This is a genomic window from Bacillus sp. UNC438CL73TsuS30, assembly GCF_000482325.1.
Taxonomy (GTDB): Bacteria; Bacillota; Bacilli; order Bacillales; family Cytobacillaceae; genus Neobacillus.
Genome location: NZ_KI535295.1, coordinates 869445 through 1100130, shown reverse-complemented (window position 1 = coordinate 1100130; position 230686 = coordinate 869445). Strand labels below are relative to the sequence as shown.

The following is a 230686-nucleotide window of genomic DNA, read 5'->3' as shown; positions in this document are numbered from 1 at the left end:
CAAAAATTGTCTTTCAATATAAACTACATAAATCAATTAGCATCTATAGGTGAACTTTTCATTAATCGTAAAAAAATTTTAACCAGGACGTATCCTTGCGTTTCCGGTATAAAAATTTAATAAAATAAAAGAGGTGTTTTATGTCAAATACTGCAAAGAAGTTTCAGACATCAGAACAAATGGGACAAGCTGTTCAACATGAACATTTGGAAAGAAAACTGAAAACCAGACATTTAACGATGATTGCCATGGGTGGAACAATTGGGACCGGTTTGTTTTTAGCAAGCGGCGCGACCATTCATGATGCTGGCCCGGGGGGAGCAATTGCTGCCTATCTAATTGCAGGAATCATGGTATATTTCCTTATGGCCAGCCTTGCCGAAATGGCTGCATTTATTCCTATTTCCGGTTCTTTTAGTACGTATACTGCTAGATTTGTTGACCCAGCTTTAGGTTTCGCGGTTGGTTGGAATTATTGGTATAATAACGCAATTATTCTTGCACTGGAATTATCCGCATCCGCTTTAATTATGAAATACTGGCTTCCTAATGTACCAGGTATTGTTTGGAGTGCGAGCTTCCTAGTTATCATTTTCGGCTTAAATGTTTTATCAGTTAAAGGTTACGGTGAATCAGAATTCTGGTTCTCAATTATCAAAGTTGCAACGATTATTCTTTTCATTGTTGTTGGTTTATTAATGATTTTTGGAATTATGAAAGGTTCTACCGGTGGATTTGAAAACCTTACGAAAGGTGATGCACCATTCCACGGCGGGCTCTTATCCATTTTCAGTGTATTTATGGTCGTAGGTTTTGCCTTTCAAGGAACAGAAATGGTCGGGGTTGCAGCCGGAGAAAGTGAAAACCCTGAGAAAGATATGCCAAGAGCTATTAAACAAATTTTCTGGCGCATTCTTTTATTCTACGTTTTAGCAATTTTCGTTATCGGCTGTTTAATTAGCTATAAGGATCCAAACTTATTAGGCGGCGACTTAGAAAATATTGCTGTCAGTCCTTTTACTCTTGTATTTAAACATGCGGGGTTAGCGTTTGCTGCTGCTGCAATGAACGCTGTCATCCTTACATCCGTTTTATCAGCAGGTAACTCATCCTTATACGTAGGTTCCCGTGTCCTTTGGACATTGGCTGAAGAAGGTAAAGCGCCAGCATTCTTGAAAAAAGTAAATAAGGGCGGTGTACCAGTTAACGCCCTTTACGCTACTACACTTGTAGGAATGCTTTGCTTCTTAACCTCCCTTTTCGGAGATGGTACAGTGTATAATTGGCTATTAAATGCAGCAGGTTTAGCCGGTTACCTGTCTTGGTTAGGTATTTCAATTACCCACATGCGCTTCAGAAAAGCGTATAAAGCACAAGGAAAAGATATGAAGGATCTTCCATATGTAGCAAAATGGTTCCCATTAGGACCAATTTTAGCAACAATCCTTTGCTTAGTTGCTACGCTTGGGACCAATTATGGTGCGTTTATTGGTGATAAAATCGACTGGTATGGTATACTTGTTTCCTATATTGGATTGCCATTATTTATTGCCGGCTATTTAGGCTATAAATTAGTAAAAAGAACGAAAATGGTTCCACTAAAAGAGGCAGATTTCAGTAGAGAATAATTTTTTCCCCTAACGCCTTGTTATTGCAAGGCGTTAGCCTTTTTTACATACTAAGCATAATGAAGGAAAGGAGAATGAAAAAGCTATGAAAATAAAAGAAATCACTTTAAGGCATTTAAAAATGGATTTACTTTATCCTTTTGTCACCAGCTTCGGAGAAGAAAAAGATCGGGATTTTATTCTTGTCGAAGTGAAAAACGAGGATGGTCTAACCGGGTGGGCCGAAAATGTCGCCATGCCTACCCCCTACTATAATGAGGAAACAGTAAAAACGAATTGGCATATGCTTGAGGATTTTTTAATGCCGCTTTTATTAAATCGTGAGTTCAGTCATCCCAATGAGATCTCAGAAAAACTCTTTGCTCATATTCGCGGAAATTACATGGCAAAGGCTAGTTTGGAAATGGCTGCATGGGATTTATATGCCAGGGAACAAAACACTTCTCTTGCAAGTGCTCTTGGCGGAACGAAGAAAACTATTGATGTCGGTGTCAGTATTGGCATTAAAGACTCCATTGAAGATACGCTAAAGGTGATTGATCAGCGCCGCTTGGAAGGCTATAAACGCTTCAAATTAAAAATTAAGCCAGGCTGGGACGTTGAATTAATTGACAAGGTTCGCAAGGTATATCCAGATATCCCGCTAATGGCGGATGCAAATTCGGCCTACACTTTAAACGATATGGACCTGTTAACCGCACTGGATGACTATAACTTAATGATGATTGAACAGCCCTTAGCCTATAATGATATTATTGATCATGCGGAGCTTCAAGCAAAATTAAAAACACCGATTTGCCTGGACGAGAGCATCCATTCATTAGCAGATACACACAAGGCATTAAAGCTTGGAAGCTGTAAAATTATCAATATCAAAGTGGGCCGGGTTGGAGGATTGACCGAAGCAAAGAAAATCCATGATTATTGTATGGCACATAATGTACCAGTATGGTGTGGCGGGATGCTTGAGTCAGGAATTGGCAGGGCTCATAATATCGCTTTGACTTCCCTGCCAAACTTTACACTGCCTGGAGACACAGCAGGTTCTGCACTTTACTGGGCAGAAGATATTATTGAACCAGAGGTTATCGCCGAAAGTGGTACCATCACGGTTCCGGACGGTCCTGGAATGGGCTATAAGCCAAGTATGGAAAAAATCGATAGCTTTACTTTATATAGTAAGACATATCGTTGATTGAAAAATGCCAGGATTTTGATTGATCCTGGCTTTTTCTATTATAAAAACAACACCATATATTCCTCATCATAATACGTTTGATCAATTTTTTCCGATCGTTTCTCAAGGCCAAAAGTCTCAAACCCGTATAAATGATAAAGCTTTTTTGCAGATTCATTGGTGGATACAACAGTTAGAGTAATTTGCTCAACACCGCCCATTTGTTTTGCTTTTTCAATGGCTGCCTCCATTAATCGTTTCCCTACTCCCATTTTCCGTATTTCAGGGGAAACGTACATGGCGAAAATAGTGACTTTATGCCTTGTTTTTCGCTTTGTTTCCCTTACGAGTGTTACAACCCCACACAGCTTGTCATTCTCAAATGCTCCATAAGTAAAAACATTTTCGGATTTCAATCGATCTGCATAGGTTTCAAGGGTGTATTCCTTTTCTTCCTCATAGCTTGAAGCAAAGGCTTCAGGATCTTTTTGTAACGCTTCTAAGCGCAGATTCTGATATTGCCCTGCATCCATAGAATTTAATTGTCTGATTTCCATCATTACCCTCCTTCGTGAATTGACTTTATATTTATTGTCAATTTCTAATAAATTCGCTATCTGTTTCCTTTCTCCTTCGTCAAGAATGGAAAAACCATCGTCCCACTCTGTAATTTAATGCATAGAATAACACAAAAAATACTGGAGGGGAGGAGGTATAATCATGGGTTTATATTTTGATCATAACAAGTTCCCTGAGCTTTATAAAAACACTGAGTCCATCCAGGAACCCAATCAACAATTTTCCCGAAATGATGCATTAGCTGATCTTTTAGAAGAACAGAAAAAAGAATTGGAAAGAATGTTCAACCATATAATGAAAACGATGGATGAAAAAAATGTCAATTTACGTACTGATATTGAACATGATGAGCAGATGATGATGGATATGCTTAATCAAGTATTGACTCGACTTGATCGCCAGGAAGCATTAACAGAGAAAATACTGCGCCAAATAAACCATATTCGTTCAATACTGTTTGAAAGAACCAATTACTTGGCGACAAAAATTGAGGATGGTTATAAGGTCACCTCAACTTATGTGTACAAATTAATGACTGGCTCTGAACAGCCGCTTACATTCTTATTAAGAAATGATAAAAAGGAAGAGAGTAAATGAAGATTCAATAAAAAACCCATCATGCTTACACATGATGGGTTTTCTTCTTAAAATTCGCCTTTGTTAAAAATATCTGTTAAAACAGGGACGATTTGCTTTTTACGGGAAACAACGCCCTTTAATACAGCTGTATTATCAGAAAGCGTTACATTATAGGCTTTTTCAACCGCACTTGCTTTGCTTCCGATCGCTAGTCCAACTGAATCGTTTGTTAGTATATCTGTAACAACAAACAAGAACAGATCTAAGTTCTTTTCAGCAACAATTTTTGAAATCGCTGCTTCTAATTCCTCTTTACGTGAAAGGACTTCGTCTGTATCAACTGCATTGACTTGTGCAATTTCTACTTTGCTAGAACCCATTTCGAATTCTTTTGCGTCAAGTGAAATAAGTTGTTCAATGGTTTTGTCGCTTAAATCGGCACCGGCTTTTAACATTTCTAAACCATATGTATCGGCATCTACGCCAGCGATTTCAGCCAATTCACGTGCTGCAGCAACGTCTTGTTCTGTGCAAGTTGGTGATTTGAATAATAAAGAGTCAGAAATAATAGCAGAAAGCATAAGACCTGCAACTTCTTTGCTGATTTGTTTGCCGTTTTCTTTGTACATTTTGTTTAAAATGGTTGCGGTACATCCGACTGGTTCGCAGCGATAGTATAATGGGTCGCTTGTTTCAAAGTTAGCGATGCGGTGATGGTCAATTACTTCTAGTACACGAACATCGGTAATATCGTTAGCACTTTGCTGGCGTTCGTTGTGGTCAACAAGGATGACTGAATTTACTTCACTTGCAACCGTTTCTACTAAGCGAGGTGCTTCAGCGTTGAAATAGTTTAAAGCATATTGAGTTTCGCCATTAATTTCACCTAAGCGGACTGGTTCAACATCCTGTCCTAGTTGTTTCTTTAGGTCTGCATATGCTATTGCTGAGCAAATTGTGTCTGTGTCGGGATTTTTGTGCCCGAAAATCAAAACTTTTTCCATCTGAATTACTCCTTAACTGAATAAAATATACGGACAAGCCCCTTGGGGGATGACCCTAACGAAAATTATATAATATTCTGAAGGAAGATACAAAATAAATCTGACTGTTTTACTAAGATTTATGGAGTTTCTGCACTAGAGGTCTCCATCCTTGTTCAAAAACAAAAAAGCACATAGCATCAAAATACGCCATGTGCATTTCACAAGATCAATCTACTTCACACCTATCGGGACCACTATCTGTCCAATCGCTGCTATTAATTCTTTCGACATTGGGAAGCTCGCAGCGGCTGGATCCTTCATCACCGCAGGAATGGTTTGCTTTAGAGCCTCTTCAGAAATCTGGTAATCTTTAAAATCAGCTGGAAGACCAACCTTATGCTGCATTACCCTAATTTTTTCGACAACCTTTGCCAAGGCCGCTTCTGCAGTATCCCCCCTCACATCCACTCGCAATGCCTCTGCGAGCTCAGCCACTTTCGGTAAATACAACTGCGGAATATACTCCATCACTACCGGTAAAAACACTGCATTAGCCAACCCATGTGGAATTCTGAACAGTGCCCCGTAAGCATGTGCCAAATTATGGACCGGAATTGCATTCAAAGCAAAACTAAATGCGGTAATTCCCATTAAACTTGCATGAAGTAAATTCATTCTTGCCTCAATATTCCCGCCATCTGCAACAGCAACAGGAAGATTTTTTTCAATTAAGCGAATCGCATGAAGTGCCTGTGCATCCGTTAAGGCCGTTGCAGTTGGTGAGACAAGCGCCTCAATGGCATGTGTTAATGCATCAAACCCGGTAAAGGCAGTAATAGCCGGTGGCAGCCCGACCGTTAAATCGGGATCCAAAATTGCCATGTCTGCATTAATAAATGGATGGATAATATTGGTCTTCATTTGAATTTCTTCATTAAAAATAACCGCAATCGGTGAAACCTCGGAACCTGTACCTGCCGTCGTCGGTATTGCAATATGTGGAATGGGAATGAAGCCGGCCTTCGGAAACGATTCATACAAAACCCCTCCGGGAATCGCTTCCTTAATATCCGCTAACCCTTTATGCATCGCATATTTTACCCCTTTTACCGTATCCATTACGCTTCCACCGCCGACAGCTAATAACGCATCTGCGCCAACCTCTCTTGTATACTGCACAGCTTTATTGATACAGCGACTTTCTGCGTCTTGGGCAATATCAAGGAAGGTGCCAACAAGCTCCGGACCTCTTCCATGTCCGGTTAATTTAAAAATATCAGCAACTTTTTCAACCACGCCCGCTTTTTCTAAACCTCTATCGCTAAAAAGTACAACCCTTTTCGCACCTAGTCCGTTCAACAAGCCTGGTACAAGAGCCCGGGAATTAGACCCGCTGTAAATCCCTGTCCGGAGCATAAACTGTGATAAAGTCTTTTTCATTTAAAAAAACCCCCTCTTTATTATATTTTTTAAAATCTATAAAACTCCAAGCTCACTCTCTGTAAATCTATAAATCTCTTCTATTTTCTTACCTTTTGCTCTAGCGTTCAGATGATTTAACGAATAAAATTTTCTATCGCTTCTTTTCGCAGTTGTGTTTTAAGAATTTTACCAACACCATTACGCGGCAATGACTTAAGAAAGATAATTTTTCGAGGAGTTTTATTTTTCGCTAAGTGTAGTTGGCAATGGCGGATTAATTCATATTCAGAAACTCTTGAACCCTGTTTTTTTACTACACAGGCGACCATTTCCTCCCCCATCCGCTCGTCCGGCACACCTACAACTGCAGCTTCATAAACCTCAACATGAGCATTAAGAATTTCTTCCACATCTCTCGGATAGATATTAAAGCCGCCACGGATAATTAAATCCTTTTTCCGGTCCACTATATATACGTATCCTTCATCATCGACCCGGGCCATATCACCGGTATAAAACCATTTATCTTTTAATACCTGCATCGTCTCCTCGGGATTCTGAAAATAACCTGGCGTAACATTATCGCCGCGGACAATCAATTCGCCTACCTCACCCATTGGGAGCTCTACTCCAAGGTCATCGACAATTTTAACTTCCACTCCTGGAATCGGTACCCCGACCGAACCTGGTTTAATGGGCATGCCCTTTCGATGAGCCGTTACCACAGGTGCAGCTTCCGATAACCCGTAACCTTCATAAACAGGAGCAGCGAATTTTTCCGCAAAGGCATTTAGCAATGTGACAGGCAACGGAGCAGAACCCGAGCCAACCGATTCAAGACTAGATGTATCGTAGCTTCTTGCTTCGGGAAAAGACACCATGGCATGAATCATAGCCGGAACGGCTGAAAAGGTTTTTACTTTATATTGTTCAATCGCTTTAAAAACTTTTTTGACATCGAATTGAGAAAAAACAGCAATCGAACTGCCCGTTAAAAAACAGACATTGGAAATGGTCAGACCATACACATGAGCAAGCGGAAGTACACCTATTGTTGTCCCGCGTTTAGTACCACTGTGTGTAGCTGAATTCAAGGCATTGGAGAATAAGTTTTTATGGGTTAGCAAAACGCCTTTTGGATTGCCTGTTGTTCCGGATGTATAGAGGATAACGGCTGTATCTTCTTCATTTGAGTTTTGTCCGAAATGGTCTTGATTGAAATTGTCCATTACATCGTAGAAGTTTACTAGATTCGTATTTGAAGGCAGGTCTGTTGCTATAATGATGGGTTTTACAGGGAGCTCTTTTAGTGCATTTTCTACCTTTTCTAAAACAGGTGATGAGGTAATCACCGCCTTAGCACCGGAATTGTGGGCAATATATTGAATTTCTTTTGAGTGAAGGGTAAACATGATGGGAACAATAATCGCTCCTGTACGCGAGATTCCTTGGTAGGCAAAAACAACTTCTGGGCAATTAGGCATAACTACGATCACCCGGTCCCCTTTTGCGATGCCTTTTTTCAATAATCCCGCAGCAAAGCTATCCGCAAAATTCTTTGTTTCTACATTGGTGTATTGCTTTTCATTAAAATACAAAAAAGGATATTCCCCGAACTGAGATATATTTGTTTCGAGCAGCTCCTTAAGCTCCACAACATCCATCCTTTCTTTAAAAAAGTTGAAAAGAACAACAAATAAACCCTTTATTAAACTGCTGCGACACCCAATTTCAAAGATTTTAGTATTTGAGACAATAATTGTAATGAAGGGTTAGCATTAATCAACTCTCCTCAACGTAAAGAATAATGTTATGTAGACGCTATCATTTCTGCGTAATAAATAAGGTCGCCAATTTTAGGAAACTTAGTGTTCAATTGGCGATACCCTTTCCAAATTTAATTATTTAATATAGTCGATACACGACTTCCCCTTTTAACACTCCTTTATGATCCTGGTTCACTGCTTCTACTTTAAAACGAAGAGTTAGGTCCTGTTTCTCTAGTAATCTTGCTTTAAGAGTGACGACATCGTTTAAAAAGACCATTCCTTTAAAACGGATGGAATAATCTTGAATAAATCCCTCTTCAAAATAGGACGTAAACAGCTTTGCGAGGTTCCCCATTGTCCACATCCCATGTGCAATAATCCCCGGTAGCCCGGCTTTAATTGCTTCTTCATCAATCGTGTGGATGGGGTTATAATCACCAGATGCTCCTGCATATTTAATTAAGTCGAGCCTAGATACAGGCTCAAGTTGAACCTCTTTCAACGATTCTCCAACCTGTAACTGTGACAATGCACTCATGGCGTTAACACCTTCCTTACTGCTTCAGAAATCACTATGGTCGAAGTTGAGCTAAAAATGGTATTACCAGCTGAATCTTCCCCAAAACTTTCAAGGACAAGAAAACCCATCTTCCCAAAGCCGCCATTTTTCTCCACATAGCTTTTTATGATGGAAAAGCAGAAAACTTCTTCCCCTACCAACAATGGTCGAACATAATGATAGGTTTCTTCCCCATGAATCAAGCCCTTAACAGGAAGATGAAAGCCATCAATTTCCCCATAATCGAAAACCCTTGGAAACGTGGGGGGTGCAATATTGCTTTTATATCTTGATTGTTTTCCAATCTCTTCATTAAAATAAATCGGCTGCAAGTCGCCAATTGCTTCAGCAAATTTCTTGACGGCTCCTCTTTCAACGACATTTTTTATTTTTGTTGATTGCTTGCCAATTTGATCTTTAAACAATTCCATCCCACCTCACATGATTAGCATTTCGGTCCGCCTGCAACATAAATAACTTGCCCGTTGATAAACGAAGACTTTTCATCAGCAAAGAAAGCAACTGCATTTGCGATATCAGCTGGCTTCCCGCTTCTGCCAACAGGAATTTGAGAAACGCTTGCTTCAACCAAAGTCTCGAATGGAATGCCGATTCTTTCTGCAGTTGCCATGGTCATTTCCGTTTCAATAAAACCTGGTGCTACCGAATTTGCGGTAATTCCATACTTGCCAAGTTCAATTGCTAATGTCTTGGTGAATCCCTGTAAGCCTGCTTTCGCTGCTGCATAATTGGCTTGGCCGCGGTTTCCAAGCGCAGAAGTAGAGGAAATGTTTATAATCCGGCCATATTTCTTTTGCACCATGTATTTTTGCACGGCACGAGTTGCATTAAAAGAGCCCTTTAAGTGAACATCCATAACCATCTGCCAATCAGAATCCGTCATTTTAAACAACATGTTATCACGGATCACACCCGCGTTGTTTACAAGGATATCGACTGAACCAAATGTTTCAAATACCTCTTTAACAGCTGTTTCCACTTGCTCAGCCTCGACCACATTTGCAACCTTCGAATAGACCTCATAGCCTTTTTCTCTTAATGCGCTTGTTGTTTCATGTAATGCTTCTTCATTTAAATCAATAAAGGCAACCTTTGCTCCTTCTTCTGCAAAAAGCTCAACAATACCTTTTCCAATACCACGGCTTCCGCCTGTGACAAATGCTACTTTACCGTCAAATCTTCCAGTCATTATTTATTCCTCCCAATAAAACCTATCTACTTCTCTAGTAATCATACTATGAATAGGAGAACGCTTACAATTCTTACCTCAAATAGATTGGCCTATTTTCACATGCCCCTTGATCAGGTTTCGAGCAATGATTATTCGCTGAATTTCATCTGTACCATCATAGATTCTCCAAAGCCTGGCTTCTCTGTACCAGCGTTCAATTGGCAATTCCTTTGTATAGCCCATGCCACCATGAATTTGTAAAACTCGATCTACAACGCGGTTACCCATATTGGAACCATATAATTTTGCCATTGAAGCTAAGTGACGGTTATCTTCCCCTGCATCAAGGGTGAACGCGGCATTTAACACTAACCATCTGGCTGCTTCAATTTCAACCGCAGAATCGGCAATTTGCCACTGAATCGCCTGTCTTTCGGCAATTGGCTTGCCAAAAGTGATCCGCTCTTTTGAATAATCGATGGCCATCTGCAACAGGCGCTCTGCAGCTCCAACTGCTCTTGCCCCGACAATCCATCTGGCAAACCCAATCCATTCAAGCCCTATATTGTATCCTTTATGAAGCTCACCAAGGATATTTTTTTCCGGCACACGGACATTTTCAAAAACTAACCCGGCTGGTCCCCATTCTCCCATTGTATGTATATATTCAGATTTCCAACCCATTTCCCTATCGACAATAAAACAGGTAACCCCTTCTCGGCCCTGTGTTTTTTGATGGAGCTCTTGATTGGTAATCGCAATCGCCATGACAAAATCCGCTTCGTTTCCGCCTGTGATAAAGGTCTTTTCGCCATTTAGCACCCATTCCTTGCCGTCTTTCACGGCAGTCATTTTAATATTTCTTGTATCAGATCCAGCACCTGGCTCGGTCATCGCAAAACAAGATTTCTTGTCACCATTAATCGTGGGAATTAAATAGTTCTTCTTTTGTTCTTCATTTCCATAATAAAGGATATTATCAGCTGAACCGCCAAATTGGAATGGCACAAAGGTTTTAGAAACCTCCATTAACACTATTGCCATCATCATTTGGCCAAGATTGGCACCGCCATATTCCTCTGGAGTATTGATGCCCCAAAAGCCTGCTTCCTTCGCCTTTAATTGCAGTTCCTTTAGCTTACCAGGCGGAAGACTTGGCCTTCCCTCTCTTTCGTTTCTCAGCACATCATTTTCAAGTGGAATTAACTCTTTTTCTACGAATCTTCTAATTGTTTTTTGCACCATTTTTTGTTCATCGGTAAGACGCAAATGCATACCATTCACTCCATTCTAATTCTTAGAATCTCCCATAATATCCACAAAATAATATGCAAATCACTCAGAAAACATACCTACCGGTTAGTATGTTAACTTTATTTTTATTTTATTCTGAACCCTCAGATAACACAAGTTTAAATCCTTAAATTTTGTGAAAAATCTTTTTGAAGGTTTACATAATAAATTTTTGTCTATTTATGCATATATGGATAAATTATGCATGGTTTAATAAAATTCATAATTAATTTATTTATTAATCTCCAACAAAACATGTATAAATAAACTTTTTTTACACTTAAGGACTTTTTATTAAAATTGGTACAAAAATTGCAACTATTTAAAACAGTTAATTATTATTCCGACAAAGATTGGGGGTATGATTGAAATATTGCTTTCATAGATACTTTAAATTTTAAAGCATCTTATTGTTTAGGATGAAATGAAATCGTTTACATTTTTTTAAAAAGTAAAGTGTTTTATAAGGAGAGTTGATAGTATTGGAGAATGTAAGCCTTAAACGATCACTTGGACTCTGGGCAATTGTTGGCCTCGGGTTAGGGTATATGACACCTACGATTGTATTTGATACTTTTGGAATTGTGTCGGAAGAGACCAATGGAGTTGTACCTCTTGCCTATCTAACAGCACTGGTAGTTATGCTCTTTACAGCGATTAGTTACGGAAAGATGGTAAAGGTTTTTCCGAGTGCAGGTTCAGCCTATACGTATACAAAAGAGACCATGAGTCCCCACCTTGGATTTTTAGTCGGCTGGGCAGCATTGCTGGATTATATCCTTCTTCCAATGGTTAATGCACTTATCATACGTATTTATATGGTTTCCGTATTTCCGAACGTTCCTGCGTGGATTTGGGTTGTTGTGTATGTTGCTATCGTTACGGCTATTAATGTATGGAGTATGGGGAAAACTTCAAGCTTGAATTCCATACTAGTTGTGTTTGAAGTTGTATTAATTGGGGCCTTTATTGTCCTCGCGTTTATTAAGCTTTCACAAGGTATGGGTCAAGGAACTATTTTCACAGCAGAACCACTTTTCCATTCCAATATCCACCTTGGACATATTTTAACAGGTGCAACCGTTGTTTGTTTTTCCTTTATTGGTTTTGATGCCGTCACCATGTATGCGGAAGAAGCCAAAGATCAAAAAACACTGCCGCGGGCGATTATGCTGACCGTTTTTATTGGCGGAGCGATCTTTTTCGTCTGTGGATATTTTGCACAAGCGTTATTCCCAGACGTATCGAACTTCAAAGTAACAGATGATACCCTTCCTGAAATTGGCTTATATGTCGGGGGGACATTATTTAAACTTATTTTCCTTGCAGGTGCTTTTGCCGCAACCGTTGCATCGGGACTTGCTTCACATGCAAGTGTGTCCCGTCTTCTATATGTTATGGGACGAAATGGTGTCTTACCTAAGAAGACTTTTGGCTACGTACACCCGAAATTCAGGACTCCTGCCTTTAATGTCATCCTTGTTGGTGTTGTTTCATTGCTTGCGATTGCTCCGAGTCTGGAGTTGATTTCTTCATTTATAAATTTTGGGGCGTTAATTGCCTTTACCTTTGTCAACTTATCTGTTATCGCCCATTTTGTATTCCGCCAAAAGAGATATAAAACAGGAAAAGATATTTTCGCCTACATTGTCATGCCGCTTTTAGGAGCTGGATTAACGGGAATTTTATGGTATAACCTGCAGGCTGATGCCCTAATCGGAGGAATTGTCTGGGTAGTCATAGGGTTTATTTATCTTTTATTCCAAACAAAATTCTTTAAAGTTAAAATTACTGATTTTGATTTCGATGAAGCAGAACGTACCACAACTCTATAAATAGTTAGAGAGGGACAGGTTTGTTGTCCCTCTTTTTTTTATGTCAGGATTATGCAAGAATGCGTAAATTATGCAAAAAATCATAAAGAATAACAGGTATACCTAATCTGGCTAGATGGAGAAAAGTCGAATTTTGGAGAAAGTTCCTGGCCTTTTCACTCCAAATTTGCATGATTTTATGGTTGGCACGAAAATTGCAAATATTTTAAACAGTTACATTTTATATTAATATAGAAGGAGGATTAATAGATTGGTTAATTAACGAAGGCTTTTAAACTTTAAAAGCTTTTGAAGGATAATTTTAAAATGAAACGGCTTTCATTTTGAAATAATTTCACATAGGCTAGATGTGCATAAAGGGGAGTTGTTTAAATTGGAGAATGTTACACTAAAGCGTTCACTTGGATTATGGGCAATCGTTGGGCTTGGCTTAGGTTATATGACCCCTACGATTGCATTTGATACCTTTGGCATTGTTTCTAAAGGAACAAATGGGGTTGTTCCGCTTGCCTACCTTACAGCTTTATTGGTGATGCTGTTCACCGCTATTAGTTATGGGAAAATGGTACAGGTATTTCCTAGTGCGGGTTCGGCCTATACCTATACAAAGGAGACAATGAATCCATACTTAGGATTTCTTGTCGGCTGGGCTGCACTGCTAGACTATATCCTCCTTCCAATGGTGAATGCTCTAATTATTCGAATTTACATGGTATCCATCTTCCCAAGTGTCCCAGCATGGGTATGGGTGCTCATTTGGGTGGCGATTTGTACAGGATTAAATGTTTGGAGTATAGGAAAGACCTCAAATTTGAATTCCATTTTGGTTGCTTTTTCACTAATTTTAATTGTGGTTTTTATCGTTCTGGCTTTTGTAAAGTTTTCTCAAGGAATGGGGCAAGGAACCATTTTAACAACAGAACCGCTTTTCCATGCGAATATCCATCTTGGTGCCGTTTTGACGGGGGCTACGGTCGTTTGTTTCTCCTTTATTGGATTTGACGCCGTTACCATGTATGCGGAGGAAGCAGTTGACAAAAAAATCATGCCAAAAGCGATTATGCTAACGGTTTTCATCGGTGGAGCCATCTTTTTCGTTACCGGATATTTCGCTCAAGCCTTATTCCCGGATGTTTCGAATTTCAAAAATACTGATGATACCTTACCTGAAATTGCATTATATGTTGGCGGCACTCTTTTTAAACTATTCCTTCTTGCAGGTGCCTTTGCGGCAACGGCAGCCTCCGGACTTGCTTCCCACGCGAGTGTTTCAAGACTTTTATATGTGATGGGGCGTAATGGGGCCCTGCCGAGAAAACTATTTGGTTATGTGCATCCTAAATTCCGGACGCCTGCGTTTAACGTCGTTTTCGTTGGGGTAGTTTCCATGCTCGCCATCTCTCCAAGCTTGGAGTTAGTTTCTTCGGTCATTAATTTTGGAGCGTTGATTGCGTTTACATTTGTTAACTTTTCGGTCATAGCCCATTTTGTCTTTAAGCAAAAGAGATATAAAACGGCAAAGGATCTTTTCACTTATTTAATCATGCCGATAATCGGTGCAGGCTTAACGGGGATTTTATGGGCAAACCTTCATGCAGATGCACTTATTGGAGGAGTCATTTGGACACTGATTGGGGTCCTTTATTTACTCTATCAAACCAAAATTCGTAAAAACGATATTGCCGTTTTAGACTTTGAAGAAGCAGGATGATGTGGCCAGGGAGATATAACTTGTCACACCCGAATTGGTCCTTGAATACGTATAAAAATAAAAAGCCGCATGGATAAACCAATTTATCCATGCGGCTTTTTATTATTTACTATAAATCTTTTACCTTTTTGTAAACATTTTTAACTGTTTCGATACCAATGGTTTTCTAAAATTGATTATGATTACCTTGTGGAAAAAAATAATCGAAAGTAGGGATTTTCATGGTAAATGCTTCATTGAAGAAAGGTTCATTTTTGACAGCTTTAGTAACGGCGTTGCTCCTCATGTTCTCTTCCTTCTTTAATCCGATTGCTGAGGCAGCCCAGACGAAAGGACAAAAAGTTGTATCTTATGCCCAAAAATATGAAGGAAGTCCTTTCAAATATGGCGGCACCACTCCAAAAGGATTTGATGCTTCAGGTTACACTCAGTTTGTTTATAAAAATGCTATAAATACTAAGATTCCAAGAACAAGTGCCGATCAATATAAAGTTGGTAAGAGCGTTAAATTGAGCCAATTACAGCCTGGTGACCTCGTATTCTATAAAACAAACGGAAAAACGGTTTCCTTTGTCGCTATTTATATCGGTAATCAAAAATTCCTTGGTGCTACCTCTAATGGGGTAAAGGTTGAGTCGATGAAGCTATCTTATTGGAAAGATAAATATGTTGGCGCTAAGAGAATCATCAAATAACCCGCTTTTGATTTAGAGGATGAAAAAGTTGCAAAAAAAGTGGAAGGATTTTTTCTACTACGTCGTATTAGTATTTCTATGCATTCTCGGTGTAAATTCCCTCTTTTATTTCATCGTTCGTTTATTCATTCGTGATTTTTAAAAAGGCTTGGGTTTCCCCAGCCTTTTTAAACTTCATTTAAAATGTCCCAGGATCAGAGAAAATTCTCCATCCGCTTTCTGTTTTTTGGAATCCGATATGGACCACTTCATAGGAGTAACTATCTCCTAGTGGAACCTTTATATCAAACTCTTTTTCTTCCCCATTATCTTTTTTCTGCACTACTTTTGCTAAATCATAATTTAACATCGATCCCCCGTCGGCATTTAGCTGGACAAGCTTCCTATCGTGCTCTAAAATTTTTGCCTTTTTCAAAAAGGTATCGATTGCATCCAATGTATATGAAGTAGATAAATAATTAAACAACTTTGCTTTCGTGTCTAAATCAGACCCTAGATAACGGTACTCTGAACCACTTAGATAGATGGGTTCGATTATTCCATCTTTCATTTTTCCGCCGCTCATCACATACTGATATTTCACCGATGCATCCTTTGCGATCTGAATGACATTTTCATTTTCAAGGCTGTAATATTCCTGGTATTCGGGTCCGATTTTTACACTTGAAATGATTTGTTCCCTGTTGGAAATGGCTGTTTGAACGAGCTTATTCCCAGCATCGCTCATTTCTTTTCCTCTTCTTATAAAATAAAGATGGTTTTTCGTTTCTCCAATTTTCACTAATTCAGAATCCTTGATCCCTCCTGACATATCCTTTGTAAAAATCTCGAAGGTAAATAAACATTTTTGCAGCCTTTGATCAGGAGAAAATAGGACTGAAACGATATCGCTGTTATTATCGCCATGTCCGCCTTTCGTTGTAATGTACGGGGCAAGATTATTTGGAACACGAAAGGAAAGATTCGGATCATGATATTCAAACAAAACCGAAGAGTCTTTATTTTTTTCCAGCCTTTCAACAATTTGATCCTTTAATTTCAAAAAAGAGCTGAAAGATGGAACAACAGTATGAAGCATCATTCCTTTTTCCAGTGCCGTTAAAGCGAGCTCCGGGTGATTTGCCTTTAAATGGGCATCGGCTAAATAATACCAATAATAAGCGGCATCCGGAACCTCTGCTGTTCGATGTTCATAATAATCTATTACCTTATGAAAATAGCTGGGTTCATGTTCTTTATCCACTTCAAAGCCATTCCCATCCCATTTTAATAGCTGCACCTTATAAACATCCGCAAGATCACGCTGCCAAATGACAAGTCTTGTCAATGAATCATTTTTAAACTGAAGGGCTTCCAATTCGTGATAGTTTAACTTCTGTATCTTCTTAAGTTTTTTCTTATTCCAGGAATAGATTTCTAATATATTACCCGAAGAAACTCCATCCTGCCAACCAATTAATAGGTCCTTTTGTTGATCCTCCGTTACATCGGCAGAATTGGCCCAGTTTACCGCATAGCCGGTTCCCTTTTTAATAAAAACTTTTGCCCAATCCTTATTTTCTTTTTTTAATACAAAAAAACCAACCTGATCTTTGCTGCTGGTTGAACTATAAAAAACAACAATTTCGTTTTTCCCATCCCCATCTAAATCAACGGGCTGCACCGGGTCAGCCCCAACTGGACCATTCGGCACTGAAAAAGTAGTTCCCTTTGGCAGATACTTTGCTGCGGTTGCCACTACATTAGCATCATGCTCCGTTTCAAATGCTTTCACGTACCTCGGAACCTGTATAAGACTTTCAGGTTCGGGAAAAAGATTGCAACCACTAAGCATCATCATACCGATTGCCGGAACAACCCATTTTCTCATTTGGCTTCCGAACATAACCTTCTCCTCTTAATCTATTTAATTGGCAGACGAATCTCTGCTGTAGTTCCGTTCCCATTCTTACTTGTCAAAGAAAATTTCCCGTGATGCGCTTGGATAATCTCATCGACAATTGCCAATCCGATGCCGCTTCCAGCACCTTTGGACTTCCCTTTATAAAATTTATTTTTCACCAACTGTAATTCTTCTTCAGTAATTCCACTACCTGAATCGATGACTTGTATTACCGCTTCCTTTCCTATGCTCGTTAGGACGACCACAATTTTCCCGCCATAAGGGGTGAACTTAAAAGCATTATCCATAAGATTCATCAATACCTGCTTTAAACGATTATGATCTACAAGAACAGGCACAAGACTTTCATCTAAATGTCCTGAAAGCTGAATCCCTTGTCTCTCAGCCCTTGGAGCTAATTGTTGAATCACCTGTTGGATGAAAGTTGGCAATGCGACTTTTTCAATCACCAATGGCAGCTTACCTGAAGATAAACTCGAGAAATCAAGTAGGTCACCAAGTAAATGGTTGAGCCGGTCACTTTCAGTTGAAATAATTTCAAGACCGTTGCGGAAGAAATCGTCTTCTGTCATGGAATTAAGCGTAACTGCCCAGCCCTTGATGGAGGTCAAAGGCGTTCGAAGTTCATGTGAAACAGAAGCGATAAATTCATTTTTTAATTGCTCATGCTTCTCAATCTGCATCGCCATATAGTTTAATGTGTCTGCAAGCTTGCCAATTTCATCTTCATTCTCCTTTTTGACTCTGGTAGATAACTTCCCGGAAGCCATTTGTTCCGCAGCCTTCGTAATTACACTAATCGGCTTCGTAATAGTGTTTGCAAGGAAAAAGCTGATGATGGCTGCCGTAAGGATAACAATCCCTCCAAAAGATAAAAGGATCAGCATATTTTTGGTAAAAACGTGATTTAACCGATCCATTGAGGTAGTAAAGCGAATCGCCCCAATAACCGTACTTCCCCGCTTTAACGGCTGTGTTACAAATAAAATTCGTTCTCCGACTGCTTTCGTATCTAGATAACCGGTAACACCGGTAAAGGCCATTTTTACATCCTCATAATCGGAAATGTTTTTTTGCTTATTTTCATGGGTATCAGCAATTACATTTCCATCGGGGTCAATTAGTTGAACTTCAGCCGATACCAGGAATCGATATTGATTCAATAATCTTCCCGGGTCGTTAAGCAACTGGTTATCAATTAATTCCTGCTCATAATAGGATGAAAACAATATGCCTTGGTCGCGTAATGTTTGCTTGATTCCATCAAGATAATACACTCTTAAGGCGAAAAGAATGATCGCTTCAAATAGGGCAACACTGAATATGATCAGGATTAAATAACTCCAAACCACTCTCCGTTTAATTCCCTTTTTCATCCATTTATCTCACTATTTTGAAAGGAATAACCAAAACCCCAGATGGTTTTTAAAAACAAAGGCTGAGACGGGTCATCTTCAATTTTCTCTCTTAATCTGCGAATATGTACATCTACTGTTTTTGGGTCGCCAAAATAATTCTGCCCCCAAATTTCATCTAATAGCTGATTTCTTGAGAGCGGCTCGTTAAACCGCTCAAAAAATAATTTAATTAATTGAAATTCCCTTGCGGTTAATTTGACCAATTGGCCATTTTTGTACAAGCGCTGTGTTTTCATTTCAAAATGAAAAGGTCCAGCTTTGATGACTGGTTCAGGCTGTTTAGGTACTGTTTGATTTGTTCTTCTTAAAACTGAACGAATTCTTGCCACTAGTTCCAGTGGATTAAATGGCTTAACAATATAATCATCTGCGCCGAGCTCCAAGCCCATAATCTTTTCCATGTCTTGCCCGCGGGCAGAAACAATAACTATTGGAAGCCTGGGGCGAGTTTCCCTGATTTTGCTGCAGATTTCAAATCCGTCCATATCAGGCAGCATAATATCTAAAAGGACTAAAGAAGGAGTTCGATTATTTACAAGTGCTAACGCCTCTTTTCCTTCCCCGGCTTCCATTACCTCAAAATTTGAGCGCTGTAAATTAAATACAATTAGTTTCCGAATCGGGATTTCATCTTCCACCACTAAAATTGTTCCCTCTGACATCGTATAAACCTCACAATTTAAATTTTCTCTCTCCTATAATTTTACATATGAGGTAAAACTAAGCAACGTTTATTTCATTTTATTATAAAAAAATAACCTACGCGGCAGCGAAGGTTCTTATCTTGTAAGGTTCAATTGTAGAATTTTATTCTGTTATCCGGCTTTTTCTCTATTACTTATCTCCTCCATTAAAATTTTTAATTGTTTAATCGCTCTATGCTGGGTTGTTTTCACTTTACTTTCCTTCCAACCTAATACTTTAGCGGTTTCATAAATTGAAAGCTCCTGAAGGAAGCGTAGAATGATTACACTCTTTTGGTCTAAGGTGCACTGTTCAAGACATTTGAACATATTTTGTGTATCCAATTTTTGGAACGCAGACTCTTCCGGAGAAATCGATTCATCCTTGACTTGCTGTTCCCAAGAATCAAATTGATCGATGATCCGCTGTTTCCAGCCTTTATTTTTTCGAAAAGAATCAATGGCCACATTTCTAGCAATTGCAAAAAGCCATGTTTTTTCACTGCAATCACCCTTAAATTGCTGGTAGGCCTTTAATACACGTATATAGACTTCTTGAACAAGATCTTCTGCTTGTTCGCGATTATGAACCATATAATACAAAAAATTAAAAACATCCTGATGATATTTTTTATATAAATGATTAAAGACTTCTTCCAATTCATGCTCACACTCCTAACACCATTCAACCTGAGGCAAAGGAAAAATCTTCCGTCCAAAAAGTCTTAAATTCATATCCCCTATAAATCATACTTTTTTTTCCAGAAAAAAGGGTTACAATCCGGTAAAATCTTTTATTCGACTATGTTACCAATTTGTAACCTTTACGATAGCCTTATTTTCTCGAGAATACCGGAAAAATTATGGAATTCATCTAGATTTCCAGATTTGCATTATTCCCAATTCATTCAGAATCTAGTACTATAGAAGGAAGGTATGTTTTTATGAACAAGCGAGGAAATTCACTTACTGAAGGAACTGGAGAATTACATGCAGAAACAAAAACTTGTAATTTTATACTTTGTCTTAAGTTTTATTTGGATATATGGAACAAATTATTTAGTTGAACATTATCTCCCCACCCATTTAATTTGGATTTTTGAACGGTTAAAAGAAATTTTTTATGTGATTGTTACTGGTGGAGCAATTTATTTCTTTATCGGTAAAAAAGAAGAATTGAATGCGTCCAAAGAGGATGAAAAACGGCTATCCACCTTGATCAATTCGATGGTTGATTTTGTCAACTTTAAGGATGGGGAAGGAAGATGGATTGAAGCAAATGATTTTGGACTAAAATTATTCCAGCTTGAAAATATTGATTATCGAGGGAAAAAGGACTCCGAATTAGCAGCATACTCAGATTACTATGCAGATGCACTGAGGTATTGCGAGGTATCGGATGAAGAAACGTGGAAAAATGGAATCGTGACAAGGTGCGAAGAAGTGGTTCCAATCCCCGATGGCTCTAGCAAAACATTTGACACAATCAAAGTCCCTCTGTTTAATCCGGATGGATCAAGACAGGGCCTCGTGATTATTGGCCGAGATATTACTGAAAAAAAAGATATGGCCAAAAAGCTGGCAGAAAGCCAGCAGCAATACAAATCATTGTTTGAATACAGCCCGGATATTGTTTATATGATGGACCTAAATGGAATCCTTTCTAATTTGAATCCACAATTTGAAATTATTACGGGTTATAAAAGGGAAGAAATGATTGGTAAAAATGTAAAAAGCATATTACCTAAACGCTTTCGCCATCATCTTAAGGAATTTATCTCGACCGTCGTAGATGATAGTACGCCAATCATTTATGAATTAAACATCCTCCATGCGGACGGGCATTCGATTACCTTACAAACTACCTCCCTTCCCATTGTTATTAATGGTGAAATAACAGGGGTTATTGGGTATGGAAGAGATGTAACGGGATTAAGGCAAACAGAGGAACGGTTAAGAAGGACAGAAAAACTTTCTGTCGTCGGGGAACTATCTGCAAGTGTTGCCCATGAAATTCGCAATCCGCTTACGTCTTTGAAAGGATTTGTTCAGCTTTTACAGGTTGAGGACCAAAGGCATCAATTTTATTACCAAATCATGCTAGATGAACTTGATCGAATCAACCATATTGTGGGTGAGCTGCTGCTTTTAGCAAAACCGCAGGTCCTTAAATATACAACTGCGGATATCCAAAAAATCATGTTTGATGTCATTTCATTATTAAATACAGAAGCAAGTCTATATAACGTGCAAATAGAATCAACTTTTCCTGCTAAGGAAACCCTCATGGAATGCGAACCAAACCAGCTTAAGCAATTGTTTATTAATGTCATTAAAAATGCGATTGAAGCTTCCCAAAACGGCGGTACGATTCTGGTAAGTATTGAAAGAATCGAACAAGAGCAGATTACGATTAAAGTGAAAGATAACGGCTGTGGTATTACGAAAGAAAGATTAGCGAAAATTGGTGAGCCGTTTTACTCCTCCAAAGAAAAAGGAACTGGTTTAGGATTGACGGTCAGCTTCAAGATTGTGCAATCACATAAAGGAACCATTACATTTGAAAGTCAAAAAAATGAAGGAACATTAGTCACCATCGTTCTGCCGCATAATCCCATAAAGGCTAAAACAACAAGGCATGCAAAAATTGTAAAACCATAATTCCGATTAAAAAATAGTCATTTGATTACGAATGGCTGTTTTTTCAATTTGTCGTCGTATTAGATTTTTCCTTCCTATTTCGAAAAAAGGCAATCACTAGCATAGTACCTGGAATGATAATTTGAAAGGGATAATGTAAATAGACCGTGACAACTACTAACCCCTCTTTAATATGTTCTGCATATGTGGAGGCCATAGTAATCGATGCGAACAAAACAACCAATCCAATTGGAAAGGTAAGCTTCTTCTGTTTAATTTGAAATATATCAGCTGCACCTGCGACGGCAGCGTAAAAAAAGAGTGATACTTTAAAAAAACCGCCAATGATGAGGTAGAGCATAAAAAGAACATCCAGCCGTTCAATAAAACTTGCCAATTGGATTCTTGAAACAGTAGTTAACAAAGGAAAGTTTGACCGAAGATACAGTTCCGGACCTATAGTCGAAATCGTAATAATTACGGTAATAATAATATTGATTCCACTTAAAATCATTCCGCCGACACAAACAAATTTTATTTTTTTGGGTTCATTAACAAATGGTAAAATCATCGTGAAAACAATCATCTCTCCAAACGGAAAGGTAAGTGTTTCACCAAGAAACGATTTAAACACTAGTTTCCAACCATTTTCAAGAATGGGCTTTAGGTATTCAAAGTGAATTAAACCAGAAAAGATAATGAGCAGAAATCCTGCTATAGCCATTAAATAAATAATACCAAAATATAGCTGCCCCACTCTTGCGATGACTTCTAACCCTTTATGTATTCCATAAATGATGGTCAACACCATCAAAGTATTAATGACAAACAGTGGTGTAGTGGTATAAACCGTGTTTGTCAACAATTCGCCAAAATCTCGTAAGACCCTCGCTGAAAAATAGATAAAATACATAACATAAAATAAGGCAATGATTCGCCCCGGCCATTTCCCGACAATTTTTTGTACATAGCTAGTCAAGGGCAAATCTTGATAATAAAGAAAGAGACGATAGTAAATGAAGAAGACCATTAAACCGCCCGCTAATCCCATTAAAATGGCAATCCATGCGTCTTGTTTTGCCTTTCCACCAAGACCAAAGAGAATTGAACTCCCCATTTCAAAAAGAAAGACCAGGACGAAAAGCTGGGATGCGTTTATTTTTATCTTTTCCATCTACAACCTCGCCCCTTTTGCTTAGGGTTATTTAGTAAAATCGACCCAGAATGGATTCACCCGAATTCCTTCCCGTCTAACGTAAGAAACCACCTGAACATTTACATCAAGCTCCGCAAACTGATTATTCCAGTCAGCTTTAATCTTTTTCCAATAAAGCGGGTACGTTCGATGAATCGTTTCTCCGAATCCAAACACATCACTTTTTTTCCTTTGGACAGCCTTAATCGCTGCTAGAACTTCCTTTTGAATTTCATTTTGAACGAGTTGATCAATTTTTTTAATTACTTCCGGATTTGAGAGGTCAATGGCCGTATTTGCTTCACTAATCCAGCCTTCGTTCTCAATAAAAACATTTATAAGAGGTTTTCCATTGTTTATGCTTGAAGTGACCTTTGTTTTCGAACGAACGGGTGCAACTGATAATGCATCCTTTTTTCCATTCCAACTCACATTAATATCTGTGCTTTGAACCTTGTTTAAAACCCATACCACACCACGGGCATTTTTTTGATCAACCCATCCCGTCAATTTTCCACTTTTGAAAAGGGCTAATCCAGCCGCAGCTGGAATGCCGTCAGCTTTTGTTTTTTGTAAAATATCCGATTTCCCGACATTTTCTGTATCGCCAACTAGTCTAATTCCATTTGCCAATGGCTGTTTTCCCTTTGAAACCAGTGCTGCAAGAAAATCATCGATCGGGACATGCATATTTTCTCCCAACAGTTTTTCTGTTGTATTAATTTCTTTTGTGATCTTATTCACCGGTAGTTTATCAAGAAGGGAAAGCGTTGAAATCATATCTTCTGCCTTTACGTTTCTAGCAACTACCAGCTCTGTTGTTGTCCGAAACTCAGGATCACGGTCGAGGGCATCCAAAATATCCATTAAATCCGTTTTCGCTACCTCTTCACTAACAACAACCAGATTGGTGTGAGCGTAATACAGCCGGCGTGATATTTGCTTTGTTAAATTTCTGGCCGCTTCTGTTATTGTATTACCGGAGCTTTGATATACGACAATCGGTAATCCTTGCCCACCGCCACTCTGTCCTGATGACACATTTCCAGGATTTACAATTTGTACCGATAATTCAAATTTCTGATTTTCTCCCCTATCTATACCTAATGCCATGACAAATGCTAGATCTGTTAGCTCTTTTTGATTCCAGCATGCGCTTACAATGGGAAGAAAAAGAATGATAAGTAAAAAAATCTTCAGAAATTTTTTCATTACTGATCACCTTTTGTACCAGATTGATTGTTTTCATTTTGCGGACCTGGCTTTTGATTTTCTCCCGTTCTAACGATATTTCCTTTACTGATAAACATTGGCCTATTTTTCAATGCCCAAATTGGAAATCGCACAAATACATCCTGCAGGTTTTTAATGTTAAATGGAGCTAAAGGCATCATATAGGGGATCCCAAATGACCTTAGTGAACATAAATGGATGGTCATAAACATAAGACCTAACATCAATCCATAAAAACCTAAAATGGTCGCCAAAATCATCAGAACGAAGCGGATTAATCTTGCGGCAATAGCCATTGCGAAGCTCGGTGTCGAAAAATTTGCGATGGCTGTAATCGAAACCACGATTACCATGACCGGGGATACAAAACCTGCCTGAACGGCCGCCTGACCAATAACTAACGCACCAACGATGGAAACAGCCTGACCCACTGCACGTGGGAGTCTTAATCCTGCCTCCCTTAATATTTCAAAGGTTACCTCCATAATGAGGGCCTCAACAAAGGCAGGAAATGGGACATTTTCCCGCTGAGCTGCAATGGCAATTGCCATTGTGGTAGGAATCATTTCCTGATGGAAGGTGGTTGCTGCAATATAAAGTGCCGGCCCCATAATCGCAATAAAAAAGGCTATAATCCTTAAGAAACGGATCGCTGAAGAAAGATCAAAGCGTGAATAATAATCATCCGGCGCCTGAAAAAATTGAATAAAAACGGCCGGAACTGTCACGACAAACGGAGTTCCATCGACTAAAAGGGCAATTCTTCCTTCAAGTAAATGGGAAGTTACTACATCTGGTCTTTCAACATGAAAAGTAGTTGGAAAGGAAGTCCATGCCTGATCCTCAATTAATTGCTCAATATAGCCTGAACCAATAATCGAATCAATATCGATCCGATTTAAACGTTCTTTGACTTCAGTAACAATTTTTTCATTTGCAATTCCTTTTATATACATAATACCGATATCGGTTTGGCTGACTTTACCTATTTTAATCGTTTCCAACCATAGATTCGGGCTTTTAATCCTTCTTCGGATTAGTGCAGTGTTCGTCCTTAATGTTTCTGTAAAAGAATCCTTCGGTCCACGGATGGATAGCTCAGTTGTCGGTTCAGAAATCGCCCTTTTTTCCCAGCCTTTTGTCTCAACACTAATCGCCTGATTGTATCCATCTAAAAAAATAATCGTGTTGCCCGCTAATAGAAATTCATAGACCTTATCCCAGTTTTCGATAGCCAGAACACTGCCTAAACCTGTTGCATAGTCTAACATCCATTCAAAAGAATTGATTTCAACCTTTTCCAATTCTTCCGTTAATGCTTGTAGGAAAAAATCGTTTATCAATTTATTATCAGCTAACCCATCCACATAAACGACAAATCCCTTTACTTTGGAAAACCTGATTTCTCGGAAAACGATATCAGTACTGTCGCCAAATTCCCCCTTAATTCTGGTGATATTTTCCTGATAGTCGTGATTTATCGGTAAATTTTCCGGCTTACCCGGGTCTTGTTTTTGCCTGTAATTATCGTTTTGCCGTTTTTTTTGTTTCTTTTTTAGTATATTGGTTAATATGGACACAATTTCCGCCTCACTTAGAACCACCATTATTCGCTAATATGGGTAGATTGTCCAAAAATCACCAAATTATCCATTTCTGTCTCTGTATAAACGTTAAATCGGAACAAACAATATCAGTATTAAGGTCAGTAGGTGATGTAGATGAAACTGCTTTTTGTCAGTATGCTGCTTGCTGTTTTCTCATTTTCTCTGATCATCGGGCTAGACCTAATGATGGGAAGAAACCCCAATGATGTTCTAAAGAATGCTTTAAATCCCTTTCGTGTCATGATGCCGGCAGAATATCTTATTTTAATTTTTTTCATTCTTTTTTTTCTAATTGACGTCTTCCGTGATTATCTTAGTAAGAAAAATGGAGATAATTCCTCTTCTTAAATAAAAAAGGAGGGCTCAATTAGAGCTCTCCGATTTCGTTCTTATTTTTTTCCATAATCCACGGACGGATTTTATTCTACACTTCCATTTTTCTTTCCTTTTTAGATTTGGTCCGAATAAATATCGTTTCCATCCCCAATTTACTGATTCCTCAAGAACAATTAAAAATACTATTATTCCAATACTAATCCAAAGCCACATCCCATAGTCCCCTTTATTACTGAATAATTTATCGTATTCGAATTTACCGCTCTATAGCACTATGAGATTAGTTTTTTAGAAAATGATAAATTAATAGACTGGGTTCATGAGATATAATGAATAAGACACTTACAAGAATTAAAGAGATATAGAATAGTTAAAAAGAATGCTGAGCATCCTTTTTAGGTTTTTTCAATACTTGCCACTCTTGATTTTATATAAACCTTATTACCAGCTGTAAAAAAGAAAAGACTTCCCATCGTAATAACTGCAATCATCCAAAACATGACTTGGCCATGAACATGACTTAATAGAAACCCGCCCAAAACCGGACCAAGAAAATTTCCTATTTTTCTAAATTGCCCTGCACCAAAATACGCTCCTCGTAGATGTTCAGGGGCAAGGTGATCAATGAGAATGCTGCTCGAAGGAAAAATCAAAATTTCTCCCAGGGTTAAAAGAATGATCGAAAAAACAGCCGTTACCCAATCGGATACAAAACTAAAACCAAATAGCCCTGCAGCCATAAAAATGGAACCTGCTAGCATGGCCTGCATCGGCTTAAATTTTTCCGCGATATGACTAATCGGCATCTGAAGGACAACAACCATAACCGCATTAATCGTAAGAAGAACAGAAAAAATCACCACGCCGTTTTGCAACTTTGCTTCCAAATGTTGCGGAAGATTTGAATCAAGCTGTACATACCCAATGTTTACTAAAATACTGCCCAAAATTAAAAACATGAGGGCCCGATCTTTTCGTATAATCCTAAATGCATTGATAATAGATACCGTTTTTTTGCTTTCCTTCTGTTGAGGAATGACCAATCTTTGCAAAAAGAAAAACAATACAATCGCATACATTAAATAAGTTGTACCTGTTATGGCAAAAGACATTTTAGCGGACGTTGCCGCTAAATAAGCCCCAATTAGCGGCCCAACGGAGGCCCCGATATTGATAGCGGTATAACGAAGGGAATAAGCTTTCATCCGATTTTTCTTATCGGTGATATCCGCCATCAATGCTTGTGAGGTTGGTTCAAAGAATGAATTGCAAAGTCCATTCAAGGCGTTTAATAGGATAAACCAGCCTTGACTGCTGGCAATTGTAAAACCGTAGTAAACGATTGCTAATGTGAATAAAGATAATAGCATGACCTTTTTTCGCCCGTATCTGTCGGAAAGATGACCGCCAATAAAACCGCCAACGGTTGCCATAAGCGGACTCATTCCAACTGTCAAACCGATAACAACAGGAGGAAGGTCCATATTACGAGATAAATAGATGGATAGAAACGGCAGTGTCATAAAAGCTGAGCCTCTTGCCAGCACAGTACCAATTAAAAGGACCCAAACAATCGTATGAAATTGTCCAAGGTAAGTTTTAATTTTATTCATAAAATTCCTCACTTTATGTATTTTCCTTTATTAGTAAATCAATTTGGGTTCAAAAAGTAAAGAAAAAAAAGACCATACTGGTCTTTTATCATTATTCAACCCATTTATATAAGGTAATATCATGATAAATGGGTTCAAATAGCTCATTTGAATGAAAGCTTTTTAGTTTTTTTACTTTTTGACCAGGGCTGATTCCTTGGGACTTAAATCCTTCGATGACTTTATCGGTCAACAATATCGTCTTCCCGTGATAATACTTTGACTCGAGTCTATACAATTGATATGTTTCTATTCTTTTGTTTAAGTAAGGAGCTTTTAGGTACTGCAGAACTCTTGTTTCTTCCCATGTATAAAGAATGACTGGCTCATCAAACTGCCGAATATATTCATTCATTTGGTAAACTGCAGGTTTTTCTGTTGCTTGTATTTTTAAAAGCTTTACATCACGATTGACTTGACAGAACAAAATTACCACAGTCACTCCCAGAACAATTGCAGATGGCTTTTTCGAAAAAAGCTTAATCATTACAAAAAGAAGGAGCATAAGAACAAGCGGCAGTACATGTCTTGCTTTTTCAATATTCTGCGCCAGTAACGCCCAGACGAAATAACTAGCGAATAACCAATAAAATAGCATGTTTGATGGCTGACTTTTTTTTACCTTTCGAAATAGAAAAGAGAATAAAAGAATATAAAGACATGCAGTTAAGTGCGATTCAGCAAAAGTACCCGTCCAGAAAATATTCTTCCAAATAAACAAGTACATACGTTGAAAAAAGGCTAATTGATCTGTTTCAATACCCCCTCCCCATTCGGTGAAATGCCCGCTTGTAAATGCTAATGAAAGTTTGATGAATCCGCTTATACTCCCTTCGGAAATAACAAGACCCATCACCCATATGAGCTGAAATAAGACTGCCCATATGGTGTAGGCAAATATGGTTCGCATTGGAGTATTATTAGTTTTTACCTTCAGATAAAATAAATAGATCATGCCAATTGCAAAGGGCAGATAGGAGAGACGAATTCCAAGTAAAACACTTAAAAGGCCGAGTGGGACCAGCATATCCCGGTTATTTTTTGAAATAATTGCAAACTCAAGTCCCCATACATACCACCATAGGGCCGCTAGTGCTGCCCCCTCTGACATCGGCTGGTTGACCATAATAACAGTGTAGCTAGATGTATAAATGATTGCAGTTGATAAAATTGCGTAGGAACGTTTGAGTCTTTTATGTATGATTCGAAACAGCGGGATTAGTGAACTTGCATAAAAAAGAATGGTAAAGGCAGTTAGCGCCTGTGAGGGGTCACTCACAAAAACATGCATCAATTTTCCGCCTAAAATAAAAAAAGGATAGCCCGGAAAATGCGGCTGCATCTCCATCAGATCGAAACGCTTGACGGCCAAGGCAAAATCAACCTGGTCCCAGGAAGAAACGAACGGATTAAGGTTAACCCACTGCATGATAAATACAATAAGTATAGAAGCAATCCCCAGCCATTCTATAAATGTCAATTTTAAAATTAAGTTTTTCATATTTCACCGCCTATCCATGAAAAAGTACAAGGCTAACAGCCTTGTACTTTTATAATCAATCTTATTTAGCTTGCGGTTTTAGAATTTTAGCTGTTTCAGATTCTTCATTCTTTTTCGCCGATTTAACTGATTTCGAAGAAGTCAGCAGATAGATTGCTGCAAAATATCCGATGTAAGCAATTACTTCCTCAATCGAAGGCATAGAGGAATAGCCAAATAACGCCTTCAAAAAAACACCTACATCCCCAGATAAGAGCGGTGCATGACCGGTATCACGAAGGTAGTGACTCGCATCAATTGGGTGCTCCGGCAATAGCCACGTCAAATCATACACATGGGGCATTACACTGCCAATGATATTTAAATCCTGCATCATTGAAATCGCTTGAACGAGCAAACCAGCTGAAATTAGTATAATGAAACCGCCAGTAAATTTAAAGAAGGTACTAAGAGGTACTCTCATCGTTCCCTTGAAGAAGAAATACGATACAATCGCGGCAATCACAACACCAGTGATGGCACCCCAGCCCTGCATGGCGGCACCAATATTCCCCCCCGTAATCGCAGCAAAGAAGAATACAGTTTCAACGCCTTCACGAAGAACTACGAGAAAGGAATGAATCACCATTCCAACCACATTCCCTGTCGAGATAAATTGATTCATTTTACCTTCCATGTTACCTTTTAAGTTTCGGCTATGGCTCGCCATCCAAAAGACCATTTGCGTTAAGAGCACAGTTGAAACAAGCATAATCCCTATTTTCAAATACATTTCGCTTCCCATTGCAGCAAATCCGGTAAATACGATCTGGAAAAGAAGCGCTACCCCGACACTGGCCAACACAGCAAGACTCGCACCAAGCCATACAAATTTTACATATTTCTTTTGGTTTACCCTGCTCAAATACGTAGTAATAATCCCTACGATTAACAGAGCCTCTAATACTTCACGGAATGTAATTAACAGTGACTGTATCTCCATTGCCGATTCTCCTCCAACTTGCGATATTCTCTTCTATCTTTGCTTTCTTCTTCTCATTACAGTAATGATGACAACAATTAAAACTGCAACAATTAAGATAATTGGAATCCAATTTCGAATATTGGAAATATCCGTCCAATCTTTTTTAGCTGCTGCTGATTCTTGTTCTGTTGCGCTTTCAGCAAAATGTCCGACTTCTAAACTTTTTATTTTAAATTCTGTTTTTAAGGTATTTAAAATATCTTTTTTATTTTTTTTAAAGGAATCAAGACTTGCTTCCTTTTTTCCTACTCCAAATAAGCCCGGATTTCCTAATGCTTCTAGTGCCTGATCAAAGTCTTTTCGTATTTTCTTGTCATTTTCTGGATGCTCTGCCTCTACTATTGGGGAGAGGGCATCATATGTAGCATGAGCTTTGGCAAGAAGCCTTTTCGTTGTGTCATATTCAGAAAAATTCTTTTCAATACTCTCAAGCCGTCTTGCGATATTTAACACGAGCAACTTTTTCATATTCCTTATCGCTGCTTTTTTATCCTGATCATCGAGGTTCGCCAATATCAACTTAGATGGCTCAGGACCCATATGCATATCGACTTCTTCTTTAACTGTTTCGTAAAGTTTTTTAGCAGAAGTAAAATTGGGAGGGTTCTCATCTAGTTTGACTAACATTTGTTTATAAACTTCTGCAACCTTTTCTTCATTGGGGTCACCATATGAATAGGCGTATACTCCCCTCTGCGGTAGGCATGTAATCAACAGTACAAAACAAAATATAAAAACCGAAAATCTTTTCATCCAAACGTTCCCTCCTACATTCTTAATGATAATGATTATCATCGTCGTTGTCAATGTAACCTTCATAATTTTCACATATTTATCATAATTACCTTTGTGATTTACTTACTGTACTTTTTCGCTTACTTGTACCATCTCAACTTGTTGGTTTTGATTTACTTTTTTAACCGGCCTTCTCATTTCTTTTAAAATGGCTGGTAAAACCGAAGTCATATACTTTTTAAATTTGATAAACGACTCCCCTGTATTTCGGACCTGATAACGAATCGGGATCTCCTTCATCCGGAATCCCTTTCGAATTAGGTTAAGCGTTACAACCTGGGCATAGTTATAATCATGAATAATTTCCGCTTCCTTCATGGCATTTCTTGAAAAAGCCCGCATACCGGATTGGCCATCGTAAATCCATTTTCTTAATAGTAGTGCCTGAAGCATGGTGAAACAATAGTTTCCTAACCTGCGATTCCATTTCATCCCGTTAATGGTTCCAAGAAAACGAGATCCCATTACATAATCAGCTGACCCATTAAAAATTGGTTCGACCAGTTCCGGGATTTGATCGGCTGGATATTCGTTATCAGCATCAATCATCACCCCAATGTCTGCCCCATGAAAAACACATAGCTCCAACCCTTTTCGGACAGCAGCTCCCAATCCCTGATTGATCGTAAAGCTGTGAATATAGTCTGCCCCCGCAATTCTTGCCACCTCTACTGTATTATCATTTGAACCATCATTAATGACTAAAACCTCAATGTTGATATTCTGATGAAACTTCCTTGGTATTTTTTGAATCACTTCTGCAATCGAAGCTTCCTCATTATAAGCTGGAAGGAATACGATAATTTTCTTCTGTTTCATTCAACTCTACATCCTTCCTGATTGCATCAATTAATACAGGACCACGGGCATGGTCTGGGTAAGGAGCTCCCAATAAATAAGAAATCGTTGAAGCGAGTGATACTAAACTATGTTTTTCCTCCACTCGTCTCCCCTTCTTAATCGAGTGCCCATACATGAAAAATGGGACATACCTTTCCCCTTCGTCCAAATGTCCGTGACCACCGATTCCATCCGCTTGGCCGTGGTCAGCACAAACGATGAATGTATAGTTTTCAAGCTTTCCTTTTTCTTGAAGCCATTCAAAGTATTCCTTTACCAGTGCATCTGCTTCCTGGATTTTTTCGATATAGTCATCATAAAGGACTCCTCGGCTATGTCCCGTTTGATCGGTTCCAATTAATTGAATAATTTGTAAATCTGGGTCTTGTTCATCCATAATATTTTTTGCCCGTTCAATAATATTGCGGTCGGCAACATCATTGTTCATCACAGCGGTAACGGTTTCGACATCCTTGCCAAAGGAATCGACAAGATGGGCAATCCCCAGCAATGATCCCTTTTTCCCGATTTTTCGTAAGGAATCAAAAATACTTTCAACTTTCAAACCAAGCTTCCATACCATATTCGATTTGATACCATGTTCAAATGGGTAGGTGCCCGTGAACATGGAAGAGAAACAAACAACGGTTCTTGCAGGGTATACCGTTTCCATTCTGGTATACTCCGTACCATTTTTTCGCAAATAATCAAGGAAAGGTGTATGTGCTTCTTCAAAACGTTCCTTCCGCATTCCATCGATGACCAGCACGATGACTTTCTCATTTACAGCATTACCCGGCACGTCAACATTATCGGTATAGGTGGGAATTACTTTCGGTTTCCAATCAAATAGGTTTTTATGTAGAATCCAGGCAAATAGAAGAATTCCCGCATAAAAAACTGCCAACATAGATAATTCCTTACCAGTCCATCCTGTGCCTGCAGTACCAAAATTCCATAACGATAATAATAGAAGGAACTTTGGCAGCTGTTCTTGAGCATTTCCACTTGTAGAGTCACTATTTTTTAAAACCAGCTTCCAAAACCGGGTGAAATTCAGCCAGGAGGTGCCGATTCGTAAATGATAGTAAAAAGTGCCCCAAAAAAAAACGGTAAAGAAGAAATAGAGACCAATTGCAAACAACAGCAATCCAAGGTTTACTTGATTCCAAATCATTAAATAAGCAATGTATGGAATCCAGAGATAATTTCGAAGGAACAATGGAAAGTCGAACAAGTAATAAATAATTAATAGCGGCACAATGCCAAGAAAACCAGCAAAAAGATCAACCGGATTAGGTGCTTCACCAATTCTAAAGATTATGTATAGAATCATTGTTCCCACAGTAAAAATGGGTGTAAACGGCTTTCCTTCATTTAAGAGGTTCCAGCATCTTGCCGCAACCTTTTCAAATTTTGATGCTTTTTTCATCCTTAATCTCTCCTCAAACGTAGTAACGCTTTAATTTGTTTCATTTTTACAGCTGGGGATTTCAAAAGCAGCAAGAACCCTGCAAAATAAGAAAAGATAAATTTATAGCTATGACTAATTAATGCAACCATATAGCCTTCACTTACTGGATAATGAAAACTGGTTAATGCTGCTGTCATCACTGATTCGTATGTAGAAATTCCCCCAGGGGTAATTTGAAAAACCTGCCCCCCAACTGTTATGGAGTTTACCCAGATGGCTTTAAATGGGCCAAGATGCTGGCCGATTGATGCCGTCACCCCAAAAACAACTGCACCTTCAAGGGCCCAGCTCAAAACTGTAAGTGTGAAGATAGGCAGAAAATTTTTAGCCTGAAAACCATTTTTTAATATATGTAGATGCTTTTTGAAAAACTTTGGGAGGTATCTCCTCAAGAACCATATTGCAAGGATTATGAAAACAAAAGCAGCTATTAGAACAACAATGGATGATTTAAACAGAATACCGCGTGAAAAAGCCAAGAGGCCTATGAATGAAAATAGCAGTAAAATCAACATATCCAATACTCTTAACACCACTACCGAATGAGCAGATATCGAAGTTGAAATATGCTTTTCCCTCCAGGAAAGGACGCCAATCCTAACAGCATCCCCTGCCTTAATCGGAGTAATATGGTTAATGAATAAACTAAAGAGAAGCCCCTGAAGACAGCTAAAATATCTAACTTTTTTCCCTAAGTAAATTCTCCATGTTTCGGCTCGCAGACAAAATGATAAAAAATAACATATAGTTACAATCAGAAGAATTAGTGGGTTATCGACAAAAAACTTCCTCGTTTCCTTCCAAAATTGCTCCGCATGAAAATAACGGACAGAGAGAAAAACAAAGACGATAATTAGTAAAAATCCACCTGTTCGCACCCAAGCTTTATTCCTTCCTGATTTCTTTGCCAATTTGCTTGATTTACCCTCATACACTTCCATCCGCTCCATATGTATACTATTCCCTAAAAACAGGAAAAACCTTGCAATTGTAACAAGGTTTTTCCACTAAATTATTTCGCTTTTTCTACGATTGTATTCAGAGTGGAGATCAGGTCCTTCAATTGCGCCTCGCCAGCAGCTTTATCTTTTGCTTTTGCGGTTTCAACATATTTATGTGCTTTCTCGTTCAGGTTCTTGTAGGCATCCTCACCAAGCAAGGTTTTGATATCTTCACCGATGATGTCGATAAATAATGCACCCTCTAAACCAGTTACAACCGCTTTATCATCTTTACCAAGTAACTCCTTGCTTTCACCGTACTCACTGATTGCAATTTTCGCAAATCCGCGAACAAATGCTTTATTTACTGCAGTTGGGTCAAGCTCCAAAACATTCGATTCTAAATTAAATTGTTTTTCGATAAATGCTGTTTCATCAGCAGCATGTTTGTTAAGGTATGAGTAAACAGATTGGAAGAATGCCCAGCCTTCAGCTTGTTCTACTTTTGCTGCTTTTTCATCCTTTTTCGCTTCATTTGCCGCTTTTGTAGCATAGCCGTTTGGTAGTGCACCAGTTGCTAAGTAGAAGGTCTTCATTAAGGTTTTGTCCACTACTTGCTTACCAAGATTAAAGCCTAATTCATCGTTGTTTTTAACAGCTGTTTCGATTTCGTTAAAGCCTCCATCAATTGCACTTACAAGATTGGTACCATAAGCAGCATCACGTTTTTCAACTGTAGTTTTTAGAATTGCATAATATTCTTTTGCCTCTTCAATTTCGTGATTTACTTCTTCAGTTTTGCCCCATTTATCTCCTACTTCAGTAAAATCATGCTTAATTGATGTATAAAATACCTTTTGCATAAGCTTATCAAAAACTTGTTTTACCACAACCGGGTCCAAGGATCCGTCTTTGCCAGCTGTTAATGCAGCCGTGATTTTTTCATCAACAGTATCTTCAAATTCTGCATCCCTATTTTGAACTAATTCTTTCAAATTGTTGTTATATAATTGTGTGACTTTATCAAAGTCAACCTTTTTGCCTTCCTTGGCTTTCTCAAGCTCTGTCACTGCTTCTGTAAAAACATCTGCATATTCTACTTTTTCTTTCTCAGCAGATTCGTTTTTCTCTACTTCTGATTTTTGATTGCTTTGATTGCTTTCAACTTTGGATTTATTTGTATTCTCTTCTGCTTTGCCACATGCTCCTAGTACCAGTGATAATGCGGCCATTGCTGCAAACACTTTAAATTTCATTGCCATTTTGCTTTCTCCCCCGTATGTAGATTATTTATATATTTGATAATGATTATCATTTACATTTATAATTATAATAGAGAATGATTATCAGTGTCAACGGAGTTTTTTCAATTGTTACAAATTAGACACAAAAAGCAAAAAAGTCCACACTGTCAGTTGAATGGCAGCCTGGACGTTTTCTTTCATTATATTATTCTTTTAACTTGGGTCTTTATAATTTAAGGCGCGGTCACTATCCCCATATCCTTTTGTGGTTGGATCTTGAACGAGACCAAGCATTGAAAGAATGACAAATATAGCATTAATAAAGGTTAATACTGAACTCTGAATCGCTTGTGTCAATTCAAAATGGATTAAACCCAACATATTTAATCCAGACAAAATCATTTGAAGAACGATCATCACCTGCGAAACAAAGGCAAGCACCCAATGTTTGTTTTTTAAGCGAACTTTCCAGTTAATCATGCTTCTACTCCCTTCATATGTTGTAATCTCTCTTTTCTATAAGATATGCTTGTGACATAAATGGTTGTCCAAAAAAACTGCTTCTAAAAAAAATGGGTATATTTCTAGAAAAATTACCGTATTATTGGTCTTTTTCGACAATAAATCTTATAATGAAAAAAGCAAAATTCCCTTGAAAGTTAGGAGATAAAATGGAAAAATTGCAGCCCTATTGGGAAAAAATTGGAAATTTTTGGAAAAAGCGTCATCTTACACAAATTTTTTTATTAATTTTATTGTTCGTTGTTTTAATTACGATTCTTTATTTTGGTTGGATTGCAATTAGAGCAAATGTGGAATCGTTAAAACAGGGGTTAAACCAGCCAACTGTTATTTATGATAAAAATGGCAAAGTGGCAACGAATGTATTAACGAATCGGACAAAGGGCGTGAACATTGAAGAAGTTCCAAAATATGTTCCAAATGCTGTTGTGGCAATTGAGGACGAGCGCTTTTATCAGCATGGCGGCTTCGATGTCAGAGGGATTGCCCGAGCGTTTTTTGGAAATTTATTATCTGGAAGAGTAACGGCAGGAGGAAGTACCTTAACCCAGCAGCTTGCTAAAAATGCTTTGCTCTCGCCAGAACGGACCTACAAGCGGAAGGCTGAGGAATTATTTTTGGCCGTTAAAATCGAAAAGGTTTATACCAAAAATGAAATTTTGCAAATGTATTTGAATCAGGTCTACTTTGGCAGCGGTGCATGGGGGATTGGAAATGCGGCAAAGAAGTATTTTAATAAGGATATCAAGGATGTATCCATTAGTGAGGCGGCTCTCTTGGCCGGATTGCTTCATGCTCCGGACTACCTTGACCCTTATAAAAATTATGATGAGGCCGTTAAACGCCGCAATGTGGTACTAGCCAAAATGAAGGAACTTAACTTCATTACCGCTTCACAGTATAAACAAGCGATTAATGAAAAGATTGTCCTTGATAATGGCGGTGGAAGCTTTGTTGACCGGAAATACCCTTACTATGTTGATGCCGTATTAAATGAAGCAATTTATCGTTATGGCTTGACACAGGATGAAATTTTAACACGCGGTTATCGAATTTATACCGAAATGGATCAGAATTTGCAGGCAGGTATGGAAAATGTATATAGTAAGGATTATTTATTCCCAAGAAGCATGGGTGGAAAGCTATCACAAAGCGGGTCGGTATTAATGGATCCTGCCTCAGGAGGAGTACGGGCTCTTGTGGGCGGCCGCGGTGAGCATGTATTTCGCGGCTTTAACCGGGCAACGCAATTAAATGCTCAGCCTGGTTCATCTATAAAACCGCTCGCAGTTTATACGCCTGCACTTGAAGAGGGATATGATTATTCCTCTGAGCTAGTAGACAAGCCAATTTCCTTTGGCAAGTATAAGCCGGAGAATTTTTCAAGAACATATAGCGGGAAGGTTCCTATGTACAAAGCTCTTGAGGAGTCCTTGAATATTCCAGCGGTTTGGCTATTGGATAAAATCGGACTTGATAAAGGTCTTAATTCCTTGAACCGTTTCGGTATCCCCGTCCAGAAAGCCGACAAAAACTTAGCGATCGCGCTTGGCGGTATGAGTAAAGGGGTTTCCCCTCTGCAAATGGCCGATGCATTTTCAACGTTTCCAAATGGCGGGAAGCGGTATGACAGCCATCTGATAACGAAAATTGTCGGACCAACTGGGAATGTGATTGTGGAGCATAAATCTAAAGCAACCAAGGTAACTTCAAAGAAGGTGACGAATGAGATGACCTCTATGCTGTTAAATGTTGTGGAATCAGGAACAGGTCAGCGCGCCCATATACCTGGAGTTCAAATTGCCGCTAAAACTGGTTCCACCCAGCTGCCTTTCAGTGGTGTTTCCGGAACAAAGGCTCAGTGGATGGTCGGGTATACCCCAAATCTCGTTGGCGCCATCTGGATTGGATTTGACCAAACGGACAGGCAGCATTATTTGACGGGCGCAAGTTCAGTCCAAGTTGTACCGATTTTCAAGGAGATCATGCGGTCTTCCCTTCCATATGTTCCACGGAAGAATTTTGATGTGGTTTCGGTGAATGATCAGCTTGCTGGAAAGACTCAATCCAGGAAGGAAATGCAACAAAAGGCAGAAGAAATTAAAAAGGAATTAAATGCGAATGCCGAAAAGATCGGCAAAACAATTAAGGAAAATGCCCCTGTTTGGAAGGAGAATCTGGATAAAGTTCTGTATAAAGTCGGCCAAACGGTGGATTCGGTAATTCAGAAAATTCGTGGAGCTACTCAATAAATTAGTAAAGCGCCCCTAGCCTTAGCTGGGGCGCTTTTTACTGGTTATTTTCGGATTTTCCACAGTTTTGTCCTTCATTTGGTGATGGAGTAATTGATTAGTAATTTTGCTCCCCAATAACTGCAAACCATAATTGTCTTGCTGATTCAGTAACATCAGCAGCCTTACTAATGGACGTAATTACTGATACCCCATCTGCCCCAGCTTTCAAAACCATCGAGGCATTCGACGCATTAATCCCGCCAATCCCAACTAACGGAATCATAATACCATTTCCACGTAGCTTATCAATTAAAGAAGTCCCCTGTACTGCTTTCGCATCCTCCTTGGTACTGGTTGGAAAAATCGGACCAATTCCAAGATAGTCGGCTCCGCACCTTACAGCTACCTCGGCTTCCTCAAGGGTGTGAGTGGAAACCCCCAGAATCTTATTACCAATCCTTTCACGAATGGTTTCAACCGGTTCATCATCCTGCCCAATATGAATACCATCCGCATCTAATTCTAGCGCCAACCCAACATCATCATTGACAATGAAAGGAATTTTGTTCATCCGGCAAATTTGCTGGAGCCTTCTTGCAAGATCATATTTTGCTGCTCCATCAAGAGCACCTTTTCCTTTTTCTCGAAATTGAAACAAGGTAATTCCTCCAGCAATCGCTTCTTCCAACACCGTTTCAGGATCTTTATTGCAATTATTACTCCCCATAATAAAGTAAACTTTTAAAGCTGCCTGGATCGATTCCTTATTCATTCGTTCCATTTAAAATGCCCCGCTTTCGGTTGTACGCCCAATGGTTCGTCGGCCCATGGCCGGAACCAATGAACAAATCTGCTTCGATGGCCGCTTGAATAAATTCTTTGGCATTTGCAACAGCCTCATAAACATTGGAACCTTTCGCTACTTCTGCCGTAATCGCCGCTGAAAAAGTGCAGCCTGTACCGTGGGTGTTTCTTGTTAAAATTCGCTTACTATTAAAATAGTAAAATTCCGTTCCATCATAGAGAAGGTCAACAGCATCTTCGAGTTTCTCATCATGGCCGCCTTTTATTACTACATGCTTAGCCCCAAAATCGATGATTCGTTTTGCTGCTTTTTTTCGATCATCAATAGTAGTAATCGTCATTCCTGTTAACACCTCGGCTTCAGGAATATTCGGGGTTACTACCCATGCCAATGGTAAAAGATATTTTTTCAAAGCTTCAATGGCTTCCATTTGCAGCAGGGATGCGCCCCCTTTTGCAATCATCACCGGATCAACAATACCCTTTTCCCACTGATTTTGACTAATTTTTTCCGAAACCGCACGAATGATCTCTGAACTGAAAAGCATCCCTGTTTTCACAGCATTTGTCCCCATATCAGCTCCTATGGAGTCAATTTGTGCCGCCACTGCTTCTTTAGTCATCGGATAAACCGCTTGCACACCCAATGTATTTTGTGCCGTAACTGCAGTTAGAGCAGACATTCCGAAGACACCTAGCTCTTGAAACGTTTTTAAATCCGCCTGGATTCCGGCACCACCGCCAGAATCAGAGCCTGCAATCGTTAATGCTTTTCTGACATCCATTGTACTCTCTCTCCCTACTGTTCAGTAAAATAACCATAATTCTCAATTTCTGCCCCGGAAACTTGATAAAGTTGATTTAAAAATTCAATTTGAAAACTTCCCGGTCCCATAGAAGCTGTTTTTTCAGCGGCAATTTCAGCAGCAGACCCATAGAAGACTAATGCTGAAACGGAGGCTGATAGCAAATCCTTTTCAACAGCTGAAAAAGCACCAATTACAGAGGTTAATAAGCAACCGGTGCCGGTCACTTTTGTTAGAATCGGATGACCGTTATGAACGATAAAGGTTTTCTTACCGTCAGAAATGACATCATCCTTACCGGTTATCACAACAACAGTATTCAATTTTTGTGCTGTTTGAATCGCCAATTCCATTGCATTACCGTTTGACTCTCCTGCATCTACGCCTTTAATCTCCCAATCAAGCCCTGCAACATTGGCGATTTCTGCTGCATTCCCGCGGATTACTGAAATTCGTATCTCATTCATAAGTTTTTTAGCTGTTTCCGTTCTAAAAGGGGTTGCCCCTGCACCAACTGGATCAAAAATAACAGGTACCCCATTTACGTTCGCTGATTTACCAGCAATGATCATCGATTCAATCTCTATTGTGTTTAACGTACCAATATTTAGTACAAGAGCGCCTGCTATTTTTGCCATATCCGCTACTTCCTCGGGAGCATAGGCCATAACGGGCGATGCCCCAAGTGCCAGCAGTCCATTTGCGGTAAAATTTGTCACCACTACATTTGTGATGTTATGTACCAACGGGTTTTTTTCTCTTACTTTTTGTAGTGTCGCGCTTATAAACTTTTTATTCATATCAAATTTCCTCCTTCTATTAATTCATCACTATTCCGCCATCTACATTTATACACTGCCCAGTAATAAATGATGCCCAGTCAGATGCTAAAAATAGAATAGCTCCTGCAATATCGTCGGGCATAGCAAGGCGGTGCATCGGTGTTAAACCGATTATCATTTCTCGTACATCCTCTTTTGTCTCCGAACTGGAGTCGGTTGGATACGTAAGTCCCGGGGAAACCGCATTAACCGTAATTCCAAAGGCACCCAGTTCTTTTGCAAGGTTCCTTGTATACCCTAGCAGGGCCATTTTTGCTGTTGAATAATCATGATACGGGACTACCGGGAAATCGATTAAATTACTAGTAATATTGATGATGCGTCCCGACATTTGTTTTTTCATAAAAGGCATTGCAGCTTTGCAAATATGAAAAGCACCTTGGAGACTGCCTGCGATTTGCTGGTCATAATCCGCCCACTCCAGTTCCCAAGCTGTCTTACGTGTTTTTGGATTAAACGTATAATGGTTGAGGGCATTATTGACCACTACATCAATTCCACCAAAGGAATCAATGATTTGGTTCATCATTTCGCACACTTCGACTTCATCCCGGACATCTGCTTGAATTGCGAAAGCCTGTCCCCCCATTGCTTCAATTTCCAAGACTACTTGCTCAGCAAGCAGATTATTTTTCAAGTAATTCACAATTACAAACGCACCTTCAGATGCTGCCTTCTTAGCAACGGCGGCACCAATTCCGCGGCTCGCCCCCGTAACCAGGACAATTTTATCTTTTAAAATCATTTTTCAACCTTCCTTCTACTCGACATCCGGGTCAAACCGTTCCAAATCTTGTTCAAGGTTCCGTTCAATATCAGTAAACCTTACTAAATCCAGTAAGTTAAAACCGCCATCGTGATGCCAGCCTGGCTTCGCCCGATTCATTTCGCCAATCGGAGCGATACGATTAACCCCCATTTTCCCCAGCAATTCAGCGATTTGAAAAAGTCGAACCGGTGATACCGCAAGGCCACAAGATTGTAAATAGTCTTGATATGGCATTATTTTCTCAAAATCAACCTCTAAGCTTTTTGAGCTGAAAACATGAATTGTTCGATTCAGCGGCGACCCTTCCATTCCTGGTTCAGGATGATAAATGACCGTCCATGCAGAATCGTTTTGACTTGCAAAGACACTGACGCCATCCCCTGACAATGACTCCAAATGATAGTGATTTCTTACCTTTTGAATGGACATTGCTTCTTCAGCGGCAAGCTTGGCCCGCGGACGTTTTTTATGATAACGTTCTAATTCCGCTGCAAGCATTTGTGCAAATTGCTTCGGACTGACGGCCCCTCCCTCTTCCACTAATACCGATTGAGGAGATAAACAGCTTTGCTGGTCGTATACGGAAACATCCTCCGCCAATTTGTGAATGGTGTCAAAATAATAGTCGGCAGTAAGTGCCTCCTTGCCAATCAAAGCGAGACTAATTTTGTGGCCATAGGTTAATAATTTCTTTCCAAATGGCACGAGTTCACGTATTTTTTCTACGGTTGTATTGGATCCATAAACAATCACCGCTTCCGCTGCTGCTATTGCCTGCTCCTCAAGCTCCTTTGTCCCGCCTTTCCAGGGAAGTATCGCGATAGATTCAGCTAATAGCGGGTCCACTTCCTTTAATGTTTCTGCAAACAAAACGGGAAATAACGGCTCCGCCGTAGAGGTTTTTCCGATATTCGCGGATTTCAGCAGCAGTCCCATGATTAAACTCCAGATTTGAACACCTGGGACGTTTCCGGAGAAAACATGAAAAATCGATCTTGGTCCAAATGCTTTGCTCATACCCCCAGTTTTTCTCGGACGAAACTCATCAAGCATGGCTGGCTGGTCAAACTCTTCATCAAGAAAGCGCAGGAGTTCTTTTTTGCGAAACATTCTAATGTACCGTTTTAATTCTAGCCTGACCATCTCCGAATCATATCCAGTAATTCTAGGAATCAGAATTTCCGCAATTTGTCGTAACCGATAATCAGGATTTAGCCATTGCTGAACGGCCAGGTCAATTTTTGCAACGATATCGCTTATCGAGAGACCAGCTAAATATCGATTCCTATTTTCCTGAACAGTCCGAGAAATCTCGGCGATGTTACCTGCTGATAGAATCGGATATTTTAGTATAAAAACGCCCTTTTCTGTTTCGTACAATTCCTCACGAAATTCAGTTAGCCGGATTGACTTTGGTACTTTATAGGCCGAAATTTCTACTACACGATCATCCACCATTGCAATCCCCTCATTTTCCATTTGCCTGCAACAATTGGTCAATTGCAATTGAGCAGCCTCTTGCTTCTGAGCCCTTTACTCTTCCAAGTAAAACAAGTCCTTCCTCCGTTTTATAACCCAAATCCTCCGTCAAAATTGCCTGGCAAGAATTCCAATTGGCTAAATCATAATGAGCAATTACCCCTGTCTCACCATTACCTACAGGCTCTAATGTATTTGGATCCAGCACGATGGTTTTCACCCATGCTGGTCCAGCTTTATCGAAAACAGTTGTTCCCGTTAAATGGTTTGATAGAATGGTTTGATCATAGATTTGTGAACTTAATTCCGTCATTCCATACATATTGATACACATCGTACGATCAACATGGAAATACTCCTTGAACATAGAATATAAACGGTCCATCTCTACTTCCCGTGACTGCCCTTTAAAACCGCCTGTATCAAAAATCCGGCTGCCCTTTGCCAGTTTGAACCTGGTGTTCTTTTCTTTTAAATCATCTAAAACATGCACATAAGCGAACGTTGCTCCTATCAGGAGAACCGGCTCCCCCCGTTCTTCCGATTCCTTTAATGCCACTGCCAGTCCTTCCATATCAAGACCGTTTTCATCGAAAAAGAAACGACTTTTTTCGGTACCTAAAAAGGTTACTGCATTTGTTAAATAACGGGAAAGCGAGGAATTCTGATTCAAATCTGCCCCCGGCGACAAAACGAACATCGTGATTTTTTCGACATCCGGCAATACAAATTGTTTAAACGGCCCCTTCATGGAAGTATCCCAAACTGCCAGTGTTGGATGATAGTTTTTCCCCAAGGCAATCTGGTTTGTCGTGCCGCTTGTCATAAACACGGCCTCTACGTCCTCTACAGGTTCAGAGGATAAAACCATTTCTTTAAATCCTTGAATCGGAATGGCCGGAATATCCTTCCAATCTTTGACCGTTAACGGCGTTTTCCTTTTTGATTGGCAAAACTTTTTGTATGGTAGATTGAAATTGAATTGAAAGTTAAAAAGCTTTAAAGCCAGTTTATTAAAGTCAGTCTCAGCATCAGGAGGAAGCCCTTCTGGAAACTGATGAATAAAATCTATGATTTCACAGGTGATCTGTTGTGACTCTACTCTCATTTTTTCTTGCCTCGTTTCTAAACAATTTTGGTAGATGAACGAATAAAACTTGAAGAATAATTGAGAAAAATGCACCTATAAAAATGCTATTGGAGAGGAACGTTCCCACTGTTCCTTTTACATCTTTAAAATACGTCGGAAGACTAATCGCTAATAGGATGGATAATCCGATAATCATGTAATTTGTTTCGTTTTTATCCACTTTAGCCAAAATCGAAATACCGGTAAAAACTAAGCTGGCTGCAGCAGGTAAAAAGATCCCGCCGACAACGGCATCCGGTGTCAATGCTAGAATGGCACCGGCTTTTGGGACAAAGCCCAGTACTAAGAAAATTACCCCAGCAACAATCACCGGTTTTCGTGAACCTACACCTGTTAATCTTAGAAGTCCAACGTTTTGAGCATATGCGGTAGTAGGGAATCCTCCGATTAATGAGGAAATAAGTGAACCGGCCGACTCACCTGCAAATCCATTCCGGATTCTTTTTCGGTCTAAATCAATATCAAGCATTTCCGCGGATGCCTGATAAACACCCATTGCTTCGATAATCGCTACAATATAAGCCACAAAAAATGTCAAAAACCAGCTCCAATGGAAGGTAAACTCTCCGTAAGGAAGAAAATGGGGCATGCCAAACCAGCCTTTTTCACTAATGATCGAAAAATTTGTTTTTCCAAAACAAATGGCAATCAAATCCCCAACAATCAGGGCAATAAGGAAAGAGAATGACTTCCATATGCCGCGGCCGAAAAGAGATAATAAAATAACCACCAAGGCTGTTGGGATGGACATGACTAGCGTGCTCATGCTAGCAAAACTATCCATTCCCGGTGTTCCGCCTAAAAATTCATATAACGTAAAGCTTGATAAGGAAATTCCGACGATAAAAATAACGGTTCCGGAAATAACTGGTGTAAATAGAGCCTTTAGTTTTCCGATTACACCGGTAATGGATAATAGAAAAACAATAATTGCACTTAAAAAGATACTGCCACTCGCAGCCGCAAGCGCATTTGCTTTACCCGCTGAAATCATGATTGAGTCAAAGGCAGCGGACGGTCCTTGAACAATCGGCAATCTGACAAGCTTTGTTGCTTGTATCAAGGTTACAAGTCCTGCAGAGATAAAAATGGCGTTAACAATATTGGCTGATAGGGACAACGGCAATCCAATCATCGCTGCGACAAAAATTGGATCCAGCCAGACATTTGAAACAAATACATGCTGCAATCCATATAAAAAACTTTTAACTGGTGGTAATTTTTCCTCCACCCCTATAACAATACTTTCGTTCTCATTCATGCTGTACTCCCCTTTATAAAAAATAAAAAAGCCAGATCCATAAATAGGACCTGACTTAATAGGCAATAGAAAAAATTAATTTTTCCACTACTTTCCTACGCTGGTATGATCCAGATCAGGTCCAAAGGGTTAAAAAACAAATTGTTTTTCTCTCAGCCTCGAATCCGGGCACCCCTAGTAGTCTATGAATTTAATAATTTTATCCTATACCTAATTAAAGTAAATAGCAACATAATATTTTAAAATTCTATATGTACCGAGTGGAAATAATTACCTGATGCACTCTTGATTTTTTCTTCAAGACCCCCAGGATAAACGGCAATAAAGCAAGTGGAAGGACCGGATGATTTAAAAACATCTATATCCATTATTAGATTTCCTTTTTCTAAAACTTTATTTGAAAACAGTTGATTCAACTCATAAAAGATCCCTTTTGATCCAACTGGTAAAACAACCACATCTTTCAATCTGCAAATTTCTTGGAAAAGTGCCAATGGAACCACGTTTTCTGAATGCTCCACCACTTCATTTCCAACAAGAGGCATCCCAATAACCGCAACTTTTAAAGAATCTGAAAGCGATACTTCCATTACTGTATCTGTTGCCTTTTTTCCAATTACGATAATCCCGACAGCAGATTGCTTTAAGGAAAAATTACTTTCCGTACTTCCCGTAACAGAAACCTCGCTTAAACCGAGTTCTTTTACTCCCTTTTGTACACCTTTGACAAGTTCCTCCCACGGTTCATTGCCGCAAAAATTGTGAACCACCACAGAAATCAATTCACCGCCCCCGGCAATACACTCCATGGCAGCAACCCGAAAAGAATAATAGGCAACGGTTTCATACGATACTTTTACCAAGTCTTCCGCCTTCATCCCAATTCCGCCGCTGTTATCGCTAGAAATGATAAGAGATACCTTTTCATTTAAGGGGATGGTTACAATATCTCTCATCAGCTAAGTTCCTTTCTCCGTGCAGCAGTTTCGAATAGACTTGAAAGTCTCGGAATCAACAGTAACCCTATCACCACATTGAGCATTGAACCAACGAATAATGATGGGATAAGTGTCACGTAGAAACCCATACTCATTAAAAAAATAAAGGGAAGCGGTGCCGCAAATGCATTTCCTAGAACAAAAAGAAGACTGGCTATGATTCTCTTATTTTTATATAAAACCCCGAAAATCCAAACGAGCAATCCCATTTCACCAGCAATTAAAATATGCATGGGTCCTAGTGGAAAACCACCAAATAGGGCTGATAATAAATGGCCAAATGCAGCGACAATCGCTCCTAGCCTGGCCCCGATTAATACAGCTGCAAGCAGTGCTGGAAACACATCCAAGGCGACACTTCCGACGATTGCCGGAATTTTGATGGAAGCACCGACAACTGACAATGCTGTAAAAAGAGCCAGCCAGCTTACCATTTTTCCATCCAGTCTATTTTTCATCCGACCGCTTCCCGCCTCTGAACACTTTTGCGCTCCTTACATACTCCACATCTTTGACATTCAGGCGACAATTAATGACCCTTGCTAAGGCAAAGAAATAGTCTGATAGACGGTTTAAGTATTGAAGTCCAAGTTCAGGAGCTTTTGAGTCAGCTTTAATCAGTTTTACCACCAAGCGTTCAGCTCTCCTTGTTACAGTCCTCGCAAGATGAATCGAGGCGGCCGGTTTTGTACCTCCAGGTAAAATAAACCTTTCTAATTCAGGAGCCTCTTCAATATACTCATCGATCTTCTTTTCCAAATAATCAATTGATTCTTTCTGAAGCTTCATTTCTCGTTTGTCCAAAACATTGGCTAAGTCTCCACCGCAATCGAATAATTCGTGCTGAATGGTTTCAAGATCAGCTAGTACATCTGCGAAAATCTCCGGGTCAAGCTCTTGAATCGCCTGACCAACAAAGCAATTAACTTCATCAACCGTTCCATATGCTTCTACTCTAACGTCATCTTTATCGACTCTGCCGCCAATGATACTTGTTTTTCCCTTATCACCAGTTCTTGTATAAATTCTCATCCTTCCATTCCCCCACCCTTAATTGTTTGATTTAATCCATACCAAATGACGTCGACTCTGTCCGCTGTTGCTGCGATGTCCTGATAGGCCCATCCCGTCAGGTCGCGCCAAAGTCTGTTTTCCTTCTCCAACGGAACAATTCCTTTTGTAATATCTGTACCAATTACCACTAGTTTTCGATTTTTCTCTGCCCGCTCCCAGGAAATCCATTGGGTTAAGCAGTTTTTCCATATTTCACGACATTTTTCAGGTTCATATTCTTTCATTAAATCGTTTATCCACATTTCAATTCCTTCAAGAATAAGCAGTGTTCCAGGTTCCTCAAGTTCAAAAGGGAATGGATCTTTCTGGTAAGCAGATGTCCATTGGGCTTTGAATTGAACCTTATAGGTATTTCTCACCCACTCTCTTTTCCCATTAAAGGCACCACCTGTAATAAAGTGCACCGTTCACCCCTCCTTAACGCTTCACGGTTAAAGATTAATTCGAATCCTTCATGATGGGGGCATTGCCACTCCCAAAATTCTTTTATTTCTGGCGCATACTTGGTCAGGAAATGACGGACTACACCGCCATGCGTGATCACCGCACAGCTTTGCAGATTTTTCAGCAGAATTTTAGTCACAATCTGACTCCAACCATTCTGACTTCTATCCTGAAATCGCTGAAACCATTCCCCATCCGGCGGACGAAAGTTTAATGGTTCAGACAGCCACTGCCGGTATAGCTGATCTTCCTTCAATTCATCATACGTTTTTCCATCCCATTCACCGAAATCCATTTCCCGAAGCTCTTTTAATAGATATGGACTTTCATCCGGAAAAAAGATCTTTGCAGTTTCTATACATCTATTTAAATCGCTAGAAAAATAACAATCATAGATCCGATTAATAGGTATTTTCATTTCATCAAGGATTAAAGGCGAGTCCTTCCATCCCAAATAGGCTCTTCGTCTGTTCGCTTCTGTCAGTCCATGGCGAAATAATGCGATAACCACAATGTCATCCATAAGAGTACCTCCGTCCCTTCTACAGATGCTCCCAATACATCCCCCGTGATTCCACCAAACCAATTCAGTGCATTACGACGGCAAAGCAGATAACATCCGACAGCAGCCAAAAACAAAATTACGACCCCAATCATTTTTTCATTTAAAACTACTACTAAAGCAGCAAAAAGAATAATAAAAACAGGATAGATTGATACTAATTTAGGTGACACTGCCTGCTGAAACATCGCAGCCAATCCTTCCTTCTTAGCGGGTGGAACCTTTACAAGCAAAACCCCCATCACACTTTTACTGAAAAAGGGAATCGCCGCAATCAAAATATAGGTCAGCAATTGCGTAGTCTCGGTTATTTCAAAAATAAAAAATAACCGGCAGCTTAGTAAAACAATGACCGAAAGAACGCCAAATGCTCCCGTCCTCGGATCCTTCATAATTTCCAACCTTTTTTCCTTACTGCCATAGGAAAAATAAGCATCACTTGCATCGATCCAGCCATCGAGATGGATTCCTCCAGTTAGCAGAATCGTCACCAGCCATAGAAAAAAAGCAACAGCCAGATGGGAAAATGGCGTAAATTCTATTAGTAAATAGAGAAGAACCGCATAGATAATACCTTGAAACAGCCCTAAGAGCGGGAAGGCTTGAACCGCTTTTCCAAGATACTTTGAATCCATTGGCAGCTCTCTTGGAATCGGCACCGCTGTAAAAAACTGAAGTCCAATGAAGAACCCTGTTAAAAATTTCATTTCTTTGGACTCCATTTTTCAATAAGTTCTTTTAAAAGCTCCCACTTTAGATGACGTTTCATATCAGAAGCAAGGGAGTCAAATCGTTGATCTTTAAACTCTTGGATTGTTCTAATCTCTTGCGGTGGCAGTCCTTTCATTTTCCGAATAAGATTTAGCCAACGATTTCTCCATTCGTCATTATGAAAAAGATGGTGGAGATACGTTCCAATGATTTGGCCGTTGTTTTGAAAATAGCCTTCTTCTTTTCCCTCTGCCAATCTTAAAAATGAACATCCCTTATGTCTAATAAAAGTGCGGCCTAAATGGATTTCATACCCTTTCAATTCAAGGGTTTTAGGAAAGCCAGTATTTTCGTGGTAAACTGCCTGCGTTCTTGTCGTTTCTTTCTCATCATAAAAAATTGTTTTTCCCGGAATTATGCTCAAACCTTGAATCATACTGTTTTTAACTCCGGTATCTGAACCTGCCTCATCAATCATTTCTTCGCCAAGAATTTGATAACCACCACATATCCCGACTGTAATTCCGCCATTTTCAAAATGGTTTTTGATTTTTACATCTAGCCCTTGTTCTCTAATAAACTTCAAATCTTGTATCGTACTTTTTGTCCCCGGAATGATGACGGCATCCGGTGTACCAAATTCATCGCCACGTTTCACCCATCGAATCGAAACATCTTCTTCATATAAAAAAGGCTCGAAATCACTATAATTTGATATAAAAGGAAGGTGAATGACCGCGATATCAATATTCCCCTGTTTTTGATTTGAAAATTGGCGGGCAATGGACAAGGAATCTTCCCCATCAATCATATGATGATCGATATAGGGCAATACCCCTAAAACAGGAATCCCGGTTTTTACTTCAAGCCATCTAATCCCATCCTCAAATAGGGTTATGTCCCCGCGGAATTTATTGATGATGAGCCCGGAAACACGTTTTCTTTCTTCCGGTTCCAATAATTCAAGCGTTCCGATAATACTGGCAAACACTCCGCCACGGTCAATATCAGCAACAAGCACAACCGGCACATCTGCAAGATCTGCGACCTTCATATTAACTAGCTCTCGATCTTTCAAATTAATTTCAACCGGACTGCCAGCTCCTTCAATAACCACGACTTCAAATTGTTTTGAAAGCTGTTTTATGGAATCCTGAATCACTTCTAACCCTTTTTCATAAAACTTTTCGCGGTATTCTCGTCCGGAAAAGGTTTCGATGGCTTTGCCTAAGTAAACCACTTCCGCATCCTGCTGGGATCGCGGTTTTAACAGGATTGGATTCATCCAAACGGTTGCCTCGGTTCTAGCAGCTTCCGCCTGAATTCCCTGCGCTCTGCCAATTTCTTTTCCATCCTCGGTTACATATGAGTTATTGGACATATTTTGCGATTTAAACGGTGCTACCTTCACACCTTCATTGGAAAGTATTCGGCATAAGGCAGTAACAACCAAACTTTTGCCCACATCTGACGCGGTTCCCTGGATCATAACCCCTTTCATGGTTTCAGTCCTTTCATTATGATGGGGATGCCTGATTCAATCAAGTAAGCCTTGTCCGCGGCTTTTACCAGCTGACGGTGTATGAATCCAAGCAATCTACCATATGTCATAACAAGCTCATTTTCATTTAATGGCTCGTAAACCACTTCGTTACTAACGACGATCATCGCTTTCGTATGATTTTTTATACTCATAATCCCCTCAAGAATTCTGACTAAAATCGATTCTTGAAAAGTTGAATCCCATAATTCTTCTGCAGTAAATAACTCATTATTTAATAGAGTTGTCACGCAATCTAGTAGGACAATATCCTGCTTCGTAAATTTCTCCGCCCTCCTGCCAATTTCTATGGGCTGCTCTATCGTAATCCACTGATAATTGCCTGTTTCACGGTCACGTTGATGTTTGCCAATTCGTTCCCTCATTTCCGGATCTGATGGAATACCAGTAGCGAAGTATACGAGATTTCCTCCTGCTTTTTCTGCCATTTCCAATGCCTTTTTCTCAGCAAAACGACTTTTGCCGCTCCTAACTCCGCCAGTTATGAAGATGAGCGATGGTGCTGTCTCCACTTCGCTAACACCTCCATCAGCTGATCATTTTCTCCTCTCCTCTTAATGGCAAAACGAAGCCAACTTCCCTCAAGTCCTGGAAAATTAAAGGTATGCCGGGGAATCAGGCCATTATGAAGTAGAAATTCAAAGAGTTCAAATTGATCTGTTAAATATGGATCTTGTAATAAATAAAAATTAACGTCAGAAGGTGTAACTACAAAGTTTTTGCCTTGAAAAAAATGAAATAATCTCTTTCTTTCTCGAAAAATATAATCCTGCGATTCTTCTAAGAATGATTCCTCCTGTAAGCAAAGTTCTCCAGCCAATAAGGCAATCGTATTCGTGCTCCAATGGGGCTGTAACTCGCTTAGGTGTTGAATTACAGAAGGCTCAGCCACTAAATATCCTAATCGAATACCTGGAATCGCAAACATTTTCGTCATGGAGCGGATGATGATTAAATTTGAATATTGTTTTATGTAAGGTAGAAACGAATGGTAATCTACGAGAAAATCATAAAATGCTTCATCCAAGATGACGGAACAATTCTGCTGTTCGCATTCCTCAATGATTGAGAGAACGGTTGAAGCAGGATATTGGATCCCGGTTGGATTGTTTGGGTTACAGATAAACAAAGCATCTGCCCCAATTAGACTTAACTGTAAATCTGCTAAATCTAATTCAAATCCCGGTCCGTGCAATTGATGATAAACAATTTCACAATGGTTAACCCGACAGTTTTTTTCATATTCCGCAAACGCAGGCTGGATAATGACTACCTTTTTACCTGAGAACATTCGAGTAGCCAAAGCAATTAACTCTGCACCGCCATTCCCAATTAATATCGACTCCACCGGAATTTGTTCATTATTTGCAATCCTTTCCTTCAGGCCACTGGCAAAGGGATCTGGATAAACTTGAATTTCTTGATAAAAGTCCAGCCATTTTTCTTTAAGCGAAGGAGGCGGTCCCAAAGGATTAATGTTTGCACTAAAATCCGCATATTCCTTTGGTAGTTTCAGCCCTAATGCCTCAAATAAATAACGAGGGTTAGACCCATGCGATGGCCAATTCAATAATCATCCCTCCCGTCCATAATAGAAATAAAAATAAAAAAACGGTTTTTCTTAGAATCGTATTCGCCTTTGGGATATGCTCTGCTTTTACAGATGAAAGCGGATCCCCCATTTTAGCTCGGTCCGATATGATTCCTTTGTAATAATTAATCCCGCCAAGCTGAATCCCTAAAATTGCCGCAACCGCCGCTTCTCCCCAGCCGCTGTTTGGACTTGGATGTTTTTTCGCGTCGCGGAACAAGATTGTCCATGCATGACGATGCTTCATTTTTTCAGGACGATTTCCCAAAAGCATGATGAAACCAGTCAGACGGCTTGGAATCCAGTTCATTACGTCATCCCATTTTGCAGACGCCCAGCCAAACTCTTTATAGCGTTCATTAAGATGCCCCACCATCGAATCACATGTATTCGTTGCCCGGTAGACCATTGTCAAAGGTGCCCCGCCAATAAGTGCCCAAAATAACGGGGCCGTTACCCCGTCACTTGTATTTTCCGCAACGGTTTCGATTGCACCGCGGGCAATTTCCCCTTCCTCCAAGGAATCGGTATCCCTTCCAACAATAAAAGACAGTTTTTTTCTAGCTTCGTCTAGGGTTCCAGCCTTTAACGGTCGATAAACCTCGAGGGCGGCTTCCTTCAAGCTTCTTTGCGCAATTGTTGTCGATATGAGGATTGCCTCAAGGATGATCCCAACAATCGGGTGAATCTGATACCCGAAGAAAACTATCATGAATACCGAAACAAATACTATGAGCAAAACAGATAGGAGCATCAAAACCCCTTTTGTTTTTTTCGATTCACCATGATTCCAGCGCTTTTCAAAGAATGATATTAACGATCCTATCCAGCGTACAGGATGTGGCCAATTTGGGGGGTCCCCTACAAGTAAATCAATAATGACAGCAATAGAAATGGAGATTAAATGATAGAATATCACGTTTTTTTCCTCTTATGTGATTTTTGAATCGCTTTGGTCGTGCACTGATAAACTGCTTTACAAATCAATTTCCCTAAGGGAGTAATGGTTCCGGCATATTCCAGGGACCTTCCTGTTTGGGTTGCAGCAATTAGGATACTGTCTGTCGAGGTTCCCGTCGCAATCGTTCCTGTTATGGTATCGATTACGTTTAAATCATGGATAGCCTTAACTTTTGCCTCTGTTGCCGTCATAATACTTTGAATGAACGCTTCCTCTGTCAGCTCTCCATTTACAAAAATCCAGGTATTAATTGTACCTGGAACGGCTTCAAAGGAATGCAAGTCACTTTTTGATGCATCTACGGCATTTCCAACCCCCGCCGTTACCACAACAAATAGGGAAAAATCATTTTCTTCAACCTTTTGATACACCAAATCCTCTAAAAATACAGCCGTCATCATTCCCACTGTTTCAGAAGGCTCAAAACCATTTGCTTTTAAAAAGGAAGCCATTTCGAAGCGATGGTCGCTACAATTATAAGTTTTATCAACATGCCGATTCACAAAAGTTTGATGCCAACCCGTACCCGAACCAATCACACCAGAAGACATCGTCCGTAGTGGCGCTGGTGTCCTAAGCATGATAAATTCCTTCGAAACAGCTAACATGGATTCATCAACAATGAATGGTAATCCCTCTATAATTCCTTCCGGCAATAAGCACATTTGCGGTGCGGCAACCTTCGGATGTGGATGGTTTTGAATTTCTGTATGGTACACATCCCGAATCTTTTCTTCTCTTAACACTTCATTGGGAACATGATGAATATTAATGGTACCTTTTTCGAGCAAGAGCAAGCGGTCGCAATATAACCCGGCAAGGTTTAAATCATGAAAAATGGAAATGACCGTTAATCCTTTTTCTCTCGTCCACTGTTTTAATAAGTCGAGTAATTCTTTTTGATAGGATAAATCTAAGTGGTTCGTTGGTTCATCCAAAAGAAGAATTTTGGGTTCTTGGGCCAATGCCTGCGCTAAAAATACTCTTTGTTTTTCACCGCCAGATAACTCCTGAATATTTTTAGTTTGCATACTGGAAACCCCTGTTTGGTCCATGACCCGTTGAACGATATCCTCATCCTCCTTTGACCATGTTTGAAACCATCCCTTTTGATGGGCATATCTTCCAAGGGAGATGGTTTCCTTTACAGAATAGGAAAACGATTCTGAGGATTGCTGCGAAAGAACCGCAATCATTTGCGCAAGTTGTTTCGTGTTATATTTGGACAGTCTTCTTCCTCCAATCAAAATTTCACCAAGTTGAATTGGGAGGATGCCACTTATCATTTTAAGAAGTGTCGTCTTGCCACTTCCATTCGGTCCCAAAATCCCGAATAATTCCCCTTTTTCTACTTCAAATGAAACATCTTTAATGACATGTTCACCTGAGTAACCACCTGAAACATATTGAACGGCAAGCATTCATTAACCACTTCTTTCTTTCCTTTTTCTCTGCATGAGAATGAGTGCAAACACGGGTGCACCAATTAAAGCCGTAATCACACCAATTGGTAATTCAGTAGGAGAAATAATGGTTCGTGAAACCAGATCGGCTAAAATTAAAAATCCGCTTCCGCTTAAAATCGTTAACAGAAGAAGGTGCCTATGGTCAGGACCCCATAAAAGTCTTGATAGATGGGGGATGACCAAACCGACAAATCCGATGGTTCCTGAAACAGCAACTGCTGCTCCTGTTAAAATCGAACCAGCTATGAGGATTAATAATTTTCTTCTTTGCACATTTACACCTAAATGCTGTGCTCTCTCTTCCCCAAAGACAAAAGCATTCAATTCTTTTGCACTAAAGAGTAGGATGGCTGCACCTATTATAAAAAACGGTAAAATAAGCTTTATGTATTCCCAGCCCCGCATCGAAACGCTCCCCAACAGCCAGCCAATGATTTCCCGAAGCTCATCACCCGTTAATGCAATCATCAATGAGATTAATGCCCCTAAGAAGGAACTAAATATAATCCCCGTTAGAATAATCGTTTCCACCCTCATTGAGCGATCAATTTTCCTTGCGAACATTAACACCAAAAAAATTGTTAAAAAGGAAAAGAGAATACTTAGTACAGGTAATGTGAATGTGCCTAAAACAGGAATTGAAAATCGGAAAAATAATGTCAAGACTGCACCCACAGATGCGCCTGAAGATACCCCTAATGTATAGGGGTCGGCTAACGGGTTTCGAAGCAGCCCTTGAAAGGCGGCACCGCTAATTGCAAGTGCCGCTCCGACAAGCCCTGATAAAATTACTCTTGGAAGACGAATGTTCATCACAATACTTTGATACATGGGGTCCACTTGTTCAGAAAAATGGATTCCGAAAATAGTTGAACTAATGATTTTAATAATTGTAAGAACGGGAACGGATACTGTTCCCACCGAAATTCCTAATAAAATAGAAAAAATAAGGAATAGTCCTGCAGCTAAATAAGCGAAATATTTATTATTTAAACACTTCCGGATATATGGCTTTTGCAAGATTTTCTACTCCTTCAACAATCCTAGGACCAGGACGATTCATGATATCAGAATTCACATCAACCACTTGTTTATTTTTTATAGCATTGACGTTTTCCCAGCCTTTTTGGTTTAACACTTTTGTAATTGGATTTTTCACATAATATCCATATGTAGTGACGATCACATCAGGATTTCGTTTGACCATGGCTTCTTCATCAATCTTGACCCAGCCCTTTTGGTCTTTTGCGATATTATCTGCGTTAATCATCGCTAGCATTTCATCCATAAAGGTGTTTTTTCCAGCCGTATAAATTTCCGGTGCAGGTGATACTTCAATTAGCACTTTTTTCTTGTCTTTTATTTCTTTGGCTTTTGCTTGAATCGCTGCAAGCTTATCCTTCATGCCTTTAATCATTACAGGAACTTTACCGGTTTCTCCTGTGGCTTTCCCAATCATGTCAATAGTGTCATACACCTGCTCAAAATGATCGGCATTTTTTACAACTAAAACCTTAATCCCTGCATCCCTTAACTGCTGAAGCGCTGTTTTCTCAATATTCGCTGCGGATTCATGCGCCAACACTAAATTCGGCTTTAAAGAGATAATTTTTTCTACATTAATCTCTTGTCCACCCACTTTCGCTTTTTTCGTTACATCTTCTGGGTAATTATCAAAATCAGAAACTCCAACAACTTCTTTTCCAAGGCCTAAAGCATAAACAATCTCTGTATTACTTGGAATGAGAGAGACAATTCTTTCGGGCTTCTTTTCAATGACCACCTTATCCCCTAATGCATCTTTAATCGTGACAGGGAAAGCAGCTTGTTCTGTTTGCTTTTCACCAGCTGCACTCTTATTTTCTTTGCCTTGATCCTGTTTTTCAGAACAACCTGCTAATACTCCTATGATTAACATCATTGCTAACAAAAGTGAATACCATTTTTTCATGTTTCTTCCTCCTGCTTTTAAGTCTGTGATGATTCTCTTATCAATAAAAATATAGTTTTGCACCAAACAAAAAACATCTCCATATCAAATGGAGATGTAGGTTTGATTAGATTCAATTACTCTAGTAAAGTAAAAGGAGTCTATCCTTCCACACCTCCCTATCCTCGTAGGTTTTTGGCGCACTTCGAAATTAGGCAGGTTTCCTGGCTCATGATCATCGCTTCCTATGCCTTCCCATCAAAAAGACAGTGACATTTTATAGGTTGCTCTCATTTACAGTGGCGGGACCGCGTTGGTTTTGCACCAACTTCCCTTTTAAGCTTAAAATCTATAATAGATTTTAGCACCTAATTCTTTTTTATATTTTTTATGATAAATTCATTATATAGTATAGAAAAATAGTTTGTATATAATTTTGGAAAAATCTCCATTGTTTTCATCTTAGATTCCCATTATCCTAAGTTAAGAGGTGAAATAGTTTGAAAAAAAGAATTGTAGTATCTTATAGTGGTGGAAAAGATTCGACACTTGCTCTGTATCGCTTAATTCGTTCAGGCGAATGGGAGATTGACTCGTTATTAACAACGATTTCTGAGGAAGATTATCGGACAAATGCACATGGCGTCCGGGAGAGATTATTGGAGCAGCAAGCTTTTTCTCTAGGACTGCCGCTTAGAAAAGTGTATCTTCCCGAGAACCGGACGAATAAAATCTATGAACAAAGGATGGGGGAAGCCTTCCAACAAATCGTAAAGGACGGAATCACTGATATCATGTTTGGGGATATTCACCTTCAGGATATTAAAGATTACCGTGAAAAAATGGTGAAGGCCCACTCCCTCAATGCAATCTTTCCGGTTTGGGGGGAAGATTCTAAACTGTTAATTGCTGAATTTTTAGATTCCGGGTTTAAAACGGTGGTATCATGTGTTAATGGGAATCGCTTGGATTCATCTTTTACAGGCAGAGTAATCGACGAGGGTTTTTTACAGGATCTTCCACAGGGAGTGGATCATTGCGGCGAAAATGGAGAATTTCATACCTTTGTTTTTGACGGACCATTATTCTCGAAACCGGTTGCCTTTAAACTTTCCGATGAGATTACGGAAAAAACTGACCCTCATACGAATCAAAATTGTTTTTACTTTATCGATTTAATTCCTTATTAAATACAGAGGCAAGCGGAATCCGCTTGCCCAATGATTTTATTCAAGAAGACCATATTTCCGCTTAAATCTGCTTAAAATTTTTACCCAACCAGTACCAAAAACAAGAAGAAAGAAAACATTCGACACAGCATGCATGAAATCAAATAGTGCACTTCCGGCGAAATAAGTAAGAAATGCCTTCCATGTCATCGTAGTCCCCGATTGAGAAAAGGAAAGAAATCCCCATAGGTTCATAATCCAGCCAAATAAAAAACCCCAGACCACTCCGAACAAAACTCTTCCCCCATTCCAATTCATGAGCTTCGTTTTTCGGAAAAGTCCGGCCGTCAATCCGACAAGGCCCCAGGCGGCCATCTGCCAGGGTGTCCATGGTCCCTGACCGAGAATCATGTTAGAGGCGAGGGCCGCAACCGCCCCGATGATAAAGCCGCTTTCGGCTCCGAAAACAAAACCTGACATCATAATCACAAATGTCGTTGGTTGTACACTTGGTATCGAAGCAAATGGAATTCTCCCTACTGCCGCAATGGAGGCTAAGACAGCAAGCAGCACCAATTCCCTCGGTTCCACTTTTCGTCTTTCAAATCGAAATAATAATAAACCAAAGGAAAGAAGTAAAATGGCGAAGCTCATTGCCAGATAATGACCCTCCCACTTTATAGCTAAAAATAATAGACCAAAAAAGAAACAGAGGAATGCACCTAATACTAAGATCTTTGTAATACGCATTTCAGTGCCTCCTGGATGGTGAGCATATGATGGTCAGGGAGGTAACGAAACAGCCTTTGTACCATTGTTGTATAGAAGAAATTCCCTTTAAAGAATTGTTCAGGTGTACCCTCGGCAGTAATTTTTCCTTGGAACATCATTCCGCATTTTGTAGCGTGTTGGGCTGCAAACTCCACATCATGTGTGGACATTAGAATTGTGATTCCTTGCAGATTCAAATCGGTAAGAATTTTAGCCAAATTTTCTTTAGAAATCGGGTCTAACCCCTTTGTGGGTTCGTCTAAGAAAAGTACCTCAGGCTTCCTTAACAGTAAACAGGCAAGCGCTGCTTTTTGAAGCTCACCACCGCTTAGGTCATAAGGATGGCTGTCAAGCAAATCAGTGATTTCCAATACTTCTAAAAGTGACTGAACTTCTTGATCATGTTTGAATCCCCACTGTTCTAATATGTAATTCATTTCTTTCCGAACTGTATCCTGAAGGAAAAATAACTTCGGATTTTGTGGTAAATACCCAATTTTTTTTGAAATCTCCTTCTGTTTCCAGGCTTTCAAGGGTTTAGTTTCGAAAAAAACCTTGCCGCTATCCGGTTTGATTAAACCCGCAATTAGCTTTAAAAAAGTAGATTTTCCGGAACCATTCCCACCCATTAATGCATAAAATTCCCCTTTAGCAAGGGTAAAATCAAGTTCATTTAGAATCAATTCTTTTTTCTTTTCATAATGAAATAAAATATTTTTCGCGTTAATCAATAACTTGTTTCGACTTTCCTTATTTTTTACAGGCACAAAAGTGTTCTTAAAGAAGGTCCCCGTTTGAATCCAACTTCTACCTTCTTTTACCGTTAAAGGGACCATCCCGTTGCCCTTCATATAAAAAAAGAGAGAAGGAATACTCGGCACGTAAGCCCTGTTAGTTGAGTTCCAAACTTGAGTTAGAACCTCCCTTGGGTCCCCCTTCGCGATCACCTCGCCACTTTCCATCATGACCAATTGGTCCGCTAACGGCAGCACTTCCTCCAGACGGTGTTCAGCCATAATAATGGTCATGCCAAATTCCTCGTTCAGCCGTTTAATCATATCAAGGAATTCCCTTGTACTGACCGGGTCCAGCTGTGCCGTCGGTTCATCTAATAGCAAAATATCCGGCTGCATCAGGAGAACGGACGCAAGATTAACTTGCTGCTTTTTCCCGCCGGAGAGCTCCTGCGTTTTTTTCTCCAATAATGCTTCAGCACCGAAAAAATGAACCATCTCCGCGACACGGCTTCTCATTTCATTTGTCGGAAGTCCAATATTTTCGAGACCGAAAACCATTTCATGAAGGACATCATCTGCCACAACCTGATTTTCAGGATCTTGAAAGACAAAGCCAATTTCCTTTGTAACCGGTGATGGCTCTTGAACCAGCTTACCGTTAATGAAAATATCACCTGCAAGTGTTCCATGGGGTTGAATTTCTTTCTTTAGTAATTTTAACAAGGTGCTTTTTCCAGACCCTGAAGCGCCAAATAAAACGACAAATTGTCCTTTATCAATCGAAAGGGAAAGATTTCTGATGGCAGGGTTTATGCAATCCGGGTAAGTAAAGGTTAATTTGTTTAATTCGATAAACGCCATTGGAACTTTCCACCTGCTTCAATCCAAATTGGAAAACTTAAAAACAATAAATAGAAAATGAGGGTTTTGAAATCTAGTGGAGATAAGCTCCAAGACTCCATAATAGGATAAACGGTTAAATATCCATAACCCCTGATTCGCCCATAAATAATCACTGTATAAAGAATGATTAAAAATAAAAGGACGAAAAAATCATCTTTTCGAAATATAAAATATTCGTAAGAAGAACGGGTACGTGTACCATAGCCGCGCGCTTCCATTGAATCTGCTGTCTGAATTGCTTCTTCTAATGAATAGGTCAGCAAGGTTTGAATATAGAGCATGCCGGTCTTTACCCTATTTTCCCACGTTCCTGAAGTCATCAAAACCCCTTTACTTCGTTGAATGGTGGAGATTTCTTCTAATCTTCTTCTCATTAACGGAATAAAACGAAGTGTGAGCATGAGCAAAATCGCAAACTGCGGTAAAATCTTCGAGAATAAATACAAAAGCTTATTGGGCGTCATAACAATATTATAAGAAATAAAAATTGCTATCACACAAATGATGGACAAGGCATTCATTCCGCCGTAGCTAATTGCTTCTAATGTAATACGATGATGATGGATTTCAAATAAAAGATACCGGCCTCTTTCATTAAATAATGGATTTAGAACTAGCATTAACAAAAACGTTGAAAAAAGAAAAATCCACCATCGTTTCAATCCTCGGTACCGGTCATGCCTGTAGTTTATAAGCAAAACCACGAATAATGCTGCCACTAAAAAGATTGGATGGAGCATGAGAATGAAAAGGGATAGAGCACCAGTATAATATAAGAATGAAACAAGCGGATGGTATCGCTCAAAACGATGACTCATTATTTTTTCTCCGCGTAATCTTCTGTATAAATCCAGTCAATTCGGTCGCCTGCTTTTACCGTAATAACACCCGCGCTTTTTGGAATCGTTACGCCATTTTTCTTACAAGTCCAGCCGCTTTTAGGACCATAATCAAACTCATAATAATTGTCAATTCCTTCAATATATGCTGTTGCACCGCTGCCCTTATAATCTACAGCAACGCCCTTATTCTGTGCACCGGACAACAAAACCTTTAATACCGTGTCCCCTTCCTTAATGCTTATCTTAGAAGCAGCCATAATGGTTCCGCGATCTTTAGGGCCAACGATAGACATCGTTACAGTCGAAATAGGCTTTTGTACTTCCGGCTTGGAGGAAGACGGTTTTGTTGTCTTTTCTGCTGTTTTGGTCGTAGATGTATTTGTTTTTTTAGTTGGGCTAGAAGTTGTTGTTTTCTTCACTACTGCAGTACTAGTATTTGGTTTGGAATTTGGTTCGGATGTTTTCGATTGTTCCTTATCATTCGTACTTGGAATCTTATTGACCTCAACTGTTTTTTTACTAGGAACTTGATTATTATCCTTCTTGCTTGTGTCTGCCTGTTTTTTAACAGTTACAACCGTTATTTTTTTCTCATCCGTTTTATTTGGTTTTGCTTTTTCTGTTACTTTATCCGGCTGCTTGGTTGTTTCTATAGGCGCCGTTTCCACCTTTTTGGATTCTTGTGGAGCAGATGTATTCATGCCACATCCGATTAGACTAAAAGTAAACAGCATAATGACGATAAGTATCGTGGATTTTAGCAATTTCTGCATGAGATCCCCCTCTTAAAATGCTCCCTCCCGTAAAACACAGGAGGGAGGTTAAAATTAATTATGCATTTATTTTCTTTTTCCTCATGTAAAGTGCGATGCCGATTAATATCAATAACACTCCTGCTACCAAAATATTTACTGAATTTGTTGCAGTATCCGGTAGACGATGCCCCTGATTGTTACTGTTCGCAGCACTTTTTGTTTGATTTACTACTGGTGCAGCTTTTTCGGTTTCTTTGTTAACCGTTTTAGTTTTTTGCGGCATTAATTCTAAATGATAGATTGAACCCTTTCCCTGGGTATACAGCTTATAAGCAACAACGGCTTGAAAACCTTGAACAGTTGAATAGGTATCTGTTGCATCCCCTTTTTTCCAGCCGAATCCGCCATCTTTATTCTGAAATGACAATAAATATTGCATCAGACTGTTTTGATCTGTAGAAAAAAGTGAGCCGGTTGGGTCAATTCCCAATGAAGATAAGGCTATTACCACTTGGGATGCGGATGTACTATTATCAATTTTAGCGTCTTTAAATTCTTTTGATAAATAATTCACAGCCGAATTAATTTTTTCTTTTACATTTTTGTCTGATTTGTAGGGAGCAAGAGCACTTAATACCATTCCAGTTGAATCTACATCACTTGTTGGGCTTTCATCCCATGCCCAACCGCCATCTTTGTTTTGTTTTTCAAGTAAAAGGTTGACAAGCTTTTCCCTTGTCCACTTTGCTGATGTTGGAATTTTAAATTGATCGCTATCTAATGAAAGGAGTGCAAACGCAGCACCATTTAATCCTTGCTTTGTAACATTACCATTATAGACTGCCTGGACAAGATTATAGCCCTCTATATTCGTTGGGTCTCCACCGGCCGCTAAGATCCCGAGAACATATCTTTCTGTATCGGTAATCCTTCGAAAGTTACCTTTTTCTTCCTTTACCGCTTTTTTTACTTTATCTAAATAAGTCGCAGGTATTGTTTTTCCTACTTGTTTAAGGGCAATTGCTTCCCATTCGTTTATTTCATGTTTTTGAATATATTCACTTACTGAACCAACAGCTTTTTGGATAGTTGCGTTCGAAACTGTACCAACTACTGGATCCTTTTCACCTGTAGCAGGTTTGTCTGTCGGAGTGGTATCTCCCTGATCCCCACCGTCTGCCTGCGTCTCCCATGACTCTAGCTGAAAGCTGATTTGATCTCCTGCTTTAAGTTGATAGGTTTCTGCACCAACTGAAGCCATTTGACCATTTACATAAAATGCCCAATAATAAGGGTCTTCTGCCTTCAAGCCATAGATAGAAACAATCATTTTACCCCAATCGGTATCCTTTAAACCAACCTTATCAGGACCTAAAGCTACCTGTAAAAGTTGCATTGCAGTTGGTGTTCCAATAAAAGCGATTGGAAAAGGTGATTCTTTAATCGTTTTTTTCTTGTCATCGACCACTTTAAAGGTTGCTGTATTGGATGCAGGGCTAAAATCGGAATATTTAAAACTCAGGTTGTCCCCGTTTTGGACAGTATAGCTTCCTGCCCCCACCTGGGCTTGAATCCCATTAATATATAAAGCCCAATAATGGTTATCGTCTGCCTTTAACCCATTGATTCCTGTAATCATATCACCCAAATTATCATAATGAGTATATTCAACATTCTTTTCACCAACGGCCTTTTCTAAAACTTGCGCAGCCGTTTCTTTTTCATCGTATGTAACGGTTTTTTCTGCTAATAGCGGATTAGCCTCATCCTTGCCAATCACGGTAATGGTTCCCTGGTTCCCGGCTGCTGCAGCCATTACGGATGTTTGAAAGTTTGCTGTGAATAAAGCAATTACAAGAAGCATCGCCATCCAAAAATTTTTACGTTTGCCAAACATATTTGTCTCTCCCTTTCTAGTTAGCTAAAATCCCCATAAAAAATCCCCCTATTTGAGGAGGAGAGTATATAGATAATGTTAAGTTCAAACGCAAGGAAACGTTTTAACGCTTAACACTCTCCTATCCGCGTAGGTTTCGGTGTTCTATAAACAGGCAGGTTTCCTGGCTCATGGTCATCGCTTCCTACGCCTTCCCATCCTTTGGACAGTGACATTTTATAGGTTGCTCCCATATACAGTGGCGGGACCGCGTTGGTTTTACACCAAACTTCCCTTTTAAGCTAAACTTTTTAATAATTTTAGCACCTGTTTTTTTACTATTTTTTTATGATAAATCTATTATTATATATTTTTAATCTTTTGTATATATCTATTCTAGATGGTATCTTTTTTTAAAAAAGTTTTGAACAAAAAAGGCGAACCGAGCGGTTTGCCTTCTTGTTATTATTATTTTTCAATTGTTCTGCAAAGGTTGGCCATTTCGATTGCTGCTGATGCTGCATCCCAGCCCTTGTTCCCTGCTTTTGTTCCGGCACGTTCAATCGCCTGTTCAATTGAATCAGTTGTCAATACACCGAAAATAACTGGAATCCCTGTTTTTAAATTGAGAGCAGAAACACCCTTTGCCACTTCGTTACACACATAATCAAAATGTGGAGTAGAACCACGAATAACAGTTCCTAGTGTGATAACAGCATCGTATTTTTTGCTTTCCGCCATTTTTTGCGCTATTAACGTGATTTCAAAGGCACCTGGCACCCAGGCAACATCCACGTCTGTTTCACTGACACCATGTCTTTTTAAGGCATCCTGTGCTCCGCCCAATAATTTACTTGTAATGAATTCATTAAAACGGCCTACTACGATTCCTACCTTTAATCCTGTTCCAACTAAATTACCTTCAAAAATATGTCCCATGCTGCTTCCTCCATTTGTTTCCTATTTTTTTCTTTAATAATGTAAAAGATGCCCCAATTTGTCGTGCTTAGTTCGTAGATAGTTCGCATTCTCTTTTCTCATTTCCATTTGTAGCGGAACACGCTCGACAACCTCAAGGTCATATCCTTTTAAACCTTTAATTTTTCTAGGGTTATTGGTTAATAATCGCATTTGCTTAACCCCAAGGTCCCTCAATATTTGTGCGCCAATCCCATATTCTCTGAGATCCGCTCCAAAACCAAGCTTTTCATTTGCTTCAACGGTATCGTATCCCTCTTCTTGAAGCTTATACGCTTTTAGTTTATTTAATAAACCAATGCCGCGGCCTTCCTGACGCATATATAAAAGGATTCCGTTACCTTCCTTGTCAATTTGACTCAACGCCGCATGAAGTTGAGGACCACAATCACACCGGTAGGAACCAAAAACATCCCCTGTTAAACACTCGGAATGAACTCTGACAAGAGTCGGTTTTTCAGGATCGATTTCCCCTTTTACTAATGCCACATGCTCTTTATTATCAACTAGATTAGAATAACCAACCGCTTTAAAGTTCCCAAATTCAGTTGGCAGATTAATTTCCACTTCACGTTTAACAAGTTGGTCTTTTTTATTGCGATATTCAATCAAGTCTTTAATCGTAATTAATTTTACATTTAACGTATCAGCAATTTTTCGTAATTGAGGGACGCGTGCCATTGTGCCGTCTTCGTTCATAATCTCACAAATCACACCTGCCGGCTTTGCCCCGCATAAGGTTGCTAAATCAACTGCCGCCTCCGTATGTCCAGTTCTTCTTAAAACTCCGCCTTTCTTTGCGACTAACGGAAAAACATGCCCAGGTCTTTTAAAATCTGAAGGTTTTGATTCTGGGTCAAGCAAACTTAAAACCGTTGCGGAACGCTCGAACGCAGAAATCCCTGTCGTTGAAAATTTATGGTCGATACTTACCGTAAAAGCTGTACCATGTGAATCCGTATTAACCGATACCATGGGGACCAAATCAAGCTTTTGCGCCAATTCCTCTTGAATTGGCACGCATATTAATCCTCGTCCATGGGTAGCCATTAAATTTATTACATCTGGTGTTGCTTTCTCCGCTAGGGCGATAAAGTCACCTTCATTTTCTCGATCCTCGTCATCACAGACAATGACAACTTTTCCTTGTTTTAAATCTTCTAAAGCCTCTTCAATTGTATTAAACATCTTGCATCACTCCTTTCTATTATTTAAGCAAATCCGTTATCAGCTAAAAATTGAGCAGTTATGCTGGATGCTCCTTTTTTCCCTTGATCACTTTTTATACCAGTTATAAAATGACCCACATATTTTCCAATCATATCGCATTCTAAATTGACAATATCGCCTGAACCTTTTAGCCCTAAGATCGATTCAGATAATGTATGGGGAATGAGTGAAATCGTAAAAGTATGCTCTGTCTTGCCAAATACGGTAAGACTTGTACCATCAATTGCAACTGAGCCTTTTAAAATAATGTAGTTTAACATCTCTTGGTTGGCTTCAATTTCATAATAGATGGCATTTTCAAATGCTTTTTTACTTTTAATCATCCCGGTCCCATCAATATGTCCGGATACGAAATGACCCCCAAATCTTCCCCCGGCTGCCATCGCCCTTTCTAGGTTCACCTTAGAGCCGCGCTTAACTGAATTTAAACTGGATGCTATCACTGTTTCCGGCATAACATCTACAGAAAACTGTTTTCCGGTAAAGGAAGTGACTGTTAAACATACACCGTTGACAGCGATACTGTCACCAAGATGAACATCATCAAGAATTTTCTTCGCCTCAACGGTAAGGACGAAAGACTCTCCCGTTCGCTGAATATTTGAAACTAAACCAATTTCCTCAATAATTCCAGTAAACATAGTGTTCTCCTCACTTAGGTTCCGCAATTATTCGGATATCATTGCCGATGCGGCCCACTTCTTTTATTTTTAAAGAAACAACCTCTTTCATTGTTTCAAAACCTTCACCGCCAAAAGAAGCTGGAGCCAATTTACCACCGATCAATTTAGGTGCAATATAGGTGATCACTTGTTGAAATGCACGTTCCTTTAAAAAGCTTCCATGCACCTCCGCGCCGCCTTCAACAAATAATGATGAAATGCCCATTTCTCCTATTACTTTTAACATTTCACGGATGATTATTTGCTTTTCCGGCAATTTAATCAGCTTAATTCCTAAATCATGGTATTCTTTTTCCCTTTTCTCATCAATGCCGGAGCAGGTAACAATCCATGTCGGTGCCTGACCATCCGTTACAACGTTTGCAGTGAGAGGAGTTCGAAGATTCGTATCAAGGATAATTCGAATGGGATTTTTGCCGCCTGAAGGCAACCTTGTTGTCAAGCTGGGATTATCCTTAATGACCGTATTGACTCCTACAAGAATGGCATCATGCTGATGGCGGAATACATGAACGTCCTTCCTTGCTTCCTCACCGGTAATCCATTTGCTTTCGCCTGTTGCAGTGGCTGTTTTCCCGTCCAAACTGTTGGCGGTTTTTAATGTTACGTAAGGCAAACCGGTACTAATGTTGTAAAAAAACATCTTATTCAGCTCACGTGCCTCTTCCTGAAGCAGTCCGACCTCCACCTCAATCCCGGCATTTCTTATTCTTGCAATACCTTTGCCTGCCACCTGGGGATTAGGGTCCGTAGTGGCAACAAATACTTTCTTAATTCCTGTACGAATGACTAAATCCGAGCACGGTGGTGTTTTACCAAAATGGCTGCAGGGTTCTAGGGTGACATAGATGGTTGCATCCTTTGCTTTTTCGCCAGCCATTTCAATGGCATGAACCTCTGCATGGAGCTCTCCCGCTTTTAAATGGGCACCCATGCCAACGATTTGATTGTCCTTTACCACTACTGCTCCAACTACAGGATTGGGAGCAGTCTGTCCCAAAGTGCTTTTTGCCAAATTCAATGCTAAGCTCATGTAGTCTGTATCATTCATAATGGCGTTTCTCCTTCTATCAGAACATAAAAAGACCCTGAAAAGAATTTCTTCAGGGTCCTAATAAAGGCAATAGGAAATCGAGGCTTAAAAAGAGGGGTTTTTTAACCAATTTTTAATCCTGCTTATTTTTTCCTTCTCCCATCCAGACTTTAACTGTCGGCCCTGGAGTTTCACCAGATCCACCGTTTAACAAATGTTAACCGGGTCACGGACTAAGAAGCAAATGCTTCATCACCGCCGGTTAGGAATTTCACCTGACCCCGAAGGAATTATTTAATTTTAAATTATTTTAAGTATATCGAATTCAATCCAGAAAGGGAAATGATTTGTTCGTAATTTATAAAGAATTTTCGAATTTCCTTTTTTTACAATAATTTTGTTAATATTTTCTTACCGGCAGATAAATATCAAAAATCAAATTCCCTTCAGCATACTCAGGCTTATACTCCTCTTTATAAATTTCTATGCTTAATGCCTGATGATCCTGTTCATAGCCATAGTCTTTCATCCACGAAAAAATCTTCTGGTATGTATTTTCAACCTCTTCCGCTTTCCCTTTATGGGTAGTAAATACGTAATTTTTACGTGGAATCGTGAATCCAACCATGCCTTCAGGAACTTCAGTAATTTCTTCCACTGGTGCGGTAACAAAATAGGTAAACTCAGTTTCTCTGCTATGGAACGGAGCAATCAAAACAGGTTCACTTGTTTTATTTTGTACTTCACGGAGTCTCTCTTCCATCACAGTAAATAGACTTGGAATCTTCTTAGTTTGTGAATATGTTCCATTCCATGCGATCCCAACAACCCTTAATTCCTCTTTTTCTACCACTTTTACTTGCAAAATAACTCCCCCTTTTACAAACATCCTATTTTTATAATTCTTAATTTAGTACCGAAATTCCTGCCTAAAATCAAACAAAAAAAGCAACCAAATTAAAAATGGATGCTTTTGTAAAATTATTTTAAAATATTTAGGTATCTTTAATCTAGGTTAATCGGCAATGCTGTACTAAATTTTATCTCACGCAGAGATAAACTTGTTTGAATCCGATTAACACCAGGGAGTAAGTTCAACTTGCGAATGAATTTCTCCAGTTCCTCGCGATTTCGATTGGCAACCTTTAAAAGATAATCATATTCCCCAGTCAAGCAGTGGCATTCCAGAATTTCCGGCATCAAATTCAGCGCCTTCTCTAAATATTCGAGTTGTTCCTTTTGGTGTATATTCGTACTTACAAAGATAAAACAAAGTAAATCAAATCCAAGCTTCCTAGAATTCAAAACTACTACCTGACGGTCAATATAGCCTTCATTCTCCAAGCGCTTAACTCGAGCATGAGTCGCAGGGGGCGAAAGATTCACCCTTCTTGCCAATTCTGCATTACTAAGTTGTGCTCCCTTTTGCAGTAAATTTAAGATCTTTCGGTCAAGTAAATCTAACGATTTATTCCCTTCCGTTGTATCAAACATCTTATCCCTCATTTCTTGTACCGAATATTTGATTGTTTCCCACCATTTTATCACACATCAAATTAATAATAATCCGTTTTATACTCAATTTACCTTTAATTATTCGTATTATATTCAAATGAACAAAATTAATCATAATAAAATCGATATCCCTGTTACTATTATTAATATAAAATCATTGAAAAGGGGGCAAATCCTAATGCCAATCTTTTATGTTTTTTTATTGCTTCTTACCAGTCTTTTATGGGGAGGAAATTTTGTTTTCGGAAAATTTCTTGTCGGTCATGCCTCACCGATGACCATCACAACATTAAGGTGGATGATTGCCATCCTTGTCCTATTGCCGATTGTTTTAAAGCAGGAAAAAAAGCTAATTCCGCCAAAATCCTCCATTATCCCATTACTATTTATGGGATTAACAGGAGTTGTTTTTTTCAACCTATTTCAATTTTTGGCACTTGAAAAAACCTCTGCAACAAATGTTGGATTGATTTCATCCTTAAACCCGATTTCTATTGCAATCTTTTCTTCTTATTTGTTAAAAGAGAAATTAAAAATATTGCAGATATTTTCAATGGGAGTCTCTTTATTAGGGGTATTAATGGTATTAGCGAGGGGAGAATTCTCACATTTATTATCCCTTCATTTTAATATTGGGGATCTGTGGATGATTGCAGCTGTCATCATTTGGGGGCTTTATTCCATTTGTAGTAAATGGGTGATGAAAAAAATGTCACCCATGCTGGCAACTTTCTATTCTGGGGTATTTGGTTTGGTAATTTTGATTCCATTCAATATATCCAGCTTCCAAATTTCCAATCTCAATTCAAGCTTCCTTTGGGCCATTTTATATACTGGGGTAATTTCAACCGTTGTTTGTATGGTATTGTGGAATATTGGGGTTCAAAAAATAGGCGCAACCAGTTCGGGAATCTTTTTAAACTTTAACCCTATTTTTACATCCATCCTTGCCTATTTCTTTTTAGATGAAAGAATGTCTTGGTCAGAGCTTGGCGGCAGTGTCATTGTTATTGCCGGATGTTTCCTATTTTCTTGGTTACGGTCAGGTATGAACGGAAAATCAACAAAAGTACAGGTGAAATTTGGATCGTAGAAAGAAGGTTGTCACATGAACAACCTTCTTTCTAGTTATACTCGATTACTTGACTCGCTGTGGAATGGCTAATTTTACCCTTTGGCAATGCGCTCGCCATATTCAGGGTCTGCTTAGCAATTTGGCCACTATTAAATTATTAAAATTACAAGTTGTTATTCCAACTTTTTCAAAATTAATTTCCAATTTTTTGAATGCGCGAATTAGACGGATGTACAAACCAAATTAAGCTTTCAACATTTACTGTAAATAAGACTGACAAGAAGGTGTAGATAATGCCTGCAATATCAGGAAAAGAATATATTGATAGAATCAATCATAATCATGCAGAGATTTGGATTGAGGGTAAACAAGTAAGTGGCAATATTTCTGAACACCCTGCATTTGCTGGTGTCATGAAAAGCCAGGCAAAATTATTTGACCGGCAGCTTACTATGAACAACATGACCTATACATCTCCTACCAGCGGTAATCAGGTTGGTGTATCCTTCCTTGAACCAAAAACAAAGGAAGATTTGGCCATTAGAAGAGAAATGGTGCAAAATTGGGCGAGAACGAGTGCTGGGATGTTGGGACGATCACCGGATTATATGAATACAGCAGTGATGGCTTTTGCTGCTGCCGCATCTATTTTTTCGGATTCTTCAAAACGATTTGATCAAAACCTGCGGAAATTATATGAAGATGCACGGGAAAGAGATTTGACCTTTACTCATACGTTTATAAATCCACAAGTCAATCGATCTCAAGTCTATACAGAGGATTCAGTAAATGTCATCTCGGCCAAAACCGTAAGGCAAAATGAAGATGGTATTATTATTAAAGGTGCACGACTTTTAGCAACACAAGGCGGAATTACTGACGAAATTCTCGTGTTTCCGACGCATATGGCTTCAATTAACAAGGATTTTGCCTATGCATTTTCAATTCCAAGCAACACTTCTGGACTTAGGTTCCTTTGCCGTGAGTCCTTCCGTTACAAGGATAGTCATTTTGACCATCCTCTCGGCTCTCGGTTTGATGAGATCGATACGATCGTTGTTTTTGATGACGTTTTCGTACCTTGGGAACGTGTCTTTTGCTACCAGAATCCGGAGTCTTCCTATAGAATTTTTTCCGAAAGCAGTTTTTATCCATTAGTAGGTCATCAAGTAACTGCACGGAGGGTGGTAAAAACCGAATTTATTTTGGGTGTTGCACAGATGCTTGTGGATACGATTAATGTCGGGGAATACCAGCATATCCAGGAGAAAATTAGTGAGATCATTGTTGGACTAGAGACGATAAAAGCCTTGCTGTTTGCCTCCGAAATGAATGCGAAAGTAGATCAATGGGGAACGATGGCTCCTGATTTCACCCCATTAGGTACAGCAATTATTAGTTATTCGCGTCTTTATCCTAGGCTTTGTGAGATTTTACAGCAAATCGGGGCGAGCGGACTCGTTTCGATTCCAGGTGAAGCTGATTTTTCATCAGAAATAAAGGGGGATCTTGACCAATATCTACAGGCTGCAAATGCCAATGCATTTGATCGTGTTATACTTTTTCGCCTGGCTTGGGATATAAGTATGAGCGCTTTTGGAACAAGACAATCCCTTTACGAACGGTATTTTTTCGGGGATCCTGTTAAAATGGCCAGTAATGTATATCAAACCTATCACAGGGAACATTCAATCGGATTCGTGAAGGAATTTTTAAAAAATCACTAAAACAAAAAACAAACTCCACTAAATGGAGTTTGTTTTATCATTTTTATGCTTTATGCACATTTACAGCTTGCGGACCGCGTTGTCCATTTTCAATATCAAAGGTAACCTCTTGGCCCTCGTCTAATGTTTTGTACCCTTCGCCTTGAATGGCAGAAAAGTGAACAAATACATCATCTCCACCATCACGCTCAATAAATCCAAAGCCTTTTTCGCTGTTAAACCATTTTACTTTACCATGTTCCATTTCTTTTGTAGCCTCCTAGCATTTAGCCAATACATGTTTTGCAAAAATATACTTGCTAGAATAGCTTTTCCCAAAAAAATTATTTTTAAACCATAATCATCAATTTTTGAAAAAATTTATTTTCCTAGTGTCCATTTTCGAATTGCTTTTGCCACTCCATCTTGATTGTTGGCTGCGGTAACCCATTCAGCAGTTTCTTTCACGATTTCCTGTGCATTCCCCATTGCCACGCCAAGACCCGCTTCTTTAATCATCGCTATATCATTTAAACTGTCCCCGCAAGCCATGACATTCTCCATATCAATTCCAAGACGTTCACAAACAATTTTTAATCCCTTTGCCTTATTTATTCCAAGCGGATTGACTTCAATATTCTTAAGAGTTGAGTTGCTCAGCTCAAATTCACCTTTAGATTGAAGTTCTTTTTTAATGATTTCTCGAATTTCATCATCATCAATATCAAATCCAAATTTTAACCACTCAAAGCTATGTAGGTCCTCCGGCATATCATTAAACCAGTTTTGTCCGGTGCTGATTGCCCAAAACTTCGTATTATGCTGCTTTGACAATTCCCACATCCATTGGATTAGGTCAGCCTTCATTAGATTCCTTTCGACTAATTCACGCTTATCGTCCCAGATCTCACTTCCATTTACAGTTATAAGAAAGGATGTGAGTTCAAGTGAATCTGCATGCTCCCTGCATGTTCGCAAGGAACGTCCTGTACTTAGGACAACATAGATTCCCTTTTCTTGCGCTTCTTTTATAGCATCACGGTTTCCCACTGAAACTTCTCCCTTGTCATTTAAAAGGGTTCCATCCATATCAAGGGCAATAAGTTTGATATTATGCTTATTTTTGAAATTATCCATTTATATACTCCCTTCTCTCTTTACCGTTTAGAGTAACATCTTCTTCATGCCATTATCAAAGATTGAGCTTTTTACTTTACATAATTTTATTACTTATAACGAGATTAAGCTTATAAGATGGCAATCATCAAGGTAATGATAACTAAAAATAATAAACACCCCATAATCAAATCGCGGGGTGTTTTTATCATTGTTGTTTATCTAACTATTATTAATGGTGATGGTGATGCTCGCCTTTTGATGGATTGGTAATTAACCATTCTTCTTTTGGCACCTGGAAAAATTGAATCCAGATACCGTCCAAATATTCATCGCCTTTTTCAAGAATAAAATCAATATCTTTATCTGTTTTTACTACCTCATCCTTTTCAGTTGGTGTATCCAGCATTAAATCATAGTGAGCATGATCCCCATGCATATGGGTAACAAATACACGAAACAACTTCCCTTGTGCCTCTTCTTGTTCCAACATTTTTTTCAACGCTTTTGCTGCATTTCGATTAATTTTGACTTTCACTTTTATTCTCCTATTCCAAAATAATTTAATTTTATTATCCCATTTATAAATAAAAATAGACACCTTATATCCACATTTTCCCTCAAATTCCGCCAATTTCTACCCAAATGTCAAAAACTTTAACAAATTTGTCACAAATATTTTCAAAAACCTATACAAACATCACAGACAACTTGCTAAGATGACTTTAAGAAGAATCACTCTAAATTAACAAAAATTAACAACCCCGGTAAAGGGACCATGAAATGGTAAGTCAAATCACAATATTAAAAGATTAGTAGGGTTGGATCTTGTACAATATTGTGAATGAATTCACACATTTATTTGTGAAAATATGAACAACTTTATTGAAAGGAGCGTAAAAAATGTTTAAAAAGGGTTATTTGATTCCCCTATTAGCTTTTTTACCGGTATTATTTTTAAGCGGCTGTGAGCCAAATATGGTTGTCTTTCAACCTAAGGGGCCTGCAGCAAGAGAAATTTTAGGCCTGATTAACTGGTCACTAATTTTTATGGCACTTGTTGTAATTGTTGTTATTGGCTTGTTTGTATTTATTGTGTGGAAATATCGCGCAACAGATAGAAATAAAGATTACGAGCCACCAGAAGAACATGGTAGTACAAAACTGGAAATCACCTGGACTGTCATCCCGATTCTGATTGTTATTGCGCTAACCATTCCAACGGTTAAATCAATTTATAATCTTGAAAAAGTTCCGAAAGGCTATGAAAATAAAAAGCCAATCACAATCAATGTTACTTCCGCGGATTGGAAATGGATCTTTAGTTATCCGGATCAGGGAATTGAAACAGTGAATTATTTGAATGTTCCAGTTGGTACCCCAATTAAATTTAAGCTTACCTCTGCGGGTACGATGAACTCTTTTTGGATTCCTGCTTTAGGCGGTCAAAAATATACAATGGCAAAAATGGAAACTCAACTTTACCTTGTAGCTGATCAACCTGGTGAATATATCGGTAAAAACACAAACTTTAATGGAAAAGGCTATGCAGGAATGGAATTTACTGTGGAAGCCCAATCACCTCAGAAGTTTGACAAATGGGTGAAGGATGTAAAGAACAAGGCACCAAAATTATCGGAAAAGAAATATGTTGAACTATTAAAACCATCAAACTTAGGCCGTCAAACCTTTTCAAATACGCACCTAGCCTATGTTGATCACGGTGATATGCATTCGAAAACCTACACATTCCCTGAATTGTACAGAAATCACGACTACCCAGGGAAAATTTTTAAAGAACCTGATAACCATGAAATGCACATGGAAGGTCAGGCAGAAGGAAAGTCAATGGATATGAATGATATGGATATGAAGGACATGGACATGAGTGGAAATTCCAATGGAGGTGACCATAGTGGACATTAAGTGGGATAAGTTTTTTATTACCGGAGACCCTCTAATCTTAGGCTCGCAAGTTGCAATTGCTTTAACCATGATTGGTATTGTTGTAGGTGTAACCTATTTTAAAAAATGGAAATGGCTGTGGCAGGAATGGTTCACAACAGTTGATCATAAACGGATTGGGATTATGTATATTCTTGTCGGTGTACTCATGTTTTTCCGCGGTGGAATTGACGGGTTATTAATGAAAGCTCAAACCGCTACCCCAGATGGAAAAATTCTTGATGCACAGCACTATAATGAAATTTTCACAACACACGGCGTCATAATGATCCTGTTCATGGCTATGCCGTTTTTAATCGGATTAATGAACGTGGTTGTTCCATTGCAAATTGGTGCAAGAGACGTTGCCTTTCCGCAATTAAATGCATTAAGTTTTTGGTTAACTTTTGCCGGAGCGATGCTGTTTAATATTTCGTTTGTTATCGGTGGTTCTCCGGATGCAGGTTGGACTGCTTACTTCCCTCTTGCAGGAAAAGAATTTACTCCTGGTATTGGGAATAACTTTTATGCCGTTGCCATCCAGATTGCCGGGATTGGTACATTAATGACGGGGATCAACTTTATCGTCACAGTTTTAAAAATGAGAGCACCCGGTATGACGTTAATGAAAATGCCAATGTTTACTTGGACATCTTTCATCGCATCAGTAATTATTTGGGCTTCCTTCCCTATTTTCACTGTTGCTCTTGCATTAATGACATTTGACCGGATTTTCGGAACGCACTTCTTTACCGTTTCAGGTGACGGTAACCCAATGATGTGGGCGAACCTGTTCTGGTTATGGGGTCACCCGGAAGTATATATTGTTGTTCTTCCCGCGTTTGGAATGTTTTCAGAGGTTATTTCAACCTTCTCACGTAAAATGCTGTATGGTTATAAATCAATGGTTTTCTCGATTGTTGGTATCGCCCTTTTAAGTATGCTTGTTTGGGTCCATCATTTCTTTACAATGGGTGCAGGGCCTGCAGTTAACTCGATTTTCTCGATTACAACGATGATGATTGCTATCCCTACCGGAGTTAAAATGTTTAACTGGCTGTTTACAATGCGTAAAGGACGCATTCAATTTACAACAGCAATGCTTTGGGCATTAGCGTTCGTCCCTTGCTTTTTGATTGGAGGTGTAACCGGGGTTATGCTTGCAATGGGTGCAGCAGATTATCAATACCATAATACACTGTTCCTAGTAGCGCATTTCCACTATGTATTAATTCCAGGTGTCGTATTTGCCGTATTCGCCGGACTTTACTACTGGTGGCCAAAAATGTTTGGTCATATGCTGAATGAAAAGCTTGGAAAACTTCATTTCTGGTTCTTTGTTATTGGTTTCAATATGACCTTTATGCCAATGTTCTTCCTTGGATTAGACGGTGCCGTCAGACGTGCTTATACGTACTCTGCTGAAACAGGTTTTGGACCATTAATGCTCGTTTCTGCGATTGGTGCAGGAATTCTTGCGATCGGATTTGGTTTCTTATGTTATAACATTTATTGGAGCGCAAGATACGCGGACCGCAATATTTCAAGCGATCCATGGGATGCACGTACACTCGAATGGGCTACAGCTTCCCCTGTTCAATTCTATAATTTCGCAAAACTACCTGAAGTTAAATCAATTGATGCCTTCTGGTACATGAAAAAACACAATGAAGGTCTAGAGTTAAAAGAAGATGACTTGGAAGAAATTCATATGCCCAACAATTCAGGGCTTCCAATTGTAATGGCAGTTGTCATGGGAATCGCAGGATTCTTCCTCATCTTTGAATGGAAAATTGCTGCACTTGTTGCATTGTTAGGCATCTTCGCCTGCTTGATTTTCCGTTCCTTCGATTACAAGGATGGCTTCCATGTTCCGGTAGATGAAATTAAAAAGACGGAAAAAGCATGGAGAGACCTCCAAAAAGGAGTGAAGAAAAATCATGTCAGCTAATGTAAACACTGCTCTACCGCTTGAATATCAAACAGAACAAAGCCGAATGAATATCTTTGGTTTCTGGATTTTCTTAGGCGCGGAAATCATTCTCTTTGCAACGCTCTTTGCTACCTATGCAGTACTTGACCACCGTTATGCCGGTGGTCCTACCCCACACGAACTTTTCGAAATTAAAGGGGTTATGATCGAAACCATCCTGCTCCTAACCAGTAGTTTTACATGCGGCTTAGCCATTTATGAAATGCACCGTGGTAATAAAAAAGGGCTATTAACCTGGATGATTATTACTTTATTACTGGGTGCCGGCTTTGTTGGGATGGAAATTGAAGAATTTATCGCCTACGTCCATGAAGGTGCTACAATGCAAACTAGTGCATTCCTTTCAGGTTTCTTTGTCCTCTTAGGTACACACGGATTGCACGTAAGCATGGGTATTGGCTGGGCTATCATGGTAATGATTCAAATTGCGAAAAAAGGCTTGACTCCAGTAACAGCCCGTAAGGCTTTTATTATCGGTCTTTACTGGCACTTCCTTGATGTTGTTTGGATTTTCATCTTCACATTTGTGTATTTAAAAGGGATGGTGGCTTAAGATGGAGAAACATTCACATGGTACACCACTAACACAAGTATTAGGATTTGTTTTTTCATTAGTTTTAACTTTTGTTGCTCTCTTTGTTGCTTTAAAAACAGGTTTATCATTCAATGCCATCATGTGGATTATCGGGACTCTCGCTATCATCCAAGCCGGTCTGCAGCTGTTTATGTTCATGCACTTAAGAGATGGTGAAGATAGTGCAGCACAGACAATTAACGTGATTTATGGTGTTTTTATTGCCGTGGTAACTGTGGCCGGATCGATATGGGTTATGTCATTTGGTGGAATGTAAAATTGTTTAAAAACCTAGTCTACAGACTAGGTTTTTTTAAAATTTCTTAACTTTAATTGGGCTTACCATTAAAACAGCCAAAAGAATGGTGATCCATGCATTGCTATATGTAAACAATCCCATTCCGGCTAATGGCAGACCTGCGGCAGGAATCGGGAGCCCCATAAAATACCCGATGGTTGGGTTCACACTAAATCTTGCCAGCCTTAATGCACCCATGGTTGGAAAAAGAATAAAGGCTAAAGAAGTTAAAATGGATGGTGCTGCGATTGAATGAAATATAAGCGCCGGAGCAACACCAAAGCTAACAATATCCGCCAGTGAATCCAATACTACACCAAGTTCACTGTTCACTTTTAATTTTCTGGCAACTCGCCCATCGAAGAGATCAAAAATAGCCGATAAAAAAATAAAAATCGAGGCGCCTCCTATAAATCCACTCATATTAAAGGTGATAGAAAAAACACCGCATAATAAATTTCCGATGGTAAACAAATTAGGCACGGCCTTGACAAGATGATTAACCAACTTCCCTCCCCCTTCATTATGCAATACTCCTCTTTGTAGGCTTATCATTCGTTTTCTCCATTATTCTCTAATAGAACAGAAAAATTATTTCCAATCTTTTAATAATCAACCATTCCTCGAGTTAGGATTGTACATATATTGATAATATGAAGAAAAAGGGAGGCAATTTTATTTTGAATCGTATTTATCCGGTTCGTTACTTAGGAAATTTCAAGGAGGGTTTTTCAAAGCCTCAACTATTTGAAATGAATGACGGAAACACTTATCTTGTAAAATTTAAAGACAATCCCCAAGGAACAAGGGTCCTTGGGAATGATTGGGTGGTGGGGAAACTTGCACAGTTATTAGGACTGCCCGTAGCACCTTTTGAGGTGGCTTATTTCTCCAAATCTGATTTTAAAAAGTTCCCGGTTCTTTACAGCTATGGTTTTACACCTGGACATCAATTTGCCAGTCTTTTGCTTAAAGATTGTACGGGCCTTTGGGAGCCTCGAATTAATGAAGAAATTGTCAACCTCGATGCAATGCCGGGTATTATTGTGTTCGACTATTGGGTAAATAACAATGATCGGGATACGGGAAATGTTCTGTTAGAAAGGCTTTCTGACAACAAATGCTATCTTCATTTAATTGATCACGGTTTATGTTTTCCAGGATATGCAAGTTCAAAAGATATGTTGAAACAAGTCCCAATGAATTTACTAAACCAGTCAGTTCATACCTGGGGGGTTACTCAAATAGACGACCCCAAATCACTTATGCAATTTACAGAAAAAGTACTTGCACTTCCTTCTAAGCAAATCTTATCGGTCATCAATACCATACCTGAAGATTGGGATGTATCTTCTTCGGAAAAGAAAGCCCTATACCAATATCTCCTCTCTGCAAAAAAGGCACTGCCTATATTAATATTAAAATTTATCAAGAAATATTTCCGTGATTAATGAATCAAATTGATTGAAATATACAAAAGAAGTACAGTTCAATTGAAATGTACTTCTCTTTTTTGAATTTTATTTTTTTGGACTGCTCCGCTTAATCCTAACTAATTGATAACTTATAAAAGCTACATAAAGCGGAATGGCTACGTATATGAAGTAAGGAAAACGATGCTGCTCTTTCTTAAAGACAATATAAATAGCATAACCAAGGAATAAGGTGATAATAATTCCATATTTCGGCAAAGGAATATCCTTTAGGCTTGGGATTTTAATGGTGCTGACCATTAAATAACATATGACAAAAAAGGCAATTGGCAGAATAATCGCTGGCATTTTGCCGTGAAATAAGGTTAAAAGCGTTAGTAGTCCCCCACCTGCTGTAATAGGAACGCCAGTAAAATAGTGCAGTGATGATTTGACCGCATTAATATTGAATCGCGCCAATCGGTAAGCACCAAATAACGGGAATAACCCTGAAATCGCCATCCCAAATATACCAAAATCAGAAAAATAGGAATAATAGGCCATCATTGCTGGCGCAACACCAAAGGTTACAATATCGGCTAGTGAGTCTAATTCCTTTCCAAGGTCACTTTCTACATTCAGCATCCGGGCAATCCGCCCATCCATACTATCGAGCATCATTCCAATCAGAATCAAAATTGCCGCATTTTTATAATCCCCAAGCGCCGAATACATGACAGATAAAAATCCAAAAAATAAATTTAATAGCGTAAAAAGGTTAGGAATACTGTTTCTTATAATATGTATCACTCCAATTTTTTCAAAAACCTCTCACTCATTAGATCCCTGCTTCCTATTATACCGTTTTTCTTTATAAAATTGAAAAACCCAAATAGCAGCAGTCAGCCAAAAACCACTTGCAAAATATCCCCCAATAATATCACTTGGATAATGTACCCCTAGATAAATCCGGCTTATACCGATGGCAAGAATCATAAAACAACTAACAATAATTAAAATGGTTCTCCCGATCCTGGTTGAAATATGGCGCCAAAGTAAGAAGGCAAGCACACCGTAAAAAGCAAAAGCACTCATGGCATGTCCGCTAGGAAAACTATAACCGCTGATCTCAATCAGACGGTGCAAATTAGGACGTGCCCGCTGAAAAAAATGCTTTAAAACACCATTTAAAATTCCTGCACCAGCTATGACACTTACAAATAAAATCAATTCCAAGCGATGATGCAGCACCTTATAGAGAAAAAACAAAAGGGCAAGAGAAAGAAGGATAACAACCCGTGTGGATCCAATAAAGGTAAACAATTTCATTACCTTAGTAAGACCAGGCGTTTCAAGTCCTTGAACCGCCGAAATAACAGTGCTGTCAAAATGCCCTATTTTTTCATCACTAATAAGTATGGAAAGCATCCCAAAACCAATTACACTCACCAAGCTAATAATAAAGGCAAAAAATAAATATTTTTTTATATTCATGAGCTTACTCCTTTTTGATAGAAAAAAGAGGTCCGGTCAGAACCTCCTGGTTTTTCTAAGTTTATCTCATGATTTTGTTTCAACTAAAACATCCCTTTTTGAAAAAACAAACAATTTTTGCCCTAAATAATTAAGCACGGTATAAAGTCCAGTACCGACAAGGACCGCCAAATCGGTTCTTATTTTTTCAGTAAAGAAATGATTTGAATGTAGGATGGCTGAAACTAAATTTTTTCCTAAATCATAAGAAATAAAATAACAGCACAAAATGACCACAATAAAACGGATGGCAGTTTTTGAAACAGCATTCCGACTTTTAAATGTAAAGCTTCTATTTAAAAAGAAGCTTACAATCGCCCCAATGGAATTACCGATGAAGGTTGAGATCCAGTATGATAAGTGGAACGCATGTAAAAGAAGATACATGACCGATAACCCAACAATCGTATTCAAAATTCCTACGATGACAAAACGAATAAAAGAATATTTCATACCTGCTCCTAATGACCAATTGCCTCTTTTATTTGCTGATTGGTTTGACTAACGGAAAAGCTGTCTCTTTCAATCGCATATCTTGGACGTTTTTTCACTTCAAAATATATTTTGCCAATATATTCACCAATAATACCTAACCCCATTAGCTGCAACCCTCCAACAAACCAAATGGAGATGACTAGTGATGTCCATCCTGAAACAGTATGTCCTAATAGGTCTTGAATTAGTGCATAGACTCCGGCAAGAATACTAATAAACATTGCCAAGAAACCAATAAAGGTTACAAAGCGGATTGGGGCTACACTAAAGGAAGAGATTCCATCGAATGCAAAGGCAAGCATTTTTTTTAACGGATATTTTGATTCTCCCGCAAACCTCTCCTTACGATCATAATATACCTTTGCTGATGAAAATCCGACAAGTGGGACCAAACCTCGCAGAAATAGGTTCGTCTCTTTAAATTTAAATAATTCCTCAAGTGCTCGTTTACTCATAAGCCGAAAATCCGCATGATTAGGAACTAATTTTATCCCAATTCTCTCCATAAAACGATAGAACCCGACAGCAGTGGTTCTTTTAAAAAAGGTATCTGTTTTCCGGCTTTCTCTCACTCCATAAACAATATCATACCCTTCCCAATACTTTTCAAGAAATGCTTGGATTACGCTAATGTCGTCCTGTAAATCAGCATCAATGGATATGACACAATCCGATTTCTTCGCTGCCGTTTCAAGGCCTGCCATTAATGCATTTTGATGTCCGACATTTTTAGCAAGTTTTAAACCTTTAACAAAAGAATTAATTCCAGTCTCACTCTCTATTAACTCCCATGTCCGGTCCTTGCTGCCATCATCCACAAACAATAATTTACTTTCCCTTGAAATAAGCGAGTCAGCGATCAACATTTCCAATACATGTGATAATTGGGTAGATGTTTCCATAAAGACTTCTTCTTCATTATAACAAGGTACAACGATGGTTAAAACCGGTTTATTCATGATAAGGCTCCTTAAACCACATTATTTTACTTCATAAAGATAAATTTTCCAAGCAGAACTCTTTTGTTTAAATGCCTTTTTAAATTCCAGCTTGTTTTCTTTGGCGTTTAGAATTGGAACAGCCGAGAAAATATATTTTCCTCCCATGCTTTTCAATACCTTAGTATTTAACTGAAGATGATGGATTTCTACTTTTGAATCCTTTGTAAAATCATACTTCTTCCCTAATTCAGCAACAAAAATATAACATCTCCCGCCCCAAAGGTCGAAATAAGATTTTAAAGTGGGACTCTTATCCAATTCTTTTGCAATTATTTTGCGAAACTGATGCTTGTACACTAGTGGATAAAAATTATTATAAGTATCCAGCGTATAAAAACCATTGTACTGAGCGATAGCAGGATGAATTCCGATACTCACAACACGATAGCTTTTTTGCGGCTTACCAATGTATTTTTTAATATCGGAGAATTGAGTAGTTGCATAAAATTGTTTAAAGGTCGGTGTTCCTGCCACACGATAATAGATTTCATTATTTGCCCCAAAAAGCACTAGGAGTTGAGCTGCCAGACATAATTTTACAAAAAGCTTCCAACGATTGCCCCTCCTCCATAAAATATAAGCACCGACGGCAAACATCAGGTAAATAATTAATGGCCTTAAAAAATGAAATCTAGAAAAATTAAAGGTATTTAAAAAAGACACTCTTTCTTTTAACGGTATCCATCCTTTGTAAAACCAAAAAGCATACCAAACAGATAGTACAAAATTCAAAATAAATAGGTAAAGATACCGTTTTTCGATAGTACCTTTCTGTCGATTCTTTATGACCCAAATCACAAGGAAGGAAAGCGGAACAATCACAAATGTATGTAGGGTCATTACATGAGTGTGTCCAAGAAAATAATTTTTGAAAATTAAACGAATCGTGCTCCAGAAACCATTGGTTGATTCAAAAAATTCATTCCGATTTGTCGGTGCCTCCGGAAAAATTAAAGAATAAACAAGGCGGTATTCGATTATTAAATACATTAGTGTCATGGCAATAATGCTGCCAAAGAAAACCCAGTTTACTTTTTTCTTAAACACTAAATCCCGGAGCCATAGGAACCCGACCGCTGTGAGAAAAAAGAAAAAGCCAAGTACAAAACTTGAATAAATAGGAAGCAGAATGAGCGTGAGCCACTCCTTCCAAGAATACCTTCCTTCTCTTATATTTAAAAAAGCCCAAAGTGCAAGCGGCATTCCGAGCGTGCTCAGCATACCCGAAGGCCAAAATGGCGTTAGTGCAAATGCCAGCGAAACATAAACACGGATTAAATAAGACTCCTCCGTCTTAACAAAATGTCTTTTTAATAAAAGGTACATACCCAAAAATGCAAAAATCCTTGTAATTGCCTGACTGATTGAAAAGGCAAGCATTGATGGAAACAAATTATGCAGCCACTGGATCCCACTGAATTCTGTTCCAAATGCATTTCTTGGTAATCCATTAATGATTTGCGGGATAACCGAGTTTATTCCGCCAAACAGTTGCCCACTATCATTGAGCACTTTATACCAAGAAATATTCGAATCCAAATTATCATGAACCCGAATATGAGAATTTTCACCTAGAATGAATAATGGTGATAAATAAAGTGCTAATAAAAAGGCTGCAAAATAAAAATGCTGTTTTTCTTTACTCAAATTTGTCCAGAATATCTTCATTTTTCCACCGATTCTTAAATCATATTGTTCTATTCCTTTTCTCGAACTATTTTTCATTTTTTATAAGAGTAGTATTGAATATCTTGCTTTCAAGTTTTTCATAAATATTGATCAGAACACCAATAAACTGTTTTAATTTCCCCCATCTTGCTGTTAGTAGATAAATCACAACTGCAGTTACTATTCCAATGACCATACCGGCAATGACATCTAATGGATAATGAACCCCTGTCCAAACGCGAGAAATGCCAATTCCTGCAGCTAAAATCAACCAAATCCAGCCATCCCGCTTTTTCCATAACCAAATTGTCATGGCAATCACAAATGCTGCGGTCGCATGGTCACTTGGAAAAGAAGCATTCTTTGCGTGTGAGATCAGCATGATCACATGATGGGCGACAAATGGACGGGAACGATAGTAAAAGTCTCCAATGATCATATTTGTTGCTAATGCAAGACAGGCTGCAATACAGGCTGATGCAACCATTTTCCGATTTTGCTCTTTATGAAAAAACCAATAAAATAGAATACCTGCAAAAAATAAATACTCTGCTTTATCAGCTAAAAATACCATGAATGGATTCATAAAATGGTCCGTAATGGCTAAATGATTAACCCATTGAAATGCTGTATAATCTAAGTGTGTTAACATTTTCTTCCTCCACCTTTATCTCACTCTTTAAATATCCTAGTAAAAAACATTTTTACCCACACGATTAGAATAGACCTCCAGCTTAAATTTTGTATGAATCAAGTATTAAATATTTATTAAATTCGTTTGTAGAAGAGGGGTTTATACATTAAAAAATTGAAATGATAAAAGAAATGGAGGGTGAGATGAATTTATGTCGTGGCTTATTTTTGCACTATTATCTGCGGTATCTGCTGCCTTTGTATCAATTTTTGGAAAAATAGGATTGCAAAATATTGATGCAAATACTGCCACCGCCATTCGAGCGATTGTGATGGCATTCTTTTTAATGGGGGTTGTTCTGTTTGAGGGAAATCTCAATAAAATCCCTGTTATTTTACATGATAAAAAGGCTATTTTATTTATCACTTTGAGTGGTATTGCTGGTGCTGCTTCGTGGTTGTTCTATTTTTTCGCCTTAAAATTAGGCAAGGTTTCACAGGTGGCTCCTGTAGATAAATTAAGTGTGGTTATTGCAACATTGCTGGCCATTATTCTATTTGGGGAGAAGCTTAGTTTGGTGAATGGAATTGGAGTAGCATTAATCGCGATAGGAGTGATTTTGACGGCATTTCATTAAAATGAAAAAGTAAAGGCAAATAACTGCCTTTACTTTTTTAAAAGTATATTATGATGCTTTCGGTTCTTTTTTTGCAGTTTCCTTTGAAAGGAACCATCCTCCTGCAGCAATCCCAACTAAGACGAGATAAAAGCTCATTTTCCACTCAGTTGAATGAGCAAATTCTTCATTTAAAATCGCAAGTGCTGGATGTGAAAGTGTATAGACAACAAGCTTTACCCCTACCCAACCGACAATCATAAAGGCCGCCATTTCTAGACCCGGGCGTTTCTCCAATAACTGGACAAACTTGTTTGCAGCAAAGCGCATAATGATCAATCCCAAGAAGCCTCCTGCAAAAATTACCAAGAATTTCCCCCCATCAAGACCGCCTATATTTGGAAGCTTTGTTTCAGGCAGCACCACCGCCATAGCCACCGCCGCAAGAATGGAATCAACCGCAAAAGCAAGATCGGCTAATTCAACTTTTAATACTGTAGTCCAAAACCCACTCTTTTTTGGTTCTTTCGGCTGCTCTTCCATTTTACTCTTCACTAACTTACGGAAAATATGATTTCCCGCCATGAATAACAAATAGATGGCTCCGATTGCCTGCACCTGCCAAACATCCACAAGATAAGAAATGACAAATAATGAAGCAAAACGGAACATGAATGCACCTGCTAAACCATAAAATAAAGCTTTTTTTCGTGTTTCCTCCGGAAGATGTTTCACCATGATTGCCAGCACCAACGCGTTATCTGCTGCTAAAAGACCTTCCAAAGCCACTAGAACCAATAATACCCAGCCATACTCCAATAAAACTGTAAAATCCATTAAACAGACCTCCTTAAAGTTTTTAAATTTCTCCTTTTGCCATTTGAATAGTGCAAAAGCCCAGTCTCTACAAGAATGTAAGCTATAGCAATAAAAATAGGCCTTTACCCGTGGGTAAAAGCCTAACTTTTACCCTGGTAAAGGCCTAAGAATACAAAAAAGACCTTTACTGGGCTAAATGTTTGAACATTTACCCTAAGTAAAGGTCTTGCTAACAACGTCATTGTTGCCAATAAAGCCGGAGAAATCTGATTTCTCGAAATGACGACTTTATTGTACAGCTACTCCCCTTTAAAAGGAAATATTTAATTACTATCATTATATATTTAGAGTTTCATATTTGTCAATAAAATTACAACCCATATACCTCTGAATATTTTTTCTCTAAGTATTCAACTAAATATTCTGCATTCAATTCTTCACCGGTTACCTTTTGAATCAATTCATTCGGGGTATAGAGCTTACCATATTGATGAATGTTTTCCTTTAACCAATTTTGAATAAGATGAAAGCTTCCCTGTTCAATATGATAATAGAAATCTGGCAGATCTTGTTCAATCTTTCTAAGTATTTGTGCGGCATACAAATTCCCTAATGAATAAGAAGGGAAATAACCTATTCCGCCAAACGACCAGTGAACATCCTGAAGGACTCCTTCTGTATCAGTGCCTGGTGTGACTCCCAGATAATCCTGCATTTTCTCATTCCAAATAGCTGGAAGGTCTTTTGCTTCAATTTCTCCCGCCATTAAAGCTTTTTCTATTTCGTAACGAATCATAATGTGAAGGTTATAGGTTAATTCATCTGCTTCCACTCGAATAAACGATGGCTGTACGGTATTAACAGCACGGTAAAACTCCTCAACCGTAACATTTTCAAGTGCCTCCGGAAATTGATTTTGAATCTGCGGATAAAAATAATTCCAAAATTCTTTACTGCGACCAACCATATTTTCCAAGAATCTTGATTGGGACTCATGAATTCCAAAGGAGGCACCGCTTTGAAGAACAGAGCCTTCAAATTCCGGATTGATATTTTGCTCATAAATTCCATGACCCGCTTCATGAATCGTGCCAAACAAAGCTGATCGAACATTATGCTCTAAATAACGGGTTGTTAAGCGGACATCTCCGGTATTGACTGTTTGGGCAAAAGGGTGGACGGTTTCATCCAAACGCCCCGCCTCCAGATCAAACCCAATCAGCGGCAATATGAAGCGGTTAAATGCTTTTTGTTTTTCCACATCATAGGATTGGTCAAAAATTTCCGCTGGTGTTGGCCTTCCTGATTGTTGAATTCTTTCTAGTAAGCTCACAGTTGATTCTCTTAATTTAGCAAACAATGGATCGAGTTTTTTAACGGTTAGGCCCGGCTCAAACTCAGCTAACATCGCATCGTATGGATGCTCTTCATAACCATAAATTTCGGCAAACTTTCTTTTATAATTTATAATTTTCTCAAGGTAAGGTAGAAAAAGGTCAAAATCATTTGTCCCCCTTGCCTCTTCCCATGCGTCATTTGCTTGAGCAGTCAAGATTGAATATTCCTGAAAGAGGTCCGCCGGAATAGTTTTTGCCTTCTGATAATAATCTTTATACTCCCTTACTTTTGCCATCGTAACAGCATCCAATGATGAAGCGCTTTCATTTACACTAAGCACGTCTATTAAGCTCCCCATCTCCTCTGAAACGGACAGTTTAAATACTTCCGTCCTTAATGTACCGATAGCCTTCGCAAAGGTATGCCTACCTTTTTTGGGTGCCATCACTTTTTGATCCCAGTCTGATAAACCAATGATGCTAGAAAAATGTGAAATTTTTTCATCTAATACTCTAAATTTTTCTAATGCCTTTTGAACAGTTGGATCAACCACTTTATTCTCCACTATGTATGCCCCCCCCTAATGGTATTAAACAAGCTAATTCAAAACCAGCCCATTCCCTTCTAATTATAAAATAATCCATCCAATATGGGAAAAATTTAAAAAATCTTTTTATTGACAATTTTTTTAATCTTGGTTTCCTAATGCATTTAATTCCCAGTTCCCCTGTATAATTTTTACATTTAAAAGAGAAAAATATAAATTATCTTAGATCTTACATAGGCCATCATGTTTTATAGGAGGCAGCAAAAAAATGTTGGAAGTTAGAAAAACAATTGGAAAGCCCGAACAACGAGTGGATGTCATCGAAAAAGCCACTGGGACGGTAAGGTTTATTGGAGATTTTTCCATGCCCAACCTGGCCCACGCTAAATTGGTTACAAGTACACAGGCACATGCCAAGATTAAGTACGTTGATGTAACAGAAGCATGGAAGTGCCCCGGTGTTAGGTCGATTGTAACGGGAAATATGTTCCCCTTTCACATCGGTCCCATTTTAGCGGATCGGCCACCGCTTGCTTTCGATAAAGTACGATACTATGGAGAACCGATAGCGATTGTTGTCGCCGATCATGAACATCAAGCTAAAAAAGCAGCACAATTGGTTAAGGTAGAATATGAACCATTGCCAGTTGTGAATTCTGTTCAAGATGCATTTAAAAACGATGCTCCATTAATTCATGAAAACTCAGGGCAATATGTAAAAATTATTAGTAATGTTTATCCAGTTCAGGGGACCAATATCGGCAGTCATATCAAAATCCGTAAAGGTGATTTCATAGCGGCCTGGGAGAAGTGCGCAACAAAAATAAAAGAAACCTATTCTTTTAATCTTTCCGACCATGCAGCAATGGAAACGCGCGGTACCAGAGTTGAAATCAACCCGGCGGGAAAAGTTGTAGTACATTCCAATACACAATCACCCTACACGATTAAAAAAGTGTTAAATCAATTTTTCAATATTCCGGTTGGAGATATTGTTGTCCATGTCCCGTTAGTGGGTGGAGCGTTCGGCGGCAAGGGAACCGTTCAGCTCGAGCCGCTTGCTTATTTAGCCTCAAAGTCAATTGGCGGGAAAATGGTTAAACTCGAATATGAACGAGAAGAGGATTTGATCACCGCTCCCTGCCATATTGGTCTTGATGCGACCATTTCACTAGGAACGGATAAGGACGGGAAAATTATTGCGGGGCAGTATACCTTCCTGATTGACTCCGGTGCATACACGGATCAGGCTGCCGGGATTACGAGAGCAATGGCGCTGGATTGTACTGGTCCATATGATGTACCAAACGTTTGGTGTGACTCTTATTGTATGTATACGAACCACCCGTATGCGACCTCTTTCAGGGGGTATGCACATCCTGAATTAACCTTTGCTGTCGAGCGTACAATGGATCAGCTTGCAAAAAAATTAACCATGTGCCCGATTGAACTGAGAAAAATTAATGCCATTAAACCAGGGAATACTTCCCCGACGCAAACAGTACTTAATGCGAGTAATATTGGCGATGTCGAGAAATGTATTGAACGGGCCAAGGAACTTGTGAAATGGGATGAGGGTCAGCGAATCGAAACTGATACTGAAAAGATTAAATCAAAAGGAATCAGTGTTTTTTGGAAAACCTCCACAACGGCTACCAATGCGCAGGCAGGTGCCATTATCACATTTGAAGCAGATGGCAGTGTAAATTTGAACTGTGCTGCCATTGAATTGGGCCAGGGTACCAAAACAATTCTTGCTCAGATTTTAGCTGAACGATTAAAAATAGATATGAACAAAATTCATGTCACGATGGAGGTCAATACCCAGTACGATCCCCATCAGTGGCGGACGGTGGCCAGCAGTACGACCTTTTTAGCAGGAAGAGCGGTAATGGCAGCAGCAGATGATGCCATCTCCCAATTAAAAAGAACAGCTGCTATCGCTCTGCAGTGTTCGGAAGAAGATCTAGAGCTGGGCGGCGGCCGTGTCTACCTAAAACCAAGCCCTGAATACGGTGTTAAATTTGAGGATATCGCTCTCGGATATAAGTATCCAAATGGCCATGCCGTTGAAGGTCAAGTGGTCGGTCACGGAAAGTATATCCAAAGACATCTGACACCAATGGATAAGGAAACCGGATTCGGCAAGCCGGGGCCTTGGTGGTCCGTTGGCGCCCAGGCTGTGGAGGTCGAATGGAACCCGAAGGATTACTCCTATAAGGTTATTAAAGCAGTAACCGTTTTAGACGGTGGAACGATTATTAATCATCAAACAGCGACACAGCAAATGAGAGGCGGAATGTATTTGGGTTTAAGTTTTGCCAGCAGTGAGTCATTTCATTTTGATGAAAATGGTGTGGTACAAAATACGCAATTAAGGGACTATCAAATGCTGCGTTTTGGCGAACAGCCGGCAGAATACCTAGTTGACTTTGTTGAATCCCCAGCAGCTGACGGGCCATATGGAGCCAGGGGGATTGGTGAATATGGTGTAATTGGCATGGCCGGCGCACTTGCGAATAGTTTATCGGCTGCAGCCGAAGTAGAGTTAAATTACCTGCCATTAATTCCGGAACTCATTTGGAAAATGAGAAAGGAGAACATGAAATGATTCCTTTTGACTTTGAGTACTATAGACCCGAGACGATACAAGAAGCTGTCCAAACCTTTGAGGATATCCAAAAACAAGGTAAATCCGTCCTGTACTATAGTGGAGGAACTGAATTTATTACGTTTTCACGTAGAAATCATCTTACAGCTGATGCCGTGATAGATTTAAAAGGAATCCCGGAATGCAATGTTTTAGAAGTTCAAGAGGAGCAATTGGTTATCGGTTCCGGTGTAACATTAAATCATATAACGGAATCCAATTTGTTCCCTTTATTAGGGGAAGCCGTAAAAAAAGTGGCAGACCATACCTCACGGAATAAAATTACCATCGGCGGTAATCTAAACAGCCGGCTCATTTATCGGGAAGGGATATTACCCCTGCTTTTATCCAACGCAATGGTTAAATTGGCCGGTTCCGAAGGCGAAACTCTAATACCTTTGGAAGAGGTCTTCCAACAGAACTTACAAATCAGTCAAGGTCAGTTCCTTGTACAAATTTTAATAAATAAATCCTACCTTCACCTCCAACATTTTAGTCTAAAGAAAACAAAGAGTACGAAGGTTGGCTATCCCGTTGTATCTATTTCCGCCATAGTAAAGGACAAAAAATTACGGACCGCTTTCAGTGGGATTTGTAGCTACCCGTTTCGATCAATGGAAATTGAAAATATTTTAAATGATTCTTCTCTTCCCGTTGAGGATCGCGTACAGCGGGCTGTGGAACGGCTGCCTTCAACGATCGTACATGATATACAAGCCTCCGCAGAATACCGGGAATTTGTTTTTAAAAATGCGTTATCGGAAACGATTGAAGCTTTAAAGGAGGCCATTACATGATCTCAAATGGTTCAGAAAAAACGGTTGCCAAGCTTCATGTAAATGGAGAGACCAAGGAAGTAATGATTCGAAGTGCAGATACACTATTACATACCTTACGGGAGCAATTGGGACTGACGGGTGCTAAAAGGGCTTGTGAAAATGGTGACTGTGGAGCGTGCACGGTATTAGTGAATGGAGAACCACATCATTCTTGCCTGTCACTGACAATTGAAACGATTAACAAGTCAATTAGCACCATTGAAAGTCTATTAGATTCCCCTATCCAAAAGACCTTTATCGAAAAGTGGGCCATCCAATGTGGTTATTGCACACCGGGATTCATTCTGAATTGTCATGCCCTAGCGGAAAAACATCCCGATGCTGATGATTCTGTTATTGAAGAGTGGATGGAATCCAATTTGTGCAGGTGTACTGGGTATCATGAAATAAAAGAGGCGATTAGGGCTGTACTAGCGGAGGCAAAAAATAACCCAGCTTCATAAATCGAAGCTGGGCACTATTTTTAGCCTTTTTTAAAGCTGTTATTTCCTTGATTCAGGCTGTCAATTAGGCCAAGGGTTTGTGAAGCCTGCTCAATTTGCTGCTGGACCTGTTCTAATTGTTGCTGGGTTGCAGGGGTCGATTGTGTAATGGCAATCCCTTGCATTTGGTTTAACTGCTGGGTCGCCTGCTGCAGCTGTTGCTGAGCTTGCTGCATTGACTGGAGATTATTCATGGAAGCACTTTGTTGTATAGTTGATGTTGCTTGCTGCATCGATTGAAGCGCCTGTTGTTTCTGGGTTTGAAATTGCTGCTCCATCATGGACTGATTTTCCTGCAGCTGCTGTTGCTGCTGTATCATTTGCTGCTGCTGAAAGCTTTGCGATTGCTTCTGAGCATGACTTTCCATAAAGAGTACCCCCTTTAATTTTCTCTCTTTTTCTAGCTTTCATTAATCAATTTCCTTTTATCCATCATTTTTTTAAAGCGCTATTTACAAAAAATTGTTGAGAAGGTAATCCTTTACACCTATGCGGCTCCATCTGTAAAATAAATAGTAATAATACCAACTTATGGATAGGGCATAATAAAATAGACTTAGCACGGTTGGCATAAAGGATGTGTAACAAAAATGGAGAAAAAGCAAAAGTCCCACTTTCCTTTTCGAATTAATCTATTGTTTTTTTGCGTTTTTCTATTATTTTCTGCACTTATACTACGTCTTGGTTTTGTACAAATTGTTTACGGCGAGAATTTCAAGCGTGACCTTGAAAGGAACGAGGATATTACGATAAAAAATCCTGTTCCAAGGGGAAAAATGCTCGATCGTAATTATAAAGTGATTGTCGATAATATCCCGAAAAAAGCCATTACCTATACAAACATGGGATCCGACCAAGAGGAAATGCTGAATACTGCAAAGACTTTAGCAAAACTTATCGACAAAAAAACTGATAAACTGACAGATTGGGATAAAAAAGATTATTGGATTTTAAAATACCCCAAGTTAGCGGACGACAAAATCACTAAAAGTGAAAATGAACTATACAAAGCAAAAAAATTAAAAGATAAAAACTTATATGAATTAAAAATAATGCGGATTACCAAGCAGGATTTAAAACAACTTACACCAGAAGACCTAAAGGTGGCTGCGATTTTTCGTGAATTCCGAAATGGTTATAAATTCACCCCGCAAATCGTTAAAAATGAAGATGTAACGGAGAAGGAATTTGCGGTTGTCAGCGAAAATCTTCAGTCCCTTCCTGGCGTGGATACGGCAACGGATTGGGAAAGATCCTATAATTTTGATAAGACCTTAAAATCTGTTTTAGGTAAAGTTACGAAATCAGATGAAGGGCTGCCTGCGGATCAACTGCATTATTTTTTATCAAAAGGTTATAATCGAAATGACCGTGTCGGAAAAAGTTATTTAGAAGCCCAATATGAAGATATCCTGCATGGATATAAATCACGGGTTAAAAACGTCACCGATACACAAGGAAATGTGGTAGATACTGAGGTTGTATTTGATGGCCAGCGTGGGAAAGACGTTGTTCTAAGCATTGATATGGAATTGCAGAAAAAGGTCGAACACATTATTGAGGAAGAGCTCTGGTCATTAAAGAGACTGCCTGGTACTCATTTCTTAGATCGTGCCTATGTTGTTTTAATGGACCCTAAAACTGGTGAAATTTTAACAATGGCGGGAAAACGCATCGTTCAGGATGAGAAAACTGGAAGAACCGAAATGATTGACGATGCACTTGGAACTTTTACCACAACGTATAATGTTGGTTCTGCTGTTAAAGGAGCTACTGTATTAACTGGTTATAAAACAGGGGCAATCTCTCCCAATACCTATTTGAGTGACGAACCAATCAGAATTAAGAGTACGCCTGTTAAGAAATCATGGATGTATTTAGGGACCTTAAACGATCTTAATGCCCTAAAACTGTCCTCTAACGTCTATATGTTCCGGACAGCCATCAAAATTGGCGGGGGAAATTATATTCCCGATCTTCCATTATCACTAAAACTAAATAGCTTTGATATTATTCGTAATTCCTTTGCAAGCTTTGGTCTAGGAACGAGGACCGGAATTGACCTTCCAAACGAACAAGCAGGGTTTAAAGGTTCAAGTAGATTGCCGGGATTTTTACTTGACCTTGTCATCGGACAATATGATACCTATTCTCCAATGCAAATGGCTCAATATGTTTCGACACTTGCCAATGGCGGCTATCGGATGCAGCCCCATATGGTAAAAGAAATTCGAGAACCATTAACTGGCTCTGAGGTGGTCGGTCCTGTTTTTAAACAAATCCACCCGAAAGTTTTGAATATGCTTGACATGAAACCAGAGTGGATAAGCCGAGTTCAGCTAGGGTTTAAAAAAGTGTTTCAAGAGCCCGGTGGGACCGCCTATCCGTACTTTAAGGGTGCCCCCTATTCTCCGGCAGGAAAAACAGGAACGGCGGAAGGTTTTTATGACGGGCCTGACCGCTGGAGATATGGTAAAGAACCACCTGGGGTTATTAACCTAAGTCTTGTGAGCTATGCACCGAGCTACAATCCTCAAGTTGCCATGGCTGTGCTCGTACCATGGGCCTATACAGGTCAATCAGAAAATAAAGCAAATTTCCGCATTGGCCGTAGGGTTATGGATACTTATTTTCATTTAAAACAAAAATAATCATCAAAAATGGCTCGGAGTTCATGACTCCAAGCTATTTTTCATTTAAAGATATCCTTTTTTGCAAATAAGATTAGGATTCATAATTATTCCAAAAAAGGGAAACATAATCGGAAAAGAAAGATGCCTGGGAGTTGGAATCAATGGTTTGGTTTAAAAACAAACAAGGACAATATGATAAAAAAGAAGCATTGGAACAATATCTTCAGCAATCAAAAGATTTTAAAAAAGTTTCTTATGTCAATCAGAAAACCAACAACCATTTTAGCTTTTCATTTATTTCCACTCTCATTGATGAGTCAATTATACAGAAAAGCGCACTTCCTTACTTACTTGAAAAATCGTTTGAAACAATCGAGGACATAAAAAAAATCATCCCCCTCTCGGACGTGGAAATCAGCGAGGATCAAAGTATTATCGAACAAAAATTATTTAATGGATATATTCTCCTGACGCTTGAATCAGAAAAAAAGAAATTTGCGTTTTTAGCTGCGCAAAAAGAAATTGTCAGAAGTGTCACAACTCCAGAGGTAGAGTTTAGTGTTATCGGTCCGAAGGAAGCATTTGTTGAATCAATCGAGCAAAATATTAACTTAATTCGTAAAAGGCTGCCTATTAAAGAACTTATTTTAGACGAGTTAACAGTAGGTTCTCTTTCTAAAACAAAAGTGGTGATAATGCACATTGACGGCATTACAGATCCCGTCAATGTCCAAACAGTTAAAGAACGGATAAAAAATGTTGAATTTGATGCGATTACTGACAGTTCCTATATTGTTCAATTAATATCGGATAATAAAAATTCCCCTTTCCCGCAGCTTCTAGATACGGAGCGTCCGGACAGGGTTACAGCAATCCTGGCAGAAGGTAAAGTTGCCATATTTGTTGATGGATCTCCACATGTTTTAATTACGCCAACAACATTGGTTGAATTTTTTAGCTCATTCGAGGATTATTTCTTAAACTGGATTTTATCATCTTTTTTTCGGCTGATTCGGTTGTTTTCCGTTGCATTTTCTATTTTAATAACCCCAGTGTATGTAGCTACATTGTCTTACCATTACGAACTAATACCTACGGATTTGATGAATACATTGGTTACGTCCCGGCGTGCCATTCCACTTCCCCCTATCCTTGAGGCTCTATTTTTAGAGCTCACCATCGAATTGCTCAGAGAGGCAGGGGCAAGACTTCCGACCAAGGTTGGGCAGACCATTGGTATCGTAGGCGGTATCGTTATTGGAACTGCGTCTGTTCAAGCAGGATTGACAAGTAATGTCCTCCTGATTATCGTAGCACTTGCAGCACTCGCGTCTTTTACAACACCCGTTTATAAAATGGGTAATGCCATTCGTTTACTTCGCTTTCCATTTTTGTTTTTTGCTGAATTGTGGGGACTGATTGGAATCGTATTCTGTTTTTGTATATTATTAACCCACTTAATACGACTTACATCCCTTAATCGGCCTTTTTTAGAACCACTCTATCCACCTAGAATGAAAGACCTTAAAGATTCACTTATTAGGCTTCCATTCAGCAAACAATCACACCGGCCGTTAACTTTAAGAACACAAAACCCTATTCGTTTTACTCCGAGTAAAAAAAGTAAAAAAAGTGATATTGACGAATAGGAACCGGAGGAAGGAATATGGAACAAGTACTGCCTGAAAAAGTAAAAGTATCTCCTTTCTTAGTATTTTTTCTCATTCATACGATGCAGTTTGGTGTCGGGGTCCTCGGCTTCCAACGCATTATCGCATTAACAGCGGGATATGATGCATGGATTTCCGTTGTGATTGCCGGTTTAAGTGTAAATATCATTATTTGGATGATGTACAGAATCTCAGAAACAGTAAATGGAGATATAATGTCAGTCCATACCTTTATATTTGGGAAAATAATGGGTAACCTCCTGTCCTTACCATTTGTTTTGGTATACTTGCTTGCGGCTATTATCACGTTAAGACCTTTTATTGAAGTCATTCAAGCCTGGATGTTTGAAGATTTAAGTACCTTTTGGTTTTCCTTGGCTTTTTGTGGATTAGGAATCTATATATTATACGGAGGTTTTAGAACTGTCGCAGGTGTAGCATTTTTTGGAGTAGTGCTTCCAGCATATTTACTATTCACCTTCCTGTTTACCCTTCCATATGCGGATATCAGGAATTTACTTCCAATCTTTGATCATTCGATAAAGGATTTGGCTTTTGCCTCCTATCAAATGTCCTTTACTTATTCTGGGTTTGCAATACTATTGTTTTTTTATCCCTTTATTAAAGAACCAGAAAAATCTAAGAAATGGGCCCATCTGGGCGCCCTTACTACCACTATTATCTATACACTTATTTCTATTGCGACCTTTTCCTTTTTTTCAGAGGGACAGTTGCAAAAGTATATCTGGCCGACATTGACCATGTGGAAAATAGTCGAAATGCCTTTTGTTGAGAGATTTGAATATATCGGCATTGCCAATTGGATTATCATCATTCTTCCCAATTTTTGTATTGCGCTTTGGTGTGCCGCACGCATTTTAAAAAGAATAACAAACCTGAAGCAAAAAAATGGTGTCATCCTCTTATCATTAATTGTATTAATAGTGAACGTTTTTATTAAGACAAGGCAGCAAATTAACACCATTACCGACTATTCTGGAAAAATATTCTTTTACATTAATTATGGATATGTTCCATTACTTTTTTTTCTGATATTGATTATGAAAAGGGTGAAGAAAAAATGAAGAACATCATCATACCCGTTCTAATCGTATCCCTTGTGCTTGGTGGTTGTGTACAAAAGAGAATCTTGGATGATGTCAATCTTGAAACGGGAAGTGCCTATGATTATGTGGATGGTAAAATTCTCGGAACGGCCTTAGTTCCGATCTATTTACCAGATCAAGCTGTGAAAAACAAATCCTTCACGGCCTCCTCTGCCTTAAGCAGAGACCTCTTAAGAGATATCCAGCGCCAATCCTCAGATCCACTCGTGACGGGGAGCATTAAGGTGGTTCTTTTTGGGGAAGAGCTTGCGGAAAAAAAGGGAATTTTAGATTTGATGGACTCATTTCAGCGGGATCCGAGCATTGGCGCCGGCCTTTACTTGGCTGTAACCGAAGGGGAAGCAAAGGATTTCATTGAAGGTAATTATGGAGAAAGAGGAAATGCAGTTTATTTAACCAATCTCATCAAGCATAATATGGAAACAATGGATGTTCCTAAAACAAACCTGCAGCGTTTTTTATTTGATTTTAATCAATTAGGTAAAACGCCTTATCTTCCAAGGCTAAAAAAAATCGGAAAGGACCAAATACAAATAACCGGTATCAGTTTTTTTCGATATGGTCATGTTGTTTACTCGATTCCTGACGAAAAAATGTTCTTCTTTAAGCTGCTTGTTGACGATTACAGTAAAGGAACTTTAAAAGTAACATTAGGCAAGGAAATGGCAGCCATCGAGAGTATCCGATCAAAATTCAAAATGAAGATTACCTCCAGGGATCCTTTAACCGTCAATGTACGGATTAAGCTAAATGCAGTGTTGAAAGAATACTCGGGAACAAAAGTTACCCCTAAGGAAACTAAGGAAGTAGAAAAAAAGGTAGAAGAAAAAATTGAATCAGAATGTAAGAATTTAATAAAAGAATTTAAAGAAAAAAATATTGACCCTGTAGGTTTTGGCCATTTTATAAAAAGCAAAACAAGAAATTTTAATTTTTCTAAATGGAAAACCGACTATCCAAATCTCAAAGTAAATGTTCATGCAGATGTAAAGATTATGGAATCTGGGGTTATTGAGTAGATCATGAAGGACACCTACCTGCTGCTAACAGAGACTGTGTCCTTCATTTTTTTCATTTTTCCTTTAATACTGATTTAATCGCTTTTTCAATCTCCGCGTATCCTGTACAGCGGCAAATATTGGACCTCAACCACTCTTTAATTGTTTGATCATCTGCATCCGGGTGCTGCTTAATTAAGGAATGACAATTCATGATGAACCCAGGTGTACAATAGCCGCACTGAAACGCAAAATTATCAACAAAGGCCTTCTGGATCGGTGCATTCTTTAATCCTTCAATACTGGTAATCTTTTTTCCAACAGCCTCCACAGCCAACATTAAGCATGATTTCATCGGCCAGCCATCAACATTTACGGTGCATGCACCACAATCCCCATTTAAACAGCCCGGTTTAGCTCCTGTCAGCCCAAGTCTGCTTCTGATAACAAATAATAAGGTGTCAGCAGACCGTACTATTACAGGGTGATCTTCCCCATTAATATGAATAACAATCGAATGGGATCCCAATCAAGCCACTCCTCTCTTCTAGTTCTCCCGTCAAACCGTCGCCCCATCAAGTTTGAATATTACATCTTCAAATAAATGTCGTAAAACAAATAAACGGTATTCACTTGACCCTTCGATATCACTTAAAATGGGTTCGGGTAAGCCCGATAAAGCACGAGTAATACGCTCAGAAACGGGCAATGAACGGTTATTTAACGAGCTTTCTATTTTTTCCGAGCGAAATGGAAATGGACAGAGACCACTCACTGCCACACGGATTTGGCCATCAATTTTTAATGCATTAATTGTAATTAAAGGATACCCGGTATCCCATTGCTGTCTCCGCTTGATGCTGATAAATGGGGCTTCAATATACCTTTTCTCTGTCGCTAATTGAATTAGAAATTCACCCCTGTTTAATTGCAGCTGTTTTTGAAAAATATCATTCAGGTAAGCTACTTTTACTCCTTCAGGACCAACGCTGACCGCTTGACTATCCGCTAATAAAAATGGCAGTACTGTCTCTCGGTAAAAAATTTGTGCGCAAATATTGCCGCCAAGCGTAATTTTCCCCCGCGCCGTATGGTCTGCCACTTCGCTGGCTGTTTTCGTTAATAAGGGAAATGGATCTGCTTCCTCAATTTGCGTAAGGGTTAGGGAACTTCCCAGAACAAGATAATCCCCATCCATCTCCATAACATGAGATTCTGCCAATCCCTTTAGATCAATAACGGCTTCCGTATAAACAAGATCAATTCTTCCAAGGGTTATTAATTCAGTCCCGCCGGAGATAAACATCGGTTGTTTTCCCTGCTGGTCCAAATATTGGTATAAATCCACTGCTTCCCTTACCGATGTTGGTCTATAGTAATCAAAGTCAAATGGAATCATCACTATGTCCCCCCTTTGTCTTCCAGATTAGCTCCGGAATCAGAGGTAAATGATGAAGAGATACTCCGGCTGCGATGGAGAGGGCATTCCCAAGTGCACCAGGCATTCCCATTAAACCATGCTCCCCAACACCGCGAGCCCCATATGGTCCATCAAGCTGCGGGGTTTCAACAAAACCGACTAAGAATTCGGGGTTTTCTCCATAGTGCAACGGTCGGTACGTTCTAAGCTGTGGATTCAATACCCTGCCAAGTTCATCAAAATAAAATGTCTCCCTGCCGGCAAAAGCGAGACCCATGCTCATCGCCCCCATCACCTGGCCTTCTGCCGCTTTTTCATTCATGACCTTTCCGATATCAACTACAGTTGCAGCTTTTACAAGACGGTAAGTAAAGTTCCTTCGGTCAAACTCTACTTCCACTCCATAGGCTGCCACGGTCCATTCCGGCCCTGGCTTTCCTTCGCCAGTTTCCGGATCAATCGTTGTGAGATGCCGTAAAATATAATTCCCCTTACCGATGATTTGTCCGCCAATCGCATTTCCATTCGGATATTTATAACCATAGCCAACGTCTTTAAATTCAAGTCCAATGGAAGGATCATCCCGGAGAAAAACCCGGCTGTTTGCCACTTCAAGGTCCTCAATTGGTGCTCTTAAAACACAGGCTGCCACTTCCTTTAACTGGCGAATGACATCATCTGCTGCTTCTAAGACAGCCCTCCCTCCCATAAACGTTCCCCTGCTTGCAACGGTTTTCCAATGCTCGGGTGTTGTTTGGGTATCGACTTCCATTCGTACGTGAACTTTGTTTACGTCCATATTCAATCGCTCTGCAAGAATTTGCGCCAGAATCGTCTTTGTCCCTGTTCCAATTTCAACGACACCGGACATTAAATTAACGCTTCCATCTTTATTAAAGGTTATGATTGCACCAGAAGGAGCATCCGAATCGACAGTAGATGTCTTCCAACTGCAACTTACTCCCTTTACACGTACATAGCGGTCATCAATCTCTTTAATAGCTCCCTCCTCCCAGTTGAAAATTCCTCTTAATCTCTCAATACATTTCTGTAAGTTTCCTACATTACTTTTATTTAATAGAACCCTAGAAGGAGTTGTGTTTCCCGGCTTGATTGCATTCTTATAGCGAAGCTCTAGCGGGTCCATCCTTAATTTTTGGGAAAGTAAATCCATTGTTCTTTCAATCGCAAACGAAATCTCAGAATGGCTGAAACCTCTAAATGGTGAAGCATATGGATGATTCGTATACATACAGTAGGAGTCACACCAAACATTTTCGACATGGTATGGTCCCGTACAATCCACGGCCCCTGATCTTGAAACATCGATGGCTTTATCGGAATAGGCCCCGCCATCCCACCAATAGCCTATTTCCATTACTTTTATATTCCCGCTTCGGTCAGCACCAATTTTAACCTTTGCATCTAATCCAATATGACAGGGAGACGTGAGGATATCCTCTTCTCTGTCATTCAATACCTTGACCGGTCTTCCTCCCACTGCCTTTGAGGCTAAATATGCAAACACTTCAAGCTGGACTGGTGCCTTGCCGCCATAAGCTCCACCAACAAAAGGAGTATGAACAACAATTTTCCCCATATCCTCACCAAAGTAGTCAGAAATAAGTCTTTTGACCATGAAAGGGGCCTGCGATGAAGTGGTAATGTTAATGATGCCATCGGGCAGAATCTCGCAAATCGCACATCTTGTTTCCATTGCTACATGATCCGATGGTGAAAAGGAAAAACTAGCCTCGACTGTTGTTTCACTTTCTTCCCAGCCCTTCTCCATGCTGCCCTTGCGGATTTTATAATGAGTAGCAATATTGGTGCCCGGAACCGGGAAGGATACCTCATCCTTTTTATATTCACCTAGCAGTGGGTGTAGAAGGGGAGCATTTTTTTGAAAAGCCTGTGTCGGCGAATTGACTACCGGAAGTAATTCATATTGAACCTTTACCCGATCTGCTGCTTTTTTTGCCTGGGGTGCGGTATCCGCAACTACAAGGACCACAGGCTCTCCATGGTAGCGCACCCTTTCATTAGCGATTGGCGGGCGGTCACGTACGCTTTCTCCGATTAGAGGAAGATTTGCACTTCCTTTTACAATGGCCCTAACCCCTGGCATTTTTTCTGCTTCTGTTGTATCAATGGACACGATTCGTGCATGCCCATATGGACTGATGACCATTTTACAGGAAAGCATTTTGACTGATTGGTGGTCATGCGTGTAGCGAGCCCTTCCTGTCACTTTTTCCTGTGCTTCCTTACGTATGACACTTTTCCCAATAATCTCCAACACCGTTTCCCTCCTAACAGCACAAAAATTCCTACCCTATTTATATTCAAGCTTCCTGCCATCCTAGAAGGTTAATTTTTTACTTTGTGAGGGCATAATCTTTTAAAAACATCCTTCGTTAGGAGCGGTTGTTGTGAAATTAACAAAATTTACAGACGCTTTGCCAATTCCACCCGTACTAAAGCCTAAGTGGAAATCAGCAGATTACACGTATTATGAGGTAAAAATGGAGGAGGTAAAACAAAGCCTGCATAGCCAAATGCCTATTACATCCATATGGGGATATGAAGGATTGTACCCTGGTCCCACCTTTGAAGTGGAAACGGGTGAGAGGGTATTTGTGAAATGGATGAACACTCTTCCTGATAAGCATCTCTTTCAAATAGACCATACGGTTCACGGCGCAGATAAGGATAAACCGGACGTTCGTACTGTTGTTCATCTACATGGGGGCAGGACAGAACCGGAGAGTGATGGCTATCCAGATGCATGGTTTACAAAGGGATTTGAAAAAATGGGTCCCTTTTTCTCAAAAGAAATATATGAATATAGGAACTCGCAAAGTGCAAGGGCACTTTGGTATCACGACCATGCAATTGGGATTACCCGATTAAATATTTATGCCGGGTTAGCAGGATTTTATCTCATCCGCGACCCGAATGAACGATCACTAAATCTTCCAGGCGGAAAGTTTGAAATTCCCTTACTGCTTCAGGACCGTTCCTTTAATGAAGATGGTTCCTTATTTTATCCTAAACAATCATCAAAACATCCGACTGATTTTACCCCTTCTATTATTTCTTCCTTTTTTGGGGATACCATTGTGGTTAATGGGAAGGTCTGGCCTTTTCTTGAAGTGGAGCCAAGAAAATATCGATTTCGCTTGTTAAATGGAGCAAATGCGAGGTTTTTTCATTTGTTTCTCGACTCGGGACAGCCGTTCTTTCAGATTGGCACTGACAGCGGATTTTTAGAGCGGCCCAATGGAGTTCAGTCACTCCTGCTTGCCCCGGCTGAGCGGGCTGACGTAATCGTTGATTTTTCCAATTTAAATGGAAAGTCCATCCACATGAAAAATGATGCTCGAACACACTTCCCTATTGGAGATCCCGTGGACCCCGAGACCACTGGGACGGTGATGCAGTTTCAGGTAACAAAACCACTTTCAAGCATGGATACAAGTGTGATTCCACCTTTTATGGGAACGATTCATCGATTGCCGGAGTCTACAGCCCATAAGCAAAGGTTTTTACAATTGAGTGAGGAAAAAGATCGGTTTGGCAGGTCGCTATTTTTATTAGATCAAAAAAAATGGGATGATCCGATTTCCGAAAATCCTCTGGTCGGGACAAATGAGATTTGGTGCTTTGTGAATACAGATGGGGATGATCATCCTATTCACGTCCACCTTGTTCAATTTCAAATTTTAGACCGGCAGCCTTTTGATGTGAAACATTATAAAAACACGAGGAGAATCAGATACACTGGTTTGCCGGTTGCCCCTGATCCGGGAGAAAGGTGCTGGAAGGATACCGTGAAATGCCCACCCGGTCATATAACAAGAATTATTATCCCATTTTTCCCTTTTACAGGCCGATATGTATGGCACTGCCATATGCTTGAGCATGAAGACTATGAAATGATGCGACCATATTGGATTCTCCCGCCAAATTAGTTTTCTTTTAATAAGGCAACAGTTTGATTGAATAACACGATGAAATATTGCTGGTTTTCCAGTTCCTTTGCAATTGAAACATGCAGGTACTCACTCGGCGGACTACGGTCTGCCGAAGTTTCCTGAAATAAAGGTGTCAAGGCTTTCACTTGGTCACCCCAGACTTTTTGATTTTCAGCTGTCATACTTCCGGATCTAGCCCATGCCATCAAGATTTCCACACTCTGAGCTAAATATGAATATCCCTTTGTTAAGGAGTAAATCCGTTGCTGGTCGAGAGCCAGCTCTTTGATACTTTTACTTGCATATGGGTTGTATTTAAGACTTTCTTGGGCATTCTGAATCATTTGCTTTGATTGATGAAGTTCTTCGAGAAGTTGTTTTATTTCTATTTGGAGTTGACCGCCCGCATTTCGATCAAGCCCATGATAAATCCAATCGGAAACCTTGGTAAAGGTGGCTGTTAACTGTTCTGTAAGCTGTATAAGATTTTTTTTGGATTGCTTCGTAAAATTTGGAGGATAAACAAACATATGGATGATCACAGCTATAATAGCCCCAATTAATGTATCTCGAAAGCGATCGATTGGATAGTCCCCCGCTCTCTGCCCGACGACAAAAACTAGCAATATCGTTAAAGCGACCTGATGGATTGCTGTTTCGTCACTTTTCAACCATTTGGCAATGAAGCATCCGATAAGGATTAGAATCCCGATCGTCCAACTTGTTACATTGATATAGGGTGCTGCCAAAACGGTAACAGAAATCCCGATGATGGTTCCTGCCATTCGGTGATAGGAGAATCGAATCGAACGATTAATGGTTGACTGCATACAAAGAATCACCGAAATCGGGGCAAAATAGGGATGATGCGACCCAGCAATTTGTGCAATTTGCCAAGAAATTGTGCTTGCTACGGCCATTTTCCAAATTAGAAGGGTTTTATTTTGTTTATGTTCAAATGACGGGCTCCCCATATCTTCTCTACTACTCCTTTTGTTAATTACCATTTAACCATTATCCTTCCCGCAATGATTTCAAGGTATCCAGTGATAATCTTGTCTAGACACTGGTTCGTTAGGAAATGCTAGGGTTAGAAACTTTATGGGTAGGTGAATTAGATGGGGTTAGTATATTTTTTATTGATAGCTTGGTTTGCATTAAGTTTTTTCTTGTTAATGAAAAAAAGTCTTTCAAATACTATTAATATCCTCACCTTTTTGTCTTTTCAAATTGTTCATATTAATTTCTTTACCATTTTTACTTTTAAGTTAAACTATATAATACCAAATACAAACCCAACGGCTTTTACCACCATTCTTCTATTTCGTGATCTATCTCTTCCATTCTTTCTCCTCATCTACGTAAATTTATTTTTCTCATTTAAAATGAAATGGGCTAAAGTTGGCATTACTGCTGCAATCTTTTTAACAATCCAAGCTGCCGAACATTTATTTTTGCTGCTAGGATATTTTCATTATCGTCATTGGTCCCATTTCCGAGAAGCTTTATTTGATTTTAGTTTAATAATTATCTGCCTCCTATTCGCGTACCTGTTTAGGAAAATATTTTCTAAGGAGAAAAATTTGAATGATCATCTATCAAATTTATGATCGTCACTTTAATATTAACGAATATTTTATTCTGTTCATGATACTCGGAGGCTTTAGTTTGGTTTATTTCATGCCAAAAATAATGCCGATGTCTGCAATGCTATTCTGTCTTCTAATCGGACCATTTTTTGGAATGGTATTTGACCATTCCCTTGCTGTTCCACCACTTGATTTTTATGATGTCGGCGATATGTCAGATTATGAAATTTTTGATACTTTGTCCTATATGATGTATTGTCCTTTTGGATACCTCTTTATTTATTTCTTTGAAAAATTTAAAGTTAGCGGATTACTGTGTATGGTATATATTTTGATGTGGACCGTTGGTGCCATAGCGCTTGAATGGCTTTGTGTAAAAATCGGAATTTTTCATTATCAAAATGGCTACGGGTTACCTTATTCCATTTGTGTTTACTTATTAGTTGAAAGCCTATTAGTTATCATCTATCATTATTTTTTTAGAAAAAGATTTTATCACTAGGATTTTGTTTTTCGAAGCACCTAGAAATTCGTTTGCAAAGGGAATGAACACATGAAGAAAAATCGCGCATTATTTTTAACGGCGGTCGCTTCAGGTACCATGCTGAACCCGTTAAATTCATCAATGATTTCACTTGCCTTAACGAGCATCCAAAAGGATTTCCACCTTTCATTTACAACAGTTTCGTGGTTAATTTCATCCTTTTACCTTGCTAGTGCTGTTGCTCAGCCTGTTACTGGAAAAATTGGTGATTTAATTGGCCGAAAGAAGACCTTTATCACGGGATTGTTTCTTGTTGCCATATCAGCTTTTACAGCACCGTTTTCCACAACCTTTCTAATGTTATTGTTCATGCGTCTGATTCAATCGATTGGCAGCAGTGCTATTTATCCTTCTGGGGTATCGTTGATTCGGGACAATATTAAAGACAGACAAGCTTCAGCATTATCGGTCCTTTCTATTTTTGCTTCCGCTATGACAGCACTAGGGCCAACGCTTGGAGGATTTTTGATTGTATGGGGAGACTGGCCGGCAATTTTTTGGGTAAATGTCCCCTTCCTCCTTATTAGTTTGCTACTAGGATGGTATATGTTCCCAAAAGACCCTCCACGGGAGAGAGAAAGTATGAAAGAATTTCTTTCTCATCTAGATTTATTAGGGATCGCTTTTTTTGCGGGCGGAATGGTGTTCCTGTTATGGTTTTTGTTATCGTTTGAATCAAAAATTCATTATATATCCGGAGTCGCAGGAATAATATTTTTCTTATTATTTGTTTGGCGGGAGTTACATGTGAAAGTGCCTTTTATTGATGTACGGATTTTTAAAACACACCGACAGCTTTCATGGGTTTATCTGCAGTTTATCGTGTTAAATATCTTTTTTTATTGTTTATTTTTCGGTCTCCCCCTTTATTTCCAGGATGCCATGCATTTTGGTGTGGAAAAAAGCGGATTGTTTATGCTGTTTATGTCTGGGATGAGTATTATTATTTCACCCATCACCGGTAAATGGATTGATAAGTCGGGGGTTAAGCAGCCGATTATTTTTGGTGCGCTGCTATCGGTTTTAGGTGCTATTATTTTGTCTCTTTTCTTTATCAAGGCCGCCAATTGGTGGCAAATTGGTTTGATTTTGGCGATAATGGGTTTGAGTTATGGGATTGGAAATGTTGTTTTGCAGGTGGCGATGTTGAAAGAAAGTCCGAAAGAAATGCTTGGGACCACTTCTGGTTTGTTTCAAACCTGCCGCTATTTGGGCTCGATTTTATCATCGATAGTTCTGGGATTGATTTTTGGGTCCGAGGTTTCGTCGGAGAACATGGAGATACTTGGGGGCGTGTTGATTGGAATTGGTGTAGTAGGTTTCATAATGAGTTTGTGGTTTACCGGGGTTAAGATGAAGAGTGTTAATGTAGGGCATGGGTAGGGTGATTGTGGACTTGACCGTTTCTGGTGTTTTTGTCAGCTCCCGTGCAGTGGAACTGAAACCCCTTGTCAGTTCCCGTGTTGCCGATTTTTTTGTCTTTACGGGCATCGAGCACTCTTGTCGGTTCCCCTGTTGCCGATTTTTTTGTCTTTATGGGCATCGAGCACTCTTGTCGGTTCCCCTGTTGCCGATTTTTTTGTCTTTACGGGCATTGAGAACCCTTGTCGGTTCCCCTGTTGCCGATTTTTTTGTCTTTACGGGCACTGAAACCCCTTGTCAGTTCCCGTGCTGCCGATTTTTTTGTCTTTACGGGCATCGAGAACCCTTGTCGGTTCCCCTGTTGCCGATTTTTTTGTCTTTACGGGCACTGAGAACTCTTGTTAATTCCCGTGCTGCCTATTTTTCAACCCTAAGGGGACGATCAATTATTACCCCTGCTTAATGTCCGCCCCACACGGACAAAAAAACCATTTTGTCCACGAACGGTGCCTGTCACCGCATTATGTCACCTCATTAGTTTTTTTATATGCTCTTTTGGGGTCCAGCAGTTAAATTTGTAGTGAGTTTTGGTTTCGTAGCGTAGCCGGCTGCAGAAATAGTGCATGTTTTTTTCTTTTTTCTCTGCCTTAAAATGCTGGCATGTGGCACAGCAATGGTAATCCTTCATCATATTCACCGCCTTTAATTTGAAATTTACATTTCCAAAACTATTAAAGTTTCCTTCATAGTTTGTTCATAAATTTTCGTTAAGATAAAAACAGGTTCAGGACGAACCTACACCGCTCCCCTTTTAATATAGATTTGTATTGTCAAACCCGGCAGGCATTTGCCGGGTCATTTTTTTAAGCCACATTTAAAAAACCAGCATTATTTAAAATCATTGACATGTTTATCACCTTTCAGAAAAACCATTTCATTTATGGGTATACGAACCCCGTTCCCTGTCAATAACAATACCAATCAAGAAAAAAAAGGGTGTTCATAAATGAAAGGCATTTATTTTATAAATGAACAAATAAAAATAAATAATTTATCGAAGGAAGAAAGCTTTACCCTCCAAGAACAAAGCATTTTAAATCATATTCAAAGCAAAAACATTCAAATTGTAAAATTAAATCCTAACCAAATCTATCAACATTATTCGATTCCTCATGCACTGCTTTATGATTTGAAAAAGTACAAAGCCCAATTGGATTGTTTGGTTTTCTATTCCCCAGAAGTGATGGAGGATTTTATTTACTCTTACCCGGCCAGATGGCTTATTTTAAAAAGTTACTTCAAAAAAATCGTCACCTTAGAAGGAAAAAATGACGAGATATCAATCAAAAGCGTTATTTAAGTGTCTTAGCTTTCTTGCGGTAGACGATAACAAAGTTAATCAGAAAGATAACCAAAATATAAAAGCCATACAAACCAAAGGATAGGAGCTTATTGCTGCTTAGTGTTGCACCAACAAACGATAATAATAAAATATTCGGGATTTTACCGATGGTTGAAGCGGTAAAAAATATGAGCCAATTCACTTTACTAAGACCACAAATAATATTTACAACCGGTGCTGGAATAATCGGAACTAATCGGCAGGCTAAAATGGCAAGAAAGGAATTGCGATTGAGAAATTCCTCATATTCCTGAAACTTAGGATATTTCAAGAGTTTTTCCTGTGCATAATCCCTAAATCCATATCTGGTGATAAAAAAGAAAACCATTGTTCCAGCCATGGCTCCTATTAAAGAGATAAACATACCTTGGGCTGTCCCAAATATGGCACCGATCATTCCCGCTAAAACGGGAAATGGAACCAGCGGGAAAAAGACACAAATCGCTACTAAAAGCATACTGATAAAAATAGAAACCGGCCCGCCTTGCTTTATCAAGTGGACAAGTTCATCTTTCTGCAAGTAGCCGAGTACAATAATCAAAATTAATACACAAATACTGACTAGTCTTTTTAGCATCTATTTCTCCTCGGTTAAAATTTTTATTCTTAGCTATACTACATATTCATTATTTTAATAGTAGAATCCTTCTTCTAACAAGAAGACTTTTCAAATGCACAAAGGCCTTTTATCGTTCGATAAAAGACCTTTCTCGTTTTCTATCAAAATGCTGTTTTGGCACCTAAATATCTAGGCTTCCAATAGGTATTATTCATATCACTAATCGTAACCCCAGATGATGAGGTTGCACTGATAAATTGGTTATTGCCCAAATAGATTCCGACATGAGTAGGGCCTGGCGCATACGTTTCAAAAAATACTAAATCACCTGGCCGCGGGGCGCTGATTGTTTTTAATCCAGACCATTGTGTCGCAGCAGTTCTTGGAATCGTAATCCCAACTTTATTAAATACATAGCTAGTAAATCCGCTGCAATCAAAACCGGTTGGAGTACTTCCCCCCCATAAATATGGAGTTCCAATATATTTTTTTGCCTCAGTCATTACGGCCTGTGCCTTCGTTTCTACTGAAGGAGCCACAGCTGTGGTTCCCATTACCTTTAAGGTTTGTCCAACATAAATGATATCAGAAGTTAACCCGTTCAAACTTTTCAATGCTGCAACGGTTGTATTGAAAGCGGTAGCAATTTTCCAAAGCGTATCTCCCGATTTTACCGTGTAGGTAGAATTAGTAGCAGCAGAAGGCTCTGTTTGAGCTGAAAGTAATAGCTTCTGATTTACATAGATGGTATTAGTAGAAAGGTGGTTCAAGGTTATTAGATTACTAACCGTTACATTATTTGCTTGCGAAATCTTCCATAGTGTGTCGCCAGATTTAACAGTGTATACATTTTCTTCTGCACTAGCCGAACCTCCAAATGCTGTAAATAATAATCCGGCAGCAGCAAAAGCTGTTAAAAGTTGTTTTTTCATGGTGGCACTCCTCTTTATTAATTGTTACTACCATCATAATGGAAGATGTACCGTTGGAAATAGCCATAAAATTTGGAGGGATTGGCTAACTATTGCTATATTGGTAGAGAAAGCACTTAATGTAACAAACATTAGAAACACCTCCAACCTTTATCATAATTGGTTCAGGGCTGTTTTCCTCATGAAACCCAAACGGATTGTAATATTCTTGTAATATATTTTTAATAATTTATTAGGGGAGAATAGACAAATTTCTGTAAAAGGGATTTAGAAATATTGTAACAAACCATCCATTCACAACTGAAAGACATATTTATAATAAACCTAGATAGATAATTTTTACAAAATACATAGAATTTTGGTGATGAAGATGCATGGTTTGGAGAAAGGATATTCATCAAGTAATGGCCATCCTCAAGGTTTAGGTAAAATCATTGATTACAATCAAAATCCATTTATTGTGATTTGGGAGGTAACACGCTCATGCCAGCTTAAATGTGTCCACTGCCGGGCAGATGCCCAACTGACACCAGACCCCAGGGAGCTGACCCATGAGGAAGGTCTTAACCTGATTGATCAAATCTTTGAACTGGATAACCCAATGCTTGTATTTACCGGCGGGGATTGTATGATGCGTGAGGATCTATTTGAGCTTGCTGATTATGCAATTAAAAAAGGGATGCGTGTCTCAATGACCCCCAGCGCCACTGCAAACGTAACAAAAGAACGCATGGAACGGGCAAAAGCGGTCGGTCTTTCCCGCTGGGGCTTTAGTTTGGATGGCCCGACACCCGAAATTCATGATCAATTCCGCGGAACACCAGGATCCTTTCATTTAACGCTTGAAAAAATAAACTACTTAAATGAACTTAACATGCCGCTTCAAATTAATACCGTCATTTCCCGTTATAATTATGACTCATTAGAAGAAATGGCCAAGCTTGTCGGAGAATTAAAAGCAGTGATGTGGTATATTTTCTTACTCGTACCAACCGGGAGAGGCCAGTTAGATGCTTGTATAACGCCGGCTGAGCACGAAAAGGTTTTCCGTTGGCTGTATGAATTAAGCAAAACAGCTCCGTATGATATTAAAACAACGGCTGCCCAGCACTATCGCCGCGTTGTTCTCCAGCAAAAAGCACGTGAGCTCCTCATTACAAACGGCGAAATTCATTACGAAGATTCGATTACCACCGACTTTGCCTCGTTACATGATGGACTAAAACGGGCACCTAAAGGAGTGAATGATGGAAACGGTTTTGTTTTTGTCTCCCATATTGGGGATGTCATGCCGAGCGGATTGCTGCCAATTATCGGTGGGAATATTCGCGAAACGCCGCTTGCAGATATTTACCGTGATTCAAAAATTTTTAAAGAGTTGAGGCAGCCGGATCACTATAAAGGGAAATGTGGTGTATGTGAATATAACAAGGTTTGCGGCGGTTCCCGCTCTAGAACCTATGCGGTAACAGGGGACTATATGGAGAGTGAGCCTTTCTGTGTTTACATTCCAAAAGCACATAGAAATCAAGCACCAATACTCGTTTAAGGAAATAGAGGCATCCCGATCAACAGGGATGCCTCTTATTAGTGAAGGAATTGATCATTTCGTTTATCAATATACAGGGAACCGTCTTTCTGTAATTCCGCATAAAAAACCTCAGAGAGATTTGTTCCAACTCTTGTTAATTGCTCATCCACCCAATCATTGTCTACATTTAATTCCTGTAAATTCTCTTTTATCACTTTTCCATCTGCGATAATTTGAATTGGAATTGGTGGTTGTTGCTGCTGTTTTAATTGGAATGGCAATTGGTCCTGCTTTAAAGGCTGTTTTCCTTCCTTAAGCAGTACGGATACCTCACCATTTGTTTCAAAAATAGCATAATTGACATCTGAAAAAGAAAATACATCTTTTTTTCGAAGAAGCATCTGTAACTGATTTATATCTAGGCTCGATTTTTTCAAGGCCTTTTCCAATACCTTCCCTTGTTTTATGAGAATGATCGGTTCCCCTTCAACCACCTTTCGAAACTTTCTAGACTTTAGGTCAAACATTCCTACCAATACTGTTAATCCCGCCCATGTTAAAAGACTGACAACCCCTGTTGAAACTTTAATACTTGAATCAATGGTCAGGGAACCTGCCACCGCACCAATCGAGATACCTGTTATATAATTAAAAAAGGTCATTTGTGAAATCTGTTTTCTACCCATTAGCCGGGTTAATAGAAAAAGAACAACAAATGCTCCAGCTGCTCTGACAAAAACTTCTAGTAAATTCATATGACAACTCCCTTCTCCTATTCGATTAATCCTGTATCAGTAATTTGGAACTTGGAGTTAACCCTAAACGTGATATTCGGATAAATTCGCTGCCACTCTTCCCAGTCATTTTTATTAAAATGTCGGGCACGATAGTGCAGTCCGAATCCAATTGGATCCAGGTTTGCTTTTTGTATTTTTTTTAAAACTTGTTTTACTAATTTATCGCTGGATATTTCGGCAGCTCTTTCGTATTTTGATAACTCTTGATTCGATATTCGCCTTGATGCGTCCTCAATTGTCCCTTTTATAAAAAAATCAACCTTAATATACGGCGGCTTTCCTTTAGGTGTGTAAATTTTATAGTTCGATTTTACTTTCTCGGTATTAATGGTAAACTTCACTTTTCCTCTTTGACCAGTAAGTGCACTTTTTTCCTCAAGATTCAAAAGGAAATTTACTACCTTTGTTTCATCAGGGGTTAGGGTTAGCTTTAAACGGTTTTTATCTAAAAGACCGACTTTATTAATTTCAAACAAACCCTTTTTAGCCTCGATAATAGGAAGAAAGGGATCCACCCCTTTTTCTATTAATTTTCTTTTCAACTCATACACATATTGGGAGAGGACATATGGTGTTTCAGAACCATCCTTTCCAAGAGAAAGAAATAATGAATTAGAGGGGATGGTTTCTGATTTAGGTCTTACCTTTAACACTGCCAGAGCATCGGGTTTTCCAATGGCAACCCAAGCAATTTCCTGCACATCTCTCCGCCTTGTGAACCAATAATGGATGCCGGCATTTCGCGTTTGTTTAATTAACTCCTCTCCATAAACAACCACCTTAGCATGACTAAAATCTATCTCTCGGTCTACTTTCGTTTTGATCATTCGTACCGCTTCACCGATCGAGTCTCCTTCCTCCGAAACAATTTGATATTCACTTGGTGAATCCTTACTTATTGCCGGAATGGCAAACTTTAGACTGACAAGATATCGTTTTGGACTGTTCTTTGCTATGTCTACACCGATACTGACAACAAAAAAGCGTTTATCAAGATCCTTAAAACCGCATCCGCCCAACAAAAAGGTTAATATAATCATAAGGGTCAGCAAATATTTTTTAAAAAAAGAATTCATGCTTTTTTCCTCCTTGCCCATAAGAAGAAAATCACAATTAAAGCAACTTCAAAGTAAAAGCGAATTTGCAGCCAATAAACAGTAAACTTATTTAAAAGAACTGTATTAAAATACAGCACCCCGGTTACCGCACAAACAATAAAAAGGGAAAGGATAATCCATTCCTTTTTTTTACTTCCTTTATCCTTAAAAGTTCCCTTTAATAATTCTAAGGCCACATGCCAGTGAACTGAAATACTTACAAGTGTTATGCTCATATAAAACATTAAAAACAGAAAGATTACCCGTTCTATTGGACTATATACTAAGCGCAGGCTATCTGCTGTTGAAATCCACGGATAAAGAAATTCTTGCGTCCCGTCGGACCCATGGAACCCAATTGGGATGAGGAAGGTAGTAAAAAGGTTGAAAAAGCCAAGCAAAAAAACGGCAATAAAATTCCAGATTTTCAATTTCCCCTTAATCACACGATTAAAAACCATTAGATTTGTATACCCGGAAAAAACATAGGTTGCTGCCGCAAGTGCTTTTAAATTTGGAAATTCAAACAAATGGGTCCCGACCTCAAACATGGAGTCCCAGCTTAATCCATTACTCGTCAAGGCTTTAAAAATAATAAAGAAAATTAACGGGGTGTTGAGAAATAAAACTATTTCTAAAAAATACATTACCCTTTCCGTTGGCATCTGAATGATAAGGATAATCCCAATTAAATAGATGATTAAAATAAAAACCTTTGGCATCTCAGGGTCAATAAACCGGCTTAAAATGTCAATAAACCCCACCAATGTGATTAAACCAGCAATAAATGTAAAGGCTTGTATACTCCCAAAATGGAGGATCTTAATAAAACGGTATTTAGTATTCTCAAAGATTTCAGGCAGTCCTTTTTCAGGGAACTTGGAGATAGCTTTACAGTATAGAACAGTAAGAGTTACTCCAATTGGGATGGCAATCAATACGGCGGAGACCGCACCTTCATACCGATACTGAATTAAAATTTTCGGTACAAAAATAATGACATTAATCATCATATTGAGCAGGATTAAATATAAGAAATATCGATTCATTGCCCTCCCCCCTTTTTACTACTCTTTAGCAGGCTTACTTTGTACCAATGTTAGGAATGGTTCACCAAAGCTATCGAGTTTCACCATATAGGCAATGATGATAAAAAAGCCGACCACACAGCCCACCAGCCCAAAGATAGTCGCCATGACTAAAACAAAATATTTTAAGATTCGAATCGTGAAGCTAAAGGCGTTAATCGGCACAACAAAGTTTGAGATGGCCACAAATGAGACAATCACAATCATAATATTACTTGCAAGCCCGGCCTCAGCTGCAGCCGTTCCTAAAATTAAGCCCCCTACCGTTGTGGCAGTCGGTCCAATCGCCTTTGGCAGCCGGATACTCGCCTCAATTAATAATTCCACCATGAAAAGCATAAGGAGTACCTCAATAAATGAAGGATAGGGTACCGCGGTTCGGCTTCCAGCAATCGACAAGGCTAATTGCGCCCTAAATAGCTCAGGATTATAGCTCGTTACCGCAACATACAAACCCGGTAGAACGATACTCGTTATAAACCCTGCATACCGTAAAAACAGTAGTAATCTAGAAATCCAATAGGTTTGATAAATATCGGCCATCGATGCCATAAAGTCCTTCATCACCGTTGGGAGAATCATTGCGAAAGGGGAGCCGCTAACTAGTAAAATTATTTTACCGGCAGCTAAATTTACTACAACCCTGTCTGGCCGTTCCGTTACAAGCATGACTGGAATGAGAGAACGGTTACTTTTCTTTATCGCATCCAAAAGCTGTTCACCCGTTTGAAACATGTTAATGTCTACAGATGAAAGAAATTGCTTGATTCGATTTAATACTTCCGGATCTGCAACCTTTGCATCATGAAGAATCATCACCTTTGTCTTTGAGATTTTCCCCACCTCAGTTGTTTCTACTGTTAAACTAGTCTCTGGATAACGCTGGCGAATAAGCCCTAAGTTTGTCGGCAAACTTTCACTAAATCCCGATTGAGGACCTTGAATTGTCGTCTCAACCGTCGTATCTAAAACTGAATTATTTCGATCCATCTTACTATCGAGCATGAAAATGGCGTCATGATAAAAAAGGACCGTCACCCCTCTAATTAACTCATCCAGTGTTTTTTGCTCATTTTCAAATGGCTTTATCTTTGGCTGTGATAAAAGATACGCTAAAAAACTTTCAGGTGTGTTTATTTCGAAAAAAGGTTTAATCAAATAATTCTGAAGAACGGTTTCATCACTAATGGATTTAATGTAAAAAGCCTCGATATATTTTTCCTTTGTATGTAAATCTTTAAATACCACATCTTCTGCTTGCTGAATTTTGCTTCTTAATGATTCTTTAATCGTTTCAATTCGATTAAACGTCATATTACTCCCCCGCGTTCCACTTCTTTCCTTTTAACTTTCCTTGAAAGTGGGATTTTATTCCGAAATCCTCAATTGGGATAAGTCTTCATTACTTTGCCAAGATATAAAAATGAACCTATAGTAGTTTGTTACGAAAAAGAATGATTTCCTGATTTTTTCTTCAAATTCGTTTATAGTTAATTTTAGGAATTTGAATGTCGATAAGGAGTTACTATGATTAGAACGATTGCAATTAACCAGAATTATGAATTAGTCAAGGACGTAGAGGTTTCAAAGCTGGTGAAGGGAGAGTTTCGCTGGTATTGGATAGATTTTCAAGAGCCAGGAGAGGAGGAAACGGATATGCTGCGGGAACCGCTGGACTTTCACCCATTGGCGATTGAGGATTGTATTCATACATTACAGCGACCAAAGCTAGACTATTATGATGACTATGCCTTTTTTGTCACACAGTCACTGAATCCCCAGACGATTACTAGAGAAGAAGTGGATTTTTTTCTCAGTAAACATTATATTATTACATTTCATCATAGACCCTGCTCAGAAATAGATGAGGTTTGGAAGCGATTCAGCATAGGAAAGGCCGTAAAAAAATGGGATCCTTCCCATGTGCTATATAATGTACTCGATAAAATGGTTGATAATTATTTTCCCCTGGTCTATCAAATCGAAGATACATTAAACGAAATAGATGAAAATTCAAAGGGACGTTCAATGGAGGCTTTGCTGGAGGATCTATTTGATGCAAGACATGACCTTCTCTCACTACGGCATACGATTACTCCGATGCGTGATTTGCTATATCGAATTATTAATTCACAGCGGTTGACAAGTATTCAAGGCAGGATTGCTTATTTTTCAGATATTTATGATCATTTACTAAAACTGTCGGAGATGATTGAAGCAAACCGTGAGCTGACGACCGATATTCGTGATAGCTATATTTCGATTAACTCACACCAAACGAACCATGTGATGAAAGTTTTAACAGTTATCACTACGATTTTTATGCCGATTACCTTCATTGCCGGACTTTATGGAATGAATTTCCATTATATGCCGGAATTAACCTGGAAATACGGGTACTTTGCCGCACTTTTTCTTATGGCGTTAATTAGTTTGGGGATGTATCTCTGGTTTAAGAAAAAGGGCTGGTTTAAATAAGGAACGATCAAAAGGGAACGGTGTCCCGTTCCCTTTTGATCGTTAAATTGATTTGAAAACAATCTCCTGAAGTTCTGTCCAATTAACGATTCTTGGAAGCTTCAAATGTCGATTATAGGATTGATCTTTTATATAAACCTTTAATGTTTCGTTCAAAAGTGTATTTAAAACCTCTGGTTTATCATCAAAATAATAATCAAGTTTTAATTCTTTAATGATTTCAACTTTTTCATTGTCTTGCATCCCGTAGAAAAACCGACCATTTTGAACAGGAAATCCTCTTTCCTTTAACCATTCCCTAGTACGTTCTCCATGTTCTTTTGGTCTTGAAGTAATATAGTATATTTCATGTCCTTGCTTTTCTAACTCTTGTAATGTTTCCACCGCATGTGGGAATGGAGGACATTCGGTGTAATAAATTTCCTCTAAGGAACCGTTCCATAGTTTTTTCCCTTGTTCATCGGTTAATCCAAACGGTTCATGAATTTCCACTCTATTTAATCCATGGAACACATTGAGAGGAACATTTTGATTCAACTTTTTATTATAAAGATGAAAGGCATGTCCCCTTAGATCGATTAATGTATCGTCAATATCAAAACCAAATTTCATTTAAAAATCCCTCATTTGTAAATCGGGTATCCAACGAATTTAAAATCCTTGCCAATTTTTATAAAAGAGGTGTCCTTTAGCTCGACAGCATCTCTCATTTTATCTATCCCCTCACCTTCTAGAAAGGTAGGTGCCTGCACTCCGCCAACTAATTTGGGAGCAAAATATAAAATTACCTTATCAATTAATTTATTTTCCAGGAATGATGCATTGATCGAACCTCCCCCTTCAATTAATAAAGAAGAGACAAGGTTTTCGCCCAATATTTTTACTACTTCCTTAGGGTCTACAAAGTCTGCAATTGGAAAAATCTTTATTCCTAATGACTTCAATGATTTCCACTTTTCCTTATCGTAGTTCATGCTCGTGAATATCCATGTTTCCGCTTTATTATCATTCACTACCTTCGAATCTAAAGGGATTTTTAATGTGGAATCCATAATCACTCTAATAGGATTCCTTCCATTCGGAATGCGTGTTGTCAACTCTGGATTATCTTTAATGACTGTGTTAACTCCAACTAAAATAGCCATATTTTCATTTCTAAGTTGATGGACATCTACTCTGGCTTCTTCAGATGTAATCCATTTGCTGTCGGATGTATGAGTGGCAATTTTACCGTCAAGCGAAGTCCCAGACTTTAATGTAACAAAAGGTTTTTTCTCCACAATAAATTTGTTAAATACCTCATTCATTTGTTGAGATTCTTCTTGACGAACCCCTATAATTACTTCAATACCGGCATCCTTTAGTATTTTGACACCATTACCTGAAACAACCGGATTCGGGTCAAGAGTTGCTATCACAACTTTATTAATGCCTGCTTCAACAATTGCAACCGCACATGGCCCTGTTCTTCCATAATGAGAACAAGGTTCAAGTGTTACATAAATGGTGCCCCCTTTGGCCTTATCACCAGCCATGCGAAGAGCATGAATCTCAGCATGCGGCTCACCCGCTTTTAAATGAGCACCGATTCCTACCACTCTGTTCTCATTTACAATTACAGCCCCCACTAGAGGGTTCGGGTCTGTCTGACCTTTCATTGCACGAGCATTATTCAAAGCCAAATCCATAAAAAATTCATGACTAGTCATTACAACAAGTCCCTTCATCTTCCAAATGACCAGACTTATTTATTTTAGTCTTCAAATACTTCTCGTTATATTCGGAAATATCCCCCCATAAAGGTTCTCTGCCTGAAACCACTAAGCCAGCGTTTTTTAATGCTTGAAGTTTTTTTGGATTGTTTGTAATTAATGTTACTGGCTTGGACCTTAATGCTTTCAATACTTGTATTGAATCGCTATAATTTCTCGAATCATCCACAAAACCTAAAGCTTGATTAGCTTCAACTGTATCATAGTCATTTTCTTGAAGGATATAGGCCATTGCCTTGCTGAATAATCCAATTCCACGTCCTTCATGGTTAGCTAAATAAAATAAGGCTCCATTACCATGTTCCACAATCATTTTCATGGATTGTTTTAATTGAAACCCACAATCACATCTTTTACTTCCAAAAATATCACCTGTATGACAAATCGAATGCATTCGAATAATCGCATCCTCTGCATATTCGAAATCTCCATAAGTCAAAACACTTGATTGCTGAAATTCTGCTAAATTAACAGAAGATAATTTTTCAATGATTCGTTCAAAATCCTCTGTTACTTCATCACAATTTAACCAGCAGTACCACTTGAAAATTACTGTTTCGCCATATAAGTTAACAGGGAGTCGTATCGGTCCGACTAAGTATATTGCCCCTTTTTCTGTTTTAATTAATTGAATTTTATCTCCTAAAACTGAAAGAACTTTAGTGTCTAATTTGGTTTCTTTCATTATAAATGAATCCCCCTTATGTTTTTAATTATCTTCCCCAGGATTGTAGTAATAAGGATTATTTTTATGACTTTTAATTTCATTATTATCAATAAATAATGTTCCATTGTCTAAAAAAGTGGCTAGCATAATGTTTTCTACCTTTTCACCCAATTTTTTAACCTCATTCATTAGCCAACCTTGTTCAAGTTTTAAATATTTTAAATTATGATAAATAATTTGCCCGTCCATAATCAATGGAATGGGAATGTATTCTTTCTTTACTGTTAATTTTAAATCATTAGGTTGAACTGGTCGATATTTGGACTTTGGGATCACGCTAATACTTCCTGTTTCTTCCATCACAGCAAGAGCAATATTCCTTGTGTCTGTGTAGCCTTTTACTCTTAAATGTGACAATAATTCATTTATCGGCATACGCACCTTTTTTAGTCCTTTTCGATCAATATCACCGTTTCGAATCAAGACTGTTGGACTTTCATATAAAATCCATCTTAATTTATTATGTAAGGATAATCGGATAAAGATTTTATATAAAATGACTGTGATTGCACCATACATAATGGCTTTTCCTAGATTACTATTCTCAACGGGCGTACTAATTATATTCGTTAGGACAAAAATATACAATAAATCGAAAGTGTGCATTTGGGAAACTGCCTTTTTTCCTGTCACCCTTAAAAACAAATATCCTGCCAATAAAATAATTACTGTACGATATACGATTTCCAACTTAATCTCCCCTAAAATACACCACTTTTTACAAGCATCTATTTGAATTATTCCCTAATCTGTGTTAAAAAACTGCAATAAAAATAAAAAGCACATAAGATTTATACCGAGGTAAAATCTCATGTGCACGCGTATTAATCAATTCAAACTAACTTACTTCCAGTTCTTATAATCCACCTTGCCGCCTGTTAAATCGATGGTGTTGCGCTCACCTTTATAATATTTTTTGCCATCTTTCTCAATAATTAAATTTTCATACGTATACACCTTTTGACCATTTGGAAGATGGATGACAACCTTCCTTCCTAAATCCTCCGACGGTGCTTCAATACGAATCGTGCTAAAATAAAAATATCGAAAGACAAAGAAACCTACTGTTAAAATAATACAAGCAAGAATGAAAAAGAGTGGACCTTTCCGTGGGTATTGCTTCGGCTTGTCATGGTATAGTTCTAATCTGGTCATTTTTCTCCCTCCGCCAGTCTGTAAATCACTAATTTTTAATTTCCCCTTACCCCTTAAATTGTTCCATTTATGCCCAATTTTCTTTGGTTTTATCCATAAAAAGAATTAATCACTGCTAAGGTATGCGCGAACCTGAAAAAAATTGCTGAAAAAACGATTTTTGTCATCTAGATTTCAATTAGTTGTATAATAAAAAAGAATGATTTTGAAAGGAGAATCGCCTTGTCAAACGCAAATACAGCAGAAACCATGAAATTAATTGCGAACCTTGTATCAATTCCAAGTCCGTCTGGAAATACAAATGATGTTATTACATTCGTCGAAAATTTCCTTTCGGAGTTACAGGTCGAAACAAAAAGAAATCGTAAGGGCGGATTGATTGCAACGATCCCTGGGAAAGATACGAACCGGCATCGGATGTTAACTGCCCATGTTGATACACTTGGGGCAATGGTGAAGGAAATTAAAGGAAACGGCCGTCTAAGAATCGACCTCATTGGCGGATTTAAATACAATTCAATTGAGGGTGAATACTGTCAAATTGAAACCAGCAGTGGAAAAAAATATAAAGGGACCATCTTGATGCATCAAACCTCGGTCCATGTTTATAAAGATGCTGGTAAACTCGAGCGCAACCAGGAGAACATGGAGATCCGGATTGATGAAAAAGTACATAATGCAGAAGATATCCGTGCTCTTGGGATTGAAGTCGGGGATTTCGTTTCATTTGATCCACGGGTCGAAATCACTCCAAGCGGCTTTATTAAATCGCGGCATTTAGATGATAAAGCAAGCGTTGGAATTCTATTACAATTAATCAAGCAAATCAAAAATGAAAACATTCCCCTTCCCTACACGACCCATTTCTTAATCTCGAACAATGAAGAAATCGGCTATGGCGGAAACTCTAATATCACACCAGAAACGATAGAATATTTAGCCGTCGATATGGGAGCAATGGGTGACGGACAATCAACAGATGAATACACGGTGTCTATTTGTGTGAAGGATGCAAGTGGTCCTTATCATTATGAATTACGAAAAAAGTTAGTCGGTCTTGCAGAAGAAAATAAAATTCCCTATAAACTTGATATTTACCCATTTTATGGCTCGGATGCTTCAGCTGCGATTCGCGCCGGACATGACATTGTCCATGGATTAGTGGGTCCCGGAATTGATTCATCCCATGCGTTTGAGCGGACACATCAATCATCAATTGAATCAACAGCAAAACTGTTATTCCATTATGTGCAATCAGAAATGGTTTAATAAGAAACGGAGGCTTCGACAAATAAATGTCGAAGCTTTTGTATTTTTCTTATAAAGTTTTCAAATTGACCGGAAACAAAATGACCGTTTTTCTAGTATTTTTTAGAATCGGTATGTGGTTGCAAAAAGTGTACTAAAGAATTAAAATTAATTGCCGATGCAATAATTTTGCACCGGGTTTTTCAATGTTTTTTATATATACAGTCAGAAAAAATTAATAGTGCTCTCATTTATTTTTAATGCAAGAAAATACGATGGGGATTATGATTAAAACGTCAAAGGAAGCATTCACCTGTCTTCCTTGAAAGGGCCAACATTCACACTAAAAATCTCAAACAAACTAATATTTTTTCAAAAAGAAGTTCATTTCACATATAAAACGTTCACATAATTGACAAATTCAAACGCGGGGTAATTAGTATGATTGATAAACTAAAAGATTTTTTCTATCGTGAAAAAGTGAGGTGGGTCAACAGATTTATTTACTACCTGATCATCCTCCTCTTATTGTTTTTCATGTACGGATTCAATGATGCAAGTGCTGGATCCTATATTTACAATGATTTTTAATGGGGGTACTACCTATGAAACTATTATCAAATATTAAAAAAATGGCGGATACAAAGCCGGAAACACTAGCGTTCGTTTCGCAGGACCAAACAATCAGCTACGGTGAGCTTTGGAAGAGAGCGGAGCAAACTGCCTCGTTTATTTTAAACAAAGAACTTAAGCCGCTATCGCCCATTCTAATTTACGGGCATATGGAACTAGAAATGCTTGTTGCTTTTTTAGGCAGTGTCAGGGCCGGTCATCCGTATATTCCGGTGGATACTTCGATTCCGTTGGAACGGATTGCAAAAATCATCGAGAGCTCGAAAACGAAACTAGTAATTAATGTGTCTAAAGATGCCCTACTGGTTGAGGATACATCTGTTCAGGTTGTAAACGTAAGTGAAATCAAAAATCATTCTTTTTTACCCGTTACAATGGATACTTGGGTAAGAGAAGATGAAACTTTTTATATTATTTATACATCAGGAAGTACGGGAAATCCGAAGGGTGTGCAAATTTCCGCCGATAACCTGCAAAGCTTTGTAGATTGGATGGTGGAAGACTTCCCTGTCAGTGGCGGGCTGCGCTTTTTAAATCAAGCACCTTTTTCATTTGATCTTTCCGTCATGGACCTTTACCCTGCACTCGCAAGCGGTGGGACCATTTGGGCAATTACAAAAGAAATGATTGCAAAACCGAAAATTTTATTTGAGGAATTAAAAAAATCGAACACACAGGTGTGGACGTCAACACCTTCATTTGCCCAAATGTGTCTAATGGATCCTTCCTATAATCAAGAACTGCTACCGGAATTATCCGTATTTCTTTTCTGTGGGGAGATCCTTCCTGTTTCGGTGTGTAAGCAACTGAAGGAGCGATTTCCGAAGGCGAAAGTATTTAACACATATGGTCCAACAGAGGCAACGGTTGCGGTAACTTCTGTTGAGGTGACCGATGAAATTTTACAGGAATATCAAACCCTTCCTGTCGGTAAGGCAAAAGGCGATACGCAAATTGTGTTATTGGATGAAAACCAAAAGCAGATTCTAGATGATGAAAAAGGTGAAATTATTATTGTTGGTCCAAGTGTCAGCAAAGGATACCTTGGGCAAAAGGAACAAACAGAAAAGGCCTTTTTCATGTATAACGGTGTGCAAGCATACCGTACCGGTGATGCTGGTTATATGAAACAGGGTCAGCTTTTTTATAAAGGGCGAATGGATTTTCAAATCAAATTGCATGGCTATCGTATGGAGCTAGAGGAAATCGAATACCATATAGCAAAATCGAAATATGTGAAATCAGCAGTTGTTGTTCCTGTCTACCAAGATGACAAGATTGATTATTTATCCGTTTTGATAATTCCAGCAGAGCACAACTTTGAAAAAGAATACCAACTGACCGGTGCAATAAAAAAAGAATTGGCTGAAGAACTTCCTGCATATATGATACCAAGAAAGTTCTCCTATCACGCGGAACTACCGATCACACCAAATGGAAAAGTCGATCGAAAACAAATTCGTGAAAAGGTATTATTATGACACCATATGGTTCATTTACATTCTTTTTCATCCTAGCGATTCTTTTAGCACCAACGGTCATTCTTGGACTGCAAGGAAAGAGATTTCATACCTATAATATGATTGTCTCCGTTCTTGTCTTAGCCATTATTTTTTCATCAAAGCTTACCGGATTCATCGCTTTAATTATTTTTACTATATGGCAAGTTCTGTTAATTCAAGGCTATATCCGCTATCGGAAAAAGGCGAATAGCGGTTTGGTTTTCACTTTGGCAGTAATCGCTTCGATCCTGCCGTTAATGTTTTCCAAGTTCATGCCCTATTTTTCACCGATAAATTGGGCCTCCTTTTTAGGAATTTCTTATTTAACCTTTAAAGCAACTCAAATGATTATGGAAACAAGGGACGGGCTGATTAAACAAAATATCCCGCTCCATCGCCTGCTTTATTTTATTTTATTTTTCCCGACGATTTCATCTGGTCCGATTGATCGCTATCGCAGGTTTGATAAAGACCTAAAACAGGAATTAACAGGCGAAGATTATAAGCTGCTTTTGTATAACGGGATTAATAAAATCTTCCAGGGTTTTTTATATAAATACATTATTGGTTATTCGATCAATCACTTTTTTCTTGCCAATCTAAGATTTATCGCAGCCAATCATTTCGAGAGCCAGCTATATTATATGTATGGCTATAGCTTTTATTTATTTTTCGATTTTGCCGGCTATAGCGCGTTCGCCATTGGCGTCAGCTATATTATGGGTGTTAAATCACCGGAAAACTTCAATTTGCCGTTTATCAGCCGGAATATGAAGGATTTCTGGAATCGCTGGCATATGAGTCTTTCTTTCTGGTTTAGGGATTATGTCTATATGCGGTTTGTTTTTTGGATGACGAAAAAGAAATGGATTAAAAATCGAAATATTACTTCCAATCTTGGCTATGTTTTACTATTCCTGCTCATGGGTTTTTGGCATGGGCTTGAGGTACAATACATTGTGTATGGAATTTATCATGCGCTGTTAATGGTCTGCTACAATATGTTTGAGCAATGGAATAAAAAACATAAATGGTGGCCGCAAAATAAATTTACACAGGTTGTTAGTGTCCTGCTAACCTTCCATGTTGTTTGCTTTGGATTTTATATTTTCTCAGGACATTATATTCATTAAGGAGTTTGATTAAGATGGAATTTAGAGAACAAGTAATTGAGTTACTAGCAGAAATTTGTCAGGATGATGCTGTAAAAGAAAATCCGGATATCAACTTATTTGACTCTGCTCTACTTGATTCATTTGGAACAGTAGAATTGCTCGTTCAAGTCGAAGAGCGCTTTGGTATTACCGTACCAATTACCGAATTTGACCGTGATACTTGGGATACTCCTAATAATATCGCCATGCAGTTGGCGGATATGAGATGAAAAAACCCATTTTTATGCCGCTTTTCCTAGCCTTTTTTGTTTTAATTGGGCTAGTTATCATTCCAAATAAATGGATCGAGAAACTGATTCCGAAAAATAGTGTCAGCGAGGCGGCAACGCAATTAAATCCCTTCATGTTTCAAGGGAAGTATGTGCAATCGAAAATGCTAGAGGATCCCAATTATCTGCCAATTTATGGTTCATCAGAGCTGGCAAGGCTGGATCGCTTCCATCCTTCCAATTACTTTAAAGTAGCCAATGATGGGTTTACCCCATTTCTTGTTGGACGGGGGGGCTCTGAATCATTGATTCATTTTTTAAATTTTTCCGAGCATATACATCAGCTCCAGGGAAAGAAAATCGTGTTCGTCTTGTCTCCTCAATGGTTTAATCCTAAAGGAGCGGATGAATCACATTTCGTACCAAACTATTCTTCACTGCAAGGATATGACTTTGCCTTTAATCATACAATTAATCCTGAAGTGAAGAAAAAAGCAATCAAGCGTTTATTGACATATTCCTCCGTAAAGGATGATCCAATGCTATCCACCCTTTACAAAGCGGAGATTTCCCAAAATCCTTGGACAAAAAACGAAGCTATTTTCATTCGTCCGTTTGCACTTGTTTATAGAAGTTTACTAGAAAAAAAGGATTTATACTACACATTAGCAGGCGGTATAAACCGTAAGCGGGATATCAGTCATAAGCTGCTAAATAAATCATGGCAGCAGCTTGAGCAAACAGCAGACCAATTCGGAGCAAAACGAGCAACGAATAATCATTTTTATATCGTAAATTCACAGTATAATAAAATTAAAGGTTTTATGCCTTCTTTAAAAAATAAAAACATCCATGCTTCCTATGGAAAGTCCAGGGAATATGGCGACTTCCAGCTTGTGTTAGACGTATTAAAGCAAGCTGGTGCAAAACCATTATTCATCTCGGTTCCCGTCAACGGGCATTATTATGATTATACCGGTTTCCCAAAACAAGGACGCCTCGCCTATTATCATAGAATTAAGAAACAAATTGAGGCTGCAGGTTTCCAGGTTGCCGATTTCTCCGGACATGAATACGATCCCTATTTCATGAAGGATACGATTCACATCGGCTGGAAAGGCTGGGTTTACACCAACAAGGCTATTAAACAATTTTATGATAGCAATGATAAAAAGGTTGTTTCATTAAATTAAACTAAAACGCTTGGGCTTTAATTGTAGTCCAAGCGTTGTTTCTATTCCATAAGCTTTTCAAAATTACACCGATTACTCAGCCAATGGGCTATCAAATAGATAATAAAATAAAACGGAACAGAATAAATATATCTCCATGTTAATGGTTCATAAATACCAAGCCATTTAAAAAAGGGTTCGCCAACGAAGGAAGTTAGTACGGCAAACAAAATGGCTTTATATACTGGTCTCATCATCGGTTTCACTTGGATTAAGAACATGACAGACACAGGCATCAACGCTAAGTCATAGGGTAGATAGGCTGGAATTAATGGGATGATCGGATATAGGTAATTCCATGCTTTAAGCTGCATTCCAATAGCATCCAATGAAAGTGAAATGACCATAATGAAAAAGCCTGCAAATAATAATCGATTAGAACTGATCTTTTTTCGAAGAATCCACCAGCTCCCCCAACATAGGATAACAAGTCCGATACCAAGCCACCAGCGCCATGAAAAAAGAATTTCCTCCAGCCATATGTCATTTCTGATTTTAAAACCTTGGTGGATTAGCTCCAAGCCCTTATTCATTTCGTCATAAACGTTATTTTTCATAAAATCACCTAAATGTAAAATAAAGTTTATTTTTTACTTTTTAACAATAATTATACATACATAAAAAAGCCCTCTATATGAGGCTCTTATTTTGTCTTTTGAAATTTTGTCATATTGGCATTTTTATTTACTTTTTGCAAACCATCTAGAAGTACTTTCCTTTGCTTTTTTTCAACAGACAACTCTATTCAATGAAACAATCGTCATTAAAATAAATCACTTCGGTCAGAATTTTATAACCTTGAATTCCAGCTAAAACTTCTCTTGCTTCTTTTTCAGTATTAAACTCAAACATTTTGATGTTATTCTGTGAATGGACAGTAATAACCCACATAAAAAAATTCCTCCAATTAATTTTTAATTTCAATTAACTAAACAATGCAAGTTTTATGCCAATCTTCACTTTTTATAAAATTCTAAATTTATAAAGTATAAAAATAATGAATCGCCAATTTTTTTTGCGTTTATATTGATAAAAAGTTCATTTTATGCAAAATAATTTGGCAGAACAAAATATTGCCTGCTTTGGATTAAATTTAGATAATACGAGATTACTTGACAAACCTGCGGTTCAAATCAATAAAAACAACAAAACACGCTGAAAAAAGAAACTCAGCATGTTTTTAATAGCCATTTTTAATTAATCGCAGTTGTAAAAAATTTCTTAAACCGTAAACTAGCAATCACTAAACCTATTAATCCAAATGCTAAAAGGATCAGGACGGTTATCCAAATATCCCCCAAATGTGCCCCGCGAATCATGACGTTTTGCATGCCCTGCTGTGCCCAATACTGAGGAGTGAATTTACCGACAATCTGTGCAAATCTTGGCAGGAAATCATAGGGAAACCATAAACCTCCAACAACAGCACCGCCCATCGTAATGATTTGCACGAACGCAACGCCTTGATTTTCACTGCGAACAAATACAGACAGTAGTAAACCTAACCCGGTTGCGCATATCGCCAAACTTATAATAATTAAGATAATTGAAAGCAGGTCTCCAATATTCAAGTCATATACCACTTTTCCAAACACTAATAATACAGTGGATTGAGTTAAAACGACCAATATATTCGGCACCCACATCCCTATTAAATAATGGTAGGATTTCATTGGTGTACTCCTTAGACGCGAAAGCATCCCTGATTCTTTGTCTTTAATGAAATTTCGAACCATTGTGATCATAATAAAAAATACAAACATTACCGTATATCCTGGGACAACTTGCGTAACCATATTTAATTTAGCGGCATTTTCTTTGATTTCTTTCACTTTGACAGGCGGTGTCAAAGTGATTTTTGCCTGATCAGTGTTTTGCCCTAGGGTTTGAAGCGTTTGTGAGAGTTTCGCTTCCCTAAACGATGTTGTCATATTCTCGAGTACTGCTTTAATCGGTGCAACGGCTGAATCTGCTGTTGCATCTCGGAATAGCTGGATTTCTGCAGGTCGATTTGCCTTTAAATTTTCCCCGTAACCCTTTGGAATAACCAAAAGTGATGTGGACCGCCCCTCTTTTATTTCTTTAATTTGTTCTTTTAATGAGAGAGAATGATCCTTTTTTAATTCAAAACCGGGAATTTGCCTTAATTGCTTTAAAAACATTTGAGACATCTCGGAGTGGTCTTGGTCATAAATGGAAATGGCGATTTTATCTGAGGTGTTTCCAAAAATCGATGCAAAAATGACTATAAAAAAGATGGGAAGTAAAAACAGCCAAAAAAAGGTCCCTTTTTCCTTTAAGATTACTTGAATTTCTTTACGAATAATGCTTTTGATCATCGGCACGTTCTCCTTTCTTCGTTAATCTCGGAGGGTTGTTCCCGTTAAGGATAAGAAAACACTTTCAAGTGAAGGTTTCATCATTTCTAATGCCTTTACCTTGGTTCCTGTCACCGTAACAGTTTGAATGGTATTTTCCATTGAAGGTAGAACCTCATCCGTTTCAAGTAGCCAGCCCTTCTTATGTTCACTGACCTTTTTGATACCTGGGATTACAGGCGGATGTGACTGATTTTCTAACTCAAGGTAAATCGCTTTTGTTGCATATAAGCGTAGTAAGTCATCCAGATTCCCTTGAACAATGACCTTACCATGATCAATAATGGCAATATCATCGCAAAGTGACTCCACTTCTTCCATATAGTGAGTGGAATAAATAATCGTAACACCTTCGGAACGAAGATTCTTTATAATTTCAAAAATATGATTGCGTGATTGCGGGTCAATCCCGACTGTTGGTTCATCAAGAATAATCAATTTTGGTTTGTGGAGCATCGCGGCGGCAATATTAATCCTTCGTTTCATCCCACCTGAATACGTATGAATAGGGTCATTTGCCCGTTCACTTAACCCCACCTGCTCTAACACTTCAGTAATTCTTTCTTTAAGCAGCCTTCCCTTTACCCCATACATTTCTCCGAAAAAGATAAGATTGTTATAAGCCGAAATTTTATCGTATAAGGTAATTTCTTGGGGAACATAGCCTACAAGCCGACGAATTTGATCAGCGGATTTCCGGATATCCTGTCCAAAAACATCTACTTCTCCTGAATCCGCATCAATAATTCCGGTAATAATTTTCATCGTTGTTGATTTTCCTGCCCCGTTTGGACCAAGCAACCCAAAACAGCTGCCTTCCTTGACTAGAAAAGAAATATTATCAAGGGCTGTTTTTGCTCCATATCTTTTGACCAGGTTATTTACTGTGAGAGATCTCTCCATTTCTATCCTCCAAAAAAATCCATTTTTTACAACCCTTATATTATACTTTTCTATGAAAATTGAAATACCTAATTTGGTAAAAGAAAAAATTTAATCATTTTCTAATAATTTAGGGAATCTTAAGGAATAATTAATACTTATCCTTTATAATTAGCAAGAACAAAATTTTGAGGTGGTGTTAACCATTAAACAGATCAATAAAACGGGACTATTGGCACGTTATATTTCTAATCCAAAAGAACGAAGAATTGTTTTAATTTCCTTCATACTATCAGCGATATTCATCATTATTGGAGTTTTGTATGTTGCCCTTTCTTATCAAACCTTAATGATGGAGGAAACACGTCAATATAAGGAGAGTTTTAAACAATTAGGCTCGATTTCACGAATTGGTTTCTTTGCAGTGATTGCCATTTATCCTGTCTTTTTATTATTAAAATGGAAAAAAATAAAGGGAATTCGTTTTGGAGATATTCAATTAAAAACGATCTTGCAATTTCTTGCTAAATGGGTACGGAAGTGGCATGTACCGGTTGCCTTGATTTCTACAGCAATAGTCCTCTTGCACGGGTACTTGGCCATCATCAGAGGGTTTAAACTGGATTTTACTTATATTAGCGGAATCGTTACGACCGTTATTTTGTTTTTCCTGATGGTTATGGGATTAAAACGGTATAAACGAATCGACAAGCAGTGGCATTTAAAGCTGGGTATAGGATTTTTTATATTATTTATGATTCACGCCACCTTTGCATAATATACTGTACAATCTAAGATAAAAAGTTATAATGAGGATAGGAGTAAATAACCATCTTCGCAAGGAGTGTTACCATGTTTTCAAATATTGGAGTACCAGGATTAATCTTAATCTTAGTTGTTGCATTAGTCATTTTTGGACCAAATAAGCTCCCGGAAATTGGACGTGCTTTTGGGAAGTCGATTCGCGAATTTAAGAAAGCAACCGAAGGAATTGCCGACGATATAAAGGAAGAATTTAAAGAGGATATTAAAGAAGCAAAACAAATTGATTTGAAAAAATAAAAGGCAAAATGCAAGATGATTGTTCATCTTGCATTTTTTTGTAGGTTTTTTTAATACTCGTCCAGATTTCCAAAGGAGCCGAAGAACTCATAGTGGATCTGTTCTTCAGAGACATTCCATTGTTTTAACGATTGATTGACAACTTTCATAAATGGCGAAGGGCCGCAAAAGTAAAAATCTGCATCATTGGAAGGCAAAATACTTTGCAGCCATTCAAGTGTAAAAAAGCCTTCCTTATCGTAATTTTTCATTTCTTGATCGGTTTCCGTTGGTTTTTCATATATGACGAAGGATTTCACGTTTTTATGTTCCGCGACAAGACCGTTGACGTGATCCTTAAAAGCATGCATATTGCTGTTAATCGCCGCATGAATATAATAAACTGTTCGATTCGGATTTTCGTTAACGGTTGTATTCAACATACACATCATTGGTGTTAAACCAACCCCGCCGCTGATCAAGACTAATGGCAGGGTGGAATCCATATTCAAGTAAAAATCTCCAGCAGGTGCCGAAATCGGGATAATATCGCCTTCGTTGACATGATTGTGTAAATAGGTGGAGACAACTCCATCCGGAATTCCTTCTTTCCTTGAGTCCTCACGCTTTACACTTATTCGATAATAATCCAAACCAGGTCTGTCCGATAGACTATATTGTCTTAAATTTGTGTATTGTTCTCCGCTCATTTTATCCATTTTCACAGTAATGTATTGACCGGGAATAAATTTAGCGATTTGTTCGCCATCTTTCGGTTTCAGATAGAACGAAGTAATAACCTCACTTTCTTTCACCTTTTTGTCGACGACGAAATCACGAAAACCTCCCCAGCCCCCCGGCTGCGATTCGGTTGTCCTATACATCTTATCTTCCATTCGAATGAACACATCCGCAATAACTCCATAGGCATCCGCCCATGCATTCATGATGTCATCTGTAGCTGCATCGCCAAGAACTTCTTTGATGGCTCCCAATAAATTTTCACCAACAATCGGATAATGCTCAGGCTTAATTTGTAAGCTCCTATGCTTTTCGCCAATTCGCTCCAGGACCGGCATGATTTGACTGAAATCTTCGATGTTTGCTGCCGCACCATAAACAGCATCCGCCAATGCTTTCGGTTGATGCCCTGTGATCTGATGTGCCATGTTAAAGATATTTTTTAGTTCAGGGTGCTGTTTAAACATCCGCTTGTAAAATTGCTTTGTAATTGCCTCACCATGTTCTTTTATAACCGGTAAGGTCGCTTTAATGATTTCTAATTTTTTAGGATCTAGTGCTTTTACTGTATTGATAACTTCTTTCCATGATTGTTTTGCTTCCAATGTAGTGTTTAAACTCATGATAAATTCCCCCTTCCTAGAAAGTATATCCGGACTAGAAGGATTGCATTAAGGAAGGTTTTGCATCGTATGGAGGGGCTGGGAAATGAAACAGGATAATGAACCTATTTATTAAAAAACATCTCCCTAAAAAATGGTTTAGGAGATGTTTTTAATAAATTATCTTCTTGATTTATCTGCCAAGGTTTGGAATTGACCCATAAGCTTTTGCCGGGATTTTTTATTTCTAAGTAAATATGCAGCACCAAGTGCAACAGTAGTCATCATTAAATTTTTTCGATTCATTTTTATTCCTCCTCATGACTAGCCTTCAATTATATATCTTCCCTCTTCTTTCTGTTTTTAAAAGTGGTAATCAAAATTTAACTGTTTCGTAAAACTAGATATTTACGGTTTTGAAAATTTATTGTATTCTAAAAATATAAATAATTAAATTTTCAGTTTTTATAGAAGGTGGAAATTATGTATTTTCACATAGCGGTTGCTATTGTTTGCTGGGTGTCTGCTATTTCAATTCCTGCCCTGTCAGATAGCCTTATGGTTGCCTTAATGGTCTTAGGTTTTATTGCTCTTCTTTTCTTTTTGAGAGAACTTCTAAGGCATGTAAATGAAAACTTTCTCGTTCAAGTGGAAGAAGCAGAGAATTCAGACATTCATACTCTTTCTAGTTTTCAAGGAACCTTTTTGATGATCAGCGATGAGGAATCACCATTTTCGGATGAATTTACCTATATTATTTTTCAAAGTGAATCCGTTGAAATCCCTTTGTTTTGCAGAAATCTTAGGATCATTCAAAAGGCTGCACAGGCAACTAGCGAATTAATTATCTACTATAAGGACAATGTCTTAGTGAATGTGGAAGAATTGGATGATTGAAAAACCAACCCTCTTTTTTAAACCAAAAACGCTCATTCACAAAGAATGAGCGTTTCGAAAAAAACTATTTTGCCATTAAATCTTTTAACATTTGGTTATGTGCTTTGTATTGCTCTAATAGTTGATTTAGGTACTTTTTAGCCTCTTCTTTGTTTTTTTCTGCAACAGCTTCCTCTAATTCATGGTAAGTTTGCCAATGACTCATGTCCTTGCCGCCATGAATTTTTTTAAGGAATTCCTCTTTGGTTATCTTTCCTTCATCATACTGCTTGCGGAACTTCTCCATTTTTTCCATGCGCTCTTTTTTCCACTGCTCTCGCTTTGCTGCATTTTGCGGGCTTAACCATTTCATCATTAGAACCTTTTTCTCTGAGAACATTTTCGTCCATTCCTCTTTTTTCTCAGGGGTATATTGGTTCACCCACGTTAAAATCTTCCCTTCCCGCGCAGCCATTTTTGCCTTCCAATCTCCATGCATAAAATGGTGACGGTGATTATCTTTATCACAGCAATCTTCCTTATGATTATCATGACCTTCATGATTAACAGGAATATGGTTGTGTGCTGATGCTAGACCTGGTACGGTCAAAAACAACCCAAGAATCAAAACAAAAAGTTTGTTCTTCATATAAATCTCCCTTCATTAGTAAAATCATCCATTTTTTAAATGGCACGAATTTATAATGCCCTCTCGCTTTAAAATTATTCAATAAAAAAATCCCTCCATTAAGAAGGGATTTTAGAATGGAAATAGAATTCCAGCATGTTCATCAAATCTCTGTTTACATCCATTCCATAAATTCAAGACGGTTGCCAAACGGATCATGAACATGGATTCTGTTTGCACCTGGCAGATTATCATCTTCCGTAAACGGAACATTTTTATTTTTTAAATGTGCTTTTAAATCTTCGATATTTTCAATCACAAATGCAGGGTGGGCTTTTTTCGCTGGTATAAAAGGTTCTTCTACCCCAATATGAAGCTGGAAAGTGCCAAATTCAAACCAAACTCCGCCGCGTTTCTTTAATTCTTCCGGTTTTTCTACTTCGGTTAAACCAAGAATCCCATTAAAAAATTCTCGGGCATGATCTTCACACCCTTTTGGTGCAGCAAGCTGGACATGATCAATTTTTTTAAATGAAAAGGCCATTTTTATCCCTCCGAAACAGATTATGGGTGCATAGCCTTATTTTACAAAATTTTTAAAATTCCATCAAATTTTTATTCATAAAAAAAGAGAGCTATTCCTATTTAAGGAAAATAGCTCTCTTTTTGTTATTTACCTATAAACTCCTGTGTCCAATAATTACCCTTAGAGTTAAATCCAACCCCAATATTCGTGTAGTTAGGGCTTAAAATATTTTTCCGGTGGCCTTCACTATTCATCCAAGCAGTGACAACTTCTTTTGCAGTAGGTTGTCCCATGGCAATATTTTCACCAGCTGATTTATAGGTTACACCAAAGTCCCGCATCATATCAAACGGTGAACCGTAAGTTGGACTTGTATGTGAAAAATAATGTTTTGCTTCCATATCATCTGATTTAGTCTGGGCAACTTTACTTAATAAAGCATCTGCTGAAAGTGCTGGAAGCCCATTTTTCTTTCTTTCCGCATTGGTTAAATCAATAACCTGTTGCGCCATATTGCTAATCCCAGCTGGTGCCTGAGTGATTGGCTGCTGGGCTGGAGGTGTTGTAGTTTTTGGTGTAGTCTTATTTACAGTGCCCTGATTCCCTGTATTTGGATTCGTGACCACACCATTTTTACCTGTACTAGGTAAATTCGTTTTTGGATTTACTGCATTGGGATCAAAACTATAGTACCAAAAGTTTCCTTGTTGGACCCGCTTACTATGTGGAAACTTATGACTTGGTGTATCCGTACTAAAGGAATTCGGGTCGATGGTAATAAACCCATTTTTATTGGCATGAATCTCAGTTGTTGACATCATTTTTCCAAATTCGGTAACCCGATTGTCCCAGCCATTACCATTATTCTGATCATTCCAATCGTAGTCCCTGGTTGACATATTTGGATTGGTTAAATCCCCAGTTGAAACATTACGCGGGTTTAATACCCCCGGATGGTTCATTTCATCATTTCGGTCATTCCATGTACGATTGTCGTTTAAAGGGTTATTTACTCTTGTTAAATCTTTGTTCAAAGCACTGCGATCATTTACATCATTTGTTGAGACATTTCGATGGTTAACACCTGTATTATCAACATCTGCCTTATTAGTGGAACAAGCTGCTAATGAAGCAATGGCTAATGAAGCAACAACTATTTTCGTCTTTTTAAAGCCCATCGTCACATACCCCCTTAGATTTTAGAAGATACGTTTATTATCTTTTCCACTAAGGATAAAAGTATCGATGGGAATTGCTATACTAATACACATCTTTTTTCATAAAAACAAAAAAAGATACAAAAATGGCTGCAACCCACCAAATGAGGAGAACAGCCAATGAAAAGGATAATGTCATCCCTTCAATCGGTGGGGCCATTCCCCTTAAATAGTCAGTTAACCGTAAATTGACCATAAAAAAATATTTTGCTGACTGCCAGGATGAGACCATGTTGTTTAAAATTGCACCTGAAATAAGAGCTGCAAGCATAATTCCCATCCCCGCTGCCGTACTGCGGATTAAAACGGATAACATAAAAGATAACGTTCCAACGACAATGGCTACAAACCAAACCAAGCCAAAATCCATTAATAAAAATTGCCAAAGCTTTAGTATTTTAACGGAGGAAGTGTTAAGCCCCGACTCATTTACATTAAATCCTGTTAAGATAGGAGTTCCCCATCCTTTGTAGCCCAAAACAAGACCGGATATTAAATAGGATAGAACTCCGGTGATGGCAATAATTAATGAAACGGCGAGGCAAAGGGTAATATATTTACTCATAAGAATTTTCCAACGTTTCACAGGTCTTGTCAGAAGGAGTTTTATTGAACCGAGACTATGCTCAGATGAAACTAAGTCACTGGCAATCACCATCACCATGAGCGGTATAAATAAGTCAATTGAGTTTTCTAAAAACATTCTAATAAAGGTTGGAGCACCCGGTGCAGATGGATTAATATCATGATCCAAATAATATTGTTCCTGCTGCAGGGTGATTTGCAGTTGTTTTTTCCACTCTTCTGAAATTCGACTGCTGCTTAATCGATTCGTCGTATCGACAATTTGCTGCTGCAAAATAGTCCGCCAATCACTTGTGCCCAATTTTTCTCTTTGAGTTTGGACTTGTTTATACTGCGCGTATGTAAATAAAATAACGAGGACACCTATTATTAAAGCAATGACCACTATCCGCTTTTTAGCGATTAATTTCATCATTTCGTTTTGAATCAATTTATTCAATCGAATCACCTCCGGTTAATTCGAGGAATAAGTCTTCAAGTACAGGCATTCTTCGGCTCATTTCTGTAATAAAAACCCCTGCTTCCACTAATTTTCGATTCCATACTGGTGCCAACTGCTCATCGAATTCCGTTAAAATAGCACCGTCCTCTGTTTCTTCAATGGTCGTTAGTGAACTTAAGATCTCTTTTCCTTTTTCAAATGGATGAATATGCCATTCCATTCTTTCACGATTCGCTAATAAATCCTGCACTGTATCAATCTTAATGATGGAACCTTTTGAAATGATCGCAACACGGTCACATAATTGCTGAATTTCACTTAACAAATGGCTTGATACAAGGACTGTAAGACCTTCATCTACTGCTAAAAATCGGATAAATTCACGCATTTCTCGTATTCCCGCAGGATCTAAGCCATTTGTTGGTTCATCTAGGATTAGCACTTTCGGCTTTCCTAAAAGGGCTTGAGCAATTCCGAGACGCTGCCTCATTCCAAGCGAATAGGTTTTGACCTTATCATAAATTCGATCGGTTAAGCCAACAAGCTTGCTCACCTCTTTAATCCTTTCCTCACCAATCCCTTCAAGCATTCTCGAAAAATGAAGCAGATTATCATATCCTGATAAATAGGGATATAATTCAGGATTTTCCACGATACAGCCAAGGTTACCCATCGCTTCTTGAAAGGAATTCTCTATATTATATCCGCAAATTTTTATAGAACCAGAAGTTGGCTTAATTAATCCAACCAGCATGCGTATAGTGGTTGTTTTTCCTGCACCATTTGGACCTAAGAATCCAAATACTTCACCTTCTTTTAACTCGAAGGACAAGCCTTTGATAATTTCTCTCTTACCGATTACTTTTTTTAGATTCTGTACAGATAATGTGATATTCCCCATCATGACACTCCTTACCAGGTGAGCAAGGCCGCAACGCGTTCAGCAATTAAACGGTACCCCTTCGTATTTGGATGAAACTTATCTGAATACAGATAATCATTCACTTTTAATTCAAATAAATCAAACGTTGGCACAAAAATAATTTTTGGATAGGCAGCACTGATTTCTGCACTGTCATAATTCCAGTGACGAATCACTTTTGACATTTCTTTTCCTTGATCAAATTCGATGAATGGATTATATAAACCAATGAAAAATACATTAGCAGTACTGTTCACTTTGCGGATCTGCCCAAAGATGTATTTTAAATTATTGAGGTACTTTTTCTCGATGGTTGCAAGACTTCCGGCTTGAAAGTCCATTAATCCTTGTCCCCCTCGGAATAAATCGTTGCCGCCTATTGTCAACAAGATGATGTCTGCTTTTTGAATTTGCCGCTGTACCTCTGTTTGCTGTACTTGTTTTCTTAGCCCGTCGGACTGCTGTCCATTTATTCCGAGGTTTGTAAGCTGTACAGGCCTCTTGGTTTTCCCCTTTATTTCATCTAACAAATCACCAACATAGCCTTTTCCCGTTTCATCCCCTGTCCCTCTTGTAAGCGAATCACCAAGCGCAATTATGGTTAAACCTTTTGAATTTTTAGCTTTTTTCGCAACCGTTGCAATCGGAACTTTTTCCGGTTTACCGGCATAATACTCCCCAACAGACCAGCCAAGACCGACCAGCCAGAGAAGGCAAAACAAGATCGAAATAAGGGTAAGCGAACGGATTATATTTTTATTCAAACCTATCATCCCTTCTGACAATTTCTACCTTCATTTAATCATAAATGGTTTGAGAATCAAACTTTTTGATTCTGTTAAAAGACTAAATCATTACAGCGAGTCAGTCCTTTTTAAACCCGTATCCGCGACCTCTTTTTCGAAGAATCGATGGTTGTGAGCAATCGAAAAATTTCTAAAAGCATGGTTGTCAAACCAAGCCAGACCCCACCAAATACATAGCCTGCAGCAATCTGACTTGGGTCTTGGAAATGAAAGTAAATCCGGCTAATCCCCATGAACAATAGTAATACAATCCAGAGAACAACAAGTATTGTATGGACCCTAAGGTATTTACTATGCCGCAGCATGATAAAAAAGAAAAAGCCATAAATTACAAAGGCCATCAAAGATTGCTCACTAGGGAAACTATAAGGAAACCGTTCAAGCAGGGACGGTTCGTCCGGGGACAACCGGTGGAAAACATTCCGAAGGATTTCTTCATATATTTCTCCGCCGGCAACGGCAATGAACAGAAAATAAAGTTCAATCAGCTTTTCTTTCCCTTTCCAAATAATCCAAAGAAGCGAATAAAAGATGATACTAATCAACATCGTTGCCGTTCCAAGCTTCAAAAAGAAATTCATTAATAGATCAAAGTGATTTTTAAATATAATTGAAATTAACATATTAATAACTGTATCTAAATCATTGATGTCGTTCTCAAGATAGTTTTGAATCAGGTTAATCATTAGAATAATGAAACCCAATGTTACCAGGGAAATCCCAGCAAGAAATAGTTCTGTCCTTTTCCTGGTATGAAAAATTTCAAGCGCCCGCTTTCCGATAAATGCCAGGATAAGGATCATTTCTTTCTGGAATTTTTTCACAAGATAGAAGATGACTAATAGAACTGCTAAAATAATGCTGCCAAGGATCAAATATTTTTTGACAATTTCATGAAATACTTTCCAATTCGGTCCTAGCATTTTTCCTAACAAGATAAAGGTAGAAACCCAAACGAGAGAACCAATCGCTGAAAAGGTTGAAAAAATGATAAAGGGAAGCCGGGTAATTCCCGAAAAGTAACCGGTAATATGTCTGACCCCCGGAATAAATAAGGCTACAATCAACAGCTTGTTTCCGTACTTTTTAAACCAATTTGAGGTTGAATTCAACCGCTCCGGTCCTAGGTGAATTTTTGAGCCGTATTTTTCAAAAAACGGCATTCCTAATTTCGCCCCAATCCAATAAGCAATCATCATCCCTACTAAACATCCAAGAGAGGCAGAAAGCACACTTCCAACCCAGTTCAGCTGGCCTTGATAGGCTAAAAATCCAGCGTATCCCATAAGAGCTTCAATTGGTATGGGCAGTGCCATAATCCCCAAAATTAATGAAAGAAAGAGAACCAAGTATCCGTAATCATTCATGAAACTGGTTAAATAATGCAATTGGCGCCCCTCCCCTCTTATGTTATAGTGGTATTTTATCCATACCTCTACATAATAGTAATCCTTTTCCGGATTTTAATAGAAAAAACCGACTTCCGTTTTAGGAAATCGGTTTGCTTTTTTGATTATACTAAGCTTCCTTTTGGTCCAAAGAATTCAAAATGGATATTTTCTTCGGCTACCCCAAGGTCCCTTAAGGAGCGGTAGACGGACCGCATAAATGGAACTGGTCCACAGAAATAGAATTCGGCATTCTTGTAAGTGACATTCTCTTCAATCCAATCACGCGTTACATAACCTTCCACATCAAAGCTATTATTTTGTCGGTCCTCTTCTGTTGGTGAATCATAGAAGAAGAAGGAATTCACTTGCTCAAGCGCTGTAAGTGCTTCAACTTCGTTTCTTAAAGCATGGACATTTCCGTTGGCAGCTGCATGAATAAAGGTAACCTTACGTTCTGGCAGCATTTCGACAACGGTTTTTAACATACTTAACATTGGCGTGATTCCCACACCGCCGCTTAATAACGCAATTGGTGTATTTTTCGTCGTGTCCAATACAAAGTCGCCTGCAGGAGCACTCACTTTAAGGACATCTCCCTCTTTGACTTCGTCATGAAGATAATTAGAAACCCTTCCATCTGGATTAGCAGTACCTGCTTCGCGTTTAACGCTGATGCGGTAATAGTCTTTTCCAGGTGCATCTGAAAGACTGTATTGACGAATATGGGTAAACTTTTCTCCTTCAATTTCAAGTTTAATGCTAATATATTGACCCGGGATGAAGTGGGCAATTTCTTTTTGATCCTCCGGTACTAAATAGAAAGAGGTAATGACATCACTTTCTTCTACTTTGCGGTCAACAATGAATTTACGGAAGCCATCCCAGCCGCCTTTTTGGTTAGTAGCTTCATCATACATTGCAGCTTCAACACTGATAAAAGCATCTGCGATGATACCATATGCTTTTGCCCATGCATCAATAATTTCGTCTGTCGCTGCATCGCCTAATACATCTTTAATCGCTAACAATAAATGTTTTCCTACAATCGGATAATGCTCTGGTTTGATACCAAGGCTGCGGTGCTTATGTGCGATTTGTTGTACAACCGGTAAAATCGCTTCAAGGTTATCTATATACATCGCTGCAGCATAGACTGCACCGGCAAGGGCTCTTTGCTGTCTGCCTTGTTTTTGGTTTGCATGATTGAAAATATTTAAGAGTTCAGGATGATTTCCAAACATTAATTGGTAAAAACGAGTCGTAATTTGCTCTCCATGTTTTTCTAAAACGGGTACAGTGGATTTCACAAGGTCAATTGTTTTTTGGTCTAACATTTTCAAACACTCCTCACGTTTTTTACGGTTATCTCTAATCCCACTGTGATTATATGAAATTTTTCATATGAATAAAGTGATTTAAATCACACATAAAAAGCTGAATCGTAATTTAAAAATTCAAACAGTACTCTTTTGTTCCCAAAATTGGTATTTTTATGTAGAATTTAAGGAAGAAGGCCTTGTGCATTTACCAAATAATAGTGGAAACGGAATAAAAAACATGAATAAAAAATTTTTCATTTTTTTAGTATTTATTTTTGTCACTGGTGTCATTTATTTAGCAATTTTACAATTTAAGATAACTCAATCCAGTCATACTTTCGTTCCTAAGAATGCAGATTATGTGATTGTTCTAGGGGCAAGAGTGAAAGGAACTGTTCCTTCCCTCGCGTTAAAATATCGAATTGCGGCTGCAGCCAACTATTTAATAAAAAACAAAGACACGATCGTAATTGCCTCTGGTGGATTAGGTCCAGGGGAAAAAATATCTGAAGCCAAAGCGATAAAAATAGGATTAATGCAAAGGGGAATTGAGGAAACACGAATAATTTTAGAAAATCATTCGACAACCACATATGAAAATATTCAGTTTTCGAAAAGGCTAATTCCTTCGAGTGCCAATACCGGCATTCTGGTAACCAATACTTTCCATGTTTACCGTTCACTTGGTATGGCCCGTGATCAGAAGCTAAATGTTTATGGGCTAGCAGCCAAAACACCTGCATCTGCTGTTTTGAAATCTTATACGAGAGAGTATTTAGCGATTACGAAATATTATTTGGAGAAGTATATTTTTTGATGGAAAAGAGCACCTGCTGTTTGCAGATGCTTCTTGTTCCTTATCTTATTTTTGCAAATACGCAAGTGTCTCTAAGTTCTTTCCCATCACCGGATAAGGCGTCATTTTTTAAAATACCTTCTAAAGTAAAACCTAATTTTTCAGGGATGGCGCGGCTTTTTGTATTTTTGGTGTCACAGCGGATTTCTATCCGTTTCGCCTTTAGCTTAGTAAATGCAAATTCGGTAATTCCTTGCACTGCTTCGATTATATACCCCCTTCGACTGTAACGGGTATCAATCCAATAACCAATTTCAAATTTGGGTACGGTCCAATTGATTCTATGTAATCCAGATGACCCGATAAATTCACCTGTTTCTTTATCGAAAAGATGAAGCCTTAAATCCTCGCGGGTTAAGAATTTGGCATGTGCATCACGGATATTGATTTCAACATCTTCTTCGGTTTGATTTTTGTGTGCCCACGGCATCCATGGCTTTAGTTCATTAATTGATGCCTGTGTTGCTACGTAAACGAGTTTTCCATCTCCGGGGAGCGGCATTCTGATATGTAATCTTTCTGTGTATATTTGTTCTGGAAAATCTAGTAGGATTGGTTTCATTTTTGATGTCCCCTTTCAATGGTAATTAATTCGGTGGATGGAGGGGAAAATCCTTTTAATTACTTTGGTTTATAATATACTCTTCCCTTGTTTTTCCCGGAATAAGGTAAACTCATTGACTTTAGAATTTTATTTGCAATTTTTATGGAATCGATATGTAAAAAGTTTCGAAGTTCTGAGTTCGTGATGGAAGGTTTAATGAGAAGAAAATAGTCTTGGACAGCTTGGATATGGGCATCTTTTGACCGAGTTCCACATTTTGGACAGCACCAGGTTCCGTAGCGATATTCCATACCGATAAAATTACTGTCTGTAATGAGACAATGTACACCAGTTTGGATATCTTCTATAGAAAGATCAAAGTATGCAAGAATATCGGGATCCTCTGGTATATGATTAGCTAGTAATAGGCGTGTATTTCCCAGTTATCCTTTTATATTTTCCACTTTCCTGAGTTATTTACCACCTGCGAGAATATATTTTCCACATCGGCTTTTTTATTTGCCACGCCACGCCACGGTAATTCCCCCTTCAAAAAAAAAAGACCCTCCCAAAAATAATGGAAGAGTCATAAAAATTAATAAGCTTTTGCCCAATACACCATCTTTTCTGCTTTACCGCCGCAACATACGCATGTATCGGATAATTGCTCTTGTTCGAAAGGCATACATCTGGATGTTGCACTTGTTTCTTCTTTAATTTTTTCCTCACAAGCTACATCACCACACCACATGGACTTAATAAATCCGCCTTTTGTTTCTAACGTCGTCTTGAATTCATCGAAATTCAACGCAACAGACGTCCTTTCTTCACGGTGGTTCAATGCTTTGTTATATAAATTCGTTTGAATATCATCAAGCAATTCAACAAGCTTGGTTTCTAATTGGTCCATTGGGACAACAACTTTTTCTAAAGTATCGCGTCTAACCAATACCACTTGCTTGTTTTCGATATCTTTTGGTCCAACTTCTAATCGTACTGGAATACCCTTCATTTCGTATTCATTAAATTTCCAGCCTGGCTTCTTGTCACTAGCATCAATTCCAACGCGGACAACTTTAGACAACGAATCCTTCAAATCATAGGCAAAATCAAGGACGCCTTCCTTATGCTGGGCAATTGGCACAATCATCACTTGAGTCGGTGCTGCTTTTGGCGGAATCACTAGACCGCGGTCATCACCGTGAACCATAATTAAAGCACCAATAATACGAGTCGTGAATCCCCATGAAGTTTGGTGAACATGCTGAAGCTTACCTTCTTGGTCGGTATATTGAATACCGAAAGCTTCCGCAAATCCTGTTCCTAAATGGTGGGAAGTACCTGATTGTAAGGCTTTACCGTCATGCATTAAGCTTTCAATCGTATAGGTAAATTTCGCACCTGCAAACTTTTCTTTTTCTGTCTTTTGACCTTTTACAACCGGAATCGCCAAAATATTTTCACAAATATCGGCATACACATTTAGCATTCTAGTTGTTTCTTCATGTGCATCCTCATCAGTCGCATGACAAGTGTGGCCTTCCTGCCATAAAAACTCTAATGTGCGCAAGAATGGGCGGGTAGTTTTTTCCCAACGTACAACGTTTGCCCATTGGTTATATAGCTTTGGCAGATCACGATAAGAATGGATAATATTTTTATAATGTTCGCAAAAAAGAACTTCTGAGGTTGGACGTACAACTAATCGCTCTGTTAATTCTTCAGAACCGCCATGTGTGACAACAGCTACTTCCGGAGCAAATCCTTCCACATGGTCCTTCTCCTTTTGTAGCAGGCTTTCAGGAATAAACAGCGGCATATACACATTTTCATGTCCTGTTTCTTTGATTTTTTGATCAAGCTCATTTTTAATATTATCCCATAACGCATATCCATAAGGACGAATAATCATCGACCCGCGTACGCTGGAATAATCAATTAAGTCTGCTTTTGTGACAACATCGGTATACCATTGGGCGAAATCCTCGTCCATCGCTGTTATGTCTTTTACAAATTCTTTTGCCATTTTGACACCTCATTAAATTTTTAAATATAAAAAGGCCTAGAATCCCCAAAAAAGGGACCAAGGCCTTGGCGGTACCACCCTAAATTCATAAAGCACATGCTTTATACACTCATCATGATAACGGAATTCATCCGCGTGTATCTTCAAAAAGGATCCGATACAGAACTCAGAGGCAGGTTCAAATGACCATCTTAAGAAACCTTCCACCATATGGTTTCCTCTCTAGATAAGACAACTTCATTTTACTAGTCCCCGTCAATGTTTCAATTAGTATTTTTGAAAAAATTATATATTTCTCGACACAAATTGTCAAATCCTATTTTGGAATATATTTCTGAAGGGATTTCCCAGCCTGATAAAATCGGTTAAAATGGCAATAAAAGGAGTGATTTTCTGTGAAACAGGAGCAAGATAATTTAGAAAAGGAAGAGGAAGAAAAAAAATTCCTGCTAGACTATATAAAAATGCAAAATGAGGCATTAAAGCGGATTTTTAAAAATACACTCGATAAAGAAAAAGATAAATAATCGGCTTCCAGACGTGTCTATGCGTCTTTTTTATTTTCCTTCAGTTTTCATTAAACGTTCAAAATATCCCTATAAAAAAGAAATTCCATTTCAATTATTCCCTTTATAATATTCTTATCTTGTTTATTTTTTCATCCCATCTCAATATGAGGAGAATTTACATATGAATATTTTATCTATAATCACCACTGCTGTTTTGTGGATCATGACCATATATTGTCTTTATCTGGTTCACCGTGAGAAAAAGAAAATTACCTGCATGTCCGGCATGATGATTGCAATGGCCGTGGCGATGATGGCCGGACTCCTATCCGGATATTTAATTGGCATTTATTCGGGTGATATGTTTCTTTCGAGTGGCGTTAGTATGATTATTGGTTTCTTTATTGGATTCCTGGCCGGGCAGCCGATAGGGTTGATGGCAATTCTTGATGGAGCTCTTGCTGGATTAATGAGCGGGCTAATGGGGGCAATGCTCGGAGTGATGCTACAGTTTGAAAATCCAATTATCATGCTTGCTATTTTGCTAGGATTATATATCATCATCATGGGTCTTGTTATTTTATTTGTATTGGTAGAAACAAACAAAAAATTTTCGCTCGATACCCAGGCCATTTCTCCTTTTGCGATTGTTTCTGCTGGTGTGGTTACAGTTTCATTATTTTTATTTATGTATGGGAGTGACTATGTAAAATTACTAGGTGATGATGCATATGCTCAAAACAGCGCCTCAATTACGCAAGAGGAAGTCGATGTATCCAATGAACAAACACCAAAGATTCAAATGAAGGTCACTGAACACGGCTACTCTCCAAACGTCATCACTGTGAAAAAAGGAGTTCCCGTCGAGCTCATCGTTGATAATCCGTTAGAAAATAGCTGCTTATCTACTTTCACAATGCCTGAGTTTAATATAAACAATGTCAATTTAAAAGTTGGAACAACCAATCTCTCTTTTACACCTACCAAAACGGGTGAATACACCTTTAGCTGTGGAATGGGGATGTTTAAAGGGACCGTAATTGTAAAATGATTTTGGGCTTGGTCATGAAACCAAGCCTTTTTTCATATTTATTCTAGTATATGTTGTTTTCCTTTGGAGGTGGTTTTGTGGTAAAAAATGAAAAGGAGATTTCCCCTGGCACACACAATAACAAAAATGATGTGAAAGTGAATAATCAGTTCAGCTTAACGATTAACTTTGGAGATTCATTGAATTTATTAGCATTAATTACTGGAATTTATGTGATTAGAAGAATTGGGAAAAGGAACAAAGTGAAGAAAAAAGAACAAAAAGCTGCCGGCTGAATGGCAGCTTTTTTACTAATCTTACATTACTTTGGAAGGGTCTTCGCTTCGTTTTTTCCCTTTTCTTTCGGCACTAAGTACTTTAATGGATAAATAGATTCCAGTTCCTGTCAGGGCCATCAATGCTAGTGCAACTAAGTCAATTAGCCATTTGATGTTTGTTGTTCCAATTCTCCCTTCATGAAGTCCACGAATTATTCCCATCATACCTTGAGATTCTCTTTTGAACATTCCGGGAGTAAAGTTGCCATCCCCACCGAAACCCCTCCTTCCTTGGAATTGGCCATTATTATTCAGCCCTGGTTGTCCAGAAGCCTGGCCTGTGCCTTGTGAATTTGACCCTTGATTATATTGTTGATTGAATTCTCCAGGCTGGAAATTTCCGCGAATCCCTTCGCCCTGAGTTTGTCCAATCAACCAAGGCTCGTTCATCAACAAACCAGTAAGTGATTCCATAAAAATAAAGATGGATGCAATCAAACCAATCCATAAATGTGCTCTTCTCATTTTTTTCATCGCAAAAATCTCCCTTCCCGTTTCAGTTGGATAAAAATATTATGAAGGGACTTCCTTAACTTTTTCTTAAGAAAAAAAAGAACCCCAATTCAACTTTTCTGGGTTCTAGGAAAATTAATTTCAATTGTGGTTCCTTTGCCAATGCCGATTTGTACTTTTGTCTTTCCATGGTGCTTTTCAATGATCCATTTTCCAATCGACAAGCCCAATCCAGTACCTTCCACAGATGTACGTGCTTTATCACTTTGGTAAAAACGGTCGAAGATTTTCGGAATGTCTGCCTCGGGGATCCCGATTCCATCGTCCTTTACCTGGAGGATAATGGAAGAATGGCTTTGCTGACAGGACAACTGAATCTCACCGCCTTCTTTCGTATATTTAATCGCATTATCCAATAAAATGACAATCAGCTGATGAATTCTTTCCTTATCGGCAAAAAACTGAACCGGTACCGGCGCATCCATTTGTATGCTCTTCCCTTGATAAGAAACGAATTCTTCATACTGCTGATAAATTTCCTTTAATAATTCGTCTAAGCGAAAACTTTGTTTTTTCATTTCAATTTGATTGGAATCGGACCTTGCCAACGTTAATAAATTGGCGACAAGCTTCGAAAGTCTCCTAGATTCCGTTGAAATCGTGGAAATGTCGAGAACCTTCTCTTGAATCGTTGCTTGAGGGGAACGAAACAGTAAATCTGTTTTTGCCTGGATCACCGCAAGCGGTGTTCTTAATTCGTGAGAGGCATCTGAGACGAATTCCTGCTGTTTTTGCCAGGCATTTTTGATGGGTACCAACGCCCTGCCAGCCAGGAAATACCCTGTGCCGACCGCACAAATAACCCCAATTCCACAGCCGATCAGCATAATTAACTGAAGGCGGTCCAATAATTCCTTCTCGGAATTGGTATTCCGAACAACTTGTACAGTTACTTTTCCTAAAACGGGCACATCGATTTTTGTTGCAATATAGCGATAGGAAAATTTCTCAACATTTACATCCTGCAAGGAATTCAATTTTTTCGGATGGATGCGTTTTTCATTATCTTGAAATAGCACTGACTCCCTGTTTTGGTCGGTTAAAAGTTGATTATTTTTATCCCATATTAACGTCAATATACGCGGGTCACGGTGCATAAATTTCTGACCGTCGTCACCATCCGGATCTTGTTTTTGCTGAGGTTGCTGAATTTGAAAATGATTCACAGTTTCCAGCAGGGAACGGTTCACGTCCTGATATAATTTTTGCTCTGTATAAAAATAAATAACGCTTCCAAGAATGCTGATTAAAACAATAAATACCAAAGAATTTAGCAGAGTAAGTCTTATATGTGTTTTCTGAAACATTCGCTGTCCCCTTTACTCCTCATTCAGCATATAGCCGACACCGCGGATGGTTTTGATATCTGAATGATAGCCGAATGGCTCCAGTTTTTTGCGGAGATGGTGCATAAACACTTCAACAATTGCAATCGTTGTGTCTGAATCAAAGCCCCACACCCGGTCATAAATTTGTTCTTTTGTTAAAATCGCCCCTTTATTCTGAATGAGGTATTCTAATAATTCATATTGCTTTGTTGTTAATTTAACTGGTTCCCTTTCAACCAGAATATCTCTTTCTTTTCCCAACAATTCAATACCGCGATATTTGATGGTTTGATCGGTAGTGAGACTGCCGCTTCGCCTTAATAAAGCACGAATTCGCGCTTTTAACTCAGCTGCCTGGAAGGGTTTTACTAAATAATCATCACCGCCGCTGTCCAACCCCTTTACGCGATCCTCTAACGAGTCCCTTGCAGTTAAAAAAAGAACCGGAGTCTTCAAACCTTCCTTGCGAATCAACTGGAGGACTTCGAATCCATCGATTTCGGGAATCATTACATCCAGAACAATGGCATCATGTATATTTTGCCTTGCTAAAAACAAGGCATCCTCTCCATTTGATGCCTGATCAACTTCAAATTCATCTGACAATAATTCAACAATGGACTCTAACAATGGCAGATTATCTTCAACAACTAATAAACGCATGGTTTGCGCTCCTTTTAAAAAAATAGTCTAGCTCCTATTATAAAGGAAACAAAGCGACCGCAATATACGATCGCTCTTTTTCCATCAATTATTCATAACGAAGAGCCTGTATAGGGCTTAATTTTGATGCCTTATTGGCTGGGAATACACCAAACACAACACCGACCAAAAGCGAGAATAAAAAGGACAAAACAATCACCGATGTCGAATAGGCAATCGTTAAGTTCATCAATGAAGCAATGATCTTTCCGAGTCCAATTCCAGCAAGAATGCCGATGATTCCCCCCATTGAACTTAAGACAACCGCTTCAATTAAAAATTGCAGTAGGACATCGCGGCGTTTGGCACCGATTGCTTTCCGGATACCGATTTCCTTTGTCCGTTCTGAAACAGAAACGAGCATGATATTCATGATTCCAATACCGCCTACCAACAAGGAAATGCTTGCAATTCCACCAAGCATCATTGTCATCGTATTAGAGACTGAGCTTAATGTGTCCATGACATCTTGCTGATTGGTAACACTGTAAGAATCACTTTTATTCGGGTACAAGCTTGCCATCTTTCGCTCCACTTCATTCATGACAAAATCCATCTGGTCTTGGCTTTTACCTTGTAAATATACTTGGTTTATACTTGTACTTTTCACTAAGCGCTGACCGGTACTTAACGGAACAATAATGACATTATCTCCACTTTGACCTAAGGAACTTCCTTTTGATGCTAAAACTCCTACCACTTTAAAAGAAGTACCGTCCACTTGGATATATTGGCCGATTGGGTTGTCTACCCCAAAAAAGGTTGAAGCTGTTTCTGAACCTAAGACAGCAATTTTCTGTCGATATTCAATATCTAAATCATTGATGAAGCGGCCTTGAGTCACCTTTGCATCCCGAACAGAGGAATAAGTAGCATTAGTGGCAGTTAAGCTAACTTGTGAATTAATCCGGTCCTTTTTCACATTAACACGTCCCGAAACAACCGGGGAAGTGGCTTTAACTCCATTTAATTTGGTTAATTGATCAATTTTATCCTCTGTTAACGATAAATCTGTTCCAAATGTATTGATGGTCAACAAATTGGTCCCCAGCTGATTGATACTGCTTGTTACATTTTTCGCAGAACCCTGTGCAATCGAGACCAATATGATCACGGATGAAACACCGATGATAATCCCCAGCATCGTTAGAAGAGAACGGAGTTTATTGCTTTTTATGCTGCGAAGCGCCATTTTAATAGATTGGTAAATGCTCAAAGGGGCTCACCTCCATTCTCAAAAAGCTGCCCATCCTGGATGCTGACCATTCTTTTTGCCTGTTTGGCGACTGCCAGGTCGTGAGTAATTAATATTATCGTGTGACCAACTTCATTTAATTCCTTCATCACTGCAATAATTTCTTTACTTGTTTTACTATCCAATGCTCCTGTCGGCTCATCTGCCAGAAGGATGGAGGGAGCTCCTGCAAGGGCCCGGGCAATCGCCACCCTTTGCTGCTGGCCGCCTGATAGCTGTGATGGTAAATGTCCTGACCTATCCAGCAAACCTACCTTCTTAAGACTATCCAATGCTTTATCCTTGCGCTCTTTTGCTGATACTCCGCGATAAAGCAGAGGCAATTCAACATTTTCAATTGCCGTTAATTTCGTTAAGAGGTTAAAATTTTGAAAAATAAATCCTATTTTTTCATTACGGATGATAGCCAGCTGGTTATCATTCATTTTGCCAATGTCTTTTCCATCCAGTAGATAGGTTCCAGATTCAGGTCTGTCGAGACAGCCAACCATATTCATTAACGTCGATTTTCCTGATCCAGACGGACCAATGATGGCTAAAAATTCTCCCTTATTAATTTCAAGGGAAACATCATTCAGGGCATGAACAGTTTCTCCGCCAAGCTTATAAGTTTTCATGAGATGACTGATTTGGATAATCGTTTTTTGCATTAATTACCAGTCCTTCCGCTAAATCCTTGTCCTCCGCCATTTCGGTTAAAACCGCCTCCGTTTCCAAAACTGCCTATACCGCCTCCAAAGTTGCCTTGCATCATACGGCGATTCATTCCGGTAGTGGAAGAAGAATTTTGCACAAGCTGCGGTAATTTAACAATTTCTCCCGCTGTTATACCTTGGGTAATTTCCACATAATCTTCATTGGCTAATCCCGTTTTTACTACTTTTTGCTGAGAAACAGCTGTATCAGTGTTTCCATTCTGTACTAATACATATTTTTGATTATTCATTGTATGGACAGCATCAATTGGAACATAAATGGCATCTTTCTTGCTTGCAGTAAGAATGCTTGCTTCCGTACTCATACCTACTTTTAAATTACTTGGCTTCCTAATATGAATGGTTACATCAAACGTTGAAACACCATTTGTCGAAGTTCCTTCATCCGCAATGGCGGTTACTTTTCCAGTGTAGGTTTGATCCGGATATGCATTAACTTTGATGCTGACTTCTTGACCTTTCTTCACTTTCGGAATATCAAGTTCGTCAATTTGCACAACGGTTTGTAAATTTTTATAGTTTGTTAGATGAGCGACAACTTGTCCGTCCGTCACCCGCTGCCCTGCCTGGACGGAAAGGGATGTGATTTCACCGGATGCTGGTGATGTAATGGGATCACTTCCGTCTGTGAAAGTAATCAATTCTTCCCCTTTTTTGACCGATTCACCAGTTGATACCAACACTTCATCGATTTCATTGTTGTTAATTGGAGAGTTAATATCCTCAGATGTTACCGGCTGGACTGTACCTGATCCGCTAATTTTCACTTCCATTTTACCTTTTTGAACAACAGCTGTCCGAACTTGAGTTGTTACTTCCTGCGCACTTGTTCTTGAGTTATACCACTGAAATCCTACGAAACCTACTACTAGAATACAAAGAACGATAATAATTCCTTTTTTCATACATACTTACTCCTTTTCTTATTGTCCAATAGGACACTGATAGTTTGGAATAAGCCTATTATTCAAATTAATTCTTAACTTTTCCTTAAAAAAAACCCACATAAGGGCAGAAGTAATTAAAAATATGTACTTATCTATCTAAAAAAAATACTGCCACTCAAAAATGGCAGTATACCTTAGGTAGAATTTTTACCAATTAGAATCAGTTTCTAGCCGCTTCATAAACTCTTCTGCAGCATTGTATCCTTGCTGCTTCAAAAGCCAGTTATTTGCCGCAGCTTCAATTAAACCCGCCACATCACGGCCAGGTTGGAGTTGTATCTCAATATGAGGAATTGGAACGCCCATATATTCAGTAAATTCAGGTTCGTAATCCAATTCATTATTAAGAGAATTTTTCTGCCATTTTGTCAGTTCAATATCAAGGGCTATCCTCGTTTCCTCTTGAAAAGCTTTAATTCCGTATACACGGACCACATTTAACAGCCCGACACTACGTAAGGCGAGAAATTCCTTTGTTTTCCCATCATGCGTACCGAGAATCGTTCGTGGGCTGAGTTTTTTCAACACAACTAGATCGTCAGCGACCAGCTTGTGGCCTCTGCCAATCAATGTGTGAGCAATTTCACTTTTGCCGACACCAGATTTCCCCCGAAGTAAAATACCCATTCCAAACACATTGATACAGACACCGTGTACGGCGATTTCCGGGGCCAATTCTTTCACCATATAAGCGTCAAGTTCAGTAATAAATTCAGAAGTCGTTCGAGGTGTGCTTGTACATAATAACGGGATACCCTCTTCTATACAAGACTTTCTTAAATAGGTCAGCCCTTCATCCCCAGCAGTAACAATAAAGCAAGGAGGATGATATTTAACGATATTTCCAATGCGCATCTGACGTTCCTCAATGCTTAACTTATGCAAATAATTTACTTCTTTTCTTCCCAGTATTTGAACACGTTCAGTCGGAAAAAAATCAAAATGTCCAACGAATTCCAAACCCGGACGATGACACCGTGATTGTTTGATTTTTTGTTGTAATTGGTTTTCACCAGTTAATACCTTCAATGAAAATTTTTGAACTAAATTTTCTACCGTTAATATTTTCACATCTATATAGCACTCTCCATCTCTTTAACCCTCTTATTCTAGATTTTACTTATAAAAAGGAGGATTACAAGGTCCCTTTTTGTATATTTCAAAAAATTGTACACTAAACAATGAAAAAGCACCAGCCTATTGCGGCTGATGCTTCCATTTTTTAAAATTTAAACTACTTGCTTTTTATTCTTTCCAGCCTTTTCATAGCCATTGGCCCAGAAATCTGCATTCTTAATTCCTAGTTTAGTAGAATTAAATTCCGGATCCTTCCCTTGCTTCAGCTGCTCTTCATAATCCTTTAATGCAAGCAAAGCCGGCTTAAATAGGATAAAAATGGCAATTAGGTTTAACCATACCATAATACCAAGTCCAATATCCCCCATAGCCCAAGCTGTAGATGCAGTTTTTACTTCTCCATAGAAAGTAGAACCCAATAGAACTAGTTTTAATAATATCATAGCTAATTTTCTGTTTTTGCCTTTTACGAGATAAGCAAGATTTGTTTCTGCAATATAGTAGTAAGCAAAAATCGTTGTAAAGGCAAAGAAGAATAGTGCAATGGAAATAAATCCTGAACCGAAACCTGGTAAAATCGTATCAACCGCTGCTTGAGTATATCCGGGACCTGGTTCGACGCCTTTTAGATGTTGAACTAAGAATTTTCCAGCTCCGTCTACAGTGTTGTAAGAATTTGTAAACAAAATCATGAAAGCTGTTGAAGTAACGACTAAGAATACATCTAGATAGATCGAAAATGCTTGTACAAGACCTTGTTTTGCAGGGTGAGATACCTCTGCTGCAGCTGCTGGATGTGCCCCAGTACCTTGACCGGCTTCGTTCGCATATAGTCCGCGTTTTACACCCCACATGATCGTAGAACCAAGAATACCGCCGAACACTTCTTCCGTTCCAAAGGCACTCTTAAAAATAAGTGTAAATACTTCCGGAATTTTATCAAAATTCACCACAATAATGGCAATTGCAATTAGTAAATATCCAATAGCCATAAACGGAACAACCAATTCTGCTACTCTTGCAATTCGCTTGACTCCACCAAAAATAATAAGACCCATAAGTGCAATAACCACAATCCCAGTAACGGCATTGTTAATACCAAAAGCATTCTTAACGCCTTCTGCGATTGAATTCGCCTGAATACCTGGCATTAATACTGCCATAGCGAGCAGTGTTGCAACTGCAAAAATTACAGCAAACCATTTAATTCCAAGTCCCTTTTCAATATAGAACGCAGGTCCCCCTCGATACTCTCCTTCTTGCTTTTCTTTATAGATTTGAGCAAGTGTGGACTCTACAAAGGCTGATGCTGCACCGATAAATGTGATTACCCACATCCAAAAAACGGAACCCGGTCCACCAAATGCAATTCCTGTTGCCGTTCCAGCGATATTCCCTACACCGATACGACCAGATAATGACATGGCTAATGCCTGAAAAGAAGAAACGCCCTCATTTGAGCTTTTGCCTGATAATAATAAACGAATCATTTCTTTAACATGGCGAATCTGCAGAAATCTTGTTCGGAAACTAAAGTACAAGCCTACCACTACAATAAAGATAACTAACACAGGGCTCCACAAAAACCCATTAATACTTGTTACCAATTTTTCTACCATAAAAATCCCCCTTTTTATCTGTATCTGAATTTTCGCAATTCTCTATGTTGTTATTAAAAGTATAAATGACTGCAGTTAATATTTCAATAAAATATCTGTGCATCCTTTTTGAAAAGTATGACTTTACTGATATATCTTTTATGTCAAAATTTTCGGATAAATATGCCTCTTATTTCACTTTTTAATCTAAACAATTTGTTTCTAAGTATATCTATTGAATTTTCAAAATATTTTTAATTATTATTCAGAATAGCTTTGAATAAAAATATGAAACCTATCAACTATTTTTTCGTATTATTTAACAGAGAAATTTCCAGTATTACATATATCGTTTTATAATAATTAAATGACAGTGGATAGGAGTGAAGTTTGTGGGTGTTTCGCTTAGTAAAGGTCAAAAAGTAGATTTAACCAAGTCTCACCCGAGTCTTGAAAATGTTGTTGTAGGATTAGGCTGGAATATTAGTAATATGGGTTCCAATTTTGACCTTGATGCTTCTGCCTTCCTGATCGGGCAAAACGGAATGGTCCAAAATGATTTGGATTTTGTTTTTTATAACAACCCTTCCGGAGGAAACGGATCCATATTATATAGTGGTGATAACCGAGTTGGTTCCGGGGTTAAGGATGATGAGCAAATTAAGATCAATTTAAAAAACGTCCCCGGTCATATTCACCGGATTGCTTTTACGATTACGATTCATGATGCTCAAGTAAAACAGCAAAATTTTGGACAAATTTCCGATTCCTATGTGCGAATTTTTAATGAACTAACCAATGAAGAATTGTTACGCTTTAATCTTGGTCGCGATTTCACAGTGGAAACGGCGATTGTGGCGGCCGAATTATATCGACACAATGGCGAGTGGAAGTTCAATGCAATCGCCAGCGGCTTTCAAGGCGGCTTGGCAGCGCTTTGTAAAAATTTCGGGGTAACCGTTGATGATGCTCCGGCACCGGCCTCAGTATCGCCTGCCAATCAACACTCGAATTTCCAACAAAATACGCCTAGTCAACATTCGTACCAACAAAATCAATCATATCAACATAGCCAGCCATCTGTTACACCTTATCAGCAGCCTGCTTATGGATACCCGGCGTCGCAAACCTATCCTCAGGCTCCAAATAATAATTCAACTTATAGCGGTGAGGATATTATTTGCCCTCGCTGTCATTCATCCAATGTCCGTACAGGACAAAAGGGTTTTGGGCTCGGAAAAGCTGCAATTGGAGGGCTCATTCTTGGGCCAATCGGATTATTAGGCGGCTTTATTGGGAAAAATCAGTTGAAATTTACTTGTAATAGCTGTGGAAATTCCTGGTCCCCTTCTCAGACGGACTATGTAGAATGGGCAAATACGCAAAAAAGAAGGGCTCAGGAGTTATTCAACCGTTACAAAAGTCAAGATGTTTTAGAGGCAGTTGTTGCTGCGTGTGCATTAGTTTCGATGGCAGATGGTCATCTTGATGCATCAGAACGACAAAAAATGCTTGAGTTTGTTCACCAAAGTGAGGAACTACGTGTTTTTGACTCACAAAAAGTCATTCAGAAATTTAATTTATTTGTATCCAAGATTGAACAAGATCATATGATGGGGCGTGCAGAGGCATTTCGTGCATTAGGTAAGGTAAGAACTAAACCGGAAATTGCAAGATTGATTGCACGTTATTGTATCGCCATTGGCTATGCAGATGGAAATTTTGATCAGTTTGAAAAGCAAATGGTATCGGATATTTGCCGTGAGCTTGGATTAAATCCTGGAGAATTTCTTTCCTAACAGCTTAAAAGCCGCAATCCTAGTGGATTACGGCTTTTTTCATTTCACCCAAAAACGTTTATTTTCAACCCTGTTTGTAAGCCCCATTGAGTCTAATTTTTCTAAAAACGGAATCATGTATTTTCGAGAAAGATCTAAAATTTCTTTTGCTTTTCCAACGTCAAACTCCCCATCAGTACCACTGCGAAGTTTTTCCACTGCTGCATTGAATACCTCCCCGGAATAAGCTAGTTGTTCATCCAATGAAACAATCAATTTCTTATCTTCTAATAAACGCTCTAAGTCCACTTCCAACGATTCTGGAATACCTGCAGCCGAAAAATAATCTTTTAGATTACGAACCTTTAGGCCATCTTTTTTCAATGCTTCAAGCATATTTTCCGAACGTTTTTTCCAGTTGTTTGGCACATGCGGAATAAAACTAGAAATAGAAACAAATTGATCTTTTCGTTTGAAAACTCCATTATTGATACCATTATCCAGTACGAACTCCAATAAAGCTTTCGGTATCCTTTTTAGCATGGTTTGGAGCAACTCTGCTTTATTCATTCCGGATTTCATTGGGTGCAGCTGCTGATAGTCCTGCAAGCGGTCATAAATATCCTCTTCGATTGAATGGATGAGCGTCATCATTGTTAACTCTTTACCATTATATAAAATAAATTCTTCATCCTTTAATTGCTCCGTTAACTTCACTTCGTCAAGTGCAGTTCGCTTAATTAATTCTGTAATGGAAAGGCTTTTTGCTTCCATTAAAGCTATAAAGATTCGCTCTTTCGGGGAACCTGCCTTTTTCTTCTCCAACTCTTCAATCGTCTGATTTCCGAATTTATATTTATCTCCTCGAGGATCAATTACCCAGCCCCCTCCGATCGTCTCCGCTGGGCTTGGCCTGCGAAGAATAAAGCGGTCTCCGCGTTTCGTGAGAATTTCTTCTTCCAACCTAAGCTGGCAAAGAATTTCATCCGTCTCCTCATCAAGCAGATTTCGGTCAAAAAAGACAATTCTCCCCATTACCTCTGAAGTTCCAATGTGAAGCTTAATAGGCATACGCTGTTTGACAATATGCTCAAGGTCTTCCACAACCCGTATTGCAACATCCACTATTTTTGACACGATAAAATGTTCGGATGATACAAGGACATCTCCTCGTTCTATGTCTTCCTTTGCAACTCCGGAAAGATTAATGGCAGCCCTTTGACCAGCAAAGGCTTTTTGTGCCGGCTGGTGATGGACCTGAATTTGCCTAGCCTTGACATCAAGCCCCGCAGGCAGAATTTTTAATATCTGTCCTTCTTCAACTGTCCCTTCATATACAGTACCTCTTACGACCGTTCCCTGACCGTTCACAGAGAAAACCTGGTCAATCGGCAGACGAAAAGCCCCCTTGGCATCGCGCATTTCTTTTTCCTTTAAGGTTTTAATGGTTAATTCTTTTAGTTCTTCAATTCCTTTTTTAGAAAGACTGTCCACTAGAACAAATGGTGCATCTTCAAATACAGTTCCTGAAAGTTCACCTAAAATATCATCCTTAACCAGCTCAATGAATTCCTCTTCTACACGGTCAATTTTAGTAATGGCAATAATTCCGTTTTTGATTCCAAGGAAACGAAGAATTTCCAGGTGTTCACTTGTTTGCGGCATGACGCCCTCATCAGCCGCCACAACAAGCACCACCAGGTCAATACCGGCAACCCCGGCAATCATTTGCCGAATAAACCGCTCATGTCCTGGCACATCAATCACTGATATTTGTATTTCATCATCTTCATATAATGGAGCAAATCCGAGTTCGATTGAGATTTGACGTTCTTTTTCTTCCTTTAAGCGGTCGGTATCGACATTCGTTAGGGCCTTTGTCAAGGATGTTTTCCCATGATCAATATGCCCCGCCATCCCAATTGTAAAATACCTTTTTTCCAAGCCTGCCACCTACTTTTTTGTTCTCACCTTTACTGTAGCTTTAATGGTTAATTTGTTCAAGCGAACATTTTTAGACAGAAAAGTAAGCCCCGACTGCCCCACAGTATTCACCGTTCTTTAAAAACACTCCCGTAAGTCCTAGCCTGTTCATGTAAAATTCAAGTCCTTTTCGTAACGACTGGTTCCTGACCAATGTACTTCCGATAAAGACCACTTGCTTTACTTGATGAATAGCCGCGGCCTGAAGCGTTAATAACACAATGGTTTCCGTGATCATATTTGAAAGGGCCGCCATTTGGTCTGCATCTGTGTGCTTCACCTTTTTCCCTTTTGCAAAATTGGCAGCTGTTAGGTTCCCATCAATCGGTGGTTCGGCCGATTCATAAATATCCCTCACTAGTAAATCCACTTTGCCTTTGTCACCTTCATTTGCTAGGATTGTCAGCTCATGAAAATCCTCCACTTTCGTTAACAAAGAACCAAGCCCCGTAAAGGTTCCTCCCCCCATTCCACTTCCAAGAATCCGTTCATACTCATCTCCATTCACAACATGCCACGATGTTCCAGTTCCAATATTGACTAATAGAAAGGGATCCTCCAATTTTCCCCCTTCCTCTTGTAAAAGTAACTTTGCTCCCTCACATGTCGCTTGAAATTCCGGAATAATGATTTCATCTGGAAAAAAATCTTGTTGAATGATATGTGCTAATCCACCGGTCAAAGCAGCTTTTACATTGGGTGCAATTATTTTCAACCAAGCTATAGCAGTTTCCATCTCAAAAATTGAAAACCTTTTATAATGCATTCTATTTTTTTCTTGATACGCAATCTTAATCAACGAGCCGCCCGCATCTATTCCCACCTTCAAACTAAACACTCCTTTAGTGTTGCTTTTCATTATGTATTTGACAATTCACTTAGGATTCCCTTCTCACCTCTCATAAACCTTAGGCTATATAATGCCTCGTTTTCCCTTTTTCCCTAATAGTTAAATACCCTTTTTTAGAATTCGCATATTTTTTTCAAGCAAAAGCGTACACAAATTTTTCAAAATTTTATATAATAGTGATATAGAAAAATTTGCATTAGGGAAACTTTTATTGACGAATGAACAAACCTTGGTATAACGAAAAATAAACTTAAAGAAAGGATGGTGTCTTATGAGCCAAACAGATTCAGTTACTGTTCAGAGGGCTCGGGCTGCAGAAAGCCGAACGGTCTCAGCCGCAAGAGATGCCATTAATGGAAATGTTAAAGGCATCCGTGCACTACTTCCGTTTCTCGGACCTGCATTTATTGCCTCCATCGCCTATGTAGATCCAGGAAATTTCGCAACCAATATTCAAAGTGGTGCGAGCTTTGGTTATAAAATGCTTTGGGTAATCGTTTTAGCTAACTTGATGGCCATGTTGCTGCAAAATATGTCAGCAAAATTAGGAATTGCTACTGGAAGAAGTCTTCCAGAGGTTTGCCGGGACCATATGCCAAAATGGCTGACCTACGGCATGTGGGTGGTTTCAGAACTGGCCGCAATGGCTACCGACCTTGCTGAATTCTTAGGTGCAACGCTCGCACTAAATTTACTTGCCGGTATCCCAATGCTCTATGCAACGATTATCGTCGGTATTGTCACCTATCTTATTTTAATGTTAGAAAAATTCGGATTCCGCCCGTTAGAAAAATTCATTGCCGCATTTGCTGTTCTTATCGGCTTATGTTATTTAGTTGAAACCGTCATTTCAAAACCGGATCTTGGTCTAATTGCCTACCATAGTGTAACACCGTGGCTCGGCAACAAAGAAAGTATTATACTGGCAGTTGGTGTAATCGGTGCAACAGTCATGCCACATGCAATCTATTTGCACTCGAGCCTGACTCAAAATCGAATTGTGCCACGAAATGATATGGAAAAAATCAAAATTCAAAAGTTTAGTACAAAAGAAATCATGATTGCCATGACGCTTGCCGGATTTGTCAACTTAGCCATGATGTATATGGCTGCATCCGTCTTTAACACCACTGGAAACAGTCATATTGCGGATCTTACCACGGCCTACCATACCTTGACACCGCTGCTTGGTTCGGCCGCAGCAAGTGTATTCTTGATTTCATTACTTGCTTCAGGTGTTTCAAGCTCTGTGGTGGGAACGATGGCTGGTCAGGTCATTATGCAAGGATTTGTTGGATTTACGATTCCATTATGGATTCGACGATTGGTGACGATGCTTCCAACCTTTATTATCGTTGCTATGGGGGTTGACCCAACCCGGACACTTGTTATCAGTCAGGTGGTTCTAAGTATTGTTCTACCTTGTCCGATTATTGCGCTCATCTACTTCACCCAGAAGAAGGAGTTAATGGGTGTGTTAACGAATAAACGAATAACTACGATTCTATCAACGATCTTTGCTATCGTGATTTTAGGGTTAAACTGCTGGTTAATTGCTCAGACATTTTTTGGATAAAAGTAAAAAGCACACGAGTTAGATATCGTGTGCTTTTTACTTCCTTATTTGTCCATTATTCAATTTTCACCTTAATCGTATCGATTGCATTATAACCATACCCCTTACGGTTCCATACCGCTTCCTTTGGCTGCTCTCCGCCTTCTGATTCCATTGCCCTCGAAAGGATGGTGTACTCCCCTCTTTCAGGCACCTCCCATTTATATTCCCAACGAACCCAAGCATACTTTTCCGGTGATTGCACCAATTCAGCAAGACTCCAAGTCATCCCCCCGTCCACACTCACTTCAAGTTTCGTGATCACCCCTCTACCAGTCCAGGCAATCCCTGCAATAGTGTGAACTCCGGTATTAAGTATTTGCCGGTCCAGTGGCTGTTGAATCGTTGAGTTTATTTTAATTGTTGTCACAGGTAATTTTCCCTCCTCTGAATCCTTTTTGGGGTAATAGACATAATCAACTGCCTGAAAAGGGCCTCTAAATTCATGGTCAATCACGGTGATCTTTTTAATCCATTTTACTGAGGCCATTGCATACCATTCCGGGACAATTAACCTTAGAGGAAAACCGTGCTCAAAAGGAAGCGGCTTTCCATTATATTCATAGGCAACTAAGGTATCGGGATGAAGTGCTTTTTCAATCGGCAAACTTCTACTATAATAAGTAAGCTCGTTCGACTCTGTTCGTACGCCAAAGTCATATCCCTCAAAAACTACTTCTCTCGCTGTTTCCATTACACCCGTGTACCCGAGCAATGTTCTTAATGAGACACCCTTCCAGATACCTTGACTGATTGCCCCTTTTTGCCACTGCTCGCCAAATACTTTTGGTTTAAAAAATCCCCTCTTATTCCCCGCGCATTCGAGTACAGTCTTTACTGTTTTGGACGGCAATGCTTGAATTTCCTGCAGTGAAAACGTTCTATGATAATGTACAGAGCCATCAACATGAAGCCAATAAAAGGAAGATACAAAATTTGGGTAAGAAAAATGGTTCCTCCGATAAAATAGGTTTTCAGTTACAAAATCTTTATGGATAAAATGAATTGGTGTTTCCTGATTCTCAGGGTCTAACGTTTTAGTGGTCAAATAAGGTTTAACATTCGGTTTTTGTGAATTTTGCATAAATCCCCTCTCTAAAAATAAAATTTTTTTACTTCATTCATATGAAAAAATCCACAAAAAAGAAGACCAAACTAATGAGTTTACTTTATAGTATTTACAAATTCTAATAGAGGGAGTAAGATATGATTCGTAATTTAATTTTTTGAATCGCTGAGTTCCAATTGGGAACGGGGGAACCATCATTGAAGAGTCTCACAAAAACTTTTCTATGGGGTGAATCTTTAAAAGATATTTCTATTCTGATCCATGTCTTTTTAAGTAGGGTGACTCTTACATCCGAATCCGTCAGCTAACCTCGTAAGCGTATTGAAGAGATATCATTTTAATCGTGCAAGCAGCATGTTTATTTCATGATGCCCAAAAGCCGCCACGAGGAGATCTCTCTCTTCCGTGGCTTTTTTATTTTTTAGGTGGGTTCTGAAAAAAACTACACTATCAAACTCTTAAATAATGTATTTCGGGAGAGGTCTTACATATGTCTAAACAGTTTGCAGTAATCGGGATGGGCCGCTTTGGTTCGAATCTTTCAGCTGAGTTATTTAAAGAAGGTGCAGAAGTTTTAGTGATTGATAAAAGCGAGAAAAGGATTCAAGAAAATTCAGATTTCTCAACACATGCAGTAGTTGCAGATACAACAGATGAGAGGGTAATAAAAGAGCTAGGTCTTCGGAACATGGATGTGGTTGTGGTAGCCATAGGAAACGATATTCAAGCAAGTATTTTAACTGTCATGATTTTAAAAGAATTAGGGGCTAAACAAGTTATAGCAAAGGCTGTAACAAATCAGCATGCAAAAGTTCTTACTCAGGTCGGGGCTGATCGGGTCGTTTTACCTGAACGAGAAACAGGCATCCGAATTGCTAAGAATCTTTTGTCACCTAATGTCCTTGATTTTATTGAACTATCCGATGAATATAAAATAGAAGAAATTGTTGCCTCTTCATTCATGATAGGAAAAAGCCTTCGTGAATTGGATATTCGGGCAAAATACCAATTAAGTGTTATCGCCATTAAAAGTGACGGAAAGATGAACATCTCACCATTTCCAGATGACAAGATTCATCCTGGTGATACTCTTGTTGTCCTGGGTGAAAAGAAACTTTTAAAGAAATTTGAAACGAAAACTGAAAAGGCACTTTTTATCATATAAAAAAGGAAAAAGAGCTAGGATCACTGAAAAACAATGGATCCACAAGCTCTTTTTCCACTAAATAATTCCCCTGATTTGATTACCATTTTCCATAAGCTTAGCCGTATTTTCCTCGTACAAACCCAGTGCCCATTCCCGAACTCGGTCTGAACTTAATTTCTCCCATTTTTCTAAACTAGGAATCTCCTCTACCCCAAATGCAATTTCCGATAATCTTTTCAAAATGACCAAAGAAGAATAAGAATGCGGGAGAAACGGATCATTTTTCTTTTCATAAAAAAATTTATTTATCAGTTTAAATGAATTTGGTTCGTATATTAATTCAACCAGCTTTGCACGGTATTCTAAATCCTTAGCCTGAAGATGGGGGAAACGGGAAAAATCACTGAAATGCTGGGCCTCGTGCTTCAAATAACTGATTTGAAATTCCCTGCAATCATGATTCTCCTTTTTATGCTCCGGACGGTCCGCTACATAGTAAAGCCCATCTGGCTTTGCCCAGCCACCGGCAAATTTTTCACCAAATGTAGCATAATGGGCCCAGCTTTGTAAAATAAAATCAGACAAAAAATAAACCGTTACTTTTTGGGTATGGTGTGGCAGTTCGACTGTAAAATTCTCTTTATCGGTTTTTTTCCAAATATATGGGCCCCTATATGGCGGTGTTACCCCACCGACAAACTGATACCCTTTTTCTTTAAATTGGATCGATAATTGCTCCTCCAATCGGTCCAATTCCTCATCTTGTTGATGACCATAAATTAAATCTGAAAGCGAACGCCTAAGTCGATTTTCTGAATAAATCACACTTTTATGCGTTAACACCGACCTGAAGTATTCGAAATAGAAAGAAAGAACCTTTTGGATCCAGGGATCCTCGGATTTAAAACGATCATTCGGATTTTCACTAAAAAAACGTTGATAATATTTCGATTCCAGTTCTATAAATTTAGCATTTTTATCTGGAACTGAACGGAGATATTTATATGCTGCGATTACATCTCCTTGTAAACAATAGGCGTACAATTTTGACTCATCCATCCTAAGGCTACCCTCTCCTGTTTTGCATCATAATTTTGATTGTACCAGACTTTTTTACATATAAGAAAAAATAAGTTTTTCCTCAAAGTTTTTATGCAGTGAAAAGTTAATCCCCAAAATCGGATTTTACATCACCTTTTAACAAAGCCTAAGTAAAAAAAGAAAAAAGCTACCTAAGCAGCTTTTTTAAGACATTTATCCTATTATTTAAATTGGAAATAAATCAGATGATAAGTAACGTTCACCGGTATCCGGTGCCAATCCTAAGACATTTGCATCAGAAGGAAGTTTTTTGGCAATTTCTAAAGCATAATAGATAGACGCTGCTCCTGAGGCTCCAACTAAAATTCCTTCTTCAGCAGCCAGACGGCGTGCAATGTTCTGTGCATCCTGATCCTCAATTAATAAAATTTTATCGTAAATAGATTGATTTAAAATTTTTGGTATAAATCCAGGTCCCGTCCCTGGAATTTTATGCGGGCCAGGGCGACCTCCAGATAAAACGGGCGACCCAGCAGGTTCAACCACGTAAATCTTTAGATTAGGTATTTTTTCTTTTAGTACTTCACCCGTGCCAGTAACGGTACCGCCTGTTCCTGCCGTACAGATAAAGGCATCTAATTTCCCTTGAAATGCCTCGTAGATTTCAATCGCTGTTGTATCACGATGAGCATCAGAATTGGCACTGTTTTCAAATTGCATCGGAATAAAATAATCGGGAGTCTCTTCCGCAATACGGTACGCTTCTTCAATCGCTCCACGCATCCCATGTTCAGATGAAGTTAAATGTACCTCTGCACCATAAGCTTTTAGAATTTTAATTCTCTCTTCTGTTGCATTATTCGGCATCGTAATGATACAACGGTATTTTCTGGCGGCACAAACCATCGCTAAACCAATTCCGGTATTTCCCGATGTTGGCTCAATAATAACGGTTTTTCCAGGAATAATTTTCCCCTCTTCTTCGGCTACATTAATCATGTTAAAAGCAGCACGGTCTTTTACACTACCTCCGGGATTAAAGGATTCCAATTTAATGTAAACAGAAGCACCGTTTGGGTCTGCCAAATGATTTAACTTTACGATTGGGGTATGCCCAATCAGCTCTAAAATAGAATTATGTAGTTTCATAATAGCACTCCGTTTCATTCAGTATATTTCTATTGGAATTATAAGCTTTTGCTCTCCATAATTCAAATATCGAAGTTTTAGAAAAGAAGAAACAACCTCGCCTCTTCTTTTAAATTATTTTACTAAACAATCACTATAAACATATTTTGTTCATTCTCAACTTCATTTTTTATTCACAAGTACTTTTAACCTTCCATACTATAAAAAAGAGCAATACCTATTGTAAAATGGCGTAAATATTGTATAATTCATAGTATAAACATTGGAATTAAAGGGATTAGGAGGTTGAGCATGGGGTTTTTTAAAAATCTATTTATTGATCGTTGCCCTAAGTGCAATAAAATATTAGAAACTCATCAATCAAAAACTTTAAAAGGGATTGTCATCAAATCCTGTCCGGATCAACATTATCAAAAAGAATTTCATCCTGCTTTTGAAACCTATATTGAAAGCCATAAGGTTTCTTAACTCAACAACCCAGCAGATTTGTGCAGGGTTGTTTTCATTTCTAATCTGCCTTTCTTTTTTCAAAAGTACTGATAAACAAACCTGGAACTACTTCAATGTCCTGAACTAACTGATAACCATTTTTTAAGTAAAGGTTTTTAGCAGGTGTATTATCTCTGCCAGTCGATACTTTAAAAATCAGAATTTCTTTTTTGTCTTCATCAAGATAGGATAATAAATTTCGGGCAATCCCCTTTCGAAAATACTGGGGATGAACAATCATTCTGCAAATCGAGAGTTCATTCCCTTTGAGTTCATATGATAGTGCTCCTGCAAGTTCCTCTCCTTCAAAATAACCAAAAAAAGTTTCTTTCGATTCCAATAATTCCTCAAAAGACTCTTTTAGAGGAGGTATATCGTAAAAATTGATTAACTCAGCCTCAATTAGATAGGAGGCTCTTTGTAGTTCATATAATTCTTTAACAAGACCTTTATTTTCAAAATCAATTTTTTCAATCATTCATTCAGTCCCCCCCTAAAGTGAAAATTCCTTTTCCAAGGAAAAGCAGGTCAAGCATCCACTCATATTATTTCTATAAACATACACTATTTGAAAGGAAATAAGGAGGCAAACAAATTTGGATAAACAAAATTCTCGAAATTTTGGCGGCTCTGCCTATCACCACGGGCATGGGGGCTATTATCCTGGTACAGGTTATCATCATGGGCATGGGGGCTATTACCCTGGACAAGGTTATCATCATGGCCATGGCGGCTATTATCCTGGGTATGGATATCATCACGGGCATGGTAGTTATTATCCTGGGTATGGGTATCATCACGGGCATACTGGTTACTATCCTGGATATGGGGTCCATCATGGGCATGGTACCTTCAATCCTGGCAACCGTGAAAAATGATTATGAGCAGCAAAACACAGGTAGTCTCTTGGGAACTACCTGTGTTTATTCCAATTAGAAAACGTTTATTGGACAAACGTATTGCATAATAATAACAAATCATGGGATATTTTCAAAATCATATAAATGTTAAACTAGTACTATCAGGAATACTAAAACGGAGGTTTTTAAATGAATTTACCAGATATTATCAAGTTAGATTTTGCCTATTTGGAGACCTTTACGACTCGTACAGACACCATTTGGGGTGCCTTATTTTGTAATGAAAATCAACCTGTTTATTATGATGCAAATCATGCTCATATTGATCAAGTTTGCGAGAAGCCTCAATTAATTATTGATGAAGTAATTAGTTTTTATCAATCTAGAAATATTATTCCAAGGTTCTATATTTATAATATAGAGGCCCAACAAAACTTAATATCCCATTTAAAACTAAATCATTTTGGCTTTGAGGAATTATGCAGTCCTGTACAATTATGGAATCATAAGATAGTGGAAAAAGAAAGAAATGAAAATGTTATGATTGAATTGGTAACAAAAGATAATTTTTTAGAAGCATTACATATAGAATGCAGCATTAAGGAATTTGGTGGCAAAGCAGTTAGGGAGAAAGCGTTTGAAGTAGAATTTAATCATCCTAATTTTGATCATTATTTACTCCGTTATAATGGGTCAGCTTGCTCAACGGCTTGTATTTTTGTAAGTGGAAATCAGGCCCGTATGGAAAGTGTTGCTACATTAGAAAAGTTTCGAGGCAAAGGCTTAATTGGTGAACTTATTCACTATATTCAGGTGGAGGTTACTGAAAAGGGACTAGAAAACCTTTGGGTGTTTCCGATCAATGAAAAGGTGGAGAAAGTGTATCAAAAGTATGGATTTCAAACGGTTACGAAATTGAAAACGGGACATGCATATTTGGGTGGAAAGAGTATTGCGGAATTACGAGATTGAATTCAAAAAAATTGAAAAGTAAAAAATGCCTAGATTAAAAAATCTAGGCATTTTTGTATCATCATTTCGGATAAAGAATCTCATCAATGATCCCGTATTCTTTTGCTTCCTCGGCGCTCATAAAAAAGTCGCGGTCCGTATCCCTAGCTACTTTTTCAACCGGCTGACCGGTACGATCCGAAATAATTTGATTCACATGCTCCCTTAATTTCAAAATGCGGCGTGCGGAAATCTCGATTTCAGTGGCTTGCCCCCGTGCACCTCCAAGGGGCTGATGAATCATGATCTCACTATTCGGGAGTGCATACCGTTTTCCCTTCGTGCCCGCAAGCAACAGCATCGCTCCAAACGACGCTGCCATTCCTGTGCAAATCGTCCGAATATCTGGTTTAATATATTGCATCGTATCAAAAATCGCAAATCCAGCTGAAGTCGAACCGCCGGGACTGTTAATATAAAGAGAAATTTCTTTATCAGGAGCATCAGCTGCTAAAAATAATAATTGTGCTACTACACTGTTAGCAACTTGATCATTAATCTCATCACCAATGATGATAATTCGATCCTTTAGCAAGCGTGAATAAATATCATAGGACCGTTCCCCACGGTTGGATTGTTCTATTACATATGGAATCGTACTCATATAAACTCCTCCTTAAAGGCGTAATTGGCTAAGCAGCCATACAGAGAGTGCTTAAAGGAGAATGAGTTTGTTCTAATGGCAAAGAAACAAGTTTAGGCGAATCAACAACACTTTTTATTTGAGGAACCGTTTCAATTAGAACAGTTGGATCTTGAAGCTTCAAAGCTTCATAAAACAGCTCTGAAAGCACCTTGCGCTCCTCTTCATCCCAATATTTTTCTGCTGAATCCTCTACTTTCGCTTTTTCTAAGCGCTGCTTTGACCGATGAAGATTCGCTTTCACAGCCATTTCGGTGGTATTTAAAAGATCAGCAATTTCCTTGAGCTGATATTGAAAACCTTCCTTAAGCAAAAAAATGACTGCCTGCTTCGGAGTAAACTGTCTTAGCATGATGTCGACAGTAGCCATGATATTGTCTAACTGACTCCTTGCCTCTTCGTTATTAAGCTCGACCTCTGCCTCAATCGATTCATTTTTCCTTTTACGAATCTGGTCAATCCAATAATTGTAAGCAATCTTATTTAATAAAGCAGAAGACAATGTTTCATTATGGGTGTAATGCTTTAATGCTTTCAAAATGGTCTCTTGGACAATATCGTCACCATCCCATTGATTTTGGGCAAGAAAGTGGCAATACCGCTGAAGTTTAGGATAATATTCAAGCCATATAGACTCTTCTTTATTTTCTGCAGGACACGAATTTAACCGGTTTAACATTGTGTTCACTCCTTTAGCACTCTCTATCCTTTAAACGTTTCAAGGGAGCTAAAAAGATACGGGGTAAGTAATTTATTTTATGTTTTAATCCACCAGATTTGATTTAATTTTTATAATTCAATCTATTTAATGAGTCTGATTTGAAATGCAAAAAAGAGTTGCAAAATATTCACAACTCAATTCTTCGATACTGGTCAGCGATAAAAGTCCAATCCTCAATAAACATGGTCCAAAGGTTTGGGCGGCGTCTTACTGCTAACGGATGGTACCCTACGGCTGTTTGAAATCCTTCAACTTGATGCATCTTGCCCCGTAAGCTTTTTACATCTACTTCAGGATCTTGAAAAAAAGATTGAACTGCAACATTTCCTAAACACACAATAAAAGAAGGTTGTTTTACTTGGAGCTGCTTTTTTAAGTGACCCATACAGACTTCGCGAGTTTGTTCTTTATCATAAGCACGTACTGGTTTTCTTTTTAAAATATACGTAATATACAAGTCATCTTTGTCCAAGCCAACCTGATGCACTGCCGCTTGTAATGCTTGCCTTGTCCCGCAAACAAAGGGTGTTCCTTCCCGATCCTCGCGGGCTCCCGGGTTATCGAGAATGACCATAATCGGAGCATCAGGATTCCCTTCTCCCCAGACCATTCGGGTACCATGCTGTATAAGTCCGCATTCTCCGCAATCCTTTAGATGTTCAGGAGTTGGTTCCTCCGGCCAGAGTGATGGACAGAAATCTGTCATTAGGTTCCCTCCATAATATGTAGTACATCATAGTGTCCCATTTTCAGTATGGTTCAAAACCTTTCTGACTGATTAAAATCTGATCTTCAGAAAATAGTGGCTTTAACCTTTCATATACCAACCGAAATGCTGCTGGTCCGTACCATTCTGTTAAACCCAAATTCTCATAAATCTGCTCAATCCCCAGCCGCTTCGTCCGTTTTCCTCCGCTGCCGTCTCCCATAAAAAAATCATCGATACAAACCCGATTGACTAATGATTTTAATTTTTCTGGAAACCCTTCACTGCTTGGTAAAACCGGTGCAATTGTTGCCTGTATTGGAACCCCTGCATCTTTTAGTTGCGCAAGTGTTTTTAATCTTGCACTAATCGGCGGAGCATAAGGTGTAAAATGTTTACGAATCTCTTCTAAATCTGTTTCAATCGTCATACTGACCCGTACTCTGTCTTCTAATTGAAGTAGAAGGTCTATATCTCTGCAAACAAGCGGACTCCTTGTTTGCACCAGTAAAAATTCAGGCGGTTCATAGGCTAGGACTTCCAGTAAGGATCTCGTTATTTTTTCCTTATACTCAATCGGCTGATAGGGGTCAGTGGCCGAGGACATGAAGATCGTAACCCTTCCTTTACCCTTTTCTCTTCTTAGTTCTTTAAGAAGTAAATCGGCAGCACCCTGCTTGATATCCACCCATGTACCCCATTCTTTTTTTCGAAAAAGCGAAACCGGCATTTGCCGGACATAACAATAGGAACATGCAAAGGAACAGCCTGTATATGGATTCAGGGAATGCGTATATCCACTAAGATACCCCGTCCCCTTGTTTAACAGCGTTTTCGGATTTTTAAAAGAAAGCTCACTTCGCGTCATGAAAAATAATCCCCAATGTATATCTTGTTCCCGATATAATTGTACTGACTCCGTGCTTTAAGGTTGTTCGATAATACCCCTTTGTTCCCAATACAGGTCGGTAGTTTGTTGGAAAAATTAGTCCCGCACCTTGTTCGAAGGTTATAACATGGCCTCGGCTTTGCGCTCTCGGACGCTGCTCCACTAACAGAAACTCTCCGCCAGTATAATCTAACTCTTTTTGATTCAAGGCAAATACGACTTGGAAAGGAAAAAAGACATCACCGTATAAATCCTGATGAAGACAGTTGTAACCACCGGATTCATATTTTAATATCAATGGTGTGGAGCGAAGCTGACCCTGTTGGTGACATTTTTCAAGAAAGTTGTCAAGTGACGGAGGATAATTAGCATCACGCCTTAGGTGTTCATTCCAGCGGTTTGCTGTTTTGGCAAGTTCCGGGTAAAAACCTTCTCTAAGTTGTTGGAGTTGGTCCGGCAATGGGGCTTGATAATATTTATACTCCCCAACTCCGAACTTGTATCTGGCCATATTAATTGTGCTGCGAAAACAGTTTTCTTGATAATAGGTATTCACTATGTCATTACATTCATCTTTTTCCAGTATCACAGGCAGGTGTGCGTAACCATTCTCCTCCAGTTCAGTTTGAATATTTCCCCAATTTAATCCCAAAATTCGATTTTTGATACTCATTTTATTTTTTCCCTGCCCTCTCGTTCAATCGTAAGCAGATGTTTTTTCATTTCCAATCCACCACGGTACCCGGTTAGTGAACCATTTTTTCCAATGACTCGATGACATGGAACGGTAATCAGCACCGGATTAGCGCCAATTGCGGTACCCACAGCTCTAACTGCAGCTGGTTTTTGGATATGTTTTGCAATATCTGAATAGGTCCTAGTTTCCCCAAAGGGAATGTCACAAAGGGCTTTCCAGACAGTGACCTGAAATGGTGTTCCATGATAATCCATTGGTACAGTAAATTCTTTACGGTATCCATGCAAATACTCCGTTATTTCCACTACATATGGGTGTAATTTTTCATCATCGCGGATAAACGTGCTGCCGGGATATCGTTTATCCGCCCAAGTGGATAGCTCTTCAAACGGTTGATTTTTTGAACCTACAAAACAAAGCCCTTTTTGGGTTGCTGCTATATAGAGGGTCCATCCATTATCCTCCATTAATGTCCAATAAATTGTCGGTTTACTCTTTGAACTCACTTTTTCCCACCTCCTTATTCCGATATTCAACAGGAGTTAGCCCGTTTTTCTTTTTAAACAATGTTATAAAATATGGTGTATTCGGTAACCCAACCAATAAGGCAATTTCGGCAATTGTTTTTTTTGACTGGATTAGATAGTTTCTGGCTTTATTTATCCTTGTTTGCTGAATGTACTCTACTGGGGTGACTCCTGTTATTCTCTTAAATGTACGGTGCAAATGGTAGGGACTGCCATGACAAACATCAGCCAATATTTCCAGTGTCAGTTTATCAGTGTAATTTTGATCAATATAGTTTTTTATCTGGACAACCCATTCCTGATCAGGAAGCCGGTCACCAGTTGGTTTACAGCGTTTACACGGACGGAAATGAGCGGTCAGGGCCTCCTCCGCATATATAAAAATAAGGACATTTTCCTTTTTCGGCGGTCTTGATTTGCACGATGGCTTGCAAAAAATACCCGTACTCTTCACTGCATAGAAAAATTGCTGATTGTAATTGGCATCATTAAGTAGAATCGCCTGCCATTTTTCTTCAGTCAGTTCTTCAGTTCCTTTCCCAATTTTCATTTCCATCACCTCTGAAAATAGTATACCTTCTCTGAGAGACAAATTTACAGATTTTAATATGTAATAGCAAGATATCGAAATCATTTTTATGTTAAAAATAGAATAGGGACTATTTAAAAATAGGAGGTTTTACTTTGATTAATTGGCAAGACCATGAGAATGAACTAACCTTGTTTACTCCAAAGGAATTTAATTTTAAAGAAAATCTAAATTACTTAACGCGATCCTCGATTGAATGTATGTATATGATAAAGGACGAACGGATCTATAAGGCTATATCGGTTGGACAGGAGATTCCCATTATTGAAATACATGCCGATTCAGAAGATAATTTAGTTATCCGTTTTTTGGGAAATTCATCCCCTCCAAGTAAATTGACCCGAACGGCTGTAGCCTACTATGTGTGGGAGTGGTTTGATTTGGAGAGAGATTTGGTACCGTTTTATGGAATGGCAAAAAAAGATTCCTTGTTAAAAGGAACAGTCGATTCGTTTTATGGATTACGGATTATGGGGATTCCTGATCTTTTTGAGGCGCTTTGCTGGGGCATCCTTGGCCAGCAAATTAATTTGACTTTTGCTTATACTTTAAAAAGGCGACTCGTTGAAAAATTTGGGCAGTGTGTGGAATTTGAGGGTGAATCCTATTGGATATTCCCTAAACCTTCCGATATTGCCGATTTACATGTAGAGGATTTAGTTGCGTTAAGAATGACCGTTAAGAAATGCGAGTATTTGATGGAAGTAGCCAATTTAATGGTAAAGGGAAAATTAACAAAAGAAATTTTATTGGAGGCTGGAAATTTAAAAGGAGCGGAAAAAATGTTAGTTAGCATTCGCGGGATTGGGCCATGGACGGCCAATTATGTCCTGATGCGCTGTTTACGGTTTCCTGAGGCTTTTCCAATTGATGATGTCGGACTGCATAATGCGATTAAACATATATTGGGAACGGATAAAAAACCAACAAAAGATGAAATTTCACATATAGCTGCGAACTGGGGCGGCTGGGAGGCCTATGCAACTTTCTATTTATGGAGGGTTCTATATTAAAGATAGGATCACAAAAGGGGGAAACCAGATGAAAATTCGACTTTCAGACTTTAGTGAAAACTGGGTAGAAATGTTTCAATCGGAGGCTGAATTGCTAAAAACTATTTTTTTGGATCAGATCATTACATTTGAACATTTTGGAAGCACCTCCGTGCAAGGCATGAAGGCAAAACCTGTGATCGATATGATGTGTATTGTAAAGGATATTGAAAAAATTGATTTATTCAACGATAAAATGGATTCTTTAGGTTATGATGTTGCTGGGGAATGGGGAATTTCAGGGAGGAGATTATTCCGAAAAGGCGGGGAGAACAGGACGCATCATATCCACTTTTACCAATTCGAAAACCCTCAAATTGAACGACATTTAATTTTTCGCGATTACCTGAGGTCTCATCATGAAGAAGCAGCCAAATACAGTCGTTTCAAAGAAGAGTTGGCCCAACGTTTCGAGCATACCAGAGAGTATAGCGCGGCCAAAAGGGGATTCATGAAGGAAATGGAACAGCAAGCACTCCGGTGGTTTTCGGAAAAATCACATTGCGATTAAACTTAAGCATCAACACAAAAATTGCATAATCGACTCAAAGCCATTTTTGTGTTGTCCCTTTTTTCTATATAGAATTATATATTCAGCAATAAAATGAACATCCCCCTCACTTCTTCTAAAACAAACCACTTATCATCTCTTTGTATTGCGGCTTCAACATTTACGATAAACATATAAACTCTCCTCTTTTTAAAAGTAATAAAATGGTATATTCTAACTATACATAATATTTGGTAAATAATGTTTAGTCAAACTAAATCGAAAGTGGGAAAGCTATGAGATATGATGTAATTGTAGTAGGTGCCGGTCTCGCTGGTTTAGTTACTACAGCCGAACTTACATCTGCTGGTAAAAAAGTACTCTTATTAGATCAGGAACCTGAAGCATCTCTTGGTGGTCAGGCCTGGTGGTCGTTTGGCGGGTTATTTCTAGTTAATTCACCCGAACAACGAAGAATGGGAATCAAGGATTCCCGCGAGCTTGCCTGGCAGGATTGGTTAGGAGCAGCTGGATATGACCGCTTAGAGGATGAAGATTATTGGGGGAGGAAATGGGCCGAGGCCTATGTTGATTTTGCAGCTGGGGAAAAACGTCAATGGCTTTACGATATGGGAGTCCGATTTTTTCCAGTAGTTGGCTGGGCGGAACGAGGAGGATATCTTGCCGAGGGACATGGAAACTCTGTGCCGCGATTTCATATTGTCTGGGGAACGGGTCCAGGGTTAGTAAAACCTTTTGAAGAACGAGTTCGGAAAGCGATGAAGAATGGACTTGTCGACTACCGTCCGCGACACCGCGTTAATGAATTAATCACCGAAAATGGTACAGTGACTGGAGTTCGTGGTGATACCCTTGTTCCTAGCTCTGTCGCCCGTGGTGTAGCAAGCTCTCGTGAGGTTGTTGGGAATTTTGAGTTTGAATCACAAGCTGTTGTAGTAACGAGCGGTGGTATTGGCGGCAACCATGAGCTGATTCGCAAAAATTGGCCTTCCCGGCTTGGAAATCCACCAAAAAACATGATTTATGGTGTTCCGGAACATGTGGATGGGCGGATGCTTTCAATCACAGAAAAAGCCGGAGGAAGAATTGTCAATCCAGACCGGATGTGGCATTATACAGAAGGCATAAAAAACTGGAATTCAGTTTGGCCAATGCATGGAATTCGTATTCTACCCGGCCCTTCCTCCATTTGGCTTGATGCAACCGGCAGGCGTTTTCCGGCACCAAACTTCCCTGGATTCGACACATTAGGAACCCTGGAAGCCATTATGAAAACAGGCTATGATTACTCATGGTTTATTTTGACTCAGAAAATCATTGAAAAAGAGTTTGCATTATCTGGCTCTGAACAAAATCCTGACTTGACTGAAAAGAGTATCAAAAAAGTTTTATCCCGTGTCCTTCCAGGCCCTACTCCACCTGTCAAAGCGTTCATGGATAAGGGTGAAGATTTTGTGGTGTCAAATACATTGCCTGAACTGGTTATCAAAATGAACAAACTTACGGGAACGAATTTGCTTAAATATGAAGAAATTGAAAGACAGATTCTAGCCAGAGACCGTGAAATGGATAATACGTTTACAAAGGATTTGCAAATAACTGCTTTACGCGGTGCCCGTAACTATCTTGGAGATAAGCTAATTCGAGTTGCATCTCCTCACAAAATCCTTGATCCGAAAATGGGGCCGTTAATTGCAGTCCGACTTAATATAATGAGCCGTAAAACGCTTGGTGGCTTGCAAACGGATTTATCTGGCCGTGTTCTTAATGCATCAGGGAATCCCATCCCAGGTCTTTTTGCTGCGGGTGAAGTTTCCGGGTTTGGCGGCGGCGGTATTCATGGGTATCGTTCGTTGGAAGGGACCTTTGTCGGCGGATGTCTTTTTACAGGAAGGCAGGCGGGGCGTGCACTGGCAAAAGAATTAAAATAGATGCCAAAGCAGCTGAATTCACACTTGAACCCAGCTGCTTTTTTTCTATTCATTTTCTTCTAATTAGTAAACACAAACTCAGTCCTGCTTCCTGTCTGACCGGCGATTACCTCTAGTCTGGCATCAATCCGTTCTTTTAGCTCAGGGACATGGGAGATGATTCCAACCAAACGGCCGCTGCTTTGGATATCGATCAACGCTTCAATTGCCTGATCGAGCGATTCAGGGTCGAGAGTTCCGAACCCTTCATCAATAAACATCGTTTCCAACGAAACGCCGCCAGCATAGTTTTGAACGACATCCGCAAGTCCCAATGCTAATGAAAGTGCAGCCTTAAAGCTTTCCCCGCCAGATAATGTTTTTACATGACGCTCTTGGCCTGTATATTGGTCAAAGACTAAAAGCTCTAAGCCACTTTGAACATTCCCTTTCGAACGATCCGTTTTCCGACTAAGATGGAACCGTCCAGATGTCATCCTACGTAAACGAACATTCGCCTCTCTCAAAATATCATCTAAGAAGGCGGCAAGCACAAAGCGTTCAAAGGTAATCCGGAAAGTATTTTTTCCGCTGGAGATATCGGCAAGATGACCAATCAGCTTATGCCTTTCTTCCAGTACCTTCATTTGTTCATTCAAACCGACAATACGTTGATATATTTCTTCGTTATCACGCTTTTTCATAATAAAATCGGTACGCTCATGATTCAATTGGTCTACCTTATTGACTAATTTTTCCAGGTCCTCCCTTATAGCGGCAACATCAGGTGTTTTAACATCCTTCAATAACCCCTGTAACTGTTCGAATTGGTCGGTAACGGATCTTACATCCTCGCGGTAACGGCGGATTTCCATTTCAATAGTTTGGATTTCTCCATCTGATAGTTTCGCTGCGCTATAATCTCCCCATTTTTCAAAACCTTGCACTGATAACTGATTTAAGAATGCTGCACGTTCTATATCAAGTTCAGCCGCTTTAGCAGTGAGAATTTTCTCAGCATCTACTAATCTTGCAGATTCAGCGGAATGACGTTCTTTTACTGCTTGTAATTGTTGTTTAGCAGCCTCGAACTGTTGAAGTAATGACTCATGAAGTTTCTTGGCCCCAGTAAGTGCCTTTTCATACTCAGCTTCCGTTCGAAGGGTTTCTGGAATACTTTTCATCATTCGTGTCAAATCAGTATTCTTTGCGGTAAAACGTACCCTTAAATCCATAACCTCATTGGCAAGTTGTTGAAGAGCATTCTGTATGGCTGTTTTTCCCGTTTCCGCTTTCTCCAAATTCTCTTGCACCTGTCCAAGGAGTTTGATTTGTTCACCAAGGTTTCTCTGAACCCGATCCAAGCGCTCTTTTTCAAATGTAACCTCCGATTTCACAACATTCAAATCATTCTCTGTAAAATCGGTCCGGTAAAAGTGTATATCCTTGAGAATTTCATCCAATGCTTCCCGTTGCCTTTTTTCTTCTGAGAGGCGTTCGTAGTAACTGGATTCGTCCTTTGATTTTTCTTTTTCCAATAAAGTTACCTGATTCTTAGCTGCCTTTAAATCTTGTTCATTAGGAATGGAATCTTCATGAAAAGGTGCCGGGGATGGATGATGTTCGGAACCACAAACTGGACAGGCTTCTCCCTCATGAAGCTTCGCTGCCAAAAGTGCAGCTTGCCCATGAATCCATTTATTCTCTAAGGTTTCAAGATGAGTCTTTGCATCTAAATAACGAGCAGATGTGTTTTCATAGCGCCCTTTTACAACCTTCAAATTATTTTCTGCTTTTTGATGTAATACAAGTGTTGTTTCATATTTCATGAGGCGTTCAATCTCTGACTGAAGCCGATCCAGTTCACCTTTATTTTCGGCAAAGGCAATCTGACCCTTTTCAATTTCCGCTTTTTGCTGAGAAAGAGACTTGAACTGTTCTTCTAGTTGCGCTAATTTCTTATCTGCTTTTTCTTGCTCTTCCAGCTTCAGTTTCAGCTGACTCTCAACATGTCTTTTCTCTTTATCGAGTGTTGCAAAGGAATAAACATCCTCTTTCATGTGAACAAGACGATTGATTTCTTCCTGGGCAGCCTGACGCTCCCCTTCCCGCTCGAGTTCGGCTTGAACCTTAAGTTCACTTTGTTGGCTAAGGGTCAATAATTTTTCAATTTCGGTTTGAATAGCTGTAACCGAATCTTTCGCTTCATCCATCTGCCGCTTTAAACGATGACAAAGCTCCTCCTGCTTTGCTAAAAGTGCAGCCTTCCGCGCTCTTTCAACTTGTTTTTCTTTACCCGCAAAAATATCTCCTTTTGCTTCCAGCTCGTTTTTTCGAATTAGCAGCTGCTTCTTAGTTTCAAGTTGTTTGAGAATCGCTTCTGCCTCAAAAAGCTGTGCCTTCCGCCCATCTTGTTCCTGTGTTTTTTCCTTCACTGCTTGTTCCAATTTTTCAAGTTCTTCCGCCATTCCGGCAATTTCCTGCAATAATAACGGCAAGATGATCGCATCATTCTCACTTCCCGCTTCCACGTATTCCCGGAGCTCTTCATTGGTTACAGCTTGAATTCGGTGAATAGCTTCATTTCTCGTTTTGATCTGATCCTCAACGGATTTTTTCAGCTCAACCGCTTCATTCTTAAGTTTTTCCTCCACCAATTTATAGATCTGTGTATGGAAAAGCCGCTGTAAAATGACTTCTTTATCTTTACTATCTGAAGTTAACAGTTTTCGGAATTCACCTTGGGGGATCATCAAAATCTGGCGAAATTGATTGCTGTCAATCAGCATGATTTCTTTAATCTTTTCCTCAACATCACTGACTTTAGACGCAATCAGCTTTTTCTCACCTGTTTCATCTACAATGAATAACTCCGCTTTTGCACCTATTTGTGTATAGCCATCACCTTTTTCCTTCTTTTTTAATTGCTGCGGCGAGCGTGTAATCGAATATCGTTTGTTTCGAAGAGAAAAATCAAGTGAAACCTCGGTCAATAAGTCATCCGCTGCAAACTGACTGCGAAGTTCCGGTCCATTGCGGTCTTCACCGCTTGCTTTTCCATAGATCGCATAGCTGAGAGCATCGAAAATGGTTGTTTTACCCGAACCTGTTTTTCCTGAAATGACAAACATCGTTCGATTGCCAAGCTCCCTAAAGTCAATCGACTCAGAACCCGCATATGGCCCAAAGGCCTGCATCGTAAGTTTTATTGGCTTCATTTCGCTCTCTCCTCCTTCAAAACTTTTTCAATCACTTCAGACATAACCTCTTTTTTGTTATTGGTAAATTCAGCAGAAGTCATTTCATTATAAAATTGTTCAAATAACTCAATCTCTGATTTTTTATCCCCTTGTGCCGCATTATAGGATTGTTTTTTCTTCATATCCGATAAATCGATTTTCCGTTCAAGATGCAGTACATTTGGGTATACCTGGCGCAATTTATTAATCGGATCGATTAATGCCCCTTCATCCAATAACGATATTTTCAAATAATCATGGACACGTTGTTTTTCGTAAAATGAAGGGTCTAATAATTCGTCCAGATGTCCTTCAAGTTCCCGCATATCATGTGTAGGGGTTAAAGAACGGTAACGATGTGTAAACTGACCTTTGTCATCCATTTCAATAATGGAAATAGATTTATTTTGTTTCGCTTCAGAAAAAGAATATTTTAGAAGTGAGCCCGAGTATTTCACCTTTTGATGGTTAATCGCATCAGGACTATGAAGATGACCAAGTGCGGTATAGGAAAAGGGTTCAAATAGTTCCGCACCGACACAACCGGAACCGCCGACAGATAAAACTCGTTCAGAGTCCGAGGTCTTCCCACCCAACACAAAGGCATGTCCGACCAAAACGTTCGGTTCGTTTGGATTTAACGTTTCTTCCATTTTACCGACGAGTGCCTTCATAGCATCATGGTGGGAATGGATTGAATCATCCTCCAGAAGCTGACGGACAACACCAGGTTCTGCATAAGGAACGAGATAAAAATTAACACCATTCACTTGAATTGGTGTAAACGTATTGGTTAATTTTCCTGTTAAATAAAATTGACTATGCTTGTACCATGAGCTTCCAAATGAGAGCCGCTCTGCACTGTCATGATTTCCGGCAATTGAGACAATCGGCGTTTTCAGTTCGACATTGATTTTAAAAAGGATTTCATCTAATAATTCGACGGCATCTGTTGGCGGGACGGACCGGTCATATAAATCTCCGGCAATTACGACGGCATCCGGCTGTTCTTCAGCAACAACTTGCACAAACTGGTCAAGAATTTCGCGCTGATTCTCGGTCATATAGACGCCATGCACCAATTTCCCTAAATGCCAGTCGGCTGTATGGATAAACTTCATTCTTTTCACCCCGTTAGCTAGATTTCAATACTACTATTATAGCAAAATACCATATGTAATAGTTTGGGAAATCTAAGAAGGAAATGAAGGTTTTGTGGATGGCTTGTTATGGTGGATGAGAGGGAGTGGAAAGTATTTTGGCTAAACTGGAAAATAAAGTGTATTAAATAGAAAGTATTTTACCAAACTGGAAATAAACCACCCAAACTGGATAGTATTTTAATAAAACCCAAAACATTCACCAAAAATAAAAAACAGCCCGATAATCTATCGGACTGTTGGAATTGGTTTCGTTAAATTACTTTTTAGTTACGTTAGCAGCTTGTGGTCCACGAGCTCCTTCAACTACTTCGAAAGATACTTCTTGACCTTCTTCTAAAGTTTTGAAACCTTCAGATTGGATTGCAGAATAGTGAACGAATACGTCGTTTCCGTCTTCAGCTTCGATGAATCCGAAACCTTTTTCAGAGTTAAACCATTTTACTTTACCGTTTTTCATGTAAAAAAATCCTCCTATTGGCCTCCATAGAAACCATGTGTAAAATTCACCAAATTACAACGTGATAGCTTTACTTTCACTTTCTTATCCAAACTTCGGTAAAAACTTTGAACAAGCTTTTGCATAAATCTAATCTCGTGCAACGGCTGATTAAAATTTAACATTTATTAGGCATATTGTCAAGAAAGGAACGGTTGACACAAATCTACAATATCCTACATCCATCGCAGTCAATCCTGCCTTTGCCATTGGTTATTACCTCATTAAATCTTCTAAAAGGACAGGGTCATGATAATAAAAGAGAAGGAAATTGTCGAATAATATTTGGTCTATAAATAGAAAAACGCCGAAGAAATTAATTCTTCGGCGTGAGCGTCAACTCTTCTTCTCCATCTTTAAATTTATCTAATATAGAGATGGTATCAACAAGGTGATTATTAAAGATTTGACGTGCTACAGCTAATAATTCAATAATCATAGGATCCTTTAGGGTATAAATCACTTTATTTCCTTCTTTTGTCCCTGAGACAATATTTTTTGCCCTTAAAACCTGCAACTGCTGGGAAACAGCGGATCCTTCACTGCCAACCAAGGTTTGAATTTCATTAACATTTTTATCCCCTTCAGCAAGAAGTTCTAAAATGCGGATTCGTAATGGGTGGGCAAGAGCCTTGAAAAACTCCGCTTTAAATTGCTGCATTTCTAAATTCAAATTTTCCACTCCTTTCTAGAAGGTAGCCGATAACTTTTTCCTACCTTCTACAGCCCCAGAAGCAGATAACTTACTACACTCCCTAAAGGCAAAATGTTTACAGCCTAAACATTTGTTTTTGTTAATCTGATCGAGGGCGTACTGAATCGCTTCACCCGTATGCTCAAAGAAATGATCCTTACCAATCATTTGATAGAGGCCGGTCTTCTGCAGAACCCTTTCCGGCTGTGCATTCAGGCCTGATATGATAACTATACCACTTTTTGAAAAATGACGGACAATACTGGCTAAAATCGCCTCACCCGTTGTGTCCATAAATGGAACCCGTCCCATTCGCAATAAAAGGATTCCTGGCCGGTAGTTAATCGTACTCATGATCGTTTTTTCAAAGGTTTGAACTGCCCCGAAAAACAAGGGCCCCTCTACATTAAAAATACTAATTTGCGGACAATCATGTGTATCCGTCACCATATTCGTATCCACTTTTTCATGCTTATGCTTGCGGTTCGGCAAAGCCTTTGCCGTAACTGTTACATCACTCATCCGCTTCACAAAGATAAGCGCTGACATTACTAGACCTACTTCCACCGCAGTTGTCAAATTGACAAAAACCGTTAACAGAAAAGTAACGAGCAAGGTTAAAGAATCCATCGATTTTGTTTTAAATATATGGGAAAACACTTTTCTTTCACTCATGTTCCAGGCAACCACCATCAAAATCGGCGCCATACTCGCAAGCGGGATATAGGATGCATGGGGGGCAAAAAATAAGAGCACCAGTAAAACCACAATCCCATGAATAATCCCGGAAAGCGGTGAAACTGCTCCATTTTTTATATTAGTTGCTGTACGGGCTAATGCCCCGGTTGCCGGAATTCCACCAAATAATGGCGTTATCATATTAGCTATTCCCTGCCCAATCAGTTCCTTATTGCTTTTATGACGGCTATTTGTCATTCCATCCGCAACAACAGCAGATAATAGAGATTCAATCCCGCCAAGCATGGCAATGACAAAGGCTGGTTTTAACAATTTTACAATCATTTCCACACTTAATTGTGGAATCTGAATTTGCGGCAATGTACTAGGGATTTCCCCATAGGCTGTTCCAATTGTCGCTACTTGACCAGGATAAAAAAATGTTGCCGCAAGGGTGGATACGACTAACCCAATTAACGGGCCAGGTACCCTTGGCGCGATCTTTGGAGTCAATATAATCGTGATCAGGCAAATCCCAGCTGTTAAAATACTGTAAAAATTGGCCGTACCGAGATGAACAAAGATTTCCTTTAGGTTAAGAATAAACTCTTCATGTTTTTTGATCCCCGAAAGCCCTAAAAAGCTTGCCACCTGCCCTGTAAAAATTGTTACGGCAATCCCGGTGGTAAAACCAATTGTGACTGGACGCGGAATGTATTTGATGAGCGAACCAAGCTTAAAAATCCCCATCAATGTCATTATAATCCCTGCTAAAAATCCAGCAATTAACAGGTTTTCATAGCCATAGGTCATGACGATTCCGAAAAGAATCGGAATAAATGCACCGGTTGGACCGCCAATTTGATACTTCGAACCACCCAATAAGGAGATAAGGATCCCTGCGACAATCGTCGTATAGATTCCATACTCCGGCTTCACCCCTGAAGCGATGGCGAACGCCATTCCTAAAGGAATCGCGATGACGCCAACAATTAATCCCGAAATGAGATCTTTTGGTACACTGCGTAAGGAATAATGGTGGAATCTTTTGTCTATCAACATACGAACCCTTCTTATCTTCTTATTTTTATATATCTGATTATTTGAATATAGAATAATACTAAGGTTTTAGCAATACTTTTTTCAAAAAAATTTCACTTGTTTTCTATTTTGGCAGATGCTATAATAACAGAGCGATGAGCTGAGTTGTGTAAGCCGAAGAACATTCCTTCTTGGAACACACTATGTGGAGTGTGGTTCTTCGCCTCAATACGCGAGAAGACGCCTTCTTTGAAAGGCGTCTTTTTTTGTTCAATTTTCCCAACTTCTATTAGCACTTTTTTCCTAAATCTTTTACAATAAAGATGGAAGTTTGATTTTAAAGGTGGAGGGATAGACATGAATAACCACGAAATTGATTATAAAATTTATGGGGATGACATGCAGTTTGTTGAGGTGGAATTGGATCCGCAAGAAACGGTCATTGCTGAAGCCGGAAGCTTTATGATGATGGAAGATGACATACATATGGAGACAATCTTTGGTGATGGAAGCGGTGGAAGCGGCGGCCTTATGGGGAAATTGTTCAGTGCAGGAAAACGGATGCTGACTGGTGAAAGCCTATTTATGACTACCTTTACAAATCAAGGAGTAGGGAAAAAGCATGTTTCCTTTGCGGCACCATATCCTGGAAAAGTGATTCCGATGGATTTAAGCGAATTGGGCGGCAAAATTATATGTCAAAAAGATGCTTTCTTAGCTGCGGCAAAGGGGGTTTCGGTGGGAATTGAATTCCAACGAAAGATTGGTGTTGGTTTCTTCGGCGGAGAAGGTTTTATTATGCAGAAACTTGAAGGCGACGGACTCGCATTTGTTCATGCCGGTGGAACAATTGTCCGTAAAGAACTGCTTCCGGGTCAAAGCCTACGGGTAGATACCGGTTGCTTAGTGGCGATGACGAGTAATGTTCAATATGATATTGAATTTGTAAAAGGAGTTAAAACCGCTATGTTCGGCGGCGAAGGTTTATTTTTTGCAACATTGCGCGGACCGGGTTCTGTTTGGGTTCAATCACTGCCGTTCAGCCGGCTTGCCAGCCGTGTGTTTGCAGCCGCCCCTTCCCGCGGCGGCGCTAAAGATGAAGGCAGCATTGCCAGAGGAATTTTTGATATGTTTAATGGGGATTGATAGAGAAGGCAGGGCCGTATCTTTGGCCCTGCTTTTAGTCTGTTTAAAAATAAAAGTGACGATTTTTTCTCGATCCTCACTTTTATAAACATTATCTGGTCGGATTCTTTGGACTATTTTCGAGGATTTGGATGTTTTGATCCCTCTCACCGCCATCTGATAGCTCTTCGGAAAACTCATGATTTGCTTTGTTCCCCAAAAACATCTCAGATGAACGAATGGTCTTTGGTGGTAAATTATTATTAGGTGCTGCCTGCTCATTCCATTTTCCCATCAAAATCACCTCAAGCTTAGTATTGATATTTTTCATTCATTTATGATAAAAATACAAAAAACGCTTGAAACCAAGCGTTTTTAGAGTAATTTTATATAACCATTTTTTTGTTTTCTTTTAATTGAAGTTCTTGCTCCCCTGTTCCATCCTGCTCACGATTCTTCTTAATTTTGAAATGATAAATTAAGTAGCAGGCAATGACAAACGGAACGCCCAGGTAAAGCGCCAAGCGTTGATCCTTATCAAACGCTAAACTTGCAAGAACGATAATGTTTAATGTCAATCCAACAATTGGTACAAGTGGGAAAAGCGGCGTTCTGAATTTTAGGTCCTCCACTTTACCACCCTCACGAATAAACTTTCTACGAAAGGCAATTTGTGAAGCTGTGATAGAGATCCAGCCTACTTGAGCACCTAAGCCTGCTACTGAAAGCAGCCATAAAAATACAGTTTCTTCAGCAAAAAATCCTGATAATAAAGATAATAATGCAATAACCATCGTTATGACAAGTGCGTTAATTGGAACACCGCGTTTAGAAACTTTCGTAAGAGCGGGGCTAGTCATTTTCTCTTTTGACATTGCAAACAACATCCGAGTTGCTGCATAAAGGCCAGAGTTTGCAACTGATAATAATGCAGTTAGAATAACAAAATTCATAATGTCTGCTGCATATGGGATACCAATGCTATCAAAAACAACAACAAATGGACTTTCGACTACCCCTGCTTTATTCATTGGGATAAGTCCTGCTACAACAAAAATCGCTAATACAAAGAAGAAAAGTGTACGCCAAACTGTTTGTTTAATTGATTGCGGAATAGTTTTCTCGGGTTCTTCACTTTCTCCTGCGGCAATCCCGATTAGTTCGGTGCCCTGGAATGAAAAGTTAACCGTAATCATGGTAATAAGTAAAGCAGTAAGACCATGCGGTAGAAGTCCATGAGCAGTGAAATTTGATAAGAAAGGTGCAGGTGTTCCGCCCTTCATATGGACTAATCCAAACATCGCTGCTCCACCTAACACAATAAATAAAACAATGGCAGCAATTTTTATGCTCGCAAACCAGAATTCAGCTTCAGCAAATGCACGTGCGGAAAGTGCGTTTAGAGCGAATAGAATGATTGCAAAAACAGCACTCCAAATCCATACTGGTGTATCAGCAAACCATCTTTGCATCATCTGACCGGCAGATAGTAATTCCAAAGCAACTGTTACTGCCCAGCCTAGCCAATACAACCATCCAAGTGCAAACCCAGTTCCAGGACCAATAAATTTAGTGGTATAGGTTTGAAACGAACCGGAAACTGGCATGGCAACCGATAGTTCTCCAAGGCAGAGCATCGTTAAGAACATTATAAATCCGCCTACGATATAGGAAAGGATCGCACCGGTTGGTCCTGCCTGGCTAATGGTATACCCGGATCCAAGGAATAGACCTGAACCGATGACTCCCCCTAGGGAGATCATGAAAATATGTCTTGCCTTCATCGTTCGTTGTAATTCGTGATTGTTGTTTTCTGGAAAATTCATAGAATTTCTCCTTTCATCCCTGATGTGAATTCGCTTACAATATGGTAAAAATAATGAAAATAGTGACAATTCCGTGCAATAGGGAACGCTTTCAATGTTCCTGCTTGCAATGAGTAGAATAAGCTAATTTGAAAAAATGAGCAAGAGCCAATTCTTGTTAATTTATCACTATTTCTCCTTTAAACATGCAATTTTCATGCCAACTATAATTGTTTGATTTATGAACTTTTTTCGACAAAATGCGCCAAATTTCTTTGCGTTTATATAAATATTTTTGCACAATACTGCAAAAAAAATGCTCCTTCCAAACAAAAGGAAAGAGCATTATATATTTTTACACAACCATTGTTAAATCGTTCTCTTACACCCAGCCACGGAAGCGTGATGCTTCTGCTACTTTTCGAATTCCTACCATATATGCAGCTAATCTCATATCTACCTGATGAGTTTGAGCAGCTTGGTAAATATTTTCAAACGATTCGACCATTACTTTTTCTAGCTTCTCTTCAACTTCTTCTTCTGACCAATAATATCCTTGGTTATTTTGTACCCATTCGAAATAAGATACAGTTACACCACCAGCACTTGCAAGAATATCTGGAACAAGGAGAATGCCACGTTCAGTTAAAATTTTTGTTGCTTCAAGTGTAGTTGGTCCGTTCGCTGCTTCTACAATAATCGAAGCTTTAATTTTATCTGCATTGTGGCCAGTAATTTGATTTGAAATTGCAGCAGGGATAAGAATATCGCAATCTGATTCAAGTAATTCTTCATTTGTAATCGTATTTTTAAATAGTTGAGAGAATGTTCCGAAACTATCTCTACGATCTAACAGATCATTAATATCAAGACCATTTTCATCATATATAGCGCCATACACATCCGAAACACCAACAACTTTTGCACCTGCATCATGCATGAATTTTGCAAGGAAGCTTCCGGCGTTTCCGAACCCCTGAATAACAACACGTGCACCTTCAAGAGCCATACCTTTTTTCTTAACTGCCTCTTTGACACACATTGTAACGCCTGCTGCCGTTGCAGTTTCGCGTCCTTGTGAACCACCAAGCACTAATGGTTTACCTGTGATAAATCCTGGTGAGTCAAACTCGCGTAAGCGACTGTATTCATCCATCATCCAAGCCATGATTTGTGAGTTTGTATAAACATCTGGTGCTGGAATATCTTTTGTTGGTCCTACAATCTGGCTGATTGCACGCACATAGCCGCGGCTTAAGCGTTCAAGCTCTCTGAATGACATTTTTTTCGGATCACAGATAATACCGCCTTTACCTCCTCCATATGGAAGGTTGGTGATTCCACATTTTAAACTCATCCAAATTGACAGGGCTTTTACTTCTTCTTCATTTACCTCTGGGTGGAAACGCACGCCGCCTTTGGTTGGACCCACTGCATCATTGTGCTGGGAGCGGTAACCAGTAAAAATTTGAACAGTTCCATCATCCATTCTTACTGGTATGCGCACAGTTAGTAAACGAATTGGCTCTTTTAATAACTCGAACATTTCGTTTGTATATCCTAATTTTGAAAGTGCTTTTTGAATCACTGTTTGTGTGGAGTAGAACAAATTTAATGATTCTTCTTCTTGTTGTTGTTCTTTTGTCATTTGATCTATCACAGTATTTGCGGTCATGATTGACACCTCTATAAATGTAATGGTATTGGTTTAACAAATAAAATTATTTAGATAATACTTTTTCAATTTTTTCAAATGCCCAATCGATTTCTTCTTTAGAAATAATAAGCGGTGGTGCAAATCGAATTACTGTATCATGTGTTTCCTTACAAAGGAGACCTTCTTCTTTCAATTGTTCGCAATAGGCCCGCGCCTCTACCGTTAATTCAACCCCGATAAATAATCCTCTTCCTCGAACTTCTTTAATCATTGGATTGTTGATGGTTTTTAATTTTTCAATGAAATAGTTACCTAATTCTAAAGAACGTTCAGATAATTTCTCATCTTCAAGCACTTCTAAGGCAGCAATGGATACAGCACATGCAAGTGGGTTTCCACCGAATGTAGATCCGTGAGAACCTGGGTTAAATACACCTAATACATCTGAGTTTGCAACCACACAAGAGATTGGGAATACTCCGCCTCCAAGTGCTTTACCCAAAATCAACATGTCTGGAGTTACCTCTTCCCATTCTACAGCAAACATTTTACCTGTACGTGCAAGACCTGCTTGAATTTCATCTGCAATGAATAATACATTGTTTTCTTTACACAATTCAGATGCTGCTTTTAAGAAACCTTGTGGTGGAATAATGATTCCTGCTTCCCCCTGGATAGGTTCGATGATAAATGCAGCTGTATTTGGAGTAATTGCAGCTGTTAATGCTTCAAGGTCACCATATGGAACTAATTTAATTCCTGGAAGCATTGGCCCGAATCCGCGCTTATATTCTGCATCAGATGACATACTTACCGCACCCATTGTACGTCCGTGGAAGTTACCAATGCACGCAATAATTTCCGCTTGATTTTCAGCAATTCCTTTTACATCGTAGCCCCAGCGGCGAGCTGCTTTTAAAGCAGTTTCCACTGCTTCTGCACCAGTGTTCATAGGCAATACCATGTCTTTACCAGTTAATTTACTTACTTTTTCATACCATGGACCAAGTTGATCACTGTGGAATGCACGTGATGTTAGGGTTACACGGTCTGCTTGGTCTTTTAATGCTTGAATGATTTTTGGATGACGATGTCCTTGGTTTACTGCTGAATACGCACTAAGCATATCCATGTATCGAATACCTTCTGGGTTTTCTACCCAAACTCCTTCAGCCTTCGCAATAACGATTGGCAGTGGATGGTAGTTATTAGCACCATATTTTTGTGTTTGCTCAATAATGTTAGATGATTTTTGTGTTGTAGCTACTGTCATGTTATATTTCCCCTTTCATTTCGTTGCATTAAACTAATATGCAAGTTTCGTGCCAACTTGTATTTTTGCAGTTTGGAAAGGGTTTCAGCTTTTTGAGTGCCATATTATTTTGCGTATATTGTTTTTTTAATCACTTAAACGCAAAAATATTTTGCGTATCGCACGTTTTTCCGTTAATATAGAATCATAGTGAAAGTAGCAAGGGGAATGAATATGGAGAAAAAATCTATTGAATACTTAGAATATGTAAATCAGATGTACAAACGGATTTTAGATGAAGTGGATGTTGGTGTTCATGCCGTGGACGGTTCGGGAAAAACCATTATCTATAACAAAAAAATGATGCAAATGGAATCGATGGATATCCAAGACGTTATTCATAAAAATCTATTAGATGTTTTCAGGTTCAAGGATAATCAATCTAGTACACTCGTAAAAGCTTTACAAGAAGGTAAAGAAACGAAAAATGTAAAACAAACCTACTTTAATAATAAGGGACGAGAAATTTCAACCATCAATAACACGATTCCAATTTATACCGACGGAGATATTCAAGGTGCAGTCGAAATTGCAAATGATATCACAAAGCTTGAGCGCCTCATGAAGGGAAATATGAATGGAAAGGGCGCACCAAGTTTTACCTTTGATAGTATTATTGGGGAAAGTCCCGCAATCAGAGAGGTCATTGAAAGCGCAAAGCGGGCAACGCGTACCTCTTCCTATGTGTTAATTGTCGGTGAAACTGGAACAGGGAAAGAGCTTTTTGCTCAAAGCATCCATAACGGCAGTAACCGCTTATCAGGTCCATTCATTTCCCAGAACTGTGCGGCTCTGCCTGATAATTTAATCGAAAGTTTGCTTTTTGGGACAAAGCGCGGGGCGTTTACAGGTGCAATGGATACCCCAGGACTTTTTGAACAAGCAAATGGCGGAACTTTACTACTGGATGAAATTAATTCATTAAATATGAATCTGCAAGCAAAATTATTGCGCGTCCTTCAGGAAAAAACAATAAGAAGGATTGGGGATACAAAGGATACTCCAGTGGATGTCCGTGTCATCGCCAATATTAACGAAGATCCAATTGATGCGGTTGCCAATAATCATATGCGTAAGGACCTTTATTACAGGCTTGGGGTCGTAACCGTTTTTATCCCGCCACTAAGGGAACGGAAAGATGATATTCCATTACTCGTCGGGCATTTTATTCAAAAATATAATAAACGATTCCATATGAATGTACAAGGATTGCACGAAGAGGTGCAAGAATCCTTTCTTGAATATGACTGGTTTGGGAATGTTCGTGAGCTTGAACATGTGATTGAAGCGGCGATGAACAATATGATGGATGAGGAATTGATCCGCTATATTCATCTTCCCTATCAATATCGGAATAAAATGCAGTTAAAAGAACGGATGATTCCAATTTCCTCCGTTGAAACCTTTATTAACCGCAATGAGGAAGTTGCTGTTCCATTGAAGGAACAGATGGAGCTATTTGAAAAGTCTTATATCGAACATGTTTTGAAAAAGAATGATGATAATATCTCCAGAACAGCAAAATTACTTGGGTTAAGCCGACAAAGTCTGCAGTATCGAATGAAGAAACTGAAAATCGAATAAAAATGAGACGGTGTGCAAAATTTTATTGCACACCGCCTTTTTGTATTAAGGTTTGCCTGCTACCAATGTGTACGTTTTCGGTAAGCCAATATCATGGACTTTATGATTAGGTTCTTCTTCTAACACTGTTATTCGGAGGCCGTTTTGCCCTACAGCTGTTATCACTTCCCCTAAGGTCCATTTTCGCTGTAATGACTTCGAAAGCTCCGTATGGTGTTCGGAACCCATATGCTTCGAAAAAGCGACATTGACTTCTTCTAATGACGGATCAAAATAATTCCCCGTCACTTTATGTTTCTTCCCGCTTGAAGTAATGAGCTTTGTGGAGATGGGATGAAATTCATGAAGAATAAAGATTCCACCTTTAGAAAGCTTAGAATAAATGGTTGAAAATAACGGATGTAAGTCAATAAAATAATGTAATACCCCTAATTCCAGTAAGACCATATCATATGCTTCGTTTTGAATGAGATTTGAAAGGTTTAAGACATCTGAGACAACATACTCTAGTGAAACTCCTGATTCTTGGGCTACTTCTTTAGCAAAACGTTCATTTTCCGCAGAAAAATCAACAATCGTTACATTTGCCCCCAATAAGGAAAGGGCCACCCCCTTAACCCCGTTCGATCCCATTAAATGAAGGATTTTTTTATCCTTTAGATCCCCCATATATTTTAAAAATGGGTGGAGACGCCATTCCGGATTCTCTCTAATTTTTGTCGCAGCATTGGCAGGCTCTCCATAGCGATTGATTAATGCTTCGTAATTATTTTGATTCCATGCCCTCTGATTGGCTTTTGTCATTTGTTTTTGATTATTTAAGAGATAAGAATGAACCTTCTCAGCTAGCACCGGATTAGCTTTGGGGTTATACAAGAATGTATAAAATGATAAACACCAAACCATTACTCCCTCTATGTCTACCGCGATTCGGTAAGGGTTGGTTCGGATAGTTGTATTATATTCGCAATGAATATGTACCCTCTTTTCATCGTAACCAACCGTAAACGAAGCACTTTTAACATCTTTATTAATCTCAGAAGGCAAATCATCTAGAAACAATGCATAAACCTGTTCAAGCGCATCCCATTGAACATCAATAAAAATAGATTTCGAACTTTCCATCTGAATTCCCTGTATAGCCAAGGAAGTTGGACCAACAAATTGATAAGAGATATTTTTTTCTTCAAATAATTTAGCGAGACTAAGAATAGTTTTCATAGTGCCTGGCACCACCCGAATTTTGTCGAATTATATTTCACAAACTTGAGCATTAATACATAAACTATTGATAAGAGAATTACTTTTTAAGCTATGAATCATTATAGCAATTAAGTAAAATTCTCTGCAATGGAATCTAATTATTATAACGGATTCTGTTTTTAAAGGAAAAATACGAGCATAAATATTCCATTTTTTACTCATACTAACGAAAAACTGAGGTGATGGAAATGGGATTACTCAACTCCTATAATCAATGGAGAGAAAATAAATATCAAAATTTTGTCTCCAACATGAAAGACCAAGGCAAATGTCCTGATTGCCAAGGCAGAGGCTATACCGTTTATCCTTATAATGAATTTGCTTATTTCAATTCCTTTGAATGCCCAGGCTGTCAAGGCAGCGGTACGTATACAGATTGGGAGGAAACGAGATAATCATTAAAAATCAAACCCTTCGATGGAATATCGAAGGGTTTTTTGCTGAAATTATTTTATTTTCCATTTCTTGTGAAAAACTGCCTAAAGGAATGTATCTAGTATCATTGCTACAGCAAACGCTACAAAAGAAAGAATCGTTTCTAACACGGTCCACGTTTTAAAGGTTTCTACCACACTTAATCCTAAATACTCTTTTACCATCCAAAAGCCGGCATCGTTCACATGTGAAAACATTAAGGAACCTGCACCTGTCACAATAACCAGCAATTCAAGATTAACCCCCGACATATGCTGAATGACCGGTGAGACAATTCCGGCTGCCGTGGTGAGTGCGACGGTTGCAGAACCTGTAGCAATTCGGATTAAACCTGCGATGATGAAAGCAAGTACCAATGGTGACAGGGATAAATTATTTGCCATTTTAGCAATGGTATCCCCTACCCCACTCTCAATTAAAATACCTTTAAATCCCCCACCCGCACCAATAATGAGCGCAATCGATCCAATTGGGAGCAGACATTCTTCGGTTAATTTCTTAATCAGGCCTCGGTCCATTCCCTTGCGCATCCCGAGAAAATAATAAGCCACAAAAACGGAAATGAGAAGCGCAATAATCGGACTTCCGATAAAGGTAAAAAATTTCATTAACCATGGAGGTAATCCCAAATATGGTGCTACAGCCGATAAAACCATCAAAATAACCGGGAGGAGGATAATAAAAAAGGATATCCCCGTTCCAGGTAAAGAGGTGGACCTGGTTTCAATTTTAATTAATTCAGGCTCTCCTTCTGGAATCACCCGTTTATGAACCCATTTTGCAAATACCGGGCCTGCGAGGATTGCCGGTATAATCGCAACAACAAGGGAATAGATTAAGACTTTTCCAAGATTAGCTTTATAAATACTAATGGCTGCTAATGCCCCTGGGTGCGGCGGCACAAGGCCGTGAACAATTGATAAACCTGTAATACAAGGCAGTGCGATTAGTAAAATATTTTGCTTTGATGTTTTCCAAATGGAAATGACTAATGGTAATAAAATTAAAATTCCTACTTCAAAAAATACGGGAATACCGATAATAAAACCAGATAGTAACATCGCCCATGGTAGGTTCTTAACTCCAAAAGCTCGAATAAAAAACTCTGCTATTTGTGTCCCTGCACCTGTGTCGGCCATCATTTTACCCAATATGGTTCCTAAGGCAAGGATCCCAATTAAGTGTCCTAAAACACCACCGACTCCTGTCTCATAAGCTGCAACAATTTTATCAAGCGGCACTCCCGCTACTAGTGCTAAAAACATACTGGCTACAAGTAAACTAATAAATGCATGCAACTTAAAAACTGATACTCCGATCACGACAATGAGAATCGAGATGACTGTCATCAACAATAAGTAAGTATCCAATTATATTCACCGTCCTACTAATGTGTTTTCCTGAATTTCTCCAGGAAGATAGTGAACAATTAATCCTCCTATGAATTTCTATTAGATTAGGTGTATTGTTTACCATGTCACAAATGAAAATACAAAATTTTTCTACCGCATATTAAAAAGGGTTTTGGAAACGTTAAACTTATGTCTGTTCATCATTTTCTAGGGGGTTAAACAATGTCTGTGTTTGTTTACCAAACGTTTGAAATTAAACAAGACAAATTTAAAGAAGCCATTGAAAATTTGAAAGAAATTAAAAAATTTAGGAACGAAAATTATAATCATAAAATAGAAATCTTAACACCGATTTCAGGAAAAGATCATACGTATTCCTTTTTTTCCACTTATGAGGGACTGGCAGAAATGGAATTACAGAACAAAAAAATGTTTTACGATGAGGAATACTTAAAATTAATCAGTGAGTTTTTTTTAGAAAATGTTGTTCAAGGAAGTATGTATACACAAATCTTTCGCACCATTAGCGAAGGGAAAGGGTAAAAAATGGGTCCAGCTCCTACAACGATGGATCTGGATCCCTTTGCTATTAAAAACTGCAATTCAATGTATCCCTCCTACTACGAAAATGATAGGATTATCACTGAGATTACTATATTACAAGGATGAATTACATGAACAAATTAGTTGTCTTTGCACTGATTTCGATTACTATTCTTGCAGGCTGCAGCTTAAAAGAGGCTAACGCTAAAATGAGCAAAGAAAATAAACAGATTGGCCATACTTCAAAAGTGCGGTCAATGATCCAGGATGATTCTTTTCCGGAAGTGGACAATCGGCCTATTTTTCAACCGAAAGCCACTATTTCTATAAGTCCCATTTCTTTTGAATCCACAAATGCAATCATTACTACAGAAGATCCTAAGGAAAATGTTCAAGAAATTCGTTACCATATTTGGCGTACAGCGGACGGCCCGCAAGTTAGGAAAACCTTTTCTTCTGCTGACGCCGTTAGTGATTTTCCATTCGAGTTTAATACAAATGAATTTTTAGGAAAACGCGGTGAGTACCAAGTGGCGGTCTATGCCGTTCAAGGGGATGGTCTAGAAAAGCTTATTGCAAAATCTACTTTAACCTTCCAACAGCATGTCCCGATTTTGATGTATCATGCCATTGATAATTATAATGGTGTCGGACTGCGGGAATTATTTGTTTCACCCGCTAATTTTGAAGAGCAGATGCGCTATTTAAAGGAAAACGGCTATTCCTTCCTGACTTTTGAACACTGGGGCGAGGTCAATAAAGTAAATAAGCCTGTTCTTGTTACCTTTGATGACGGAATGAAAAACAATCTAAATGCTTTAAGGGTCCTGCAAAAATTGCAGGATGACACCTTTCATCCGGTTGCGACCGATTATGTGATTGCGGGTTCGATTGATAAAACTCCTTCACGGCTATCTTCTTCTGATATAAAAGAAATGGTGGATTCCGGTATTTTCTCCATTCAGTCTCACACGATGTCACATGCTGATCTGCCCAAGGTGACAAATTTGGAAGAAGAACTTAAAAGCTCAAAGGAAAAAATCGAACAGATTACCGGGAAACCTGTAATAGCCATTGCCTATCCCTTCGGTCATGTTGATCACGCTGTTGTCGAAGAGGCAAAGAAATACTATCAATATGCAACAACTACTAAACCGGGAGAATTTATTGAAACAGGTGAGCCAGACGAAATGCTGCTCATGAGACGGGTACGGATTTCTAACTCAACGACCATTAATCAATTTGCTGCGTTAGTACAATCAAAGTAAAAACCAAACAATGCTTTACATTGTTTGGTTTATTTTCTTGAGGAACGATTGTATTTTCTTAAAAGCTGTCCAAATAATTTTCGTTCTTCTCCCGACCATTCCTCTAAAACTTCATTGATTCTTTCAATTCGTGCTACCTGATGCTCAAAAAATTCCTTTTTCCCTAATTCCGTTATCTGAAGGGTGTAAGCCCTGCCATCCAATGGGTCCGGTATTCGGTATACATATCCTTTTTGTTCAAGGGCAGCCGTCTGCCTGCTTACCGTAGAAATATCCAACTGGAATTCATCCGCAAGGACCTTTGCTCCTGCGGGTCCTTTTGAAATAATCCGATGTAATAAAAGATAGGCGGAACGATCAAGATGCCCAATTTTTCTATTTGCCGAAGTCACTCGGCGGATTAGGATTGCCAGCTCAAGATCTATGGTTTCCACTGAATGATCCCCCATATATACCCACCTCGCTTTATCAATTCTTTATCAACATCGTACCACACGGAAAATTATTTTGGAATCAATTATCTATAGTCGAACTGAACCTGTAAATATTCTCCATCAATCAGAATACACTATTGACAGGAATAAAAATGGTTGTATAATACAAACATATACTTTTATTATACAACTTTTTTAACATGGGAAGCTATGTACAAGGGAGGGATTAGATGCAAGCTCACGATATCATGATTCGCCAAGTACACAAGGTTAAGGATACAGACACAGTCCGGTCTGTGATTGAGAAATTTATTGAATTTGGAATCAGCGGTCTTCCAATTGTAAATGACAGGAATGAAATTGTTGGTTATATCAGTGACGGTGATATTCTAAGATTTATTGGAAAACATGAAGACAGAATCGTTGACTCTTTCTATTATGCATTCGTCATCAAAGGGGATAATGATGAATTCGAGGATAGAGAACGAAGAATCTTGGCGTTAAACGTAATGGAAATTGCCAAAAAGAAGGTTTATAAAGTTTCTTGGGATGAGGAAATGGAGAATATTGCGGCTGTTTTAGGAAAAAAACAAATTAAAAAAGTTCCAGTTGAACGAAATGGAGTTTTAGTTGGGATTATTAGCCGCGGGGATGTTATTCGAAATTCATTTAAAGGCCTTCTTTAATCTTCATAAAATTATATACAAACAAAGGGGAAATGTATATGTCATCATCATCAGAATCTGCTGCTTCTTCGCCGACAAAATCGGCTTCGAATGTAGAAGCTAAGGCAGGTTTACTAAGTCAACCAAGAGCAGTATGGGCTGTTTTTTTTGCCTGTATTATTGCCTTCATGGGATTAGGCCTTGTTGACCCAATTCTTGTTACCATAAGTGAAAAACTCCATGCAACACCAAGTCAAACCACTCTTCTATTTACAAGCTACAATGCTGTTATGGCTGTGGCCATGTTGATCACTGGAATGATTTCTTCACGACTCGGCATCAAATGGACACTCCTCTCCGGTATCGTTATTATTGCCGTTTTTTCAGCTCTTGGCGGGTTATCAAATAATATTTGGGCACTTGTTGGATTGCGCGGTGGCTGGGGTCTTGGAAATGCCTTATTCGTTGCTACTGCGTTGGCAGCGATTGTTTCACTATCAAACAGCGGCACTGCAAAGGCAATTATTTTATACGAAGCAGCTATTGGGCTTGGAATTTCCGTTGGTCCACTTCTTGGCGGCTGGCTCGGCGGCATGTCTTGGAGAGGTCCATTTTTGGGTGTAGCTTCTTTAATGGTTATTGCTTTTATCGGTCTTATTGCCTTAATGCCAAATGCTAAACCGAAAAATGTTTCTCAAGCTAAAACATCTCTAAAAGATCCATTTAAGGCATTAAAGCATCGTTCTTTATTGGTATTTGGTATTGCAGCTGCTTTATACAACTTTGGTTTCTTTACACTGCTTGCTTTTGCTCCATTTGTTATGGGGCTGGATGAACATGGAATCGGTTTTGTTTTCCTTGGCTGGGGAATTTTGCTTGCCGTTACTTCCGTCTTTATGGCACCAATTCTTCAAAGAAGATTTGGAACCGTTAAATCCATGTGTTTCATGTTAACCATATTCGCAATTGTGTTAGCAATCATGGGAATATGGACCTCTACACAATGGGTGGTTATTGCAGCGGTTATTTTTGCCGGAGCATTATTGGGAAATAACAACACGTTAATTACAACTGCCGTGATGAATTCAGCTCCTGTTGAGCGCTCTACTGCATCTGCTGCATACAGTTTCTTACGTTTTATTGGTGGAGCAATTGCTCCCTATTTCGCAGGAAAATTGGCTGAATGGTATAACCCTAGTACACCGTTCTATGTTGGTGCAGCGTTTGTTTTAATATCAGTTATCTTTATTGCATTAAATCATAATCATATCAAACATGTCGATAACGCTGAAGTCGGTCATTGATTTGATTAGAGGGTCTGCCCCGTTTTGGGCAGATCCTTTTTAATGGATCTTGTTTTTCTTAAAGCGGCCCCGAACATCTGATACATCCGCAATCGCCAAAAATGCGGAAGGATCAATATCCTCCACCAAATTTTTCAACTTTGATTCCTCAAGTCTTGTAATAATACTAAAAATAACCTTTTTATTGTCACCAGAAAAAGCACCTCTCCCTTCAAAATAGGTAACTCCTCGACCTAAACGTTCCGTAACTGCCTGTCCGATGACATGTGCTTCTTCGCTGATGATCCAAACAGATTTCGATCCCTCCATTCCGGCTACCACTGTATCAATCGCTTTCGTGGCGAGAACATATGCTAATAAGGAGTACATAGCTCGGTCCCAACCAAATAAAAATCCGGAAGCACCTAAAATAAATACATTAAAAAACATGATGATTTCCCCGACGGAAAAGGGAACCTTTTTATTGATGACAATTGCAAGAATTTCAGTACCGTCTAAAGCACCGCCATTTCGAATTACAATTCCAACGCCTATACCAGCAATAATACCGCCAAAAACAGTTGCAAGAAGAATATCATTTGTAAAGGCAGGAACGGGGTGAAAAAGAGAGGTAAAAATAGATAATACGAAAATTCCATATATCGTTGAAATCGCGAATGATTTACCTAGATGCTTAAATCCTAAATAAACGAAGGGCAAATTAAAAAGGAAAAGAAAAATTCCAAGCTGCCATCCTGTTATATGTGACAGCATAATCGAAATTCCGGTAATTCCCCCATCAATTACATTGTTCGGTACTAAAAATATTTCCAGTCCGGTCGCCATTATTATAGCTCCAATGGTAATGGCTATCGCTCTGCGAATGATTTTACTTAATGGATACTTACGTTGTTGAATCGTCTTGATCCCTTCGGTCATATCATCACCCTTAACATTTATGTTTTTATGTTACCAATTCATTAGAAAATATATCTATCTTTATTATATCATATTTTTTATAGAAATATGAACTTCAGTTCATTTTTGGAACACTAAAAAACCAGCACGAGGCTGGTTATCTTATATATTCAATATCTTTCAAGTAATTCTATGATTACTTTAAATGTCGAAGTAGTATCCATATAGGCATATCGCCCTTTGCCATTCCAGAAGTTTCCCCTTTGGATGACAGGATAACCCATTTCCTCAAGCATTTTTATTTTTTCATCCATATCCTCTACCACAAATGAAATATGGTGGACACTTTCCCCATATGTATCAAGATGTTTTTTCCACGTGCTTGGGGAATCGCCTGGTTCAATTATTTCGAGTTGAATGAGCGGAGTATTAATAAACATATACTTGGATTTGCCCTCTGTTGGCTCCCCTTCAAAAACAACCTGGGTAAGATCGCTTGGACCAGATTTGATCACAGCAGGTTTTTCCACACCTAACAACTTACAATACGCTTTAGCAGCAGCATCTAAATCCTTCACAACAATTGCTAGCTGCTCTACTTTATTCGTGCCAAGGAGCGGAGGAGTAAATACCTCCGTACTTGGAGTGGTATCTCTTGGTTCCGCACTTTCAAGCAATTCAACTAAAATCTTATGATCCTTCAATGTATCCACATAAACGTATCGTCCGTCACTAGAGGTAAATTCACCGCTCTGTAGTAGAGGATAACCATTTTCCTCAAAAATAGGGAGCGTATCTTTAATGGAATCTACATCAAAGGCAAGATGATGAATTCCTTCGCCAACGGTATCCAGAAATACACGCATCGTCCCTGGTTCTTCATTTGGTTCGATTAATTCAAATTGGACAGTCGGGGTATTCATAAAGACCAGCTTACTGCGTGAATCGGTAGGCTCCCCGCGAAAAACAACCTTAGAAACTTCTCGGTCTCCTGTTAAAAACCATTGTTGCTTTGGTATCCCCAAAAGTTTTGAAAATGCCTCTGAAGCCTTTTCAATATCGTTTACAACAAAGGCAAGTTGATTGATTACATTATTTCCAGCCAATGGCTGTTTTGTTGTCAACGGCTCATTCATTTAAACCCCTCCCCATTAACAAATCAACCAAGACCGCGGACAGAAAGACCTCCGTCGCTTGAAATCACTTCACCAGTAATGGCTTTAGCCTGATCGGAAGCAAGCAATACATAGGCTCCAACATGATCTTCTGGCATCTGCGCGAGTTGAAGCGGGTTTCGCTTTTTAATGCTTTTTGCTTTCGTCTCATTATCCACAATTTTAACGAATGGATGAAGTGGTGGAATAACCGTAAGTTCTGTAAGTGTGCCTCCTGGTGCCACCGCATTTACCCGAATATTTGGAGCGAGTTCGAACGCAAGCTGGCGCATTAGTCCGACTTGAGCATGCTTGCTTGCTGTGTACCAAACGCCGCCGCCATCAGGATAGAAACTTGCACCTGAAACAGAAAAAATAATATTCCCATTTGTTTTTTGTAATTCATCAAGAGCTGCTTTCACTCCGAAAAATGTGCCTTTTAGGTTAATATTGAGTAGAAAATCATACGCTTCGGAAAGGGCCTCAGGAGTCACATCAGCAAATTTAGCAAAACCATCGAAAACACCGGCATTAGCAATAAAAACATCTAACTTTCCAAATTTTTCAACAGTCGCTTGAACAGCTTGCTCATTGTCTTCGTATTTACTTACATCGCCCTGACAAGTAACAATATTTTCACCAAATTCTTCTTTCATTTTCACTAACTTTTCTTTAGAGCGGCCGATTATGCCCACTTTTGCCCCTTCTTGTATAAACCGCCTTGTGACGGCTTCTCCTATACCTGAAGCGCCGCCTGTAATCAAAACTACTTTATCTTTTAAAACGATCGCCATTGAACATACCTCCCTGGTTATCTACCGTATCTGAATAAGCTGCTATACGAAGATTGCAAGATTTCTTGTGTTTATTGTTGTTTGATCAATAATGAATTCTCTCTTGGAAAGCTTCCACTCCCCATCAACGTAGGTGAATTCATCGTGCCGTTCCCCTGATATCAGATCATGATGAATATCCGTACTGCGGCTTCGGTAGATAGTTAAATAGCTGTTTACTACCGCTTTTTCATTTGGAGTGAATTCAAGTAACTGTACATTATTAACAGATCTCCTTGTACGCGATGGCGGGATTTCAGCCCAAGCATAATCGGTTTTTAAACGGTCTACTCGAATTTTCAATAATTCGTAGTCATCATCAAAAGCAAACATATTTAACGAATAATCAGGACGTTCTACTCCTTCTTTATTGACCCTCACCGGCATTTGATAAGCAATATTCGGGTGCAGTAAATTAAACCATCCATCAAAATCAATATCATCAAGAAACTTTGCTTCACGGTATAACCATTGTTCAAATTCATAGGTCGCCAGCATTTTTTCCATACACATTCTCGATTCCCCCAATCAACGAAATCCCTTACACTAAAAACCTGCCAAATAATTCAATAATTGCGGATTACTTCGTCATCAAATCCAACCAATAACGATAGAAGTTCCTTTGATTCGCCTCTGTAAACTTGTCATCAAAAGCCACACCTGGACCAGTAAAATCTTCAACAGGCTTTCTGTGCAATCCCATGGTATAGTTAAAAGTAAGTTGTTTTACGAGCGGCATGGTTCCTGATGCTGCTGCAGTGATATCCGTGAATACCTCTGTATCATCCTGTTCAAAAATTCCAGATGGGCTGAAGGTTAAAACAAAAGACTCGCGGGACCGTCTTTTCCAATCCTCTGAAGCGTTCTTCTCTACCAAGAACCAGGTAATAACCTCCATCTTATCAACACCAACTGGTCTCCAAAGTCGAACAGATGTATTTGAAATTAACTGTCCTTTTACCTTCGTATGCGAAATTAAGAATGAAAGGTTTGGAAAAATATTTCCAATCATATTTTTTAGATTAGATAATACTTCATACTGATCTTCCGTTAAATTAGACTTATACTCTTCTCTCAATTCCTCAGGAAAAGCAAAATCTGGATTCGGAGTACCAAGGTTTAAACCATGCCCATGTTCAGTATAAATTTGGTATCCCTTTTTAGAATAAGTTGCGCTTGGAACCATTCCTAGTTTTGCAATGGACCCATGTGTAACCATTGTGTGGTAGGAATCACCTACAAAATTATCTGCTCCAATTTTCCAGTTCGAATGAATGATGAATCGTTGCGGCGGCCCTAATACTTCCATTTCTGCCCGGCCCGCTAAAATATCCACATACCATTTAAACTCGCCTAAAAATTCCTCTAATGGTTCTGCCTCATCATTCCATGTTCCAAAAAGTAAACCTTTATAGGATTCAATTCTGATTTTATAAAGACCAAGACGTGATTTATCTAAATCCTCACCGTAAATATCTTTTTGCAACGGTACACCAACACAATCACCGTTATTTTTAAAATTAAAACCATGGTAAGGGCAGGTAAACATCGTCTTATTTCCGGCATCGGCGCGGCAAAGCTTCATACCACGGTGTGTACACATATTATAAAGACCACGGATCTCCCCGTCAGCACCTCTTGAAATAATCACGGAATAACCAGCAACATCTCTTGTAATGAAATCATTCTTTTTCGGAATCTCTGATTCATGGCCAACGAACAGCCAAGTTTTTAAAAACACTTTTTTATGTTCAATATCATAAACAGTGGGATCTCCTAAAAGATAAGCAGGAATTGCTCCAATTTCGGGTTGTACAGATTCTTTTAAGTAATCAATTGCTTCTTTTTGCGACATTTCTTCTAAATTCACGTTCGTTTTTAACATCTGCTTATTCCCCCTAAGTATTAGATTTTCTTTCATACAGCGAGTTACCCGGTTTGCTATATTATATTAAAAGAACATCTCCTATAAAAGTTTAGCATTTATCCAACTAATATGGAGGCATCTTTATTTTTCAATGATGATAGGACACTTAATGCAGCTAAGTAGCTTGTTTTTGGATTATTCGGCATCGGGTTGTTTTCCACTTGTAAGGTTAACTTCCCGAAGGAACCAGTTGCTTCTATTATATGGTTATTTTTTTCTATTCTAGGATCGGAGATAATTTTGACACTCGTTTGCTTCGGTCCCAGACCGGCTAAAGATAAGATGATAGAAACATTGATATTTTTGGGGAATAATTCAATTGCGTCTGCAGCTGAGCCTTCGAACATTACATGTTCACGATCAGTTGGTGCCCCCGGCAATGCTCGTGGAGGTTTTCTCGTAATAATGGAAACAGATTCAAGTTCCCCTATTGATTTTGCCGCTTTAAGAACATCCAATCCGCCTATCGCTCCAGATGGTAAATAAATTTTTGTTCCTTTTTCATGACATATTTTTTCAAGGCTCTGATAAAAATCCACATCAGCAAGGGCTCCAACACTGCTTAACACTAAGTCTTTCCCATTTTCAAGAGCAGGCGCAGCAATGTCTTTTGCCACTTGCACGGTAGCTGCTTCGATAATCACATCTACATTTGATTGTATAAGTGATTGCATCGTTGAAAAGCGTTCCGTACTGTATTGTTCAGCCAATTGCTTTGCAGATATTTCATTTCTTGTATAAAGTCCAACAATTTTAGAGTTTGGCAGAAGCCCTTCAATATTGATGCTCTGGAGGAGGAACTTTCCAATGTTCCCTCCTCCAATTAACCCAATTCTCATTTAATATTCCCCCTATTAGTTCGCAAATCCATATGAGTCTGCGAAATATTCCAAGCCGCAATGTCTTACTTCACGGGATAATCCGCTTTCTTTAAGGCCAGGGAAATCTAAATGAAGATCTTGGAAGATAGTATGGTTATTATGGAAAACAGCTCCTGCCTCTAACCGGTCTGCCAATGACGCTGCGAGCTCTTCGTCCTCTGTCCAAACAGATGCTCTTAAACCAAACTCACTATCGTTCGCTAGCCGGACTGCTTCATCCGCATCAGAGAAAGATAGAATTGGAATCACTGGACCAAATTGTTCGGCACGAACAATTTCACTTTTCTGGTCTACACCGGTAATAATAGTAGGTAAAATATAATAGCCTTGCTCCCAGGATTCCGGATCTAATTGAATCCCGCCGGTAATAACATTTGCACCAGAGTCTGCTGCGCGTTCAATTAAACCTTTTACATAGTCATATTGCGATTTATTATTTAATGGACCCATTTCAACATCTGGTTGAATTCCATTTCCAACTCGAATATGGCTGAATTCTTTCTTTAATTTTTCAACTACTTCCTCGTATCTGGATTCGTGTACATAAATTCTTTTAATTGCTGAGCAAACTTGCCCTGCAGCACGTAAAACCCCGAAACGAAGGCGCTTAATGGCTGCTTCATCCAAATTAGCATCAGGTAGCACAATTGCGGCATCATTACCGCCAAGTTCCATATAAAGTTTCTTAACCGTTCCTGAAGCAGCGCGGATAATTTCTTTACCCGTCTCAGTACTTCCGACAAAAGCGATGGTACGAACCCTAGGGTCGGTGCAAAGCGCATCTCCAATCACAGTGCCTGAACCCGTTACGACATTGATCACACCCTCTGGAAAATAGGATGCGACTACTTTTAAGAAAGTCATGATCGTCAAAGGACAGCTCGTCGCTGGCTTCACAACCACTGTGTTTCCTGTTAAAACAGCTGGAATCACGCGTTTGAACGTAAGAATCATTGGCGAATTCCAAGGCGAAATAATGGCTGCCACTCCACGTGGACGCTTGCGAACCTGTACCTTCTGATTCCCCGGTAAGCTTTCAGGTTTCCACCATTCTAATAATTCTTCAGCACCTTGAATCATAATATCTGAACAGCGGAGTAAATCTTTTTTCGCTTCCACTAATGCCTTTCCATTTTCCCGAACAAGAAGTGAAACATTCTCTTCTACGATTGTTTTGATTTCTTCTGCCGCCATTTTCATGCGGTGTGCCCGATCTTCCAGTTCACTCTGAGACCAGCTTTCATATGCCTTAGCAGCGGTTTCTACAGCTAAATCCACCTCATTTTTCGAACACATAGCAACGGAACCGACTACTTCATTAATATTGGCCGGATTGATGACATCAGCCGTTTTTTCCGCTTGAAACCATTTGCCGCCAATAAGATATTTGCCTGATACATATGGGTGTGTAGATATCACTTCAATTCCTCCTTACAACTTTTTCGGTTTAAAAGCTTCTGCTGCGCCTGGAGGTCCTCCAAATGGTTTTGCCATTGGGCCAACCGCTTCCATATCGACAACAATCATCGTAGGATTTTTTGTGTTTACCGCCTTCTCAAGCTCCGATACAAATTCTGAGGGTGAGCCAATTCGTGCAGCATCAAATCCCATTGATTGAGCTAATAACACAAAGTCAGGACTCATTAAATCCACTGCAACCTGACGGCCATAAGCATTACTTTGAATATTTCTCAAGACACCATATCCGGCATCATCAAATAGAACAACGATCATTGGCAGTTTTTCCTGAGCAGCAGTTGCCATTTCTCCAACATTGACCATAAAACCGCCATCCCCAGCCATAAGTACAACAGGGCAATTTTTATCGGCCATTTGCGCACCGATGGCAGTTGGCAGACCTTGCCCAATTCCACCGCCTGAAGCGTGAATCGATGTTCTTGGTTCATAAATTTCAAATAATCGGCTTCCCCAAACATTGGCCTGAACGGTGACATCCCGGACTAAAATAGTGTTTTTAGGCATCACTTTACGCATTCCGTCAAGGATTTGTTCGTATGGTCCAAGTGTTGCTCTTAACTGGGAACGTAATTCCTCTCGAACAGACTGCACTTCGTCTAAATATGCTGGATCTGGATTAACGGCAGTTTTAGCTACTCCCTGATTTAATGCCTGAAGGATATGCTTGGCATCCCCTACTAAACTATAAGTAGCTTCATAGTTTCGATTCACTGCATGAAAGTCCGCATCTATGGAAATATGTTCTGCTGGAACAATGACCTTCCAGTTCGAGGTTTCGTTTCCTCTAAACCTCACCCCGACACTAATTAATAAATCAGCTTCTTTTATTAAATTTTTAGTCAATTCATATGCTGCAAAATGGCCGATACATTGAGGATGATCTTCTGGGATACTTCCTTTCCCAGATTGACTGGTAACCACTGCTGCACCAATTTTTTCAGCTAACTCTTGAACTTCTTTAGATGCACCTGATGTAATTACACCTCCACCTGCCCAAATAACCGGACGTCGAGCATTCTTAATTTTCGTTACGACCTCTTCTGGAACGGATGGAATCGTTTGATTAGCAGGAGCAATTGATCTAATTTCTTCCATAGAATGATTCGGTATAATGGCAGATTGAAAATCAATCGGAATTTCAAGTGTTACCGGACCGGATGGATAAGCAAATGCTTCCTGAATTGCTTGTCTAACAACCGCTGCTGCCTGCTCAGGTCTTCTCAGGCGAAGCGCCTTCTTGGAGGCTCCTTCCATCATCGACAACTGATCTTTACACTCATGGATGTAGCCTCTTCCTGTCCCAAGATATGGAGAAGCTACCTCACCTGTCAAATGAAGAACAGGAACTCCAGCTGCCCATGCTTCAATTAAAGAACCCGCGGCATTTCCTGCTCCTGTTCCGGTACTAGTAATAACCACTCCCAATTTTCCTGATGCCCTGGCATATCCATCTGCCATATTGGCTGCACCGCTTTCACCACGGGAACATACTAAGTGAATACTACCCTCTCGAAGAATCGCATCATAGATTGGCATATTGTGGATGCTGACAATTCCAAATGCTACCTCCACACCAGCACGTACAAGTTCTTTTACGACCGCATCAGCTGTAGTAAATTCCATTTGCTTTTGCTCACTCATCATTTATTCCGCCTTTATCTATTATTAAAGCGCTTTCCCCAGCGCTCCAGCTGTTTCAATTGTTGAACCCGCTACATAGCTTGCTTTGCTAGAAGCTAGAAATAAAATCACACTCGCTACTTCGTCTGCTTCCCCTACTCTTCCTAACGGGATATTTCTCTTTTTCGCTAAGTCTGCGTAATAGTCTTCTACTTTCATATCAGGAGCATTTTTCAATCTTCTTCTCTCCCATTGATCCGTTCGAATTAAACCAAGACTCACTGAATTGACTAAAATATTATCTGAAGCCAGCTCCTGCGATAAGGTTTTACTTAAATTTAAAAGGCCAGCTCGTGTTGCCGCAGTCGCAATCATATGTCTTTCCGGTTCTTTCGCTAAGGTGGCATTGATATTGATGATTCTGCCACCGCCTTGCTTCACCAAATATGGATGAACAGCCTTAACGGCATAAATAATAGCAAAATATTTTAATTGAATTTGCTGTTCCCATTGCTCATCAGTGACATCGAAGAAATATCCCATGACACTTTGGCCAGCTGCATTTACAAGGATATCAATACCGCCAAAAAATGTTGCTGTACCTTCGATAAAATGATTAACATCTTCTTTATTTGTTACGTCACAGGTAGCGGAATAAATGGATTCTGCCGACCCAAACTTTAACAGGTGATCGTATGCTTTTTCTTTTCGATCTGCATTTCTGCCGCATACGGCTACTTTGGCACCTTCTTGTAAAAACATTTCTGCTGTTTTTAAACCAACCCCAGATGTACCGCCCATTATTACTGCTATTTTATCTTTTAGTCCTAAATCCATCATGACACCCCTTTTGCTAAAACCTTTAAACTAGCGTCTTTACAACTGCCCAACCCGGATCCGGAATGCCTGCCATCGCTTTTCGCGCTTCCGGTTTTGGAGGGCCGGCAATACCCCATTGATCCATCAGGTGTGGAACACGTTTCCAGACGCGCGCTCTCCATTCTGATTCATCTTCAATTGTTTCCAAATAACAGGTATATTCCATAACAAACTTTCCTGGGTCTTGGAAGTAGCAAAAAACATTATCTCCAGGACCATGACGGCCAGGACCCCAAAGTTCTTGGTAACCCGCTTTTCTTACATTCGCAATTCCTCTCATAACCTCATCCACAGTATCGACTTCATAAGCGATATGATTTACAGAGGCATGTTGATCTTGGTTAAAGGCAATCGAATGATGTTTTCTGTTACAGCGAAGGAAGGACATTTGATGCTCGCTCCAGTCCGTGACCTTGAATCCTAAAACATCTGTATAAAATGCTGTAATCATATCAAGATCTTTCGTGTTCATAACGACATGATTCAGTTTTACCGGGTCAACATTTTTCTTATTCCAAATCGAGGTATGAATTTCTACCCACGCGGATAATTCAATACAACGATCCTCCGGGTCAAGAAAACGCAGCCCATAACCTTTACCTTCTTCATCCAAATATCCCGGTTCCGCAACAATCCTAACACCTTTTGAAGCTAGCGTCTCTGCCGCTTGGTCCACCGCGTTCTTATCAACCATCCCAAAAGCAATATGATGGAGTCCTCTTTTTTCACCTGCGTGAAGACTTAATATATGATTTTCAGGGCCGGCCCCGCGAAAATAAACCGTATTCTCATCCTGTGCTACTTTATCGAGACCCCAGATTTTTTCATAAAAATCGGCCTGTTCCTTAAGTACCGGTGTAATTAATCCTATATGCCTTAAATGTGTGATTCCTAACATGATGCCACCTCCACTATTCCTTTTTTCTATTATATATTTCTATAAAGTAGACAAGGATGATCCCACATGTTAGTAAAGAGGACCATCCCTGTCGATCAATCAGGGAGTATGTTTAAGCTGTTGAAACATCGCCCATTTTAATTTATTTTCCGTTAATGATTGCTTCTCTTTCCTTTGCACGTTGGATTCGAAGTTCTTCTAACGCGCTTCCTTTTGGATATGTTGGAAGATTTGGCTTAACAGCTCCCAGCATAACAAGCATTAATGCTTCTTCATCGCTGTCATTTCGCAGGCCACGGTATACCCCAGGAGGTGAGCTGATACAATCCCTTTCATTTAAAACGATTTCATGAACTTCTTCGCTGCCTTCTTCTTGAATAAGAGCAGTAATGCTTCCTTTGATAACAAAGAATACTTCTTCGACATCATCATGAAGGTGAAGCGGACCTTGGCAACCAGCAGGTAGAACCATTGTACTTAATGTAAAGTGTTCAGCCTCAATTACATTTGCATCATTGTTAGCTGTTGCACCGCGTCCAATGTATCTCATTTGCGCTCTCTTGTAAGATGGGTCAATTTCTTCTTGGAATTTTAAAACGTTCCAATCTAGCGTACGATCTTTTAATCTTGCAACATATTTTTTTTCGAACCCAGCTAAATCAAATTTTTCAGTAGACATTTTAAAACACTCCTTATTTATGTTTTGTATATGAAACTTTGTTTTCTTTATAATCTAATATTAAATCTCAACACTATAATTGTCAATTATAAATATTGAGAAATTTTTAAATATAAAAATATGTTTTGTATAGGTAACACAACATAAAATCCGGAAATTTTATGCCGAAACTCGATTTTGAGACATTTTTTCAATTTTTATTTCCTCAGCTTCTTTTTTCAAAGTAAATAGGTATGCAATGATTCCAAGTGAGGCAGCTATGATTAACATTAAAATCGATGGTCCAAAATCTCCGTGAGAAAGATCCACCATCCAACCCATGATATAGCTTGAAAATCCCCCAAGAATATTCGTGAAGCCCATTAGTCCAGCTGCACGCCCTGCAGTCTCAGGTGTTGAAAATTTAACAATAAATAAATTACTTAAATGGAAAACACCGCCTTGAGCTCCCATTGCTAAGCCCATACATACGCCTGCTACGACAGGTTGTGGAGTCAAAATGGCAATAGTTAAAAATAATGCAGTTAATACAAATAAAATGGTTGCAAGTAAGCTTGGACGCTTTGTTTTATCAGATAGAACTCCACAAAGGATGACAAAACCCAAAGCAAAGAGCCAAGATAAAGAGGTAATTCCGGTCATGGCTTCTTTCGAAAAACCTTTCGCTCCAACTAGATAGGTTGGAAGCCAAACACTAATACCGAAGAATAAGAAGGAAGCTACTAACATTCCGAACCACACAATCCAATAACGGAAGTCTTGAGCAAAGTTTTGTTTTTTCGTGTTAATAGATGAATCTGATTGACGAATATAGGCTAATTCACTTTTCTCTAGTCGTGGATGTTCTTCAGGAGTATCCCGAGTAAGGAAGATAAACATTGGCAGAACAATTAATAAGTTGAACCCCGCAAGAAAGAAAAACGCAGCATGCCAATGGAGAGTGGCTATGACAGCGGTGATGATGATAGCACCGCAAGCAGGACCTAAATAGTTTCCGGCAAGCCAAGTAGATTGGGCTTTTCCAAGCTCACGCTGATTAAACCAGTTTGAAATAAACTTTCCGCATATGGGGATCATCATCCCCTCACCGATTCCCAAAATGATCCGACTGAAAATAAACATTTCATAAGAAGTCGATAATCCTCCAATAACCATCGTGATTACCCAGACGATTAGACCCAGAATTCCAGTTTTCCTTGCTCCGAGCTTGTCGATGATAAATCCCCAAAAAACATTCGATAAAGCATAAGAAATTGTAAAAACAAAGGTAATCATCCCGATTTTCGCCATTTTATCGGCACCCGTTAATCCCATATCATTCAAAAAAACCTGATCCGTTTGGATAATCGAGATACCTAACTTATCAATTTGACCAAAAAACCAAAAGAAGAAAATTGGCACTCCTATATAAATCCACCTTTTGTTACCCTTTAACATGAAAGACACCCCTTTTGTTTTACTTTGAAGAATGTACACGCTTCCAAAACTCTTTTTATTATTTTACAATAATTTGTATAAAAATGAACTAGTATTCCTCCTTTTTTAAAACTTTGCAATTAGATGTTTTAAATACAAAACACCGTTTCGCTTATATTCTTATTTTAAAATTTTACGAAAATTATGTCAACATAAAACACTATATTTGTGTTGTAAATTAAAATGTGTTTTACATATAAAACATGCATAAATAAAAAAACTTGCGCTTTCGCAAGTTTTTTTATTTATGCATGGAATCCCAAAAATCCAGATAGAATTTGGGAAGTTTCAAGTACCTTAGGGATTGCCACTTTTTCAATAAATTCGCTATGAAAAATGGTCTCGTTTGCTACCACATTAATTGAGGCCATTACTTTCCCGCTGCGATCAAAAATAGGAGCTGCAACAGATTGAATCCCTTGATGCAGTTCACCTTTTGTCATCGCATATCCCTGTTCGCGAATCATCGCTAGCTCCTGTTGAAAATCAACAAAATCAGTTTGTGTTCGCTCCGTGAATGGTTTTAAGTTTGAGCCATATAAAATTTGGCTTAAACGCTCTTGCGGCTGATATGCTAACTGAACTTTACCATTTGCCACTGCATGCGCAGGAAGTCTCAAGCCGATATTAACTGTGACTGCAGAAACCCCTCTAGCTGGTGCACTGCCAACATAAACGACCTCATTGCCATCCAAAATCGATAAATGACAGGATGCTCCTGTCTCATCCCTTAATTTTTCCATATAAGGCTGGGCAATTTCAGGAAGCTTTAATGTGCTCAAAAAAGAAAAACCTAGTTCTAAAACCTTTGGCGTAAGACTATAGCGCTTCGTATTTTCATCCTGATGAAGGTATCCAAGTGATTGAAGCGTATACAACAATCGAAATGGAACGGTACGGCTTACTTCTAGTTCTTTTGCAATTTCCACCAAGGATAGCGTAGGACGCTCCTCGTTAAAAAGCTTTAATATTTCCAATCCCCTTACTAAGGCATTGGCATTATAACGTTCTTTTTCTTCTTTTGCCATAAACTTTCACCATCTCATTGTTAATAACATGCTTGTTTTACAATTTTATCAAATTTTCATCAAAGATAGATAGCGGTCCAGTGAAAATTTTATTTGTTAATTTGGACATCCCTTTTCTTTTCTAAAGATATCATAAAGTTTAGAACAATTGAATTAAAGGTTTCTGGCGCCTCTTGATAACACAAATGCCCTGCCCCGGGGATGATTGCAAATTTGGAACCTTGAAGCTTTTCATGAAAAACCTGTGATTCTTTTACCGGTGTGACTTTGTCCAATTCACCGCAAATTACGAGGGTTGGAACATGAATGGAGGATAGAATATCCATATTATTTAAATGATAAAGAGAGTAAGCAACTGAGCGAAAGCCCATTGGCCGTATTTGTGAATAGATTCTTTCAACTTCTTTCAAAACTTCTGGTGCCGGATCCGGTGAAAGAAGGCTTTTTACACGAAGTTTTGCAATCTCTTCCGGTGTTAATGTTTCGATGTTCTTCAATCGATTTTTTAATTTGCTTTCATTTTCTTCTCTAGTTAACGCTGCTGAACCTCTTGTTGCATCTGAAATAATTAATGCATCTACTAAATCCGGAAAACGGTAACAAAAATCAAGCGCAATCGCCGACCCCATTGAGTGCCCAAGAAGTATGACGGGTTCAAGCCCAAGTTTCTCAATAAAACCCTTTAAGACATCCGCGAATTCCTTAAATTCCTTGAATTCAACTTTTGGATCAGAACTCAAACCGTATCCGGGTGCATCCCAGGCTATCACTTGATATTGCTCGGATAAACCTTTAAGTTGTTTTTTCCACGATTGTGAATTGTTCCCCATCCCGTGCAAAATGACTAATGGCTTACCACTTCCTTGTATTTCATAATGAATCGTTAAATCATTCACCTGTACAAAGGCCATTTTTTCTCCTCCTCGTTATAAGTTGTTTTATTAGTAAAACGGTGTTTTATATTTATAATAATAAAACATCTTTCGAATTAGTCAACTGAATTTACAGAAGTCTCTAAGATTCATAAGATGTCTTTCGACAAAAATCGGGTGGTGCCAGGCACCACCCGATTTTTGTCGAATTGTTAAAGGATGACTTGATTGGATTTTAATTCGGCTACTTCTATTGATTCTTTTCTTAAGGAGAGAATGTATACGACCATTCCGATTAGGGCGACGACGATTAACATGATGATGGATGGTAAGAAATCACCATGGGCTAGGTCGCGCATCCAGCCCATTATGTAGCTGGAGAATCCGCCTAAAATGTTTGTGAAGCCCATTAAGCCGGCAGCTCTTCCTGCTGTTTTTGGGGTTGAATATTTTACTGTCAGCATATTGGTCACGTGGAAAATGCCACCCAAGGTTCCAATTGCCAGGGCCATGCAAACGCCTGCTAATAAAGCGCTGTTAGATGATGCTGCAATCCATAAGAAACTTGCGCATAAACCAAACCAGATGACTGCAAGTAAATTGGGGCGTTTTGTTTTATCTGAAAGAAAACCAGATATGAGTACAAACCCTAATGCGAAGATGAAGGCAAAGGATGTAATTCCAGCCATCGTCTCTCGTTCAAAGTGCTTTGCTTGAATTAAATAGGTTGGGAGCCAGATGCTAATTCCATAGAAGATAAAAGATGCCATGAGGTTTCCAACGAAAACTACCCAATAACGAAAGTCTTGTGTAAAACCTTGTTTTATTGTTTCATTTTCAGCTGAATCATTTTCGCGAATCATCTTAAGCTCTTTCGCACTTATTCCAGGATGCTGTTCTGGTGTTTCACGTGTGAGGAATATAAACAATGGAATATTGATTAATAGATTACAGAAAGCTAGAAAGAAAAATGCAGCATGCCAATGTAAACTAGCGATAATCGCAGATAATGCTAAGGCTCCAATTGCAGGGCCAAGATAGTTTCCGCTAATCCAGGAAGCCTGTGCTCTACCAATTTCTTTCCTGTTAAACCAATTGGAAATAAGCTTTCCACAGACAGGAATCATAATCCCTTCCCCTATACCAAGTAGAATTCTGCTTGTCATAAAGGTTCCATATGAATCTGCGAGACCACCCATGATCATGGTGACGGTCCAAATGGTAATCCCAATAAATGCTGTTTTTCGGGCTCCAAGTTTATCAATGACAAAGCCCCAAAAAATATTCGAAATGGCATAAGATACAGTAAAAATAAATGTTAAGAAGCCAATTTTTGCGTTATGGTCTGCACCCGTCAGTCCTAAATCTTTTAGAAATCCAGGGTCGGTTTGAATGATTGAGATTCCTAGTTTGTCAATTTGTCCAAAAAACCAAAAGAAAAAAATAGGAACTGCTACATAAATCCATCTTTTGTTGTTTGTGAACATTTCTTACCTCCTTGTGGTCGTTGCAAAATTTAACTTACCGGAAAAGTCCCTTTTACCCTCCTTTCTACTATGCTGACATTAAAAAACATAGTTTTAATAATAAGACTTTAAAATCTTTTAAATATTTAGTCAATAGATTTTGAGAAAATAGTTTTAAATAATAAATTATGTTTTATATGCAAAACCTTTGAATTGTTATTTATTTGATGAATACCTATGTTATCTTTGTATTTTTCAGAATTCTTCATTGACATTTAAAACCGTCGATTATAAAATTTATTTGTAGATACAAACTACGTTTCATATACAAAACGAATCTCGAGTCACTGCTTTTTATTAAATTCTCTTTTTGGAGGCAAAAGAAAAAACCTGCGTTTAAACAGGTTTACAACGAACAAATTATTTTAAGACAAGATAGAAATTGCTTTCTTATAATCCTTAGCCGTATCAATATCCATCCCCCAAAATGATGACTCAAAAACCTGAATTTTTGTATAGGCTTTATATTTTTTGATAATTTCTTTTCCACCTTGATCGCCCTCTAAATCGAGAAATTCTGAAAATAAACTGCTGCTAATTAAGATAGGATGACTAAGATTCTCATTATATTTGGGCCTGACAATCCTGATTCCTTTTTGCCTTTCCTTTTTATAATCCTGAATTAGTGATTGAACTACTAAATCCGGAACAAGGGGCTGATCGGCTAAAAAAATAAATGCGGCATCCACTCGACCCTTAATTTTTTCAATTCCTAATTTTAGAGAAGTAGACATCCCCTGCATGTAATTATTATTTTTGATATATTCTATTCCATCTAAATCTGCTGCACTTGTTTGAAAAGTTTCCAGATATTCCCCACCAATAAATACGATTGGATGAAGCCGCTGCCTTTTAGTGAGTTCAACCGAGTACCGGTAAAGCGGCTTTCCCTTTAAAGGCAGCAAAAGCTTGGGGTTCCCCATTCTACTGGACATTCCTGCAGCCAAAATAATGGCTCCTATTTTAGGCATGAATCTTCATTTTTCCTTGCAATGATGTACCAGATTTCATTGACCGCACCATCATAAGTTCAGAAACGATACTGACTGCAACTTCCTCCATTGTTTCAGCTCCAATATCTAAACCTACCGGGGCATGAATTTTGTCCAAAACGGGCAGATTTTCACCTAAGTTTTCAAGTATTTCCTTTGTCCTTGATACAGGACCCAAAACACCGATATATTTTGGATTACTTTTTAATGCGAGTAGGAGTGCGGCTTCGTCTCTAATTTGCAAATGATTCATAATGACCCACCAGGCGTCTCTGACATCCGCTGGATTAAGGAATTCGGGATCTTCGGTAATATGTACAACATTTGGAAAATAGCGTTTGTTATTAAATTCGCTGCGTGGGTCTAATACAGTAACTGTAAACCCGGTTTTTGCTGCCAGGTCTGCAACCGGAATTGCATCTTTACCGGCACCAGCAATGATAAGCCGTGGACTTGAACGAATAATATCGATGACAAATCGTCGGCCCTCCACTTCCATAATCTCAGCACATCTCTGTGATTTCATACTTGTTAATGCCCGTTCATAGACTTTTTGAGGCAGTGAACCCTTGGTTTCGACCATTTCACCATTTTTTGCTATTATCGCCTTTACACCCGTTGGAACCTCAAGGATAAAGGAAAATTCCTCATTCTTTTGGAGGAACTGCTCCGTCGTTTTCCAAAATAGGTCCTCCTCTTGAACCGGAAGTATAAGAATTTCTAATGAACCTTTGCAGCCAATGCCTAAAGTCCATATTTCTTTTTCACTTAAATCATAATTCTTGATTAGTGCAGTATTTTCTTTCAAGGCTCGTTCAGCATAGGCATAAAGATCGTTTTCCAAACACCCACCGCTTATCGTACCGTTCATTTCTCCATCGATTGTCATCATCATTTTTGTACCTGGAAGCCGGTAAGCAGACCCGTTGACTCCAATTAGTGTGACAATGGCAGTCTTTTTTTTCATCTCCCATGCCCGTTTAATGGATTGGAAGATGGTACGAAATTCTAGTAAGCGAGACATTTACATTCCCCCTTTTTTAATGACTTGTTCGTTTATTCCTGGTTTTAAACAGGAGTTCAAAAATCTTTTTGCTCAACCCCATCCAAACCAAGCTGTAGAACAAGGAAAACAACAAGATCATGAGAATCACTGGAACATAGATTGTATGGGAAACAGAAGGACCTAAAACAGGAAATTTAACGATATATAGTAGAAATAGGATCCCAGCGGCTAATGAGACTCCGCCAAAAAAGGTAATAGCAATCCAATTTTCCCACCATCTGAGGGCTATACCTAATGACAATCCTAAAAGACCTGTGGTGAATGGAAAAACGAATAATTCACTGGGCTGAAGAATGAGAAGCAGCAAGATGGTTAAGAAATACGACATTATGCCAAGATGAATTGAAATCATTGCGGAAAGAACGATGGGCATAGTGGCTAAAATACTAAAAGCATATCCAATCCCGACAAAAATACCGGCCGATTGAAAAATGGTGGCAAAAGCCGCAAGGATAGAGCCTAAGACTAACTTTTTCGTTCTCGAATAACCGTCTATTCGGGATTGGACATTTACAAAGGGCGGAAGGTTCCCTGGTTGTTTTTTCAATGTTAGCACCCCCTTTTTTTAGGTAATGCCTCAATGGATAAAAATATGAAGGATTTTAAAAAAACAATATATGTAGAAATGAACTTTTTGAGTTTACAAGACAAATATGGAATAATTAGGAGAGCGAAGGAATAATTCAACACTTTAAACTAGTAGTGAGGTATTTTTTAATGATAAAACGTATAACGAAGATTCTATTTTTCTTTTTGATTTTTCCGGTCATGATGTGTTTTTCATTTGACCGAGTTTATGCAGCGACAGACCCTAATCAACCAAATGTAGTGACTGAAGGAACGATCACAATTATCAATACAGACGCGGGTACAAAGAAACCGATTAAAAATACTCAATACCAGCTGTTTGATGTTAGCACGAAAAAGGTAGTTCAAGTCTTATCAACCAATAATCAAGGAAAAGCTGTATCAAAACCGCTGCCCATTGGCTCTAAATATATACTGAAACAATTAAAGGCCATACTGCCCTTTAAAGTTAGCAGTAAAGAGTTTTTAATTGAAGTGAAAACAGCCAATAGTGATATCCGGCAGACCAATCGAGTATTTTCTTACATAAAAATATATAAGTATTTATCAAATGGGCGCTTTGATATTAAAAAGGTATATATTCCTGTAAAATCTCTCACGCAAAAACCCCAATTACCGAATGGCTGTGAAATCACTTCCCTTACAGCTGTATTAAATTATTACCATTACAATGTCTCGAAAACGACAATGTCAGATCAATATTTGCCCAAAAAGCCTTTTTATTTCAAAAACGGAAAACGTTATGGTCCTGATCCCTACAAGTATTTTGCCGGGAACCCAAGATCCCGACATGGCTTTTTTTCTTATGCGCCACCGATTGTTAAAGCTTCAAACAATTATTTAAAGAAAGTAAAGGGAAAATACATAGCAAAAGATTTAAGCGGCCAAAAAAAAGATGTGATGCTTGATCAATTGGATAAAGGCGTCCCTGTAGTCATTTGGGTCACATTAGATTTAAGTAAACCTAAAATTAAATACGGCTGGTATCTGAGCGGAACCAAAAAATATTTCCGTGCCCCCGTGAACCTGCATGCCGTTGTCCTAAATGGATACGACGACAAATATGTTTATATCATGAACCCACTAAAAGGACATGAGCAATACGATAGCAACAAGTTTTTCTCCAGCTACAAAGCGATAGGGAGCCATGCAATGATGGTAGCCCCAAAATAGAAGAAAAAATAGGGGAGGTGCCATGCATCCCCCTTATTAAATGTTCCTGAAGTGAAAGAAATGCTTCTTTACAGGGATAAATCTGTCGTAAATATCGATTTTATATATATCTTTCCTAGATGGCCAAAGGACTTTCTAGTAACAAAAAAACAGGATGCCGCTTTTGTCATCCTGTTTTGAAATCTATTATTAAGCTGCTTTTGTTTCCTTTACTTTTTCCATCACATTCCGCTTCTTCATCACAAACGGATATAAAACCAAACCCACTACAAATAATCCAATTCCCAAGAAGAATGTTTTCATGTCCGCTGTTCCGGTTTTAATTACCCAGAGTGAATAAACTAAGGCTAAAACAGTGATCACACCATCCCTCACCCTTGAACCCTTAATCGTGTCATAGGTTTCACCGGTAAGGACCAATTTTAATTGATAGAGTGCCGATACCAAATAAGGAATCAAATAGGCTAGAGTTGCGACGACAATGACAAAATTATAAGCTTCAGAAATCGTACCGGAAATCGTTGAGAACAAAAAGATTTGTGTCATGATATTTGTTAAGGTTAATGAATTAATTGGACTGCCTTTCCGATTCGTTTTCGCGAAAAATGCTGGGAATAATTGATCTTTTGCCGCCTGATATGGGACTTCAGAGCTGACGACAATCCAGCCGACAGTTGACCCAAATAGTGAAACAAGAGCAAGCAAGGCCATGATTTTTCCGCCGCCGGAACCAACTACTTGTCCTAGTGCGTCTACTAGCGGTTTTTGTGAAGTTTTTAATGCTTCTACAGGCAGTGCACCCATCGTTAAAAGTGTGATTCCAATATAGATTACAAGCGAAATAATTAAACCAATAATGGTTGCCATTTTTACATCTCTCTGCGACTTTGCCCGATTTGATAACATCACCGCTGACTCAATTCCAATAAAAGCCCAAAGGGTTAAAATCGCGGCAGAATTGATTTGGCTGCCAAATAAAACGGACTTGCCTGCTTTATCAATGAACTCCTTCCCATTACCAATGTTTGCAGCGTCAAAAATAAACAAAGTCATGACAATGAATAAGGCGAACCCGATTATTTTTGCGGCAGTTGCAATAAAGTTCAATTTACCGCCGTCATTGAAGCTTTTGGATAAAATCGCTTGAATGCCCCATAGCATAACCGTACAAACCATGAAGTTAATGAATTTACCCAATTCCAGTGAGAAAGATCCTGCAGTAAAAAGTACTTTTGAACTTTGCATAATTGGGAAGAATGTGGATAAGTACCCCGCGAATGTAATGATGACTGAGGCAGTTGCTGCCCAGTTCGCTGCCCAATATCCCCATGCCATGCTATAACCCGCAATGCGTCCCGCCTTCGGTGATGAGAACATCGCTTGCGCATAGCTTTGCGGACCTGCTTTCAATTCTGGTTTTCTAGTAGACAAATTCCCAAAAACAAGTGCGATAAATAATACGCCTAAACCCGTGATTCCCCAAGCGGCCATTGAGCCAAAAGGGCTAGCCACTTGCGCCATATTGTTAGGAAGCATGAAAATGCCCCCGCCAACCATATTCCCAACAACAAAGGTTGTTAATATCCATAATCCCCATTTTTTATTTTCCATGATGGTAATTCCTCTCTTGTAAGTTTACTCTCAAATTTATTATGCAGTTTCATTAGTGGTCATAGAGTTAACAATCAACAAGAATGATGATGATAACGATGGTGGTGCTTTATCGAATGGAATTCACATTTAATTGTTATCATCATACTAAATCACCCCATCTAATTGATTACGTGAAAAATTATACTACGATATTTTAGTTTGGTAAAGTGGTAAATTAATAGTGAATTAAAGTAAAAATTTAATGAAAGTCAGGAATTTTCCAAAAACAAAAAATAATCGACATAATTCGGGCGGTGCCTGTCACCGCTCGAATTATGTCGATTTACCTTTAAGCTAAGTATGCCTCTCTCACTTCTTCATTTGTGATTAGGTCATAGCCGTTTCCTTGGAGTTTGATTTCGCCTGTTTGGATGACGTAGCCCCGGTGGGCGACTTGCAGGGCTTGGTAGGCGTTTTGTTCGACGAGCAGGATGGTAATGCCTTCTTCGTTGAGTTCTTTGATGATTTCGAAGATTTGTTCGACGATGATGGGGGCAAGGCCCATGGAGGGCTCGTCTAGCATGAGTAAATCGGGTTTCATCATTAGGGCTCTTCCAATGGCGAGCATTTGCTGTTCACCGCCGCTCATGGTCCCGCCCTTTTGATCGAGGCGGTCTTTAAGTTTCGGAAAATAGTGAAACACCCTCTCCATTCTATTCTCGATCACCTTCTTGTTTTTAACAGAGAATGCCCCCATTAACAGGTTTTCCTTTACCGAAAGTCTCGGGAAGATCCGTCTGCCTTCGGGAACATGAGCAATCCCTAACAGGGTTGTTTCATGAGCAGGTTTATTCGAAATATCCGTTCCATTGTAAACAATACTTCCTGTCTTTACTTTCGCCAGTCCGCTAATAGATTTTAAAGTTGTTGATTTTCCGGCTCCATTACTGCCAATCAGGGTGACGATTTCCCCTTTATTTACTGAAACATCTATCCCTTTTAAAGCCTGAATCCCGCCGTAAAAGGTTTCAACATTATTTAATTGAAGCATCTCTTCCCCCTTATCTAGCATGAACAGCACCTGACCCAAGGTAGGCCTCGATGACCTTCGGATTTTTCCGAATGTCTTCCGGCTTTCCTTCTGCAATCTTTTCCCCGTGGTCGAGCACCACGATATGTTCTGAGATTTCCATTACAAGCTTCATGTCATGCTCGATTAAAATCACGGTGAGATTAAATTCATCTCTCATTTTTTTAATCAGCTGGGTCAATTCTTTTGTTTCTTTTGGATTCATCCCTGCTGCCGGTTCATCTAATAAAAGCACTTTTGGACCTGCAGCAAGGGCCCTTGCAATTTCCAATCTTCTTTGTGCCCCGTAGCTTAAATTGCAGGCTTTTTCATTAAGCAAATCTGCTAGCCCCACATATTCCAATAATTGATAGGCCTTTATTTCAGAAACCTTCTCTTCCTTGCGAATCCCTGGAAGATTGAATAAGATCCCAAAGAGGCCTGCCCTTAAATGCGTATGCATTCCAACCAAAACATTCTCAAGGACAGCCATCTCATTAAATAAGCGGATATTTTGAAAGGTGCGGGCAATTCCCTTTTTACACACCTCATGCGGCTTCAATCCAACTAATGATTCATTCTCGAGTAAAATGGAACCGGATGTTGGCTGGTAAACGCCGGTAATCATATTGAAAAAAGTTGTTTTTCCGGCACCGTTCGGACCAATCACAGCCGTAATCGAATTTTTTTCAACCGCCATCGATACATCATTGTTCGCAGTTAGTCCTCCAAAGGTTTTCGTTAAGTTTTTCACTTCTAAAATGGACATTCCTTACACCTCCTGAGCTTTTTCAAGCTGTGATGGATCAGGAGTAATCGCAGTTTTTGTTTCCTTGCTTCCATCTCGTAATTCTTTTTCATTATATTTACGATTTTTAGCGGGCAATAGCCCTTTGGGTCGATATAATGCAAAGAGGATTAACAGTAAACCGAAAATCAGCCGTTGCATTTTTGAAGGGGAAAGAGCATCTGGAATCGAAATGACCCCCGTCGAACTTAACTGATTCAGCCAATTCGTTACTTCTGTTAATACTTGAAGGTTCAGAATGGTCATGACTGCGGCACCGAGAATGACCCCTGGAACACTTCCCATCCCACCTAAAATAACCATAACTAAAATCGTAATTGACTCAAGCAGTGTAAAGCTGGTCGGATCAACAAAGGCTTGTTTTGCGGCAAAAACAACCCCCATCATCCCTGAAAAAGAAGCTCCAATCGCAAAGGCCATCAGTTTCGTCCGAACTAACGGAACCCCCATCGCCTGTGCGGCAATTTCATTTTCCCGAACCGCCTTCCAAGAACGGCCAATTTTTGAGTGTTCGAAACGGCGAACGGTAAAAATCGTAAACAACAAGATGACGAGAACCACATAATAAAATTGACTTGGATAGAGAAAATCAATTCCAAACAGACGCGGCGGGGTTACAGAGGCAAGCCCCATGGCACCATTTGTAATATTAACCGGGCGATCCAGGTTATTAAAAATAATTCTGATAATCTCTCCGAACCCAAGGGTAACAATCGCTAAATAATCCCCTTTTACACGAAGTACCGGGATCCCGAGCAGCACCCCAAACAAAGCCGCGACTAAGCAGCCAATGATAATAAAGAACCAAAAGCTTTCCCCCGAAAGCGGGAAATGCCCAAATGGCATAAAATTATTAGCCTGTGCAGTGGCAAATATCCCGTACGTATAAGCTCCAACCGCGAAAAAGGCTATAAACCCTAAATCTAGGAGTCCTGCCATTCCGACGACAATATTTAGACCCAGAGCCATGGAAATATAGATTCCAACCAGTGTGGCAACTTCCATATAGGATTGATACGCATCCCCGTTGCTTGCAGTAAATGGGAGGAGAAATACCAATACAATCCCTGCAATCAACCATTTTGTGAGATTCTTAAAATTCGTAAAATATAAGAGTAATAGAGAGGTTAGCAGTAGTAAAAATGCAATAACTGACTTTTGGGCTAAAAATAAACTTAAAGATGTAACGCCAATGTAAATGAGAAGAAAGATTCCCTGGAAAATTTTATTATTTTTATAGTTGTTCCATACAGTTTTCATCTTCTCACCTACACTTTCTCAGTGACCGGCTTGCCTAATAGGCCTTCCGGTTTAAACAGTAATACGATGATTAAAATGATAAACGCAAAAACATCTTTATATTCTGCCCCGAAGACACCACCGGATAGGAGCGTTAAATTGGCAGATGCAAACATTTCTAGTACCCCCAGCAATAAACCTCCGAGCATCGCACCACGGATATTTCCAATACCACCTAATACAGCAGCAGTAAATGCTTTTAAACCAAGGATAAAGCCAATATAAGGGTCAATTGTCCCGTATTGCACAGCAAATAACACACCAGTTGCCCCACCAAGTGCAGACCCGATAAAAAAGGTCATTGAAATCACTTTGTTTACGTTTATCGTCATTAAAGAAGCAGTTTCACGATCCTGCGCCACTGCCCTCATCGCCATACCCCATTTTGTACGATTAACAAATAAGTCGAGTCCAATCATCATGATCACTGCCGTGACAATGACAATCACAAAGGATGTTTTAATATTCGCATCATTAAACATAGAACTAATCGCTGAAGCTTTTATCGATAACTGGTGGGTAAACATACTTGGACCCGTTACAATATAGTTTCCCTTTTTCAATTCAGCTATGAATCTTACAATATCCTGCAATAAAAAGGAAATTCCGATTGCCGTGATCAACGGAATTAGCCGTGGTGCATTTCTGAGCGGCCGGTAGGCAACTCGTTCAATCCCCATTCCTAGTAATCCCGTTAATAGTGCTGTTAAAAGAAGTGCCGTAATTAGCATTACAATGGCCGGTACGGCAGAAACCCAGCCCATTCCTGTTAAAACGAGTAAAATGGCTGTTCCCATAAAGGCACCTGACATAAAGATTTCCCCATGTGCAAAATTAATTAATTCCAATATCCCATAAACCATTGTGTACCCTAATGCAATAACAGCATAAACTGCCCCTAATGTAAGTCCATCAATCAGCACCTGCGGAATTGTCTGGACTATTTCATTCAGCATAGTAAACCCCCTTGTCCCACAATATAGAAGAAAAAAGGGTACTCTCCTTCTAAAGTGTACCCTTATCAATCTGTTACCCCTTATTTACTCACTTCACCAACAAATTCTGCCGGATATTTCGCTTCTTTAAAGCTATAAATAAACACTTTTGCATATTTGTTGTCCCCGATATCATCAAAGCTAACCTTCGTTAACACACCTTGGTAATCCTGGACACCACGGACTGCATCTCTTACTTGCTCACGAGTTGGCATTTTGTTGTTATTCGATTTAATCGCATCTTCAATTCCTTTTAAAACAACGCCCATCGTGTCATAACCATACACGGAATAGGACTCTGTGTTCTTATTAAATTTGGCTTTATAGGTTTCGATAAACTTTTGACCTTCTGGTGATTTCGTTGAATCCCCGGCAAGTGAGGTAATATAAGTATTTTTAATCGCGTCACCGGCAATTTCAACGAGTGTTGATGCATCCAAGCCATCCCCGCCCATGAATGGAACATTGATGCCTTTTTCACGTGCTTGTTTGATTAACAAACCGCCTTCAGCATAGATTCCGCCAAAATAAACGAGGTCCGGTTTTTTAGAGACAATTTGGTTAAGGACACCATTAAAATCTTTTTCGCCAACGGTAATGCCTTCAAAGCCAAGAATTTGTGCGCCTTTTTCTTCTGCAGCTTTCTTGAAGGCTTCAGCAAGACCTGTTCCGTAAGCTGTTTTATCTTGAACAATAAAGATTTTCTTCGCATGTAAGGTATTCACCGCATATTCCGCACCTGCAGGTCCTTGGAAATCGTCACGGGCTACAATTCGGTTGACCGTTTTTAATCCTCTGCTAGTTACTTCAACTGCAGAATTGGCAGGTGATACCATAGGAATCGCATATTTTTCATAGACCTCAGATGAAGGAATCGCAACCCCAGAGTTAAAGTGACCGACGACGGCCAAAATTGATTTATCGGCACCAATTAATTGGGCATTCGCCACCCCTTTTTTCGGATCTCCTTGGTCATCAAAAGGAACTAGCTGCAGATTATAGCCTAATTCTTTAAACTTTGCCTTTTCTTCATCTAATTTAAGCTGTGCACCCAGCTTAATAGCTTCCCCAATGGTCGCACTTCCACCTGAAAGTGGTGTTTGTGTGGCAATTTTGATTAAATTTGAACTACTTTTTCCGTCGGCACCTGACTTTGAGCTACAGCCTGCTAAAAATAAACTTGCCGCCAACCCTCCTGTTAACAATAACGCTAAAGATTTTTTTAACTTCAATGTTGACCCTCCCCTTTTTTTTTAAAAAAAACAAGCCCTCTATATGTATATGGGTCAGAATCAAAAATAGGACAAATTATTCATTTTCCATTATTTTGAAAAAATAAACAAATAAAAAACAACACCGCTTCAACGGTGTTGTTTTTTAAAATTATTTTGTGGCACAAAGTTGTTTTTGTTGGTTAAACCACTGAATAAAATTACTTACCACCTGATCCAAAAATTTAATGGTTGGTTCGTGGGTAAGGTTTCCTTCTTGATCTATTTTTTCATGGACCTGGGCAACATAGACTTCATTTCCTGGGATTAGTAGTGAACCAATACCCGGGCAGAAGAGAATATCACGCAAATGGTTCTGAGCACGAACAGTTCCAAGCGTCCCCATTGTTGCACCCATGATCCATGATGGTTTACCAATCATTACTTTATCCACCCGGGATAACCAATCCATTGCATTCTTTAATACCCCGGGAATCGAATAATTATATTCCGGAGTAACCCAAAGAACGGCATCTGCCTCGGCTACTTTCTTCTTAAAATCAGATACCACCTGCGTCGGGTTTAATTCGATATCCTGATCATAATGAGGAAGGTCACGAATATTTAAAATTTCAAGGTCAAAGCGGTCCTTATAAGTTCTTTGCACATATTTCGCCAACTTAAGATTATACGATTCCTTCCGAATACTTCCAACGATTGCTACTACTTTCACAGCTATTTCCTCCCAGTCAATTAAATACTTGTATGCTACAACTCATTAAGCTTACGTAATAAAAGGTAATTATGTCAAAAATGTTGCTCTATTTAAGGGACCATCCTTATTTGAATTGTCCCTTAAATGTTTCTTAATCATTATCACTGTTAAACCATTCCTCTTCCCATTCATCTTCCTCGAATTCACTGCACCACTTGTAGTTTCTTTTTTGAAAGGTAAGTATGTAGTTCCTTAACATGTTATAGCGTAGATTTTTTTCATCTTGGGTTAGGGCACCTGCCCAAGCATATGTTTCAATCAGGCTGATATAATCCATATAAATACGGTGATAGATTTGGTCGAGACTCTGCTTTTGCGCCAAAGTATATTTAATATCCTTTGTGCAAGTTAAATCCGAATCCCATTTTTCACTATCTTTTTTTTCACCATCTGATTCTTTTTCGGAATTATTTTTTTCTTCTAATTCGCTTTCCTTTTCCTTATTAGGCATAGGAATCACTTTTTCTAACTCATTATCCTTTTTTTCATTATCCTTTTCTGCATTGGCATGGTATCCGGCTGTGATAAAACTAAAGAGAAAAAATATAAGAATTACGTATTTTTTAATCATTAATTTTCTCCTATAAGTAATTTTCTCAATATAAAAAACGGCACATCAATTATGACGTGCAGCTTTTTTAATATTTTTTATTAGTCTTCTCCCTGATCGTCGTCACCAGGTCCATCGTCGTCGTGGTCATGACCGTGGTCATCGTCACCATGACGATCATCATCACCGTTAGATGACCCCTCTTTTTCTACCTCTAAAACTTTACCTGTTTTCGCATCGATTTCAACTTCATAAATAATGCCTGCACTTTTAATTTTTACCTCGTAAACAGATCTTCCATCATCCTCTTCAAGGACAACCTTAACAATTTCACCTTTTACTTTTGTTAAAGCAATATCCCCTGCTTCTTTTTCAGAGATCACCTTATTTTGGGCTTGCAGATACCCCGTTTCTTTCGCATGGGCAAACTGAAAGCTGCCAAAACTGATTGGGAATAGTAAAACCAGTAAGAGAACTATTTTTTTCATACTCTCACACTCCTTTAGTTTTTTATATCTTGTGTAAGAGTATGAAATTTATTCATTTGTCACATTAAATCCCATTTGTTTTTAATTACAAATCTAAGCCAAGTTCCTGTCATCCAGGAAGTAACAAGGGCAAGCATAACTAGTATTGCAAAAAACTCCTGATTGATAATCCCTGACATGAAAGCTACTGTCGATAAAACAATTCCTGGGCCTCCCCTTGCATTCATTGCGAAGCCAAAGTTTAAGCTTGTCAGAGAATTAAGCTTAATTAATCGACAGGTAAAGTAAACAATCGTCATTTGAATAAAGGTAGCAATTAATAAGTATTCGATAAAGAAATAAATATCAAACGACTTGGCTAAATCCAATTGAAGCCCCACTGTTGCAAAATACACAGGCACAAACCAAGAAAAGGATAAATTGGAAACACCTTCTTCGATCTTCTCAGAGACCGTCCCAGGAAGATAAAGCTTTGCCGCAATCCCGACCAGCAAGGCCCCGAAGATGGTTTCGACGTGAAAAAAATAAGCCAGTACACAAGCGATAAACAGAATGACTAAAACATAACCGAGGTTTGAAGACCGGAAAAATATGTTTCGGTCATTCATGGTTAAATGTTTAAAAAGGACTCTTAACACAAAGAGAATTCCCAATAAGAACAAACAAGTCGTTCCAATACTTAAAAGAACATCACTATAGGATAATTGGTTACTATGATGGGCAACAAGATTTGTCGCTACACCCAATACTACCCAAAGCAGGATATCGTGCAGTCCGGCAATAATAACAACGAGTTTTGCAAACCTTGTTTTCATAATTCCAAGATCAATAAAAATTTTAGAAATAACAGGAATTGAAGTGACTGCAATCGAAATACAAACGATTAATTTAAGTGCAAGCAAATCATTAGCTGTACCGACAAATTTATTCAAGTCGATAAAGCTTGTAACCAACCATCCAATAATAAATGGAAGAACACTGGAACCAATCGTAATGGCAGAGGTGATTTTTAAATCATCCTTCTCAAATTCAGTATGAAATTTTAATCCTGACACGAACATCAAAAGAATTAAACCGATTTGATAAATGAGCCCGAATAATTGATCCTCCAATGGAAATCCGTGGAACAGCCATTGATATGCTTGAGGGTAAAAATAACCTAATAAACTAGGTCCAAGGATAATTCCCGCTCCAACTTCCCCAATTACCCTCGGAATATAGATCCGCTCACAAAGGTAGCCAAGAATATGCGCTAACGCCAGCAGGCAGCCCATTGCGAACAAAAAATGGCTTACCTGTATTTGTTCGATTGTAAACATTTTTCTCCCTCCATAAATACTGTCAGCCTCTTTTCATTGAATAGTTAAAACGCTCCGATTCAAATGGTTTTGCACTACATGATATGCTTGTTCCAATTGAATGGAAGCGACTTGTCTAAAAATAGGCAGGATGGAAAAATTTTGGACGTGCTTGGGAGAATGCCGTTCCTTTTCTCTTATTGGATGCAAATAATATAATAGGTTTAATTTCAATCAGGGAGAGAAACCAATGGGAGAGGAAGGGTCGTACTTTCGCAGATTATACAAGCTTATCAAGGGGGGATTTAAAAAGTACAAGGAAGAAGATGGGGGATTAAAATGGGGTCTCGGGATTGCTGTTCCGTTTTTCTTTAGTTCAAAGTTTGCCGTCCATAATGAAACTATTACGATTCATGGAATTCAAACCACTCACGATGAGTACTCACCCATTAAGTATTCAATTGTTAAAATCACCAAGTTAGGCACATCTATTGAATATTTTGATAGTGTAACTTTCTACGGTAACTCAAGTGATGAAGGTTTTAACTATACCTTTACGGTTCCAAATGGTACAGGCTATCAGCTGGAGATCTTTAATTATTTTCATTACCATGCAACAGGAAATGTAAAAATGCTAAAAAAAGAGCTGCCATCATGACAGCTCCCCTTTAGTTATACCATAATTTTACAAATATCATTTGTAAATTCTACAGGATCAGGAACTTGAAGCCCTTCAATAAGCAATGCTTGATTGTACAAAAGATTAGTATATAGCGATAGTTTCTCTTGATCCTTTTCAAAAGCTTCTTTGAGTGAAGTAAATACCTCATGTTGAACATTGATTTCTAAAATTCTGTCAGCCTTTACATTTTGGTTACCTGGCATCGATTTTAGAATTTTTTCCATTTCCAAGGTGATTTCCCCGTCACTTGTGATGCAAACAGGATGGCTCTTCAACCGTTTTGATATCCGAACATCTTTCACCTTGTCAGCTAAGATTTTTTTCATCGCTTCAAATAGCTCTTTATTTTCCTTTTCCTCTGATTCGGTGTTATTTTTATCCTCATCAGATTCAATTCCTAAATCGCCACTAGAAACCGATTTGAATTCTTTCTCCTTGTAAGCCATTAACATCTTGATGGCAAATTCATCGATATCATCAGTGAAGTAGAGAATTTCATAGCCCTTATCAGCAACTAATTCAGTTTGTGGCAGCTTATCAATTCTATCAATGGTTTCACCAGATGCATAATAAATATATTTTTGGTCCTCAGGCATTCTCAATACATACTCATCTAAGGTCACCATTTTCTTCTCTTTAGAAGAGTGGAATAATAATAAATCCTGCAATTCTTCTTTGTGCATGCCGTAATCACTATACACACCAAATTTTAATTGTCTGCCGAAGGACTTATAGAATTCTTCATATTTTTCACGTTCATTCTTTAATAAGCTTTGCAGCTCACTCTTAATTTTCTTATTTATATTTTTTGCAATTAGCTTAAGCTGGCGATCGTGCTGAAGCATTTCTCTAGAAATGTTAAGCGATAAATCCTCAGAGTCCACCATTCCTTTAACAAAACTGAAATAGTCCGGGAGCAAATCAGCACATTTGTTCATGATTAACACGCCATTTGAATAGAGTTCTAAGCCCTTTTCATATTCCGGTGAGTAAAAATCAAATGGGGTTTTCTCCGGAATATATAAAATTGCATTATATCTTACAGCCCCGTCTACACTTATATGGATATGTTTAAGCGGTTTGTCAAAGCCGTAATGTTTTTCGGAATAAAAATTCTGATAATCTTCATCCGTTAACTGGCTTTTATTTTTCCGCCAAATTGGAACCATACTGTTGATCACTTGTTCTTCTACATCATCCTCATATTCATCTTCACAGCCCTCTTTAAGCTTTCTTGAGGTCACATCCATTTTAATCGGATAGCGGATAAAGTCTGAATATTTTTTAATGATAGATTTTAGGCGGTATTCTTCTAAAAATTCATCGTAATTCTCATCTTCGCTATTTTCTTTAATTTTTAAAATAATTTCAGTCCCAACTTCATCTTTATCAACTGGGACAATGGTGTATCCTTCCGCACCTTTTGATTCCCATTTATACGCTTGGTCGCTGCCTAAGGCCTTACTGATGACTGTTACAACATCAGCAACCATGAAAGCAGCATAAAAGCCAACACCAAATTGTCCAATAATATCATGGCCATCCTTTGATTCATTTTCCGTTTTAAAGGCTAATGAACCGCTTTTGGCAATCGTTCCAAGATTATTCTCAAGCTCTTCCGCTGTCATCCCAATACCGGTATCTGTTATTTTAAGCAGTCGGTTCTCTTTATCAGCGGCTACTTTTATGTAGTAG

223 protein-coding genes, 5 riboswitches and 1 other annotated feature (1 of these 229 running past the window's edge) are annotated in these 230686 nt (G+C 38.9%); of the genes, 62 read left to right on the top strand and 161 right to left on the bottom strand.

What is annotated here, in order from left to right:
• Positions 1-140: 140 nt before the first annotated feature.
• A complete protein-coding gene (locus tag M028_RS0119225; RefSeq protein WP_081810785.1) occupies positions 141-1628 on the top strand; it encodes an amino acid permease in 1488 nt (495 codons plus the stop codon).
• Positions 1629-1713: 85 nt separating this feature from the next.
• Entirely contained in the window at positions 1714-2823 is a 1110-nt protein-coding gene (gene menC / locus M028_RS0119220; RefSeq protein ID WP_026575329.1) for an o-succinylbenzoate synthase, read from the top strand.
• A gap of 41 nt (positions 2824-2864) precedes the next feature.
• Here the strand turns inward: menC and M028_RS0119215 are convergent, their stop codons facing one another.
• Complete coding sequence (locus M028_RS0119215; protein WP_026575328.1) at positions 2865-3362, bottom strand: GNAT family N-acetyltransferase; 498 nt, start codon at positions 3360-3362, stop codon at positions 2865-2867.
• A 163-nt stretch (positions 3363-3525) separates the two neighbouring features.
• Here M028_RS0119215 and M028_RS0119210 point away from each other — a divergent pair, with 163 nt between their 5' ends.
• Entirely contained in the window at positions 3526-3981 is a 456-nt protein-coding gene (locus M028_RS0119210) for a hypothetical protein (RefSeq protein ID WP_026575327.1), read from the top strand.
• 47 nt (positions 3982-4028) lie between these two features.
• On the opposite strand, the gene M028_RS0119205 is transcribed toward M028_RS0119210, so the two are convergent.
• From M028_RS0119205 to M028_RS0119175, 7 genes are all read right to left on the bottom strand, one after another.
• Complete coding sequence (locus M028_RS0119205) at positions 4029-4967, bottom strand: manganese-dependent inorganic pyrophosphatase (protein ID WP_026575326.1); 939 nt, start codon at positions 4965-4967, stop codon at positions 4029-4031.
• Between the two features lie 213 nt (positions 4968-5180).
• A complete protein-coding gene (locus tag M028_RS0119200; protein ID WP_026575325.1) occupies positions 5181-6389 on the bottom strand; it encodes an iron-containing alcohol dehydrogenase in 1209 nt (402 codons plus the stop codon).
• 116 nt (positions 6390-6505) lie between these two features.
• Positions 6506-8026 (bottom strand): long-chain-fatty-acid--CoA ligase, encoded by a 1521-nt coding sequence (locus tag M028_RS0119195; protein WP_026575324.1) that lies wholly within the window; start codon positions 8024-8026, stop codon positions 6506-6508.
• A 250-nt stretch (positions 8027-8276) separates the two neighbouring features.
• Positions 8277-8678: a MaoC/PaaZ C-terminal domain-containing protein gene (locus tag M028_RS0119190; protein WP_026575323.1), complete on the bottom strand. Its 402-nt coding sequence runs from the start codon at positions 8676-8678 to the stop codon at positions 8277-8279.
• Complete coding sequence (locus M028_RS0119185) at positions 8675-9124, bottom strand: MaoC family dehydratase N-terminal domain-containing protein (protein WP_026575322.1); 450 nt, start codon at positions 9122-9124, stop codon at positions 8675-8677. The genes M028_RS0119190 and M028_RS0119185 overlap by 4 nt, the downstream gene beginning before the upstream one ends.
• A gap of 20 nt (positions 9125-9144) precedes the next feature.
• Entirely contained in the window at positions 9145-9909 is a 765-nt protein-coding gene (gene fabG, locus M028_RS0119180) for a 3-oxoacyl-ACP reductase FabG (RefSeq protein ID WP_026575321.1), read from the bottom strand.
• Positions 9910-9987: 78 nt separating this feature from the next.
• Positions 9988-11166, bottom strand: coding sequence for an acyl-CoA dehydrogenase family protein (locus M028_RS0119175; RefSeq protein ID WP_026575320.1), 1179 nt, complete (start codon positions 11164-11166; stop codon positions 9988-9990).
• Between the two features lie 500 nt (positions 11167-11666).
• Between M028_RS0119175 and M028_RS0119170 the strand changes: the two genes are divergently transcribed.
• The 3 genes from M028_RS0119170 (at position 11667) to M028_RS0119160 (ending at position 15425) form a co-directional block, all read left to right on the top strand.
• Positions 11667-13019 carry an APC family permease gene (locus M028_RS0119170; RefSeq protein WP_026575319.1) on the top strand — a complete coding sequence of 451 codons (1353 nt, stop codon included), beginning with the start codon at positions 11667-11669 and terminating at the stop codon, positions 13017-13019.
• Between the two features lie 373 nt (positions 13020-13392).
• Entirely contained in the window at positions 13393-14730 is a 1338-nt protein-coding gene (locus M028_RS0119165) for an APC family permease (protein WP_026575318.1), read from the top strand.
• 221 nt (positions 14731-14951) lie between these two features.
• Positions 14952-15425, top strand: coding sequence for a C40 family peptidase (locus M028_RS0119160; protein WP_051591097.1), 474 nt, complete (start codon positions 14952-14954; stop codon positions 15423-15425).
• Between the two features lie 178 nt (positions 15426-15603).
• On the opposite strand, the gene M028_RS0119155 is transcribed toward M028_RS0119160, so the two are convergent.
• From M028_RS0119155 to M028_RS0119140, 4 genes are all read right to left on the bottom strand, one after another.
• The gene (locus M028_RS0119155) at positions 15604-17310 is read right to left on the bottom strand and encodes a DL-endopeptidase inhibitor IseA family protein (RefSeq protein WP_026575316.1); all 1707 of its coding nucleotides are present in this window, start codon (positions 17308-17310) and stop codon (positions 15604-15606) included.
• 17 nt (positions 17311-17327) lie between these two features.
• Positions 17328-18704, bottom strand: coding sequence for a HAMP domain-containing sensor histidine kinase (locus M028_RS0119150; RefSeq protein ID WP_026575315.1), 1377 nt, complete (start codon positions 18702-18704; stop codon positions 17328-17330).
• The gene (locus tag M028_RS0119145) at positions 18701-19408 is read right to left on the bottom strand and encodes a response regulator transcription factor (RefSeq protein ID WP_026575314.1); all 708 of its coding nucleotides are present in this window, start codon (positions 19406-19408) and stop codon (positions 18701-18703) included. Before M028_RS0119145 ends, M028_RS0119150 begins: the two co-directional genes overlap by 4 nt.
• 153 nt (positions 19409-19561) lie before the next feature.
• On the bottom strand, positions 19562-20089 hold the full coding sequence (locus M028_RS0119140) for an RNA polymerase sigma factor SigX (RefSeq protein WP_026575313.1): 528 nt from the start codon (positions 20087-20089) through the stop codon (positions 19562-19564).
• A 330-nt stretch (positions 20090-20419) separates the two neighbouring features.
• Here M028_RS0119140 and M028_RS0119135 point away from each other — a divergent pair, with 330 nt between their 5' ends.
• Positions 20420-22090, top strand: a complete 1671-nt coding sequence (locus M028_RS0119135; RefSeq protein ID WP_026575312.1) for a PAS domain-containing sensor histidine kinase — start codon at positions 20420-20422, stop codon at positions 22088-22090.
• Positions 22091-22133: 43 nt separating this feature from the next.
• Here M028_RS0119135 and M028_RS0119130 read toward each other — a convergent pair whose 3' ends face one another.
• The 3 genes from M028_RS0119130 to M028_RS0119120 are packed head-to-tail and all read right to left on the bottom strand — an operon-like array spanning position 22134 to position 26077.
• Positions 22134-23243, bottom strand: coding sequence for a GerAB/ArcD/ProY family transporter (locus M028_RS0119130; RefSeq protein ID WP_026575311.1), 1110 nt, complete (start codon positions 23241-23243; stop codon positions 22134-22136).
• Between the two features lie 27 nt (positions 23244-23270).
• Complete coding sequence (locus M028_RS0119125) at positions 23271-24476, bottom strand: Ger(x)C family spore germination protein (RefSeq protein WP_026575310.1); 1206 nt, start codon at positions 24474-24476, stop codon at positions 23271-23273.
• Positions 24476-26077: a spore germination protein gene (locus M028_RS0119120; protein WP_026575309.1), complete on the bottom strand. Its 1602-nt coding sequence runs from the start codon at positions 26075-26077 to the stop codon at positions 24476-24478. The genes M028_RS0119125 and M028_RS0119120 overlap by 1 nt, the downstream gene beginning before the upstream one ends.
• 141 nt (positions 26078-26218) lie before the next feature.
• Between M028_RS0119120 and M028_RS30410 the strand changes: the two genes are divergently transcribed.
• The gene (locus M028_RS30410) at positions 26219-26452 is read left to right on the top strand and encodes a hypothetical protein (protein ID WP_035424201.1); all 234 of its coding nucleotides are present in this window, start codon (positions 26219-26221) and stop codon (positions 26450-26452) included.
• A gap of 383 nt (positions 26453-26835) precedes the next feature.
• Here M028_RS30410 and M028_RS0119105 read toward each other — a convergent pair whose 3' ends face one another.
• The 9 genes from M028_RS0119105 to M028_RS0119065 all read right to left on the bottom strand — a co-directional run bounded on the left by M028_RS0119105 (position 26836) and on the right by M028_RS0119065 (position 36391).
• A complete protein-coding gene (locus M028_RS0119105) occupies positions 26836-28053 on the bottom strand; it encodes an MDR family MFS transporter (protein ID WP_026575307.1) in 1218 nt (405 codons plus the stop codon).
• 91 nt (positions 28054-28144) lie between these two features.
• The gene (locus M028_RS0119100; protein WP_026575306.1) at positions 28145-29593 is read right to left on the bottom strand and encodes a hypothetical protein; all 1449 of its coding nucleotides are present in this window, start codon (positions 29591-29593) and stop codon (positions 28145-28147) included.
• Between the two features lie 61 nt (positions 29594-29654).
• Positions 29655-30575, bottom strand: a complete 921-nt coding sequence (locus M028_RS0119095) for an FTR1 family iron permease (protein ID WP_026575305.1) — start codon at positions 30573-30575, stop codon at positions 29655-29657.
• 33 nt (positions 30576-30608) lie between these two features.
• Entirely contained in the window at positions 30609-31370 is a 762-nt protein-coding gene (locus M028_RS0119090) for a hypothetical protein (protein WP_026575304.1), read from the bottom strand.
• A gap of 105 nt (positions 31371-31475) precedes the next feature.
• Positions 31476-32231, bottom strand: a complete 756-nt coding sequence (locus M028_RS0119085; protein WP_026575303.1) for a glycosyltransferase family 2 protein — start codon at positions 32229-32231, stop codon at positions 31476-31478.
• Entirely contained in the window at positions 32191-33684 is a 1494-nt protein-coding gene (locus tag M028_RS0119080) for an alkaline phosphatase family protein (RefSeq protein ID WP_026575302.1), read from the bottom strand. Before M028_RS0119080 ends, M028_RS0119085 begins: the two co-directional genes overlap by 41 nt.
• 2 nt (positions 33685-33686) lie before the next feature.
• Positions 33687-34676: a lysylphosphatidylglycerol synthase transmembrane domain-containing protein gene (locus M028_RS0119075; protein WP_051591095.1), complete on the bottom strand. Its 990-nt coding sequence runs from the start codon at positions 34674-34676 to the stop codon at positions 33687-33689.
• A gap of 62 nt (positions 34677-34738) precedes the next feature.
• Positions 34739-35929, bottom strand: a complete 1191-nt coding sequence (locus M028_RS0119070; protein ID WP_026575300.1) for a hypothetical protein — start codon at positions 35927-35929, stop codon at positions 34739-34741.
• A 195-nt stretch (positions 35930-36124) separates the two neighbouring features.
• The gene (locus M028_RS0119065) at positions 36125-36391 is read right to left on the bottom strand and encodes a phage holin (protein WP_026575299.1); all 267 of its coding nucleotides are present in this window, start codon (positions 36389-36391) and stop codon (positions 36125-36127) included.
• A gap of 191 nt (positions 36392-36582) precedes the next feature.
• Here M028_RS0119065 and M028_RS0119060 point away from each other — a divergent pair, with 191 nt between their 5' ends.
• A complete protein-coding gene (locus M028_RS0119060; protein ID WP_026575298.1) occupies positions 36583-38685 on the top strand; it encodes a transglycosylase domain-containing protein in 2103 nt (700 codons plus the stop codon).
• Positions 38686-38782: 97 nt separating this feature from the next.
• On the opposite strand, the gene thiE is transcribed toward M028_RS0119060, so the two are convergent.
• From thiE to M028_RS0118960, 20 genes are all read right to left on the bottom strand, one after another.
• The gene (gene thiE / locus M028_RS0119055) at positions 38783-39448 is read right to left on the bottom strand and encodes a thiamine phosphate synthase (protein ID WP_026575297.1); all 666 of its coding nucleotides are present in this window, start codon (positions 39446-39448) and stop codon (positions 38783-38785) included.
• Positions 39432-40256, bottom strand: a complete 825-nt coding sequence (gene thiD, locus M028_RS0119050) for a bifunctional hydroxymethylpyrimidine kinase/phosphomethylpyrimidine kinase (RefSeq protein ID WP_026575296.1) — start codon at positions 40254-40256, stop codon at positions 39432-39434. Before thiD ends, thiE begins: the two co-directional genes overlap by 17 nt.
• 14 nt (positions 40257-40270) lie before the next feature.
• On the bottom strand, positions 40271-41077 hold the full coding sequence (gene thiM, locus M028_RS0119045) for a hydroxyethylthiazole kinase (protein WP_026575295.1): 807 nt from the start codon (positions 41075-41077) through the stop codon (positions 40271-40273).
• 19 nt (positions 41078-41096) lie between these two features.
• Positions 41097-41864, bottom strand: coding sequence for a 3-oxoacyl-ACP reductase (locus tag M028_RS0119040; protein ID WP_026575294.1), 768 nt, complete (start codon positions 41862-41864; stop codon positions 41097-41099).
• Positions 41865-41879: 15 nt separating this feature from the next.
• The gene (locus M028_RS0119035) at positions 41880-43394 is read right to left on the bottom strand and encodes an acyl-CoA reductase (protein ID WP_231510841.1); all 1515 of its coding nucleotides are present in this window, start codon (positions 43392-43394) and stop codon (positions 41880-41882) included.
• Positions 43357-44475, bottom strand: a complete 1119-nt coding sequence (locus M028_RS0119030; protein WP_026575292.1) for a LuxE/PaaK family acyltransferase — start codon at positions 44473-44475, stop codon at positions 43357-43359. The genes M028_RS0119035 and M028_RS0119030 overlap by 38 nt, the downstream gene beginning before the upstream one ends.
• Positions 44444-45778, bottom strand: coding sequence for a solute carrier family 23 protein (locus tag M028_RS30405; RefSeq protein WP_081810784.1), 1335 nt, complete (start codon positions 45776-45778; stop codon positions 44444-44446). The genes M028_RS0119030 and M028_RS30405 overlap by 32 nt, the downstream gene beginning before the upstream one ends.
• 75 nt (positions 45779-45853) lie before the next feature.
• A riboswitch (TPP riboswitch) is annotated at positions 45854-45964 on the bottom strand.
• A gap of 53 nt (positions 45965-46017) precedes the next feature.
• Positions 46018-46734, bottom strand: coding sequence for a hypothetical protein (locus M028_RS0119020; RefSeq protein ID WP_026575291.1), 717 nt, complete (start codon positions 46732-46734; stop codon positions 46018-46020).
• Complete coding sequence (locus tag M028_RS0119015; protein WP_026575290.1) at positions 46734-47234, bottom strand: ECF transporter S component; 501 nt, start codon at positions 47232-47234, stop codon at positions 46734-46736. The genes M028_RS0119020 and M028_RS0119015 overlap by 1 nt, the downstream gene beginning before the upstream one ends.
• Positions 47224-47808 (bottom strand): cob(I)yrinic acid a,c-diamide adenosyltransferase, encoded by a 585-nt coding sequence (locus M028_RS0119010; RefSeq protein ID WP_026575289.1) that lies wholly within the window; start codon positions 47806-47808, stop codon positions 47224-47226. Before M028_RS0119010 ends, M028_RS0119015 begins: the two co-directional genes overlap by 11 nt.
• Positions 47805-48254 (bottom strand): bifunctional adenosylcobinamide kinase/adenosylcobinamide-phosphate guanylyltransferase, encoded by a 450-nt coding sequence (locus tag M028_RS0119005; protein WP_026575288.1) that lies wholly within the window; start codon positions 48252-48254, stop codon positions 47805-47807. Before M028_RS0119005 ends, M028_RS0119010 begins: the two co-directional genes overlap by 4 nt.
• On the bottom strand, positions 48206-48817 hold the full coding sequence (locus M028_RS0119000) for a histidine phosphatase family protein (RefSeq protein WP_026575287.1): 612 nt from the start codon (positions 48815-48817) through the stop codon (positions 48206-48208). Before M028_RS0119000 ends, M028_RS0119005 begins: the two co-directional genes overlap by 49 nt.
• The gene (gene cobS / locus M028_RS0118995; RefSeq protein WP_026575286.1) at positions 48775-49563 is read right to left on the bottom strand and encodes an adenosylcobinamide-GDP ribazoletransferase; all 789 of its coding nucleotides are present in this window, start codon (positions 49561-49563) and stop codon (positions 48775-48777) included. Before cobS ends, M028_RS0119000 begins: the two co-directional genes overlap by 43 nt.
• On the bottom strand, positions 49560-51068 hold the full coding sequence (locus M028_RS0118990; RefSeq protein ID WP_026575285.1) for a cobyric acid synthase: 1509 nt from the start codon (positions 51066-51068) through the stop codon (positions 49560-49562). Before M028_RS0118990 ends, cobS begins: the two co-directional genes overlap by 4 nt.
• Complete coding sequence (locus M028_RS0118985) at positions 51065-51640, bottom strand: bifunctional adenosylcobinamide kinase/adenosylcobinamide-phosphate guanylyltransferase (protein ID WP_026575284.1); 576 nt, start codon at positions 51638-51640, stop codon at positions 51065-51067. Before M028_RS0118985 ends, M028_RS0118990 begins: the two co-directional genes overlap by 4 nt.
• Positions 51610-52698, bottom strand: a complete 1089-nt coding sequence (gene cobD, locus M028_RS0118980; protein ID WP_026575283.1) for a threonine-phosphate decarboxylase CobD — start codon at positions 52696-52698, stop codon at positions 51610-51612. Before cobD ends, M028_RS0118985 begins: the two co-directional genes overlap by 31 nt.
• Positions 52673-53638 carry an adenosylcobinamide-phosphate synthase CbiB gene (cbiB, locus tag M028_RS0118975; RefSeq protein WP_026575282.1) on the bottom strand — a complete coding sequence of 322 codons (966 nt, stop codon included), beginning with the start codon at positions 53636-53638 and terminating at the stop codon, positions 52673-52675. Before cbiB ends, cobD begins: the two co-directional genes overlap by 26 nt.
• Positions 53635-55101 carry an adenosylcobinamide amidohydrolase gene (locus tag M028_RS0118970; protein WP_026575281.1) on the bottom strand — a complete coding sequence of 489 codons (1467 nt, stop codon included), beginning with the start codon at positions 55099-55101 and terminating at the stop codon, positions 53635-53637. The genes cbiB and M028_RS0118970 overlap by 4 nt, the downstream gene beginning before the upstream one ends.
• A gap of 3 nt (positions 55102-55104) precedes the next feature.
• Complete coding sequence (locus M028_RS0118965) at positions 55105-56166, bottom strand: FecCD family ABC transporter permease (protein ID WP_026575280.1); 1062 nt, start codon at positions 56164-56166, stop codon at positions 55105-55107.
• Positions 56132-57097, bottom strand: a complete 966-nt coding sequence (locus M028_RS0118960; RefSeq protein WP_026575279.1) for an ABC transporter substrate-binding protein — start codon at positions 57095-57097, stop codon at positions 56132-56134. Before M028_RS0118960 ends, M028_RS0118965 begins: the two co-directional genes overlap by 35 nt.
• A 176-nt stretch (positions 57098-57273) precedes the next feature.
• A riboswitch (cobalamin riboswitch) is annotated at positions 57274-57463 on the bottom strand.
• A gap of 113 nt (positions 57464-57576) precedes the next feature.
• On the opposite strand from M028_RS0118960, the gene M028_RS0118955 reads away from it, so the two are divergent.
• The gene (locus tag M028_RS0118955; protein ID WP_026575278.1) at positions 57577-58266 is read left to right on the top strand and encodes a diphthine--ammonia ligase; all 690 of its coding nucleotides are present in this window, start codon (positions 57577-57579) and stop codon (positions 58264-58266) included.
• Between the two features lie 36 nt (positions 58267-58302).
• On the opposite strand, the gene M028_RS0118950 is transcribed toward M028_RS0118955, so the two are convergent.
• From M028_RS0118950 to M028_RS0118900, 11 genes are all read right to left on the bottom strand, one after another.
• Positions 58303-58995 carry an ECF transporter S component gene (locus tag M028_RS0118950; RefSeq protein WP_442852790.1) on the bottom strand — a complete coding sequence of 231 codons (693 nt, stop codon included), beginning with the start codon at positions 58993-58995 and terminating at the stop codon, positions 58303-58305.
• On the bottom strand, positions 58974-60614 hold the full coding sequence (locus M028_RS0118945) for an ABC transporter ATP-binding protein (protein ID WP_026575276.1): 1641 nt from the start codon (positions 60612-60614) through the stop codon (positions 58974-58976). The genes M028_RS0118950 and M028_RS0118945 overlap by 22 nt, the downstream gene beginning before the upstream one ends.
• The gene (locus M028_RS30400) at positions 60596-61474 is read right to left on the bottom strand and encodes an energy-coupling factor transporter transmembrane component T (protein ID WP_035424200.1); all 879 of its coding nucleotides are present in this window, start codon (positions 61472-61474) and stop codon (positions 60596-60598) included. The genes M028_RS0118945 and M028_RS30400 overlap by 19 nt, the downstream gene beginning before the upstream one ends.
• Positions 61474-62271 (bottom strand): DUF4430 domain-containing protein, encoded by a 798-nt coding sequence (locus M028_RS31545; protein WP_026575275.1) that lies wholly within the window; start codon positions 62269-62271, stop codon positions 61474-61476. The genes M028_RS30400 and M028_RS31545 overlap by 1 nt, the downstream gene beginning before the upstream one ends.
• A 58-nt stretch (positions 62272-62329) precedes the next feature.
• A complete protein-coding gene (locus M028_RS31540) occupies positions 62330-64150 on the bottom strand; it encodes a DUF4430 domain-containing protein (protein ID WP_051591094.1) in 1821 nt (606 codons plus the stop codon).
• A 136-nt stretch (positions 64151-64286) separates the two neighbouring features.
• Positions 64287-64475, bottom strand: a riboswitch (cobalamin riboswitch).
• 122 nt (positions 64476-64597) lie between these two features.
• The gene (gene ribH, locus M028_RS0118925) at positions 64598-65068 is read right to left on the bottom strand and encodes a 6,7-dimethyl-8-ribityllumazine synthase (protein ID WP_026575274.1); all 471 of its coding nucleotides are present in this window, start codon (positions 65066-65068) and stop codon (positions 64598-64600) included.
• Positions 65069-65101: 33 nt separating this feature from the next.
• Positions 65102-66295 (bottom strand): bifunctional 3,4-dihydroxy-2-butanone-4-phosphate synthase/GTP cyclohydrolase II, encoded by a 1194-nt coding sequence (locus tag M028_RS0118920; protein WP_026575273.1) that lies wholly within the window; start codon positions 66293-66295, stop codon positions 65102-65104.
• Between the two features lie 23 nt (positions 66296-66318).
• Positions 66319-66978, bottom strand: coding sequence for a riboflavin synthase (gene ribE, locus M028_RS0118915; RefSeq protein ID WP_026575272.1), 660 nt, complete (start codon positions 66976-66978; stop codon positions 66319-66321).
• A 10-nt stretch (positions 66979-66988) separates the two neighbouring features.
• Complete coding sequence (gene ribD / locus M028_RS0118910) at positions 66989-68071, bottom strand: bifunctional diaminohydroxyphosphoribosylaminopyrimidine deaminase/5-amino-6-(5-phosphoribosylamino)uracil reductase RibD (RefSeq protein ID WP_155925656.1); 1083 nt, start codon at positions 68069-68071, stop codon at positions 66989-66991.
• Between the two features lie 129 nt (positions 68072-68200).
• Positions 68201-68346: riboswitch (FMN riboswitch) on the bottom strand.
• Between the two features lie 107 nt (positions 68347-68453).
• Positions 68454-68918 carry a GyrI-like domain-containing protein gene (locus M028_RS0118905; protein WP_026575270.1) on the bottom strand — a complete coding sequence of 155 codons (465 nt, stop codon included), beginning with the start codon at positions 68916-68918 and terminating at the stop codon, positions 68454-68456.
• A 140-nt stretch (positions 68919-69058) separates the two neighbouring features.
• Positions 69059-69547, bottom strand: coding sequence for an Lrp/AsnC family transcriptional regulator (locus M028_RS0118900; protein WP_026575269.1), 489 nt, complete (start codon positions 69545-69547; stop codon positions 69059-69061).
• A 199-nt stretch (positions 69548-69746) separates the two neighbouring features.
• Here M028_RS0118900 and M028_RS0118895 point away from each other — a divergent pair, with 199 nt between their 5' ends.
• A complete protein-coding gene (locus M028_RS0118895; protein WP_026575268.1) occupies positions 69747-70661 on the top strand; it encodes a DMT family transporter in 915 nt (304 codons plus the stop codon).
• Positions 70662-70936: 275 nt separating this feature from the next.
• Positions 70937-72370 (top strand): 4-hydroxyphenylacetate 3-monooxygenase, oxygenase component, encoded by a 1434-nt coding sequence (hpaB, locus tag M028_RS0118890; protein WP_026575267.1) that lies wholly within the window; start codon positions 70937-70939, stop codon positions 72368-72370.
• 43 nt (positions 72371-72413) lie between these two features.
• On the opposite strand, the gene M028_RS0118885 is transcribed toward hpaB, so the two are convergent.
• The 3 genes from M028_RS0118885 to M028_RS0118875 form a co-directional block, all read right to left on the bottom strand.
• Positions 72414-72614, bottom strand: coding sequence for a cold-shock protein (locus tag M028_RS0118885; protein ID WP_026575266.1), 201 nt, complete (start codon positions 72612-72614; stop codon positions 72414-72416).
• Positions 72615-72730: 116 nt separating this feature from the next.
• Positions 72731-73486, bottom strand: a complete 756-nt coding sequence (locus M028_RS0118880) for a Cof-type HAD-IIB family hydrolase (RefSeq protein WP_026575265.1) — start codon at positions 73484-73486, stop codon at positions 72731-72733.
• A gap of 211 nt (positions 73487-73697) precedes the next feature.
• Positions 73698-74003, bottom strand: coding sequence for a heme biosynthesis protein HemY (locus M028_RS0118875; RefSeq protein ID WP_026575264.1), 306 nt, complete (start codon positions 74001-74003; stop codon positions 73698-73700).
• Between the two features lie 365 nt (positions 74004-74368).
• Between M028_RS0118875 and qoxA the strand changes: the two genes are divergently transcribed.
• Genes qoxA through qoxD form a run of 4 tightly spaced genes read left to right on the top strand, consistent with a single transcriptional unit; the run spans position 74369 to position 78253 of the window.
• Positions 74369-75391 (top strand): cytochrome aa3 quinol oxidase subunit II, encoded by a 1023-nt coding sequence (qoxA, locus tag M028_RS0118870; RefSeq protein ID WP_026575263.1) that lies wholly within the window; start codon positions 74369-74371, stop codon positions 75389-75391.
• A complete protein-coding gene (qoxB, locus tag M028_RS0118865) occupies positions 75381-77360 on the top strand; it encodes a cytochrome aa3 quinol oxidase subunit I (RefSeq protein ID WP_026575262.1) in 1980 nt (659 codons plus the stop codon). The genes qoxA and qoxB overlap by 11 nt, the downstream gene beginning before the upstream one ends.
• Entirely contained in the window at positions 77350-77955 is a 606-nt protein-coding gene (qoxC, locus tag M028_RS0118860; RefSeq protein ID WP_026575261.1) for a cytochrome aa3 quinol oxidase subunit III, read from the top strand. The genes qoxB and qoxC overlap by 11 nt, the downstream gene beginning before the upstream one ends.
• A gap of 1 nt (position 77956) precedes the next feature.
• Entirely contained in the window at positions 77957-78253 is a 297-nt protein-coding gene (gene qoxD / locus M028_RS0118855) for a cytochrome aa3 quinol oxidase subunit IV (RefSeq protein ID WP_026575260.1), read from the top strand.
• 36 nt (positions 78254-78289) lie between these two features.
• Here the strand turns inward: qoxD and pssA (M028_RS0118850) are convergent, their stop codons facing one another.
• A complete protein-coding gene (gene pssA, locus M028_RS0118850; RefSeq protein WP_026575259.1) occupies positions 78290-78781 on the bottom strand; it encodes a CDP-diacylglycerol--serine O-phosphatidyltransferase in 492 nt (163 codons plus the stop codon).
• Positions 78782-78954: 173 nt separating this feature from the next.
• Between pssA (M028_RS0118850) and M028_RS0118845 the strand changes: the two genes are divergently transcribed.
• Positions 78955-79725, top strand: a complete 771-nt coding sequence (locus M028_RS0118845) for a HipA family kinase (protein WP_026575258.1) — start codon at positions 78955-78957, stop codon at positions 79723-79725.
• A gap of 69 nt (positions 79726-79794) precedes the next feature.
• Here M028_RS0118845 and pssA (M028_RS0118840) read toward each other — a convergent pair whose 3' ends face one another.
• The 6 genes from pssA (M028_RS0118840) to M028_RS0118815 all read right to left on the bottom strand — a co-directional run bounded on the left by pssA (M028_RS0118840) (position 79795) and on the right by M028_RS0118815 (position 85035).
• On the bottom strand, positions 79795-80496 hold the full coding sequence (pssA, locus tag M028_RS0118840) for a CDP-diacylglycerol--serine O-phosphatidyltransferase (protein ID WP_026575257.1): 702 nt from the start codon (positions 80494-80496) through the stop codon (positions 79795-79797).
• 21 nt (positions 80497-80517) lie between these two features.
• Complete coding sequence (locus M028_RS0118835; protein ID WP_026575256.1) at positions 80518-81180, bottom strand: phosphatase PAP2 family protein; 663 nt, start codon at positions 81178-81180, stop codon at positions 80518-80520.
• Between the two features lie 66 nt (positions 81181-81246).
• On the bottom strand, positions 81247-81672 hold the full coding sequence (locus M028_RS0118830) for a GtrA family protein (protein WP_026575255.1): 426 nt from the start codon (positions 81670-81672) through the stop codon (positions 81247-81249).
• Between the two features lie 8 nt (positions 81673-81680).
• A complete protein-coding gene (locus tag M028_RS0118825; RefSeq protein ID WP_026575254.1) occupies positions 81681-82673 on the bottom strand; it encodes a glycosyltransferase family 2 protein in 993 nt (330 codons plus the stop codon).
• A gap of 21 nt (positions 82674-82694) precedes the next feature.
• Entirely contained in the window at positions 82695-84383 is a 1689-nt protein-coding gene (locus tag M028_RS0118820) for a DUF6044 family protein (RefSeq protein WP_026575253.1), read from the bottom strand.
• Positions 84384-84429: 46 nt separating this feature from the next.
• On the bottom strand, positions 84430-85035 hold the full coding sequence (locus M028_RS0118815; protein ID WP_026575252.1) for an undecaprenyl-diphosphatase: 606 nt from the start codon (positions 85033-85035) through the stop codon (positions 84430-84432).
• 193 nt (positions 85036-85228) lie between these two features.
• Between M028_RS0118815 and M028_RS0118810 the strand changes: the two genes are divergently transcribed.
• The gene (locus M028_RS0118810; RefSeq protein WP_026575251.1) at positions 85229-85654 is read left to right on the top strand and encodes an EamA family transporter; all 426 of its coding nucleotides are present in this window, start codon (positions 85229-85231) and stop codon (positions 85652-85654) included.
• A 48-nt stretch (positions 85655-85702) separates the two neighbouring features.
• On the opposite strand, the gene M028_RS0118805 is transcribed toward M028_RS0118810, so the two are convergent.
• On the bottom strand, positions 85703-86470 hold the full coding sequence (locus M028_RS0118805) for a TerC family protein (protein ID WP_026575250.1): 768 nt from the start codon (positions 86468-86470) through the stop codon (positions 85703-85705).
• Between the two features lie 352 nt (positions 86471-86822).
• Positions 86823-88355: a carboxypeptidase M32 gene (locus tag M028_RS0118800; protein WP_331280323.1), complete on the bottom strand. Its 1533-nt coding sequence runs from the start codon at positions 88353-88355 to the stop codon at positions 86823-86825.
• A gap of 250 nt (positions 88356-88605) precedes the next feature.
• Between M028_RS0118800 and M028_RS0118795 the strand changes: the two genes are divergently transcribed.
• The 3 genes from M028_RS0118795 to M028_RS0118785 are packed head-to-tail and all read left to right on the top strand — an operon-like array spanning position 88606 to position 92269.
• On the top strand, positions 88606-90948 hold the full coding sequence (locus M028_RS0118795) for a xanthine dehydrogenase family protein molybdopterin-binding subunit (protein WP_026575248.1): 2343 nt from the start codon (positions 88606-88608) through the stop codon (positions 90946-90948).
• On the top strand, positions 90945-91784 hold the full coding sequence (locus M028_RS0118790; RefSeq protein WP_026575247.1) for an FAD binding domain-containing protein: 840 nt from the start codon (positions 90945-90947) through the stop codon (positions 91782-91784). Before M028_RS0118795 ends, M028_RS0118790 begins: the two co-directional genes overlap by 4 nt.
• Positions 91781-92269: a (2Fe-2S)-binding protein gene (locus M028_RS0118785; RefSeq protein ID WP_035424199.1), complete on the top strand. Its 489-nt coding sequence runs from the start codon at positions 91781-91783 to the stop codon at positions 92267-92269. Before M028_RS0118790 ends, M028_RS0118785 begins: the two co-directional genes overlap by 4 nt.
• 20 nt (positions 92270-92289) lie before the next feature.
• On the opposite strand, the gene M028_RS0118780 is transcribed toward M028_RS0118785, so the two are convergent.
• A complete protein-coding gene (locus M028_RS0118780) occupies positions 92290-92676 on the bottom strand; it encodes a hypothetical protein (protein ID WP_026575245.1) in 387 nt (128 codons plus the stop codon).
• A gap of 222 nt (positions 92677-92898) precedes the next feature.
• On the opposite strand from M028_RS0118780, the gene M028_RS0118775 reads away from it, so the two are divergent.
• The 4 genes from M028_RS0118775 to M028_RS0118760 all read left to right on the top strand — a co-directional run bounded on the left by M028_RS0118775 (position 92899) and on the right by M028_RS0118760 (position 98757).
• Positions 92899-94959 (top strand): peptidoglycan D,D-transpeptidase FtsI family protein, encoded by a 2061-nt coding sequence (locus M028_RS0118775; protein WP_026575244.1) that lies wholly within the window; start codon positions 92899-92901, stop codon positions 94957-94959.
• Between the two features lie 143 nt (positions 94960-95102).
• Positions 95103-96590: a spore germination protein gene (locus tag M028_RS0118770; RefSeq protein WP_026575243.1), complete on the top strand. Its 1488-nt coding sequence runs from the start codon at positions 95103-95105 to the stop codon at positions 96588-96590.
• A 17-nt stretch (positions 96591-96607) separates the two neighbouring features.
• A complete protein-coding gene (locus M028_RS0118765) occupies positions 96608-97696 on the top strand; it encodes a GerAB/ArcD/ProY family transporter (RefSeq protein ID WP_026575242.1) in 1089 nt (362 codons plus the stop codon).
• Positions 97693-98757, top strand: coding sequence for a Ger(x)C family spore germination protein (locus tag M028_RS0118760; protein WP_026575241.1), 1065 nt, complete (start codon positions 97693-97695; stop codon positions 98755-98757). Before M028_RS0118765 ends, M028_RS0118760 begins: the two co-directional genes overlap by 4 nt.
• A 52-nt stretch (positions 98758-98809) precedes the next feature.
• On the opposite strand, the gene M028_RS0118755 is transcribed toward M028_RS0118760, so the two are convergent.
• The 3 genes from M028_RS0118755 to M028_RS0118745 are packed head-to-tail and all read right to left on the bottom strand — an operon-like array spanning position 98810 to position 102455.
• Entirely contained in the window at positions 98810-99265 is a 456-nt protein-coding gene (locus tag M028_RS0118755; RefSeq protein WP_026575240.1) for a (2Fe-2S)-binding protein, read from the bottom strand.
• 30 nt (positions 99266-99295) lie between these two features.
• Positions 99296-100135: an FAD binding domain-containing protein gene (locus M028_RS0118750; protein ID WP_026575239.1), complete on the bottom strand. Its 840-nt coding sequence runs from the start codon at positions 100133-100135 to the stop codon at positions 99296-99298.
• Positions 100122-102455 carry a xanthine dehydrogenase family protein molybdopterin-binding subunit gene (locus M028_RS0118745; protein WP_026575238.1) on the bottom strand — a complete coding sequence of 778 codons (2334 nt, stop codon included), beginning with the start codon at positions 102453-102455 and terminating at the stop codon, positions 100122-100124. Before M028_RS0118745 ends, M028_RS0118750 begins: the two co-directional genes overlap by 14 nt.
• Before the next feature lie 133 nt (positions 102456-102588).
• On the opposite strand from M028_RS0118745, the gene M028_RS0118740 reads away from it, so the two are divergent.
• A complete protein-coding gene (locus M028_RS0118740) occupies positions 102589-104130 on the top strand; it encodes a multicopper oxidase family protein (RefSeq protein WP_026575237.1) in 1542 nt (513 codons plus the stop codon).
• Here M028_RS0118740 and M028_RS30385 read toward each other — a convergent pair.
• Positions 104127-105140, bottom strand: a complete 1014-nt coding sequence (locus M028_RS30385; RefSeq protein WP_081810781.1) for an FUSC family protein — start codon at positions 105138-105140, stop codon at positions 104127-104129. The two genes, M028_RS0118740 and M028_RS30385, sit on opposite strands and share 4 nt — an antisense overlap.
• Before the next feature lie 580 nt (positions 105141-105720).
• Between M028_RS30385 and M028_RS0118725 the strand changes: the two genes are divergently transcribed.
• The 3 genes from M028_RS0118725 to M028_RS0118710 all read left to right on the top strand — a co-directional run bounded on the left by M028_RS0118725 (position 105721) and on the right by M028_RS0118710 (position 108988).
• Positions 105721-106224, top strand: coding sequence for a hypothetical protein (locus tag M028_RS0118725; protein ID WP_026575235.1), 504 nt, complete (start codon positions 105721-105723; stop codon positions 106222-106224).
• Between the two features lie 51 nt (positions 106225-106275).
• Positions 106276-107649, top strand: a complete 1374-nt coding sequence (locus M028_RS0118720) for an MFS transporter (RefSeq protein WP_026575234.1) — start codon at positions 106276-106278, stop codon at positions 107647-107649.
• 985 nt (positions 107650-108634) lie between these two features.
• Positions 108635-108988, top strand: coding sequence for a hypothetical protein (locus tag M028_RS0118710; protein ID WP_026575232.1), 354 nt, complete (start codon positions 108635-108637; stop codon positions 108986-108988).
• Here the strand turns inward: M028_RS0118710 and M028_RS0118705 are convergent.
• Together M028_RS0118705 and M028_RS0118700 are read right to left on the bottom strand one after the other, a co-directional pair.
• Positions 108981-109607 (bottom strand): TVP38/TMEM64 family protein, encoded by a 627-nt coding sequence (locus M028_RS0118705; protein WP_026575231.1) that lies wholly within the window; start codon positions 109605-109607, stop codon positions 108981-108983. The genes M028_RS0118710 and M028_RS0118705 overlap by 8 nt on opposite strands.
• 143 nt (positions 109608-109750) lie before the next feature.
• Positions 109751-110521: a C40 family peptidase gene (locus M028_RS0118700; RefSeq protein WP_026575230.1), complete on the bottom strand. Its 771-nt coding sequence runs from the start codon at positions 110519-110521 to the stop codon at positions 109751-109753.
• 370 nt (positions 110522-110891) lie between these two features.
• On the opposite strand from M028_RS0118700, the gene M028_RS0118695 reads away from it, so the two are divergent.
• Positions 110892-112070, top strand: a complete 1179-nt coding sequence (locus tag M028_RS0118695) for a TIGR04053 family radical SAM/SPASM domain-containing protein (RefSeq protein WP_026575229.1) — start codon at positions 110892-110894, stop codon at positions 112068-112070.
• 38 nt (positions 112071-112108) lie between these two features.
• Here M028_RS0118695 and M028_RS0118690 read toward each other — a convergent pair whose 3' ends face one another.
• From M028_RS0118690 to M028_RS0118675, 4 genes are read right to left on the bottom strand one after another with little or no spacing between them, the layout of a single operon-like run.
• Positions 112109-112807, bottom strand: a complete 699-nt coding sequence (locus M028_RS0118690; RefSeq protein ID WP_026575228.1) for a DUF421 domain-containing protein — start codon at positions 112805-112807, stop codon at positions 112109-112111.
• Between the two features lie 17 nt (positions 112808-112824).
• Positions 112825-113925, bottom strand: coding sequence for a Ger(x)C family spore germination protein (locus M028_RS0118685; protein ID WP_026575227.1), 1101 nt, complete (start codon positions 113923-113925; stop codon positions 112825-112827).
• Complete coding sequence (locus tag M028_RS0118680; protein ID WP_026575226.1) at positions 113922-114995, bottom strand: GerAB/ArcD/ProY family transporter; 1074 nt, start codon at positions 114993-114995, stop codon at positions 113922-113924. The genes M028_RS0118685 and M028_RS0118680 overlap by 4 nt, the downstream gene beginning before the upstream one ends.
• A gap of 18 nt (positions 114996-115013) precedes the next feature.
• The gene (locus tag M028_RS0118675) at positions 115014-116348 is read right to left on the bottom strand and encodes a spore germination protein (RefSeq protein WP_026575225.1); all 1335 of its coding nucleotides are present in this window, start codon (positions 116346-116348) and stop codon (positions 115014-115016) included.
• Positions 116349-116561: 213 nt separating this feature from the next.
• Between M028_RS0118675 and corA the strand changes: the two genes are divergently transcribed.
• Entirely contained in the window at positions 116562-117512 is a 951-nt protein-coding gene (gene corA / locus M028_RS0118670) for a magnesium/cobalt transporter CorA (protein WP_026575224.1), read from the top strand.
• Positions 117513-117554: 42 nt separating this feature from the next.
• Here corA and M028_RS0118665 read toward each other — a convergent pair whose 3' ends face one another.
• The 5 genes from M028_RS0118665 to M028_RS0118645 all read right to left on the bottom strand — a co-directional run bounded on the left by M028_RS0118665 (position 117555) and on the right by M028_RS0118645 (position 121166).
• Positions 117555-118124 carry a 5' nucleotidase, NT5C type gene (locus M028_RS0118665; protein ID WP_026575223.1) on the bottom strand — a complete coding sequence of 190 codons (570 nt, stop codon included), beginning with the start codon at positions 118122-118124 and terminating at the stop codon, positions 117555-117557.
• An 11-nt stretch (positions 118125-118135) separates the two neighbouring features.
• Positions 118136-119221, bottom strand: coding sequence for a bifunctional diaminohydroxyphosphoribosylaminopyrimidine deaminase/5-amino-6-(5-phosphoribosylamino)uracil reductase RibD (ribD, locus tag M028_RS0118660; RefSeq protein WP_026575222.1), 1086 nt, complete (start codon positions 119219-119221; stop codon positions 118136-118138).
• The gene (locus tag M028_RS0118655; RefSeq protein ID WP_026575221.1) at positions 119214-119969 is read right to left on the bottom strand and encodes a GTP cyclohydrolase II; all 756 of its coding nucleotides are present in this window, start codon (positions 119967-119969) and stop codon (positions 119214-119216) included. The genes ribD (M028_RS0118660) and M028_RS0118655 overlap by 8 nt, the downstream gene beginning before the upstream one ends.
• Before the next feature lie 24 nt (positions 119970-119993).
• Positions 119994-120701, bottom strand: coding sequence for a DUF421 domain-containing protein (locus tag M028_RS0118650; protein ID WP_051591092.1), 708 nt, complete (start codon positions 120699-120701; stop codon positions 119994-119996).
• 153 nt (positions 120702-120854) lie between these two features.
• Positions 120855-121166 (bottom strand): hypothetical protein, encoded by a 312-nt coding sequence (locus M028_RS0118645; RefSeq protein ID WP_026575219.1) that lies wholly within the window; start codon positions 121164-121166, stop codon positions 120855-120857.
• Positions 121167-121415: 249 nt separating this feature from the next.
• Between M028_RS0118645 and M028_RS0118640 the strand changes: the two genes are divergently transcribed.
• From M028_RS0118640 to dltD, 6 genes are all read left to right on the top strand, one after another.
• Complete coding sequence (locus M028_RS0118640; protein ID WP_197031449.1) at positions 121416-122435, top strand: M42 family metallopeptidase; 1020 nt, start codon at positions 121416-121418, stop codon at positions 122433-122435.
• A gap of 420 nt (positions 122436-122855) precedes the next feature.
• Positions 122856-123005 carry a teichoic acid D-Ala incorporation-associated protein DltX gene (gene dltX, locus M028_RS33890; RefSeq protein ID WP_081810780.1) on the top strand — a complete coding sequence of 50 codons (150 nt, stop codon included), beginning with the start codon at positions 122856-122858 and terminating at the stop codon, positions 123003-123005.
• A 14-nt stretch (positions 123006-123019) separates the two neighbouring features.
• Positions 123020-124528: a D-alanine--poly(phosphoribitol) ligase subunit DltA gene (gene dltA / locus M028_RS0118635; protein ID WP_026575217.1), complete on the top strand. Its 1509-nt coding sequence runs from the start codon at positions 123020-123022 to the stop codon at positions 124526-124528.
• Positions 124525-125682 carry a D-alanyl-lipoteichoic acid biosynthesis protein DltB gene (gene dltB, locus M028_RS0118630; protein WP_026575216.1) on the top strand — a complete coding sequence of 386 codons (1158 nt, stop codon included), beginning with the start codon at positions 124525-124527 and terminating at the stop codon, positions 125680-125682. Before dltA ends, dltB begins: the two co-directional genes overlap by 4 nt.
• A gap of 14 nt (positions 125683-125696) precedes the next feature.
• Entirely contained in the window at positions 125697-125933 is a 237-nt protein-coding gene (dltC, locus tag M028_RS0118625) for a D-alanine--poly(phosphoribitol) ligase subunit 2 (protein WP_026575215.1), read from the top strand.
• Positions 125930-127126 (top strand): D-alanyl-lipoteichoic acid biosynthesis protein DltD, encoded by a 1197-nt coding sequence (gene dltD, locus M028_RS0118620; RefSeq protein WP_026575214.1) that lies wholly within the window; start codon positions 125930-125932, stop codon positions 127124-127126. The genes dltC and dltD overlap by 4 nt, the downstream gene beginning before the upstream one ends.
• 41 nt (positions 127127-127167) lie before the next feature.
• On the opposite strand, the gene M028_RS0118615 is transcribed toward dltD, so the two are convergent.
• The 4 genes from M028_RS0118615 to M028_RS0118600 all read right to left on the bottom strand — a co-directional run bounded on the left by M028_RS0118615 (position 127168) and on the right by M028_RS0118600 (position 130446).
• Complete coding sequence (locus M028_RS0118615; RefSeq protein WP_026575213.1) at positions 127168-127722, bottom strand: CBO0543 family protein; 555 nt, start codon at positions 127720-127722, stop codon at positions 127168-127170.
• Positions 127723-127906: 184 nt separating this feature from the next.
• Positions 127907-128056: a hypothetical protein gene (locus M028_RS33400; RefSeq protein ID WP_197031432.1), complete on the bottom strand. Its 150-nt coding sequence runs from the start codon at positions 128054-128056 to the stop codon at positions 127907-127909.
• A gap of 302 nt (positions 128057-128358) precedes the next feature.
• Positions 128359-129504: an ABC transporter permease gene (locus tag M028_RS0118605; protein WP_026575212.1), complete on the bottom strand. Its 1146-nt coding sequence runs from the start codon at positions 129502-129504 to the stop codon at positions 128359-128361.
• A gap of 21 nt (positions 129505-129525) precedes the next feature.
• Complete coding sequence (locus M028_RS0118600; RefSeq protein WP_026575211.1) at positions 129526-130446, bottom strand: ABC transporter ATP-binding protein; 921 nt, start codon at positions 130444-130446, stop codon at positions 129526-129528.
• Between the two features lie 175 nt (positions 130447-130621).
• On the opposite strand from M028_RS0118600, the gene M028_RS0118595 reads away from it, so the two are divergent.
• A complete protein-coding gene (locus M028_RS0118595; RefSeq protein WP_051591091.1) occupies positions 130622-131203 on the top strand; it encodes a hypothetical protein in 582 nt (193 codons plus the stop codon).
• A 74-nt stretch (positions 131204-131277) separates the two neighbouring features.
• On the top strand, positions 131278-131487 hold the full coding sequence (locus M028_RS0118590; protein WP_026575209.1) for a twin-arginine translocase TatA/TatE family subunit: 210 nt from the start codon (positions 131278-131280) through the stop codon (positions 131485-131487).
• Positions 131488-131537: 50 nt separating this feature from the next.
• Here the strand turns inward: M028_RS0118590 and hmpA (M028_RS0118585) are convergent, their stop codons facing one another.
• Together hmpA (M028_RS0118585) and M028_RS33885 are read right to left on the bottom strand one after the other, a co-directional pair.
• Positions 131538-132830: an NO-inducible flavohemoprotein gene (gene hmpA / locus M028_RS0118585; protein ID WP_081810779.1), complete on the bottom strand. Its 1293-nt coding sequence runs from the start codon at positions 132828-132830 to the stop codon at positions 131538-131540.
• Positions 132831-132989: 159 nt separating this feature from the next.
• Positions 132990-133115 carry a hypothetical protein gene (locus M028_RS33885; protein ID WP_269320944.1) on the bottom strand — a complete coding sequence of 42 codons (126 nt, stop codon included), beginning with the start codon at positions 133113-133115 and terminating at the stop codon, positions 132990-132992.
• Between the two features lie 177 nt (positions 133116-133292).
• On the opposite strand from M028_RS33885, the gene M028_RS0118575 reads away from it, so the two are divergent.
• Entirely contained in the window at positions 133293-133706 is a 414-nt protein-coding gene (locus tag M028_RS0118575) for a hypothetical protein (protein ID WP_026575207.1), read from the top strand.
• A gap of 64 nt (positions 133707-133770) precedes the next feature.
• Here M028_RS0118575 and M028_RS0118570 read toward each other — a convergent pair whose 3' ends face one another.
• From M028_RS0118570 to hmpA (M028_RS0118535), 8 genes are all read right to left on the bottom strand, one after another.
• Positions 133771-134334: a hypothetical protein gene (locus M028_RS0118570; RefSeq protein ID WP_026575206.1), complete on the bottom strand. Its 564-nt coding sequence runs from the start codon at positions 134332-134334 to the stop codon at positions 133771-133773.
• A 154-nt stretch (positions 134335-134488) separates the two neighbouring features.
• The gene (locus M028_RS0118565; RefSeq protein WP_026575205.1) at positions 134489-134857 is read right to left on the bottom strand and encodes a VOC family protein; all 369 of its coding nucleotides are present in this window, start codon (positions 134855-134857) and stop codon (positions 134489-134491) included.
• Between the two features lie 125 nt (positions 134858-134982).
• A complete protein-coding gene (locus M028_RS0118560) occupies positions 134983-136017 on the bottom strand; it encodes a CAP domain-containing protein (RefSeq protein ID WP_231510839.1) in 1035 nt (344 codons plus the stop codon).
• Positions 136018-136099: 82 nt separating this feature from the next.
• The gene (locus tag M028_RS0118555) at positions 136100-137080 is read right to left on the bottom strand and encodes an ABC transporter permease (RefSeq protein ID WP_026575203.1); all 981 of its coding nucleotides are present in this window, start codon (positions 137078-137080) and stop codon (positions 136100-136102) included.
• Positions 137073-137987: an ABC transporter ATP-binding protein gene (locus tag M028_RS0118550; RefSeq protein ID WP_026575202.1), complete on the bottom strand. Its 915-nt coding sequence runs from the start codon at positions 137985-137987 to the stop codon at positions 137073-137075. Before M028_RS0118550 ends, M028_RS0118555 begins: the two co-directional genes overlap by 8 nt.
• A gap of 8 nt (positions 137988-137995) precedes the next feature.
• The gene (locus tag M028_RS0118545; RefSeq protein ID WP_026575201.1) at positions 137996-138769 is read right to left on the bottom strand and encodes an SGNH/GDSL hydrolase family protein; all 774 of its coding nucleotides are present in this window, start codon (positions 138767-138769) and stop codon (positions 137996-137998) included.
• Between the two features lie 110 nt (positions 138770-138879).
• Positions 138880-140199 (bottom strand): VTT domain-containing protein, encoded by a 1320-nt coding sequence (locus M028_RS0118540; RefSeq protein WP_026575200.1) that lies wholly within the window; start codon positions 140197-140199, stop codon positions 138880-138882.
• Positions 140200-140324: 125 nt separating this feature from the next.
• On the bottom strand, positions 140325-141536 hold the full coding sequence (gene hmpA / locus M028_RS0118535) for an NO-inducible flavohemoprotein (RefSeq protein WP_026575199.1): 1212 nt from the start codon (positions 141534-141536) through the stop codon (positions 140325-140327).
• Between the two features lie 223 nt (positions 141537-141759).
• On the opposite strand from hmpA (M028_RS0118535), the gene M028_RS0118530 reads away from it, so the two are divergent.
• A complete protein-coding gene (locus M028_RS0118530) occupies positions 141760-142338 on the top strand; it encodes a YdcF family protein (protein WP_026575198.1) in 579 nt (192 codons plus the stop codon).
• Between the two features lie 40 nt (positions 142339-142378).
• Here M028_RS0118530 and M028_RS0118525 read toward each other — a convergent pair whose 3' ends face one another.
• Together M028_RS0118525 and proS are read right to left on the bottom strand one after the other, a co-directional pair.
• On the bottom strand, positions 142379-142939 hold the full coding sequence (locus M028_RS0118525; protein WP_026575197.1) for a GNAT family N-acetyltransferase: 561 nt from the start codon (positions 142937-142939) through the stop codon (positions 142379-142381).
• Between the two features lie 577 nt (positions 142940-143516).
• Entirely contained in the window at positions 143517-144947 is a 1431-nt protein-coding gene (proS, locus tag M028_RS0118515; protein ID WP_026575196.1) for a proline--tRNA ligase, read from the bottom strand.
• 49 nt (positions 144948-144996) lie between these two features.
• Positions 144997-145215, bottom strand: a binding site (T-box leader).
• A gap of 127 nt (positions 145216-145342) precedes the next feature.
• Between proS and M028_RS33880 the strand changes: the two genes are divergently transcribed.
• From M028_RS33880 to M028_RS0118500, 3 genes are all read left to right on the top strand, one after another.
• Entirely contained in the window at positions 145343-145474 is a 132-nt protein-coding gene (locus tag M028_RS33880) for a hypothetical protein (RefSeq protein ID WP_269320943.1), read from the top strand.
• A gap of 163 nt (positions 145475-145637) precedes the next feature.
• Entirely contained in the window at positions 145638-146507 is an 870-nt protein-coding gene (locus tag M028_RS0118505; protein ID WP_026575195.1) for a cupredoxin domain-containing protein, read from the top strand.
• A gap of 77 nt (positions 146508-146584) precedes the next feature.
• Positions 146585-146782 carry a hypothetical protein gene (locus tag M028_RS0118500; protein ID WP_026575194.1) on the top strand — a complete coding sequence of 66 codons (198 nt, stop codon included), beginning with the start codon at positions 146585-146587 and terminating at the stop codon, positions 146780-146782.
• Between the two features lie 21 nt (positions 146783-146803).
• Here the strand turns inward: M028_RS0118500 and M028_RS0118495 are convergent, their stop codons facing one another.
• From M028_RS0118495 to M028_RS0118460, 8 genes are all read right to left on the bottom strand, one after another.
• A complete protein-coding gene (locus tag M028_RS0118495; protein WP_026575193.1) occupies positions 146804-147298 on the bottom strand; it encodes a PepSY-associated TM helix domain-containing protein in 495 nt (164 codons plus the stop codon).
• A gap of 89 nt (positions 147299-147387) precedes the next feature.
• Complete coding sequence (locus M028_RS0118490) at positions 147388-148644, bottom strand: sensor histidine kinase (protein ID WP_026575192.1); 1257 nt, start codon at positions 148642-148644, stop codon at positions 147388-147390.
• Positions 148645-148656: 12 nt separating this feature from the next.
• The gene (locus M028_RS0118485; protein ID WP_026575191.1) at positions 148657-149328 is read right to left on the bottom strand and encodes a response regulator transcription factor; all 672 of its coding nucleotides are present in this window, start codon (positions 149326-149328) and stop codon (positions 148657-148659) included.
• 88 nt (positions 149329-149416) lie between these two features.
• Positions 149417-150583, bottom strand: coding sequence for an ABC transporter permease (locus tag M028_RS0118480; RefSeq protein ID WP_026575190.1), 1167 nt, complete (start codon positions 150581-150583; stop codon positions 149417-149419).
• Positions 150580-151272, bottom strand: a complete 693-nt coding sequence (locus tag M028_RS0118475; RefSeq protein WP_026575189.1) for an ABC transporter ATP-binding protein — start codon at positions 151270-151272, stop codon at positions 150580-150582. Before M028_RS0118475 ends, M028_RS0118480 begins: the two co-directional genes overlap by 4 nt.
• Positions 151272-152243: an efflux RND transporter periplasmic adaptor subunit gene (locus M028_RS0118470; protein ID WP_026575188.1), complete on the bottom strand. Its 972-nt coding sequence runs from the start codon at positions 152241-152243 to the stop codon at positions 151272-151274. Before M028_RS0118470 ends, M028_RS0118475 begins: the two co-directional genes overlap by 1 nt.
• 189 nt (positions 152244-152432) lie before the next feature.
• Positions 152433-153356 (bottom strand): HPr(Ser) kinase/phosphatase, encoded by a 924-nt coding sequence (hprK, locus tag M028_RS0118465; protein WP_026575187.1) that lies wholly within the window; start codon positions 153354-153356, stop codon positions 152433-152435.
• 158 nt (positions 153357-153514) lie between these two features.
• Positions 153515-154981: an alanine/glycine:cation symporter family protein gene (locus tag M028_RS0118460; RefSeq protein ID WP_026575186.1), complete on the bottom strand. Its 1467-nt coding sequence runs from the start codon at positions 154979-154981 to the stop codon at positions 153515-153517.
• Positions 154982-155352: 371 nt separating this feature from the next.
• Here M028_RS0118460 and M028_RS0118455 point away from each other — a divergent pair, with 371 nt between their 5' ends.
• Positions 155353-156759 carry a TerD family protein gene (locus M028_RS0118455; protein ID WP_026575185.1) on the top strand — a complete coding sequence of 469 codons (1407 nt, stop codon included), beginning with the start codon at positions 155353-155355 and terminating at the stop codon, positions 156757-156759.
• A 39-nt stretch (positions 156760-156798) separates the two neighbouring features.
• On the opposite strand, the gene selB is transcribed toward M028_RS0118455, so the two are convergent.
• Together selB and coaW are read right to left on the bottom strand one after the other, a co-directional pair.
• Positions 156799-158682 (bottom strand): selenocysteine-specific translation elongation factor, encoded by a 1884-nt coding sequence (selB, locus tag M028_RS0118450; protein ID WP_026575184.1) that lies wholly within the window; start codon positions 158680-158682, stop codon positions 156799-156801.
• Between the two features lie 70 nt (positions 158683-158752).
• The gene (gene coaW / locus M028_RS0118445) at positions 158753-159544 is read right to left on the bottom strand and encodes a type II pantothenate kinase (RefSeq protein ID WP_231510869.1); all 792 of its coding nucleotides are present in this window, start codon (positions 159542-159544) and stop codon (positions 158753-158755) included.
• 298 nt (positions 159545-159842) lie between these two features.
• Between coaW and M028_RS0118440 the strand changes: the two genes are divergently transcribed.
• Positions 159843-161147 carry an Nramp family divalent metal transporter gene (locus M028_RS0118440; protein WP_026575182.1) on the top strand — a complete coding sequence of 435 codons (1305 nt, stop codon included), beginning with the start codon at positions 159843-159845 and terminating at the stop codon, positions 161145-161147.
• Positions 161148-161202: 55 nt separating this feature from the next.
• Here M028_RS0118440 and M028_RS0118435 read toward each other — a convergent pair whose 3' ends face one another.
• Positions 161203-162270 (bottom strand): sulfite oxidase, encoded by a 1068-nt coding sequence (locus M028_RS0118435; RefSeq protein ID WP_026575181.1) that lies wholly within the window; start codon positions 162268-162270, stop codon positions 161203-161205.
• A 138-nt stretch (positions 162271-162408) separates the two neighbouring features.
• Positions 162409-162589: riboswitch (cyclic di-AMP (ydaO/yuaA leader) on the top strand.
• 156 nt (positions 162590-162745) lie between these two features.
• On the opposite strand from M028_RS0118435, the gene M028_RS0118430 reads away from it, so the two are divergent.
• Entirely contained in the window at positions 162746-163420 is a 675-nt protein-coding gene (locus tag M028_RS0118430; protein WP_026575180.1) for a potassium channel family protein, read from the top strand.
• A 57-nt stretch (positions 163421-163477) separates the two neighbouring features.
• Here M028_RS0118430 and M028_RS0118425 read toward each other — a convergent pair whose 3' ends face one another.
• Both M028_RS0118425 and cysK read right to left on the bottom strand, forming a co-directional pair.
• On the bottom strand, positions 163478-164461 hold the full coding sequence (locus tag M028_RS0118425; RefSeq protein ID WP_026575179.1) for a hypothetical protein: 984 nt from the start codon (positions 164459-164461) through the stop codon (positions 163478-163480).
• Between the two features lie 207 nt (positions 164462-164668).
• Positions 164669-165592, bottom strand: coding sequence for a cysteine synthase A (gene cysK / locus M028_RS0118420; protein WP_026575178.1), 924 nt, complete (start codon positions 165590-165592; stop codon positions 164669-164671).
• A 291-nt stretch (positions 165593-165883) separates the two neighbouring features.
• On the opposite strand from cysK, the gene M028_RS33395 reads away from it, so the two are divergent.
• Positions 165884-166060, top strand: a complete 177-nt coding sequence (locus tag M028_RS33395) for a hypothetical protein (protein ID WP_197031431.1) — start codon at positions 165884-165886, stop codon at positions 166058-166060.
• 40 nt (positions 166061-166100) lie between these two features.
• On the opposite strand, the gene M028_RS0118410 is transcribed toward M028_RS33395, so the two are convergent.
• Complete coding sequence (locus M028_RS0118410; protein WP_026575177.1) at positions 166101-166559, bottom strand: GNAT family N-acetyltransferase; 459 nt, start codon at positions 166557-166559, stop codon at positions 166101-166103.
• Between the two features lie 118 nt (positions 166560-166677).
• Between M028_RS0118410 and M028_RS0118405 the strand changes: the two genes are divergently transcribed.
• Both M028_RS0118405 and M028_RS0118400 read left to right on the top strand, forming a co-directional pair.
• Positions 166678-166959 (top strand): hypothetical protein, encoded by a 282-nt coding sequence (locus M028_RS0118405; RefSeq protein ID WP_026575176.1) that lies wholly within the window; start codon positions 166678-166680, stop codon positions 166957-166959.
• A gap of 171 nt (positions 166960-167130) precedes the next feature.
• Complete coding sequence (locus M028_RS0118400; protein ID WP_026575175.1) at positions 167131-167913, top strand: GNAT family N-acetyltransferase; 783 nt, start codon at positions 167131-167133, stop codon at positions 167911-167913.
• Between the two features lie 61 nt (positions 167914-167974).
• On the opposite strand, the gene clpP is transcribed toward M028_RS0118400, so the two are convergent.
• From clpP to M028_RS0118365, 7 genes are all read right to left on the bottom strand, one after another.
• Positions 167975-168556 (bottom strand): ATP-dependent Clp endopeptidase proteolytic subunit ClpP, encoded by a 582-nt coding sequence (gene clpP / locus M028_RS0118395; protein WP_026575174.1) that lies wholly within the window; start codon positions 168554-168556, stop codon positions 167975-167977.
• A 28-nt stretch (positions 168557-168584) separates the two neighbouring features.
• Complete coding sequence (locus M028_RS0118390; protein ID WP_026575173.1) at positions 168585-169274, bottom strand: sigma-70 family RNA polymerase sigma factor; 690 nt, start codon at positions 169272-169274, stop codon at positions 168585-168587.
• Positions 169275-169443: 169 nt separating this feature from the next.
• Positions 169444-170022: a uracil-DNA glycosylase gene (locus M028_RS0118385; RefSeq protein WP_026575172.1), complete on the bottom strand. Its 579-nt coding sequence runs from the start codon at positions 170020-170022 to the stop codon at positions 169444-169446.
• Between the two features lie 43 nt (positions 170023-170065).
• Entirely contained in the window at positions 170066-170890 is an 825-nt protein-coding gene (locus tag M028_RS0118380; protein WP_026575171.1) for an SPL family radical SAM protein, read from the bottom strand.
• On the bottom strand, positions 170877-171584 hold the full coding sequence (locus tag M028_RS0118375; RefSeq protein ID WP_026575170.1) for a 2OG-Fe(II) oxygenase: 708 nt from the start codon (positions 171582-171584) through the stop codon (positions 170877-170879). Before M028_RS0118375 ends, M028_RS0118380 begins: the two co-directional genes overlap by 14 nt.
• Complete coding sequence (locus tag M028_RS0118370) at positions 171581-172114, bottom strand: methylated-DNA--[protein]-cysteine S-methyltransferase (protein WP_026575169.1); 534 nt, start codon at positions 172112-172114, stop codon at positions 171581-171583. Before M028_RS0118370 ends, M028_RS0118375 begins: the two co-directional genes overlap by 4 nt.
• Positions 172098-172685: a bifunctional transcriptional activator/DNA repair enzyme AdaA gene (locus M028_RS0118365; RefSeq protein WP_231510838.1), complete on the bottom strand. Its 588-nt coding sequence runs from the start codon at positions 172683-172685 to the stop codon at positions 172098-172100. The genes M028_RS0118370 and M028_RS0118365 overlap by 17 nt, the downstream gene beginning before the upstream one ends.
• Before the next feature lie 137 nt (positions 172686-172822).
• Here M028_RS0118365 and M028_RS0118360 point away from each other — a divergent pair, with 137 nt between their 5' ends.
• The 3 genes from M028_RS0118360 (at position 172823) to M028_RS0118345 (ending at position 176218) form a co-directional block, all read left to right on the top strand.
• Positions 172823-173737 (top strand): DNA-3-methyladenine glycosylase family protein, encoded by a 915-nt coding sequence (locus M028_RS0118360; protein WP_035424369.1) that lies wholly within the window; start codon positions 172823-172825, stop codon positions 173735-173737.
• A 28-nt stretch (positions 173738-173765) separates the two neighbouring features.
• Positions 173766-174287, top strand: a complete 522-nt coding sequence (locus M028_RS0118355) for a GrpB family protein (protein WP_026575166.1) — start codon at positions 173766-173768, stop codon at positions 174285-174287.
• A gap of 275 nt (positions 174288-174562) precedes the next feature.
• Positions 174563-176218, top strand: coding sequence for an FAD-binding dehydrogenase (locus M028_RS0118345; RefSeq protein WP_026575165.1), 1656 nt, complete (start codon positions 174563-174565; stop codon positions 176216-176218).
• A 59-nt stretch (positions 176219-176277) separates the two neighbouring features.
• On the opposite strand, the gene M028_RS0118340 is transcribed toward M028_RS0118345, so the two are convergent.
• From M028_RS0118340 to M028_RS0118320, 5 genes are all read right to left on the bottom strand, one after another.
• Positions 176278-179415, bottom strand: coding sequence for an AAA family ATPase (locus tag M028_RS0118340; RefSeq protein ID WP_026575164.1), 3138 nt, complete (start codon positions 179413-179415; stop codon positions 176278-176280).
• A complete protein-coding gene (locus M028_RS0118335; protein ID WP_026575163.1) occupies positions 179412-180557 on the bottom strand; it encodes an exonuclease SbcCD subunit D in 1146 nt (381 codons plus the stop codon). Before M028_RS0118335 ends, M028_RS0118340 begins: the two co-directional genes overlap by 4 nt.
• Positions 180558-180855: 298 nt before the next feature.
• Positions 180856-181056 (bottom strand): cold-shock protein, encoded by a 201-nt coding sequence (locus tag M028_RS0118330; protein WP_026575162.1) that lies wholly within the window; start codon positions 181054-181056, stop codon positions 180856-180858.
• Between the two features lie 355 nt (positions 181057-181411).
• Complete coding sequence (locus M028_RS0118325) at positions 181412-181768, bottom strand: ArsR/SmtB family transcription factor (protein WP_026575161.1); 357 nt, start codon at positions 181766-181768, stop codon at positions 181412-181414.
• 15 nt (positions 181769-181783) lie between these two features.
• Positions 181784-183529 (bottom strand): SulP family inorganic anion transporter, encoded by a 1746-nt coding sequence (locus tag M028_RS0118320; RefSeq protein WP_026575160.1) that lies wholly within the window; start codon positions 183527-183529, stop codon positions 181784-181786.
• A gap of 336 nt (positions 183530-183865) precedes the next feature.
• Here M028_RS0118320 and M028_RS0118310 point away from each other — a divergent pair, with 336 nt between their 5' ends.
• Positions 183866-184654, top strand: a complete 789-nt coding sequence (locus tag M028_RS0118310) for a TIGR00266 family protein (RefSeq protein WP_026575158.1) — start codon at positions 183866-183868, stop codon at positions 184652-184654.
• Between the two features lie 91 nt (positions 184655-184745).
• Here the strand turns inward: M028_RS0118310 and M028_RS0118305 are convergent, their stop codons facing one another.
• The 4 genes from M028_RS0118305 to M028_RS0118290 form a co-directional block, all read right to left on the bottom strand.
• Positions 184746-184928, bottom strand: a complete 183-nt coding sequence (locus tag M028_RS0118305; protein WP_026575157.1) for a hypothetical protein — start codon at positions 184926-184928, stop codon at positions 184746-184748.
• Positions 184929-185019: 91 nt separating this feature from the next.
• Positions 185020-186459, bottom strand: a complete 1440-nt coding sequence (locus M028_RS0118300) for an amino acid permease (RefSeq protein WP_026575156.1) — start codon at positions 186457-186459, stop codon at positions 185020-185022.
• Positions 186460-186820: 361 nt separating this feature from the next.
• Positions 186821-188086 (bottom strand): Glu/Leu/Phe/Val family dehydrogenase, encoded by a 1266-nt coding sequence (locus M028_RS0118295; protein WP_197031447.1) that lies wholly within the window; start codon positions 188084-188086, stop codon positions 186821-186823.
• Positions 188087-188159: 73 nt separating this feature from the next.
• The gene (locus M028_RS0118290; protein ID WP_026575154.1) at positions 188160-189368 is read right to left on the bottom strand and encodes an ornithine--oxo-acid transaminase; all 1209 of its coding nucleotides are present in this window, start codon (positions 189366-189368) and stop codon (positions 188160-188162) included.
• A gap of 213 nt (positions 189369-189581) precedes the next feature.
• Here M028_RS0118290 and M028_RS0118285 point away from each other — a divergent pair, with 213 nt between their 5' ends.
• A complete protein-coding gene (locus tag M028_RS0118285) occupies positions 189582-190991 on the top strand; it encodes a sigma-54 interaction domain-containing protein (protein WP_026575153.1) in 1410 nt (469 codons plus the stop codon).
• Positions 190992-191036: 45 nt separating this feature from the next.
• Here the strand turns inward: M028_RS0118285 and M028_RS33645 are convergent, their stop codons facing one another.
• Positions 191037-192212 (bottom strand): class I SAM-dependent methyltransferase, encoded by a 1176-nt coding sequence (locus M028_RS33645; protein ID WP_231510837.1) that lies wholly within the window; start codon positions 192210-192212, stop codon positions 191037-191039.
• A 230-nt stretch (positions 192213-192442) separates the two neighbouring features.
• Between M028_RS33645 and M028_RS0118275 the strand changes: the two genes are divergently transcribed.
• Positions 192443-192649 (top strand): methionine aminopeptidase, encoded by a 207-nt coding sequence (locus M028_RS0118275; protein ID WP_026575151.1) that lies wholly within the window; start codon positions 192443-192445, stop codon positions 192647-192649.
• 84 nt (positions 192650-192733) lie between these two features.
• Here M028_RS0118275 and M028_RS0118270 read toward each other — a convergent pair whose 3' ends face one another.
• Complete coding sequence (locus M028_RS0118270) at positions 192734-194059, bottom strand: GntP family permease (protein ID WP_026575150.1); 1326 nt, start codon at positions 194057-194059, stop codon at positions 192734-192736.
• A 204-nt stretch (positions 194060-194263) separates the two neighbouring features.
• Between M028_RS0118270 and M028_RS0118265 the strand changes: the two genes are divergently transcribed.
• Both M028_RS0118265 and M028_RS0118260 read left to right on the top strand, forming a co-directional pair.
• Positions 194264-194584 (top strand): hypothetical protein, encoded by a 321-nt coding sequence (locus M028_RS0118265; RefSeq protein WP_026575149.1) that lies wholly within the window; start codon positions 194264-194266, stop codon positions 194582-194584.
• A gap of 131 nt (positions 194585-194715) precedes the next feature.
• Positions 194716-195852: a polysaccharide deacetylase family protein gene (locus tag M028_RS0118260; protein ID WP_026575148.1), complete on the top strand. Its 1137-nt coding sequence runs from the start codon at positions 194716-194718 to the stop codon at positions 195850-195852.
• 29 nt (positions 195853-195881) lie between these two features.
• Here M028_RS0118260 and M028_RS0118255 read toward each other — a convergent pair whose 3' ends face one another.
• Complete coding sequence (locus tag M028_RS0118255) at positions 195882-196286, bottom strand: MarR family winged helix-turn-helix transcriptional regulator (RefSeq protein ID WP_331280322.1); 405 nt, start codon at positions 196284-196286, stop codon at positions 195882-195884.
• 230 nt (positions 196287-196516) lie between these two features.
• On the opposite strand from M028_RS0118255, the gene M028_RS0118250 reads away from it, so the two are divergent.
• Positions 196517-196972 (top strand): CBS domain-containing protein, encoded by a 456-nt coding sequence (locus tag M028_RS0118250; protein ID WP_026575146.1) that lies wholly within the window; start codon positions 196517-196519, stop codon positions 196970-196972.
• A 38-nt stretch (positions 196973-197010) separates the two neighbouring features.
• Entirely contained in the window at positions 197011-198255 is a 1245-nt protein-coding gene (locus tag M028_RS0118245; RefSeq protein WP_026575145.1) for an MFS transporter, read from the top strand.
• A gap of 39 nt (positions 198256-198294) precedes the next feature.
• Here M028_RS0118245 and M028_RS0118240 read toward each other — a convergent pair whose 3' ends face one another.
• From M028_RS0118240 to M028_RS30380, 18 genes are all read right to left on the bottom strand, one after another.
• A complete protein-coding gene (locus tag M028_RS0118240) occupies positions 198295-199173 on the bottom strand; it encodes a YitT family protein (protein ID WP_026575144.1) in 879 nt (292 codons plus the stop codon).
• A gap of 149 nt (positions 199174-199322) precedes the next feature.
• Positions 199323-200288 carry a VOC family protein gene (locus M028_RS0118235; RefSeq protein WP_026575143.1) on the bottom strand — a complete coding sequence of 322 codons (966 nt, stop codon included), beginning with the start codon at positions 200286-200288 and terminating at the stop codon, positions 199323-199325.
• Positions 200289-200311: 23 nt separating this feature from the next.
• A complete protein-coding gene (locus tag M028_RS0118230) occupies positions 200312-201100 on the bottom strand; it encodes a 3-(cis-5,6-dihydroxycyclohexa-1,3-dien-1-yl)propanoate dehydrogenase (protein ID WP_026575142.1) in 789 nt (262 codons plus the stop codon).
• 42 nt (positions 201101-201142) lie between these two features.
• Positions 201143-201652: an aromatic-ring-hydroxylating dioxygenase subunit beta gene (locus M028_RS0118225; protein WP_026575141.1), complete on the bottom strand. Its 510-nt coding sequence runs from the start codon at positions 201650-201652 to the stop codon at positions 201143-201145.
• A gap of 67 nt (positions 201653-201719) precedes the next feature.
• On the bottom strand, positions 201720-203024 hold the full coding sequence (locus tag M028_RS0118220; RefSeq protein ID WP_026575140.1) for an aromatic ring-hydroxylating dioxygenase subunit alpha: 1305 nt from the start codon (positions 203022-203024) through the stop codon (positions 201720-201722).
• Positions 203025-203122: 98 nt separating this feature from the next.
• Positions 203123-203905, bottom strand: a complete 783-nt coding sequence (gene nadX / locus M028_RS0118215; RefSeq protein WP_026575139.1) for an aspartate dehydrogenase — start codon at positions 203903-203905, stop codon at positions 203123-203125.
• 15 nt (positions 203906-203920) lie between these two features.
• Positions 203921-205366 (bottom strand): aldehyde dehydrogenase family protein, encoded by a 1446-nt coding sequence (locus M028_RS0118210; protein WP_026575138.1) that lies wholly within the window; start codon positions 205364-205366, stop codon positions 203921-203923.
• Positions 205367-205378: 12 nt separating this feature from the next.
• Positions 205379-207067, bottom strand: coding sequence for a thiamine pyrophosphate-binding protein (locus tag M028_RS0118205; RefSeq protein ID WP_026575137.1), 1689 nt, complete (start codon positions 207065-207067; stop codon positions 205379-205381).
• 24 nt (positions 207068-207091) lie between these two features.
• Positions 207092-207886 carry an SDR family oxidoreductase gene (locus tag M028_RS0118200; protein ID WP_231510835.1) on the bottom strand — a complete coding sequence of 265 codons (795 nt, stop codon included), beginning with the start codon at positions 207884-207886 and terminating at the stop codon, positions 207092-207094.
• A 22-nt stretch (positions 207887-207908) separates the two neighbouring features.
• Positions 207909-208823 (bottom strand): VOC family protein, encoded by a 915-nt coding sequence (locus M028_RS0118195; protein WP_026575135.1) that lies wholly within the window; start codon positions 208821-208823, stop codon positions 207909-207911.
• A 142-nt stretch (positions 208824-208965) separates the two neighbouring features.
• Entirely contained in the window at positions 208966-209502 is a 537-nt protein-coding gene (locus M028_RS0118190) for a cupin domain-containing protein (RefSeq protein ID WP_035424196.1), read from the bottom strand.
• 159 nt (positions 209503-209661) lie between these two features.
• On the bottom strand, positions 209662-210939 hold the full coding sequence (locus tag M028_RS0118185; protein ID WP_026575133.1) for an MFS transporter: 1278 nt from the start codon (positions 210937-210939) through the stop codon (positions 209662-209664).
• 284 nt (positions 210940-211223) lie between these two features.
• Positions 211224-212006, bottom strand: a complete 783-nt coding sequence (locus M028_RS0118180; protein WP_026575132.1) for an IclR family transcriptional regulator — start codon at positions 212004-212006, stop codon at positions 211224-211226.
• An 89-nt stretch (positions 212007-212095) separates the two neighbouring features.
• Positions 212096-212917, bottom strand: a complete 822-nt coding sequence (locus tag M028_RS0118175) for an alpha/beta fold hydrolase (protein WP_026575131.1) — start codon at positions 212915-212917, stop codon at positions 212096-212098.
• A gap of 173 nt (positions 212918-213090) precedes the next feature.
• Positions 213091-214365 (bottom strand): MFS transporter, encoded by a 1275-nt coding sequence (locus M028_RS0118170; RefSeq protein WP_026575130.1) that lies wholly within the window; start codon positions 214363-214365, stop codon positions 213091-213093.
• Between the two features lie 404 nt (positions 214366-214769).
• Complete coding sequence (locus tag M028_RS0118165; protein ID WP_026575129.1) at positions 214770-215375, bottom strand: nucleotidyltransferase family protein; 606 nt, start codon at positions 215373-215375, stop codon at positions 214770-214772.
• On the bottom strand, positions 215368-216420 hold the full coding sequence (locus M028_RS0118160; protein ID WP_026575128.1) for an XdhC family protein: 1053 nt from the start codon (positions 216418-216420) through the stop codon (positions 215368-215370). The genes M028_RS0118165 and M028_RS0118160 overlap by 8 nt, the downstream gene beginning before the upstream one ends.
• A gap of 16 nt (positions 216421-216436) precedes the next feature.
• A complete protein-coding gene (locus M028_RS30380; protein ID WP_051591089.1) occupies positions 216437-217009 on the bottom strand; it encodes a hypothetical protein in 573 nt (190 codons plus the stop codon).
• Positions 217010-217179: 170 nt separating this feature from the next.
• Between M028_RS30380 and M028_RS0118150 the strand changes: the two genes are divergently transcribed.
• Positions 217180-218223 carry a C39 family peptidase gene (locus tag M028_RS0118150; RefSeq protein ID WP_026575127.1) on the top strand — a complete coding sequence of 348 codons (1044 nt, stop codon included), beginning with the start codon at positions 217180-217182 and terminating at the stop codon, positions 218221-218223.
• Positions 218224-218412: 189 nt separating this feature from the next.
• Here the strand turns inward: M028_RS0118150 and M028_RS0118140 are convergent, their stop codons facing one another.
• The 10 genes from M028_RS0118140 to M028_RS0118095 form a co-directional block, all read right to left on the bottom strand.
• A complete protein-coding gene (locus M028_RS0118140; protein ID WP_026575126.1) occupies positions 218413-219834 on the bottom strand; it encodes an amino acid permease in 1422 nt (473 codons plus the stop codon).
• Positions 219835-220165: 331 nt separating this feature from the next.
• Positions 220166-220867: an ABC transporter ATP-binding protein gene (locus M028_RS0118135; protein WP_026575125.1), complete on the bottom strand. Its 702-nt coding sequence runs from the start codon at positions 220865-220867 to the stop codon at positions 220166-220168.
• 10 nt (positions 220868-220877) lie between these two features.
• Positions 220878-221654 carry an ABC transporter ATP-binding protein gene (locus M028_RS0118130; RefSeq protein ID WP_026575124.1) on the bottom strand — a complete coding sequence of 259 codons (777 nt, stop codon included), beginning with the start codon at positions 221652-221654 and terminating at the stop codon, positions 220878-220880.
• 3 nt (positions 221655-221657) lie between these two features.
• Positions 221658-222953, bottom strand: a complete 1296-nt coding sequence (locus tag M028_RS0118125) for a branched-chain amino acid ABC transporter permease (protein ID WP_026575123.1) — start codon at positions 222951-222953, stop codon at positions 221658-221660.
• 8 nt (positions 222954-222961) lie between these two features.
• A complete protein-coding gene (locus tag M028_RS0118120; RefSeq protein ID WP_026575122.1) occupies positions 222962-223948 on the bottom strand; it encodes a branched-chain amino acid ABC transporter permease in 987 nt (328 codons plus the stop codon).
• A gap of 80 nt (positions 223949-224028) precedes the next feature.
• Positions 224029-225219, bottom strand: a complete 1191-nt coding sequence (locus M028_RS0118115; protein ID WP_026575121.1) for a branched-chain amino acid ABC transporter substrate-binding protein — start codon at positions 225217-225219, stop codon at positions 224029-224031.
• Positions 225220-225370: 151 nt separating this feature from the next.
• A complete protein-coding gene (locus M028_RS0118110; RefSeq protein WP_026575120.1) occupies positions 225371-225931 on the bottom strand; it encodes an NADPH-dependent FMN reductase in 561 nt (186 codons plus the stop codon).
• A 133-nt stretch (positions 225932-226064) separates the two neighbouring features.
• Positions 226065-226544 carry a DUF2680 domain-containing protein gene (locus M028_RS33390; protein WP_197031430.1) on the bottom strand — a complete coding sequence of 160 codons (480 nt, stop codon included), beginning with the start codon at positions 226542-226544 and terminating at the stop codon, positions 226065-226067.
• A gap of 80 nt (positions 226545-226624) precedes the next feature.
• The gene (locus tag M028_RS30370) at positions 226625-227011 is read right to left on the bottom strand and encodes a PepSY domain-containing protein (protein ID WP_051591088.1); all 387 of its coding nucleotides are present in this window, start codon (positions 227009-227011) and stop codon (positions 226625-226627) included.
• A gap of 59 nt (positions 227012-227070) precedes the next feature.
• The gene (locus M028_RS0118095) at positions 227071-228330 is read right to left on the bottom strand and encodes a cation:proton antiporter (protein ID WP_026575119.1); all 1260 of its coding nucleotides are present in this window, start codon (positions 228328-228330) and stop codon (positions 227071-227073) included.
• Between the two features lie 229 nt (positions 228331-228559).
• Here M028_RS0118095 and M028_RS0118090 point away from each other — a divergent pair, with 229 nt between their 5' ends.
• Positions 228560-228967, top strand: coding sequence for a hypothetical protein (locus M028_RS0118090; RefSeq protein WP_026575118.1), 408 nt, complete (start codon positions 228560-228562; stop codon positions 228965-228967).
• Positions 228968-228981: 14 nt separating this feature from the next.
• On the opposite strand, the gene htpG is transcribed toward M028_RS0118090, so the two are convergent.
• Positions 228982-230686: the 3' portion of a molecular chaperone HtpG gene (gene htpG, locus M028_RS0118085; protein WP_026575117.1), read on the bottom strand. It continues 176 nt past the right edge of the window; 1705 of the gene's 1881 nt are visible here — the last part of the coding sequence; its start codon lies off the right edge, out of view — the gene reads right to left on this strand; it ends in the stop codon at positions 228982-228984.

What these genes read in the sequence shown, in the direction of transcription:
- M028_RS0118225 (WP_026575141.1), bottom strand. Translation starts at nt 201,652, where the DNA reads ATGTGTATGGAAAAAATGCTGGCGACCTATGAATTTGAACAATGGTTA.
- dltC (WP_026575215.1), top strand. Translation starts at nt 125,697, where the DNA reads ATGGAATTTAGAGAACAAGTAATTGAGTTACTAGCAGAAATTTGTCAG.
- M028_RS0118725 (WP_026575235.1), top strand. Translation starts at nt 105,721, where the DNA reads ATGATCATCTATCAAATTTATGATCGTCACTTTAATATTAACGAATAT.
- M028_RS0119100 (WP_026575306.1), bottom strand. Translation starts at nt 29,593, where the DNA reads ATGAAAAACTTAATTTTAAAATTGACATTTATAGAATGGCTGGGGATT.
- M028_RS0119040 (WP_026575294.1), bottom strand. Translation starts at nt 41,864, where the DNA reads ATGATTTTAAAAGATAAAATTGTCCTGGTTACGGGGGCGAGCCGCGGA.
- M028_RS0118785 (WP_035424199.1), top strand. Translation starts at nt 91,781, where the DNA reads ATGATCTCAAATGGTTCAGAAAAAACGGTTGCCAAGCTTCATGTAAAT.
- M028_RS30410 (WP_035424201.1), top strand. Translation starts at nt 26,219, where the DNA reads ATGAAACTGCTTTTTGTCAGTATGCTGCTTGCTGTTTTCTCATTTTCT.
- M028_RS0118275 (WP_026575151.1), top strand. Translation starts at nt 192,443, where the DNA reads ATGGGATTACTCAACTCCTATAATCAATGGAGAGAAAATAAATATCAA.
- M028_RS0118990 (WP_026575285.1), bottom strand. Translation starts at nt 51,068, where the DNA reads ATGAAAGGGGTTATGATCCAGGGAACCGCGTCAGATGTGGGCAAAAGT.
- M028_RS0118920 (WP_026575273.1), bottom strand. Translation starts at nt 66,295, where the DNA reads ATGTTTAATACAATTGAAGAGGCTTTAGAAGATTTAAAACAAGGAAAA.
- M028_RS0118705 (WP_026575231.1), bottom strand. Translation starts at nt 109,607, where the DNA reads ATGCTAAAAAGACTAGTCAGTATTTGTGTATTAATTTTGATTATTGTA.
- M028_RS0118200 (WP_231510835.1), bottom strand. Translation starts at nt 207,886, where the DNA reads ATGATGGATTTAGGACTAAAAGATAAAATAGCAGTAATAATGGGCGGT.
- dltA (WP_026575217.1), top strand. Translation starts at nt 123,020, where the DNA reads ATGAAACTATTATCAAATATTAAAAAAATGGCGGATACAAAGCCGGAA.
- M028_RS0118430 (WP_026575180.1), top strand. Translation starts at nt 162,746, where the DNA reads ATGTCTAAACAGTTTGCAGTAATCGGGATGGGCCGCTTTGGTTCGAAT.
- M028_RS0118700 (WP_026575230.1), bottom strand. Translation starts at nt 110,521, where the DNA reads ATGAAAAAACAACTTTTAACAGCTTTTGCTGCTGCCGGATTATTATTT.
- M028_RS0118195 (WP_026575135.1), bottom strand. Translation starts at nt 208,823, where the DNA reads ATGTTAGGAATCACACATTTAAGGCATATAGGATTAATTACACCGGTA.
- M028_RS0118260 (WP_026575148.1), top strand. Translation starts at nt 194,716, where the DNA reads ATGAACAAATTAGTTGTCTTTGCACTGATTTCGATTACTATTCTTGCA.
- M028_RS33400 (WP_197031432.1), bottom strand. Translation starts at nt 128,056, where the DNA reads ATGTGGGTTATTACTGTCCATTCACAGAATAACATCAAAATGTTTGAG.
- M028_RS0118530 (WP_026575198.1), top strand. Translation starts at nt 141,760, where the DNA reads ATGAATAAAAAATTTTTCATTTTTTTAGTATTTATTTTTGTCACTGGT.
- M028_RS0119085 (WP_026575303.1), bottom strand. Translation starts at nt 32,231, where the DNA reads ATGAAACAGAAGAAAATTATCGTATTCCTTCCAGCTTATAATGAGGAA.
- M028_RS0118365 (WP_231510838.1), bottom strand. Translation starts at nt 172,685, where the DNA reads ATGAAAATTGGGAAAGGAACTGAAGAACTGACTGAAGAAAAATGGCAG.
- M028_RS0118600 (WP_026575211.1), bottom strand. Translation starts at nt 130,446, where the DNA reads ATGGAGAGATCTCTCACAGTAAATAACCTGGTCAAAAGATATGGAGCA.
- M028_RS0119095 (WP_026575305.1), bottom strand. Translation starts at nt 30,575, where the DNA reads ATGGAGATACAGTCACTGTTAATTACATTCCGTGAAGTATTAGAGGCT.
- M028_RS0118655 (WP_026575221.1), bottom strand. Translation starts at nt 119,969, where the DNA reads ATGAAAGAAACCAAATTAGACACTAAAGTTCTTTCAGTTTTAGGAGAT.
- M028_RS0118550 (WP_026575202.1), bottom strand. Translation starts at nt 137,987, where the DNA reads ATGATGGGGAATATCACATTATCTGTACAGAATCTAAAAAAAGTAATC.
- M028_RS0118805 (WP_026575250.1), bottom strand. Translation starts at nt 86,470, where the DNA reads ATGGATTTTACAGTTTTATTGGAGTATGGCTGGGTATTATTGGTTCTA.
- thiD (WP_026575296.1), bottom strand. Translation starts at nt 40,256, where the DNA reads ATGGATGTCAGAAAAGCATTAACGATTGCAGGCTCTGATTCTGGCGGT.
- proS (WP_026575196.1), bottom strand. Translation starts at nt 144,947, where the DNA reads ATGGCAAAAGAATTTGTAAAAGACATAACAGCGATGGACGAGGATTTC.
- M028_RS0118665 (WP_026575223.1), bottom strand. Translation starts at nt 118,124, where the DNA reads ATGAAATTTGGTTTTGATATTGACGATACATTAATCGATCTAAGGGGA.
- M028_RS0118120 (WP_026575122.1), bottom strand. Translation starts at nt 223,948, where the DNA reads ATGCTGAATGAAATAGTCCAGACAATTCCGCAGGTGCTGATTGATGGA.
- M028_RS0119080 (WP_026575302.1), bottom strand. Translation starts at nt 33,684, where the DNA reads ATGAAAAAAGCATCAAAATTTGAAAAGGTTGCGGCAAGATGCTGGAAC.
- M028_RS0118970 (WP_026575281.1), bottom strand. Translation starts at nt 55,101, where the DNA reads ATGCTTGCCGTTCAATATGTTTCAGGTGGTTACTCAGGTGAACATGTC.
- M028_RS0118290 (WP_026575154.1), bottom strand. Translation starts at nt 189,368, where the DNA reads ATGACAGTAGCTACAACACAAAAATCATCTAACATTATTGAGCAAACA.
- M028_RS0118185 (WP_026575133.1), bottom strand. Translation starts at nt 210,939, where the DNA reads ATGTTAAAGGGTAACAAAAGGTGGATTTATATAGGAGTGCCAATTTTC.
- M028_RS0118645 (WP_026575219.1), bottom strand. Translation starts at nt 121,166, where the DNA reads ATGACCAGATTAGAACTATACCATGACAAGCCGAAGCAATACCCACGG.
- M028_RS0118880 (WP_026575265.1), bottom strand. Translation starts at nt 73,486, where the DNA reads ATGGATAATTTCAAAAATAAGCATAATATCAAACTTATTGCCCTTGAT.
- M028_RS0118675 (WP_026575225.1), bottom strand. Translation starts at nt 116,348, where the DNA reads ATGACGTTTAATCGAATTGAAACGATTAAAGAATCATTAAGAAGCAAA.
- M028_RS0118795 (WP_026575248.1), top strand. Translation starts at nt 88,606, where the DNA reads ATGTTGGAAGTTAGAAAAACAATTGGAAAGCCCGAACAACGAGTGGAT.
- M028_RS0118495 (WP_026575193.1), bottom strand. Translation starts at nt 147,298, where the DNA reads ATGAAAAAAATGAGAAGAGCACATTTATGGATTGGTTTGATTGCATCC.
- M028_RS0118250 (WP_026575146.1), top strand. Translation starts at nt 196,517, where the DNA reads ATGCAAGCTCACGATATCATGATTCGCCAAGTACACAAGGTTAAGGAT.
- M028_RS33885 (WP_269320944.1), bottom strand. Translation starts at nt 133,115, where the DNA reads ATGAATCGAAAAAATTTAATGATGACTACTGTTGCACTTGGTGCTGCA.
- M028_RS0118175 (WP_026575131.1), bottom strand. Translation starts at nt 212,917, where the DNA reads ATGGCCTTTGTACAGGTGAATGATTTAACGATTCATTATGAAATACAA.
- M028_RS0118240 (WP_026575144.1), bottom strand. Translation starts at nt 199,173, where the DNA reads ATGACCGAAGGGATCAAGACGATTCAACAACGTAAGTATCCATTAAGT.
- M028_RS0118425 (WP_026575179.1), bottom strand. Translation starts at nt 164,461, where the DNA reads ATGGATGAGTCAAAATTGTACGCCTATTGTTTACAAGGAGATGTAATC.
- M028_RS0118820 (WP_026575253.1), bottom strand. Translation starts at nt 84,383, where the DNA reads ATGAAGATATTCTGGACAAATTTGAGTAAAGAAAAACAGCATTTTTAT.
- thiM (WP_026575295.1), bottom strand. Translation starts at nt 41,077, where the DNA reads ATGAATAAAAAGTTTATAAGCGCGACACTACAAAAAGTAAGAGAAAAA.
- M028_RS0118355 (WP_026575166.1), top strand. Translation starts at nt 173,766, where the DNA reads ATGAAAATTCGACTTTCAGACTTTAGTGAAAACTGGGTAGAAATGTTT.
- M028_RS0118380 (WP_026575171.1), bottom strand. Translation starts at nt 170,890, where the DNA reads ATGACGCGAAGTGAGCTTTCTTTTAAAAATCCGAAAACGCTGTTAAAC.
- M028_RS0119105 (WP_026575307.1), bottom strand. Translation starts at nt 28,053, where the DNA reads ATGAATAAAATTAAAACTTACCTTGGACAATTTCATACGATTGTTTGG.
- M028_RS0118560 (WP_231510839.1), bottom strand. Translation starts at nt 136,017, where the DNA reads ATGGGCTTTAAAAAGACGAAAATAGTTGTTGCTTCATTAGCCATTGCT.
- M028_RS0118525 (WP_026575197.1), bottom strand. Translation starts at nt 142,939, where the DNA reads ATGAAACCAATCCTACTAGATTTTCCAGAACAAATATACACAGAAAGA.
- M028_RS0118400 (WP_026575175.1), top strand. Translation starts at nt 167,131, where the DNA reads ATGAATTTACCAGATATTATCAAGTTAGATTTTGCCTATTTGGAGACC.
- M028_RS0118680 (WP_026575226.1), bottom strand. Translation starts at nt 114,995, where the DNA reads ATGAATCGATATTTCTTATATTTAATCCTGCTCAATATGATGATTAAT.
- M028_RS0119205 (WP_026575326.1), bottom strand. Translation starts at nt 4,967, where the DNA reads ATGGAAAAAGTTTTGATTTTCGGGCACAAAAATCCCGACACAGACACA.
- hmpA (WP_026575199.1), bottom strand. Translation starts at nt 141,536, where the DNA reads ATGTTAGACCAAAAAACAATTGACCTTGTGAAATCCACTGTACCCGTT.
- hmpA (WP_081810779.1), bottom strand. Translation starts at nt 132,830, where the DNA reads ATGAGTTTAAACACTACATTGGAAGCAAAACAATCATGGAAAGAAGTT.
- M028_RS0118410 (WP_026575177.1), bottom strand. Translation starts at nt 166,559, where the DNA reads ATGATTGAAAAAATTGATTTTGAAAATAAAGGTCTTGTTAAAGAATTA.
- M028_RS0118950 (WP_442852790.1), bottom strand. Translation starts at nt 58,995, where the DNA reads ATGCGTATTACAAAGATCTTAGTATTAGGTGCATTCCTCTGTTTCTTT.
- M028_RS0118485 (WP_026575191.1), bottom strand. Translation starts at nt 149,328, where the DNA reads ATGCGTTTATTAGTTGTTGAAGATAATCTGCCATTGTTAGAGTCCATT.
- M028_RS0118565 (WP_026575205.1), bottom strand. Translation starts at nt 134,857, where the DNA reads ATGGCCTTTTCATTTAAAAAAATTGATCATGTCCAGCTTGCTGCACCA.
- ribD (WP_155925656.1), bottom strand. Translation starts at nt 68,071, where the DNA reads ATGAATGATACAGACTACATGAGCTTAGCATTGAATTTGGCAAAAAGC.
- M028_RS0118245 (WP_026575145.1), top strand. Translation starts at nt 197,011, where the DNA reads ATGTCATCATCATCAGAATCTGCTGCTTCTTCGCCGACAAAATCGGCT.
- M028_RS0118165 (WP_026575129.1), bottom strand. Translation starts at nt 215,375, where the DNA reads ATGCCTAAAATAGGAGCCATTATTTTGGCTGCAGGAATGTCCAGTAGA.
- M028_RS0118125 (WP_026575123.1), bottom strand. Translation starts at nt 222,953, where the DNA reads ATGAAAACTGTATGGAACAACTATAAAAATAATAAAATTTTCCAGGGA.
- M028_RS0118265 (WP_026575149.1), top strand. Translation starts at nt 194,264, where the DNA reads ATGTCTGTGTTTGTTTACCAAACGTTTGAAATTAAACAAGACAAATTT.
- cobS (WP_026575286.1), bottom strand. Translation starts at nt 49,563, where the DNA reads ATGAAATTTTTAACAGGGTTCTTCATTGGACTTCAGTTTTTTACAGCG.
- M028_RS0118340 (WP_026575164.1), bottom strand. Translation starts at nt 179,415, where the DNA reads ATGAAGCCAATAAAACTTACGATGCAGGCCTTTGGGCCATATGCGGGT.
- nadX (WP_026575139.1), bottom strand. Translation starts at nt 203,905, where the DNA reads ATGAGAATTGGGTTAATTGGAGGAGGGAACATTGGAAAGTTCCTCCTC.
- M028_RS0118765 (WP_026575242.1), top strand. Translation starts at nt 96,608, where the DNA reads ATGGAACAAGTACTGCCTGAAAAAGTAAAAGTATCTCCTTTCTTAGTA.
- M028_RS0118220 (WP_026575140.1), bottom strand. Translation starts at nt 203,024, where the DNA reads ATGTTAAAAACGAACGTGAATTTAGAAGAAATGTCGCAAAAAGAAGCA.
- M028_RS33645 (WP_231510837.1), bottom strand. Translation starts at nt 192,212, where the DNA reads ATGAAAACTATTCTTAGTCTCGCTAAATTATTTGAAGAAAAAAATATC.
- M028_RS0118570 (WP_026575206.1), bottom strand. Translation starts at nt 134,334, where the DNA reads ATGAAGAACAAACTTTTTGTTTTGATTCTTGGGTTGTTTTTGACCGTA.
- M028_RS30385 (WP_081810781.1), bottom strand. Translation starts at nt 105,140, where the DNA reads ATGGTAATTAACAAAAGGAGTAGTAGAGAAGATATGGGGAGCCCGTCA.
- M028_RS0118835 (WP_026575256.1), bottom strand. Translation starts at nt 81,180, where the DNA reads ATGAATATAAAAAAATATTTATTTTTTGCCTTTATTATTAGCTTGGTG.
- M028_RS0119065 (WP_026575299.1), bottom strand. Translation starts at nt 36,391, where the DNA reads ATGATTAACTGGAAAGTTCGCTTAAAAAACAAACATTGGGTGCTTGCC.
- M028_RS0118900 (WP_026575269.1), bottom strand. Translation starts at nt 69,547, where the DNA reads ATGTTTGATACAACGGAAGGGAATAAATCGTTAGATTTACTTGACCGA.
- M028_RS0118295 (WP_197031447.1), bottom strand. Translation starts at nt 188,086, where the DNA reads ATGACAAAAGAACAACAACAAGAAGAAGAATCATTAAATTTGTTCTAC.
- M028_RS0118150 (WP_026575127.1), top strand. Translation starts at nt 217,180, where the DNA reads ATGATAAAACGTATAACGAAGATTCTATTTTTCTTTTTGATTTTTCCG.
- M028_RS0118205 (WP_026575137.1), bottom strand. Translation starts at nt 207,067, where the DNA reads ATGAGTGAGCAAAAGCAAATGGAATTTACTACAGCTGATGCGGTCGTA.
- M028_RS0118385 (WP_026575172.1), bottom strand. Translation starts at nt 170,022, where the DNA reads ATGACAGATTTCTGTCCATCACTCTGGCCGGAGGAACCAACTCCTGAA.
- M028_RS0118815 (WP_026575252.1), bottom strand. Translation starts at nt 85,035, where the DNA reads ATGTTAACACACTTAGATTATACAGCATTTCAATGGGTTAATCATTTA.
- ribD (WP_026575222.1), bottom strand. Translation starts at nt 119,221, where the DNA reads ATGACTAGTCATGAATTTTTTATGGATTTGGCTTTGAATAATGCTCGT.
- M028_RS30405 (WP_081810784.1), bottom strand. Translation starts at nt 45,778, where the DNA reads ATGAATGAGAACGAAAGTATTGTTATAGGGGTGGAGGAAAAATTACCA.
- M028_RS0118710 (WP_026575232.1), top strand. Translation starts at nt 108,635, where the DNA reads ATGAAAGGCATTTATTTTATAAATGAACAAATAAAAATAAATAATTTA.
- M028_RS0118575 (WP_026575207.1), top strand. Translation starts at nt 133,293, where the DNA reads ATGTATTTTCACATAGCGGTTGCTATTGTTTGCTGGGTGTCTGCTATT.
- qoxD (WP_026575260.1), top strand. Translation starts at nt 77,957, where the DNA reads ATGGAGAAACATTCACATGGTACACCACTAACACAAGTATTAGGATTT.
- M028_RS0118690 (WP_026575228.1), bottom strand. Translation starts at nt 112,807, where the DNA reads ATGAATTTACTAGAAGTTTTTGTCAGAGCAGCTGGAGCATTTGTTGTT.
- dltD (WP_026575214.1), top strand. Translation starts at nt 125,930, where the DNA reads ATGAAAAAACCCATTTTTATGCCGCTTTTCCTAGCCTTTTTTGTTTTA.
- M028_RS0119125 (WP_026575310.1), bottom strand. Translation starts at nt 24,476, where the DNA reads ATGAAAAAATTTCTGAAGATTTTTTTACTTATCATTCTTTTTCTTCCC.
- M028_RS0118775 (WP_026575244.1), top strand. Translation starts at nt 92,899, where the DNA reads ATGGAGAAAAAGCAAAAGTCCCACTTTCCTTTTCGAATTAATCTATTG.
- M028_RS31545 (WP_026575275.1), bottom strand. Translation starts at nt 62,271, where the DNA reads ATGCAGAAATTGCTAAAATCCACGATACTTATCGTCATTATGCTGTTT.
- M028_RS0119075 (WP_051591095.1), bottom strand. Translation starts at nt 34,676, where the DNA reads ATGGAGCGGATGGAAGTGTATGAGGGTAAATCAAGCAAATTGGCAAAG.
- M028_RS0118435 (WP_026575181.1), bottom strand. Translation starts at nt 162,270, where the DNA reads ATGCAAAATTCACAAAAACCGAATGTTAAACCTTATTTGACCACTAAA.
- M028_RS0118790 (WP_026575247.1), top strand. Translation starts at nt 90,945, where the DNA reads ATGATTCCTTTTGACTTTGAGTACTATAGACCCGAGACGATACAAGAA.
- M028_RS0118825 (WP_026575254.1), bottom strand. Translation starts at nt 82,673, where the DNA reads ATGAATAAACCGGTTTTAACCATCGTTGTACCTTGTTATAATGAAGAA.
- M028_RS0118330 (WP_026575162.1), bottom strand. Translation starts at nt 181,056, where the DNA reads ATGAAAAACGGTAAAGTAAAATGGTTTAACTCTGAAAAAGGTTTCGGA.
- qoxA (WP_026575263.1), top strand. Translation starts at nt 74,369, where the DNA reads ATGTTTAAAAAGGGTTATTTGATTCCCCTATTAGCTTTTTTACCGGTA.
- M028_RS0119190 (WP_026575323.1), bottom strand. Translation starts at nt 8,678, where the DNA reads ATGAGTGCATTGTCACAGTTACAGGTTGGAGAATCGTTGAAAGAGGTT.
- fabG (WP_026575321.1), bottom strand. Translation starts at nt 9,909, where the DNA reads ATGACTGGAAGATTTGACGGTAAAGTAGCATTTGTCACAGGCGGAAGC.
- qoxC (WP_026575261.1), top strand. Translation starts at nt 77,350, where the DNA reads ATGTCAGCTAATGTAAACACTGCTCTACCGCTTGAATATCAAACAGAA.
- M028_RS0119070 (WP_026575300.1), bottom strand. Translation starts at nt 35,929, where the DNA reads ATGGCAATGAAATTTAAAGTGTTTGCAGCAATGGCCGCATTATCACTG.
- M028_RS0118760 (WP_026575241.1), top strand. Translation starts at nt 97,693, where the DNA reads ATGAAGAACATCATCATACCCGTTCTAATCGTATCCCTTGTGCTTGGT.
- M028_RS0119145 (WP_026575314.1), bottom strand. Translation starts at nt 19,408, where the DNA reads ATGTCAGAGGGAACAATTTTAGTGGTGGAAGATGAAATCCCGATTCGG.
- M028_RS0118300 (WP_026575156.1), bottom strand. Translation starts at nt 186,459, where the DNA reads ATGAATTTTCCAGAAAACAACAATCACGAATTACAACGAACGATGAAG.
- M028_RS0118505 (WP_026575195.1), top strand. Translation starts at nt 145,638, where the DNA reads ATGAATATTTTATCTATAATCACCACTGCTGTTTTGTGGATCATGACC.
- M028_RS0118235 (WP_026575143.1), bottom strand. Translation starts at nt 200,288, where the DNA reads ATGAATGAGCCGTTGACAACAAAACAGCCATTGGCTGGAAATAATGTA.
- M028_RS0118135 (WP_026575125.1), bottom strand. Translation starts at nt 220,867, where the DNA reads ATGCTTCAATTAAATAATGTTGAAACCTTTTACGGCGGGATTCAGGCT.
- M028_RS31540 (WP_051591094.1), bottom strand. Translation starts at nt 64,150, where the DNA reads ATGTTTGGCAAACGTAAAAATTTTTGGATGGCGATGCTTCTTGTAATT.
- M028_RS0118090 (WP_026575118.1), top strand. Translation starts at nt 228,560, where the DNA reads ATGGGAGAGGAAGGGTCGTACTTTCGCAGATTATACAAGCTTATCAAG.
- M028_RS0119210 (WP_026575327.1), top strand. Translation starts at nt 3,526, where the DNA reads ATGGGTTTATATTTTGATCATAACAAGTTCCCTGAGCTTTATAAAAAC.
- M028_RS0119090 (WP_026575304.1), bottom strand. Translation starts at nt 31,370, where the DNA reads ATGAAAAGATTTTCGGTTTTTATATTTTGTTTTGTACTGTTGATTACA.
- M028_RS0118885 (WP_026575266.1), bottom strand. Translation starts at nt 72,614, where the DNA reads ATGGAACATGGTAAAGTAAAATGGTTTAACAGCGAAAAAGGCTTTGGA.
- M028_RS33390 (WP_197031430.1), bottom strand. Translation starts at nt 226,544, where the DNA reads ATGATTAAAAAATACGTAATTCTTATATTTTTTCTCTTTAGTTTTATC.
- M028_RS0118320 (WP_026575160.1), bottom strand. Translation starts at nt 183,529, where the DNA reads ATGTTGATAGACAAAAGATTCCACCATTATTCCTTACGCAGTGTACCA.
- M028_RS30400 (WP_035424200.1), bottom strand. Translation starts at nt 61,474, where the DNA reads ATGAGTCATCGTTTTGAGCGATACCATCCGCTTGTTTCATTCTTATAT.
- cysK (WP_026575178.1), bottom strand. Translation starts at nt 165,592, where the DNA reads ATGAAACTACATAATTCTATTTTAGAGCTGATTGGGCATACCCCAATC.
- M028_RS33395 (WP_197031431.1), top strand. Translation starts at nt 165,884, where the DNA reads ATGGGGTTTTTTAAAAATCTATTTATTGATCGTTGCCCTAAGTGCAAT.
- M028_RS0118960 (WP_026575279.1), bottom strand. Translation starts at nt 57,097, where the DNA reads ATGAAAAAATGGTATTCACTTTTGTTAGCAATGATGTTAATCATAGGA.
- M028_RS0118470 (WP_026575188.1), bottom strand. Translation starts at nt 152,243, where the DNA reads ATGAAAAAAGGAATTATTATCGTTCTTTGTATTCTAGTAGTAGGTTTC.
- M028_RS0118770 (WP_026575243.1), top strand. Translation starts at nt 95,103, where the DNA reads ATGGTTTGGTTTAAAAACAAACAAGGACAATATGATAAAAAAGAAGCA.
- M028_RS0119225 (WP_081810785.1), top strand. Translation starts at nt 141, where the DNA reads ATGTCAAATACTGCAAAGAAGTTTCAGACATCAGAACAAATGGGACAA.
- M028_RS0119130 (WP_026575311.1), bottom strand. Translation starts at nt 23,243, where the DNA reads ATGGAAAAGATAAAAATAAACGCATCCCAGCTTTTCGTCCTGGTCTTT.
- M028_RS0119175 (WP_026575320.1), bottom strand. Translation starts at nt 11,166, where the DNA reads ATGCATTTGCGTCTTACCGATGAACAAAAAATGGTGCAAAAAACAATT.
- M028_RS0118335 (WP_026575163.1), bottom strand. Translation starts at nt 180,557, where the DNA reads ATGAAGTTTATCCATACAGCCGACTGGCATTTAGGGAAATTGGTGCAT.
- M028_RS0119150 (WP_026575315.1), bottom strand. Translation starts at nt 18,704, where the DNA reads ATGAAAAAGGGAATTAAACGGAGAGTGGTTTGGAGTTATTTAATCCTG.
- M028_RS0118945 (WP_026575276.1), bottom strand. Translation starts at nt 60,614, where the DNA reads ATGGCGTTTATCGAATTAAACAAATTAACCTTTACTTACCCGGATTGC.
- M028_RS0119200 (WP_026575325.1), bottom strand. Translation starts at nt 6,389, where the DNA reads ATGAAAAAGACTTTATCACAGTTTATGCTCCGGACAGGGATTTACAGC.
- M028_RS0118140 (WP_026575126.1), bottom strand. Translation starts at nt 219,834, where the DNA reads ATGGAAAATAAAAAATGGGGATTATGGATATTAACAACCTTTGTTGTT.
- M028_RS0118305 (WP_026575157.1), bottom strand. Translation starts at nt 184,928, where the DNA reads ATGGGAAAATGGAATGAGCAGGCAGCACCTAATAATAATTTACCACCA.
- M028_RS0118750 (WP_026575239.1), bottom strand. Translation starts at nt 100,135, where the DNA reads ATGATTCCATTTGACTTTGATTACTATAGACCAACATCGGTAAGGGAA.
- ribH (WP_026575274.1), bottom strand. Translation starts at nt 65,068, where the DNA reads ATGGGACATATTTTTGAAGGTAATTTAGTTGGAACAGGATTAAAGGTA.
- M028_RS0118640 (WP_197031449.1), top strand. Translation starts at nt 121,416, where the DNA reads ATGAAATTAATTGCGAACCTTGTATCAATTCCAAGTCCGTCTGGAAAT.
- ribE (WP_026575272.1), bottom strand. Translation starts at nt 66,978, where the DNA reads ATGTTTACTGGAATTATTGAGGAAATTGGTTTAGTTTCAAATATTCAG.
- M028_RS0118310 (WP_026575158.1), top strand. Translation starts at nt 183,866, where the DNA reads ATGAATAACCACGAAATTGATTATAAAATTTATGGGGATGACATGCAG.
- M028_RS0118810 (WP_026575251.1), top strand. Translation starts at nt 85,229, where the DNA reads ATGTCGTGGCTTATTTTTGCACTATTATCTGCGGTATCTGCTGCCTTT.
- M028_RS0118170 (WP_026575130.1), bottom strand. Translation starts at nt 214,365, where the DNA reads ATGTTCACAAACAACAAAAGATGGATTTATGTAGCAGTTCCTATTTTT.
- M028_RS0119160 (WP_051591097.1), top strand. Translation starts at nt 14,952, where the DNA reads ATGGTAAATGCTTCATTGAAGAAAGGTTCATTTTTGACAGCTTTAGTA.
- M028_RS0118490 (WP_026575192.1), bottom strand. Translation starts at nt 148,644, where the DNA reads ATGTTTCAGAAAACACATATAAGACTTACTCTGCTAAATTCTTTGGTA.
- M028_RS0118160 (WP_026575128.1), bottom strand. Translation starts at nt 216,420, where the DNA reads ATGTCTCGCTTACTAGAATTTCGTACCATCTTCCAATCCATTAAACGG.
- M028_RS0118895 (WP_026575268.1), top strand. Translation starts at nt 69,747, where the DNA reads ATGCCAATCTTTTATGTTTTTTTATTGCTTCTTACCAGTCTTTTATGG.
- clpP (WP_026575174.1), bottom strand. Translation starts at nt 168,556, where the DNA reads ATGAGTACGATTCCATATGTAATAGAACAATCCAACCGTGGGGAACGG.
- thiE (WP_026575297.1), bottom strand. Translation starts at nt 39,448, where the DNA reads ATGGAACGAATGAATAAGGAATCGATCCAGGCAGCTTTAAAAGTTTAC.
- dltB (WP_026575216.1), top strand. Translation starts at nt 124,525, where the DNA reads ATGACACCATATGGTTCATTTACATTCTTTTTCATCCTAGCGATTCTT.
- M028_RS0118475 (WP_026575189.1), bottom strand. Translation starts at nt 151,272, where the DNA reads ATGCAAAAAACGATTATCCAAATCAGTCATCTCATGAAAACTTATAAG.
- corA (WP_026575224.1), top strand. Translation starts at nt 116,562, where the DNA reads ATGATTAGAACGATTGCAATTAACCAGAATTATGAATTAGTCAAGGAC.
- M028_RS0118095 (WP_026575119.1), bottom strand. Translation starts at nt 228,330, where the DNA reads ATGTTTACAATCGAACAAATACAGGTAAGCCATTTTTTGTTCGCAATG.
- M028_RS0118830 (WP_026575255.1), bottom strand. Translation starts at nt 81,672, where the DNA reads ATGAAATATTCTTTTATTCGTTTTGTCATCGTAGGAATTTTGAATACG.
- M028_RS0118345 (WP_026575165.1), top strand. Translation starts at nt 174,563, where the DNA reads ATGAGATATGATGTAATTGTAGTAGGTGCCGGTCTCGCTGGTTTAGTT.
- hpaB (WP_026575267.1), top strand. Translation starts at nt 70,937, where the DNA reads ATGCCTGCAATATCAGGAAAAGAATATATTGATAGAATCAATCATAAT.
- M028_RS0119215 (WP_026575328.1), bottom strand. Translation starts at nt 3,362, where the DNA reads ATGGAAATCAGACAATTAAATTCTATGGATGCAGGGCAATATCAGAAT.
- M028_RS0118685 (WP_026575227.1), bottom strand. Translation starts at nt 113,925, where the DNA reads ATGAATTCTTTTTTTAAAAAATATTTGCTGACCCTTATGATTATATTA.
- M028_RS0118460 (WP_026575186.1), bottom strand. Translation starts at nt 154,981, where the DNA reads ATGGTAGAAAAATTGGTAACAAGTATTAATGGGTTTTTGTGGAGCCCT.
- M028_RS0118615 (WP_026575213.1), bottom strand. Translation starts at nt 127,722, where the DNA reads ATGAAAAATAACGTTTATGACGAAATGAATAAGGGCTTGGAGCTAATC.
- M028_RS0119155 (WP_026575316.1), bottom strand. Translation starts at nt 17,310, where the DNA reads ATGTTCGGAAGCCAAATGAGAAAATGGGTTGTTCCGGCAATCGGTATG.
- M028_RS0119135 (WP_026575312.1), top strand. Translation starts at nt 20,420, where the DNA reads ATGCAGAAACAAAAACTTGTAATTTTATACTTTGTCTTAAGTTTTATT.
- M028_RS0118390 (WP_026575173.1), bottom strand. Translation starts at nt 169,274, where the DNA reads ATGTTAAACCGGTTAAATTCGTGTCCTGCAGAAAATAAAGAAGAGTCT.
- M028_RS0118190 (WP_035424196.1), bottom strand. Translation starts at nt 209,502, where the DNA reads ATGTCTACTGAAAAATTTGATTTAGCTGGGTTCGAAAAAAAATATGTT.
- M028_RS0118780 (WP_026575245.1), bottom strand. Translation starts at nt 92,676, where the DNA reads ATGGAAAGTCATGCTCAGAAGCAATCGCAAAGCTTTCAGCAGCAGCAA.
- M028_RS0118590 (WP_026575209.1), top strand. Translation starts at nt 131,278, where the DNA reads ATGTTTTCAAATATTGGAGTACCAGGATTAATCTTAATCTTAGTTGTT.
- M028_RS0118605 (WP_026575212.1), bottom strand. Translation starts at nt 129,504, where the DNA reads ATGATCAAAAGCATTATTCGTAAAGAAATTCAAGTAATCTTAAAGGAA.
- M028_RS30370 (WP_051591088.1), bottom strand. Translation starts at nt 227,011, where the DNA reads ATGAAAAAAATAGTTCTCTTACTGGTTTTACTATTCCCAATCAGTTTT.
- M028_RS0119060 (WP_026575298.1), top strand. Translation starts at nt 36,583, where the DNA reads ATGGAAAAATTGCAGCCCTATTGGGAAAAAATTGGAAATTTTTGGAAA.
- M028_RS0119015 (WP_026575290.1), bottom strand. Translation starts at nt 47,234, where the DNA reads ATGAAAAATAGACTGGATGGAAAAATGGTAAGCTGGCTGGCTCTTTTT.
- M028_RS0119030 (WP_026575292.1), bottom strand. Translation starts at nt 44,475, where the DNA reads ATGAGAGTAGAGTCACAACAGATCACCTGTGAAATCATAGATTTTATT.
- M028_RS0118180 (WP_026575132.1), bottom strand. Translation starts at nt 212,006, where the DNA reads ATGGCAAAAGAAGAAAAAGAACGTTATAATGCCAATGCCTTAGTAAGG.
- M028_RS0118375 (WP_026575170.1), bottom strand. Translation starts at nt 171,584, where the DNA reads ATGAGTATCAAAAATCGAATTTTGGGATTAAATTGGGGAAATATTCAA.
- M028_RS0118230 (WP_026575142.1), bottom strand. Translation starts at nt 201,100, where the DNA reads ATGGCGATCGTTTTAAAAGATAAAGTAGTTTTGATTACAGGCGGCGCT.
- M028_RS0119000 (WP_026575287.1), bottom strand. Translation starts at nt 48,817, where the DNA reads ATGGATGACATTGTGGTTATCGCATTATTTCGCCATGGACTGACAGAA.
- M028_RS0118285 (WP_026575153.1), top strand. Translation starts at nt 189,582, where the DNA reads ATGGAGAAAAAATCTATTGAATACTTAGAATATGTAAATCAGATGTAC.
- dltX (WP_081810780.1), top strand. Translation starts at nt 122,856, where the DNA reads ATGATTGATAAACTAAAAGATTTTTTCTATCGTGAAAAAGTGAGGTGG.
- menC (WP_026575329.1), top strand. Translation starts at nt 1,714, where the DNA reads ATGAAAATAAAAGAAATCACTTTAAGGCATTTAAAAATGGATTTACTT.
- M028_RS0119020 (WP_026575291.1), bottom strand. Translation starts at nt 46,734, where the DNA reads ATGAGAGATATTGTAACCATCCCCTTAAATGAAAAGGTATCTCTTATC.
- M028_RS0118720 (WP_026575234.1), top strand. Translation starts at nt 106,276, where the DNA reads ATGAAGAAAAATCGCGCATTATTTTTAACGGCGGTCGCTTCAGGTACC.
- M028_RS0119010 (WP_026575289.1), bottom strand. Translation starts at nt 47,808, where the DNA reads ATGAGAATTTATACAAGAACTGGTGATAAGGGAAAAACAAGTATCATT.
- M028_RS0118440 (WP_026575182.1), top strand. Translation starts at nt 159,843, where the DNA reads ATGAGCCAAACAGATTCAGTTACTGTTCAGAGGGCTCGGGCTGCAGAA.
- M028_RS0118130 (WP_026575124.1), bottom strand. Translation starts at nt 221,654, where the DNA reads ATGTCCATTTTAGAAGTGAAAAACTTAACGAAAACCTTTGGAGGACTA.
- M028_RS0118695 (WP_026575229.1), top strand. Translation starts at nt 110,892, where the DNA reads ATGCATGGTTTGGAGAAAGGATATTCATCAAGTAATGGCCATCCTCAA.